We start from the raw sequence: 227,310 nt of genomic DNA, 5'->3' as shown, positions 1-227,310 counted from the left end.
TGACGTCCAGGAAGTCTCTGGATGTGAATATGATGGCAAAGATGTATCCCACAGCAGCGGTGCCGAGAATTACAGTCTCAGTGCGAAAGGGGCGCCACGTTCTGCGCAGCCGATACAAGAGCCAAAGCTCCAGCAGTAAGGGTACGGCGACAAAGTAATGCTTCAGCGCGAAGCCAAATGCAGCTCCGATGCCTACAAAGGCTACAAGCCAAGGATTGATCGCCCGCTTTTCCTCCCGAGCTGCGATAAGTGCTGCGTAGGGAACGGCTGCAATGAGTGCGAGATGTTCGCGCTGGGCAAAGTCGCCTATCGGCAAAAGAAGGAGAGCCGAAAATGTCGCAATCGTGAGGAGCGTAGCCTGGTACTGAGTATCTGGGGATACAAACTTCACGAATATCGATGTGGCCGCGGCAGACCATAGAATGATCAGCTGGACAAGAAGTCGTAGAGGGTCAACGTCAACGGCTGTGGCAACCTTCGTAATCAGAGATGCAGCCCAGAACCAGAGCGGGGGATTTATCTCGAGGATATCCCGATACAGTTCGGCGCCGTTGAGAAGCTGCCTTGCAATCCAGAACTGCCAGTAAACATCATGTCCGAGCGGCAAGGTTGGTAACAGCATTAGCGCCGCACCTGTCATCACGACAAGGAGCGGAATCGTAATGCTGGTTCCTCGCAACATGGCATCAGATTGATCGATGAACACCACAGTCTTCGAAAGGAGGAAAAACACCACCGAGTAGGTGATGATAGCGACAAACTGTAAAATCGGGGACTCACGGAATCCGAAGTGAGCGCCGACGAGAATGATTAGAAGATTACATGTGTAAGCGGCGAGCACGACCAGAGCAAAGAGCGGCCACTGTCGGGAAGTGCTTTGCGATGCGGCTGCAAACGTCCAGCGGCGGTTTAGATGGAAACTAAGCAGGAGGCCGACCGCATATCCGGCGGCATTGGCGAGTATGTCGCCCCATCCCAGGGCCAGCCCCGTAAGTATGATAAGATAGCCAAGGGCAGTATTTAGTAAGCCGACAATGCCAAACCTTGCAACCTGCATACTGGTCGGGGTCATCGACAGCATTCCAGGGAGTATTGAGCGCCCAGGGGGAGCCAGCGTAGTGCGTTCTCCAGAGGTCGGAGGGCGGCAAGGGGGCCGGGGAAGAACAACTGATACTGCAGTCTTGATGTGGAAAAGCCTGCAGCTGATGTCCGTCGCATCATTTCACGTCCAGCGATGAGCACAGCGTGTTCGTCGAAGGGGCAAGTGCGAACAGCGTGCCGAGTCAACGGGTTTAGCGGATTGTGCTCGAACAGGAAAAACCGCCCCCCGGTACGTAGAACTCTTCGGATTTCCCCAAGCAACCCGATGTGCTCCGATGCATCGATATGATGGAAAACACATGCGGTAAACGCGAGATCGAATGTGCCATCATCGAACGGAAGCTTCCGGCCATCATAGAGACATGTCTCGGCATCGGGGTGTAGCTTGCGACAGACGGAGAGGGATCCTTCAGATACGTCCAGGGAAACAATACGGTTATCGGGAAACGTCTGCCGAAGCGGTGTATAAGAATTGCCGATCCCGGCACCGAAATCGAGAATTGTTCGGGGCGATTGGCCAGCACGCGCTAGCACCGATGCCACATGCTCGATCTTGTATGCGGCAAAGTAATCGAGATCTTCACCCGCCAGCCGGACGCTATCTGCGTGCTGTCGGCGATAGGTATCGGCGTGCACATCGAATTCAGCCTCGGTCATAGTTTGAAATCCCGATGCGCGCCTGAAGACTATGAACTGGTGAAGAAGTCATTGAAGACGCCGATAGTTTGCGCACTTCATCAACTATGAAGAGTGGTCGCCGTTTCGATTCCATATAGGTTCGTCCAACATATTCGCCCATGATGCCGAGCGTAATCAGCTGAATGCTGCCTACGAGTAGAACAATCGTTACGATGCTCGTCCAACCCGGTACAACGTCTCCGTTGGCCCAAGAATAAAGGACGCCGCCAAGAAACAGCATGAAAAGAAGGCCCAATATGATGCCGACATGAGATGCGATGCGAAGCGGCGAGATCGAAAATGCCGTGATCGCATCAAAAGCCAGCCGGATCATTTTCGACAAAGGATAGTTGGTCGTCCCGGCGAAACGTTCGGCACGACTGTACCGTACCGATGTCTGACGAAAGCCAAGCCAGCTCACCAGTCCGCGCACGAAACGGTAGTGTTCGGGCATCGCATTTAAATGATCGAGGGCTTTGCGCGACATCAGGCGAAAATCACCTGTGTCCTGTGGTATGTCGATATCCACAAGGCGCGACAGAAACCGATAAAAGAGGGCGGCGGTACCGCGCTTGAAAAGCGTTTCTCCCTGACGCTCTTCACGCTGTCCGTAGACAACGTCGAAGCCTGCATCCATTTTTGCCATCATCTCGCCAAGCAGTTCCGGTGGATCCTGGAGATCCGCATCGAGGATTAGCACGCGTTCTCCACGGCACAGGTTGAGACCTGCCGTCAAAGCCAATTGGTGACCATAGTTGCGCGAGAGATTGACACCAACGATTGCAGGATCTTTATCCGCATAAGCTGCGATCTTTTCCCACGTTCGATCCTTTGAGCCATCGTTTATAAGTAGGATCTCGTAATTGCTTTCCACCGCTGCCCGGCAAGTGGCGCTGACGCGTTCATAGAGAGCATCCAAGCACTCGAATTCATTGAAACAGGGGATGACAACCGACAGGTAGACGGTGGGTCCGCCAAGTTGCTGAGATGTCACGAATGGCTCCGGTCAAGCAGAAGTTCTACAATTCCGGTAAGCCATTAAGGTAAAGATTGGGTTAGGACTTGTTGTGTCCCCGCGGCGGCTAACCCGCCGTCCCCATCCCGTCGCAGTCCAGTCCGAACGCCGCCAGCCCTGTTTCCAGCAGTGAGGCCAGCATTGGGGTGCGCATGAGTGCGTCGGGGATGTCGGGGATCTCGTCGGTGACGGTGGCGAGGGCTTCGTCCCATTCGGCTGGGTCGTAATCGCCCGCACCGATCAGCATGAGCGTGTAGAGCTCGACCTGCTCGTCGTCGTTCAGGTCCTCGATCATGCTGCGAAGCTCTTCCTCGACAGAGGTATTCGAGGAGTCCTCGAGAACGTCCACGGCCTTGTCGTCGGCCATGTTTGAGCTGTCATCGGGGTCGACCGCGGGGACCTGCGCGTCGTACTCGCGAGCCCTCAAAACGATGCGGCATACGTCTTCGAGCGAAATCGTGAGTTCCATCGTGCGCTTCCGATCCTTGCCTTCGAGTCGCGGTTCGTTCCGGAACCAACCATGCCACAGCGGCGTGGCGGTTTCTTGAGTCGCGTCAAAAAGAACGGTTCAGGCCGCGCAGAGTTTCTCTTTCGCGGCGTCGTATTCGCGTTTCAGGCGCGCGACGAGCTCGGCGGCGGGCAGCACGGCCTTTACCGCGCCGATGCCCTGGCCGCAGCCCCAGATGTCCTTCCACGCCTTGGCGCCGGTGTTGCCGCCGCTGCCGAAGTCCATCTTCGAAGGGTCGCTGACGGGCAGGTTCGCGGGATCGAGGCCGGCGTTCACGATGGACGGGGCGAGGTAGTTGCCGTGCACGCCGGTGAAGAGGTTCGAGTAGACGATGTCCGACGCGCGGCTTTCGACGATCATCTGCTTGTAGCGTTCATCGGCGCGCGCTTCGGTGGTGGCGATGAAGGCTGAGCCGATATAGCCGAAATCGGCGCCCATCGCTTCTGCGGCGAGCACCGCGCTGCCGGTTGCGATGGAGCCGGAAAGCGCGATCGGCCCGTCGAACCATTCGCGAATTTCCTGAACGAGCGCGAAGGGGGAGAGCGTGCCGGCATGGCCGCCTGCGCCCGCAGCGACCGGAATGAGGCCGTCCGCGCCCTTTTCGATGGCCTTCTTCGCAAAGGCGTTGGTGATGACGTCGTGGAAGACGAGGCCGCCGTAGCTGTGAATCGCGGCGTTCACGTCCTCGCGCGCGCCGAGCGAGGTGATGATGAGCGGCACCTTGTATTTCACGCAGAGCGCGAGGTCGTCCATCAGCCGGTCGTTCGACTTGTGAACGATGAGGTTGACCGCGTAGGGGGCGTCCTTCTCCGTGAGTTCGCTCGAAAGGCGCTGCAGCCATTCCTCGAACTGCGGCAGTGGCCGCGCGTTCAGCGACGGAAAGCTGCCGACGACGCCCGCGCGGCACTGCGCGATGACGAGATCCGGGTTCGAGATGATGAACAGCGGCGACCCGATCACCGGGATCGAAAGCCGCCCGCGAAACAGCGCTGGCATGGTCAAGGTGAAAGTCCCCCTATGATGCGGCCAGGAGCTCCTTCAGCGGTGTGCCTGCGTCGGCGAGGCGGGCCGGATCGATGACCGCCCCTTTCTCCACCAGCGCGCGCCCCTGAATGAAATCCTTCGCCGCACTGATGCAATCGAGCGCGATGACCCGGCCACCCTTCAAATAGATAAGGCTGAAACTGCGTGCGCCCGGATTGCCGCGCAGCACGGTGGCATCGTGGCCCGTGGAGAGGCCCACGGTTTGCAGGCGAAGATCATACTGGTTGGACCAGAACCACGGTGTCGCCGTGTAGGGCTGCGGATCGCCGAGGATGGCGCCGACGGCGGTTTTCGCCTGATCGACTGCGTTCTGCACCGATTCGAGGCGAATGCGCGCGCCTTCCGCGAAGCGGTTTTCATGCGCCGCACAGTCGCCGATCGCGTAGATGTGGGGCAGGGCGGTGCGGCAGAAGGCGTCGACATCGACACCGTTGCCGCCGCTCGCGCCTGCCGCGAGGAGCGGCTCGACCGATGGCATGAGGCCGATGCCGACGATGACGGCGGCCGCAGGCAGCCGTTCGCCGCCTGCGAGGCGCACGGCGGTGACGCGGCCGGCATCGGTTTCCAGCGCCTCGATGGCGGCGGAGAGGCGCAGGTCGACGCCGTGGGCGCGGTGCTCTTCTTCATAGAAGCGGGAGACCGTCTCTCCGGCGACGCGCGCGAGCACGCGCGGCAGCGCTTCGAGCAGCGTGACCTTGTGGCCCTGTTTGACGAGAACGGCAGCCGCTTCGAGGCCGATGTAGCCGCCGCCGATGATCACCACAGGCCCGCCGCCTTCAAGGTCGGCACGGAGCGCATCGACGTCGGCGATCGTGCGGATCATGTGGACGTTGTGGCTATCGGCGCCGGGCAGGGGCAGGGGGCGCGGACTGCCGCCCGCTGCCCAGATGAGATCGCCGTAGCCGAGATGCTCGCCCGCATCGGTGGTGACGGTGCGCGCTTCCGGGTTCACCGCGGCGACACGCGTGCCGAGATGCAGCGTCACGTCCTTGTCGGCCCAGAACGCCTCGGGGCGGAGAAGCAGCCGGGCGGCTTCCTTTTCGCCGGCGAGATAGTCCTTGGAGAGCGGCGGGCGCTCGTAGGGCGGAACCGCTTCGGCGCCGACCATCGTAATGGTGCCGGTGAAGTTTGCCATCCGCAGACTGATGGCGGCCTGGGCGGCGGCCTGTCCCGCGCCCACAATCAGAACGTCGCTCGTGCTCATTTCTCATCCCCATAGATATGAACGGCGAACGCACCGCCGGAGGTTGCCCGCCCGCGATACATGCCGGGCGTGTTGAAGGAAAAGGCCGAAGTGCCGTCCGGCGCGACCGCGATGACGCCGCCGGCGCCGCCGAGTGCCTTCACCTCGGCCTGCACCGCGTCTGTCGCCGCCTGCACGTCTTCCTTGCCGAAGCGCATCCGCGCGCAGATTTCGTGCGCGGCGCCGACACGGATGTAGAACTCGCCGGAGCCCGTCGCGGAAACGGCGCAGCCGCGGTTGTCCGCATAGGTGCCCGCGCCGATGACCGGCGAATCGCCGACACGGCCCCAGCGTTTGCCGGTGAGCCCGCCGGTGGAGGTGGCGGAGGCGAGGTTGCCGTGCACGTCTTTCGCGACCGCGCCCACGGTGCCGTACTTCACCTCGGCGTCGAACGCTGCGCCGGTCTTGGCGTTTTCCTTCATCTTCTGAAGCTGCTGCCAGCGTTCTTCGGTGCGGAAGTACGCCGGATCGACCTGATCGAGGCCGCGCTCGCGCGCGAACCGGTCCGCACCGGGGGCCTGCAGCATCACGTGGGGGCTCTTTTCCATCACCGCGCGCGCGGCGCTGATCGGATTGCGCGTGCGCGTGAGGCCGGCGACCGCGCCCGCTGCACGGTTTCGCCCGTCCATGATGGCGGCGTCGAGTTCGTTGACGCCTTCGTAGGTAAACACCGATCCGCGCCCCGCATTGAAGCCGGGGTCGTCTTCAAGAACCTTCACGGCGGCTTCCACGGCATCGAGCGCGCTGCCCCCGGAAGCCAGCACGACCTTGCCCGCTTTCAGCGCCGCGGAAAGGCCGGCGCGCTGTGCGGCGTCCTGTTCCGCTGTCATCTTGCCGCGCTCCATCCCGCCGGCACCGCCGTGGATGAGAAGCGTCCAGTCCTGCATTGCGTTGGCCTTGCTTGAATGAAAACCCTCGGCGAACACGAACGAGCGCGATGTCATCGGCCGATCTCTCCCCGCAGTCCGCCGCCACAGTGGCGCACGGCTTAGCCAGCGCCGGGGCCTAGTGCAACCATGCTGCGCGGACGATTGACCGGGGCAGCCCCCACGCCTATATGACCCCCGCTTTCGGGCCGAACAGGTCTTCGGGGCGGAGTAGCTCAGTTGGTTAGAGCAGCGGAATCATAATCCGCGTGTCGGGGGTTCAAGTCCCTCCTCCGCTACCATCTCAACAGTCCTTTTTGTGAAGCGTCGACCGGTGTCGAGGGTCTTTTCGTGGGCCACGCCTAAGCAACGTGAAGGCTTGGAAGCATCACGGCTTTCGACAGAGACGTACCGTCGGAAATCTTTACACATTCGTTTCTGTAACGTTACGGTTAACCATTTGACTTCTGGTTTTCGCTCGGAATCGGAGGATTGGCACGCGCGTTGCTTATTGTTTTCGCAATGCAAGGATCAGGAGTTGTGTTGCGATGAACATCAAGATGATCGGTGGAGCGGCTCTTCTGCTTGCGGCGTCGACCGCGCAGGCTGCAACGATGAGCGTATCTTACGAAGCGGCGGGTGCGACGACCACGACGGCGACGTTTGACTATTATGGCGTCGAGACGTTCGACGGGAAGGCCGGACAGACGGACTTCACCTCGTCGTTCACCTACGACGGCAACACCATCGAGCTGACCTATAAGGACGTGAAGGTCATCGGCGCGAACCAGTATGGCGGCGACGGCGGTTCGGACTATGCGGTTGCCGGCCTCGGCTACGGCACGCTGAGCTACTCGATCGACATCACCCAGTCGGGCAGCACCGGCGTCAACTATTTCGGCTACTGGCTGTCGGCGCTCGATGCCGGCAACACGGTGAAGTTCTACAGCGGCGGTTCGGAGGTCTTCTCCTTCGCCCCCGTGAACGTCCTCGCGCTCGTCAGCGGCCAGCCCGACTACTGGGGCCACCCGGTGACGGGCCAGAATTCGGGCGAACCCTACGTTTTCCTGAACTTCTTCTATGACGGCGGCACGTTCGACCGCATCGAGTTCATCCAGGCGCCGGGCGGTGCCGGGTATGAATCCGACAACCACACGGTCGGCTTCTTCAAGGACAAGGGTGACGGCACGCCGGTGACGGACGTTCCGGAGCCGGGTGCGCTCGGCCTGCTCGGCCTTGGTCTCGCGCTCGCCGCGGTGGCGCGTCGCCGCAAGGCCTGAAGCGTCGCTTGATCGCTGAGTTTCGCGCCGGGGTGGCTGGTCCATCCCGGCGCGATGCTATTTGGCGAGCCAGTCCGTGATGGCGGCGAACAGCGCCTGACGTGCCTCCGGCCGGGTCAGCGTGTGATCGGCATTTTCAAGCCATACGGGATGGACGTGCCCGCCGAGCGCGGGGAGCAGCGCCGCGAAAGCCTCTGCCGTTGCGTCGCCGCGTGAGAGCGGCACGAGGACGGGCCCCGGAAACGCATTGATCGCGGCGACGAGGCGCGCGGAGAGGGCGCTTTCCGGTGCGGTATTCTTGCTGAACAGGGTTTTCAGCGCACCCTTCACATCGATCCCGCCGGACAGTATGCGCAGCCAGTTGCGGGGATTGAGAAGGCGCCTCAGCGTGCGGTCGCGCTGCGCAGCGGCGGGCATTTCGGCGACGTCGCTGTCGAAGCTCCAGGGATTGAGCAGGACGAGGCGCTGGATACCGTTTGCAGCCCCGAACAGCGCGAGCGCGGCCGCGCCGTCGCAAAGGCCGATGCCGACGATATCCGTGCCGCCGTCACGGCGAAGCGCCGACGCGGCGGCGGCGATGTCGTCCGCACTGCCGAGAAAACCCGTATCCTCGCCTTCGCTATCTCCGACACCGCACCGATCGAAGCGCAGCGCGGCCATCCCGTGGCTGCCGAGCGCTTCCGCAAGCGCGGTGAACAGCCGATGCGGCCCAGCCCTGGTCTGTACGCCGCCTGAGACGATGAGCGCGGCAAGCAGACCTTCGCCCGGGTGCAGCGTGGCGGCGAGGAGGCTCTCCCCGCAAGGAATGGCGAGCGGGCGGATCATTGCATCCACGCGGCGATGTCTTCGGCGAGCGCGGCGGCGAAGGCCGGAGCCGGGGCGGGTTCGGCCTGCCGCCACACCGGCGACCCTTCCACAGCAGACACGCGAAGCGGCACGGCGGCGTCCGGCAGCGTCAGGGCGGTGAGGTCCGCAGCAAGACCGGGCGTGACGTCATAGCCGGTGAGTGCGACCGTTTCGCCGCGCTCGAAGCGCGTTTCGTAAGTCGAGGGCGAGATGCGGGCACCTTCGCGCTCCTGATCCGCAATCGCCTGCGCGCGCATCATTTCGCGGAGGAGGCTGGCGCCGGAAGCGACGGGAGACACGCGGTAGAGGCCTTCGCTTCCGGAACCATCCGTGAGCAGCGCACCGCCGCGCACGGCGAGCACACGAAGCGGGCGCCCCACCAGCCTTTCTATCAGATGTGCGGTCGCAAGCCGCCACGCGGCGATATCGGGCACGCCGGTCGCATCGCCCGTGCCCGGAAGATCAGCGAGGACGCTGCCGATTCCGTTCGCAGCGAGCGCGCGGCCGAGATCGGCGAGAAGCCGCCGCGTGCGGTTCATCTCCTCAAACAGCGGCGGGACGAACAGCACGCAGGGCCCGGTTTCGGGGCCGCGCAGGATGGTTGGCAGGTCGTATGGCCCGGCGCTGACGAGCGTGAACCGGAACGGCTCCACCTAGGCGGCAGCCTTCCGCGCGATGAAGCCGACGAGATTGCCGAACGTCGCGAACAGGTCCGCGTCGACCTCGTCGTCGTCGATCACGATGCCGAAGCGGTCCTCCATCTCGGTGAGGAGGCCCGCGACCGCCATCGAATCGATCTCGGGGAGCGCGCCGAACAGCGGCGAGGTGTCGTCGAGCCCGGCGGCGGTCGCTTCGGGAACGCCCAGCACCTCGACGAGAATGCGCCGCATCTGGTCGGCGCGGGAAGCGGTGTCTGCGGTCATCTCCACCCTGTATGCACTGTCGTTGCCCGCGGGCGGTATACTGGCGCCGTTTGCAGAGGTAAATGCAGGCGAGACGGCAGAGCGGACAGGGCGGACAAAGGGGCGGATGTCGTTTCGTGAAACATGGCGGACGCTGGGTGCTGCAACGACGCTGTCCTATGCGATCGGGCGCATGGCGGCGCGGATTCCGGGCGTTTTCTGGCATCGCTACCGGCTGATCGCGGTGCCGCTTTCGGGGATGCCGAAGATGCCGCGCGGTCATGCCGTGCGCGAACTTTCCTCGGGCGAACTCAAGACTTTAGTCATCGATGCGCCCCTAGATGTGCAGCAGGATCGTTTCGCGCGCGGGCTTATCTGCCTTGGTGCGTTCGACGGCGAGGTGCTGGTCGGGGTCAACTGGCTGGCGCGGGGTCATTACGATGAGGACGAGGTGGACGTGCGGTTTCTGCTTCCCGACGACGCGGCCTGGGATACGGGCTTATGGATTCGCGAGGACCGGCGGCTCGGCCGGGCGTTCGCGGCGCTGTGGGCGGGGACGGGCGCGTGGCTGGCGGCGCATGGCCTCAAACGCTCGTTGAGCCGCATTGCCGACTACAACCTCGGCTCGCTGCGCCCGCATGAGCGCATGGGCGGCAGAACGCTCGGTATGCTCGCTGCGGCGCGGCTCGGGCCAATGCAGATCGCGACGGGCGTGCGGCCGGCGGCTGTACGTGCCGGGGCGGGAACGCCCGCGGTCTGCGATCTGAGGGGCTGCTGAACCATGCGGGTCGATGCGCTTCATCTTGGCCACGACGGTGTGCGCGCGGCGCTTATCGAAGGCGCACACACAACGACCTACGCCGAACTCGAGGCGCTCGTCAGCCGGATGGCGAGCGGGCTTGCAGCGATTGGCGTGCGCCCCGGCGATCGGGTCGCGGTGTGGCTCAGCAAGACCACAGGCAACATTGCCGCGCTGCTCGGGGCGATGCGCGCGGGCGCGGTCGCGATTCCCGTCAATCCGGTGCTGAAGGCGCCGCAGGTCGAACACATCATCGCCGACAGCGGCGCAACGGTGCTGCTGACCAACAATGCCCGCGCCGAGACGCTGCGCAACACGCCGCGCACATGCCGCGTGCTGCGCGCGGAAAAGGATTGGGGGGCGCTGATGACGGGCGCGCCTGTGGCCGTGGACCGCACGCCGGACGACCTTGCCGCGATTCTCTATACCTCAGGCAGCACCGGGCGTCCCAAGGGTGTGATGCTTTCGCACGCCAATCTCGTGCTCGGTGCAGAAAGCGTTTCGGAATATCTCGGTATCGGCGCCGAGGAGCGAATCCTCTGCGTGTTGCCGCTGGCGTTCGACTACGGCCTCAATCAGGTGCTGACGGCGCTGAAACAGGGCGGGGCGGCGATCCTGCTCGACTATCTGTTGCCGCGCGATGTCGTGAAGGCCGTGATTCGCCACAAGGCGACCGCTCTTGCGGGGGTGCCGCCGCTCTGGATGCAGCTTGCCGAGGTGGAATGGCCCGCCGAGGCGCGCAGCCTGCGCTATATCACGAACTCCGGCGGGCGGATGCCTGCGGCGCTGACGAAACGCCTGCGCACGCTTCTGCCCAATACGAAGATCTACCTGATGTACGGCCTCACCGAGGCGTTCCGCTCGACGTACCTCGACCCGGCGCTCGTCGACGCCCACCCCGATTCGATCGGGCGTGCGATTCCGCGTGCGGAGTTGCACGTGCTGCGTGCCGACGGAACGCCCGCGGCGCCGGGCGAGCCGGGTGAGCTTGTCCACGCCGGGCCGCTCGTCGCGAAGGGGTATTGGAACGATCCGGAGCGGACCGCCGTGCGTTTCCGCCCCGCGCCTCCATTCTTCGCGCATCCGGGCATGGCCGTGTGGTCAGGCGACACGGTGATGCAGGACGATGAGGGGCTGCTCTATTTCGTCGGGCGCGACGACGAGATGATGAAGATTTCGGGCAACCGCGTGAGCCCCACCGAGGTGGAGGAAGCGATCTTCGCAACCGGCGCAGTGAGTGCGATCGCAGTATTCGGCGTGGCGGACGATCGGCTGGGCCAGGCGATCGTTGCGGTCGGCGTGCGGGCCGCGGGGCTCGGCGAGATGGAAGCGGAAGCGCTTGCGCGCCGGGAGCTGACGGGACTAGTGCCTGCCTACATGGTGCCGCGCCATTTCATTTGGGAAACCGAGCTGCCGCGCAATCCGAACGGCAAGATCGACCGCGCCGTATTGCGCGCGAGGCACGTTCAATGAGCCGCGATCATCGCATCCACCCGCTGTTCCGCGAGCAGGACGGCGAACTCGCGATCGCGGGCCGGACGGCGACCGAATGGATCGCCGCGGCTGGCGGACGCACGCCGCTGTTCGTTTACGACCGGGGCGTGATCGCCGCGAAAATCGCGGAGCTGCGCGCGGCGCTACCCGCAGAGGTCGGCATTCACTACGCGATGAAGGCGAATCCGATGCCGCAGCTCGTGGCGTGGATGGCGGGGCAGGTGGACGGGCTCGATGTCGCCTCGGCGGGTGAACTGCGCGTCGCGCTCGCGGCCGGTGCCGATCCGTCGCATATCAGCTTCGCAGGGCCGGGGAAGCGTGATTTCGAGCTGGAGTTGGCGATCAGTGCCGGTGTCACGCTCAACATCGAATCCGCGCGCGAGTTCGCACGCGCCGCAGCGATCGGCGATCGGCTCGGAAAGCGCGTGCGCGCCGCCGTGCGCGTCAATCCGCCGTTCGACCTCAAGGCTTCTGGTATGCGGATGGGCGGCGGGGCCAAGCCGTTCGGAGTCGATGCCGACAAGGTGCCCGCGCTGCTCGCCGAAATTACGGCCGAAGGCTCGGATTTTCGTGGATTTCATGTTTTCGCCGGTTCGCAGAACCTCTCTGCGGAGGCAATCATCGACGCGCAGAGGAAAACGCTCGATCTTGTAGCGGACCTTGCGGAACACGCGCCAGTGCCGCCGCCGCTCGTCAATCTCGGCGGCGGCTTCGGCCTGCCGTATTTTCCGGGCGATCAGCCGCTTGATCTTGCCGCTGTGGGCAAGGCGCTCGGCAAGGCCCTCGCGTCACGTGATCCCATCCTGGCGGAAACACGGTTCGTCGTGGAACTCGGGCGCTATCTCGTGGGCGAAAGCGGTGTGTATCTGACGCGCGCCATCGACCGGAAAATGAGTCAGGACGAGGTGTTCATCATCACGGACGGCGGCCTGCATCACCAACTGGCGGCTAGCGGCAACTTCGGCACGGTGATCCGGCGCAACTATCCCCTTGCGAACGCAAGCCGTTTCGGCGCGCCGGACGCTGAGAACCTGAACGTCGTGGGCTGCCTCTGCACCCCGCTCGACAGGCTTGGCGACAAAGTGATGCTTCCTGCCACCGAGGTTGGTGACGTCCTTGCCGTTTTCATGGCGGGCGCCTATGGCCTTACGGCCAGTCCAACAGCCTTCCTGAGCCACGACGCTCCCGCCGAAATGCTTGCGTAAATTGCAAAATTTGCTATTGGAAAGGTAGGGAAACGAACGATGCCGTAACCTTTAGACGGTATCGGGTTCAGGGGCGGAAAGGCGGCCAGCCGGCATGCATAGGGCGTGTCGGCCTGATTTTGTCTCCCGCGGACGCGGGGGCGTTTGAAGAGGGGACTCATCTCAGATGGCGAAATCTTTTAATGTGGTCGTTCCGGCCCTGGCGGCGGCCCTGGCGCTTTCCGCCTGCGCCTCGAACAGTGGGCTGCCGACTTTGCCGCCCGCGCAATTCCAGGCTTCGGAGGATGGTCCCGGCGCCGAATACGTGGTCGGCCCGCTCGATTCCCTCAGTATCTTCGTTTGGCGCAATCCGGAGCTTTCGACGTCGGTGACCGTACGGCCCGACGGCCGCTTCACAACGCCGCTGATCGAGGACATGGTGGCGACGGGCAAGACGCCCTCTGCGCTCGCCCGCGAGGTCGAGCAGAAGCTCGCGACCTACATTCAGGAACCGATCGTTTCGGTGATCGTGAACAACTTCAACGGGCCGCTGTCGCAGCAGGTCCGCGTCGTTGGCGAAGCGGCGCGACCGCAGGCGATCCCGTTCCGTTCGAACATGACGCTGCTCGACGTGATGATCGCGGTCGGTGGTCTTACCGAATATGCTGCCGGCGACAGCGCCCGCCTGATCCGCTACGACAAGGCGAGCAACACGCAGAAAGAATATGCGGTCAAGATCGAAAGCCTGCTGAAAAGCGGCAAGACCAACGCGAACATTGCCGTGCAGCCCGGTGACGTCATCATCATTCCGGAAAGCTTTTTCTAAGCTTTCCGGAATAGGTACGGAGATCGGCCCCAGGCCATTCATCCTTGTCAGGCAGGCGGTCCGCGAAAGCCATGAATTCGATCCAGGAAGAAGTGATGACGACCCTTTATGGGGTCTGGCGCAAGCGCTGGTACGGGCTTGCGCTGATGTGGGCCGTTTGCCTCATAGGCTGGGTGTTCGTGGCAACGATCCCCAATGCCTATGAATCGCGCGCCCGCGTCTATGTCGACTGGGCATCGCTGATCCCGGAAAAGCTCGGCTATCAGGGCGCGAACATGCTGCGACAGGTGGACGTCGTTCGACGCACGCTGACGTCGCGCGTGAACATGGAGAAGGTCGTTCGCCGCACCGAACTTGATGTCGGTCTAGAAAACGACAAGGAACTGGATGCGCTCATCGAGCGGATGACGAACAACATCTCGGTGCAGAGCCAGCAGGCCGACCTGTTCACCATCGTCTACAAATCGGATGATCCCGACCGCAGCAACGCCCAGAACGCCAATCTCGCGCGGCGCGTCGTCGACAACCTCATCCAAATCTTCATGGAAGAGAATGTCGCGTCCGACCGCGACGATATCAACGAGGCGATCCGCTTCTTCGAGGATCAGCTGGCCGAGCGCGAACGCCAGCTTGAACAGGCCGAGCGTCGCAAGGCGGAGTTTGAGGAGAAATACCTCGGAATGCTCCCGGGCGAGGGCAATATCTCGACGCGGCTGTCGCAGTCGCGCAACAATCTGGACAATGTCGAGATCGAGCTCGCGCAGGCACGGAACTCGCTTCAGGCCTTGCAGCGCCAGATCGGCGGAACGCCTTCAACCATCAATGCGCCGTCGTTCGTGATCGAAAGCTCCTCGATGGGCGCCAGCCCGACGCAGCAGCAGATCGCGGCGCTGGGCCGCAGCCTCAGCGACATGTATGCGCGCGGCTGGACCGATCAGCACCCCGACGTGGTTGCCACGAAGGCGCAGGTGCGCCGTCTTGAGCAGCAGGCGGCCCGTGAGGCGAAAGACCCCGCGCTTCGCCAGCAGGCCGCGCAGGCGAACCCGGTCTACGTCAATCTCAGAAGCATGGTTTTCGAGCGCCAGTCCGCCGTCGCGGCGCTGGAAGCCCGGCGCGCGCAACTTCAGAACGCAATTTCCCAGATGTCGTCACGGCAGGTCCAGCAGCCCGGCATCGTTGCCGAGCAATCCAAGCTGAACCGCGATTATGAAGTGCTGCAGTCGCAGTACAACCAGCTGCTGAAATCGCGTGAGGAAATCCGCCTCAGGAGCGATGTCGAGACCAAGACGCAGCAGGTGAAGTTCCGCGTCGTCGATCCGCCCTCGCAGCCGCGCGAGCCGATCGCGCCGAACCGTCCGCTCTACCTCAGCCTGGTGCTGCTGGTCGGGCTCGGTGCTGGGGCCGCGCTCTCGTTCCTGCTGAGCCAGCTGCACACGACTTACATCACGGCGGCACAGCTCGAAAAGCGCTTCGACTATCCGGTGCTGGGTTCGGTCACGGAGATCGTTTCGGACAACCAGCGCGCCCAGAACAGGGTGTGGCTGTGGGGGTTCGGCGTGCTCAGCCTTGGGCTCATCGTGATCTATCTTGCCCTGCTGCTGTATGAACTCGTTTAACGCCCTGGCCCTGGCTGTGTGTGCGGAAGGTAATGAAGATGAGTGAAGAGAAACCGTCCGGAACGCCGCGCGCCTCGCTGCTTGAGCGGGCCGCCGGACGGCTTGATCAGGGTGTGCCTGCGAAACCCGCGGCGCCACGTTCCACGGTGACGCCGGCGGCGGCTCCCGCGCCAGCCCCTGCTCCTACGCCGCGCGCGCCTGCGCCGGTGGCCCCTGCCGCGGCGGCGCCGGCCCCGCAGCCGCAGTTCGCAACGCCGGAAACGCCCGTGGTGCACCTGCCCGCGGACGACAGCAATCGCACCAGCCGCCGCGGCGTTATCGATCTCGCTGAACTCCGCGATCTCGGCTACGTGGTGCCCGATGCACCCGCAACGGCCACCGCGGAAGAGTTCCGTATCGTGAAGCGGCAGCTCCTTATCAACGCCATGGCACGCGGCGAGAACGAGATCCGCAACGGTAACCTCATTCTCGTGTGCTCGGCGCAGCCGAACGAGGGCAAGACGTTCTGCGCGACGAACCTTGCGCTTTCGATCGCCTCAGAACGCGATCTCACCGTTCTGCTCGTCGATGCCGACTTCGCGAAGCCCGAGATTCTCTCGACGCTTGGCCTTGAAGGCGGCAAGGGCCTGATCGACGTGATCGCAGACCCGACGCTCGACCTTTCGGATTGCCTCATTCGCACCAACATCGAGAATCTCTCGGTGCTGCCCGCCGGGCGCCAGCACAACCTGACGACCGAACTGCTCGCGTCGGAACGCATGGGCGACATGGTCGAGGAAATCGCCAAGCGCTACAGCGACCGCATCGTGATCTTCGATTCCCCGCCCGCGCTGGCATCATCCGCCGCCTCGGTGCTCGCGATGCACGTGGGCCAGGTGATGTTCGTGGTCGAAGCCGAAAACACGCGCGAGACCGAGCTTCGCGACGGTCTTTCGATGATGAATGGCTGTGAGCACGTGCAGATGCTGCTCAACAAGGTGCGCTATGCCGGTGTCGGCAGGCGCTTCGGGACCTATTACGGCTATGGAAGCTGACATGGGCGCGACGATGAACGGCAGGAGCCGGGAGACAGGCCGCTGCCGTACGCTCGCAGCCACAGGCGTGGTCGTGTCCATGTTGACGGCGATGGTGCCGTCGTGTGCGTATGCCGACGTCGAGGTCAATCCCTTCGTGTCGCTCCGGCAGGTGATGTCGGATGGCTCGACCCGCGATGCGCGGGGATGGCTGGAAGCCGGCGCGGGCTTTGCTGCCCTACTCGATACCAATCGCGTCGATGGCAATATCAGCTATCGCTATATGCGCCGGTTCGAGGAATTCGGGAATATCAGCCAGAAAAATCGTCACAGCGCGAACGCCAACGTGCGTGCGGAGCTGATCGACGACTTCCTGCTGCTCAACGCTGGGGGTACGGCGTCGCAATACGCAACCGACATGCGCGGCTTCAATGCGATCAACCCCGATGATGAGAGCGGTAACCAGACGCAGGTTTTTTCGGGTTACGTAGAGCCGAGCATCCAGCAGCGCATCGGTGACTTCGCGACGTTCCAGGGGCGCTATCGCCTGGGCGCCGTATCTGCTGACTCGCCGCGCGAGGGTCTTACCAACCCCGGCAGCATCGGCCTTGATCCCAGCGACGGTATCGGATCGCGGCTGAGCGATTCCATTTCACAGACGGCGAGCTTGGCGCTTGCGTCCACGCGAGCGACCAACACCATCAACTGGTCGCTGAATGCGCAGGGCACACACGAGGATGTCGATCAGCTCAATCAGAAGTACCGCGGCTATAGCGCGGGTGGCGAACTGAGTTTCCGCATCTCCCGCAAGCTCGAGCTCATTGGCAGCGGTGGCTACGAAGATATTGAAAATACCCAGGATTCCATCCTTTTTGATGAAGAGACCGGACTGCCCGATCTCGATGACGACGGGCACTTTCAGATCGACCCGACGATGCCGCGCCGCACGGCCTATGATTTCAGCGGTGTCTACTGGAACGGAGGTTTCCGCTACACGCCATCACGTCGGACATCGTTCGAATTCCGGGCTGGTGAACGCTATGGCTCCGCGAACTTCTTCCTCGATTTCAACCACCGCTCGCGGAACGGCATGTCGGTTCGCGCCAACTTCCAGCAGACGCTGAACAGCTTCAGTCGCCTGCTGACACAGTCTTTCAACGGCATTCCGTACAACGTGGTTCGCGTTGGGGGGCTTGATCAGCTTGGCGTTCCCTTCTGCATCATTGGCGTCGATCCGGAATCCGATGATGGCGGTTGCCTTGGCGGTTTCACGCAGTCGCTGACGCCCGCGACCTTCAAATCGGATCGTGGGCTTCTGATGGTGTCCCGCAAGCTTGAGGCGCTGACCTGGTCGGCGACGGTCTACTACGACAAACGTCGTTATGTGGATTCGCAGCAGTTGCAGGCACCGACCGAGGTGGAGCTTCCCACCAGTCTCTTTGGCAACGATGTGTCCTTCGGTACGCGCGGACGTGTTGTGCTTCGACTTGGCGAACTCCAGTCACTTGGCTTTGATGCGCTGCTCGCACGCAACAGCTATGCGCTCTCGGCCCAGCGCAAGGACACGCAGCTCACGCTCGGCACGCAGTATTCGCGCCGGTTGAGCAAGAATCTGAGCGGCAATGCCTCACTTTATGGGACGCACCGCATCACGGAAACACGCCAGGATTCGTCAACCGTCACGGCATCCGTAGGTGTGAGATATAATTTCTGACGGCGGATTGACTGAAACGTCACGACTTCGGGGTAAGCTGAGGGGCGTTTTCAAGGAACACAGGCAAGAGCATGTACACCGAGTTCTACAATCTGAACGGACGCCCGTTCCAGCTGACGCCTGATCCGCGCTTCTACGTCGACACGCAGACGCACCGGAAGGCGATGGCATATCTCACCTACGGCCTTGGCCAGGGCGAGGGCTTCATCATCATCACCGGTGATGTCGGTGCGGGCAAAACGACGCTTGTTGGCCGCCTGCTGCAGACGATCGATCGTTCGAAGCTCGTGGTCGCGAACATCGTCACGTCGCTGGTGGATGCCGACAATCTTCTCAAGATGATCGCTACGGGTCTTGGCATCAACGCCGAGAACCTGGATGTCGCGACGCTGCTGACGCGCATCGAGAACTTCCTGCGCGTGCAGCATCAGCAGGGCCGCCGCGTGCTGCTGATCGTCGACGAGGCGCAGAACCTGCCGATCGGGTCGCTCGAACAGCTTCGGATGCTTTCGAACTTCAGCGCCGGCGCGCAGCCGCTCAGCCAGACGATCCTGCTCGGCCAGCCGGAATTCCGCGAGAAACTCGCAAATTCCTCGGAACTGGAACAGCTTCGCCAGCGCGTGATCGCCTCCCACCATCTGGAGCCGATGCGCCGTGACGAAATTCCGGCCTATGTCGAGAACCGGCTGGCGCTGTGCGGCTGGGCCGGCGACCCGACCTTCACCGAAGACGCTTACGACGCGCTTTTCGACTATTCGGGCGGCGTTCCGCGCAAGCTGAACAACCTGTGCGCGCGCGTGCTGCTGTTCGGTGCGCTCGAAGAGAAGCACGAAATCGACGAATCGATCGTGCGCGAGGTGACCGACGATCTGCAGCGCGACAACGCACCCCGCGACCGCGAAAAGATCATTCAGCCCAACAGTGGCTCGCTGGCTGCGCTGCCTGCGGTACAGCAGATGCAGCCGGTGGCTGGCATGGGCGGCGGTGCTGCCGCAGCGCTCGACGATCGTCTTTTCGCACGAATCGATCGTCTTGAACATTATGCTTCAGAAAACGACCGTAACCTTCGGCAAGTGCTTCGGATTCTCTCCGACCTCGTCGAGCAGAACGAGGTCGAGCGCGGACCCTACGGCGTCAGTCGAAGCGCATGAGCGGCGCGGTGGCGAACCGCGGCGTCTGCAATGCGATGTCGGTCGACGTGGAAGAACACTTCCAGGTTGGTGCCTTCGAAACGACGATTCGCCGCGAGGACTGGCCGCGCTGGGATAGCCGCGTCGTCCGGAACACCGAACGTGCGCTTGAACTCTTCGCCGACAAAGGCGTGTCGGCGACGTTCTTCACGCTTGGCTGGGTTGCGGAGCGCGAATCGGCGCTGATGCGCCGGATCGTGGAAAATGGCCACGAGATCGCCAACCACGGTTATGCGCATGACCGGGTGCACACCTTCACGCCGGAGAGCTTCCGGGCGGACATCCGCAAGGCGCGCGCGCTGATCGAGGATGCTGCAGGCGCCGAGGTAAAGGGCTACCGCGCGCCAAGCTTTTCGATCGGCAGCGGTAATCGCTGGGCGCTCGAGGTGCTCGCCGAGGAAGGTTACGCGTACAGCTCGTCGGTCGCGCCGATCCGGCACGATCACTACGGCTGGCCGGAAGCGCCGCGCTTTCCGCACACGCCGGTCGTGGGTTCGGATATGGTCGAGGTGCCGGTGACGACGGTGGAGTATGCGGGACGTCGCATGGCGTGCGGCGGCGGTGGCTTCTTCCGGTTGCTGCCTTACGGTCTTTCCGAATGGGCGATCGACCGTGTGAACCGCGTGGAAGGGCAGTCAACGGTGTTCTACTTCCACCCGTGGGAGATCGACCCCGAGCAGCCCGTGGTGCCGGGCGCGCCGCTCAAATCGCGCATCCGCCACTATACGAACCTCGACGTGATGGAGGCGAAACTCGCGCGCCTGCTGGACCGCTTCCGCTGGGACCGCATGGACCGCGTGTTTCTCGGCCGCGAGACGCTGAAGGCGGCGGCATGAACGCGGAAAGCCCGATCGCGCCGACAGTCACAGAGATCGACCTCGACGACGCCGGGGCGTCGTCGGCGTTCGATGCCGCCGTCCTCAAGCATCCGGGTGCGACCCCGTTCCATCGCACGGCATGGGGCAGGGCGATCCGCGACGCGCTCGGCCATACGCCGCACTACCTGATGGCGGGCGACGCGGTGCTGCCGCTGATCGCGCTGAAGTCCGGCCTGTTCGGATCGGCGCTGATCTCCAACGCTTTCGCCGTGCGCGGCGGGCCGCTCGCGGCCGATCCGCGCGCGCTTGCGGCGCTCGACAAGGCGGCGTGGGGGATCGCCGAGGCGGCGAACATCGGCGTGCTCGAATATCGCGGCACCGAGGCGCTGCATCCGGACTGGGCGGCGAAGGCGGAGACCTATGCGAACTTCGCGCGCCCACTCGACGCTGACAGCGAGGCGAATTTGAAGGCCATTCCGCGGAAGCAGCGCGCCGAGGTGCGACGCTCGCTGACGATGGACCTGAGCGTGCGCGTAGCTTCGGATGAAAAAGCGCTGCGCGACCATTTTGCCGTGTATTCGGAAAGTGTCCGCAACCTCGGTACGCCGGTGTTTCCGGCGCGGCTGTTCGCCGAGATCGTCCGGCATTTCGGCGAGGATGCCGACATTCTCACCGTCTACCATCAGGACGTGCCGGTCGCGTCGGTGCTCTCGGTGTACGATGCGAACACTGTCTATCCCTATTATGGCGGCGGGACGGCGGCGGCGCGGGCGCTGCGCGCCAACGATCACATGTACTGGATGCTGATGGAGCACGCCGTGGCGCGCGGGCGGCGGGCGTTCGATTTCGGGCGTTCGAAGTACGATACGGGCGCGTTCGCGTTCAAGAAGAACTGGGGCTTCGAGCCGCAGCCGCTCGTCTACGAATACCGGCTGGCGGAGGGGCGTACGATGCCCGATGTCAATCCGAACAACCCCAAGTACAAGCTGATGACCGAGGTGTGGAGCCGCCTGCCGCTGTGGCTTGCGAACCGCATGGGGCCGCTCGTTGCGCGGTCGCTGGGGTAAGACGATGGGCGACCTTCTGTTCCTTGCGCACCGCATCCCGTATCCGCCCGACAAGGGCGACAAGATTCGGTCGTGGAACATCCTGAAATATGTTGCGGAGCGCGTGCCCGTGCACCTCGGGGCGTTCGTGGACGATCCCGAAGATATGAAGCACGCCGATTTCCTGGCGAGCGTCTGCAAATCGGTGAAGCTGATCCCGATGGACCCGAAGGATCGGCTGAAGCGCGCGTGGGCGGGCTGGCGCAAGGGCGAGGCTCTGAGCATCGCGCTGTTCGATGACCGCGCGATGAAACGCTGGGTGTGGGACCGGGTGAAGCACAACGACATCGACCGCATGTTCGTGTTTTCGAGCCAAATGGCGCCCTATGCGCTCGGCCATACGTCGCAGGAGCGGCGTCTGGTGATGGATTTCGTCGATATCGATTCAGACAAGTTCGCTCAGTACGCAAAGGAAAGCCGCTGGCCGAAATCTTGGCTTTATGCGCGCGAGGCGAAGCTGCTCCAGGCGTTCGAGAAGCAGGTGGCGCGTCATGTCGACGTCAGCCTGTTCGTCTCCGATGCTGAAACCGCGATGTTCAAGCGGATCGCCGGGTCTTATGCGCACACGGTCGATACGCTGCACAACGGCGTCGATCTCGATTACTTCGCGCCCGGTGTCGACTTCGCGCCGCTTGGCGACGACGCCGGACCAAAGCTCGTGTTCACGGGCGCGATGGATTACCGGCCCAACGCCGATGCCGTCTGCTGGTTCGCCGACGCGATCCTGCCGCTTGTCCGCAAGCGCTATCCGCAGGCGCGCTTCTTCATTGTCGGCGGCAAGCCGACACCGGAGGTTCAGGCGCTCGGCAGCCGGGAAGGCATCGTCGTGACGGGACGTGTGCCCGATGTTCGGCCCTATGTCGCAGCGGCGGACGTGGCGGTTGCGCCGATCCGCATCGCGCGCGGCGTGCAGAACAAGGTGCTGGAAGCGATGGCAATGGCACGGCCCGTAGTGGCCACCGAGGCGGCATGGTCCGGCATTGACGCCGAACCGGAACGCGATCTCCTCGTACGCGATGATGTGGAAGCCTTCGCTGCGGGTGTTTGCGCCGTGCTGGATGACCCCGCGCTCGGCGCGCGCCTCGCCGAAAGCGGACGGCGGCAGGTCGAAAGCCGCTACGCATGGGCCGCGCAGCTCGCGAAGCTCGATGCCTGGCTCGGCCTCGGTGCGGCAGACTCGAAAGTGGAAGCGGCATGAACGATATGAGCGAGTTCGAAGCCAGGACGGCGGCAGACGGAAAGGGATGGCGCACAGCGATCATCGCGTGGGCGGTCGTGGCCGCGACGATCCTGCTGCTGCTTCACAAGGACGTCGCGCACATCTTCAACCTTTGGTGGAACACCGACACGTTCGGTCACTGCCTGCTCATCCCGCCGATCCTCGCCTATCTGGTGTGGCAGCGCCGCAGCGAGCTTTCCGCGCTGACGCCGAAGCCATGGTATCCGGCGGCGATCCTGATGGTGATCGGCGGCGCGGGCTGGTTGGTGGGCGAAGCCTCGGGCGTCGCGTTGCTGCGCCATACGGCGGTCGTCGGGCTCCTTATCGTCAGCGTGCCGCTCGTGTTCGGGCTCACGGTGTCGCGCGGGCTCGCGTTCGTGCTGTTCTTCGCGCTGTTCATGATCCCGGCGGGCGAGCAGCTCGTGCCGATCCTGCAGACGGTGACGGCGGCGATCTGCATCAAGCTCCTCGAATGGTCGGGCATTCCCGCCTTCATCGACGGCGTGTTCATCGCCATCCCCAACGGCAATTTCGAAGTCGCCGAGGCGTGCTCCGGCGTGCGCTTCCTGATCGCGATGATCGCTTTCAGCGTGCTTGTCGCCAACCTCTGCTTCAAGAGCTGGACACGGCGCATCCTGTTCGTGCTTTCGGCGATCGCGCTGTCGATCATCGCGAACGGCATCCGCGCGTTCGGCACGATCTACATTTCGCACCTGACGACGCCGGGCTTCGCCGCCGGGGTGGACCACATCATCTACGGCTGGATCTTCTTCGCGATCGTCATGTTCCTGCTGGTCGCGGTCGGCTGGCGCTTCTTCGACCGTCCGGTCGACGACCCGGCGTTCGACCCGGCGCGGCTGCAGCCCACACCGCCAACGCCGTCCGCACGGCGCGCGGCTTTCGTCGCGGCAGCGCTCGGCATTGCGGCTATGGCGGCGGGCCCCGTCTACGGCCTCGTCACCGCCAACCGCGCGCCCGATACCGTGACCGCCGCGATCGTGCTTCCCGACGTTCCGGGCTGGCAGCGGATCGAAGGCCGCGATTGGCAACCACATTACAAGGGCGTATCCGCCGAAGCCATCGCGCGTTACGTGGATGGCGAAGGCCAGCCGATCGACCTCTACATCGGCGTGTTCGACCGGCAGAGCGAAGACGGTGAACTCATCGGCTACAAGCAGGGTCTGCTTCCGCCCGAGACCGAATGGTCGTGGGCGCGCAACGAGAAGGGGCCGGCGAACGGCCGCGCGCAGCAGATCAAGAACGGCGGTACGGTGCGCGACAACTGGCAGTTCTTCCTCGTGAACGGCAAGCTGACCGGCAGCGACTACACGGCCAAGATCGAGGGGCTGAAATCGCGCCTCCTTGGCGGGGGGACGTTGGCGGGCACGCTCGTCATTTCGGCGGATCGGCGTGACGAGCTCGTAAGCGCCATGCCGGCGATCGAACGCTTCGCGTCGGCACTCGGCCCGGTCGATACCGCGATCGAGACCGCTACGGTGGAGCGCTAGCGCCATGTGCGGCATCGCCGGATATTTCGACCAGCGTGAGCACCGGACGATCCCGGAACCCGTGCTCCGCGCCATGACTGATGTGATCGCGCACCGCGGACCTGACGGCAGCGGTTTCTACCGCGCGCCGGGCGTGGGGCTCGGCCACCGGCGGCTCTCGATCATCGATATCGCGGGTGGCGTGCAGCCGATGCCGAGCGAAGACGGCAAGATCCAGATCATCTTCAACGGCGAGATCTACAATTTCCGCGAAGTGCGGAAGGAACTGCAGGCGCTGGGTCATACTTTCAGGCGCGACAGCGATACCGAGGTGATCATCGAAGCGTGGCGTGCGTGGGGCGAGGCCTGCGTCGACAAGCTGCGCGGCATGTTCGTTTTCGCGATCTGGGACGAGGCCGCGCGCGCGCTGTTCCTCGCGCGTGACCGGCTCGGCGTGAAGCCGCTCTATTACGCCGATCTTGGCGACGGGCGGTTCATCTTCGGATCGGAGATGAAGGTGCTGCTGATGTGGCCGGGGCTGTCCCGCGCCATCGATCCGCGCGCCATCGAGGATTATTTCGCCTACGGCTACGTGCCGGACGACAAGTGTCTTCTTGGTGCGGTGAAGAAGCTCCCGGCTGGGCACACGCTGACGCTGCGCTGGGGCGATGCTGCACCCGCACGCCCGCGCCGCTACTGGGACATCGCGTTCGATGGCCGCGTGAAGGGCTCGCCCGAGGCGCTGGCCGAGGAACTCACAGCGCGGATGCGCGAGGCGGTGGCATTGCGGTTGGTCGCGGACGTGCCGGTGGGCGCGTTCCTTTCGGGCGGTGTCGATTCAAGCGCGGTCGTCGCGCTGATGGCGGGGCTCATTGATACGCCGGTCAACAGCTGCTCGATCGGCTTCGACGACCCGGCCTACGACGAGACGGGCCACGCAGAAGCGATTGCCAAACGCTATGCGACGCACCACCGCGCGCGAACGGTGACGACTGACGACTACGGCCTCATCGACACGCTCGTGCGCGCATTCGACGAGCCGTTCGCTGACGCCTCCGCGCTGCCGACCTACCGCGTCAGCGAACTCGCGCGCGAGACGGTGACGGTGGCGCTTTCGGGCGACGGCGCCGACGAGGCGATGGCAGGCTACCGCCGCTATCGGCTTTACATGAACGAGGAGCGGGTGCGCGGGGCGCTCTCGCCGGGACTGCGCCAGAGCATCTTCGGGCGGTTGGGCCGGGCATGGCCGAAGCTCGACTGGGCGCCGCGCGTGCTGCGAGCGAAATCGACCTTCGAAGCCATCGCGATGGACAGTGCCGAGGCCTATTTCCACGCTGTGAGCGTGACGCCGGACCGCATCCGCTCGCGCCTGTTCTCGGACGCGCTGAAACGCGAGATCGGCGGCTATTGGGCGGGAACGCTTTATGCCGATACGATGCGGAACGCGCCCGCCGACGACATGCTCGGCCGCGCGCAATACGCCGACATGATGATCTGGCTGCCCGGCGACATCCTGACCAAGGTGGACCGCACGAGCATGGCGGTGAGCCTGGAGGCGCGCGAGCCGCTGCTCGACCATGAGCTCGTCGGCTGGATGGCAGGCCTACCGAGTGACTTCCGCCTGCATGGCGGGGAGGGCAAGTGGCTGCTGAAGAAGGCGATGGAGCCCTATCTGCCCAAGGATATCCTCTACCGGCGCAAGATGGGCTTCTCGGTGCCGATCGACCGCTGGTTCCGCGGCGCGCTGGCCGATCGCGTTGCGGCGCTCGCGAACGGCTCGAACGTTGCGGGAAGCGGCTGGTTCGACATGAACTATTTCGCGGCCTGCGCGGCGGCACACCGCAGCGGCCGAGCGGATCACAGCCGGCTCTTGTGGCAGATGCTGATGCTGGAAGGATCGCTCGCGGCGCTCACCGCCACGCCTGCGGCAGCGCTCGCGGCCTGAAGGCTTACTGAGCCGGTGCTGCGGGTACGGCGGCGGGTGTTTCGGCAGACGTGGTTTCAGCCGGCTGTGCAGGCGCGGTCGTTTCCGGCGCAGTACCGCTCTTCGCCGAGGCGACTGCGCTTGAATGCGCACGTGCAATATCGGCAGCCGCATCGGTCTGGCGGACCTTCACGGTCTTCAGCGTCGATGCCGGGCGCGTCTGGTCCCGCTCCGACATCAGCGGCGTCATCGTGCTCGCATAGATCGAGCTGTCGCGCAGCGCGTGATAGGTGAGCAGAAGCCCGATACCGGCAAAAAGGATGACCCCGGCAAGCCAGAGCAGAATCGTGTTACGCGCAGCCGTGTGCCGTTCCGTGCGGACGTGTGACGCCATTTTCAACCCTTCATCCGGCAGCTGCCATGGCTTCATTCTTGAAGCTGCGACAGGCGCCACCGGCCTCTTTCCCTAAGACTCAGGACTTGAGAGTTTGTTACTCTTCGAATTCTTCACGCAACAAATGCATAGACTGTGCCAAAATGGGAAAGGCGCGTGTTTCAAGGATGTTACGTCACAGCTTGTGACAGAACCGGAATGAAGCGCGTGAAAACGTAAAGGATTTCGACACTTACCCGTAACGGGCGGAGGCGAAAAAAAGCCCATCCGGCGGGGCGTTTAGCCCGAGCGCCGTGCGGTCCACCGCGTCGAGGGCATGGCGAAGATCGTCCGCGCTCCAACTACCGTCCCCGACCAGCTTCAGGCAGCCGACCATCGAGCGGACCTGATGATGGAGGAACGAGCGGGCGGCGGCGTGGATCGCAATCCGGTCGCCGTCGCGCACGACGTCTAGCTGGTCGAGCGTCTTGAGGGGGCTCGCGGACTGGCAGTGCACCGAACGGAACGTCGTGAAGTCGTGGCGGCCAACGAGAATCTGTGCGGCGGCGTGCATGGCGTCTGCATCGAGCGGGCGCGCGACATGCCACGCGAGGCCGGACTGCCACGTGAGCGGCGCACGCCGGTTGATGATGTCGTAGCGGTAGCGACGGCCCGTGCAGTCGAAGCGCGCGTGGAAATCGGGCGCGGCGGCCTCGCACGCCACGACCGCGACCGGGGCGGGCCGGAGATGCGCGTTCAGCGCTTCCTGCAGGCGGAACGGGGCCAGCGGCTTTGTGATGTCGACGTGTGCGACCTGTCCCTCGGCATGAACTCCTGCGTCCGTGCGTCCGCAGCCGTATACGAGCGTTTCCGCCTGCGTGACGGCGAAGACGGCCTCCTCCAACGTCTGCTGAACGCTGGGGCCATTGTCCTGCCGCTGCCAGCCGACGAAGGGCCGGCCATCATATTCGATGGTCAGCTTGAAGCGCTGCATCAGCCGAGCCGCGTGCCCGCCGGAACGGGGAAACCGCGTAGCACTTCGGCGATGTCCATCGCGCGCTTTCCGGAGCGCTGGACAAGCGTGGGGCGCACTGCGCCCGCGCCGCAGGCGATGGTGAGGCGGTCGTCGATCGTGGTGGCCGGTTCGCCCGCGCCATCCACAACCTCGCAGGCGAGGATGCGCAGGCGCTCCTCTCCGAGCGGCGCGAACGCGCCGGGGGCGGGGTTGAACGCTCGGACGGCGCGTTCGACATCCACGGCGCTTTTTGTGAAATCGAGTGCGGCTTCGGCCTTGTCGATCTTGTGCGCGTAGGTGACACCTTCGGCAGGCTGGGTTTCGGCGGCCAGCGTGTCGAGACGGGCGAGGGCGTCCACGATCAGCTCTGCGCCCATCGCGGCGAGTTCTTCGGTCAGCTCACCCGCGGTTTTCGCATCGACCGGCGTTTCGGCGATGAGCAGCATCGGCCCCGTGTCGAGCCCGCGTTCCATCTGCATGATGGTTACACCCGTGGTGGTGTCTCCGGCGAGGATGGCCCGCTGGATCGGGGCGGCGCCGCGCCAGCGGGGGAGGAGCGAGGCGTGGATGTTGAGGCAGCCGAGACGCGGTGCGTCTAGGATAGCTTGCGGCAGGATCAGGCCGTAGGCGGCGACGACCGCAACGTCGGCATCGAGTGCGGCAAAGGTGAGCCGGTCGGCTTCTTCCTTGAAGTTCACGGGGTAGTGCACGGGAAGGCCGAGACGCTCCGCCGCCTGCTGCACGGGCGACGCCTGCGGCTGCTTGCCGCGCTGCGCGGGGCGGGGCGGCTGCGTGTAGACGGCGACGACATCGTGCCCCGCCGCCACGAGGGCCTCGAGCGCCGGCACCGCGAAAGCCGGGGTTCCCATGAAGACGATCCGCATGTCCGCCCCGCTAGCCCCCGCGCGGGGCACTTGCAAGACGCCCGCGCGCACCGATAGATGGGCATCCTATGTCGTCCCCCGAAATCGACGCGCTGACGCAGGCGCTCTCGCGGCTTCCCGGCCTTGGGCCGCGCTCGGCGCGCCGCGCGGTGCTGCACCTGCTGAAACGCCGCGAGATCGCTCTGAAGCCGCTGATCGCGGCGCTGCAGGCGGTGGAACAAAATCTCGCCACGTGCGCCATCTGCGGCAACGTGGATACGGCGAACCCCTGCGGTGTCTGTACCGACCCGCGCCGCGACGCGAAGCTGCTGTGCGTGGTGGAAGAGGTGGCGGATCTGTGGGCGATGGATCGCGCGCGGCTGTTTCCGGGCCGCTTCCACGTGCTCGGTGGGCGGCTTTCCGCGCTCGAAGGCGTGGGGCCGGACGATCTCAGCATCGCACAACTGATGGCGCGGGTGAACGCGGGCGGCATCGAGGAGGTCGTGCTCGCCATGAACGCCACGATGGAAGGCGCGACGACGATGCACTACTTGGCCGAGCGGCTGGCGGGCTCCGGCGTTTCGGTGACGCAGCTCGCGCACGGCGTGCCGGTGGGCGGCGAACTCGATTATCTCGACGAAGGTACGATCGCGCAGGCGCTGCGCGCGCGCAGACCTGTGGCCTAAGCTGGGCCTTAGTCGGATCTGAACTACGCGACATTCAGGCACCTTGACCCTGCGCGCCCGCGTACCTAGCTAGCGTTCATGGCCATTCTACCCATTCTCGAAGCGCCGGATGCCCGGCTGCGGCAGGTTTCCGAACCCGTGGAGCGCGTGGACGACGAGCTCCGCCGGTTCATGGACGACATGCTGGAGACGATGTACGACGCGCCCGGTATCGGCCTTGCCGCCATTCAGGTCGGCGTGGCGAAGCGCGTGCTGGTGATCGATCTGCAGGAACCGGCCGAAGGCGCGGAAGACGTGCCCGCGAACCGCGTGAAAAAGCCGCTTTACTTCGTGAACCCGGAAATTACCTGGGAATCCGAGGAGCTGGCGACCTACAACGAGGGCTGCCTCTCCGTGCCCGAGCAGTATGCGGACGTAGACCGCCCCGCGCGCATCCGCGCGACGTGGCTGGATTACGACGGCAAGGCGCACGAGGAAGAGATCGACGGCCTGCTCGCCACCTGCCTGCAGCATGAGATGGACCACCTCGAAGGCATCCTCTTCGTGGATCATCTTTCCAAGCTGAAGCGCGACATATTGCTGAAGAAGCTCGCCAAGCTCCGCAAAGGTTCAAAGGCCGCCTGATGACCATTGAGACCGCTGACGACGAAAACCGGAGCTTCCGGAACTTCCTGCCGCGCGCACTCGCGGGCAAATGCCCGGCGTGCGGCGAGGCGAAGCTGTTCCGCAGCTTCCTGAAACCCGTGGACCACTGCCCGAAGTGCGGCGAGGCATGGCACCACCATCAGGCCGATGACTTCCCGCCCTATATCGTCATCCTGCTGCTCGGCCATATCCTCGTACCGACGATGTACGAGGTGAACACGGCGTTCGACGTGCCCTACGAATGGCAGATCCCGATCTGGATCAGCCTGACGGCCGCGCTCGCGCTCGCTATGCTGCAGCCCGTGAAGGGCGCGGTGATCGGGTATCAGTGGGCGAAGCGGCTGCACGGATTTGGGGACGCGACAGAATAGGGGCCGCCGTGCCAAACCTGCCCCGGCGACGTGCTGCGGGATGCATCAATAAAACGCTCAGGTTTTGGCGTTAGTCCATCGGTCTTGTTTCGTCAGAATGCGAAAAGGCCGAAAACGTGTTGCGTGATGTTCCAGTATTCGCTTCGGCCGTGGCCTTGCATGTTTAAGACCTTGCATTGCCTTGTGGGAATGCTGGTCTTGGCGTGGTCCGTTCAAGCCTTCGCACAAACCCACGTCGCTGAGCCTCAATCGCAGCAATCGATGGAGCTTTCGGCGGCACAGCTGTTCGATTTCGCCAAGCAGGCGCAAGCCGCCGACGACGTTGAGGCGGCGCGGACGGCCTATCTCGCGTTGGCTGAAAACCCCGACATCGAAATCCGGACGGAAGCTCGGTTTCGTCTCGCGATGATGCTGGCGGAGAAGGGGAAGAATTATCGTGAGGCGGCTGTTCTGCTTCGGGAAATTCTCGATGAGAAGCCGAACGCGGCACGGGTGCGGGTCGAGTTGGCGCGGATACAGGCGCTGATGGGAAACCTTGGTGCTGCGGAACGCGAATTGCGGGCGGCGCAGGCGGCTGGGCTGCCGCCTGAAATCGAGCCGCTGATCCGTTTCTATGCGCAGGCGCTCGGCGCGCGCAAACCCTTCGGCGGCAGTCTGGAGGTCGCATTCGCGCCGGACAGCAACGTCAATCGCGCCACGCGCTCCGAAACGCTGGGAACGGTGATCGGGAACTTTGATCTCAGCAGGGATGCGCGCGAAACCTCCGGGCTTGGCTTGTCCTTGCGGGGGCAGGCCTATGTGCGGGCAGCTGTCGATCCCCATGTCGACATCCTGCTGCGCGCGTCGGGTGCGGCGAGGGTGTACCGGGATGGAGAGTTCGATGATTATGCGATGTCCTTTCAGGCCGGGCCGCAGTTTCTTTCGGGCACGGACAGGATCAGTCTCGCCGGTCTGGTGGGCTGGCGATGGTATGGTCGTGAGCCCTACGAATTTTCTTATGGTTTGACCGGCAATCTGCAGCACCCGCTCGGCAAACGTGCGCAGATGAGGGTGGACGGGGCTGTAACGCGGAGCGAGGATCGGCGCTCATCTCTGCGCGATGCGGACCGCTACAGCCTTTCCGTTGGAATCGACCGTGCCTTCACGTCCAGCTTTGGCGGAGGCGTACACGCTTCAGGGCTGCGGCGGGCGGCGAGAGACCCGGGCTATTCAACTGCGGGCGGCGGGATCGGCGGATATCTCTTTGTTGAGATGGGCAAGGTTACTTCGGTGTTAAGTATAAAATATGATTATCTTGAAGCCGACAAAAGGTTGTTTCTTTACCCAAAGCGTAGAGTCGATAATCGATATGAAGTGGGAGTATCGGCAACGTTAAGGAAATTCAGGGTAGGTTCATTCGCACCTATATTGAAATTGTCCTTTGAACGGAACACGTCGACGATAGAGTTGTATGATTACAAGCGTATCGCTGGAGAAGTTGGAATCACGGCGGCGTTCTAGTGAGTTGCGGGGGATAGCGTTATGAAATCGATCGGACAGGTCAAATGGCTGCCTCTTGGCGCAGCTTCCCTCATGCTCGCGGCATGTGGAGGTGGTTCCGGCGGAGGTGTGAACACCACGCCGCCAGCGCCGACACCCACACCTACGCCCACACCTACGCCTACTCCGACGCCAACACCGACCCCAACTCCGGCGCCCGAGCCTGACGTTGCCGAGCTCGTGGAGAGCCAAAGCTTCACTGGACCTTCAAGTCGAAACACCGTGGCGCTTCAGATGCCTGGGGGGATCGTCGACTCTACCTCGGTCAACCTGGGTGAGATCAGCATCTCCTACAATGCCGCGACCGGCACCTACACGATGACCCGCGACGGCATCACCCAGAGCTTCTCGCCCGCCAACCGCGTGGCAACCAGCAGCGATGCGGATCGCCGGTATGTCGTCACGACAACCGGGTCTTCCGAAGCGCTCACGCTCATCGACACGTCGTACACATCCGATCTCAGGACGCGCTACGTCGGGCTCGGGTTCTGGCAATCCAACACGCGCAGCGGCAGCCTGCAGAACACGGCGTTCGACGTGTTCGTCTACGGCTTCCCGACCGATACCGCCGCAGTGCCGCGAATGGGCTCCGCGCAGTACACGACGGACGTGTTCGGGCTGACCACGCAGGTCGGCCGCGATCCGCTGACATTTGCGGGCACCGGGCCGACCGTGTTCGACTTCGACCGCAGCACGTTCACGATCGATACGAACCTTCAGGAATACTACTTCGTGACCGGTGCCGGGGTGACGGGCGCGTTGTCCTTCCGCGCGGCAGGCACGCTCGATTCCGGTGATGGCCGGTTTTCAGGCACGTTCCGCTATGAGGGGTCGCTCGATCCCGTCGCGGGCCAGCTGAACGGGCGCTTTTATGGTCCCGAAGCGCAAGAGGCCGGCGGCGTGTTCACCGGTGACAACGGCAGCGGCGGTACGGTCGTGGGTGGCTTCACGGCCGCCAATCCCACCGCGCCCAACCGGAACATCACGCTGACGAATCTCAATCACAACATGGGGCTTTTCGCGCTGGGCGGCGAGTATAGCGGTCTGCAACTCAAGGACGGAACGGATGACGGCACGTCCGAAGCCAGGCTGCTGACGAAGGGCCTGTTTTATTACACCGACGGCCGTTACGCGATTTCCGGCGCCGATGGCGCCGAAGTAGAATTTGCCGCAACGGACCGCGTGGACGGCAGTGCCGATGCGTTCACGGTTTACCGGAAAACAGTGGGCGGTGAGACGGTCGAGATGTCGCTCTACAAGCCGGATGGCCCGGGCGAGATCGAACTGACCTACGCCAGTTTCGGCGAATATGCCCGCTTCAAGGAAACCGCAGACGCGAACGAAATCACCCGCACGTTCCTCAGCTATGGGTTGGAGACGGCGCCGGGGGTTCTTCTCGGGCGGACGGGAACCGCAACCTATAACGGCATCGTTATCGGCGCTGCGGGCAGTGCGGGTGCGCAGCAGCAACTCGCCGTGACCGGCACTTCGCAATTCCAGATCGATTTCGCCTCGCAGGGGTACGGCGGCTGGCTGAGACTTCAGGGCGCTGACCGTGTGGGCGGCTCGACCGTCGATTTCGGCCAGTTCGATCTGGTGACCGGCACGGGGCTGGCGGACAGCGCCTTCCTGACCGGGCTGACGAAGTCCGGGAGCACCGTGGGCGATATTTACATGCGCTTCTTCGGCCCGAACGGCGACGAGATGGCCGGATCCTTCGGTCTCATCACCGGCGGGCGCGTGATTACGGGAGCCACAGCCGCTGTTCGCGACTAGCGCGCACGGCGGTCTGGTCTACTCCACCAGCGGCAGTTCGATCCGGCTCGGATATTGTGCCGAGGTGTAAATCCGCTGGGTGGCCTTTTTGTAGTCCTCCGGCTTCGCGAAGAAGATGTTGGGCACGAAGGTCTGCGGGTTGCGGTCGTAGAGGGGGAACCAGCTGGACTGGATCTGCACCATGATGCGGTGGCCCTTCAGGAATCTGTGGCTCACGTCCGGCAGCTTGATCTCGTAGGGAACGACCTTGTTCGCAGGGATCGCGCTCGGTTTCGACGGGTCGTCGCGGTAGCGGCCGCGCAGGATGTCCATCGAGATCGCGAGTTCGTAGCCGGCGAGTTCGGGCGCCGGAGCGTATTCGGCGGGGTAGACGTCGATCAGCTTCACCACCCAGTCGCTGTCCGTGCCGCTCGTGGAGGCGAAAAACTTTGCGATCGGTTGGCCCGCGAGGCGCACGTCTTCGGTGAGCACCTCGCTGACGAAGGTGACGACGTCGGGCCGCGCTTCGGCGAAGCGTTGGTCGTCCACCAGCCAGCGGCCCCATGAGGTGTTGGGGTTGTATGTGGAGAGGATCGGGCGCTCGCGGTACGTCACCGGGCGCGCAGGATCGGACACATATTCGGAGAAGGCGGCGCGCGCCGTGGGTGTCTTCCAGCCGAGTGCGCCGTTCGCCTGCAGGTAGATCGGCTTCGACTGCGAGGGGCAGCCGCTCGCGCACGAGATCGGCCAGCGGTCGTAGCGGTGCCAGACGTTGGCGCCGGTTTCGAATGCCGTGACGGGCGCGAGCTCGGCCTTTGGCGCGTTATTCTTGAGGTGCGCGTCGAAGAACGGGATCAGCACTTCGCTGCGATACCAGGCTGAGGTGTTGCTGCCGAAATCAATGGCGCCGAGCTTCGTGCCGCTCGCCATGTTGCTCTGGCCGTGCTGCCACGGGCCGATGATCATGTAGTTGCCACCGTTGCCGGCATCCTTCGCTTCCATCGCCTTGTAGACGGCGGGAGCGCCGTAAATGTCTTCCTGGTCCCACAGGCTGTGGACGTGGAGCGTCGGCACCTTCAGCGGTTCCTTCGCGAGGATTTTGTCGAGCGCCTGGCCTTTCCAATATTCATCGTAAGCCGGGTGTGCGGCCGCCTTCTTGAAGATCGGGAACTCTTCGATGCCGAGCACCTTCGCCATGCCGCTCGCGGAGCCGGCACTGAGCCAGCTCTCATACGTGTCGTAGCGATCGAACTGCAGCGCGTACTTCGAGGACTTGTCGGCGGTCATCCGGTAGACCCAGTCGAGGAAGCTCTGCCGATAAGCGCCGTTGTGAAACCAGTCGTCGCCGATCCAGCCGTCGACGAGCGGATTGATCGGTACCGCAGCGCCGAGCGCCGGGTGCGGGTTCACGAGGCTCATCAGCGTCGTGAAGCCGCCGTAGCTGACGCCGATGGTGCCGACCTTGCCGTTCGTCTCGGGGATGTTTTTCACGAGCCAATCGATGCTGTCCCACGTGTCGGTCGAATGATCGGTGTTCGCGGGGTTGAGCGGACCGACGAGCGGCCGGGCGACGACATAGTCGCCTTCCGAACGAAAGCGGCCGCGCACGTCCTGCACCGCAATGATGTAGCCTGCGTCGGCAAGCTCGGCATAAGTGAGCGGCAGCGCGAGCTTGTAAGTGTTCGAGGCGAGGCCAGTGATTGCCTTGTCCGCCGAATAGGGCGTGCGCGAGAAGATGATCGGAGCGTTCTTCGCGCCCTTCGGGATCACGAGATTGACGTGCAGCTTCACGCCGTCGCGCATCGGGATCTGCACCTCACGGATCGTGAAATCCTTGACGTCGTCGGAGGGCTTGAAATTGGCGGGGATGTCGCTCGTCGGCAGAGGTTCCGCGGCTGCAGGCACCGCTGCGGCGGCGAGGGTGGAGGCGAGGAGGGCGGCGAGACAGCGGCGTGCGAGCATATGAGTTCCCCTATGATCTTGCCGTAACCATAGACACGATTCCTGTTTGAGCAAGTTATTCTCTGTTTGGAAAATATGGGCCTAATCAACGCTCTGGCCCATGCATTCATCATTTGTCATACTGATGAAGATAATGAAGATGTAAAAGCAGGGGGGAAGACTGTGCGGTGTCCATCTGCCATGGCGGATGAAGAAGAGCGGCTCGCGGCGCTCGTAGCGTATGATCTCGAAGGAAAAGGCGGTTTGCCCAGCCTCGATCCTGTTGTCGAGATCGCGACGCGGCTGTTCGATATGCCCATCGCCGCTGTGAATCTGATCGGCAGCGACCATGTATTCTTCGCGGCAAGCCATGGCATTGGCGATACGGACATGCGGCGCGAGGTTTCGTTCTGCGCGCACGTCATCACGCAGGACGAAGTGCTTGTCGTGCCCGATACGCTGCAGGACCCGCGCTTTTTCGACAATCCGTTGGCCACCGGCGAAGACCCTGTACGGTTTTACGCGGGCGTACCCATCCGCGCGCCTTCCGGCCATGCGCTGGGTGCGCTGTGCGTGATTGATACGAAGCCGCACCGCGTGTTCACGCCCGGCGATCGAATGCGGCTGAAGGAGCTGGCGCGCGTCGCCACCGAGCGGCTGGAGCTGAGGCGGCTGGAAGTGGCGGAAAGCGGTGGACGTACGCCGTTTGAAAACAGCGCGGCGACATCGCCCAACGCCATCATCTGCTTCGATCGCGATCTCGACATCACGGCTTGGAACGCCGCAGCCGAGGTGATGCTCGGCTACCGCGCGGACGAGGCGGTCGGCCATTCGCTCGACATGCTGATCCCCGAAGAGGAGCGGGCGCCGATCCGCGAAACGGCGCGCGGCGTGCTCGCGGGCGTGGTGGCGGCGAGCGGCGCGGACTGCCGGGAATATACCGGCATCCGCAAGGACGGCTCACGCTTCCCGGTGGAATTCGCCTGGTCGAGTTGGACCGAAGGCGGCAATCGTCACTTTGGCGCCATCGTGCGCGACGTGACCGAACGCCGCGCGCAGGAGGAGGCGCTGAACCGCCTCGCCAACTTCGACACGTTGACCGGCCTTGCCAATCGCAACCTCATCTACCGCCGCGCGGACGAGGCGATCCGCGCGGGCAAGGCGGCGGCGATGGCGATCATCGACCTCGACGGTTTCAACGACGTCAACAACACGCTCGGCCATGAAGCGGGCGATGCGCTTTTGCGAGAGGTGGCGATCCGGCTTGCCGACCGGGCAGGGCCGCAGGACGTGGTTGCGCGCATCGGCGGCGACGAGTTCGCGATGCTGCTCGTTGGCGTCGAGGACCGGGAGGCAGTGCAGGAGGTCGTGGAAGGCGCGATCGCCGATCTCGGCGTGGCGATCCGTGTCGCCGGGCAGGATGTCCGCATCGGGTGCAGCGCCGGTATCGCGATGAGCCCGCTTCACGCCGGTGACGTGCGCGCGCTTGCCGCGAGCGCGGACCTCGCGCTGTTTCAGGCCAAAAGCGAGGGCGGTGGTCGCGCTTTCGTGTTCATCCCGTCGCTGCGTATGGCGGCTGCCGCCCGGCGCGATAGCGACGCCGCGCTGCACCGGGCCGTGGAACGCGATGAATTCGTGTTGCACTACCAGCCGCAATTCCGGCTTTCCGATGGCGCGCTCACCGGCGCGGAGGCGCTGCTCCGCTGGCAGCACCCGGAGCTTGGCCTGCTTCCGCCCGCCGCGTTCCTGTCCGCGCTCGAAGCGGGGTCGCTTGGGGCCGCAGTCGGCACGCGCCTGCTCGATGCGGCTTGCTGTCAGGCGGCGCTATGGCGGAGCCAGGGCGCGGTAGACTTCCGCATCGCGGTGAACCTGTTCGCGGCGCAGTTCCGCGATGGCGACCTTGTCGACATCGTGCGCGCGACGCTCGCGCGGCATCTGCTGCCGCCCGAGGCGCTGGAGCTGGAGATCACCGAAAACATAGTCCTCGACCGCGAGGACAAGACGCTGCCGCCGCTGCGCGTGCTCCGCGAGATGGGCGTGCGGCTTGCGTTCGACGACTACGGCACCGGCTATGCATCGCTGAGCCTGCTCAAGACCTACCCGCTGACGCATATCAAGATCGACAAGAGCTTCGTGCAGGGCATGGTCGATTCCGGCAGCGACCGCGCCATCGTCGCTGCGATCATGGACCTCGCGCGCGGCTTCGCGCTCAATGTGATCGCCGAAGGGGTCGAGACGGAAACGCAGTGCGAACTGCTGCGCGTTGCCGGTTGCAACGAGATTCAGGGCTTCCTGATGGGGCGGCCGATCCCCGCCGATGCCTTTGGCGAGACCTTCATCAGTCGATACGCCGGAAACGCTGCCGGCAGCTTCAGGCCCTGAGCAGGGCTGCGATTTCCGCTGCCGCGGTTTCCGGGGTCTTCAGCGTGGCCGGATCTTCGCCAGGATAGGCCTTCGCGCGCATCGCCGTGGCCGTGCCGCCGGGGTTGTAGATGTGCGTCCTGACCTTGCTGATCGTGGCAACCTCGAGCCCGTAGGTTTCGACAAGATTCCCAAGCGCGGCCTTCGTGGCGGCATAGGCGCCCCAATAGGCGCGCGGCGTTTCCGCGACACTGGAGGTCACTGCCACCACATGGGCATCGTTGCTCGCGCGTAGCAGCGGATCGAAGGCGCGGATCAGGCGGTAGTTCGCCGTGACGTTCGTCTTGAAGAGCTTCTCGAAGTCCTTCGGCTCCATGTGGCTGACGGGCATGAGATCGCCAAGCATTCCGGCGTTCAGCACCAACGCGTCGAGCTTCGCCCAGCGCCCGCCGATAGCCTGCGCGAGCCGGTCGATGGCATCGCCATCGGTGACGTCGAACGGCGCGATGGTGGCGGTGCCGCCGGCATCATGGATCGCGGTTTCGGTCGCTTCCAGCCCGCCTTCGGTGCGTGCGGTCAGCAGCACATGATAACCGTCGGCAGCAAGCGCCTTCGCTGTCGCTGCGCCGATGCCGCGGCTGGCGCCCGTGACGAGCGCGACGGGTTTTTCGATGTCGCTCATATCAGCCTGCGCGCTCTGCCAGCAGGACGAGCTGATCGTCGGCGGCGGATTCCTCGTAATCGGTGAGGCGCGTCGGGTACTCGCCGGTGAAGCAGGCGTCGCAATACTGCGGGGTTTCCTCGACGCGCATGTCCTCCCCGAGCGCCTTGTAGAGGCCGTCGATCGAGAGGAAGGCGAGGCTGTCGACCTTGATGTAGTCGCGCATCCGCTGGACATCCATCTGCGCGGCGAGGAGCTTCGCGCGCTCCGGCGTGTCGACGCCGTAGAAGCAGCTGTGTCGCGTGGGTGGGGAGGCAATGCGCATGTGCACCTCTGCCGCGCCCGCCTCACGCATCATCTGCACGATCTTCACCGAAGTGGTACCGCGCACGATCGAATCGTCGATAAGGACGACGCGCTTGCCCTGAATAACCGGGCGGTTGGCGTTGTGCTTCAGCTTGACACCCAGGTTGCGGATGGCGTCGCCCGGCTGAATGAAGGTGCGGCCCACGTAATGCGAACGGATGATGCCGAGCTCAAACGGGAGCCCCGATTGCTGGGCGTAGCCGATGGCGGCGGGGTTGCCGCTGTCCGGCACCGGGATCACCACGTCGGCGTCGACCGGGCTCTCCATGGCGAGCTGGGCGCCGATGTTCTTGCGGACCTGATAGACCGAAAGGCCGTCCAGCAGCGAATCGGGGCGCGAGAAATAGACGTGCTCGAAAATGCAGGGGCGCGGGCGCTGCGCCTGGAAGGGGCGCAGCGAGCGCAGGCCCTTTTCGTTGATGACGACCATCTCGCCAGGCTCGATCTGGCGCAGGTACGTGGCGCCGACGACGTCGAGCGCAACGGTTTCGGAGGCGAGGATGTAGGCGTCGTCGCGGCGGCCGAGGACGAGCGGGCGGATACCGAGCGGATCGCGGCAGGCGATGAGGCCCTCGTTCGTCAGCATCACGAGGCTGTAGGCGCCTTCCACCTGTTTCAGCGCGTCGATAACGCGGTCGAGCAGGGGGCGGTAGGTCGAGGTGGCGACGAGGTGGATGATGACCTCGGTGTCGCTCGTCGACTGGAAGATGGAGCCGCGGCGGTTGAGCTCTCGGCGGACGTGCGTTGCGTTCGAGATGTTGCCGTTGTGCGCGACGGCGAAGCCGCCGGACGAAAGCTCGGCGAACAGCGGCTGTACGTTCCTGAGCGCAGAGGCGCCGGTGGTGGAGTAGCGGACGTGGCCGATGGCGGCCTCGCCAGGAAGCTCGCGGATCACCTCGTCGCGGTCGAAATTGCCGGCGACGTGGCCCATGGCGCGGTGGCTGTGGAACGTCTTGCCGTCGTAGCTCGTGATGCCGGCGGCCTCCTGGCCCCGGTGCTGCAGCGCGTGCAGGCCGAGCGCGGCGAGCGCGGCGGAACCCTCGGCGCCCCAGACACCGAAAATACCGCATTCCTCCTTCAGCTTGTCGTCGTCGAAGGGGTGCGAAATCATATCAAACATTGGGCGCTCCGTGGCGGGCGGGCGATTCGTCGGCTCATATAGGATGCCTTGCCCGGTTTGTCGCGGGGTTGTCACAAACGCATGGCTGCTGAACCCTGAAAGCATGGTTCCTCCGGGACCGGGAAGCCGCTAGATGCAGGGCATGACCGATCTGAAATTCGACGAAAAGGGGCTGGTGACAGCCATCGTGACCGACAGCGGCACCGGCGAGCTGCTCATGGTCGCGCACATGAACGCCGAAGCGTATGCGAAGACGCTGGAGACGCGCGAGGCGCACTTCTGGTCCCGCTCGCGGCAGGAGCTTTGGCACAAGGGTGCGACCAGCGGAAACACGATGCTGGTGAAGGAAGTGCTCGTCGACTGTGACAAGGACGCCGTGTGGCTGAAGGTGGAGCCCGCTGGGCCCGCTTGCCATACCGGCGCACGCAGCTGTTTCTTTACGCGCGTAGGTTGACGTTTACGTAAACGTCAACTAAAGAGGCGCTCATGCCACAGCGCCCGATGGAAGCCGTTCGCGAGGACGAAACCTTCACCATCACCGATCTCGCCGCCGAGTTCGGCGTGACGCCGCGCGCGATTCGATTCTACGAGGGCGAGGGGCTGATCGAGCCTGCCCGCCAGGGGCAGAACCGCGTCTACTCGCGGCGCGACCGCGCCCGGCTGGCGTGGATCCTGCGTGGCAAGAATGTCGGCTTCAGCCTCGCCGAGATCAAGGAAATCCTCGACCTCTACCATGCGGGGGACGGGCGCGTCCGCCAGCGCGAGCGCACACTGGAGCTTTGCCGCCGCCAGATCGGTGTTTTGACCAATCAGCGTAACGATATCGATGCTACGCTCGCTGAACTTCAGGAGTTTGTAGCCGTTGTTGAGGGCCTGTTGCCCTCGAATGCCAAATCCGGGGAGTCCTGATATGCCCACCTACCGCGCGCCCGTTCGCGACACCAAATTCATCCTCGACGAGGTGATCGGCCTCGATCGCTATTCAAACCTGCCGACCTTCTCCGAAGCGACGCCCGAGATGATCTCCGCCATTCTGGAAGAGGGCGCGAAGTTCGTGGAAGGCGTCGTGCAGCCGATCAACTTCTCCGGTGACCGCGAAGGCTGCAAGCGCCGCGACGACGGATCGGTGACGACGCCGAAGGGCTACAAGGAAGCCTATCAGGCATTCTGCGAGGGCGGCTGGGGCACGCTCCACATGAGCCCGGAATTCGGCGGGCAGGGGCTGCCCTACACCGTGAGCGTGGCGTTCGAGGAGTATCTGAGCTCGGCGGGCATGGCCTTCGCCATGTATCCGGGGCTGACGGCGGGCGCGATCGCTTCCATCGAGGTGAAGGGCTCCGAAGAGCAGAAGCAGAAGTATCTGCCGAACATGGTCTCCGGCAAATGGACCGGCACCATGAACCTCACCGAGCCGCACTGCGGCACCGACCTCGGCCTCATCCGCACGAAGGCGGTGGATGCTGGCGATGGCAGCTACCGGATCAGCGGCACGAAGATCTTCATCTCGGCGGGCGAGCACGACCTTTCGGAGAACATCATCCACCTCGTGCTCGCGAAGCGCGAGGGCGCGCCGGACAACGTGAAGGGCATTTCGCTGTTCATCGTGCCGAAGTTCCTGGTGAACGAGGACGGCAGCCTCGGCGTGCGAAACGGCGTTTCGTGCGGCGCGATCGAACACAAGATGGGCATTCACGGCAACGCGACCTGCGTGCTCAACTACGACGAAGCCACCGGCTATCTCGTCGGCGAGCCCGAGCGCGGGCTCGAGGCCATGTTCATCATGATGAACGTCGCGCGCCTCGGCGTGGGCCTTCAAGGCCTTGCGCAGGGCGAGGTCGCCTATCAGAACGCCGTAATCTATGCGACCGAACGGCGGCAGGGACGGGCGCTCACCGGCGCGGCGGACCCGGCCGAGAAGGCCGACACGATCATCGTCCATCCGGACGTGCGGCGGATGCTGATGGACGGCAAGGCCTTCACGGAAGGCGCCCGCGCGCTGATGCTGTGGGGGGCGCTGCAGGTCGACCTTTCGAAGAAGGCGCAGACCGAGGACGAGCGTACCAACGCCGACGAGCTCATCAGTCTCCTTACCCCCGTAATCAAGGGGTACATGACCGACAAGGGCTTCGAGACGGCGGTGGGCGCACAGCAGGTTTACGGTGGCCACGGCTATGTCGGCGAATGGGGCGTCGAGCAGTTCGTTCGCGATGCGCGCATCGCGCAGATCTATGAAGGCACCAACGGCGTGCAGGCCATGGACCTCGTGGGGCGCAAGCTCGGGCGTCATGGCGGCAAGGGGCTGATGCTGCTGGCGTCGGCAATCGGCGAGGAAATCGCCGCCGCGAAGGCCGACGAGACGTTGAAACCGATGGCCGAAGCGCTCGAAAAGGCCGGGAACGAGCTTCAGACCGCAACCATGTGGCTGATGCAGAACGGCATGGCCAACCCGAACAACGCGGGCGCTGGGGCGACGCCGTTCCTGCATCTCATGGGCATCGTCGTTACCGGCTGGATGTGGCTGAAGATGGCGCGCGCGTCGCGGGCTGCGCTGGCGGCAGGTGCGTCCGACTCTTCATTCTACGAGGCGAAGCTGGCGACCGCCCGATACTATACTGCCCGCTACCTGCCGGATGCGGGCGCGCTGCGCCGCAAGATCGAAACCGGCGCAGAGACACTGATGGCACTTCCGGCGGACGCATTCGCGCGCGCCTGACATTCAAGGAGCAAACCCAATGGCTGAAGCCTATATCTACGATGCCGTCAGGACACCGCGCGGACGCGGCAAGGCGAACGGCAGCCTGCACGAAATCACGCCGATCCAGCTTGCAACGCAGGTGCTGCAGGCGGTGCGCGACCGCAACCCGATCGACACCGCCGACGTCGACGACGTCGTCCTCGGCTGCGTGGCGCCGATCGGCGAGCAGGGATCGGACATTGCGCGCGTTGCCGTGCTGAATGCCGACTATGCGCAGACGACGGCGGGCGTGCAGATCAATCGCTTCTGCGCCTCAGGCCTTGAAGCGACGAACATGGCTGCTGCCAAGGTGATGGCGGGCGAAGCCGAGTTCGCCATCGGCGGCGGCGTCGAATCCATGTCGCGCATCCCGATGGGCGCGGATGGCGGTGCATGGGCGATGGATCCGGCCGTGGCGCACAAGCTCTACTTCGCGCCGCAGGGCATCGGTGCCGACCTCATCGCCACCAAGTACGGCTTCTCGCGCGACGACGTGGACGCCTATGCGGTGGAAAGCCAGAAGCGTGCGGCGCGCTCGTGGGCGGAAGGCCGCTTCGCGAAGTCGATCGTGGCGGTAAAGGACGTGATCGGCGAGGTCGTGCTCGACCGCGACGAACACATGCGCCCCGAAGCCGATATGCAGTCGCTGGGCAGCCTCAAGGCGAGCTTCACCGACATGGGCGAGACGATGCCGGGTTTCGACGCGATCGCGCTGCTCAAATATCCCGAGGTCGAGCGCATCAACCACGTGCACCACGCGGGCAACAGCTCGGGCATCGTGGACGGCGCGGCTGCCGTGCTCGTCGGCAGCAAGGCAATGGGCGAGAAATATGGGCTGAAGCCGCGTGCGCGCATCCGCGCCATGGGCTCGGTCGGGTCCGAGCCGACGATCATGCTCACCGGCCCCGAGTTCGTCGCGCAGAAGGTGCTGAAGCGCGCGGGAATGACGAAGGACGACATCGATCTCTTCGAACTGAACGAGGCCTTCGCCAGCGTGGTGCTGCGTTACATGCAGGCGCTGAGCATTCCGCATGACAAGATCAACGTGAACGGCGGCGCCATCGCGATGGGCCACCCGCTCGGCGCCACGGGCGCCATGATCCTCGGCACCGTGCTCGACGAGCTTGAACGCACGGGCAAGGGCACCGCGCTCATCAACCTGTGCGTCGGCGCGGGCATGGGCACCGGCACGATCATCGAGCGTATCTGAGCGAGCGGAGAGGACGAATGACCATGGAAACCATCAAGTACGACCTCGACGCCGACGGTATCGCGCTGTTCACGATCGACGTGCCCGGTCAGTCGATGAACGTCATCACCGCTGAGCTGACGCGCGACTTCGATACGATGATATCGAAGATCGAGAAGGACGAAGCCATCAAGGGCGCCGTCATCACCAGCGGCAAGGCCAGCGGCTTCATGGCCGGCGCCGATCTCAAGGGCATTGGCGGCGCCATCTCCAGTGGAGACGGTGCGAGCGGCGCGTCGAAAATGGCGAAGCTGTTCGACGGCGTGTTCACGCTGAACCGCCTGTTCCGCCGACTGGAGACGAGCGGCAAGCCGGTCGCAGCGGCGATCAACGGCATCGCGCTCGGCGGCGGTCTCGAGCTTTGCCTCGCCTGCCACTATCGCGTCGTTGCGGACAACCCGAAGTTGCAGCTTGGCCTGCCGGAAGTGCTCGTCGGCCTGTTCCCCGGTGCGGGCGGCACGCAGCGTTTGCCACGCCTGATGGGAATTCAGGCGGCTTCGATGTATCTGCTGCAAGGCAAGTCGATGTCTCCGCAGGAAGCGCTCGGCTTCGGTGTCGCGAACGAACTCGCGCCCGCCGACGAGGTCGTTGCCAAGGCGAAGGCGTGGGTGAAGGCGAACCCAACCAAGGGTGTGCAGCCGTGGGACCAGAAGGGTTTCAAGTTCCCGGGCGGTGTCGGCCAGTTCAACCCTGCCTTCATTCAGACGTTCGTCGGCGGCAACGCGATGGTACTCAAGATGACGAACGGCAACATGAATGCGCCGCGCGCGATCATGTCGGCGGTTTATGAAGGGTCGCAGGTGCCGATGGACCTCGCGATTCGCATCGAAAGCAAATACTTCGCCAAGGTCGCCGCCGATCCGCAGGCGATGAACATGGTGCGCAGCCTGTTCGTGAACAAGCAGGCGGCAGAGAAAGGCGCGCGGCGTCCGAAGGGCGTGGCGAAGATGCCGACGAAGAAGCTCGGTATGCTCGGCGCGGGCATGATGGGTGCGGGCGTCGCGCTCGTTTCCGCGCGCGCGGGCATCGAGGTGGTGCTGCTCGATCGTACCATCGAGGCGGCGGAGAAGGGCAAGGCCTATACCGCCGACAAGCTGAAGCGTCTGCCGAAGGAGAAGCTGGACGAGGTTCTCGCCCGCATCCACCCGACGACGGATTTCGCCGACCTCAAGGGCTGCGACTTCATCATCGAGGCCGTGTTCGAGGACCGCGCCATCAAGGCGGAAACGACGCAGAAGACGGAAGCCGTTGTCGGCGCCGACACGATCTTCGGTTCCAACACATCGACGCTGCCGATCACGGGTCTCGCGAAGGCGTGGACGAAGCCGGAGAACTTCATCGGCGTGCACTTCTTCTCGCCGGTCGACAAGATGCCGCTCGTCGAGATCATCGTCGGTGAAAAGACCGGACCGGAAGCCATTGCAAAGGCGCTGGATTACGTAGCGCAGATCAAGAAGACGCCGATCGTCGTCAACGACAGCCGCGGCTTCTACACCTCGCGCTGCTTTGGCACCTACACCGCCGAAGGTTCGGTGATGGTGGGCGAGGGCGTGAACCCGGCTCTCGTCGAGAATATCGGCAGGCAGATGGGGATGCCGGTGGGGCCGCTCGCGGTGTTCGACGAGGTTTCGATCGAGCTTGGCCACAAGGTCATGCTGCAGACGAAGAAAGACCTCGGGGACGCCTACAAGGCCACCGCGGCCGATGGTGTCATCGAGAAGATGGTCGCGCTCGGCCGTCTCGGCCGCAAGGCGGGCAAGGGCTACTACGACTATCCGGAAGACGGCAAGAAGGCGCTTTGGGCTGACCTTGGCAAGACCTTCGGCCAGAAGGTGGATGCGGAGCAGCCCGCGCCTGAAGAGGTCAAGACGCGGCTTGTCTACCGCCAGCTCGTGGAAACTGCGCGCTGCTTCGCGGAAGGCGTGCTGGAAACGCCGGAAGATGGCGATCTCGGCGCGATCTTCGGCTGGGGTTTCATGCCGCACACCGGCGGGCCGTTCAGCATGATGGACACGATCGGCCTCGATGAGGTCGTCCGCACACTCGATCGCCTCACGCAACAATACGGCGAACGCTTCGCGCCGCCGCAACTGCTGCGCGACATGGCGGCGAAAGGCGAGACCTTCTATGGCAATGCGAAGCTGAAGCAGGCCGCCTGAAACAAGGCCTTCAGGGATGCGACGGGCCGCCGGAAACGGCGGCCCTTTTCGTATTCAGTGCTTTTTAAGTTTGCATCCGCATGTTTGACGTCAAAGGCGTTTCGGGGATTCGGAACGGCGCAGATTTGACTCAGGTCGTCGCACGTTTCGGCTCCGGTCGTCTAAAGGGCTTTTCAGAATGGCGCATTTGCGTCATTCTGGGACGGTAGTGGAGTTTGAGTAGCCGGCGCGGGGGCGCTGGCGGCGGGTGGGAGACTAGCGATCATGCGTTTGCATTTGATCGTCGCGCTTGTTGTTTCCATTCTTGTGGGTGCGCCGCTCGCGCCCCAGCCAGCCACGGCCGCCAGCCTCGTTGCGGTTCCCAAATATGCGGCGATCCTTGTCGATGCGGATAGCGGCGAGGTGCTTTACGCGCGCAACCCTGATGAAGCGCGCCATCCCGCCTCGATCACCAAGGTGATGACGCTTTACCTGACGTTCGACGCGCTCGAGCGCAAACAGTTGAAGCTGAGCGATCAGGTGTATTTCTCGGCCAACGCCGCGGCACAGCCACCCTCCAAGCTCGGTGTGCCGCGCGGCGGCTGGATCACCGTGGAGCAGGCGATCCGTGCGCTCACCACCAAGTCCGCCAACGACGTCGCCGTTGCGCTTGCCGAACGGCTCGACGGTTCGGAGGTCGTCTTCGCCCGTGCCATGACCGAAAAGGCGAAGGCGCTCGGCATGAACAGCAGCGCGTTCTTCAACGCCTCTGGCCTGCCGAACGCCGCGCACCACACGACCGCGCGCGACCTCGCCACGCTTTCGAAGGCGCTGATCCGCGATTTTCCGCAGTATTATCCGTATTTTTCGGAGCAGCAGTTCAACTTCCAGGGCACGGTGATGCCCAACCACAACAAGCTGCTCGGCAAGTTCGTCGGCCTCGACGGGATCAAGACCGGCTACACCAATGCCTCCGGCTTCACGCTCGCCGCCTCGGCAGTGCGCGACGGGCGGCGGCTGATCGCGGTGGTGCTCGGCGCGCCGACGTCGGCCGCGCGCAACGCCAATATCGAGGCGCTGCTGGCTTCCGGTTTCGATGTGATGAAGAAGCGCCGGCAGGGCGAGCACCTGACGGTCGCCATGTCGATGAACGAAGTGCCGCAGATGCTGGACTTCCAGCAGGCGGTGATGGAGCAGGGTTCGTCCGACGACGTCAGCGTCTGGCGCAGCGCGATCCGCAGCGACCAGACACCGACACCGCCGGTGTCACCCGCGACGGCTCACTCCGGCAAGAAGTCCGGCACCGACAAGTAACGCTCGCCGGTGTCGTAATTGAAGCCGAGCACGCGGTGCTTCGGGTTCTTTTCGAGGTGCTGGCGGATCGCGGCGAGCGTCGCGCCCGATGAAATCCCCACAAGCGTTCCTTCTTCGCGCGCGGAGCGGCGGGCCATCTCCTTGGCGTCGTCCGGCGCGACCTGGATGATGCCGTCGAGCAGCGACGTATCCATCACGCCCGGCACGAAGCCTGCGCCGATGCCCTGGATTGGGTGCGGACCCGGCTGGCCGCCCGAGAGCACGGGCGAGAGCGTCGGCTCCACGGCATAAACCTTGAGGCCGGGCATCTTGGGCTTGAGCACCTTGGCACAGGCGGTGATGTGGCCGCCCGTGCCGACGCCGGTGATGATCGCATCGAGCCCGTCCGGGAAATCGGCGAGGATTTCCTGCGTTGTCGTCTTCACGTGCGCGGTGACGTTCGCCGGGTTTTCAAACTGCTGCGGCATCCAGGCGCCGGGGGTTGAGCCGACAATCTCCACGGCGCGCTCGATGGCGCCCTTCATGCCCTTTTCGCGCGGCGTCAGGTCGAAGGTCGCGCCGTAGGCGAGCATGAGGCGGCGACGCTCCAGCGACATCGATTCCGGCATCACGAGCACGAGGCGATAGCCCTTCACCGCGGCGACCATCGCAAGCCCGATGCCGGTGTTGCCCGAGGTCGGCTCCACGATCGTGCCGCCGGGCTTCAGCCCGCCGGAGGCTTCCGCGTCTTCGATCATCGCGAGCGCGATGCGATCCTTGATCGAGCCGCCCGGATTCGTCCGCTCCGACTTTACCCACACCGAGGCGTCCGGTCCGAACAGGCGGTTCACCCGGATGTGCGGCGTGCCGCCGATCGTTTCCAGTATGCTTGCTGCCTTCATGTCGATCTCTCCTTGAGTGCGCCCGGAACATCAAAACTATCGGCTCGGCGAAGCTCTGGAAAGCGCCAAGCCCAGAGTGCAGTGACAACAATCGTGCCGACACCGCCGATCACCACGGCTTCCACCGGGCCGAACCATGCGGCGGTGAGCCCCGAGCGGGCCTCGCCCAGCTCGTTCGAGGCCGAGATGAACAGCATCGAGACCGATGAGACCCGGCCGCGCATCGCGTCCGGCGTGTAAATCTGGATGAGTGACGAGCGCACGTAAACGCTTACCATGTCCGCCGCGCCAAGCACGCCGAGTGCGCCAAGCGACAGCCAGAGGTCGCGCGACAGGCCGAAGACGACGATGGCAATACCGAAAATGGCAACGCACACGAACATCTTGATGCCGACATGCCGGGCGAGCGGCCGCCGCGAGAGCCAGAGCGCCACGACTGCCGCGCCCACCGCGGGCGCGGCGCGCAGGTGGCCGAGGCCTTCCGGGCCGACCGCGAGGATGTCGCGTGCGTAAACGGGGAGCAGCGCGGTGACGCCGCCGAGCAGCACGGCGAAGAGATCGAGCGAGATGGCGCCCAGCACCACCTTGTTGTCGCGCACATAGCGCAGCCCGTTCATCACCGATTCGAGCGGGTTCGCCGTGGCTTCGGCTTGCGGAAGCGGCACCCGCGAAATGAGGAACATCGCGATGAGGCTGATGGTGAGCATCGCGGCCGAGACGACAAGCGGTGCGGCGGGGTTCGCCGCATAGAGATAGCCACCCATCGCCGGGCCGCCGATCGCGCCGACCTGCCAGCCGATCGAGTTCCATGCGATCGCGGTCGGCAGCATCCGCACCGGTACGAGGTTGGGCGCCAGCGCCGAAAGCGCCGGCGATGCGAACGCGCGCCCGACGCCGAGCAATGCCGCCACCACGAACAGCGCGGGGATGCTGATGCCGCCCGTCAGTTCCAGCGCACCGAGGCCCGCCGCGCACAGCATTTCAAGCGCGAGCGCTCCGCGCACGATGTAGCGCCGGTCCACCCGGTCCGCGATGTAGCCGACGACGAGCGACAGCACGAACAGCGGCAGGAACTGGGCAAGGCCGACCATGCCGAGCAGGAACGCAGCCTCGCGTTCCGGCATCGTCTCACGCGCGATGTCGTAGACCATCCAGCCGATGACGATCACCAGGATCATCTGCGACGTCGTCGAGGCGAGCTTGGTGATCCAGAAATAGCGATAGTCGGGTATCGCGAAGACGGACGTTCTATCTTCGGCGGCGGCGGCGTTCATGGCGATGCGCTTAGACGGCTGCAGGGCTTTGTGCAAAGCAGAGAAACTCATGTCAGCACGGGAAAAACTTCATTCAGGGGTTAACTCGAAATTATCCATGAATCGCCGAGGGTGGCGCATGATCGAGCGTGGCCCTTCTCTTGTGGAAATCATCGGCGTGAAGCTGGCGAGCCTGTTTCGTGCCCGTCCGCGGCGCCGTGCATTGCTGCCCGTGCTCGCACAGCCCGCTCCGCGCGCCTTGCATTCCGTGCCTGTCGCCACGCCCTGTGCCGCCGACGACAGGCTGATTGCGGCTTACCGCGACCTGCTGCGGATGCCTGCCTGAGGTGCCGATCGGGTGGCCGACCCGGCGCAGCATCCGTTCCGCGCGAGCGGGCTTGACCGGGAGCAGCCTTGCGCGGATGACCACCACACGATGATGATAAGCACCGACTCCCGGTTTCCGGCCAGCACAGAGGATCTTCCTGATCCGATCGAGTGGCCGCGCCTGCCCGGTGCGCAGCGCCACATGGCGATGGTGATCGCAGGCGCGGTGCTGCTCGGCCTCGTTTCCACCGTGCTTGTCGGCTGGGCGATGGATTCGTGGGAGATCGCCTCGCTGTACGGCGCGATGATCCTCGCGTCAGCGGTCGTCGCCTATTTCTCGGCGCTCGGCAGGGCACGGCGCGGGGCCGACGGCATCGACTGGACGATGATGCGCACCGCGCTCGATTCGCGCAGCGACGCGCTCGCGATTACCGACGCGGAGGGCAAGCTTGTCTGCGCGAACGCTGCCTATGGCACGCGCTGCGACGGCTATCCTTCGCCCTTCGATCTCGCGGGCGAGGACGAGGCGAGCCGCGGCCGCCTTGCCAACATCGCCGAGCAGGCACGGCGCGACGGCAACGGCTTTGCCGAGATCGAACAGACCGTCGGCGGCGCGCGGCGCAAACTGCGCGTTTCGGTGCGGCCCGCCGACACGGCGCGGAGCTATCTCTTGTGGACGCTCAGGCGCGGCACGGCCGAGAAGGCGATGGACGACACGGTCGCGCTGCTCGAAGGCCCGGCGGGCATCTGGCTTGGCAGCGCCGGGCTGATGATCGTGATGGCTGACCCCTCCGGCGAGATCATCGCGGCGAACGGTGCCTTCAAGAACGCCATCACCGGCACCGCAGGGCGCGTGCCGACCAACCTCGTCGATATTCTGGAAGCGGGGGAGGACGGGGCGCGGCGCATGAAGACCGGCGGCGGCGCGAACATTCCCGTGCGCCTCATCGAACTTCCGCTCGGCAACCAGAAAGAGGCGGGCACAAGCGCCTACGTGTTCCTGATCCTGCGCGAAGGCAGCGCGGCGGCGGAGGCCGTGACGCCTGTGCCCGACAGCCTGCCCGCGCTGCTTTCGGTGCTGCCGATCGGGCTTGCGCTCGCCGATCGCGACGGCCGCTTCACGTTCATGAACGAGAGCTTCGCCGCCATCGCGGGTGTCGAGGAGGGGAGCGAACTGCGCTACCCGAGCGATCTCGTCGTCGATGAGGACAAGACGATGGTGTCGGACGCGGTGCGCCGCGCCGCCGCCTCCATCGAACGCGCGCGCGACCTGCGCGTGCGGCTGAAGCACAAGCCCGAGGAGCCCGTGGCGCTCACGGTCGGCAAGGCACCGGGCGCGGGCGGCCCCGCCGTCGTTCTTTCGCTCAAGGACAATCAGGAGCAGCTGAAACTCGAAAAGCAGATCGCGCAGGCGACCAAGATGCAGGCGGTGGGCCAGCTCGCGGGCGGCGTCGCGCACGACTTCAACAATATCCTCACCGCCGTGATCGGCTACTGCGATCTCATGCTGCTTCGCCACACGCCGGGCGACAGCGATTTCGACGACATCAACCAGATTCGCCAGAACGCGAACCGCGCCGCGAATCTCGTGCGCCAGCTCCTCGCCTTCTCGCGCCAGCAGACGCTGCGCCCGCAGCTCATCCACGTGTCGGACATCGTCGGCGAACTCAGCCACCTCCTGAAACGCCTGCTCGGCGAGACGGTGACGCTCACCGTGAAGCACGGCCGCAGCCTCGCGCCGGTGCGTGCCGACCCGGGCCAGATGGAGCAGGTGATCGTCAATCTCGCGGTGAACGCGCGCGATGCGATGCCCGAAGGCGGCGAGCTCACGATCTCGACGTTCGCGGTTTCGGCCCGCGAGGCGAAGAAGCTCGATCGCGAAGGTATGCCTTCCGGGGAATATGTCGCGATTGCCGTGAAGGATACGGGCACCGGCATTTCGCCCGAGATTCTCGGCAAGATTTTCGAGCCGTTCTTCACCACCAAGGAGGTCGGGCGTGGCACCGGCCTCGGGCTTTCCACGGTGTATGGCATCGTCAAACAGTCGGGCGGCTACATCTTTGCCGACAGCGTCGTCGCCGGCGGCACCACGTTCACGATCTATCTGCCCGCGCAGGAGGCGTTGCCGGAGGCCACGACGGCCACAGCGGGCGAGGACGGCGGCGATCCGTGGGGGCAGGGCAAGATTCTGCTCGTGGAAGACGAGGCGATGGTCCGCGCCGTCGCCGAGCGCGCACTGACGCGCAAGGGCTACGAGGTGCTCACCGCCGGCCACGGCGAGGAGGCGCTGGAGATTCTGGAACGGATGCCCGAAGGCGTTGACCTGCTGATTTCCGATGTGGTGATGCCTACGATGGACGGGCCGACGCTCGTCCAGCACGCGCGCAAGACGTTCCCCGATCTCAAAATCATCTTCATGTCGGGCTATGCCGAGGAACAGCTTCGGAAGTCGATCGACGTTCCCGATGTCGCGTTCCTTGCCAAGCCGTTCTCTGTGCAGGAACTTTCCGACAAGGTGCGGCATGAGATTGCGCGAGGCAAGGTACGCACGACGCCCGAAGCAACTGCTGCCAAGTAAAGAACGAAAATAGAACAAAAGCGCTTGCGTGCGTGGAACAAACCACGTACACGATCCCTCATTGAAACGGCTTCGTCAGCCCACTAGGAGGGACCGGACAATGGCATCAGCGCTTCGGGTGGTAGAATCAGGCATGGACAAGCAAAAGGCTCTCGACGCGGCTCTGGCGCAGATCGACCGGGCATTCGGCAAAGGCTCGGCAATGAAGCTCGGGCAGCGCGACGCGCTTGAGATCGAAGCGATTTCGTCGGGTTCGCTGGGGCTCGATCTCGCGCTCGGCGTCGGGGGTTTCCCGCGCGGCCGCGTCATCGAGATCTACGGTCCGGAAAGCTCGGGCAAGACGACGCTCGCGCTCCATGCCATTGCCGAGGCGCAGAAGGGCGGCGGTACGGCGGCGTTCATCGATGCCGAACATGCGCTCGATCCGGTTTATGCAAAGAAGCTCGGTGTCGACGTCGACAACCTCATCGTCTCACAGCCCGACACGGGTGAGCAGGCGCTGGAGATCACCGACACGCTGGTGCGTTCGAATGCCATCGACATCCTCGTCGTCGACTCGGTCGCCGCGCTTGTGCCGCGGGCGGAAATCGAAGGCGAGATGGGCGACAGCCACGTCGGACTGCAGGCCCGCTTGATGAGCCAGGCGCTCAGGAAGCTCACAGGATCGATCAGCCGCTCGCGCTGCATCGTCATCTTCATCAACCAGGTGCGCATGAAGATCGGCGTCATGTACGGCAACCCGGAGACGACGACGGGCGGCAACGCGCTCAAGTTCTACGCGAGCGTTCGTCTCGATATCCGCCGCACCGGCCAGATCAAGGACCGCGACGAAATCGTCGGCAACGCGACGCGCGTGAAGGTGGTGAAGAACAAGGTGGCGCCGCCGTTCAAGCAGGTCGAGTTCGACATCATGTACGGCGAAGGCGTCTCCAAGGTCGGTGAAATCCTCGATCTTGGCGTCAAGATCGGCATCGTCGAGAAGTCGGGCGCGTGGTTCAGCCACGATTCGACCCGCATCGGGCAAGGTCGCGAGAACGCCAAGCAGTTTCTGCGCGACAATCCCGAGATGCGTGAGAAGATCGAAAAGGCGATCCGCGACAATGCCGCCGGCATTTCCGAAGCCCTGCTCACCGCAGGCCCCGATGTAGAGAGCGACGAATAGGCGGCCCTTCCCAGTGTCCCCGCCGAGGCCGCCTCCCCCGGGGCGGCCTCTTTCGTTTCCGGTACGGAAGCTGCTTGCGGATGAGATTGCCGCGAGGAGCCGTCTGCGATGGGAGGAAAAGGGACCGGAGCACGAAATCTCATGCTCCGGCCAGGGACGATCCGACGGCCGAGGGAGGGTGGGAGGCCGAAACGGACAAAACCGGGGAGGGAAAATCACCGGTGTTTCAATCTTTATTGCGTTTAATTCGCAATATCAAATCTTATCTTCACTCCAAAGCCTGTCAGGCCGCCAGCGCCTGCTTGACCACAGCGTCTGCAAGCGTGCCGTTGAGTTCGGCGAGATGGTCGAACGTCGCCGTGAACGTAGCGAGGCCCTGGCTCATCGCACGGAGTTCCGCGCCGAAGCCGTGAAGCTCAGCCTCAGGCATCAAGGCTTCGATCACATCCCAGCGCGACCAGCCCTCGCGCGGGTTGATGCCCAGCATCTGCCCGCGGTGGCTGGCGATGCTCGACGTGATACGCGAAGTTGCGCTGCCCGGCGCCTCTATGCTCACACGCGCCACGGGTTCGAGCAGGTGCGGCGCGCACGCTGCGAGCGCTTCGCTCATAGCGATGCGCCCCGCCGTCCGAAACGCCAGTTCCGAGCTATCGACCGAGTGGTAGGAGCCGTCGGTCAGCGTCACCGCAATGTCGACGACAGGGAAGCCGAGCGGTCCGCGCTCCATGGCATCGCGGATTCCAGCCTCGACCGCGGGGATCCATTGCTTCGGGATCGCACCGCCGGTGATACGGTCGTTGAACGCGAAGCCTTCGCCGCGTCCGCGCGGCGCGACCTCGATCACCACGTCGCCGAACTGGCCGTGTCCGCCCGACTGCTTCTTGTGCCGCCCGCGCTGCGTCGCGCCGCGCCGGATTGATTCGCGGTAAGGAATGCGCGGCGGCTGCGCGTCCACGGCCACAGAATAACGCCGCTTGAGGCGCGCGAGCACCATGTTCAGGTGCTCGTCGCTGAGCCCGCGCAGCAGCATCTCGTGTGTTGCCGCGTCCTGGTCCCAGGCAAGCCCCACGTCTTCCTCGACGAGTTTGTGGAGCGCGGTGGAAAGCCGCACGTCGTCCTTCCGGTCGCGCGTCGCGATCGCGAGCGCATGGCCGGGCGCCGGCCGCGTGATATCCGCGTTGTGCCCACGGCCCGCTGGAGAGACGACGTCGCCCGCTGCGATCGTGTCGACCTTCGCGATGGCCGCTACGGCACCGGGCGGCACGCTCGCTGTCTTGCCGAGCTTGTCGCCGAGCACGCCGAACAGTGCGCCCGCGCGCACCGGGTTGCCGTCCCGGTCGCGAAGCTCGCCGCCTTCGGCAAGCCCGCCGAACGCGCGTGCATAGACGAGCCGTCCCGCAGCGTTGCCGTGCGCGACCTTGAAGGCAAAAGTGCCGCCGTCCGCACCAAGTCGTGCGGCGGCAGCGGTGGGCGAGGGCGTTTCATGGCGCAGCATCTTCAAAAGCCGCCGCACGCCGTGATCGCCCTGCGCCGATCCGAACAGCAGCGGAACGACGAGGTTTTCGCCCGTCTCGCGTGAAAGGTCGCCGAACACCATCGCCGCGTCGGGGGCTTCGTCCATCAGCAGCTTTTCCAGAAGCGCGTCGTCGTGGTCTGCAAGCTGCTCGAGCATATGAAAGCGCTCCGCCGACTCGCGCTCGGCGAGCGCGGCGGGCATTTCGATGCGCTCCGATGCTTTGCCGGGCCGGTAGTGAAAGGCGCGTTCGAGCGCGAGATCGACGAAGCCGGTGATCGTCTCGCCCTCGCGTATGGGAATCTGCCGCGCGAGGATGGGCTTCGCGCTCATCGGCTGCAGCGCTTCGAGGAGGTCGCGGATGCGCCCGCGTGCGGACTCGATCTTGTTGACGAAAATCGCGTGCGGCACGCCGAGCGCCTCGAGCTGACGAAGCGCGGGCTCGGCGAGCGCGGCGCGCGCCGGATCGGGATCGATCACCACCACCGCGAGGTCCGCGGCTGCTACCGCAAGCAGCGCATCGGTTGCGAAGCCGGGCGCACCGGGCGCATCGAGCAGCGCGAACGCGTCGCCCAGATAATCGAAGCGGGAGAGATTGAGCTCGGTGGAGCCGCGCCGCGCGCGCGCTTCCGGCGAGGCATCGCCGACGCTCGTTCCGGCCTCTACACTACCCTGCCGCGGGATCGCGCCCGCCGTGAACAACATCGCTTCTGCTAGGCTCGTCTTGCCCGCGCCCGCCGGGCCGACGAGCGCCACTACCCTGACAGGTTTGCTGATCTCCGAGTTGAAAGCCACCATGTCACGATCTCCCCATGCTGGTTGATCACCACCCGGTTTCGGCCTCGTGCATTGGGCCGGCAACGCGTGCGGCACAACATCGCCAGCGTCTGCCTGTTGCGTCGCGAGCGCAAGGGGGAATGGTCGCGCACGCCTGTCATTCTGTCGCCTTGAGTAGCGCGCGGTCCTCGACTACATGCTCGCCATGACCTCCACGAACGACATACGCCGCTCATTTCTCGACTTTTTCGGGGACGAGGGGCACATGCGCGTGCCCTCGGCGCCGCTGGTGCCGCAGAACGACCCGACGCTGATGTTCGTGAACGCGGGAATGGTGCCGTTCAAGAACGTGTTCACCGGCCTTGAGACGCGCGCCTACAGCACGGCGGTCTCCAGTCAGAAGTGCGTGCGCGCGGGCGGCAAGCACAACGATCTCGACAATGTCGGCTATACCGCGAGGCACCATACGTTCTTCGAAATGCTGGGGAACTTCTCCTTCGGCGACTATTTCAAGGAACGCGCGATCACGCTCGCGTGGACCCTCATCACCAAGGAATGGGGTATTTCGCCGGACCGGCTGACGGCGACCGTCTACCACACCGACGACGACGCCTATGCGCTATGGAAGAAGATCGCGGGGCTGCCCGACAGCCGCATTATCCGCATCGCTACCAAGGACAATTTCTGGGCGATGGGCGATAACGGCCCTTGCGGGCCTTGTTCGGAGATTTTCTTCGATCACGGCGATCATATCCCCGGCGGCCCTCCGGGCAGCCCGGACGAGGACGGCGACCGCTTCGTCGAGATCTGGAACCTCGTGTTCATGCAGTATGAGCAGGAGGCGGGCGAAATCGTGCGCGACCTGCCGCGCCCGTCGATCGACACCGGCATGGGACTGGAGCGCGTCGCCGCCGTGCTGCAAGGGACGCACGACAATTACGAGATCGACCTGTTCCAGGCACTGATCGGCGAAACCGCCGAGATGACGAAGACCGATGCGAAGGGCCCGATGTCGGCCTCGCACCGCGTCATCGCCGATCACCTGCGCGCCAGCGGCTTCCTGGTGGCGGACGGTGTGCTGCCGTCGAACGAAGGCAGAGGCTATGTGCTGCGCCGTATCATGCGCCGCGCCATGCGCCATGCGCACCTGCTCGGCGCCAAGGATCCGCTGATGTACCGGCTCGTGCCGTCGCTCGTGAGCCAGATGGGCGCCGCCTTCCCCGAACTGACGCGCGCGCAGCCGCTCATCGAGGAGACGCTGAAGCTGGAGGAAACCCGCTTCCGGCAGACGCTGGAGACCGGTCTCAAGCTGCTCGACGAGGCGACGGCGGGCATGGGCGAGGGCGCCGTGCTGCCGGGCGAGACGGCGTTCAAGCTTTACGACACCTATGGCTTCCCGCTCGATCTCACCGAGGATGCGCTGCGCCGTCAGGGATTTTCGGTCGACAAGAGCGGCTTCGACACGGCGATGGCTGCGCAGAAGGCCGCCGCGCGCGCCGCTTGGGCAGGCTCCGGCGCGCAGGCAGACGAGGGCGTGTGGTTCGACATCGCCGAGGAATTCGGCGCGACCGAGTTCACGGGCTACACGTCCGAAACCGCGCAGGGCGAGGTGATCGCTATCGTCAAGGATGGTGCGCGTGTGGAGAGCGCGGGCGCGGGCGACACTGTCGTCATCCTCACCAACCAGACGCCGTTCTACGGCGAATCCGGTGGCCAGACCGGTGACGCGGGAACGATCACGGCGGGCGGCCTCAAGGCCGTTGTCGAAACGACGTCGAAGCCGCTCGGCAAGCTTCACGCGCATCAGGCGCGCATTGCCGAGGGCAACGTGCGCGTCGGCGATGTCGTCCAGCTCGATGTCGATGCCGCACGCCGCGACCGTATCCGCGCCAACCATTCGGCGACGCACCTGCTGCACGCGGCGCTTCGCAATCGGCTCGGCGCGCATGTCACGCAGAAGGGGTCGCTCGTCGCGGAAGATCGCTTCCGTTTCGATTTCAGTCACCCGAAGGCGCTGACGCCCGAAGAAATCGCGCTCGTCGAGGCGGACGTCAACGCGCAGGTGCGCGGCAATGCGGCGGTGAACACGCGCCTGATGAGCCATGCCGACGCGATCGAAGCCGGCGCGATGGCGCTGTTCGGCGAGAAGTACGGCGACGAGGTGCGCGTGCTTTCGATGGGCCGCAATGTGGAAGCGGATTATTCGGTGGAGCTGTGTGGCGGCACGCATGTGCGCGCGCTCGGCGACATCGGCCTCGTCAAGATCATCAGCGAAAGCGCGGTGTCTTCCGGCGTGCGCCGGGTCGAGGCGCTGACCGGCGAGGCTGCGCGGCTTTATCTGCAAGGGCAGGAAGACCGGCTGCGCGAGGCCGCCGCGATGTTGAAAGTGGCGCCCGCCGAGCTTCCGACACGTGTGCAGGCGCTCGTCGAGGAACGCCGCCGGCTCGAGCGTGAGCTCGCCGACGCCAAGAAGGCCCTGGCGCTTGGTGGTGGCGCGGGTGCTGCTCCCGTCGCGGAAGCCGAGGACGTGGCGGGCACGAAGTTCGTGGCGCGCGTCGCCGAAGGGCTCGACCCGAAGGATCTGCGCGGCGCTGTCGATGAGGCGAAGAAGCAGGTCGGCTCGGGCGTTGCCGCGATCGTGGCGGTGAACGAGGGCCGTGCGAGCATCGCCGTCGGCGTCACCGATGATCTGATTGCACGATTCAACGCGGTCTCGCTCGTGCAGGCGGGCGTCGCGGCGCTCGGCGGCAAGGGCGGCGGCGGGCGCCCGGACATGGCGCAGGGCGGTGGCCCTGATGGCGACAAGGCGGCGGATGCCATCGCGGCGGTGAAGGGTGCGCTCGCGGCGTAACGCCGACTTCCGGTTGTGTGTCTACCGGCTACTCAGCCGTTTCCTCGCCCCGGCGCAATCGTGATGCGGCCTTCAGCGGTTCGCGCATAAGGTCCGGTACCATCGCCTTGATCTTGTTGCGTTTGATCTCGCGCATTTCGTGGATCGAGGCGATCACGAGACCCATCGGGCGGCCGATATCGACCAGCACCGCTTCGGCAAGCTGCAAGGAGGACTCAAGCGTTTCCGGCACAGCATCGGTTGCACCGGCCTTGTAGAGCTGAGCCGCGTGCTCCGCGTCCTTGGCGCGTGCAATGATACAGAGATCGGGATGTGCGGCGCGTACGCTGCGGGTTGTAGCCACAAGCTGGACGGGGTCGTCCATCGTGAGCACGATCGATCGGGCCTGCGCGAGACCGAGGTGATCGAGAAGGCCGGGGCGCGCAACGTCGCCGAAAACGATCTCGTGTCCGCGTTCGCGACCGATTTCGACCATGTCGATGTCCGCATCGACAATGACGAAAGGCTGCTCATGGCGGGTCAGCATGTCGGCGACCATCTGTCCGACGCGCCCGTAGCCAGCGATGATCGTGCGCCCGCCGCTCCCTGAAGCTTCACGTGTGATTTCGGGCGGGGGCGCTTCCACGCGCCGCGCGGTATCGCTGCCGATCCGGGCAAGGAGCGGGGTCGCGGTGAGGCCGACAGCGGTAACGATCTGCCAAAATGCAGCCGTATCAGCGTCGATAACACGGGCCTGAAGGGCGGCCGCAAGCACGATCAATGTCGTTTCGGACGGTGAGGCCATGAGCAGGCCGATGTTTGCGGCGAGGCCGCGCGGCGCACCCCAAAGACGGAGCAGGCCGCCCGTCACCAGTGACTTGACCAGAACCACGCCAACGATGGCTATGATGAGCAGCATCCAGTGCTGAACGATGATCTCGAAATCGATGCTCATGCCGATCGTCATCAGGAAGATGCCGAGTGCGAGGTTCTTGAACGGCTCGATCGTGACGTCCACCTGCATCCGGTATTCCGTCTCGGCGATGGCAAGGCCCGCGACGAGCGCACCAACGATGGGAGATAGCCCTGCAGCGCTCGTGGCAAGGCTGGCCGCCATCACGACCACGAGCGCGACCGCGAGGAACAGCTCCGGACTCTTGGTGCGCGCCGCTTGCCGCAGCAGGCGCGGCAACAGGAACTTGCCGAGGACGAGGATGACGGCCACCACAAAGCCGCCGAGTGCCACGGTTTTCAACAGGTTGCCGGGATCATCGCTGCCGGGAAGCGGGCTGATGACGCCAAGCATGAAGATGATCGGTACGATCGCCAGATCTTCGAACAGCAGCATCGAGAACGCGGGTTTGCCGATCGCGCTGCGTGTGCCTGTCATCGGCAGCACAAGCGCGGTCGATGATAGCGCGAGGGCGAAGCCGAGCGTCAGCGCCACGCTCATGCCCATCGGCGTGAACTCGAAAAGCAACAGGCCGATCACCATGCCGGAAATCACGAGCTCGGCAGGACCGAGCAGGAACACCAGCCGCCGCAAATCCCAGAGTCTTCGGAAAGACAGTTCGAGGCCGATGGAGAACAGCAACAGGATGATGCCGAATTCGGCGAAGGGCTCGATGATATCGCGGCTGCTGATCGAAACGTAATTGATCCACGGCGCAATGCCTGCGAACCGCCCGAGGCCGGACGGCCCGAGCAGCAAGCCTACGATGATAAAACCGATGACTGGATTGACCCGCAGCCGGTGGAATGCGGGTATAACGAGCCCGGTCGCGCCGAGGATGACGAGCGCATCACGGAACGCGGGCGAAAAGAGCGGATCTGCGGCCACGGCGGCATCCTAATGGGGCCGCCGCCACGGCGTCAGCAGAAAAGCGCGTAAGGCGCTAGAATTCCTTGCTCATCGCGGCGTCGAGGTTCTCCACGATCTTCTCGAAGAACTGTTCGGTCGTCATCCACGCCTGATCGGGGCCGATGAGGAGCGCGAGATCCTTCGTCATGTGGCCCTCTTCGACCGTCTCGACGCAGACGCGCTCGAGCAGTTCGCCGAATTTGGTGACATCCGGCGTGTTGTCGAGCTTGCCGCGGTGCTTGAGGCCGCCCGTCCAGGCGAAGATCGATGCGATCGGGTTCGTCGAGGTCGCCTTGCCCTGCTGGTGCATACGGTAGTGGCGCGTCACGGTGCCGTGCGCAGCCTCCGCTTCCACGGTCTTGCCGTCCGGCGTCATCAGCACCGAGGTCATCAGGCCGAGCGAACCGAAGCCCTGCGCGACGGTGTCGGACTGCACGTCGCCGTCGTAGTTCTTGCAGGCCCAGACGAACTTGCCGCTCCACTTCAGCGCCGAGGCGACCATGTCGTCGATCAGGCGGTGTTCGTAGACAATGCCAAGCTTGTCGAACTGTGCCTTGAATTCCTTGTCAAAAACCTCCTGGAACAGGTCCTTGAAGCGGCCGTCATAGGCCTTGAGGATCGTGTTCTTGGTGGAAAGGTACACCGGCCATTGGCGCGCGAGGCCATAGTTGAGTGACGCACGCGCGAAATCGCGGATCGAATCGTCGAGGTTGTACATGCCCATGGCGACGCCCGCGGTGGGGAACTCGAACACTTCGTGCTCGATCGTCTCGCCGTTCTCGCCCGTCCACTTCATGGTGAGTTTGCCGGCACCCGGCACCAGGAAGTCGGTGGCCTTGTACTGATCGCCGAATGCGTGGCGACCGATGACAATGGGGTCCGTCCAGCCCGGCACGAGTCGCGGCACGGACTTGATGACGATCGGCTCGCGGAACACGACGCCGCCCAGGATGTTGCGGATCGTGCCGTTCGGCGACTTCCACATCTTCTTGAGGTTGAACTCTTCGACACGCGCCTCGTCGGGTGTGATCGTCGCGCACTTCACGCCGACGCCAAACTCCTTGATGGCGTTCGCGGACTGCACGGTCACCTTGTCGTCGGTGGCGTCGCGGTTTTCGATGCTGAGATCGTAATACTTCAGGTCGACGTCGAGGTAGGGGAGGATCAGGCGCTCGCGAATCCACTGCCAGATGATCCGCGTCATCTCATCGCCGTCGATCTCGACGATGGGGTTCTGCACCTTGATCTTCGCCATCGATACCTCTTGGTTCGTGTATGGGTTTTTTACTCGCGCAAGCTCTTGGCGGAAACGACGGCCAAGATCAACAGCCACGGGGGTGGCAAAGGCGCGCTCCGCCCGCTTTCTCTTAACCTGCGCGTTGTCATCGCCCGCGCGCAGGGGCTAAAGATAGGCGCATGAACGACACGACACCCCCCGAGCCGCCAGTGACGCCACCCGTAACGCCGCCCGCGCCCGCCGCTGCGGCGCCCGCGCCTGCGCCCACTGAACCAGCGGCGACCTACAAGTTTCCGCCCTCGATTCACCCGGACGGTAACAAATTCGTGGTGCTCGCGGCGGTGCTCACCGGATTCTTCTGGTTTATCGCGGACTGGAACATCCTCGGCTGGCTCTCGGCGGGGCTCACCGTCTGGACGTTCGCTTTCTTCCGCGATCCCGCGCGCGTCACGCCCGAAGGGGCGGGGCTCGTCGTCTCGCCGGCCGACGGACTTGTGTCGCAGATCATGGAGGTTCCGGCGCCACGCGAGATTTCCGGTAGCGAACGCGGCATCGGCGAGGGAACCTTCACGCGCGTTTCGATTTTTATGAGCGTGTTCGATGTCCATGTGAACCGCTCCCCGATCGCGGGTACGCTCCGCGACATCGTCTACGTGCCCGGCAAGTTCCTGAACGCCGAGCTCGACAAGGCGAGCGAGCACAACGAACGTCAGTATTTCGTCGTTGAGGGCACCGACGGGCGCCGCATCGGCTTCACGCAGATCGCCGGCCTTGTCGCGCGGCGGATCATCAAGTTTGTGAACACGGGCGAGAGCATCGGTGCAGGCCAGCGCGTCGGTCTCATCCGCTTCGGCAGCCGTGTCGACGTGTTCCTGCCCGCAGGCACCGTTCCCGCCGTTGCGGTCGGCCAGCGCGCCGTCGCCGGCGAAACCGTGATCGGCCGTCCCGGCGCCCCAGGTGAGCGGCTGCGCGGCGTCAGCCAGTGAAGGTCGATCACGAGCCGCCGCGTAGGCTGAAGCGGGTGATCCCGATTCGGGTGCTGATCCCGAACGCCATCACCATTGCCGCGCTCTGTGCCGGGCTCACCTCCGTTCGTCTCGCCATCGCCGGAGATTTCGACCGCGCGATCCTTGCGATCGTCGTGGCGGGTGTGCTCGACGGTATCGACGGGCGCGTCGCGCGCCTGCTGAAGGGCGCGAGCCGCTTCGGCGCCGAACTTGATTCGCTGTCCGATGTCACCGCCTTCGGCGTCGCGCCTGCGCTCGTCATTTATTTGTGGACGCTGGAGCAGCTTCCGGGCGCGGGCTGGATCGTCGCGCTCGCCCATGCCGTCTGCTGTGCGCTGCGGCTCGCGCGTTTCAACGCCAACCTCGACGTCAGCAACCAACCGCACAAGAAGCACGGCTTCCTCACCGGCATTCCCGCGCCGGTGGGTGCGGGGCTGACGCTAAGCCCGATGTTCCTCTATTACTGGCTGGAGCCGACCCGTTTCGCGCATTATTCGGAGGTCGGTACTGCCGTGACCGCCGTCGTCGTCGGCACGGTCGCGTTCCTGATGGTCTCGAACCTGCCGACCTATTCGTGGAAATCGGTGCGCATCCGCCCCGAATACCGGATCATGGCGCTCGTCGGCGTGGCGCTGTTCGCAGGCGCGCTGCTTTCCGCGCCGTACATGACGCTCTCGTTGATCTCGGTGGTCTACGCCGCCACGATCCCGATGGCGATCCTGTCGTACCGCAAGGTCAGGCGGCAAGCGGCAGCGGCTGCCACTCCCGATATCGCGGAGCCGAGCATGGACGCGGCATCGGCTCAACCGCCGTCACCAGACGCTCCGTAATCACCACATCGATTTCGCCGCGAAGCGCACGCGCAATGACGGCGCGTGCATCTGCGAACATGTGAACAACCACGGCGAGGCTTACGAAAAGCAACAGGCTTGAAAGCGCGGCAGAGAGCATGAAGGCCATGTTTAAACCCCTTTTGTTCTTCTCATGTTCTCTTGTTCCATGTTTGTTCTCTCGTTGTCAAGAGGCCCTCTTGTCAGCGCCGGATTGATCGGCGGCAGGGCTCCGGCTAGCCTCCCGCCGCTCTTTGGGAGGAGTCATCATGTTAGGCGGAATGCAGGACTGGCCGCTGCTGGTCTGGAAACTCATTGATCATGCGGCGCTCAATCACGGATCGCGCGAGATTGTCACCGCGCTTGTGGAAGGCGGCGAAGCCCGTTCGAACTGGCGCGAGGTACGCGAACGCGCATTGAAGGTCGCGCAGTCCCTAAGCCGTCTCGGCATCCGTCTTGGCGACCGCGCGGCGACGCTCGCGTGGAACACGCAGCGCCACGTGGAGTGCTGGTACGGCATCTCGGGCATGGGCGCGGTCGCGCACACCGTGAACCCGCGCCTGTTCGAAGAGCAGATCGTTTACATCATCAACCATGCGGGCGACCGCGTGCTGTTCTTCGATCTCACCTTCGCGCCGCTCGTCGAGCGCATCGCGCCGAAGCTGAATACGGTCGAGCATTATGTGCTGATGACAGGGCGGGCGCATCTGCCCGAAACGAGCATCCCCAATCTTCTCGTCTATGAGGACCTGATCGCGGCGAGCGACGGCGATTTCGAATGGGCGAATATCGACGAACAGACGCCCGCCGGGCTCTGCTACACCTCGGGGACGACCGGCAATCCCAAGGGCGTTCTCTACACGCACCGTTCGAACGTGCTCCACACGCTCGGCGCCAATTCGGCGGATGCCCTTGGCCTCACGTCTTCGACATCGATCCTGCCGGTGGTGCCGATGTACCACGCAAACGCGTGGGGCGTGCCCTATGCCGCCGCCGCCGCAGGCGCCAAGCTGGTGATGGGCGGCGCGCATTTTGATGCGCCGACGCTGCACGGCCTCATCCTGCGCGAGAAGGTGACGCTCACCGCCGCGGTGCCCACGGTGTGGCTCGCGATGCTCCAGCACCTCGAAAAGACTGGCGAAGGACTCGGCGAACTCAAGCGCGTGGTCATCGGCGGCTCGGCCGTGCCGCGCTCGATGATCGTCGATTTCAAGCAGAAGTACGACGTCACCGTCTGCCACGCCTGGGGCATGACCGAGATGTCGCCGCTCGGCACGCTCGGCTCGCTTTCCGCCGAGGCGCTTGAAAAGCCGCAGGAAGAGCAGTTCGATATCCAGACCAAGCAGGGCCGCTCGATCTTTGGCGTCGAGATGAAGATCGTGGACGACAACGGCAACGAGATGCTGCGCGACGGCAAGGCGTTCGGCCACCTGATGGTGCGCGGGCCCTGGATCGTGCGCGAATATTATGCGGGCGATGGCGGTCATGTGCTCGACGCCGACGGCTGGTTCGATACGGGCGACGTCGCCACGATCGACCCCTCCGGCTACATGCAGATCACCGACCGCGCGAAGGACGTGATCAAGTCCGGCGGCGAGTGGATCAGCTCCATCGAGCTCGAAAACGAGGCTGTCGGCCATGCCGCCGTGGCGGAAGCGGCGGTGATCGGCCTGCCGCACCCGAAGTGGGACGAGCGGCCGCTGCTTATCATCGTGCCGAAGGCGGGAACAAACCCGAGCAAGCAGGAACTTCTCGATCACCTCGAAGGCCGCGTCGCCAAGTGGTGGATGCCGAACGATGTCGTCTTCGTGGAGGAAATCCCCCACACGGCAACGGGCAAGATCCAGAAACTGACGCTGCGCCAGCAGTTCAAGGACTACCGCTTCCCGGACGCTGCCTAGAACAAGGAGAACTGCTTCCCCCGCGGGCTGAACAGGTCTGTGCGCAGCGGAACGTCGCGGCGGGTGAGCCCGAAGCGGCGGCGTCCAGCCTGAAAGCGCGCGCGGATCATCGCGGCATAGGCGCCCTGTGGCCTGAAGCGCGCGTGGAAGTCGCCTTCATTGTCCTTGCCGCCGCGCATCTCGCGGATGTGTGCCATCACCCGCGCGGCACGATCCGGCATGTGGGCATCGAGCCACGCGCGGAAGATCGGCGAGACCTCATGCGGCAGGCGGATGAGGATCATCGATGCCATGTCCGCGCCGGCCTTCGCCGCGGCTTCGAGGATCGCCTCGATCTCGTGGTCGTTGATCGCCGGGATGAGCGGGGCGAGCGACACGGAGACGGGCACGCGTGCTTCGGCGAGCGCCTTTACCGCCGCGATGCGCCGATGCGGTGCGGTCGCGCGCGGCTCCAGTGTCTTCGCGGTTTCCGGATCGAGCGTGGTGACGGACACCATCACGGCGGCAAGGCCGCGCTCCGCCATCGGGGCGAGGATATCGATGTCGCGCACGACACGCGCGGATTTGGTGGTGATCATCACCGGGTGATTGGTCTCGGACAGGATTTCGAGGATTTTCCGCGTAGTACCGTATTTCCCTTCCACAGGCTGGTAGGGATCGGTGTTGGTGCCGAGCGCCATCGGTCGGCATTGGTAGCGCGGATTCTCCAGCTCCTTCCTGAGCAGCTCGGGTATGATTTTCTTCACCGTCAGTTTGCGCTCGAAGTCGAGACCCGGCGAGAGACCGAGATAGGCGTGTGTCGGCCGCGCGAAGCAATAGACGCAGCCGTGTTCGCAGCCGCGATAGGCGTTGATCGAGCGGTCGAAGGGGAGGTCTGGCGAGGTGTTGCGCGTGATCGCTGTGCGCGGCGTTTCGTAGCTGATCTCCGTGCGGAACGGCGGCAGATCGTCCTCGGCCGCGGAGTCCAGCCAGTCGCCGTCGGCCTCGCGCGCCAGATCGTCGAAGCGGGTGCTGATCGTGTTCAGGGTTGCGCCGCGCGCGGCGTTGACGCGTCTCGACATTGACAAATCATGCGCATCACTTAAGAACAAATCAAGAACAATAAGGAGAACGGTGATGGCGCGCTTCAACTATGTAGAACTGCCGACGCGCGATATCGCGAAGGCCAAACGCTTCTATGCGGACGCATTCGGATTCAAGATCAACGACTTCGGGCCGGATTATGCCGCGACGGTAACGGGCGACACGGATATCGGCTTCAACGCCACGGGCGAGCACGTGACCGCGCATGTGCTGCCGGTGATCGAGGTCGATGACCTTGAAGCGGCGCGGGCCGCCGTAGTCGCGGCGGGCGGCACGATCAGCCTCGACGTCTTCCCGTTTCCGGGCGGCCGTCGCTTCCACTTTGTAGACCTCGAAGGGCACGAGCTTGCGGCGGTGAAGAGCGACTAGCGCTCTCTCAGCCTCGGCATCAGTTCCACGAAGTTGCAGGGGCGGTGGCGGCTGTCGAGCTGGGTAGCGAGAATGCCGTCCCAGCCGTCCTTTACCGCGCCCGTGGAGCCGGGCAGGGCGAAAATGTAAGTGCCGCGCGCGACGCCTGCGGTCGCGCGGGACTGCACGGTGGACGTGCCGATCGACTGGAAGCTCAGCCAGCGGAACAGCTCTCCGAAGCCCGGAATCTCCTTCTCGCAGACCTCGGCAAGCGCTTCGGGCGTGACGTCACGACCCGTGACGCCGGTGCCGCCGGTGGTGATCACGCAGTCGACCTCCCGGTCGTCGATCCAAGCCGCGAGCTGCTCGACGATGGTGCCAACGTCGTCCTTCACGATCTCCCGCGCCGCGAGGATATGCCCGGCGCCCTGAAGCCGCTCGACGAGCGTGTTCCCCGAGCGGTCGTCGGCGAGGGTGCGCGTGTCGGAAACGGTGAGCACGGCGATGCGGACGGGAATGAACGGCAGGCTTTCGTCAATCGGCATCGAGCTTCGCTTTCACGGCGAGGAGATCGGCCCAAGCGAGGCGCTTCGCGTCGGGCTGGCGCAGCAGGAATGCCGGGTGCAGCGTCGGCATAAGGGGGTAATCTGCGCCTTCCACGGCAAGCGTGCGCCACTGGCCGCGCAGACGCATGATGCCGGTGACGTCACCTGTCAGCGCGCGCGCGGCGCAGGCGCCGAGCGCGACGATCGCCTTGGGGCGCACCAGCGCGATGTGGCGGCGCACGAACGGCATCGTGGTCTCCACCTCCACCGGGGTCGGCGTACGGTTGCCGGGCGGGCGCCAGAAGGTCACGTTGGTGATGTAGGCGGTCGTACGGTTGCGGCCGATCGCCGCGAGCATCCGGTCGAGAAGCTGTCCTGCGGGCCCGACGAAGGGCAGGCCCATGCGGTCCTCCTGCGCGCCGGGCGCCTCGCCGATCAGCATCAGGTCGGCTTCCGGATTGCCATCCGCGAACACCGTACTGACGTTCCCGGTGCGCAGCGGGCAGCCCTCGAACACTTCGACCGCGTGGCGGAGTTCGGCGATCGTCGTGGCCGTGACGGTCGCTGGGCTTGCCGCGCCGGTACGCAGCACAAGCTCCGGTTCGGGTGCCGAAGCAGGGATTTCCCGTGCTGCAGTGCGCGGCGGCGGCGTGCGCCAGTCGCGCGGCGCGTCATCGACAAGCGTATCCACGCCTGCCTCCACCCACCAGCCGAGCGTGGCAAGGAGTTCGTCGCGTTCGTTGCCGTCCAGCACGATGTTCCTCAACCGTCCAATCCACTCTGGCCAAGGCGGGCCTTGCAACCTATCAAACCCGCCAAAACCATTATTGTGTCGTCTGCAATAAGGCGCACAGCTAGAGTTGCAAACGGGGGAAAGGGAAGGAAGCCATGAGCGAACGCGAATCGATGGCCTATGACGTCGTCATCGTCGGTGGCGGACCGGCAGGCCTCGCGTCGGCGATCCGGCTGAAGCAGCGCGCGGCGGCCGAGGGTAAGGAGATTTCGGTCTGCCTGCTCGAAAAGGGCTCCGAGATCGGCGCGCACATCCTTTCGGGCGCGGTGATCGATCCGCGCGGGCTCGATGAACTGCTGCCGAACTGGCGCGAGATGGACGGGCACCCGCTCACCGTCGAGGTGTCGTCGAACCACCACTGGATTCTGACGAAGAATCGCAAGTTCGATTTTCCGCACATCCTGCTGCCGCCGTTCATGGACAACGATGATTGCTACACGGGCAGCCTCGGTAACCTCTGCCGCTGGCTGGGGTCGCAGGCCGAGGCGCTCGGCGTCGAGATTTTCCCCGGCTTCCCGGCCGCCGAGGTGCTGTTCGACGAGAACGGCGCGGTGAAAGGTGTCGCCACCGGAGACTTTGGTGTCGCGCGCGATGGAAGCCACAAGCCGTCGTACCAGCCGGGCCTCGAACTTCATGCGAAATATACGTTCTTCGCGGAAGGCGTCCGTGGCCATCTCTCAAAGCAGTTGAAGAAACGCTTCGCACTCGATGCGAACAGTGAGCCGCAAGTCTATGGAATCGGCATCAAAGAGCTTTGGGATGTAAAGCCTGAGAACCATGACGAGGGCGCCGTCATCCACACGCAGGGCTGGCCGCTCGACGATGCCAACGGCGGTGGCTTCATCTATCATCAGGCGAACGGGCAGGTCGCGCTCGGCTTCGTGACGTGGCTCAACTACCGCAACCCGCACCTTTCGCCGTTCGAAGAGATGCAGCGCTGGAAGACGCATCCGGCGATCGCGAAGATGCTGCAGGGCGGCCGCCGCGTCTCCTATGGCGCGCGCGCGATCAACGATGGTGGCTATCAGGCGGTGCCGAAGCTGGTGTTCCCCGGCGGCGCGCTCGTCGGCTGCGCCGCGGGCTTCGTCAACGTGCCGCGCATCAAGGGCTCGCACACCGCGATCAAGACCGGGCTCATGGCGGCGGACGCGGCGTTCGAGGCGGTAACCGCCGGGCGTGCGCATGACGAGCTTTCCGCCTACACCGCAGCTTACGACGAGAGCTGGGTGAAGAAGGAACTCTTCACCGTTCGCAATACGCTGCCGCTCGTCGAGAAATTCGGCAACCTCGTCGGAACGGCGCTTGCCGGCGCGACCATGTGGCTCGAACACTTCGGCATCCGTATGCCGTTCACGATGAAGCACCACCCGGACAACGAGCAGCTCTGGCGCAAGGAGCACTGCAAGAAGCCGGACTATCCGAAGCCGGACGGCGTGCTGACCTTCGATCGTCTCTCCTCGGTGTTCCTGTCGAACACGAACCACGAGGAGGACCAGCCGGTTCACCTGCAGCTGAAAGACCCGTCGATCCCGATCGCGTACAACCTGCCGCTCTACGACGAACCCGCGCAGCGTTACTGCCCGGCGGGTGTCTATGAGGTCGTGGGGCAGGAGGAAGGCAATCCGCGCTTCCAGATCAACGCGCAGAACTGCGTCCACTGCAAGACGTGCGACATCAAGGATCCGACGCAGAATATCAACTGGGTGACGCCCGAAGGCGGCGGCGGGCCCAATTATCCCAACATGTAGCGAGGTTTCCATGCGTGCAGCCGTAGCCTTCCTCCTCGCATCCGCGCTTGCGGCGCCGGCAGCGCAGGCGACCATGATGCCGGTGAAAGACGCGGACTACGGCAGCTACGTGCAGGGCCACCTCGCGCTCGCGAACGGCGAACTCGGACGCGCGGCGGACTATTTCGCGGGCGCTCTCACCTATGCGCCTGACGATCCGCAACTGCTGAGGCAGACCTTCGACCTCGCCATCGCGGCGGGCGACGAGCCGCTTGCCGTCGGCGTCGGCGAGCGGCTGGCGCGGCAGGACCGCTTCGACAGCGGCGTCACGCTGCTGCTCGTCGCGAACGCCATCAAGACGCGGAAATGGACCGAGGCGCGCGAGGCGACGGCGCGGCTCACCGACGCGGGCTTCGGCAGCTTCATCGTGCCGATCATCGACGCCTGGATTGCAGAGGCGCGCGGCAAAACTGCCGAGGGCATCCGCAAGCTCGACGCTGAAAAGCTCGATGGCTTCGCGCGCACCTATGTGCTGGAGCACCGTGCGCACCTGCTGTTCCGTGCGAAGCGCTATGCGGAAGCAGCTGAAATCTATGACGAGCTGACCAAGGACGACGGCGGCCGCAATGTGCGTATGCGCATCGCTGCTGCACGCGCATTGCAAGCGGAAAAGCAGCCCGAAGAAGCGCTGAAGCGGCTGACCGAGTCGGCGGGACACACCGATGTCGAGACGGCGAAGGCCGCGCTTGCCGCGGGTACGCCGATCGTGGGTATTCCGGCGAACGCCAGCGAGGGCGTCGCGCTCCTCGCGCTGCGCATGGCGGCCGACCTCTCACGCGAGCGGCCGATCCCGGTCGCGCTCACGCTGGCGCGCATCGCGACGATGCTGGCGCCCGATCAGGCTTCGGGCTGGTTGCTGACAACCGAACTTCTCGCGGCTTCAGAGCGTTACGAGGCGGCGCTCGACGCGGTTCGCAAGGTGCGCGGCAGCGACGACGAGAAGGCGATGGCGCTGGGGCAGGAGGCCGCGATCCTCGCGCGCCTCGACCGCGAGCCCGAAGCGATGCAGCTTCTGGAGAACGCCGCGAACGCGCCGGGCGCCCGCGCCGAGGATTTGGCGCGCTACGGCGATGCGCTGCAATCGGCGAAGCGCTTCCTCGATGCCGCCGCTGCTTACGACAAGGCGCTCGCGCTCGGCCCGGCTGACGCGTCGATCGTCTGGCGGCTGCATTTCCTGAAAGGCTCTGCGCTCGAACAGGCCGGCAAGTGGCCCGAGGCGGAGGCGTCGCTGCGCGAGGCGATCCGGCAGCAGCCGGGAGACGCCACGCTGCTCAACTATCTCGGCTACGCGCTCCTCGATCGCGGGCTTTCGAAGCCGGAGGCGCGCCTCCTGATCGAGAAGGCGCACGGGCTCGCACCGGAAGACGGCTACATAACCGATTCGCTCGGCTGGGCGCAGTATCAGGCGGGTGAATATGCAGCCGCCGCCGCAACGCTGGAGCAGGCGGTCGCGGCCGTTGCCGACGATCCCGTCATCACCGAGCACCTCGGCGACGCTTACTGGATGATCGGCCGCCGCATCGAAGCGCGCCACCGCTGGAAGGCCGCGCTCGATGCCGGGCCGACGCCCGAGCGCAAAGGGACGCTCGAGGCCAAGTACGACTACGGCCTCGATCTCGCGCTGAGGGATACGGCGAAGAAGTGACGGGCGAAGCCGCCGCCGAAACCGGCTGGGCGAAGATCAACCTCGCGCTCCACGTGCGCCGCCGCCGTGCGGACGGTTACCACGACATCGAAACCATCTTCGCATTCGCGGATTTCGGCGATGGTCTCTCCGTGCGCGCGGCGGATGACGTCACGCTCACCATCCGCGGCCCGTTCGGCGAGGGCTTGCCCGCGGACGAGAGCAACCTCGTGATGCGTGCGGCACGCGCGCTTGCCGGCGCTCACGGGGTCAGGGTGGGCGCGGCGCTCACGCTCGACAAGCGCCTGCCGGTCGCCTCCGGTATCGGCGGGGGTTCGGCGGATGCGGCAGCGGCGCTGCGTCTCCTGAACCGTTACTGGGAAATCGATGCCGATGATGTGGCGCTGTGCGCGATCGCCGCGACGCTCGGCGCGGACGTGCCCGCCTGCGTCGACAGCCATACACAGCGCGGCGACGGGGTAGGGGAGGAGCTTCGTACGCTAGAAGGCGACGACGTGCGCGGCAAAGCCGTGCTCCTCGTCAATCCTGGCGCACCGCTCGCGACCGGGCCCGTGTTCGCGGCTTGGGACGGCATCGATCGGGGGGCGCTCGCGTTTGGCCCGCCGCTCGCAGCCGCACTGGCGGGCCGCAACGACCTTCAGACGTCTGCCGTATCGCTGTGCCCGGCGATCGGAACGGTGCTGAACGTGCTGGCAGCGCAGCCGGGCGCCTTGCTTGTCCGCATGTCGGGCTCGGGCGCGACCTGCTTTGCGCTGTTTGATACGGATGCAGATGCCGAGGCGGCCCAGTCCGCCATCGCGGCCGCGCATCCGGGCTGGTGGGCGGCCGCGGGCAGATTGCGTTGACTGTCCCGGAATGGGGCGGGCGGTACAGAATCGTCAAAGTGACGTCATTCACAAGTTATTGATTCAAAACGATTGATGTTCTGGCACTTCGCTTGCTGAAGCAAGGCTGGCAGCGCGAGGATGTCTGTATGGACAGGCCCCGCAGCTTTCGGTCTGGGTCGATTGCCTGAGCTGACCCACACCGAGAAACTGACGGCGGAACGCATTGAGTTTGCGTCCGCCGTTTTTTTTTGTGCGCCAAGCGCCTATAGCGGCTTGCTGAAACAAGGCGGAGCGACATCGACCTATGGCCTATCGTTTCGCGCCGGGCGACGCTGGCATCGAAGCCGCGCTGCGCCGGATCGCGGCCGAGCAGCTTGACGGCGCGCTTGCGGCGCTGGCGAGCGCGGACGCCGATCTTGAACGCAGCGTCCACAGCGTCCGCACGGCAACCAAGCGGATACGCGCGCTGTTGCGGCTGCTGCGTGCTGTCTTTCCCGGCTATTCCGAGGCGAACGCGGCGCTGCGCACGCTCGCGGCAAGGCTTGCCGACGTGCGCGAGGCGCAGGTGCTGCTCGCGACCTTCGACAGCGTTGCGGCCGAAAGCGGCGGCAAGACGCTCGCCGCATTCCGCACAGAACTGGAGGCTGACGAGCAGGCGGCGGCTCTGCGCGTGCGCGGTGCGGTGCTTGATGAGACGCGCGCGCGGCTTCTCGCGCTGCGGGCTGCGGCCGGGGAGTGGCGGCTCGAACGCGATGGGTTCGGGGCGCTTCGCAAGGGGTTGCGGCGGACCTGCCGCAAGGCGACAGCGCTGATGGACGAGGCGGCGGGCGGCGATATCGAGGCCTTCCACGAGTGGCGCAAGCACATCAAGGACCACGGCTTTCAGGTGCGCCTGCTCCACGATATCGATTCCGGCCTCGGCGCGCGCGGCGAGATGCTGGGGCGGCTCGGCAATCTTCTCGGCGAGCAGCACGACCTCTGCGCGCTCGAGGCGCGGCTCCACGATCGCAAGGAGAAGGCGCTCAGGCGTCTTGAAAAGGCGGCGACCGAACGGCGGCACGCGCTTGAAAAAGAAGCGTTGAAGCTTGGCGCCGTGCTTTTCGAGGAGCCATGCAAGGCGCGCCTGCGCCGCTGGGAGCGCGCGTGGGGCGGCTGGCGCGACGCCGCGTGATGGCCAGGGTCTGATGGCGCGCGAGATCGAACGCAAGTTCCTGGTGACGGGTGATGGCTGGCGCGCGAGCGTCGTGCGCAGCCGGGCGATGGCGCAGGCCTATATCGCGCGCGGCGAGCACGCCTCGGTGCGCGTGCGGGTCATTGATGATGCGGGCGGCAGGCTTACCATCAAGGGCCGCGTGTCCGGCCTTTCCCGCGACGAGTTCGAATATGATGTGCCGCTCGAAGACGCGCGCGCGCTGATTGCGCTGCGCAGCGGGCGGCTGCTCGCCAAGCGGCGATATGACGTCATCGAAGATGGAAGGCTGTGGGAAGTCGATGTTTTCGAAGGCGAATTTTCCGGTCTGGTAATCGCGGAATGCGAGCTGGAGCGTGAGGATGAAGCCGTGATCCGGCCGGCGTGGCTGGGCCGCGAAGTGACTGCCGATCCGCGCTATTACAATGCGGCGCTCGCTGTGCAGGGGCTTCCGCCCTCAGATCAATAGATGGTGAACACCGGTTTGCTGCGGCGCGCGGACGATGCTTTCGGCGCTTCAAGGGGGCAAGCGCGCGTGCCGGTGTTGATCTGGATCGTGGGCGCGCCGCCGCTGAACAGGACGAACACACTGTTTCGGTCGGCCCGCCCTGTATCGGGAGCCGCCGACCCCGCCGCCGCAGCGGCCATGCCGAGAATAAGCGCGGACTTGAGCATGTCGTCCTCCCAAGACGATCTTTGCGCCTGATACGCAGTACACGGCTTTCATCCCCCGGACAATCGCCGGGACAATCGGCAGGCCGCGCTCACCCCTTGCATTTACCGCCGCGCGGGGCTAAAGGCCGCCGCATTCCACAGATGCGGGAACATATCCGGTGGGCGGTCCGCTGCCTTCCTCCTGCATCGAGGTAAAACCGGAAGGAGAAACGATTATGGCGGCACCCGTCGTCACGATGGCGCAGCTTTTGGAAGCCGGCGCCCACTTTGGTCACCAGACGCACCGTTGGAACCCGAAGATGAAGCCTTACATCTTCGGCGATCGCAATGGCGTGCACATCATCGATCTGTCGCAGTCCGTACCGCAGTTCGCGCGCGCGCTCGAATTCGTCCGCGCCACGGTTGCCGCCGGCGGCAAGGTGCTGTTCGTGGGTACCAAGCGTCAGGCGCAGGAGCCGATTGCGGAGGCCGCGCGCCGTTCGCGTCAGCACTTCGTGAACCACCGCTGGCTGGGCGGTATGCTCACCAACTGGAAGACGATCTCGCAGTCGATCCGCAAGTTCAAGCAGCTCGAAGAGCAGCTTGCCGGCGACACGCACGGCCTCACCAAGAAGGAAGTGCTGAAGATGACGCGTGAGCGCGACAAGTTCGAAGCCTCGCTCGGCGGTATCCGCGACATGGGCGGCCTGCCCGACGTCATGTTCGTGATCGACACGAACAAGGAAGACCTCGCCGTCAAGGAAGCCAACGTGCTCGGTATCCCGGTGATCGCGATCCTCGACACGAACAGCGATCCGAGCGGCATCGCGTTCCCGATCCCGGGCAACGACGACGCCTCGCGCGCGATCCGCCTCTACTGCGATGCGATCGCGGACGCGGTTCTCGGTGGCAACCAGAACCGTCAGCGCGATCTGGGTGCGGACCTCGGTGCAGCGGCTGAGCCGCAGGCCGAAGTCGCCGCCTGACGCCCCACGCGCCGCTTTTCGGGCGGTGTGTCACAAAACGGAAGGGGCGGCGCCGTAACGGGCAGCCGCCCCGCCTCATTCAAAGACAGAAGGGATTAAGCACATGGCCGAGATCACGGCACAGCTTGTGAAGGATCTGCGCGAGCGCACCGGCGCCGGCATGATGGACAGCAAGAAGGCGCTCACCGAAACCGGTGGCGATTTCGAAGCCGCGGTCGATTGGCTGCGTGCCAAGGGCCTCGCCACCGCTGCCAAGAAGGCGGGCCGTACGGCCGCCGAAGGTCTCGTCGGCGTCGCCACCAGCGGCACGAAGGGCACGGCGGTCGAGGTGAACTCGGAAACCGACTTCGTTGCGAAGAACGACATCTTCCAGGGCTTCGTGCGCGAAGTGACCGACCTCGCGCTCGCGAGCGGCACCACGGACGTCGCCGCGCTCGGTGCACAGAACACCGCCGCCGGCAAGCCGGTCTCGGAAGCGCTGACGGACAACATCGCGAAGATCGGCGAGAACCAGTCGCTGCGTCGCATTGCGCAGGTCTCGGTGCCCGCGGGCGTCGTGTCGTCCTATGTGCACAACGCCGCCGCGCCGGGCCTCGGCAAGATCGGCGTGCTCGTCGCGATCGAATCGACGGGCGATGCCGCCCAGCTCGAAGCGCTCGGCAAGCAGCTCGCGATGCACATCGCGGCCGCGAACCCGCTGGCGCTCGACGAGACGGGCGTCGACCCGGCCGTTGTCGAGCGTGAGCGTTCGATCGCGCGTGAGAAGGCCGCGCAGTCGGGCAAGCCCGCCGACATCGTCGAGAAGATGGTGGAAGGCGGCGTCCGCAAGTTCCTCGGCGAATCGACGCTGCTCGGCCAGATCTTCGTGATCGACGGCAAGAGCAAGGTGTCGGATGTGGTCGCCAAGGCCGCGAAAGACCTCGGCACGCCGGTGAAGATTGCCGAGTTCGTGCGCTTCCAGCTCGGCGAGGGCATCGAGAAGGAAGAGACCGATTTCGCGGCTGAAGTTGCCGCCGCCGTCGGTCGTTAAAATTCAGCCGAAAGCGGGGCGGCGGCGCTTGTCCGCCCCCCGCCGGCCAACTAAGGTGCGCCCCGCGTATTGGGAGGCGCGACAAAAAGTATGTCATCTAAGCCGTTCAAGCGCATTCTTCTGAAACTGTCGGGCGAGGCGCTGATGGGCGACCAGTCGTTCGGCATCGATACCTCCACCGTCAACCGCGTCGCGGATGAAGTCCGCATCGCCAAGGAAGCGGGCTTCGAACTTTGCCTCGTCGTTGGCGGCGGCAACATCTTCCGGGGCCTCGCGGCGGCAGAGCAGGGTTTCGACCGTGCGAGCGCCGATTACATGGGGATGCTGGCGACCGTGATGAACGCGCTCGCCGTGCAGAACAGCCTCGAACGCATGGGCGTCGACACACGCGTCCAGTCCGCGATCCCGATGTCGAGCGTCTGTGAGCCCTACATCCGCCGCCGCGCCGTGCGGCACATGGAAAAAGGCCGGATCGTCATCTTCGCGGCGGGCACCGGCAATCCCTATTTCACGACCGACACCGCCGCTGCGCTGCGCGCGGCGGAAATGCAGTGCGACGCGCTCTTCAAGGGCACGAGCGTCGATGGCGTCTACAATGCCGATCCGAAGAAGGACAAAAGCGCGACGCGCTACGAGTCCCTCGGCTACGACAAGGTGCTTGCCGACAATCTCAAGGTGATGGACGCGTCCGCCGTCGCGATCTGCCGCGAAAATGCTATTCCGATCGTTGTCTTCAATATCCGGGAACACGGCAACCTTGCGCGGGTTCTTGCGGGCGAAGGCGTCTCCACGATCGTGCGCAACCAATAGACCCGAGGGGACTGAGCATGAGCTACAACAAGGCTGACATCGAACGCCGTATGACGGGCGCGCTCGACGCGCTGAAGCACGACCTCGGCGGCCTGCGCACGGGCCGCGCCTCCACGTCGCTGCTCGATCCGGTCAATGTCGAGGTCTACGGCGCGCACATGCCGCTGAACCAGGTGGCGACGGTGACGGCACCCGAAGCGCGTATGCTCGCCGTGCAGGTTTGGGACCGCAGCAACGTGCAGCCGGTCGAAAAGGCGATCCGCGCCGCCGGGCTCGGCCTCAACCCGATCGTCGACGGCCAGACGCTGCGCCTCCCGATCCCCGACCTTACCGAGGAGCGCCGCAAGGAACTCGCCAAGCTCGCCTCGCAGTACGGCGAGAAGGCGAAGATCGCCGTGCGCAACGTTCGCCGCGACGGCATGGATGCGCTGAAGACATCCGAAAAGAAGGGCGAGATCGGCAAGGACGAGGAAAAGCGCCTCGAAACTGAAGTGCAGAAGCTCACCGACAAGGCGATTGCCGATGTCGACGCCGTCTGCGCCGCCAAGGAAAAGGAAATCCTCGGCCAGTGACGTCGCCTGCCGTTCCGCCAGCCGCGCGCGCGGGAAGCGGGCAGGAGTCCGCGGGGCCGCGCCATGTCGGCATCATCATGGACGGCAATGGTCGCTGGGCGAAGGCCCGGCGCCTGCCGCGCATCGCCGGGCACAAGTCCGGCGTCGAGGCGGTGCGCAAGGTCGTCGAGGCCGCGCCCGATCTCGGCATCGAGGTGCTGACGCTCTACGCCTTTTCCTCCGAGAACTGGAAACGCCCGGAGGACGAGGTCGGCTACCTGATGGGTCTGCTCAAGCAGTATCTCCTCAGCGAGATCGCGGAGCTGGACCGGAACGGCGTACGCCTCAGCTTCATCGGTGATTACAGCCGCTTGTCGCCGGATATTCTCGCGCTGCTTGAAGGTGCCAAAACCCGCACGGCAGGGAATACGCGCCTGCGGCTCGTCATCGCGCTCAACTACGGCTCGCAGGACGAGATCACGCGCGCCGTGCGCAGCATCGCGCATGACGTCGCTGCCGGACGCATGGCGCCCGATGCCGTGACCCCCGCGGACATCACGGCGCGCCTCGACACTGCCGAGCTGCCGCAGCTCGATCTCGTGATCCGCACTTCGGGCGAGCAGCGCCTGTCGAACTTCCTGATGTGGCAGGCGGCCTACGCGGAGCTGGTGTTCACCGAGCAATACTGGCCGGATTTCGACGGCGAGTCGCTGCGCCGCGCCGTCGAAGCGTTCGGTGTGCGCGAACGGCGCTATGGCGGGCTCTGAGCCTGCCGTGAAGCCGGGGTCGCGCTACGGCGACCTCTTGCCGCGCATCGTTGTCGGTATCGCACTGATCGCGCTCGCGCTCGGCGCGGTATGGCTTGGCGGCATCGCCTTCGCGCTCCTCGCCGCCATCGTCATCCTGCTCATCTACGGCGAGTGGTGCGCGATGCACCGCGTCGGCCGCTCGGTGCGGCTGGCCGGCATGTTCGCGCTCGCCGGGGCGGTGCTGTTCACGCATCTCGGATACCTCGCCTATGCACTGGTGCTGGTTGGTGTGACCGCAGCGAGCCTGTTCTTCCTCGCCCGCATCGCGGCATGGGGCGTGCTATATGCCGCGTTTCCGGGGATCGCACTCGTCTGGCTGCGTGCGGAACCGCTCGGTGCCCAGCTCGTGATCTGGGCGCTGGCGATCGTCTGGGCGACCGACATCGCCGCCTATTTCTCCGGCCGCACCATCGGCGGTCCCAAGATCGCGCCGCGCATCAGCCCTTCGAAGACGTGGGCGGGTCTCGGCGGCGGCATGGTCGCGGCGGCGCTGACAGCGTGGCTGCTCTCCCGCCAGTTCGGTCTCGGCCTCGAACCTGCCTTCGCGGCGGCCCTCGGTGCTGTGCTCGCGGTCGCGGCGCAGGTAGGCGACTTCTTCGAAAGCCATCTGAAGCGCCGCGCGGGCGTCAAGGATTCCGGCAGCATCCTGCCCGGGCACGGCGGCATGATGGACAGGCTGGACGGCGTGGTGCCGGTGAGCGTGCTCGTCGCCGTCGCGATCGGTCTCGCCCGATGACGGCGCGCACGATCAGCATCTTCGGTGCCACCGGCTCGGTCGGCCGCTCGACGATCGACCTCGTCGCGCGCGAACCCGAACGCTGGTCGGTCGACGTGCTCACCGCGAACCGAGACGTGCGCAGCCTTGCCGCCGAAGCGCGCCGCCTTGGCGCCCGCATGGCGGTGGTGGCGGACGACAACGCCTACGCCGACCTCAAGGATGCGCTCGCAGGATCGGGCATCGCAGCGGCGGCAGGCGTGCAGGCGCTCAGTGACGCAGCCGACGTGCCGAGCGACATCGTTATGGCGGCGATCGTTGGCGCCGCGGGCCTGCCGCCGACGCTCCGCGCCGTCGAGCGCGGCGCGCGCGTGGCGTTCGCCAACAAGGAAACGCTCGTCTGCGCGGGCGAGCTCGTGAACGCGCGGGCAAAGCGCAGCGGAGCGCATCTGCTCCCGGTCGATTCCGAGCACAATGCCATCCACCAGGTCTTCGATTTCGAGAACCCGGAGCGCGTTTCGCGCATCATCCTCACGGCAAGTGGCGGCCCGTTCCGCACGCGCAGCCTCCCCGAAATGGCGGCGGTGACACCGTCAGAGGCCGTCGCTCACCCGGTCTGGTCGATGGGTGCCAAGATTTCCGTCGATTCCGCCACGCTGATGAACAAGGGATTGGAGCTTATCGAGGCGTATCACCTGTTCCCGGTGGAGGAGAGGCAGCTGGACGTCATCGTGCACCCGCAATCGGTGGTTCACAGCTTCGTCGAGTATGTCGATGGCTCGATGCTCGCGCAGCTGGGGTCGCCCGATATGCGGATTCCCATCGCCTATGCGCTTTCGTGGCCGGACCGGATGGCGACGCCCTGCGCGCGGCTCGATCTCGCGCAGGTCGCACGGCTCGATTTCGAGGCGCCCGATCCCGCACGTTTTCCCGCGCTCCGCCTCGCCCGCGAGGCACTTGTCATCGGCGGTTCATCTCCCACAGTGTTAAACGCCGCCAACGAAGTGGCGGTCGCGGCATTTCTGGAAGGGAGAATCGGCTTCCTCGATATTGCCGCGATTGTGGAGCAAACGATGGAAGCCGTCGGCGGTCACGCCGTCGAATCGCTCGATGACGTGCTGGCCTGCGACAGCGAGGCGCGGCGTGTCGGCGAGACGCACATAAGAGGTCGCGCGCACTGATGGAAATCCTGCCGTCCCCGGGGATCCTGTTCACGATCCTGATGTTTGTGGCGATGATCAGCCCGCTCGTGTTCATCCACGAGATGGGCCACTACCTCGCCGGGCGCATGTTCAACACGGCGGTGGACAGCTTCTCGATCGGCTTCGGCCGCGAGATCTTCGGTTGGACGAACCGGCGTGGCGAGCGCTGGAAGGTCGGCTGGCTGCCGCTCGGCGGCTATGTGAAGTTCACCGGCGACGCCAACGCCGCGAGCCTGCCGCAGGAGGCTGCGCGCGTGAATCCGGCCGAAAAGCCGTTCCTGTTCGCTTTCAAGCCGCTCTGGCAGCGCGCGATCATCGTCGCGGCGGGTCCGTTCGTGAACTTCGCGGCGGCGATCCTGATCTTCGCGACGTTCATCGCCATCTATGGCCAGAGCTACACCTCGCCCGTGGTTTCCAACATCGTGACGGAATCGGCGGCGGACAGGGCAGGGCTCGCCCCCGGTGACCGCATCCTCAAGGTGGACGGCAAGGCGATCGAGCGCTTCGAGGACATCATCGGCATCGTGATGATCAATCCCGGTACGCCCGTTTCGGTCGATTTCGAGCGCGCGGGCGCGGTTCGGAACATCGTGCTGACCCCCGACCTGATCGAAGAGAAGGACCGCTTCGGCAAGACCTTCACGATTCCGCGCATCGGCCTCATCGGCGAAGAGCGCGGCGTTATCGAACGCGGCCCCGTGGAATCGCTCTGGTATGGCACCGAGGCTGTGTTCGCTACCACCGGCATGATGGTGGAAGGCCTTGTCCAGATCGTCACCGGCCGACGTTCGGTGAAGGAACTCGGCGGCCCGCTCAAGATCGCCGAAGTCTCGGGGCAGGCGGGCACGATGGGCATCGAGGCCTTCGTGAACCTGATGGCACTCGTCTCGATCAACCTTGGCTTCATCAACCTGCTTCCCATCCCCATGCTGGATGGGGGGCACCTCGCGATCTACGCAGCGGAGGCTGTGCGCCGGAAGCCGATTCCGCCGCAGGTGCAGGAGTGGGCTTTCATGACCGGCTTTGCACTTCTCATCTCCTTCATGCTGATCGTAACCTGGAACGACCTTGCATCTTTTGGCGTGTTCAAGCATGTCGCCGGGCTAATCGGCTGAGATGCGGCCATAAGATTTGAACGAGAGTGGGGAACCTGTGGGCCAACAGACGCTGATGCCGGCCGCCATGCATCGTAACTGGGTCTCCGCGCTGCTCCTCGGCAGTGCGCTCGGCCTGTCGCAGCCCGCGCTGGCGCAGGACGTGCAGCCTGCGGAAGCGGCTCCGGAAGCCACGCCCGCGCCTTCTGCCGCTGCCCAGCAGGACGGCGTTGTGCGTTCGATCACGATCCGCGGCGCCGAGCGTCTGGAGCCGGAGACGGTGCGTTCATATGTGGGCCTGTCGGCCGGCGACAGCTACGATCGCAACCGACTCGACCGTGCGCTAAAGGATCTCTACGCGACCGAGCTCTTCGCCGACGTGACGATCCGCGACCGGCAGGGCGAACTGATCGTCGACGTGCGCGAGAACCCCGTCGTCAACCGCATCGTGCTTGAAGGCAACAAGCGCGTGAAGGACGAGAAGTTCAAGGACGAAATCAAGCTCGCGCCGCGCCAGATCTTCACGCGCTCCAAGGCGCGCGCGGACGTGGCGCGCATCCTCGAACTCTACCGCCGTCAGGGCCGCTTCGCCGCCGCCGTTGAGCCGAAGATCGTCCAGCTCGATCAGAACCGCGTCGACGTGGTGTTCGAGATCGACGAGGGGCCGAAGTCCAAGGTTCGGCGCATCAACATCGTCGGCAACACCAAGTTCTCGGACGGTGATCTGCGCGGCGAAATGGCCACCAAGGAAGCCAAGTGGTACAAATTCTTCACCTCGAACGACACGTACGATCCCGATCGCTCGGCCTATGACCAGCAGAAGCTGCGCCAATATTACCTGACGCAGGGCTATGCGGATTTCCGCGTGGTGTCGTCGGTCGCCGAGCTGACGCCGGACCGCAAGGACTTCATCATCACCTACGTGGTGGAGGAAGGCGAGCGCTACAAGTTCGGCGAGGTCGACCTCGAAAGCCAGATCCGCGACATCAAGGAAGACAATTTCAAGCGCATGCTTCCGATGAAGCAGGGCGACTGGTACAATGCCAAGGAGATCGAGGACACGGTGACGAGCCTGTCGGAATCGGTCGGTCTCCTCGGCTACGCGTTTGCCGACATCAACCCCCGCTTCAATCGCGACAAGGAAAAGCGCGAGATGGGGGTGACATTCGTCATCAACGAAACCCCGCGCGTTTACGTGGAGCGGGTGGAGATCAACGGCAACACGATCACCAAGGATCACGTGATCCGCCGCGAGTTCCGCCTCGCGGAAGGCGACGCGTTCAACAGCTTCCGCGTCAAGCGCTCGCGTGACCGCATCCAGAGCCTCGGCTATTTCCAGGAAAACCTCGAAATCCAGCAGAAGCAGGGCTCGGGGCCGGACAAGGTGATCCTCGAAGCCAACCTCGAGGAGCAGGCGACCGGCGAGCTTCAGGTTTCGGCAGGCTATTCGAGCCTTGAGAACTTCCTCGTCAATCTGTCGATCCGGCAGCGCAACTTCCGCGGCATGGGCCAGGAACTGCGCGCCTCGGTCAACTGGTCGAAATATTCGCAGTCGGTCGAGCTGGGCTTCACCGAGCCGTATCTGTTCGGCCGCAACCTCGCGCTCGGCGGCGACATCTTCCGGCGCGATTACAACAGCTTCCGTTTCCTCGGAAACGGCGACCGCGACACCACCTACGAGCAGTCGACGACCGGTTTCCAGATCCGCACGGGCTTCCCGATCACCGAGTTCTGGTCGGCCTCGTTCCGCTACGGCCTCAGCTACGACGACGTATCACTCGACGAGCGGACTTTCTATCGGGACGGCGTCTGTGATCCGCTGCTCGCGGGCCGCTTCCTCTGTGATGCGGTCGGCAAGCGCACGACCTCGTCGCTAGGCTATTCAATCGCTTACGATACGCGCAACAACGCGATCCGGCCGAGCGCGGGCCACCGCTTCATGATCAGCCAGGACATCGCGGGCGTCGGCGGCAGTGTGCAGTACGTCCGCTCGCGCCTGAATGCTGACAAGTATTGGCGCCTTTTCGGCAGCGGCTTCATCCTGAACCTGGGGCTCGAAGCGGGCTACATCTTCGGCTGGGGCGGCGACAACATCCGCCTAACCGACCGCTTCTTCCTCGGTGAACCGCGTATGCGCGGCTTCGACATTCGCGGCATCGGCCCGCGCGTGCTCCGCCGTTATTATGACTCAAACAGCGCTTCTGATCCGGCGGACTGGACGCTGCAGACCGATAGCCGCGGGACGCAGGACGACTCGATCGGTGGCGAGACCTATTATCAGGTGCGCGCCGAGGTTCAGATCCCGCTGAGCGCAGGCGCCGCCGAGATGGGCCTGCGGCCGTCAGTGTTCGTCGATGTCGGCGCGCTGTGGAACACGGATTTCAATCCAGCCACGGACCTTCAGGATATCCGGCAGTATTCGACCGGCACCGTTGACGCCAACGGTGATCCTGTGCTCGCGCCCGGCTTCAAGGAGTTCTATCTCGGCGACACGTGGAAGCCGCGCGTGGCGGTTGGTTTCGGCATCAACTGGAACTCTCCGTTCGGCCCGTTCCGCATTGACATCGCAAAAGCGCTCGTCAAGCAGGACGGTGATGATACCAAGTTGTTCCAATTCAACGTAGGGACCCAATTCTGATGAAAATGCTTACCCGCGCCGCCATTGCCGGCGCTCTCGCGTTCACGGCGCTTCCCACCGTTGCGCTGGCACAGGCCGCTCCGCCGATCGTCGTCGTCGACATGGGCCGCATCGCGGCTGAGTCGGCCGCTTCGAAGAGTGCAGAACCGCAGCTGAAGGCGAAGTTCGAAAGCGTCCAGGCGCGCGCCAAGACACTCGGCGACCAGTTCCGCGGCGAGTATGAGAGCCTGCAGAAGGCGCAGCCGTCGATGGCGAAGGAAGCGTTCCAGGCGAAGGCCAAGGAGCTTCAGCAGCGCCAGGTGACGGCCGAGAACGAAGTGCGCGGCAAGGAGCAGGATTACGCCCGCTCCGTGCAGTACGTGCGCCAGCAGATTCTCGAAGCCGTGAACCCGATCATCACCGCCGTGATGCGCGAGAAGGGCGCCAGCCTCGCGCTCGACCGCGACGTGACGCTCGCCACCGCGCAGTCGCTTGACGTGACGAACGAGGTGATGACGCGCCTCAACTCGGCGCTGCCGCGCGTCAACGTGAACCCGCCCGCCGCTCCGGCGCAGAAGTAACGGCATAACCTTGTCGGAAAGCTTCGACGCGATCGAGGTGGGAGCAGTGATGGCACTGCTCCCGCACCGCTATCCCATGCTGCTTGTCGACCGCGTGGTCGATTTCGTGCCGAACGCGCGCGCGCGCGGCATCAAGGCGGTGACGATCAATGAGCCGTTCTTCCAGGGCCACTTCCCACAGCGCCCGATCATGCCCGGCGTGCTGATCGTCGAGGCGCTCGCGCAGACCGCGGGTGTTCTGGCGATGAAGTCGCTCGGCGACGAGGCGCTCGGCAAGCTTGTGCTGTTCATGGCGATCGAGAACGCCAAGTTCCGCCAGCCGGTCGAGCCGGGCGTTCTGCTGAACCTCGACGTCGAGTTCGTGCAGCGCCGCTCGCGGGTCTGCAAGTTCAACGGCGTGGCCAGCATCGTCGGCGGCAAGGTCGCGGCGGAATGCAGCTTCACCGCAATGATCGCGGACCCGCCCTCAGCGTAGGTCTTCTGGCCGGTTGATGTTCCGGATCGGCTCCGGCCACGCCACCATCGTTGCGCCTGCCGTTTCGCACCAAGCCCGCATGGCGCGCGGCGATCCGCTTTCCAGATAGTCCGCGAGCCGGCCCGCAAGCGATGTGGGCCACACGCCGACGACAGGCAGGCTAGCCGCCACGGCGGGCGGCGATGCCGTGAGTGCCGACAGCAGCAGCTCGGGCAGGTCCGGCACATCGCACGCCGTCGTCAGCACGGCTTCAAAACCCGCTTCCGCCCCATAGGTGAGCGCGCCGCACAGGCCTCCGAGCGGACCGAGGCCGGGGGCAGGGCGATCCGGTACGCCGCCGGTACGCCCCACGATCACCACGGTTTCGCAGAAGGGCGCGATGCTGGCGGCGGCATGGTCGATCAGGCGTTTGCTATCCAGCAGCGCCTCGGCCTTGTCGCTGCCGAAGCGTCGGCTTTCCCCGCCCGCGAGCACGGCGCCGAGGATACGCATCAGCGCGCGATTTCGATCGTCGCCTCGATCTCGACCGCATAGCCCGCCGGGAGTGAGGCGACGCCGACGGCCGAACGCGCGCCAAGGCCGTTGTCGCCGAACGCGGTCTTCATCAATTCCGAAAAGCCGTTGATGACCTGCGGTTGCTGCACGAAGTCCGGCGCGCTGTTCACCATCCCGAGGATACGTACGAAGCGCTTCACGCGCGCAAGGTCGCCGCCGAGCGCGTCCTTGATCGTCGCGAGCATACAGAGACCGACGCGCTGCGCTTCGGCTTTGCCTTCATCGAGCGTAACCTCAGCGCCCACCTTGCCGCGCTTGCCGCCGCCGATGCAGTCGATATGGCCGGAGAGGAACAGCAGGTTCCCGGTCTCCACCGATGTCACATAGGTCGCAGCAGGCTTCGGCGCGGCGGGAAGGCTATGTCCCGCTGCTGCGAGCCGTTCCTCGGGCGTCGCCGCCAGCGCCGGTGCCGCGATCATCGTCAGGAGAAACGGCAGCAGTCGGCGCATGGGCGGTCCTTTCAGGTCAGGCAGTTTCCTCGAACAGCTCGCGGCCGATGAGGTAGCGGCGGATTTCGCTCGTGCCCGCGCCGATCTCGTAGAGCTTGGCGTCGCGCAGCAGGCGTCCGGTCGGATACTCGTTGATGTAGCCGTTGCCGCCAAGCGTCTGAATCGCCTCAAGCGCCATCCATGTCGCCTTCTCGGCGGAATAGAGGATGCAGCCCGCCGCGTCCTTGCGCGTCGTCTCGCCCCGGTCGCACGCCTGCGCGACGGCATAGACGTAGGAACGCGCCGTGGAGAACGTCACGTACATGTCGGCGATCTTGCCCTGCATGAGCTGGAAGGTGCCGATGGCCTTTCCGAACTGCTTGCGCTCGTGGACATAGGGCACGACGACGTCGAGCGCGGCGGCCATGATGCCGAGCGGGCCGCCCGAGAGCACGACGCGCTCGTAATCGAGGCCGGACATGAGCACATTCACGCCCTTGCCCTCTTCACCGACGATGTTTTCGTAAGGCACCTCGCAATCCTCGAACACCAGCTCGCACGTGTCGGAACCGCGCATCCCGAGCTTGTCGAGCTTCTGCGCCGTCGAAAAGCCCTTGAACCCACGCTCGATGAGAAACGCGGTGATGCCGCGCGGCCCGGCCTCGGGGTCGGTCTTGGCGTAGACGATCAGCGTGTCCGCCTCCGGCCCGTTGGTAATCCACATCTTGTTGCCATTGAGCACATAACAGTCGTTCTTGCGCTCGGCCTTCAGGCGCATCGAGACGACGTCGGAGCCCGATCCCGGCTCGGACATGGCAAGGCTGCCCACATGCTCGCCGGAAATCAGCTTCGGCAGGTATTTCGCCTTCTGCTCCGCCGTGCCCCAACGCTTCAACTGGTTGATGCAGAGGTTGGAATGCGCCCCGTAGCTGAGACCCACGGAAGCCGAGGCGCGGCTGATCTCTTCCATCGCCACCACGTGCGCGAGGTAGCCGAGCCCAGCGCCGCCGTCCTCCTCCGACACGGTGATGCCGTGAAGGCCGAGAGCGCCAAGCTCCGGCCAAAGGTCGCGCGGGAACTTGTTCTCGGCGTCGATCTGCGCGGCGCGCGGGGCGATCTTGTCCTGCGCGAATGCGCGCACGGTTTCGCGCAGCATATCGATGGTTTCGCCGTGGGCGAAGTTGAGTACGGACAGGCTCATTGGTCCTCGCTTTCGATTTCAACCAGCAGCGTGCCTTCGGCGACCTGATCGCCCTCCGCCACGCCGACCTTCGCGACCGTGCCCGAAACCGGCGCGGTCATGCGGTTTTCCATTTTCATCGCTTCCAGCACGAGCAGGCGTGCGCCCGCTTCGACCTTGTCGCCCGGCTTCACGAACACGGCGAGCACGCGACCCGGCATCGGCGCGGTGATGCGCCCGCTGCCGCCTTCTGCCGCTTCGGCATCCGGCGCCGAGGTTCCGATGACGAACACGCGGCCGCCGATCCGGAGTTCAAAGCTGCCGTCGCGCTCCACGATGGTCGCGCGCACGAGTTCGCCGCCAAGGTCGGCTTCCACGCTCTGCGGTCCGGTCCACAGCAGCGCGCCGGTGACAGGTTCATCGAGACCGTCGATGCGGTATGCCGCGCCTTCGGGTGTCAGGCTCAGCGCCCGCTTCTCGCCGCCTTCGGGGAACAGATCGACATGGCGGCGGCTCGGCAGGTTCATGCGCCATGCGCCCGCACGCTCGAACATCGTTTGCGCGGTGGGCGGATTGTAGCTGCCGACGCGCGTGAGCGCGGCCAGCGCCAGCACACGGTCGGGAATGTCCGTCGGCGGTTTCAGGCTCTCGGCGTGGCGCGCGATGAAGCCCGTATCGACGTCGCCGTCGCGGAAGGACGGATGATCGACGAGCCGCGCAAGGAACGCGCGGTTCGTCCGTACACCTTCCACGATCGTGGCGTCGAGCGCGCCGACCAGCCGGTCGATGGCGCTCTGGCGGTCTGCCCCGTGCGCGATCACCTTGGCGATCATCGGGTCGTAGTGGATGCTGATCTCGCCGCCTTCCACGACGCCGCTGTCGATGCGCACGCCGGGGCGGCCTTCGGGGTAAACGAGCTGCCGCAGCCGTCCCGTGGAGGGCAGGAAGCCGCTCTCCGGGTCTTCAGCGTAAAGCCGTGCCTCGACCGCATGGCCCTCGATGCGCAGCTGCTCCTGCGTCAGCGGCAATTTCTCGCCGCGCGCAACCCGGATCTGCCACTCGACAAGATCAGTGCCGGTGATGAACTCGGTCACCGGATGCTCCACCTGCAGCCGGGTGTTCATCTCCATGAAGTAGAACTTCGGATCGCCGGTGGTGTCGACATCGTCGCAATCGAGGATGAACTCGATCGTCCCCGCGCCCTCATAGCCGATCGCAGTCGCCGCCTTTACGGCTGCGGTACCGAGCGCCTTGCGCAGCGAGGTGGAGAGACCGGGGGCGGGGGCCTCCTCGATCACCTTCTGGTGGCGCCGCTGCAGCGAACAGTCGCGTTCGAACAGGTGGACGGCATTGCCGTGACGGTCCGCGAACACCTGTACCTCGACATGGCGGGGGCGCAGGATCAGCTTCTCGATCATCACGCCGTCGTTGCCGAAGGACTTCTCGCCCTCGCGCTTCGCCGCAATGAGCGCGTCCGCGAACTCGGACGCGTCGTCCACGCGCCGCATCCCCTTGCCGCCGCCGCCTGCGACCGCCTTGATGAGCAGCGGGTAGCCGACCGCCTTCGATGCCGCTTCCAGCCGCGCGAGGCTCTGGTCGTCGCCCTGGTAGCCGGGCGTCACCGGCACACCCGCGGTCTTCATGAGCTTCTTGGCGGTGTCCTTCAGGCCCATCGCGTCGATGGCCTTCACCGGCGGGCCGACGAACGTCAGCCCCGCGTCGCGCACGGCAAGCGCGAACTTGGCGTTCTCGGAGAGGAAGCCGTAGCCGGGATGCACAGCGTCGGCGTTCGTGCGCGCGGCGGCATCGAGGATGCGGTCCACCAGAAGGTAGGACTCTGATGCCGGCGCCGGGCCGATCAGCACGGCCTGTCCGGCCTCGTGGACGTGCGGCGTGTCCGCATCCGCTTCGGAATAGACGGCGACGGTTTCGATACCCATCCGGTGCGCCGTGCGGATGATGCGGCGGGCGATCTCGCCCCGGTTGGCAATCAGCAGCTTACGCATCGGTCTTCATCCAATATGGCCGGCGTTTCTCAAGAAAGGCGGTAAGGCCCTCGGCGGCTTCCTCGGTCGCGCGCCGCGCGGCGATGCGACGGGCGCTGTCGCTGCGAAGCGCGGGGGTAATCTCGCGCCCCGCGAAGTCGGTAACCAGCGCCTTGGCGTCGATCCCCGCGCCCGGCGCGGCTTCTAGGATGGCGTCCACCCACGCATCCACCTGCGCGTCGGCGGCGTAGAGATCAGCAACGCCCACGTGCACCAGCCCCATCTCGCGCGCTTCGGGAAGGCCGAACAGTTCGGCGGTGGTGAACCAGCGCTTGGCCTGCCGCGCCCCGATGGCGGCGATCACGAACGGCGAGATCGTCGCAGGGGTGAGGCCGAGGCGCACTTCGGAAAGCCGGAACTTCACGCCCTCGATGCCCACCACCATGTCAGCGCAGGAAACGAGCCCGACACCGCCGCCGAAGATATTGCCCTTGGCGATGGCGATCACTGGCACCGGACAGGCGGCGATGCTGGCGAGCATGTCCGACAGGCGCTGACCGTCGGCGACGTTCTCCGCCTCGCTCCAGCCGCCGGCGGCACGCATATATTCAAGGTCCGCGCCCGCAGAGAAGCTCTTGCCTTCGCCCGAAAGCACCACGGCGCGCACGCCCGCCATCTGCGCGATGGCATCGAACGTGCCTTTGAGCGCGCCGATCAGTTCGGCGTTGAAGGCGTTATGTCGTTCAGGGCGATTGAGCGTAACGCGCGCGACGTTGTTTTCATCAAGCGTGAAGCTGAGCGTGTCCGATGCGGGGACTTCGACTGCCGTGTTGTCGTTCATCGCCGCCTCACATCCGGAACGTGCCGAAGCGCGTCTCGGGCACCGGTGCGTTCAGCGAGGCGGCAAGGCCAAGCGCCACGACCGTGCGCGTGTCGGCGGGATCGATGATGCCATCGTCCCATAGGCGGGCGCTCGCATAGTACGGATGGCCCTGCTTCTCGTACTGCTCACGGATCGGCGCCTTGAACGCGTCTTCCTCGGCCTTGGTCTTGAAGCCGCCGCGCTTCACCGTGGCGAGCACCGACGCCGCCTGCTCGCCGCCCATCACGGAGATGCGCGCGTTCGGCCACATCCACAGGAAGCGGGGCGAATAGGCGCGGCCGCACATGCCGTAATTGCCCGCGCCGAAGCTGCCGCCGATCACCACGGTGAACTTCGGCACGGCGGCGCAGGCAACCGCCGTCACCATCTTGGCGCCGTGGCGGGCGATGCCTTCGTTCTCGTAGCGTCTGCCGACCATGAAGCCGGAGATGTTCTGCAGGAACAGGAGGGGCACCTTGCGCTGGCAGCACAGCTCGATGAAGTGCGCGCCTTTCTGCGCGCTCTCCGAAAACAGGATGCCGTTGTTGGCGACGATGCCGACAGGGTAGCCCTCGATATGCGCGAAGCCGGTGACGAGCGTTTCGCCGTACAGCGCCTTGAACTCGTCGAGCGCGCTGTCGTCGACGATGCGCGCGATGATCTCGCGCACGTCCACCGGATGCCGCGTGTCGGCGGGGATCAGGCCGTAGATCTGCGAAGGATCGTGGCGCGGCGGCTTTGGCGCCCGCACGGCGATTTCCGGCGCGCGGGGCGCGGGCAGCGTGGCGACGATGCCCCGCGCGATCGAAAGCGCGTGCGCGTCGTCGTTGGCGAGATGATCGACCACGCCCGAAATGCGCGCGTGCACATCGCCGCCGCCAAGGTCCTCCGCCGTCACTTCCTCACCGGTCGCCGCCTTCACCAGCGGTGGTCCGCCAAGGAAGATCGTGCCCTGATTGCGAACGATGATGCTCTCGTCGGACATGGCGGGCACGTAGGCGCCACCCGCCGTGCAGCTTCCCATCACCACCGCGATCTGCGCGATGCCTTCGGCGGACATCGTCGCCTGATTGTAGAAGATGCGCCCGAAGTGGTCGCGGTCGGGGAACACCTCGTCCTGATTGGGGAGGTTCGCGCCGCCGGAATCGACGAGGTACACGCAGGGCAGGCGGTTCTGCCGCGCGACTTCCTGCGCGCGCAGGTGCTTCTTCACGGTCAGCGGATAGTAGGTGCCGCCCTTCACCGTTGCGTCGTTGCACACGATCACGCAGCTGCGCCCGGCGATCTGGCCGACGCCCGCGATCACGCCAGCGGCGGGCACCTCGTCGTCATAAACGTCATACCCGGCGAACAGCGAGAGTTCGAGAAAAGCGGTGCCGGGATCGAGCAGCCGCTCCACACGCTCACGCGGCAGCAGCTTGCCGCGCGCGGTGTGGCGTTCACGCGAGTCCGCATTGCCGCCGAGCGCGATCTGCGCCGAGCGTTCGCGCAGATCGGCGACGAGCGCCTGCATCGCTTCCGCGTTTGCCTTGAATTCCGGGTCGATAGCATTCGCCTGCGTGCCGACTACGGCCATCGGTCGATCATCCCCTCAGCTTCGTTCCGAGTGGGAATAGCACGCGGGAGGGATTCGGTCTTAATTGAATGCGCTGGCGGTTTCGCATAGATGACATCTATGATTGACGGCTACCTCCTGCGTTACTTCCTCGCGATCGTCGAGACTGGCAGTTTCACGGCGGCGGCAGCGCGCGTGAACGTCACCCAGCCCACGCTTTCCGCAGGCGTCGCCAAGCTGGAGCGCGAGCTTGGCGTCTCGCTGTTCGTCCGCTCCGCCCGCCGCGTGGAACTCACCGAAGCCGGAGCGCGCTTCCTCCAGCGCGCGCGCAACATCATGCAGGAATACAACGCCGCGCTCGGCGAAATCGGAGAGCCCGCCCGCCGCCGCGCACTGCGTCTCGGCCTGCTCCATACCGTCCCGGCAAGCATCGGCGAGCGGCTGGTGCGCGACTGGCAATCCATCGACGGTGCCAATGGCCTCGAGATCGTCGAAGGCAGCGACGCCGAACTCGTCACCCGTCTCGATCAGGGCCGCGTCGACATGGCGCTCACCCTGATGCGCACGGGCACGGAGAAATATTCGCCGGTCGTGGTGGGGGAGGAGCCCTATCTGCTGATGATGCCCGAAGGCCATCCGCTTGCGGCATCGGACCCGGTGCCGTCCGACGCGTTGCACAGCACGCCGATGGTCGTCCGCCGCCGCTGCGAGGTGCTGAGCGAGGTCAGCCGGCATTTCACCGGCCACGGCGTCCGCCCGCCGCTCGCCTACCGCACGGTACAGGAGGAGCGGGCACTCGCCATGGTCGCCGCCGGCCTCGGCGTCACGGTGATGCCCGCTTCCTATACCGCACCCGGCGTCGTCCAGCGCCACCTGTCCGGCTTCGACCGCACACGCACGCTCGCCGTCCTGCAAAGCCCCGTCGCCATGGCGCTGAGGAGCGACGTGGCGCGCATGACGTCACTCGTTCAGGAAGCACTCCGCCGCCAGCCCGCCCCATCGCGCGCGATCCCGTAAACCGCGGCAAGGTTCGCCTCGGTCAGCACTGCGCCCGGCGCGCCGTCGGCGACGATCCGCCCACCCGCCATCAGCACGCAGCGGTCGCAGTGCGCCTCGGCCAGCGTCAGGTTGTGGAACGACGCCAGCACGCCTGCACCCCGCGTCGCCTCCGCGCGCAGCATCGCCAGCACATCCAGCTCGTGCCCCGGGTCGAGGTTCGCCGTCGGCTCGTCGAGCAGCAGCCAGTCCGCACGTCCCGCCAGCACGCGCGCCAGCAGTACACGCGCGCGCTCGCCCGTCGAGAGCGTGTCGACCCGCCGTCCGGCGAACGCCGACATCCCGACCCGCGCCAGCGTTTCCGCCACGCGGCTCGCATCCACGCCCGAAAGCGCGACGATATCGTCCGCGCGCATCGGCCAGTCGACGCGGCGCCCGGCGGGCATGTAGGCGATCCGCCGCGCACGCTCCGATGACGTCATGGCGTCAAGCGCCTTGTCGCCGACAACAATGCTGCCTTCCCCCACGCTGAGCCCGGCAAGCGCGCGCAGCAGCGTCGTCTTGCCCGAACCGTTCGGCCCGATCAGCCCGACCACCTCGCCGGGCGCCACGGCGATGTCGAGCACGCCCGCGAGATAGGGCCGCGCGATACCCCGTGCGACAAGTCCGCTCATGACTGCCCCCCGCGCCGCGAGAGGATCAGCCACAGGAAGAACGGCGCCCCCAGCATCGCCGTGACGACCCCGATCGGCAGCGTCTTGCCGTTCAGCGGGAAGCGCGTGACGATATCCGCCGCCACCAGCAGCACGGCGCCCGCGATCGCGCTCGGCAAAAGCGCGGGGCCGGGACGGTTCCGCACCAGCGGCCGCACCAGATGCGGCACGATCAGGCCGACGAAGCCGATGATCCCCGCCACCGCCACCGCGCCGCCTACCGCGACCGCGCTGCCGCCGACGATCCGCCAACGCATCGCGCGCACGTCGTGGCCCAGCGTCGCGGCGACGTCCTCGCCGAGCGCCAGCGCATCGAGCCCGCGCGCGGCCGAAAGCACCAGCGCGCTCCCGGCGAGCATGGCCGGGAGGCCGACGCCGACGTGTTCGACGCTGCGATCCGCGAAAGAGCCGAGTAGCCAGAACATCATGTCGTAGAAGGCGAACGGCGACGCGGCGAGCGCCAGCGCGAGGTTCATCATCGCGCCGCCGAGTGCCGAGATCGCGATGCCCGCGAGGATCAGCGTCGTCGAGGACGCCCCCCGCCCCGCGAGCAAAAGGAGCAGCACGAGCGCCAGCAGCGCCCCCGCGATGCCGCCGCCCGCCATCGCGATCGTTCCCGAAAAGCCAAGGAAATAGCCCGTCACCACCGCCCCGAGCGCAGCCCCCGCCGAGGTGCCGAGGATGTCGGGCGAGGCGAGGGGGTTCCTCAGCAGCCCCTGCAGGGCCGCGCCGCTGATCCCAAGCGCCGCACCCGCAGCGGCGGAGAGGACGAGCCGGGGCAGCCGAAGCTCCGTGAACAGCATCCGGGCGAGATCGGGATCTCGGAGCAGCGCTGCCACGGGTACCTCGCCGACCAGCAGCGAGAGCAGCGCCACGGGCACGAACAGCGCCAGAAGCAGAAAGGAAAGCCGCGCCGCCGTCACCGGATCGTCTCCCGCAGCCGCGCAACGTCAGCCGCGGCGAGCGGGCCGGGGCAGAGCCATGCGCGCCCGTCCACCTCTATATTGCGCGTTCCGGCGACGTGGACGGCGCTGTCGATCCATTCCTGCGGCAGCGAATATTGTCCGCTGCGATAGCGGCTGTGGATGAGGAGCGGCGGCGGCGCGGCGATGAGCCCTTCCAGCGACACGCGGCCGGTGGGTGTGCCCGTCTGCCGGATCCCGGCATAAGCGAGAAGCTCGGAACTGATCGACTCCGGGGCAGCGGTGAGCCCGCCCGCTGTGATCATCAGGCCGGTCTGGCTCGGCGACAGCGGCGATCCCAGCCGCGCCTCCATCCAGTCGATCAGCGCCTTGCCGCGCGCCGGATGGCCCAGCGCCGCCGCCACCGTGCGGATATTCGCCCTGAGTTCGGCGAGCGTCATCGGCGGCGGCACGTCGACGACACGTGTCCCCGTCCGCTCGGCGAGCGCGCGGGCAAAGCGGTTCACCGCGCCGCCGGTAACAACAAGGTCGGGCTTCAGTGCCGCGACCGAACTGAACTTGCCGTCATTGCCGTGGAGACCGCGCGCCTTGGGGGCGAGCGGTGTTTCGTGCCGGTCGCGGCCGAGATAGGAGACCGAAACGAGCTGCCCCGGCGTGGCGAGGAGCAGAACGAGTTCGTCCGTGCAAAGCCCGAGCGAGGCGACGCGCGTTGGCGGAGACGGCGCTGCGGCCTCCGCCGCGGGTGCGGCGAAGGCGAGCAGGAAGAGGGCGATCAGCCGCCCCATTTCACGCGGATACCGCCGAATGCGGAGATGCCCTGCGTCTGGTATCCGTAGGCGTCTTCATAGGTCGCATCGAACAGGTTTTCGATGCGCCCCGTCAACTCGAAGTCGCCGCCGAGCTTCACACGCCCCGAAAGCGTGGCGAGCACATAGTCCTTCAAGGTCACGATCCGCGCGGGAAAGCTGTCGAAGTCCGTGTCCCTGCGATTGCCCACATAGTTCGCCGCGAACGTCACTGACGCCACATCGAAATCGGCGGTCGCGAGCAGGCTGCCGCTGTGGCGCGGCCGGCGTGCCTCGCGAACCCGCGCGGTCCCGGCGACCTGCGCTTCCTTCGTATCCAGCCACGTATAGCTGCCGCCAAGCGTCAGCCAGCCGAGCGGCTTGGCGTCGAACGACGCCTCGATGCCCTTGCGCTTGCTCTTGCCGGTCGCGTTGGCGACGCCCGACATGAAGGTGGCGGAATCGTAGGTGCCGATGATCTCGTTCTCGAGATCGGCCTGGAACCACGTCACGTCTGCCGAGAAAGCGCCCGTGCGATAACCGGCACCCACATCCCACCCGATCGAACGCTCCGGCGTCAGGCTGGGGTTGCCGACGAAGCTGCCGGGGAAGAAGCCGAACATCTCCGTGAAGGTCGGGTCGGTCACGCCCTTGCCCGCGCTCGCGTGGACGGTGAAGCCGTTTTCAAGCGTGTAGCGCCCGCTCGCCCGCCACGTCGTCGCGTCCTTGAACGCATCGTTCTCGTCGCGGCGCACGCTCGCGCCGAGCGCGAGGCCGCCCGCGCTAAGCCCATAATCGAGCACGAAGCTGGTCCGGTCGCGCGAGACGCGCTGGTTGGTGCCGCCGAAATACTCGGCGTCATCCGCAACGAAACGCTGCGTGCGATATTCGATCGCGCCGGTCACGCGGTGGCGGAAGGCCTCGCTGCCGAAGTCGATGCCGGTCTGGTATCCGGTTTCGAACACTTCGGCGTCGGTGCGGTTCAGGAAGGTGTCGCCGTCGCGGTTGATGTTGTCGGTCGTAACGTAGCTGCCGAACAGCTCGTGCCGCCAGCGCCCGTCCAGCGTCTCCACGCGTCCGAAGCCGCGCAGTGCGGTCGAACGGATGCGCGTCGCGTCGAGCGTGTCGTCACGCATATAGAAGCTGTTGTACCCGTCGAATTCGCTCAGCGAATTGGTATGGCGCACGACAAGGCCAAGCTCGCCGTTCTCGATGGGCCGCACAGAGGCTTTCGCGGAGAGCATCAGCGATTCATAGCCGTCGCGTTCCTTGATGCCGCCGCCGAAGCTGTCGATGCCCTTGGTGTCGTACCAGCTCGACTGCACGATGATACCACCTTTGTCGCTGCCAACCCCGGCACCTCCCGCCGCGTGAACCGTGCCGAACGAGCCCGCCTCGGCACTGCCGAAGATGCGCGTGCCGTCCGTCGACTCCGCCGTGGTGACGGACACGACGCCGCCGATCGCCTCGGAGCCCCACAGCGCCGATTGCGGCCCGCGCAGCACCTCGGCGCGGGCGATACCGTCGGAGGGCAGGGTTTCCCAGCGGAACTCGCCGGAGGTCGCCGGATCGTTGGCAGCGATACCGTCCACGAAAACCAGTGTGTGGTTCGCCTCGGCGCCGCGGATGCGCACCTGTGTCTGCGCCCCGGTCGGCCCGGAACGGGCAACGGAAACGCCGGGTGACAGCCTGAGGAGATCGACGAGCTGCGGCAGCGCCACCGCTTCGATGGTGGCGCCGTCGATCACGGTCAGCGCGCCGCCCGTCTCGCTGTAGGCAACGGGTTCGCGCGCGGCGGAAACGACCAGCGTGCCGTCGTCGACAATGGCTGCGGCGGAAAGAAGAAAAACAGCAATCATAAAGACTCCCTGAGCAATGTTCACACATCGTCTCAGCGGGCATGACTGCTCGCACGCGATCGGCTGGACCCGGCCGGGCGTGGACGACAGACATGGCAGGTTTCCTGACTCGCGGGTTGTCGCCTTGCGTGCCGCCTTCCCGGTCGGGCCGATGGGGCCGTTCCAGTGGCATCGTGGCACGCAGGCTATCCGCCTACAGTTGCGGGCACAGCGCCGGTTTCAGACCGGCTTCCCTATTATCCCCGTTGCCGGGGCACCATGTCGGCGGCGGGGATAGTCGCTCACGCCCCGGGTTGCAAGTGGCGCCCCGCTCGGCTATTGGCCCCGCTTTCCTGGCGGCTGGTCGGAAACCAGTCGCTGACGACGGAGCAAAGACGTGAAGCAGAATATCCACCCCGATTACCACACCATCACCGTGCAGATGACGGACGGCACGACCTATCAGTCGCGCTCGACGTGGGGCAAGGAGGGCGACACGCTGCTCCTCGAAATCGATCCGACGACGCACCCGGCCTGGACCGGCGGCAACTCGAAGATGCTCGACACCGGTGGCCGCGTGGCGCGCTTCAACAAGCGCTTCGGCGGGCTCACGCTCGGCAAGAAGTAAGCCCTGTGCGGCGGCGGCTCCGTTAGAGCATCGTGCGGAAAAGTGGGAACCGGTTTTCCGCCCCAAACGATGCGACAACAAAGAGATAGAGCGCGCGCCCTGCGTCAGATTTCACGCAGCGCGCTCTAGGACACGCCGCCGTGAATGGGCTCATTCATCACATCGATCTGAACGCGAGCGACCTCGCGGCCTCGAAGCGCGTCTACGGCCTGCTGCTGGATGCGCTCGGCTACACGTGCGTGCGCGAAGATGGCGAGTGCGAGTGGGATATCCGCACACCGCAGGGCTTCGCTTCGATCGGGCTCAAGCAGGCGCGGCTTTCGGGCCCCGCGCACGAGCGCTATGCCCCCGGTATCCATCACCTTGCATGGTCGGTGGAGAACCGGGCGGAGGTGGATCGCATCCACGCCCTGCTCCGCGACGCTGGGGCGCGTATTCTCGATGCACCCGCGCTCTATCCTGAATATTCAGCGGATTATTACGCGGTGTTCTTCGAAGACCCGGACGGTATCAAGCTCGAGGTGCTGAACGCGCCGAGCTTCTCAAAGCGCTGAAGCCATCGCCTTCGCGGCTGCGTAGTCGGCTTTGCCGTTCGGGCCGCGCGGCACACTCGGCACCGCGAGCAGCCGCTTGGGCACCTTGTAGCCGGCAAGGTGCCTGCGAACATGCGCAAGGATAGCGGTGACCTCGGAAGGTTCAGCTTCCACCACGGCTGTCACGCACTGACCCCATGTCTCGTCGGGCATCCCGAACACCAGCGCATCGTCCACCGCAGGGTACGTTTTCAGCATTTCCTCGACCTCTTCGGGAAACACCTTCTCGCCGCCCGTGTTGATGCACTGGTTGCCGCGCCCCATCAGCGTGAAGGCGCCGTCGGTGTCCAGAACGGCGTGGTCGCCCGCCATGGCGTACCGCTTGCCGTCGATGGTCACGAAGGTCGCGGCGGTCTTTGCCGCGTCCTTGTAGTAGCCGCGCGGCAGCAGGCCGCCGCGCGCGATGCGGCCTACGTCTCCGGGCGCCACGGGATGCAGGTTCTCGTCCACCAGGATCGTGTCGGGGTCATGAACGAAGCGCGTCGCCTCGCCGGCGTTGTGCGCGCCCTGTACGGCCGATCCGATGCCGATGCTTTCCGAAGAGCCGAGCGCGTCGATCAGCATCATCTTCGGATTGTGTCGCAGCAGCCCGGCCTTCACCTCCGGGCTCCACATCGTGCCCGAGGAAATGATGAGGTCGAGCGAAGCGATGTCGCCGCCGCCGTTGTCGAGCGCTCTCAGGAACGGCCGGGCAAAAGCATCGCCCACGATCACCGCGCTGTTCGGCTTGTGCCGCGCACACGCCGCGACGGCTTCGATCGGATGAAAGCTCGCGCCGGGCAAGGTGATCGCCGTGCCGCCCGTCGCGATTGCATAGAGGCCCATCAGGAATCCCGAACCGTGCATAAGCGGCGGCATCACGAGTAACCGCCGCCGTCCGATCCCGGCGCGGACATTGTCGAGCAGGGCGTCCAGCGTTTCGAGCGGCGCACCGCCCATCATTGCTGCGCCGCCGCCGAGCATTGTCCAGATCACGCTCTGGTCCCACATCACGCCCTTGGGATAGCCCGTGGTGCCGCCCGTGTAGATGAACAGCATGTCGTCGTCGCGGTGCGTGAGGGCGAGCGGGGCAGCCATGGCTTTGGCGAGTTCGTCATGCTCCTTCGCCCATGCGGGCGGCGAACCGCCCACCTGCACGAACAGCTTCACCTGCCCCAGCGAGGGCCTGATCTCATCGACGAGGTCTGCGAAATCGGCATCGAACACCAGCACTGCGGCATCGGAATTTTCGAGGATGTAGAGCAGTTCCTCGCCCGTATAGCGGTAGTTGACGTTCACGTGGACGAGCCGCGCCTTGAAAGCGGCGAAGGTGGTTTCGAGATAGGCGGGGTTGTTCCGCATCAGGTGCGCGACCTTGTCGCCCGGCACGGCGCCGGCGGTCACATAAGCGGCAGAAAGCGCGTCGGTCCGCCGGTCGAAATCGCCCCAGCGCGTTATGTGATCGCCGTGGATCAGCGCCGGAAGATCGGGATCGACGGCACCGCCGATCGCGGCGGCGATGCGACCGAAGCTCCAATCCTCGCCCATTGTCGGCTCTCCTCTCCCTTTTTCGAACTTCCCCCGCGCCGCCATCCGAGGCAAGCCGTTAAAAGTCGAAGGGAAGGGGCGCGATGAAGGCGTGGGTCTGCCACCATCTGAGCGAGGATCGCTCGGGGCTGCGTTTCGAGACTGCATGGCCGGATGCGCCGCTCCCTGCGGCGGGCGAGGTCCGCGTCGTGCTGACGGCAGCGGCGCTCAACTTCCCGGACCTCCTGATGCTGTCGGGCGCATACCAGTTCAAACCAGAGCTTCCTTTCGTGCCGGGCGTCGAAGGCGTGGGCATCGTGACCGATACGGGTGCGGGAGTGGATCCGGCGCTGGTGGGGCGCCGTGTCGTTGTCGGCGCGCGCTCGGGGTGTCTTGCCGAAGCGGTCACGCTCGGCGTGGAAAGCGTGCGCCTCGCACCCATTGGGTGCTCGGATGCGGAAGCGGCGTCCTACGCGGTCGGTGCGCTCACCGCATGGGTCGGGCTCGTGGAGCGCGGTCGGCTGATGCAAGGGGAAACGCTGCTGGTCACGGGCGCGGCGGGCGGCATGGGTCTCGCTGCGGTCGCGATGGGCAAGGCACTCGGCGCGCATGTGATCGCCGCTGCGTCAGATGAACGGAAATGCGCCGCCGCAAGTGCGGCGGGTGCCTATGAAACGCTCGTTATCGATCGCACCGCACCCGACTTTTCCGCGCTGAAGGACCGCGTCGATGTCGTCTTCGACCCAGTCGGCGGCGCACTGTTCGCACCCGCCGCGCAGACGCTGCGCTGGAACGGCCGCTACCTGCTGATCGGTTTCGCAGGCGGTATTCCGGAGCCTTTCGCGCTCCTCAACGGCATCGAAATCATTGGCGTCCGTGCCGGAGAGTTCAGCCGCCGCGACCCCGCAGGTGGATCACGTGCCCGAACGGCGATAGACGCACTGTTTGCCTCGTCTCACTACCGCCCCGTCATCGGCTTAGAGGCGCCGCTGGAACGCGCCGACGAAGCCTTCGCGGCAATGGCGGCAGGCACCCTCATCGGCAAGGTCGTACTCAGGATCCGCTAAGCGTCGTTTCGACCGCCACGCCGTTCTTGATGGCAAGCGTCACCGGCGTACGCTCGGCGATGTCCGCCAGCCGCGCGCGCTGCTCGTCCGTGAGATTGCCGGAGAGCGTCAGCACACGCTCGATCCGCGCGGTCTCGCCATCCTTCAAATGCCGCATCGCAACCTCGGCGCTTTCGAGCGGCCAGTCCTTGCGCTTCGCATACATCCGGAGCGTGATCGCCGTGCACGAACCGAGCGCGGCAAGTAGCAGCTGGAACGGCGCCGGCCCAGCATCCCTACCGCCGATCTTCTCGGGTTCGTCGGATACAAGCGTGTGATGCCCGGCACGGACATCGACCTTGTAGTCGTCCATGCCGATATTCGCGGTCACGCGTGCAATGGTGATTTCGGCCATGTCGCCTCCTCAACAGGAAAAGGGAGGCAGGCGGTGTGCGCCTGCCTCCCTTCCACTATGCCGCAGCCATCCGGCCGAAGCGACCGCTGTTGAAGTCGTCGATGGCGGTGCGGATTTCCGTCTCGCTGTTCATCACGAACGGGCCGTAGCCGACGATCGGTTCATCGATCGGTTCGCCGGTGAGCACGAGCAGCGTGGTTTCGGCCTCCGCCTTGAACCGCGCCGAGGTTCCCGCCCGGCTCAGTTCGAGCACCTCGGCACTTCCCGCATCCTCGCCGTTCACCAGCACCCGGCCCGACAGCACCACGACGAGTGTCGTGTGGCCTTCGGGCAGTTCGAGCGAGACGTCGGCGCCATCAGCCAAGCGGACGTCCCAGACATTCACCGGGGTAAACGTCCGCGCCGGGCCGGTCTTGCCGCCGAGCGTGCCTGCGATGATCCGTGCCTTGCCGCCGTCGAGGTCGACGACCGGAATGTCCGCGTCCACGATCGACTGGTAACCGGCTCCCGCCATCTTGTCCTTGGCGGGCAGGTTCACCCACAGCTGGACCATGCGAAACGGCCCGCCTGCGCGCGTGAAGCCCTTCGAGTGGAACTCCTCATGGAGGACGCCGCCGGCCGCCGTCATCCACTGCACGTCGCCGGGACCGATGATGCCGCCGTTCCCGGCGGAATCCCTGTGCTCCACCTCACCGTCATAGACGATGGTGACGGTTTCAAAGCCGCGGTGCGGGTGCGTGCCCACCCCGCGCGGGGTTTCGGCAGGCTCGAACACATGCGGTCCGGCATAGTCGAGCAGCAGGAACGGGCTGATCGCGCTGCCCTGCGCATGATAGGAGATCAGCGAGCGCACCGGAAAGCCGTCGCCCACCCAGTGGCGCTGTTCGTTGGTGTAGCGCGTTGTGATCGTCTTCATCTTCGTGCTCCTGTGTGCCGAGGGGCAAACCCGCCGCCTTCGTGTACCCATGTAGGAACGCAGGGTGGGAGGGGGAGGGGTCGCGCCTGCAACCCGGCGTTTCCCGCAGCGGAACGGCCTTGGAGAATCGCCCTCGTATTTGATACGCCGCAACCATGTCCGATTCCGATTCCGGCGCGCCGTCGCCGCTCCGCCCGCTTCCACTCCTCATTTTCAGCTCGCGCTGGCTGCAGCTGCCGCTCTACCTGGGTCTCATCGCCGCGCAGGGCGTCTATGTGCTCCTGTTCCTGAAGGAGCTTTACCACCTCGTCATGCACAGCTGGGAGTTCACCGAGCAGCAGATCATGCTGCTCGTTCTCGGCCTCATCGATGTGGTGATGATCTCGAACCTGCTCGTGATGGTCATCGTCGGCGGCTACGAGACGTTCGTGTCGCGCCTTGGCCTCAAAGGCCACCCGGACCAGCCGGAATGGCTGAGCCACGTGAACGCGGGCGTGCTGAAGGTGAAGCTGGCGATGGCGATTATCGGCATCTCGTCGATCCATTTGCTCAGGACGTTCATCGAGGCGAGCAACATCGGCCTGCCCACCGCGCGCATCACCGCAGAGGGTGTGCTGTGGCAGACGATCATCCATACCGTGTTCATTCTCTCGGCCATTGGCATTGCGTATGTCGACCGAATGACGCAACAGAAACACCAAAGCTGATCGCCACCCATCCCATATCGGGGCTCTAGCGGGCCTTCACCTCATCAGCATATCTGCCTTCCGATAGCGGCTTGAAGGCATTCCCAACCAATGTTAGGAAGTCATCCTCATTTACTGTCGGGATGGCGAAGATGGCGAAGGCTGCTCAGGAAAAAACCGGAGGGCCGGCGTGGCGTAGACGAAAGGCTTTCAGGGAGCCGGAAATCCTGGAAGCCGCGCGCGCGCTCGTTGAAGAGCGCGGACTGCGTGGGACGTCGATGGCTGATATCGCGGAAAAGGCCGGCATTTCAGAGGCGACAGTCTACAAGTATTTTCCCAATCGCCGTGACCTGATGGCACGGGTGGTTTCGGATTGGATGACGCCCAACCTTAAAAGGATGGCGCGGGACACGGCGCGGATCGAGGGGACGGCGGAGCGGATCAAGCTTCTGATCCTCATCAATTTTCGAGACATGGCCGAAAATCCCGGAATGCACGAGCTGATCTATCGCGAGCTGCACTGGGAAGATTATTATGGGTCCGCGGTGCATAGTCTTAATCAGAGATATGCCCGTCTTGTCGATTCGATCCTTACGGACGGGCAGCGCATCGGTGACGTGCGCCCTGACGCTGTCATTGAATATGTCCGGGACATGTTTTTCGGTGCCATTCAACATGTCGGTGAGCGCACACTTCTAAATAAGCGGCCCTTAAATATTGAAGCGGCGGTCGAAGCGATCGCAAGGCAGTTGTTTGCAGGCATAGGGATTGGCGGCGCATCGTCTGCCGGCGCCTTGTCGGAGGTCACGCGAAGGCTGGAGAACGTCGCCGCCACCTTGGCAAGCGTCGCCGAAAAGCGCTGAGCCATGCCGCCATTTGAAACCGCTTTCATCGCGAACAGCGATGCGTGCCGCGTGAACAGCGCGGCCAATCTGGCACTCATCGCCCAATTCCGCGGGCTTGAAGACAAGGTGCGTCACACCTCGGAGCGTTCGGCGGAAAAATTCCATAAGCGTGGTCAACTTCTGCCGCGCGAACGCGTTGCCCTACTTCTGGATCGCGATTCACCCTTCCTCGAACTTTCAACGCTCGCCGGGCTCGGCTGTCATGAGGACGATGGCGAGGAGAATGTCTATGGCGGCGGCCTCGTGATCGGCATCGGCTTCGTGTCGGGTGTCCGTGTGATGGTGATCGCATCGGACGCCGGCATCAAGGGCGGATCCAGCCATCCCTACGGTGTCGACAAGCAGATCCGCGCGCAGCAGATCGCGCTCGAGAACAAGCTGCCGCTTCTCAACCTTGTGGAAAGTGCCGGCGCAAACCTGATGTTGCAGGCGGAGATGTTCGTGCGCGGCGGCACGACGTTCGCCAATCTCGCCCGGCTTTCGGCAGCGGGGATTCCCGTGATTTCCGTAGTGCACGGCTCGTCGACGGCGGGCGGCGCCTACCAGACCGGGCTTGCCGATTATGTCGTGTTGGTGCGGGGGCGATCCAAGGTGTTCCTTGCCGGGCCGCCGCTCCTGAAGGCGGCGACGGGCGAGATCGCTGACGATGAGACACTGGGCGGCGCCCGGCTGCACTTCGAGACGACGGGCCTTGGTGAATATCTCGCGGCAGATGACGCGGAGGCACTTTGCACGGCGCGCGAGATCGTCGCCAAGCTCGGCTGGAACAGTCGGCTTCCTGCAGTGCGTGAACGCTCTACGCCCGCGCCGCGCTACCCGACGGAGGAAATCCTGGGCCTCGTTCCGACGGATTACCGCAAGCCGTATGACGTGCGCGAATTGATCGCCCGGATCGCAGATGACAGCGACTGGTTGGATTTCAAGCCCGCATACGGCCCGCATACGGTGTGTGGTCATGCCGCGATCATGGGCCATGCTGTCGGGATCATCGGCAACAACGGTCCGATCGACGCGAATGGCGCCACCAAGGCGGCGCAGTTCATCCAGCTCTGCTGCCAGTCGGGAACGCCGATCCTATTCCTTCAGAACACCACCGGCTTCATGGTGGGTGTTGAGGCGGAGGCCGCCGGTATTGTCAAGCACGGTTCCAAGATGATCCAGGCGGTCACCAATGCTTCGGTGCCGAAGATCACGATTCAGATCGGCGGCAGTTTCGGTGCTGGGCACTACGGCATGTGCGGCCGTGCCTTCGATCCGCGTTTCATTTTCGCCTGGCCGAACAATCGCGTTGCCGTGATGGGCGGCGAGCAGGCCGCGAAGGTGCTCGCCATTGTTTCGGAAGAAGGCGCGCGGGCGCGGGGACAGGAGCCCGATATGGAGCGTATCGCGCAGGCGGGTGCCAAGGTGGTCGCCGCATACGACCGCGCATCGACTGCGCTGTTCGCGACTGCGCGTTTGTGGGACGACGGACTGATCGACCCGCGCGATACGCGCCGCGTGGTCGGATTCTGCCTCGATACCGTCGCGGAGGCGGATTTCCGGACGCTGCGTCCCAATAGTTTTGGGGTGGCGCGGCTGTGACTGATGGGGGGAGGCCGCTCAGTGTCGAGCGGCGCGGCGGCATCATCACCGCGACGATCGATGATCCGGAAACCCGCAACGCGATGAGCGATGCCTTGTTGGCGGCGCTTGGATATCTGTTCGATACCGTGGCCGGCGACCGCACGTTGAAGGCGCTGCTCGTTCACGGCGCGGGCGGGCGCTTCTGCGCGGGTGCGCAATTGAAATCCGATGTACTTGCCGCCGGTCATGATGCGATCGCGGCGCTTTCTAAGCGCGGTGCTGAAGTCTACCGCAGGCTTGCTGCACTTCCGCTTGCCGTGGTCGCAGTTGTCGATGGTCCTGCTTTCGGCGGCGGCTTCGGTCTCGCCTGCTGTGCCGATATTGTGCTGTGCGGGCCGCGCGCGCGCTTTGCGCTCTCGGAGACGACGCTCGGGCTGGTACCGGCGCAGATCGCCCCATTCGTGGTTTCCCGCATCGGGCTTCCGGCGGCGCGGCGTCTCGCACTCGGCGGGACAGTAATCGGGGCTGACGAGGCGCTCGCTATCGGGCTTGCGGATGCCGCTGCCGCGGATGAGGCGGAACTTGCCGAGCTTACCGCGAAGGTGCTCGCCAGCATCGATCGCTGCGGTCCCCACGCGAACGCCGCTACCAAAGCTCTGTTGCTGTCGCTGGAGGCCATTCCCGAGGGTTTCGTTGACCGTGCGGCCGATGTGTTTGCCGCTGCCGTGTGCGGCGAGGAAGGCCGCGAAGGCGTGCAGGCGTTCCGGGAAAAGCGCAATCCACGCTGGGTAGAGGGCTTGTGATGCCGGAATTCTCGAAGATACTCGTGGCAAACCGGGGCGAGATCGCCTGCCGCGTGATACGAGGCGCGCGCGGGCGCGGATACCGCACGGTTGCGGTTTACAGTGCCGCCGACAGCGATGCGCTTCATGTCGAAGAGGCCGACGAGGCCATTCTCATCGGTCCCGCCCCTGCGGCGCAGTCCTACCTCGATATTGAGCGCATCCTCGAAGCCGCGCGGTGCACGGGTGCCGATGCAATCCATCCCGGGTACGGTTTCCTCTCTGAGCGCGCGGCCTTCGCGGAGGCCTGCGCGCGTGCGGGCATCGTCTTTATCGGACCCGATCCCGAAGCGATCCGCGTGATGGGGGATAAGGCTGAATCAAAGCGGCGCATGATCGCGGCGGGTGTGCCGTGCATTCCCGGCTATCAGGGCGAGGATCAGTCCGACGCCACGTTCATCGCCGAAGCGGGCCGGATCGGCTACCCGGTGATGGTGAAGGCGTCTGCGGGCGGCGGCGGCCGTGGGATGCGGATCGTGACCGCGTCGGAGGGGCTTGCGGATGCGCTGCGGGCTGCGCGCGCGGAGGCGGGCACGGCGTTTGGTGACGATAGGCTGCTGCTTGAGCGCGCCGTCATCGAGCCGCGCCACGTCGAGATCCAGGTGTTCGGTGACCGGCATGGCAATATCGTTCATCTCGGCGAACGCGATTGTTCGATCCAGCGGCGGCACCAGAAGGTCGTGGAGGAAGCGCCTTCGCCTGCCGTTGATCCGGCGCTGCGTGCCCGTATGGGCGCGGCGGCGGTGCAGGCGGCGGCTTCCATCGGCTATGTCGGCGCGGGCACGGTGGAGTTCCTGCTGGCGGCGGATGGGGCTTTCTACTTCCTCGAAATGAACACCCGTCTCCAGGTTGAGCACCCGGTTACCGAACTTGTCACCGGGCTCGATTTGGTGGGGCTTCAGCTCGATGTCGCGGCGGGAAAGCCACTGCCGTTCGGGCAGCACGACGTGGCGCTTCGCGGCCACGCAATCGAAGTGCGGCTGTGCGCGGAAGATCCGGCAAGCGCCTTCCTGCCGCAGACCGGGCCGGTTCATTTGTGGAGCCCGGCCGAGGGAGAGGGTGTGCGCATTGACCATGGGATTCGTGCCGGCACCGATGTGTCGCCGCACTACGATTCCATGATCGCGAAGATCATCGCGTGGGGTGCGGATCGCGAAGAGGCGCGGCGGCGGTTGAAGCGGGCGGTGGAGGATACTGCGATCCTTGGCGTTCCCACCAACAAGGCGTTCCTTGCGGAGATCCTCGGCTCAGGAGAATTCGCGGCGGGCGAGGCGACCACCGGGTTTGTGGCGCGCCACTATCCGTCGGGTTCGGCTGATGCCGCAACGCCACCCGAGTGGGTGCCGGTACTGGCGGCGGCGCTGCACTCTGTGCGTGGCGGTGCGGGGTGGCGGTCGAACGGGTGGATGGCGGCGACGGTCGCGCTTTCGGGCGCGCATGGGGCGGGCCGGTTCTCGGTGCGGCGGGATGGCGAGGCCCTGCTGGTTTCGGGGGAGGCTGGGGAGACCCGGCTGGAGATCATCGCGCAAGACGAAGACAGCGTTCGCTTCGATATCGCGGGGCATCGGCGGTTGGCGCGCTATGCTTTCGAGGGGGCTACGCTGTGGATTGCGGCGGCGGGGGGGACTTGGGCGTTTGCCGATACGACCCATACGGTGCGTCGGGCGGCGGACGAGGGGGCAGGCGGATCGGTTCGGGCGCCGATGAACGGTGTCGTGACGATGATCGACGCGGTGGAGGGTGAGCGCGTGAAGCGCGGGCAGCGGATTGCCGTGCTCGAAGCGATGAAGATGGAACACCAGATCCTGGCGCCGATGGACGGCGTGGTGGAGACCATCAGCGCACACGTGGGCAAACAGGTCGCGACACGGGACATTCTGGCGATCGTGCGCGACGGAGCGGTGGCGTGATCCGCGTTGCCGGGGCCAGCGGCTTCTGGGGCGACAGCGCCATCGCCGTGCCCCAGCTTCTCGCCGAGACGATCGACTATCTGACGTTCGACTATCTCGCCGAAATCACCATGTCGATCCTAGCGCGGGCGCGGGCGAAGGACCCGGACGCGGGCTACGCCGCCGACTTCGTGACGCTCATCGGCCGCCATCTCGAAACCATCGCCGCGCGGGGTATCAAGGTGCTGGCGAACGCGGGCGGCGTGAACCCCGCCGCCTGCGCCCGCGCGCTGGAAGCGCGGATCGTGGAGGCAGGGCTTTCGCTGAAGGTCGCTGTGGTGACGGGCGACGACCTGATCACCGACGCTGACGCCTTGCGCGCGGCGGGTATCACTGAGATGACGACGGGCGCGGCGATGCCGGATGCGCTGCTGAGCCTCAACGCCTACCTCGGCGCCACGCCGATCGCGGCGGCACTCGGCGCGGGCGCCGATATCGTGGTGACGGGCCGCTGCGTCGACAGCGCGCTGGCGCTTGGCGCGTGCATCCACGCCTTCGGCTGGAAGACGGACGATTTCGACCGGCTGAGTGCCGGGTCGCTGGCCGGGCACATCATCGAATGCGGCGCGCAGGCGACGGGCGGCATCCACACCGACTGGGAAGAGACCGGCGACTGGGCGAACATCGGCTATCCGATCGTGGAAATCGCCGAGGACGGCAGTTTCACCGTGACCAAGCCCGCCGGTACGGGCGGGCTCGTGTCCGTGGGCACTGTGGCCGAACAACTCGTCTACGAGATCGGCGATCCGCGCGCCTACCTGCTGCCCGACGTGCGCTGCGACTGGAGCGAGGTGACGATCCGCCAGACCGGCAGCGACCGCGTCGCGGTGGAGGGCGCCCGGGGCGGGCCGCCCACCGGCAGCTACAAGGCGAGTGCGACGTGGCAGGACGGCTTCCGCGTCGGCGCCTATTACATGATCGGCGGCATCGATGCCGTGCGAAAGGCGGAGCGGGTCGCGGACGCCGTGTTGCGGCGGACCGAAGCAATGCTGAAGGCGGCGGGACTGCCGCCCTACAGCCGTACCAGCGTGGAAATCATCGGCTCTGAAACCAGCTACGGCGCGGCGAGCCGGGCACGCGGCGCACGCGAAGTGATGCTGAAACTCGCCGCGTGCCATCCGCAACCGAAGGCGCTGGAATTGCTGGTGCGCGAGTTCACCTCCGCCGGAACATCGATGGCGCCGGGCTTTACCGGCATGGGCGGCAATCGGCCCAAGGTGACCCCGGTTGTCCGGCTGTTTTCCTGCCTGATTCCAAAAGGCCGGATTCAGCCCGAAATCGGTATCGGCGGCGTGCAACATTCCGTTCCGGGTGCCACGGTGGGCGAAGACATTGCCGCGCCGGCACCCGTGACACCGTGCGATGCGCTGCCTGCCGGTGCGACGGAAACCGTGCCGCTCATCGCACTCGCCTTCGCACGAAGCGGGGACAAGGGGAACAATGCGAATATCGGTGTGATCGCGCGGCATCCCGACTATCTGCCGTTCATCCGCGCCGCGCTGACGCCCCAGACCGTCGCAGCGCATTTCGCGCATTATCTGCAGGGGCCAGATAGAGAGGGGCAGGTGGAGCGCTTCGATCTGACGGGCGTACACGGCCTCAATTTCCTGCTCCATGATGTTCTCGACGGCGGCGGCATCGCCTCGCTGCGAAACGATCCGCAGGGCAAAGCCTACGCGCAGATCCTGCTCGACGTGCTGGTTCCGGTGACCCCGGCCGTGGCCGAGGCCGTCTCCTCAAAATAATAAGTGAGCCACTTCTATTTATTTGCACACTGAACGCGATTCAGTGTTGCAGGTGGCCTGCGTCTGTGACATCCACGCTATCGATATTAGTGAGGTCGCCTTAAAAGATTCGTCGACGAAAAACGAAGCAAGGAGCGGCTTTCTGTATCGACGGGGAGAAGAAGGTGAGTGCTCCTTATTACGACTGGATCGCGCACCACGCCGTCAACCGGCCTGAGAAAGTCGCCCTCATCGACTTGCACGCCGGGCTGCGGCTTGACTATCGCGCACTGGAAGATCGCGTCGCGCGGTTCACGGGCCTTCTTGCCGATCGTGGCGTTGGGCGCGGCGACCGCGTTGCCATTCTGGCGCAAAGCTGCGCCGAGGTTTTCGAGTTGCAGTTCGCGTGCGGTCGGCTCGGCGCCATCTTCGTGCCGCTCAACTGGCGGCTGACGCAGCCCGAGCTGGAATTCGTGATCGGCAACGCCGATCCGGCCCTGCTGCTTTATGGCGAGGACTTCGCCGAGACGGTGGAAGGCCTCGCGATCGAGGGCTGCGCCAAGCTTGCGCTCGATGCTGATTTTGCCAAAGCGCGTGCAGCGGCCCGGCCGCGCGCGCCGGAGCCAGTGATGCTGGATGATGTTTCCACCATCATCTACACCTCCGGCACCACGGGGCGCCCCAAGGGTGCGCTCATCACCCATGGCATGACGTTCTGGAATATCGTCAACCTCAGCGGCCCGGCGCTTCTGAACGGCGATATGGTGATGCTGACGGTGCTGCCGCTGTTCCACACCGCCGGGCTCAACTGTTATGCCAATCCCGCCTTCCATGCGGGCGGAACCGTGCTGCTGGCGCGGGGTTTCGATCCGGGCGCGACGCTGCGGATGATGAGCGACCGCAGCATCGGCATCACGCATTTCCTTGGCGTACCGAGCCACTATCAGTTCATGGCGCAGCACCCGGATTTCGCCGCCGCCGATCTTTCCGGGCTCGTGCGCGCGGGCTGCGGCGGCGCGCCGATCCCGCTCAGCCTGCTGAAGCAGTGGGAGGAGAAGGGCGTGCCGCTGCTGCAGGGCTTCGGCATGACCGAAACCAGCCCTTCGGTCCTGAGCCTGGATCATGCCGACGCAGCATCCCGCATCGGCTCCGTGGGGCGCCCGTTGCAACACCTCGAAGCCCGTATCGTCGATGAGGACGGTCACGATTGCGCGGACGACGAGGCGGGCGAACTTTGGGTGCGCGGCCCGGTGGTGACGCCCGGCTACTGGCGCAACCCGGAAGCGTCCGCGAGCGCGTTTCGTGACGGCTGGTTCCGCACCGGCGACATCGCGCGGCGGAATGCGGAGGGCTATCACTACATCGTCGATCGTCGCACCGACATGTTCATTTCCGGCGGCGAAAACGTCTATCCGGCGGAGGTGGAGAACGTTCTCCACCAGATTGAGGCCGTTCGCGAGGCGGCCGTGATCGGGGTGCCCGACGCGCGCTGGGGCGAAAGCGGCCGCGCCATCGTGGTGGTGAAGCCGGACCACGCACTGAAGGCCGACGCGGTTCTCGACCACTGCCGGGCCCGGCTCGCCAAATACAAACTGCCTCGCGACATCGTGTTCGCGGAGGCGCTGCCGCGCAACGCAACGGGCAAGGTTCTGAAGGCCGAGCTGCGGGCGCGCTATAGCGGAGCCCTCCCGTGCTGAAACTCTATCACTGCGCGGATGCGCGCTCCTTCCGGCCGCTGTGGACGCTGGAGGAAATCGGCCTTTCCTACGAACTCGTCGTGATGCCGTTTCCGCCGCGCATGAGCGTGCCCGAATTTCTCGATGTGAATCCGCTAGGCACGGTGCCCGCGCTGATCGACGGCGAGACGCGGATGACCGAGTCCGCCGCGATGTGCGAGTATCTCGCCGTACGCTACGGCCATGGTGAGCTTGCCGTCGATCCCGCCGATCCGGCCTATGGCGCGTTCCTGAACGCGCTGCATTTCGGCGAAGCGACGCTGACCTTCCCGCAGACGCTCGTGCTCCGCTATGGCCGCTTCGAGCCGGAAGCCCGGCGGCAGCCGCAGGTGGTGGCGGATTATTCGCAGTGGTTCCTGAGCCGCCTTCGCGGTGTCGAGGCGATCGTTGCCGATGCGCCGTTCATCTGCGCGGGCCGCTTCACGGTTGCCGACATCTCGATCGGCTACGCGATCATGCTCGCGGAAATCATCGGCCTCGGCGACGCCTTGCCGCCCGCCACACACGCTTACTGGAAACGAATTTCGGCGCGCCCCGGCTTTGCGCGCGCAAAGGCGGCGCAGGCGGGCGAGGCCGCCATTCCGCAGCCGCAGGACTGAAGGAGACAGGCAGTGTTCAGATATGGACAGGTGATGGCCGCAGTGGCGCTCGCGGTTTGCGCGGCACCGGCTTTAGCGACGGAATTTCCCAATCCGCTGCCCGAGGAAGCCGTCTCCTCGGTGCTCGCGCTGCCGGAGCACTATCCGCAGAGCTGGATGATCGTGCATGGCTTCAACTACCAGAGCATGGTGGATGGGCGGGGCGGGATCATCGATCTTGCCGCCGACGACCACAATCTGAAGGGCACGGTAACGATCGGGCATTTCGGCAATATCGCCGTGTCCTCCACGCGCCCCGAAATCTACACCAGCGATACCTATTACAGCCGGCTTTCGCGCGGAACGCGCACCGATGTGATCACCATCTGGGACAAGGCTTCGCTGCGGCCCACAGGCGAGATCGAACTTTCGAAGCGCGGCCAGTTCCTGACCAACAAGAACAGCTTTCAACTGACCAACAACGAGCGTTGGGCGCTGGTGTTCAACTTCACGCCGGCGTCTTCGGTCACGGTCGTCGATCTGGTGGGCCGCAGGGTGCTGAGCGAGATCGACGTGCCGGGGTGTTCGATGGTTTATCCGACGGGCGAGCGCGGCTTTTCGACGCTCTGCACCGACGGCACGATCGTCAGCTTCGTGCTGGCGGCCGATGGCACGGCGGCTTCAACGAAGGTGAGCAAGCCGGTCAACGCGCTCGACACCGACCCCATGAAGATGATGCCGGCGATGATCGGCAGGACGGCGTGGTTTGTCACGTACAACGGCAAGCTGAGGGCGTTCGATCTTTCAGGCGCGGCGGCGCGCGACGCGGGCGGCTTCGCCATCGACACCAAGGGTGTGGAGGGTGCCGCGCCCGAATGGCGCCCAAGCGGCTGGCAGCTTATTACCGCCGACGCGGCGGGGCGGCTTTATGTGTTGATGACGCCGAACGGGCACGACGGCGGCCACGACGACCCCGGCACCGAAGTGTGGGTGATCGACCCCGCGACGAAGAAGCGCGTGCAGCGCATCGTTTTGGAAACGCCCGCGCCTTCGATCGAGGTGACGCGGCAGAGCGCGCCGCTGCTCGCGGCGGCGCGACCGGAAGGGTTTATCGACGTTTATGATGTCGCCACGGGCAAGCTGCTGCGCAGCCTGGGCGGCAATATCGTGCCCAATCCGCTGACCATGACGGCGCTGCCATGACGGAGATATTTTCCCCCGTCGTCGCGGTGTTTCTCGCCGGCGTGCTGGCGATGGCGGCCGCGCAGAAGCTGATGCAGCGACGGCGCATGGCGCGCGCCGCGGCGAAGCTTTCCGGCACGACCCCGCCGGTCGGCGATGTCGTCAGTCTGTCGGCAGCGGTTATCGAGGCGCTGGCCGCTGCGGCGCTGCTGTCGGAAAATGGGCGCATGGCGGGGGCGCTGGCCGCCGCGGCGCTCTGGCTCGTCTACACGGCGGCGCTGTTTGCGGCGCGGATACGCGGCGCGGCGCCGTTCGATTGCGGGTGCACGCTTCGCGTGCAGGCCGCGACGGTCGATGTGGCCGCGATCGCACGGCCATTTCTGCTCGCGGCGCTTGCGCTTGGAACCGCCGCCTTGCCCGCCGCGCGCATCGACGTGGCCGCGGTGTTCGCGGCGCTTGCCTTTCTTGCCCTTCTCTTCGCGGCGGGCGAACTCGCCGCGCTGCCTTCGCCCCAACGGAGCCGGTCATGACTGAAATGCTGTTCGCTTCCCAGATCCTGCTGTGGGTTGCGGTGATCGCGCTTGGCGTGCTCGTCGCAGCGCTGGCGCGGCAGGTGGGTGTTCTCCACGAACGGATCGCGCCCGCAGGCGCGCTAACGCTGCACCAGAAGGTAAGCGTAGGCGATGCGGTGCCCGCGATGCAGCTTGCCACGATCGACGGCCGCAATGTGCGCGTGGGCGGCAGGCGGGAGGGGCGCTCGCAGCTCGTGTTCTTCGTGGCGCCCGATTGCCCCGTGTGCAAATCGCTGCTGCCCGTTCTGAAATCCGTCGCAAGCGCGGAATCGCAATGGCTCGACACGGTGCTCGCCAGCGACGGTGATGAACTGGCGCAGCACCACATGGTGGCAGCGTTCGGGCTGGAGGCGTTTCCCTTCGTGCTTTCGGAATCGCTGGGGCGGGGCCTCGGCGTTTCGAAGCTGCCTTACGGCGTGCTCATCGACGAGGCCGGCCGCATCGCGTCGCTCGGGCTCATCAATTCGCGCGAACATCTCGAAAGCCTGTTCGAAGCCAAGGAGCGCGGCGTCGCCTCGATCCAGGATTATCTCACACGCCGCGACCGGGAGGCATGACCATGGGACCGCTCGACAAGCTGACCGAAAAATTCACGCGCGGCGTTGCAAGGAGCACCTCGCGCCGCAGCCTGCTGACGATGATCGGCGGCGCGATTTCAGGTGCGGCGGTGATCCCCGTGCTGCCGGTCTCTCGCGCGCTCGCATCGACGCCGGAGATGGGGCCGAACGGGCTGCCGCAGCAGCATTCGGGGAACCTGCAGGACCCGGGCGACAACACGAGCTGCGACTACTGGCGCTACTGCGCGATCGACGGGTTCCTGTGTTCGTGCTGTGGCGGCACGGTGAATTCCTGCCCGCCCGGCACGGAGATGTCGCCGATCACGTGGATCGGCACCTGCCTCAATCCGGCGGACAATCGGTCGTACATCATCAGCTACAACGACTGCTGCGGGAAGACCTCGTGCGGGCGCTGCCCGTGCACGCGGAACGAACGCGACAAGCCCACGGCGCGCGCACAGGAAAGCAACGACATCAACTGGTGCATCGGCACGGAGAGCAGCATCTTCCACTGCTCCACCGCGATCATCCTCGGCGTGGCGATCGACCAGAAATGATCCGCACCGCGTTCATTATCGCCGCGCTGTTTGCCGCGCCTGCTGCTGCCGCTGACGGCCCGGCGCTCTACAAGCGCTGCGCCGCGTGTCACCTGCCGACCGGCGCGGGCGTGCCGGGCGCGTATCCGCCACTGAAAGCGGACGTGCGCGCGCTTGCCGGTAAAGCGGAGGGGCGGCGGTACCTGATCCTTGCGGTGACGCGCGGGCTCGCCGGGCCGATCACCGTGGAGGGCAAGGCCTATCGCGGCGTGATGCCCGCGCAGGTGCTGAAGGATGACGAGGTTGCGGCGGTGCTGAACCATGTCGTCACCACGGTCGCGGGCGGGAAAGGGGCCTTCACCGCCGATGAAGTCGCGGCGGTGCGCGCGGAGGGCGGGAAATTGAGCGCGTCTGCGGTTGCGGCGCTTCACGACGCTGCCGCGCGATGATCGCGCGCGCGCTTCTTGCCGCGGGCCTGATCGGGGGACTGACGGCGGCGGGCGTTGCCGCTGTCGGCGTGGAGAACGCGGCGCGGGCGCGGTCGAACTACATGCTGAAATGCCAGGGGTGCCACCGCCCCGATGGCGGTGAGACGGTGGGTTCGACACCGGCGCTGAAGGACTTCATGAGCAAATTCCTGAGCGTGGAGGGCGGGCGCGAATATCTGGTTCGCGTGCCGGGCGTGGCGCTGTCTCCGCTCAGCGACAAGGAACTCGCCGAACTGCTCAACTGGTCGCTCGCGACCTTTGATCCGGCGAACATGCCTGCCGATTTCAAACCCTACACGGCGGCCGAAATGGCCGCTTTGCGCAAGAGGCCGCTGCGGACCGACGCCGCCGCGGCGCGTGCAGTCGTGGTCGCGCGCATGAACGAACAACAGGGACAGGGAGGAAACAAACAATGATCAATGCACAGGGGAAGACCCGCATCGCTCTCGGCGCGGTCATGCTACTTTCCGGAACAACACTGGCGCGGGCGCAGGACTATCAGGCGGAGGATATCGTCATCACCGCCGCCAAGCGTTCGGAAAGCCTGCAGACGGTGCCGATCTCGGTGTCCGCGATCGGCGGCGATGCGCTCGCCGAGCGGAAGATCACGCGGGCGGACGATCTCGTTTCCGTCGTGCCGAACCTGCAGCTGTCGTCGATCGTTGGAAGCAACACGCCGATCTTCTCGCTGCGCGGCGTTTCGATGTTCGATTACAGCCTCAACCAGTCGAGCCCGGTCGCGACCTATTACGACGAGGTCTACAAGGGCAATTTCGCGTTCCTCGGCGTCGCCATGTACGACCTTGAGCGCGTTGAGGTGCTGCGCGGGCCGCAGGGCACACTTTACGGCAAGAACACCTCGGGCGGCGCGGTGAACCTGATCAGCCGTGCACCGAAGCTCGGCGAGACCGAAGGCAATCTCAACTTCGGCTACGGCAACTACAACCGCTTCGATGCGAGCGGCGCCATCAACCTGCCGATGTCGGACGTGCTTGCCGCGCGCGTCGCCTTCACGGTGTCGCGCGCCGATGGCTGGTTCAAGAACCAGACGCCCGGCCAGCCCGACATGAACGGTGTGCGCGAATACGGCATCCGGGGGTCGCTGCTGTTCGCGCCTTCGGACAGCGCGCGCTTCGTGCTGCGCGCGTCCACGAGCCTGCAGAACCCCACCAACTATGGCATCTATGCGCAGCCCGCAGACTTGCACCGCGCCGGTCTTAGCAAGCGCGAGATCGAATCCAACATCGGCGACATCCGCCGCCACGCACGCACCTGGTCGGTCTCGCTGAACGGCACGGTCGATGTCGCGGACGGCCTCGCGCTCACCAGCGTGACCTCGTGGGACAAGGGCAACCTCCGCTTCAAGGAGGATACCGACGGCACCGCCGAACGCTTCGTCGAAATCACCTACACCGACCGCGCCACGCAGTTCGCGCAGGACCTGCGCCTGACGAGCGAATTCGCCGGGCCGTTCAATTTCATTCTCGGCGGCTATTACAACCGCGAGAAGGTGTTCAACAGCAACAGCCCCGAATACCTGCTCGGCTTCGATTTCGATGGCGAGCCGGGGCTGGACGAAGGCGACTGCTTAGCCGGGTTCATCCTCGGCTGTGGATTTACGAACAGCTTCGATCAGTTGAAGAAAAGCTACGCCATCTACACCGACATGAGCTTCGAGATTTCAGACGTCGTGAAGCTGCGCGGCGGCCTGCGCTACACGCACGACAAGGGGCGGCAGGATTATCACGGCTCCTATGCCTATGCGGCGAACGGCGGCTTCGTGACCGACGTCGTGCCCGCGCTGTCGCAGGCGTACAGCAAGAACAATCTTTCGGGGAAGATCGGCGTCGATTTCCAGATCGGCGACCAGCTCCTCTACGCGAACTACAGCCGGGGCTACCGCGCCAACAGCTTCAACGCGCAGGCGTTTTTCGATCCTTCGGAGCTGACCGTGGCGAAGCCCGAGAAGATCAACGCCTACGAGATCGGTGCAAAGACACGTTTCGCGGACCGCCGCGCGACGCTGAACGTCGCGGCGTTCTACTACGACTACCGCAACCAGCAGTATGTGAACGTCGATCCGCTGATCGGCACGCAGGTTCTCGTCAACCTGCCCAAATCCCGCATTCTGGGCGGCGAGGCGGAGTTCACCATGGCCGTATCCGAAGCGCTGACGCTGAACAGCGCGCTCGGCATCATCGATGCGAAGGTTCGCAAGGGCATCGTGGGCGGTGTCGATGTGGGCGGCAACCGCTTGCCGAACGCACCGAAGCTGACGCTCTCCGGTGGTTTTGACGCAACGCTGCACGAGGGTGACATAGGCCGGATCGGGCTGCGCGGCGATGTGAGCTACGTATCCGGCCAGTATTTCGAGGTGATGAACGTGTCGCGGCTTCGCCAGGGCGGCTATGCGCTGCTGAGCGGCAGCCTGAACTGGACGTCCGCCGATGAACGCTGGACGGCGGCGCTGTGGGCAAAGAACCTTACCAACGAATTCTATTTCACCTCCCGCGTCGATCTGCTCGCGGGCTTCGGTTACGATTACAATCACGTCAGCACGCCGCGCACTTATGGCGCGACCGTCGGTGTCCGCTTCTAAAACAGGGAGGGAACCGATGGATTTCGATGCCGCCTATACGATGACCATCAACGGCGCCGCTGTCGCAGGCGAAGCTCGCTTTCCGGTGCTGAATCCGGCGACGGAAGCCGTGCTCGGCGCGGCACCCGATTGCACGCGCGCGGAACTCGACACAGCGGTGGCGGCGGCGCGCGCGGCGTTTCCGGGATGGGCGGCAACGCCTGTCGCAGAGCGGCGCGCGGCCATCCTGGCGCTCTCGGCGGCGATCGCCGCACATCAGGACGCACTCAGCCGTCTGTTGACGCGCGAACAGGGCAAGCCGCAGGCCGAGGCGATGGCCGAAGTGCAGGGCGCGGCGTGGTTCCTTGCAGGTTTCACCGATATCGATCTGCCCGTAGATGTCGTCGAGGATGCGGGCCGCCGCTTTGAAACGCACCACGTACCGATCGGCGTCGTCGGCGCCATCTCGCCGTGGAACTTCCCGGTGATGCTGGCGATGTTCAAGATCGGCCCGGCGCTGATCGCAGGCAACACCATGGTGCTGAAACCCTCGCCGTTCGCACCGCTCGCCGCGCTGAAGATCGGAGAGATCGCGCGCGATATCCTGCCGCCGGGCGTGCTGAACGTGGTTTCCGGCGGCGACGATCTCGGCCCGTGGCTCACCGCGCATCCCGGCATCGATAAATTGAGCTTCACTGGCTCCAGCGCCACCGGACGCCGCGTGATGGAAAGCGCCGCGCACAGCCTGAAGCGCGTGACGCTGGAACTCGGCGGCAACGATGCGGCGATCGTGCTGCCCGATGTGGACGTGCAGGTGGTCGCGGAAAAGCTGTTCTGGTCGGCGTTCGCCAACAACGGCCAGATCTGCGTGGCGACGAAGCGCATGTACATTCACAAGGACATCTACGAGCCGCTGAAGGCCGCGATCGTCGAATATGCGAAGGGTGTGAAGGTCGGCGACGGATCGGAGCAGGGCACGGGCATCGGCCCCATCAACAACAAGCAGCAATACGACCGTGTGATCGCGCTGATCGAAGATGCGAAGGCGAACGGCTACGATTTCCTGATGGGCGGCGACACCGCCCGGACAGAGGGCTATTTCATACCGATCACCATCCTCGACAATCCGCCGGAGACTTCCCGGATCGTGCGCGAGGAACAGTTCGGCCCGGTGCTGCCGCTGTTGCGGTTCGACGATATCGACGAGGCCGTCGCGCGCGCGAACGAAAGCGAATACGGGCTGGCGGGATCGGTGTGGTCGGGCAACGAGGCGGCCGCCGTGGCGGTCGCGAACCGGCTTGGCACGGGAACCGTCTGGATCAACGACCTTCAGGCCCTTTCGCCGCGCGCCGCGTTCGGCGGGCATCGCCAATCCGGGCTGGGCATCGAAGGCAGCGTTCACGGCCTCCTCGAATACACGCTGCCGCGCACCGTGGTGACCACGCTGGCATAGGCATTTTCCCCGGATTGCGATCGGTTCAGGCCGTTGCAGCCTGAACTGATCCAAAAGGCTTCAACTCACGCTGAATGGATAAATCAGTCTCGAGAACTTCTGGCGTCGGCCTTCAGATTGCTTAGATATCGATGGTTGTTATCTAACATCGAGTGATTTAATCTCCTCCGCAAAGAGCAATGCGGGGAGGGTGCATGACACCGATCACAGTCAACAAGGCTGAGGACGTGGACTGGGACGCCGAGACGGACGTGGTCGTCGTCGGGTTCGGCGGGGCCGGGGCCTCGGCGGCGCTGCAGGCCCGCGAAAGCGGCGCCGATGTGCTGCTGATCGATCGCTTCGGCGGCGGCGGCACCACGGCCTACAGCGGCGGCGTGATCTACGCGGGCGGCACGCGCTTTCAGCGTGAGGCGGGCTTTGAAGACAGCGCGGAGAAGATGCTCGCCTATCTCGAGATCGAGGTGGGCGATGCGGTGCGCCCGGAAACGCTGCGGCGCTTTTGCGAAGGCAGTGCGGCGGATGTCGACTGGCTGATCGGGCACGGTGTGCGCTATTCGGGCGATGCCTATCTCGACAAGATCACATATCCGCCGGAGGGCAAGTATCTCTATTATTCGGGGAACGAGAAGTCGCCCGAGTTTGCCGAAAAGGCCGAGCCGATCCCGCGCGGACACCGCGCCGTGGGCCCTGGCTTCGGCGGCGCGCACTATATCGCGGCGCTGCGGGAGGCGCTGGGGCGGGAAGGCGTTGGGGTGATGGTGCACACGCGCGTGCAGGCGCTTGTGGTTTCGGGCGGGCGTGTCGTCGGGGTCGAGGCGATCAGCCTCCCGCCCGAAAAACACGCCGAGCATCAGGCGCTGTGCGCCTCGGCGAGTCCCTACGTGCCGCACAATCACGGCAAGGCGGCGCGCGCATACAAGGCGATGGCGGCGCTGGAGGCACAGTTCGGGCGCAAGGTCCGCGTTCGGGCGCGCGGCGGGGTCATCCTCAGCACGGGCGGCTTCGCCTTCAGCCAAGACATGATGGCCAGACACGACCCGGATTTCGCACGCTTCTACGATGTCAGCCACCGGCTCTCCGCAATGGGCAGCGACGGTTCCGGTATCGCGATGGGCGTTTCGGTGGGCGGTGCGACGGGCTGGATGGATTCGATCTACATCGCGCGCAACATCTCGCCGCCCGAAGCGCTGCTGGAGGGCATACTCGTCAACAAGGCGGGTGAACGGTTTGTGCCCGAAGACGCCTATGTCAGCCTGATCGGCGGCAAGCTTGCGCGGCAGCCGGACGGGAAGGCGTGGCTCGTCGTTTCGGCACGCGAATTCCGCAAGTCGATCGTGGAATCGCTGACCTGCGGCTGGCAGCGGTTCAAGTATTTCGGCGTGCCGATGCTGATCAACTACGTGCTCGGCGGCACGCGGCGGGGCGGGGATGCGGCGGCGCTCGCGCGCAAGACAGGAATGGATGCGGCGGGGCTTGCAGCGACGATCGCTGCGCATGATGCCGATATCGCCGCCGGGCGGCCCGATGCGGTGGGCAAGACCGAGGTGCTGCGCACGCCGCTGGGATCCGGCCCCTACTATGCGGTCAACATGTCGATGGATAATCGCCATGCGCTCACCAAGTTCATGACGCTCGGCGGGCTCAAGGTGGATGAGGACACGGGCGCGGTGCTGCGCGAAGACGGTGCGGCGATCGGCGGGCTCTATGCGGCGGGGATGACCGCCGTGGGTCTCCATTCGAACGGCTACATCAGCGGTCTGTCACTCGCGGACGGGGTGTTCTCGGGCCGCCGGGCGGCGCGTGCGGCGGCGAAAGCGGTCGCCGCCTGAGGGGTCAACCCGGCGGCGACATGCAGCCGGAGAAGCCCTGATCGGCGAGCACGTAGCTGCCGTGCAGCGCGCGTGCCGCGTCCGAGGCGAGGAACAGCACGACCTCCGCGATGTCGTGCGGCTCGATCATCGCATTGCCGTAGGGGCTGCGCGTGCCTGCCGCGCGCTTCTCGATCGAGGCCTGCTGGGCTTCGGTGAGATCGTCATCGGTGAAGCCGAGCATGGGCGTGCGCACCGAGCCGGGGCCGACCGAGTTCACGCGGATGCCGGAGCGGCGCAGCTCCGGCGCGAAGGTGCGCGTGAAGTGCGCGATTGCGGCTTTGCTGGCGGAGTAAGCCGCGAGACCCTCGACGCCGATCATCGCGGCGCCCGAGGCGATGTTGACGATGGAACCGCCGCCCGTCTTCCGCATCAGCGGCAGCGCCGCCTTGGTGAGCAGGATGGGGCCGATGGTGTTCACGGCGAACATCGCCTCGATCTGCTTCGGCGTGACGCTTTCGAGTGGGCCGAACACGCAGAGACCGGCGCAGTTGACGAGGATGTCGAGGCGGCCGTGCCTTGCTTCCACTTCCGCTACAAGCGCTTCGATGGCGTCGGCGCTGGTGATGTCGCAGCGGAAGGCGCTTGCCGATCCGCCCGACGCGGTGATCTCGTCGCAGATCGGTTGCAGGCTCTCAACGGGCTGTTCGGAGGTGACGACGACATGCGCGCCGTTCTTCGCGAGCAGGCGCGAGGTCGCGGCGCCGATGCCGGTGGCGCCTCCGGTCACGATGGCGATCTTGCCTTCAAGCATCGACTGTCTCCTGGATGCGGCCCGCCATGTGGCCTTCGCGGATGGCGATCAGCAGGTCGCGCGGCGCGTTCGCGTCGCCGATAAGATTGAGCGTATAGGGCGTCGCCGTGCGCGTGCCGCCGCCGAGCGCGCGGTAGAGATCGGTCTGCGCGTCGTTGTAGGTGACGTGGACGACGGTGTCCGCCGCCGCTTCCCACACCTGCTCGCCGTCGAGGTAGCCGACCTCCACGCTGCCCCTGCCGATGGAAACGAGACGCCCGCCGACCTGAAGCGTGAAGTCGCCCTGCCGCAGACGGCGCAGCGCGGGGCTGGTACGCACCAGCACTTCGATCAGCGGCGCGAACGACGAGTGCCGGGTGACGAACGTGACCTTGAGGCCCTGCACGATGAGGTGCTCGGCGACTGCGATCGCTTCGTAATGGCCGAGATCGTCGAGCACGACGGCGGTTTTGCCGAGCCGATCGGCGGGCGTGTTGAACACGTCCCACGAGGAGAGCACGTGCGGTTGATGGAAGCCGGGGATCGGCGCTTCGGGGCGGGCGACCTGATAGCCGTCCATGCGCGGGAGCGAGCCGGTGGCGATGATGATGTCGTCGGGCGTCTCCGCCAGCACTTCGTCCGCTTCGGCGTAGGTGGAGAGGCGCACGTCGACGCCGAGGCGGTAGATCTCCTGCTCCAACCAGTAGGTGATGTCGCCGATCGTGGCGAGCTTCGGGGCCTGTTTCGCGATGTTGATGGCGCCGCCGAGCGCTGCCTGCGCTTCGAACAGCACGACCTTGTGACCGCACAGTGCCGCCGCGCGCGCCGCCTCCATGCCGGCGGGACCACCGCCGATGATCACGACCTTGCGCGGCTTCGTGGCCGGGACGATCAGGTCTTCGGAAAGCGTGCGCTCGCGGCCTACGACGGGGTTCACCGTGCAGAGCATCCGCTGCAGCGGCGTGCGGATGCCGCCGACGCAGCCCTGGTTGCAGGCGATGCAGGGGCGCACGCGTTCCGGGTGGCCGGCGACCGTTTTGGCGACGAGGTCGGGTTCGGCAATCATGGCGCGCACGAAGCTCACCATGTCGGCGTCACCCTCCTTGATCGCCTGATTGCCTTCTTCGAGCGTGCGGTAACGTCCGGCGATCATCGTCGGCACGTTGGCGCGGCGCGCGATGGGGAGCGCCGAGGAGAGCATGTAGCCAGCGGGCTGATCCATGCAGCCGAGCATCGTCGAGATGCTGTAGGGGCTGCCCATCGAGGCGCTGACGTGGTCGACGAGCTTTTCCTCGCAGAGCCGGTGAACGACCTCGCCCGCCTCCTCGGGTGTCAGGCCACCGGGGGCATTATAGTCGGAGAGGCGGATGCCGACGGGATAGTCGCGGCCCACCTCGTCCCGCACCGCGAGCAGCATGTCGCGCCCGAACCGCATCCGGTTTTCGAGACTGCCGCCGTAATCGTCCTCGCGCCGGTTGGTGAGCGGGCAGAGGAACTGGTGGACGAGGTAGCCGTGGCCGAAGTGCAGCTCGATACCGTCGAGCCCGCTCGCCTTCACGCGGCGCGCGCCGGCGACGAAGGCTTCGGTCACCATGTCGATCTGGTCCTGCGTCATCGCGAACGGCGTGTTCACGGCGCCGAGCGGGCAGGGGACGTTGGAGGCGGAAAGCGGTGCCTGCCCGGTGGCGGGGGCCCAGCGGTGGCCGCCGTGCCAGAGCTGCACGAACGTTCGCATACCATGGCGGGAACAGGCGCGGCCGAGCGCGGCGAAACCGTCGATGATCGAATCGTCGAAAGCGTCGACGGTGTGGTTCGAGGTCGATGGATGAATGTTGGTCGCTTCGAGAATGTTGAGGCCGACGCCCGATTTGGCGCGCGCTTCGTGATAGGCGATGAGATCGTCGCTGATCACGCCGCGGCCATAGCTGGTGCCGTGGCTGGCGCGCACGATACGGTTCTTTACCTCCAGCCCGTTGATCGTGATCGGACGGAGGATGTGTTCAAGCGACATTCTGTTTTTCCGTCATTCTAGAGCCTCCCCTGCTCTTTTTCGCGCTAGGGCGACCAGACGGCCTTTCCGGCGATCAGCGCCGAAATCTCTTCCTCGCCAAGTCCCGCCTCGCGGAGCACGTCCTCTGCCGGGCGCACGCGGCGCGGCGGCAAATCGGACACGAGGTCCGGATGCGCGGACAGGCGCGGCGAGGGGGCGGCGGTGAACACGCCGTCTTTTTCCGTCACCGTGCCGCGTGCGGCAACATGCGGGTCAGCGGGGAGCTGTTCCAGTGCCAGCACCGGCGCGCCGCACGCGTCGATAGGCGCGAAGCGTTCGGTCCATTCGGCCTGCGTCCGTGTCTTGAAGATGCCGGCGATGCGCTCGCGGAGCGCGGGCCAGTTCGCACGGTCGAGCTGTGCTTCGGCCGACGCGTCGACATCATCGAGCCCGAGGATCTGCAGCATTGCCGCGTAGAACTTTTGCTCGATGGCGCCCACCGAGAACCAGCGTTCGTCGGTGCAGCGGTAGACCCCGTAGAAGGGCGCGGTGCCGACCAGCATCGAATGTTCGAGCTTGCCGTCCCACAGGCCCAGCTCCAGCTCGCCGAACATGGCGTTCAACATGTAGGACGCACCGTCGACGATGGCGGCGTCCACCACCTGTCCGCGGCCCGTACGCTGCCGTTCGAACAGCGCGAGCAGGATGCCGATGATGAGCGTGTAGGAGCCGTTGGCGAGATCGCCGAGCAGCCCCGGCGGTGCCGTCGGCCGATCCTCGCCGACCTGAGCGAGCGCGCCAGAGATGGCGAGATAGTTGATGTCGTGCCCGGCGCGCTTCGCATAGGGCCCGGTCTGGCCCCAGCCGGTGAGGCGCGCGTAAACGAGACGCGGGTTGATCTCGGCAATGGTATCGGGGCCGAGGCCGAGCCGTTCCATGACGCCGGGGCGGAAGCCTTCGACGAGCACGTCGGCGCTCGCCGCCAGCCGCCGTGCGACCTCCTGTCCATCTGGCGAACGCAGATCGAGCCCGATGACGTCCTTGCCGCGCGACATGGCGACGGCGGGATCGAAGATCTGCGGATCGGGCCTTCGCACGCTGATGATCTGCGCACCGAAATCGGCGAGCATCATCGTTGCGAACGGCGCCGGGCCGAGACCGCTGAGGTCGAGGACGCGGACGCCCGCGAGCGGTCCGCGCCCGGAAGCTGGCGCGGCCACGATCAGGCGGTTGCCGCGATGGGCGCGCGCGCTTCGGTGTTCAGCAGCGGGATCACTTCGCTCCCCAATATCTCGACCATCTCGACATATTCTTCGCGGGGAACGCCGCCCATGTCCATCTTGATGAGATTGACATCGGCACCGACGAGCGTGCTGAGCGTGGTGAAGCGCTCGGCGAACGCCTGCGGGCCGCCGACGATGGCGGGGCCGCGAGTCGACAGGAAATCATAGTCGAACGCCGTGGTGAGATAGGCGGGCGGGTTCGAGTGCACGCACTTGATCATCGCCTGGTTGAACGCGTGATAGGCGCGGTAGCGCGGCTCATAACGCTCGCGGGCATAGGCATCGGTCTTGCCGACCCAGCCGTGCCAGCAGGCGCCGACGCGCGCGTCGTGCTTGTGTCCGGCGGCGGCGAAGGCCTCGCGATAGATGTTGGCGACCTCGATGAACTTGTCCGGGCGGCCGAACGCGCTCGGCAGCATCAGCGCGAGGCCGAGGCGACCGGCGAGCTGCGCGGTGGCGGGCGAACTGCCGCCGCCAACCCAGAACGGCAGCGGGTCGCGCTTCGGCGGTGTCGGCTGCAGATACTGGCCGGTGATCGGCGGGCGATACTGGCCGCTCCAGTGTACGGGCTCGCCCGGCCAGAGCTTGCAGAGCAGCTCCATGGCCTCGGCGAAGCGCGGTGCCGACTCGGCGGCGTCCTGCCCGAAGAGATCGTAGGTGCGCTCGAAGAAATTTCCGCGCCCGGTGACAAGCTCAAGGCGTCCGCCCGAGATCACGTCTACGGTCGCATAATCCTCCGCCATGCGCAGCGTATCGAGGTTGGCGGCAAGGGCGACCGCCGTTCCGAGCCGGAGGCGCGTGGTGCGCTCCGCGATCGCCGCCAGCACGACGGCGGGCGAGGAGAACGTGTAGTCGATGCCGTGGTGCTCACCGATGTAATAGCCCTGGATGCCGACACGGTCGCCGACCACGGCGGCCTCGATCGTCATCTTGTAGCGCTCGGCCGCGGAGAATGGCGTCCCCGTCACCGGATCGTCGATGATGTCCCCCAAGGACATGAGCCCTATTTGCATACCACGCTCCTGCTTTGTCGTTGGATTTCTCTTACAGTGTATGTTTCAGGATGCAAGACGCATTTTGCACGTGATTGTGCGCCTGAACGCAGAAAGTCCGTTGAACGCGCTTGTCTCTGCATCAGGGTGACACAAAGCCGTTGCTCATAAATTCTGTCGATGTTAGGTTAAGCGCCGACAAGAGATGTGCTGGATATGAAAAGCCGGTCAGGCGGGAGGATTTTCAGAGATGATTCACCATTTTGCGATCGCGACGAAGAACTTCGAGGCGGCCCACTATTTCTATACCGAGGTGATGGGTTTCCCGCTCGTTGCGGGCGTGAAGCGCCAGGCGCCGGGCGGCGGCTGGACCAAGCATATGTTCTACGACATCGGCGACGGGCAGACGATGGCGCTGTGGGATCTGCGCGGCATCGAAGGTGTGCAGATCAACGCCGACGAGTGGCGGAGCGCGATTTCCACCGGCCTTGGCCTGCCGCGCTGGATCAATCACTTCGCGTTCAACTGCAACGGCGGCAACGACGAGCTTGAAGAGCGCAAGCAGCGCTGGCTCGACAACGGCTACCACGTCTCGCAGACCGACCACGAGTTCATCCGTTCGATCTATACGTTCGACCCGGACGGCAACCTCGTCGAATGGACTTACGACACGCGGCCGATCAACGCCGAGGACACGAAGTACGCCCTCGAAATCCTCGTGGACGACACGCCGCCGACGCAGCCCGACTACGAGGGGCCGTTCATCCGTTCGACGAAGCCCAAGTACAAGCCCGACCCGAAGCCGCTGCCGCAAGCCGCGGAATAATCACGGCCGAGGCTTGAGTGTGTTGCCGGCGTCTGCGTCGGCGACATCGTTGCGGGGAGGAACCGGATTGAACAGGGCTGTCGAGGCCGTGCGTGGCCGCAATGAGCAGACGCCGGAGCTGATCGAGCTTTACCGGCGGATGCTGCTGATCCGCGAGGCGGAGAAAAGCTGCGGGGCGCTTTTCGCCGAAGGCGCGATTCCCGGCTTCATTCATTTGAGCGACGGGCAGGAAGCCGTGAGCGTCGGCGTGATGGCATCGCTGCGCACGGACGACACGATCGCCTCCACGCACCGCGGCCATGGCCACGCGCTCGCCAAGGGCCTCAGCCTCGACGGCTTCTTCCGGGAGCTGATGGGCAAGGCGGACGGTGCGTGCAAGGGGCGCGGCGGCAGTATGCATGTCGCCGATCTTTCGGTGGGGATGCTTGGCGCGAACGGTATCGTCGGCGGCGGCATCGCCATCGCTGTCGGCAGCGGGCTCGCGCAGAAGCTGCGCGGCGGGGACGGTGCCGCGGTCTCGTTCTTCGGAGATGGCGCGCTCGCCGAGGGCGTGATCCACGAATGCCTGAACATCGCGGCGCTGAAGGGCATCCCGATGATCTTCGCTTGCGAGAACAACGGCTGGTCCGAGTTCAGCCCGACCTCGACGCAGATCGTCTTCACGCTCGAAAAGCTCGCGGCGGCCTACGGCATCGAATACCACGGCATCGATGGGACGAAGGTGGAGGGCGTCGCCGCACTTGCTGCCGAGGCGATCGCGACGGTGCGTCGCGAAAGCCGACCGATCGTGCTCGAATTCTTCACGACGCGCGTGCGCGGCCATTACGAGGGCGATGCGCAGCGTTATCGAACAGACGCGGCAGATGCGATCGATCCGCTCGCGGTGACGCGTATGCTGCTTGAAGAGCGCGGGGTTTCGGGCGGCGAACTCGACGATCTTGCGGAAACCATTCGGGCCGAGGTGTTTGCCGCTGTCGAGGCGGCGCGGCTTTCGGAAGAGCCGACGCTGCAATCGGCTGCCGAAGAGGTCTATGCGGCGGAGATTCGGCGATGAGCGAGCAGCGTTTCGCCCATGCCGTGAACCGTGCGCTCGACGATGCGCTGGCAAGCGACCCGTCGGTGGTGCTGCTCGGCGAGGACATCGGAAAGGCGGGCGGCACCTTCGCGGTGACGCGCGGACTTCAGGACCGCTACGGCGCGGACCGCGTGATCGACATGCCGATCGCCGAGAATGCGATCACGGGCATGGCGGTGGGTCTCGCGATCGGCGGGTTCAAACCGGTCGTCGAGATCATGTTCATGGATTTCGTCGCCTTCGCGATGGACGCGATCGTCAACCAGGCGGCGAAGCTGCACTTCATGTTCGGCGGGCAGGGCGCCGTGCCGCTTGTCATCCGTACGCAGCACGGTGGCGGGCTCAACGCCGGGCCGCAGCATTCGCAGTGCCTGGAGGCGTGGTTTGCGCATATCCCCGGCCTCAAGGTCGTGTGCCCGGCGACGCTCGACGATGCCTATGCGCTGCTGAGGAGTGCGATCGACGATCCGAACCCGGTGATCTTCGTCGAGAACAAGTCGCTCTACCCGATGAAGGGCACGCTCTCGGCCGAGCCGGAGGCCGTGCCGCTCGGCAAGGCGCGTGTTGCAAGGGCGGGGCGGGATGTGACGATCGTCACGTACGGCGCACTCGTCCACAAGGCGTTTGCCGCCGCTGAAACGCTCGCGGCGGAGGGCATCGAGGCCGAGGTGATCGACCTGCGCACGCTGCAGCCGTGGGACGAGGCAGCGGTGCTCGAATCGCTGTCGCGCACGCACCGGCTGGTCGTGGCGCACGAGGCGGTGGAGGCATTCGGCGTGGGGGCGGAGATCGCGGCGCGCATGGCGCAGGTCGGGTTCGACGAACTCGACGGGCCGATCGTCCGCGTCGGCGGCGCGTTCATGCCGGTGCCATTCGGGCGTACGCTCGAGGTGGAGTACCTGCCGAACGCCGAGCGCATCGTCGAAGCCGTGCGGGCGACCTATGGCTGAGGCGCCGATCGTCATGCCAAAGCTCGGGCTCACCATGTCCGAGGGGCTGATCGCCGAGTGGCTCGTGGCACCGGGCGACGAGGTCGCCGAGGGGCAGGTGCTGTTCGTCGTCGAGACCGACAAGATCAGCAACGAGATCGAAGCGCCCGCCGCCGGGCGGATCACGCAGGTGCTCGTCGCGGCGGGCGAGACGGTGGATGTCGGCGTGCCTGTCGCACTGTGGACCGGGCCGGGGCAGGGGGCGGTTCCCGTTGCCGATACGCCGCCAGCCGCTCCAACCACACCTGCTCCGCTTCCGGTTGTGCAAAACGGCAGCCGCATCCGTGCGACGCCCTTCGCGCGTCGCCTTGCCGAACGCGGCAGGATTGCGCTTGCGGATATCGCCGGGAGCGGTCCGCGCGGACGTATTCAGGCCGACGATGTTCGGGCGTCGCTCGCGGGAAAGCCGGCTTCGGCGAAACCCTTGCCCAAGGCGCGTGACATGCGCGGGCTGATCGCCGCGCGCGTCAGCCGCAGCAAGGCCGAGGTTCCGCATTTCTATCTCACCGCCGACGCGGTGTTCGACGCGCTTATTGCGCTTCGGGCTGATCTCAATGCCGACCCGGCGGCGCCGGGCAAGCTCAGCGTCACCGCCTTCCTCGCCGGCGCTGCGGCGCGGGCACTGAAGCTGATGCCCGAGGCGAACGTTGTGTGGCGGGATGGGCAAGCGGTGCCGCTTGTCGGGGTCGGCATCGGCATTGCGGTCGATGCGCCGGGTGGTGTGATGGCACCGGTGGTGGCGGTGCGCGGTGGCATCCATGCGCTCGCGCTCGACCTTGATGCCGCGATCGAACGCGCGCGGACCGGGCGGCTCGGCGCTGCGGACATGGGCGAAGCCGCGCTTGGTATCTCGAATGTCGGCATGTTCGGGGTGCGCGCATTGGCGCCAATTATCGATCCCGATCAGACCTTCATGCTCGGCGTCGGTGCGCCGCATGTGGCGTTCCGTCTTGGCGCCGACGGCCAGCCGAGAGCGGTGCAGGAGGTGACGCTGACGCTCTCGTGCGATCACCGCGCCATCGACGGCGCGGCGGCGGCGCGGTTCCTCGCGGCGATCGTCGACCTCCTTGAACACCCGGCACGGCTGCTGATCGCGCACGATTAGAAAACGCATGGGGAGGGAACGGATGCGGGACTGCGATGTGATTGTCGTTGGCGCGGGCGGGGCCGGCATGGCCGCGGCGATCGAGGCGGCCAACAACGGCGCATCGGTGACGGTGCTCGAAGCCGGGAAACGGCCCGGCGGTTCGACGGCGCTCTCGGGCGGCGTGTTCTACGCGGCGGGGACGAGCATCCAGCGCGCGGCAGGCATCGCGGACGATGCCGAGCGCATGTTCCGCTACATCATGACCTTCAACCAGTGGAAGCTGGAGCCTTGGCTGATCCGCCGCTTCTGTGAGGAGTCGGCGCCGACGCTCGAATGGCTGATCGGGCTTGGTGTCGAATTCCCGGTCGATAGACTCTATATCTCCGGCGTCGACGACACGCCGCGCGGGCACCACACGCACGGATCGGGCGCGGTGCTGTTCGAGCATCTGCTGGGCGCGGCGTCCGCGCGCGGCGTCGGCATCCATTCGGGCGTGCGCGTCGAATCGTTGCTCGTTGAAGATGACCGCGTCGTGGGTGTTTCGGCGCAGGGCGGCGAGATGCGTGCGGGCGCCGTGGTGCTCGCAACCGGCGGTTACGGTGCCAACCGTGCGCTGCTTGCCGAACTCAATCCGGAGGTTGCCGCACAGGACGAACGCTGGTCGTTCTACTTCGGCTCCGAGACGAGCCGGGGCGACGGGTTGCTGATGGGCCGCGCGGCGGGCGCAGATATCGCGGGCAAGGGGCGCCTGATGGTCAATGCCTCGCCGGGCTTTTCGCGCGATGTTGCCGATTTCCATCCGCCGTGGCTGGTGTTCGTCAATCGGGACGGGCAGCGGTTCATGGACGAGACGTGGCCCTATTGCATCGCCGGGCACATGATCGAGGACCAGCCGGGGCGCGTTTGCTTCGCGGTGTTCGACGAGCCGACGCGCGCCGCCTCGCCCTCGCGGCATCCGTTCGCAGACAAGCTCGGCGTCGGCGACTATGCCTATTCGTGCGACCGGCTCGCCGAGGAGGCGGAGAAGGGCCGCGTGATCGTCGCGGGCAGCCTTGCCGAACTCGCCGCGAAGGCCGGAATCGATGCCGCCGGCCTTGAAGGCACGGTCACCGCGTACAACGCGGACGTGCGCGCGGGCGGCGACAGCCGGTTCTTTAAGAAAGGCCCGCTCAGCACCATCGAGACGCCGCCGTTCTACGCGGCGGAGGTTCACGCGGCGAGCTATGGCGCGACATCGGCGGGGCTTCGCATCGATCCCGACGCGCGCGTGCTCCGCGCCGACCAGGCCGTGATCCCCGGCCTCTATGCGGCGGGGGAGACGGCGGGCGGTGTGCTCGGCGAACGCTACATCGGCGGCGGCAACTATATCAGCAACGCCATCATCTTCGGCCGCATCGCCGGTCGCGGCGCGGCTGCGCTGGCGCGGGCCTAGCTTACGAAATGTGCGACATCGCCGATCGCCGCGCGTGTCGTGCGGAAGCTGTTCGCCGGATGATCGGGGTCCGCATAGCCGAACGAGATGCCGCAGACGATCCTGCGGTGCGGCGGGATATCGAACCAGTCCCGGATGAAGTTTGCGCATCCGGCGAGCGCCGCCTGCGCGATCGTGGCGATGCCGAGACTTTGCGCGGCGAGCATCACATGCGCCACATAGGCCCCGCAATCGATGGCGCCGTAGACGCCGAGATCGTCCTCGCTGGTGACGATCATCACGTGCGGCGCGCCGAACAGGCGGAAGTTTTCGAGCATCTGCTTGCCCGACGCGGCGCGGTCGCCGTAGGCGATGCCGACGCTCTCGTAGAGCGCCCAGCCGGTCTCGCGCTGGCGCTGCTTGTAAATGCCGACATACTGCTTGGGGAACGTAAAGTCCGGAGCTTCGGGCCGGTTCGCCTGATCCGACCACGCGTTCGACGCGGCATAGGCATAAAGCGCATCGCGGAACCGGTTCGTCGCCTCGCCTTCGGTGACGATTGCCTGCCACGGCTGCGAATTGCACCACGATGCGGACTGCTGCGCGATGCCGAGCATCGTTTCGATATCGGCGCGCGGAACGGGCGCGGACTTGAACGCACGGCAGCTATGCCGTGCCGTCACCAGCCGCTTCAGAGCCGCCGTGTCCGCAGGCAGCGCGGTGTCGGTGCACGTTTCAATCATTGGGGGTAAACCTCCTGCCTAAAAACAATACAATGTTTGATTATAGGATCGCGCGATGATAGCAAGTGAGGAGCAGGTTTTGCGGCGGATAAGGCATGGCTGAAGACCTCGCACGCACCGAAAATGCCCGGCAGGATCGCGCCGCATCGCTGCGCAGGCTCATCGCGCGCATCGGCCAGATCGTGCCCGTGGGGAATGACCGCTTCGAGGTTCCCGTGGGCGACAGCGTGTTCGACCGCATCTACGGCGGACACTTGCTCGCTGAAGCGCTGATGGCGGCTGCGGCAACCGTTGCCGAAGGCCGCGTGATGCACTCGATGCACTGCTATTTCCTTCGCCTCGGCGACCCTTCGCTCGCGGTCTCCTACAGCGTCGAACGGCTGCGCGATACACGAGGCTTTTCCGTCCGGCAGGTGCGTGCCGAGCAGGCCGGAAAGACGGTGACGCTCGTTACCTTCTCGTTCGCGGCGCCAAGCGAAGGCATGACGCACCAGTGGCGGATGCCCGATGCGCCGGACCCGGAAAGCGTGCCCTCGCGCGACATCGAATTGATGGAGATGCACGGGGCGGAACTCCCGGTGAACGCCGGGGTGCCGTGGCCCGTCGACGTGCGGCATGTCGATCAGCGCCCGTGGGACCCGGCAATCGGAGACGGTCATCATCGCATCTGGATGCGCGTCGACGAACGGCTGCCTGATGACCCGCTGCTGCACACGGCGCTGTTCGTCTATGCAAGCGACATCACGATGGCGGACGCCGTTACCGTGCAGCACCCGATCCGCTGGGAAGACCTGATCGCCGGACGCGGCTATTTCGGCGCGTCGCTCGACCACGCCATATGGCTGCACGCGCCGGTACGCGCCGACGAATGGCTGCTGCACGTGCAGGAATCCTCGCGAGCCGCAGACGGGCGCGGCTTCACGACGGGGCGGTTTTTCGACCGGGCAGGGACGCTCGTCGCCTCGGTCGCGCAGGAAATCTTCATAAGAAAAGTGGGTGAGGAGAGCGGAAAATGAAGCCTTGGGTCCACGACTGGGTCGCCTATCACGCATCGTGCAGGCCGAATGCGCCCGCGCTGACCGACATCGCGCGCGGCGTCACCGAAACGTGGGGCGAACTCCAAGACCGTGTCGGCCGTCTCGCCTTCCTGCTGCGCGAGCATTTCGGTCTGAAGCCGCAGGACCGCGTGGCGATGATCGCGGAAAACGACATCCGCATCTTCGAGCTGCAATTCGCCTGTATGCGCGCCGGGCTGATCCTCGTACCGATGAGCTGGCGCCTCGCGGTAGGCGAGATGGTGACGCTGGCGAAGGATGCGGCGCCGAAGCTGATGATCTACGATACGGCATGGCGCGAAACCGGCGATGCGGTTGCCGACACGGTCGGCATTGGCCCGCGCCTGCTCTGGTCTGATGCGATCGCTGAGAGTCCCTATGATGCGCTTATTGCAGGGGCGTCCGGCACTATGCCCGGGGGCAGCCACGATGAGGATACGATCACGCACATCCTCTACACCTCCGGCACCACGGGGCTGCCCAAGGGTGCGCTGTGCAGCCAGGGCACGCTGAAGCACCACGCGCTGAATGCGGCGCAGACCTCGCGCCTCTCGGAGCGCGGCGTCAATCACCTCAACATCGTGCCGCTGTTCCACGCGGGCGCGCTCAACACCTATTCGAACCCGGCGCTCTACTGGGGCGGGCAGGTGACGACGACGCGGCGTTTCGATCCTGCGGAGACGCTGCGTCTGCTGACGGACCCGAAGGTCGGTATCACGCACATGTGCGGTGTGCTGCAGATGTATGAGCTCGTCACGGCGCTTCCCGAATTCGCCAATGCGACGTTTCCTGCGCTGCGCACCGCGCTGTTCGGGGGCTGGGGGCCGAAAACCGTGTGGGTGCACCAGACATGGCAGGATCGCGGTTTCTTCCTGCAGCTCTCCTATGGATCGACCGAGCAGGGGCCGCTCGTCACGGTACTTGAACAGGGGCGTGAACTCGCGCTGAAGAACTGCTCGGGCACGGTGATGTCCGGCACCGAACTCCGCCTTGTCGATGCGGACGGGAACGACGTTCCGGACGGCGAGGTCGGCGAGATCTGGACGCGCGGCCCGGCGATCACGCCCGGCTACTGGAACCGCCCGCGCGAGGACTATTTCAGCGGCGACTGGTTCCGTACCGGCGACTGCGCGCGGAAGGACGAGGCGGGGCGACTCTACATCGTCGACCGGCTGCGCGAGGTGTATCGATCAGGCGGCGAGAATATCTATCCAGCCGAGGTCGAGCTGGTGCTTGCCGGGATGCCGGGGGTGAAGGAGGTTGCGGTGATCGCGGTGCCTGACGATCGCTGGGGTGAGGTCGGCATGGCGATCATCGAGCCGGAGGCGGGCGCGACTGTGACGCTCGAGATGCTGCTCGCGCACGCCGACGGCAAGCTCGCGCGCTTCAAGCAGCCGAAACACATGGCGATCATCGACGAGATTCCGCGCAGCGCGACGCTGAAGATCGATCGCGGCGCGCTCAAGAAAGCGTACAACGCCGCGCCCGCGGTCTAGCGCCTTATGGTGCGCTTCAGGAAGGCGGCGATGGTGTCGCCGAAGGCGTCGTTGCGATCGCCCGCGACCATGTGCCCGGCGCGCGCGATGGCGACGGTTTCGGCGTGCGGTGCCTGCGCGCGGAAGCGCTCGAGCGCCTCGGCATCCACCACATCGCTGTCTGCGCCCGCCACCAGCAGCAGCGGCAGTGTAATGGGGAGGCTGGCGAGTTTGGCGGATAGCATCTCGGTGAGGCCGGGATCGGGCTTCTTGCCGATCACCTGCGGGTCCCAGTGCCAGCGCAGACGGCCGTCGTCACCCTTGCGGAGATTGCGCATCAGGCCTTCGGGGTTCTTCGCGGCGCGCGCCGGATTGTAGGCGCGAACGGCGGCGGCCGCCTCGTCGAGCGAGGCGAAGCCTTCGGGGTTCGCTCGCATAAACGCGCGCACGCGCTCGACGCCCTTGGCGGCAAACCCCGGGACGATATCGACCAGCACCAAGGCCCGCGCGCACTCGGGCGCTTCGGCGGCGGCGAGCAGCGATGCGATGCCGCCCATCGACGCACCGACGAGTGCCGCCGGGCGCCCGAGCGCGCGCAGCACCGCGAGCAGATCGGCGCCGTGCGCGGTCATCGAATAGTCCGTCGTCGCCGACCAGTCACTGTCGCCGTGGCCGCGCGCGTCGTAGCGGACGACGTGGTAGCCTTCCTCCGCCAGCCGGATCGCGGCGCGCGCCCACGCGTGACGGGTCTGGCCGCCGCCGTGCAGCAGCAGGACGAGCGGGCCGGTTTCGGGGCCCATGCGCGTACCGACGAGGCGTCCGCCCTCCGCCGACGTGAACACGACCTCAGCGGCAGCAGTCATCGCGGCGCCTTGCGCGCGGCGAAGGCGGCGAAGGCCGCGGCGGCTTCCGGGGTTTCGAGTTGCCGGAGGAACGCCTCGCGGTCCGCCGAAAGCGCGGCGCGCAAGGCATCGGCGTCGCGCATCAGTCGCTTGGTGGCCGCGATTGCGGAGGCGGGCTTTTCGGCAAGTGCGCGTGCTGCCGCCATCGCTGCCGGCAGCACTGCGTCTGCGGCAAGCGCGCGGTTCGCGAGGCCGAGCGCGGCGGCTTCGTCGCCGCTCAGGCGCTCGCCGAGCGCGAACAGCGCGAACGCGCGCACGTGGCCAATGCGTTCGGGGAGCAGTCGGCCGGAACCCGCTTCGGGCACCAGCCCGAGGTCGATGAAGGGCGTGACCAGCGTCGCGTCGTGCGCGACATAGACAAGGTCGCAGTGCAGCAGCATGGTGACGCCGACGCCGATCGCGCGGCCGGTGACGGCAGCCACGATCGGTTTCGGAAAGCCGGTGAGCGCTTCGAGAAACGGACCGACGTTCGAGGACGACACCGCGTCCCGTCCGTCCGCGAACATCGAGATGTCGTTGCCCGCGCAGAAGTCCGCGCCGTCTCCGGCGATCACCACGGCGCGCACGGCCTCATCGGTGGCTGCGGCGCTCAGCGCGGCGGCGATGCCGCCGTACATCGCATCGGTGATCGCGTTCTTCTTTTCCGGGCGGGCGAGCGTGATCGTCGTCACACCCGCATCGGTTTCGACGCGCAGCCCCTCGGTCATTGAGTCATGTCGATCAGGCCGCGGATCGTCATCGAGGAGCCGCCGTCGCAGTCGAGGATCGCGCCGGTGATGTACTTCGCGCTTTCGCTGGACAGGAACACCGAAAGGTCGGCGATGTCGCGCTTCTCGCCATAATCGCCGAGCGGAATCATGCGCTTCAGCGCGGCTTCCGCTTCGGGCGTGGGCGTCAGACGCGCCATGCCCTCGGTATCGCGGATCGGCCCCGGCGCGATTGCGTTGACGCGCACGCCTGCCGGACCCCATTCGAGCGCGAGGCATCTGGTCAGCATGTTGATGCCCGCCTTCGCGGCGCAGACGTGCGACTGGAAGGCGGTGGGGTTCACCGCCTGCCCGGCGGTGATCGAAATGACCGACGCGCCGGGCTTACGCAGGAACGCGTAGGCGGCGCGCAGCACGTGGAACGTGCCGATGAGGTCGATGTCCACGACCGTACGGAACGCGTTCGCCGACATCGCAGCGGCTGGCGCGAGGAAGTTCCCGGCGGCGCCCGAAATCACGATGTCGATCTCGCCCCATGCCTCGTGAACGGTGGCGAGCGCGGCTTCGACGGCGGCGTAGTCGCGCACGTCGGCGGCGGAGCCCATGGCCTCATGCCCGGCGCCGCGAAGCTCGGCGACGGCGGCTTCGACCTTCTCGATCTTGCGGCTGATGATGGCAACGCGCGCGCCTGCCTCGGCAAGCCCGTGCGCGATGCCGAGGTTGATGCCGCTCGATCCCCCGGCAACGAAGGCGACCTTGCCCTTCAGGATGGCTGGCGAAAATGTACCCATGACGTCACTCCTGCTTTTGAACGGTGCGCCTCTTATTGCCCGTTCGGAACGTCCTTGCGCGCCTGCCGAAGCACATAGGCGCGGATGTTCTCGGCTTCCTGCGGCGTCAGGATGCTCTTGAAGCCGACCATGCCGTTATCGGCGAGAACGCCGTCGATCACGATGTCCTTCCAGAGGTCCGCGTCCACGAGGGCGCCCGATCGGCGAAGATCGGCGGTGTAGGCGACCGAGGCGTTGGCGCCGTGGCAGACGCCGCAGGTCTTGTTGTATTCGGCCATGCCCGCGTCCGCATCGCCCGCCGAGGTGACGCCTTCGAGGTCGAGCCGTTCGCGGTAGAGCGCTTCATAGGGCGCGGCCTTCGCCGTGCCGCCGAGCTTGAAGACCATCAGACGGCCCGGCATTCTTGGCCGGTTCGGCACCAGCTTGCCAATCAGCGAACCGGCGCCGCCGATGCCGACCATCACCGTGACGTACTGCTCGCCGTTCAGGCTGTAGGAGACGGGCGCGGCGATGATGCCGTGCTCGGTGTTGAAGCTCCACAGCCGCTTGCCGGTCGCCGCGTCATAGGCAACGAACGTGCCCTCGGCATTGCCCTGGAAGACGAGATCGCCCGCCGTGGCGAGCGTGCCGCCGTTCAGGAACCACGGATGCTCGACCGACCAGCGCGCCTTCTGCGCGACCGGATCCCAGGCGAGGAGCTGACCCTTCGTCACCTTGCGGATAGCATCGAGCTGGTCTTCGGGGAATTCCTTCATGGCGAGCGCAACGTTCTGGCCCATCGGGCGCCGCTTGAAAGCGGGATCGCGCTCGTATTCGCCGATCATCAGCTGCACGGGAATGTAGACGAGGCCGGTGCGCGGGCTGAACGACATCGCGTGCCACGAGTGCGCGCCGAACGGGCCCGGCTGGATCACGGCAGGCGCGTCCTTGTAGTGCACGTTTTCGGCGAAGATCGGGCGCCCCGTCTTCATGTCGACACCCTTCGCCCATGTGACGGGGGCAAAGGGTTTCGCCGAGATCAGCTCGCCCGTGCGCTTGTCGAGGATGTAGAAGAAGCCGTTCTTCGGTGCCTGCATCACGACATCGCGCGGCTTGCCCCCGATGGTGAGCTTCGCCGTCATGATCTGCTGCGTGGCGGTGTAGTCCCACGCGTCCTGCGGCGTCGTCTGGTAGTGCCACGCATAGCGGCCCGTATCGGGATCGACCGCGACGATCGAGGACAGGAACAGGTTGTCGCCCTTGCCGCCGGAGCGGCGATTCCAGTCGAATGGGCTGCCGTTGCCCGAGCCGATGTAGAGGAGGTTCGCCTCGGGATCGTACATCATCGAATCCCATGCGGTGCCGCCGCCGCCGCTTTCCTTCCAGTCACCGTCGCCCCATGTGGCGGCAGCTTTCGCCTGCAGGACGTCATCCGATGCGGCGCCGTCGGCTTTTCCTTCCGGGTTCGGCGTCAGGTAGAAGCGCCATGCGAGCTTGCCGGTTGCCGCCTCGAAGGCGGAGACGAAGCCGCGTACGCCCATTTCGGCGCCGCCGTTGCCGATGACGATCTTGTCCTTCACCACGCGCGGCGCGCCGGTGATCGTGTAGCGCATCGCCTTCGGCTGGCCTTCGAGCGTGTTCACCGACCACGCCAGCTTGCCCGTCTTCGCGTCGACCGCGACCAGCCGCCCGTCGAGCGTGCCGACGAACACCTTGCCGCCCGAGACGGCGACGCCGCGATTGACCGCGTCGCAGCAGGCGCTGACCAGCGCCGAACGGGGCACCTCCGGATCGTAGCGCCAGAGCTGCTTTCCGGTCTCGGCGTCGAAGGCGTAAATTTCGGCCCAGCCGGTGCTGACGTAGATGACACCGTCAGAAACGATCGGGGTCGCTTCCTGCCCGCGATCACTTTCGAACTCGTGATACCAGGCGAGGCCGAGACGGCCGACCGTGTCGCGGTTGATCGCATCGAGCGGGCTGTAGCGCTGCTCCTGCTGGTCGCCGCCGTGATAGGGCCATTCGGCCGGGGCAGGGGGCGTGCCGCCCGGTCCGCCGCAGCCCGAAGTCAGGATTGCCAGTGCCGCGCCGAGCGCGCCGAACAGCGATTTCATAGGTCCCCCAAGACTCCCCAAGGTGGCGGCTATAGAACCGCCGGTTCCTCGTCCATGATCACGGTTTTGCTTTCGAGATACGGCATCAGCCCGGCGCGGCCGCCCTCGCGCCCGATGCCCGAGCGCTTGAAGCCGCCGAACGCGATGCCGAAATCGCTGCGGAACGCGTTGTGGCCCACGGTGCCCGAGCGCAGGCGGCGTGCGACCTGCATGAAGCGTTCCGGGTCTGCCGTGAACACCGAATTGTTGAGGCCGAATTCGGTGGCGTTGGCGATGGCGATGGCATCCTCTTCGTCGCGCGCGGGGATCACGGTGATCACCGGACCGAAGATTTCCTCGCGCGCCACGCGGGCGGTGGGCGGCGCATCGCCGAACACGGTCGGTTCAATGTAGAAGCCGCTGTTGAGGCCCGCGGGGCGGCCGCCGCCGGTGGCGAGCGTCAGCCCCTCGGCCTTGCCGCTGGCGATGAAATCTTCAACGCGCGCAAGCTGGCGGCGCATCGACATCGGGCCCATCTCGGTTGCCGGATCGAACGGATCGCCGACGCGCACGGTGCCGAGTGCGGCGGCAAGCCCCTCAACGACCTGATCGTGGCGGTGGCGGGGGACGACGACGCGGCTCAGCGCCGAGCAAAACTGCATTCCCATCATGCTCACTTGCGGCGCGACCGCCTGAACGACGCTTTCGATCGACGCATCATCGAGCACGACCGCGGCGGATTTGCCGCCAAGCTCCAGCGTCGCGCGCGCCATGCGGGCACCGCAGATCGAGGCGACGTGCTGGCCGACCGCGCTCGATCCCGTGAAGCTGATCTTGTCGACGCCTTCATGGCGCACGAGCAGCTCCGATTCTTCGCGGTCCGCCATCAACACGTTGACGACGCCGGGCGGCAAGCCGATTTCCTGACAGATCTCGCTGAGCAGGACCGCTTCGAGCGGTGCTTCAGGGGACATCTTCACGACCACGGTGCAGCCCGCGAGCAGCGCCGGGGCGAGCTTCGAGGCGAGCATCAATATCGGGCCGTTCCACGGAATGATCGCCCCGACGACGCCGACCGGCTCATGGATCAGCAGGCCAACGTTGCCGCCCGCGGTCGGCGTGTGCCGTTCGATGAAGGGAAATTCGGAGGCGAGCCGCGCGTAATCGCGGAAGATGCCCGCCGAGACGGCGACCATGTGCCCGGCGTGACCGACAAGACCGCCGACCTCGTGCGTCCAGATATTGCCGAAGATGTCGCTGTTCGCCTCGAGCGCGTCGGCGATGCGCGTGAGATATGCGGCGCGCTCGACCGGGCTCGTGCGCGGCCACGGCCCCTCGTCGAATGCGTGCCGCGCTGCAGCGACGGCGGCATCGATATCCTCGGCCGCGGCGCAGGGCACGCTGGCGAACACCGTCTCGTCGGAGGGCGTCACGATGTCGAACATGCGGCGCCCGGCGGGCTCCCGCCACGTGTCCCCGATCAGGAAACGACCGCGCCGCACGCGGTCCAGCACGGTTTCGTGCGAACTCATGACCTCCCCTTTGTGTCTCGATCGGCTCACCTCGAATGGAGCCTTGAGCGATCAGCCTAACAATGTTTTGTTGTTCCCACAAGAAGTCGTCCCGTTTTTGAAGCTTTCTGAAACTCGCACTTTCGCGGGGTGCACGCTCGCCGATTTGCTGCAGCGCGGCATAATCGGCGGAAGTGTAACGCTTGCGACGCACCGTTCGAAGAAACCTTGCACTGTTTCAATCTGCGGATTGCGTAGTCTTCAAACTGTTGCTAATTAGCCTAACAACGTACGATTCATCTGCACGATATACAGATGGGCAACACAGGTTTTCGCGGGGGAGGGATCGATGAAGCATAAGCATATTTTTGTCGGCTGCACGGCGATGGCACTCTGCCTCGCGGGTGGGAGCCATGCGCAAACGGCAACCGAACAGTCCGCATCCGATTCACTGGCATTGACCGAGATCGTCGTTACGGCGCAGCGCCAGTCCGAGTCGCTGCAGCAGGTGCCGATCGCGGTGAGTGCGGTGACGGCAGAGGCGCTGGCCGCGCGCGGCATCGCGGACTCGTTGTCGCTGGAAGTCGCGGTGCCGAACCTGACGCTCACCCAGAACGGCGTGTCGATCACGCCGTTCCTGCGCGGCGTCGGTTCGAACCAGTCGAACCCGAACGACGAGGCCTCGGTCGCGACCTATATCGACGGCATCTACATCCCGTCCGTGACCGGCAACATCTTCCGCTACAACAACATCGAGCGGATCGAGGTGCTGAAGGGACCACAGGGCACGCTGTTCGGCCGCAACGCGACCGGGGGCGTCATCCAGATCGTGACGCGCGATCCCGAAACGGAACCGCTGTTCCAGGGTGACATCGGCTACGGCAAGTACGACACGATCGAGGCGTCGGCCTATGCGACCACCGGGCTCGGCGCCAACCTCGCGGCCGACCTTTCGGTCGTCTACGCCCGAAACGGCGACGGCTACGGACACGACATCAACCGCGATGCGGACATCTTCAAGCGCAACGAACTCGGCCTGCGCTCGAAGATTCTCTGGACGGCGGGCGAGCGGACGGAAATCCGCCTCAGCGCGGACTACAGCCGCCTGAAGTCGACAGGGACCGATTACCAGCTCGCCGAGGGCGTGATCGGTGTTGACGGCGTGACCTCGTGGCCCGGCAAGCGCAAGACCAACACGGACTGGAAGAACACGGGCGACAACGAAGTCTACGGCGGCTCGCTGCGCATTGATCATGATTTCGATTTCGCGCGTTTCGTCAGCCTCACCGGCTACCGTCACGTCGACGGGGACTTCCATCTCGATCAGGATGCGACGCCCACGCCGATCGTGCGGGCGGACATCAACCAGTTCGCCGAGAGCTGGTCTCAGGAGTTCCAGCTGCTGGCGCCCAGCGGCTCCGCGATCGACTGGCTGCTCGGCGCTTACTACTTCAACGCCGACTATGCCTATACGCCGCTCAGGATTGAGGGGTTCGGCGCGGCGCCGTTCACCACGCTCGATCTCTACGGATCGCAGAACACCGAATCGCTGTCAGCATACGGTCAGGCGACGATTCCCCTGACGGAGAGCACCGGCCTGACGTTCGGCCTGCGCTATACGACGGAAGATCAGAAGACCAAGGGTAGCATCGTCGGCGACGGTGTCGTCGTTTTGCCTGAAGACCTCACCCGGCAGAAACAGAATTTCAAGAAGCTGACCTGGCGCGTGGCGCTCGATCACGACTTCTCGGACGACATCCTCGGCTATCTTTCATACAACCGCGGCATCAAGAGCGGCGGCTTCAACATGATCAACGCGAATACGCCCGGCTACAATCCGGAAATCCTTGATGCGTTCGAAGCGGGCCTGAAGACCCAGCTTTTCGATCGGCGCGTGCGCTTCAACATCGCGGCGTTCTTCTACAAGTATAAGGACATTCAGGTCTTCAACATCACCGGCGGCGGCGCGGTGCTGACGACGAACGCGGCCAAGGCGGAAGTGAAGGGCATCGATATCGACGCGGCCTGGCGCGTGACCAACGAACTGACGCTTTCGGGCGGACTCGGCGTTCTCGACAGCGAGTACACCGACTTCCCCGATGCGACCTACACGCCGCCATCGCCGCTCGATGGGCCGCAGACAACGATCGATGCCACGGGCAATGATCTCATCTACGCGCCGAAGGTGAGCGGCAACGTGGCGCTCGACTATGCGATGCCGACGGATGTCGGCACGTTCAACCTGAACGGTACGCTGTCGTTCCGCGACAAAGTGTATGTGTCGGCGGCGAACCGGCTCGCGATCCCCGGCTACACCGTTGTCAATGCGTCGCTCGGCTGGACATCGACGAGCGAAAAGTTCGGCGTGAAGCTCTGGGCGCGCAACCTGTTCGACAAGGATTATTATCTGAACCGGACGGAGCAGGCGCTTGGCGATATCCAGTTCCTCGCGCCGCCGCGCACGTTCGGCGTCACGTTCAGCGTCAAGACGCGGTGACGCGCGCGCAGGTGGGTTGATATGAGTGCGGCGGCATCGCGGGGTGCCGCCGTTCTCGCGCATGAGGCAAGAGGCGATCGATGGTCAGGATCATTTACGTTGAGCATGGTGGGGCCGAGCACGAAGTGAACGCTGAGCCCGGCGTTTCACTCATGGAAGCCGCCGTGAAGAACGGTGTCGCCGCGATCGAGGGCGAGTGCGGCGGCGCGTGTGCGTGCGCGACATGCCACGTCTTCATTCCCGCCGAATGGCAGGCAATCACCGGCACGATCACCGACGACGAGCGCGACATGCTGGAGTTCGGCGTCGATGTGGATGATCGCAGCCGGCTCGGCTGCCAGATCAGGATCACGGCGGAGATGGACGGTATCACCGTGCTGACGCCGCGCAGTCAGAGATAGGGCATACAAGCGGGAGGGTTCGACCATGACGCGTTCCAACGTCACCGAAACGCATTTCAATCACCACGACCCGCAGATCATGCAGGACCCGTATTCGCTCTACACGAAGCTGCGCTCCGGCAAATGCCCGCTTGGCCATTCGGACCAGCTTGGCGGCTTTTATTTCCCGACGAGCTATGACGGCGTGAAGCGGGTGTTCTCGGATTTCCGGACGTTCAGCTCGGCCGAGGGCTCGGGGCTTCCCGACCAGCTCGTGCGCCTGCTTCCGGTCGATCTCGATCCGCCGCAGCACACGCGCTGGCGCCGCGTGCTCAACCGCTTCTTCACGCAGGAAGCCGCGGATGCGGATCGGGTGCGCGTGCAGAACGTCGCCGATACGCTGATCGATGATTTCATCGAACGCGGATCAGCCGATGCGGTCAATGAACTCACGCGGCCTTTCCTTGCGATGACGATGCTCCCCGTGCTCGGCGTGCCGATGGAAGACCGCCGGATGATCGGCGACAAGCTTTTGTGGATGGTTCACAACCGCATGGTCGATCACGACGGTTGGGTGCAGCGCTACGGCGAGATCGCCGAGTACCTCACCGCCATATGCACCGCACGCCGCACCGCGCCGCGCAAGGACGACCTCGTGCAGTGCCTGATCGAGGAGGAGTTCGACGGGCGCAAACTCACTGACGTCGAAGGCTATCAGGTGCTGCTGCTGACGCTGTTCGGCGCGCTCGATTCGACGAGTTCGGCGATGAGCGGTTCGCTGTTCCATCTCGCCCGGAACCCGGCGGACAAGGCGCGGCTGACCTCGGGAGAGGTGCCGTGGCCGGTCGCTATCGAGGAGTTCCTGCGCTTCACGACGCCGATCACGGCGCTGCGCCGCACGGTGACGCAGCCGACAGAGCTTGATGGCGGTCCGCTCGAACCCGGCGATTTCGTGCTGGCGCTGAACGGTGCGGCGAACCGCGACCCCGCGAAGTTTCCGGAACCGGACAAATGCATCATCGATCGCGATGCGCGCGATCACATGACGTTCGGTTCGGGCGGGCATGTCTGCATCGGACGTCACTATGCGCGCGTGATGCTGGAAACCTGCCTCAAGACCATGCTCGCGCGCGTTCCCGATTTCAGCGTGCCGGACGACTTCCGCCCCGAATACACGCCGAGCGAGGCGCGTGCGCTGAAGACGCTGCCGATCACCTTCACGCCGGGACGCCGCTTGAAGGCCGCCTGACTTGGCGGCCTTCGTTCTCGTCCACGGCGGCTGCCATGGCCCCGACTGTTGGAACGGGGTCGCCGCACGGCTACGCGCACGCGGACACAGCGTCGATGCCGTTGCGCTTCCGGGGCATGGGCATGGCGTTCCACGCGCGGGGCTTGCCGAAGGCATCGCCGCGACCGTCGAAGCGGTCGAGGCTGCGGGCGAGTCGGTCATCCTTGTGGGGCACTCGCTCGGCGGGCTTTCCATCTCGGGCGCTGCCGAACAGGCGCCGGGTGCGATCCGGCGGCTCGTCTATCTGACGGCGCTGCTGCCGGTCGATGGCGAGTCCGGCGCGGATTTCAGCCGCTTCGAGGATTTTCGCGGGAGCGAAGGGAGTTTTCTTTACGATGGCGGCGAATGGGCGGGTGTGCGCCCCGAGCGCGCGCACGACCTGTTCTATGCCGATTGCGCGCCGGACGTTGCGCGGCGCGCGGTGGCCGCGCTCTGCCCGACCGATACGGATTATCTGACGACGCCCGTGGCGCTCGGCGCTGCGTTCGCGGGTGTTCCCAAGACCTATATCGTCTGCCTGAAGGACGCCGCGATCGGTGTCGGCGTGCAGCGCGCGATGATCGCCGCGCACCCGGATATCGATGTGGTGGAGATCGATTCGGGTCATTCGCCGTTCCTGTCGATGCCGGATGACCTCGTCGACGTGCTGGAAATGCTCGCGGGCGCGCGCCGTCGCTACGCCGAGGTTCGCGCGAAACTCGACGCGCCCGTCGACAGGCTCTGGCCCGAGATTGCGCGCTTCGATGGTGTCGAACGCTGGATTGCCGGTGTCGATGCGTGCGGGATCGAAGGGCAGGGGATCGGCGCGGTGCGCACCCTCACGCTCGGCGAGCGCACCGTGCGCGAACGGCTCGTCGATCTCGATGCCAGTCGCTACGAGATTGCATACGATATTCTGGAACCGCACGGCCTGCCTGCGGCGGACGTGCGCGGATACATCCGGCTCACGGCGCTGCCGGGCGGTGGCACGCGGATCGCCTGGTCTTCCGAAGCGCGCGATTTTCGCGTGTCGCCGGACGCGCTCGGCGAGCGCATCGAAGCGTTCTACAGGGCCAGCATCGAAGGCCTGAAGGCGCTCTTCGCGCGCTAGTCGCGGATGCGGAAGCCACCGTCGGCGTTGAGTTCGGCGCCGGTCACGAAGCTCGCCTCGTCGGAGGCGAGGAACAGGGCGGCGGCGGCGATCTCCTCGGGCTGTCCGATGCGGTTCATCACCTGCATCGCGCCGAGCTGGACGCGCGCGGCAGCTTCATCGCCGAGGCTCGCCATGTGCTGGCGCAGCAGCGGCGTTTCGATGACGCCGGGGCAGAGCGCGTTGCAGCGGATCGGCAGGCCGTTTTCGCCGCAGTGGAGCGCGACGCTGCGCGTCAGGCTGAGCACGGCCGCCTTGGAAGCCGAATAGATCGCTTGCCCGGACGACGGGCGCTGGCCCCGGCTCGATGCGACGTTGATGATGGAGCCGCCGTGCACGCCCATCGCGTGCACCGCGCGCTGGCAGCCGAGGAAGGCGCCGAGCGCATTGATGTCCATGATCCGGTGCCAGTCCGCCTCCGGGGCGTCGGCGATCGAGCCGCTCATGCTGGTTCCGGCATTGTTGACGAGCACGCCGAGCGGCCCGAACCGCGCCTGTAGCGCCGTGATTGCCGCATCCCAGTCCGCGCTCTTCGAGACATCGAGCGTGTGGAACATCGCATCGGGTAGTGCTGCGGCAAGCGCGCGGCCTTCATCCTCCACGATGTCGGCGATCATCACGTGCGCGCCTTCCGCCGCGAAACGCTCGACGATCGCGCGCCCGATGCCCCGTGCGCCGCCGGTGACGAGCGCGACCTTTCCCGAAAGTCGTGTCATGGATCAGCGCGCTGTGAAGCGGACGTCGAGGCTGCGGAAGCCGTAGAAAATGTAGCTGGAGAGCATTTCGACATCGTCCTGCAGGATCGCGATGTCGAAGCGGCGGAAGGCGCGCTTCAGGAATTCGGCAAGCTCGGTGCGCGCCAGCAGGTGCCCGATGCAGAAATGGAGCCCCGGTCCGAACGCCATTGAATCGCGTGCGTTGGGGCGGTCGATGATCGTCGTGAACGGGTCGCTGAAAACGCGCGTGTCGACATTGGCGCCAGCGTTCATGATCCAGATGAGATCGCCCTTGGCGATCTTCTGACCGCGCAGCTCAATATCCTCGGCCGCATAGCGCGTCATGCACTTCACCGTGCCCGGATAGCGGAGCAGTTCGGTGGTGAGCGCGAAGGCGCAGTCGGGATCGTCGCGCAGCCGCTGCGTGAGCGCGGGGTCGCGGGCGATGCGCGCGGTCTGCGTGGCGAGCGAATGGGCGGTGGTTTCCGCCCCGGCGACGACGAGACCGACGAGATTGTAGAGCATCTCTTCGTGGCTCAGCTTGTTCAGTCCGTCGCGGGCATGGACCATCATCGAGATGAGATCATCGCCCGGTTCCTTTTCGCGGAGCGGAATGAACGTATCGAACACGGCGTTGATGGCGCGGATCGCCTTGTCGAGCTGGATCAGCAGCTCCGGCGTGACGGCGGCCGCGGAACTCGCCGATGTGAATTGGCTGGCGAGATTGAACAACAACGGACGATATTCGTCGGGCAACCCGAACAGGCGCTGCATCACGCGGGTCGGCAGCACCGCGCTCACGGTTTCAAGGAATTCGAATTTGCCGAGCCGCCCGCATTCGTCGAGCACGTCTTCGACGACCTCGCCGATGAACTGTTCGACCTTGCGGATTGCGCCAGCGTCGAACGCCCGCAGCAGGAGCGCGCGGACGCGCGTGTGGTCGCGGCCGTCCATGCGGTTGACGTTGTAGCGGTTGAAGGCGCGCACCGCCTCGGTCTGCGCTAGGATCTCGGGCGGCATACCCCGGAAGAACTGGTCGCCGCGCGCCGCCGAAAGCCGGCGGTCGGCATAGCAGGCGCGCACGTCCTCGTGGCGGGAGATCACCCAGCCGCCCTGGTTGCGGCTGAAGAACACCGGCGCTTCCTCTTGAAGGCGCGTGAGCGGCGTCCACGGATCGGCAAGGAAGGCGGGATCGGCGAAATTGACATCGAAGTCGGCGTCGATCGTCGCTGCGCTGGCTGACATTCCCATCTCCCCATGGCGCCCATTTTCCGGCTTACATCGATAGATAACGATATTCTCGACGTCTTTGCAACGCTGTTCAAAGGCTGGTGTTGTTTTTTGAGGTTCATTATCTAACGATGATTGTATAAATTGCGAAAAAAGCAGGTGTGGGAGGTAGGTTGTGCCGAATCCATTGCTGGGCCGCGTCGCGCCCGAAGCCTTACCGGACGATCTGCGCGCGCTCCGCGAGGCGAGCATCGATGTCGCCGGGGACGGCGTGCGTCTCGAAGTGTTCGGCCATCACCCGGCGCTCTATCGCTGGTATCAGGCGAATTTCTACGGCGCGCTCTTCGACAATGCTGGCGGCGACATGGTCGTCGATCGCAAGTGGAAGGAGCTGGTGCGTCTGAAGCTCTCGCTCACCAATGGCTGTTTCGTCTGCAATGCGCACAACGTCCCCGCCGCGCTCGCCGCCGGCTGGTCACAGGCGCAGATCGACGCCATGGGCGATGCATCGAGCCCGCTGTTCAGCGCGCAGGAGCAGGCCGTGCTCGCGCTCGCCGAACTGTTCGTGATCCGCAACGCCGACCCACTGCTCACGCCGACGCTTTACGCTCGGCTCGCGGCGTATTTCTCCGATGCGGAAATCCTTGAGCTGGGCTTTTTCGCAACGATCGTCAGCGGCTGGACGAAGCTCGTCTTCGCTTACGATCTCATTACCCGCGAGTGTGCGATCGACAGCCCGGAGCGCACGGCTTCGCCCACGGCGACGCACGGCGCCTAGAGCTTCGTGCCCCACGGGTGCAGGCGGTAGAGCGGGTCATCGGGTTTCGCGCCGCCGCGGTGGGGGAGGTTCGCGTAGCGGCCACTGTCCCACACTGAATTGCCGGGGCGCTCGTTGTACCAATCGATCGCGAGCGTGCGGCTCTTGATGCGCCATTCATCGCCGCGACGCTCGTGGAGGTCGAGGTAGCGTCCGCCGACGGTGCGCTCCAGCCGTTCGCCGTCCTTTGCCGGTAAATCGTGAAAGCCGGAGAAGTAGCATTCGGAGAACGCCTCATCCGGCCCTGTCAGGTCGATCATGATGTTGGTGATCGTGTGCTGCGTCATCACGCCTTCAAGGAACGGGAAGCTGTAGGCGATGAACTCCTCGACGTTTCCCTTGAACACGGCGTGGTCGTCGATCGCGTCCGGCCAATAGACGCGGCGCAGCAGATCGGCGTCGCGGCGATCGACGGCGCGGCAATAGCGATGCAGCACGTCGGTGATGGCCGCCTTTTCGGTGATTATGCGGATCGCCTCAGACGTGTCGGCCATGCTTTCTCCCTTTCGCGCTTGCCCTCGCGCAGCTTCCTGCCTAACAATATCTATCAATGTTAGGAAAACAAGTGCGCGGACAGACGCACGTATAACGATCTGCGGGAGAAGGTGATGACCGCCGAAGAGACGGTGCTGACCTTTGTCGATGCGTGGAACCGGCTCGACGAGGACGCGATCTATGGCCTGATGGCGGACGGGATCGTCTATCACAACATGCCGCTGAAGCCGGTCACGGGTCGGGAGGCTGTGCGCGCCTATCTCGCGTCATGGCCGGTCGATTCCGCAGAATGGATCGTCCTCAACATCGTCGCCAAGGGCAATGTCGTGCTTACCGAGCGCATCGATCGCTTCGTGCGCGGCACGGACCGCATCACCATTCCCGTAATGGGCACGTTCGAGGTCGAAAACGGCCTCATCACGCACTGGCGGGACTATTTCGACATGGGCGCGATGAAGCCGGAGCCGCGCTGAGCATGGCGAGCGTGGCCGCCGCCGGCGACTTCGCGCACCGCAGCGGCGCCCACAAATGGTATGTCGCGGCAGTGCTCTGCGCGGCGCACACCATCGCCGTCATCGACCGCTTCATCATGGTGCTCGTCACCGAGCCGGTGCGCGCGGCGATGGAGCTTTCAGACACGCAGCTCGGGCTGCTGCAAGGTACGGGTTTCGCTATTCTCTATTGCGGGTTCGCCGTGCCGCTCGGCTGCGTCGCCGATGTCGTCAATCGCCGCAATCTCATCATGCTCGGCCTCGCGCTCTGGAGCATGGCGACGGTGGGCGCGGCTTTCGCCACGTCCTTCGAAACCCTGTTCGCCGCGCGCATTCTCGTGGGGCTGGGGGAGGCGTGCCTGGTGCCCGCCGGCATGTCGCTTCTCGCCGCCTATTTCCCGCCGGCGCAGCTCGCGCGCGGCACGGCGATCTTCGGGCTCGGCGCGAACTTCGGCTACGGATTCGCATTCCTTGGCGGCGGCGCGGTGCTTGCCGGGGTGCAGGCGGCAGGCGGGCTTGCGCTGCCGGGGCTCGATCCGCTCGTTCCGTGGCAGGCCTTGTTTTTCGTTGCGGGTGTCGCCGCCATCCCCGTGCTCCTCTTATTCCTGTGGATGCGCGAGCCGCCGCGCGCGCACGCCGTTGAGTCCGCCTGGCGCGGGCAACTCGCCAGCCTTCGCGAAGGTGTCGGCTACCTGCTCGGGAATATGCGGGCGTATGCGCCGTTCCTCGTCGTCGGCAGCTGCACGGCGACAACGGGCTATGCGCTCACCAGCTGGTCGGCGAGCCTGCTCGTGCGTCTCCAGGGGTTCACGACGGCGGAGGCGGGACAGCTCATCGGCATTATCGGGATCGTCGCGGGACCGATGGGCACGATCGCGGGCGGCGTGCTGCTGGATCGGCTGCGCGCGCGCGGCGTTCCGGGCGCGCCGCTGCTCGTTATGGCCCTCGGCGCTGTGATTTCGCTGACGACGGCGGCTGGCCTTGTCGCGGCACCCGGCGTGCCGCTTGCCACGCTGGCGCTGGTGCTGTTCATCTTCAATTCCACGCTGGTGCTGCCATCGCTTTACGTGGGAATGCAGATGCTGACGCCCGACCGGTTTCGCGGTGTGGCGGCCTCGTTCAACATGATGACCTACACGCTGTGCGGACTGGGGATTGGGCCCACAGCCGTCGGGCTCCTCAGCGACTCGCTTTCGGGCGCGCGCGGGCTTGGTGTCGCGGTGGTGATTGTCGAGGCCGTGATGGCTGCGATCATCATCCCTGTCGCGCTCCGTTCCCGCCGCGCATTCCACGCGCGCATGGCCGCAGTGGACGCTGCCTGAACGCGGTGTAAACCGCGTTTTATCACTCTATCGTACAGCGATATAAAACGAAAATCTGCGCGTAATTTGCAATTACACAAGTTTGATTGACACAAAAACAAAGCACCATTAGTTTAAATTTCAAAGCGTCCCCATGAGGCGCTGCAAAAGCCAAGGAATCGCTCAGCGATCCGCTGCAAATAACGATTGGTGTGGGGAGAAAAATCCATGAAGAAATCCTGTTTCTATGTGTCGACGGCTGCGGTTGCGCTTGTCGCAGGCCTCGGCGTGTCCGCGGCTTCCGCACAGGAGGCGGCGGAGACCGCGCAGGTCGAGGAGATCATCGTCACCGCGCAGCGCCGCGAGCAGCGCCTGCAGGACGTGCCGATCGCCGTCACCGCCATCACCTCGAAGCAGATGGAAGAGCAGGGCATCACCTCCACGCACGATCTCGCGCAGGCAGTGACCGGCATGACGATCACGGAAAGCGGCGGCTATGTGCAGCCGTTCATTCGCGGTGTCGGCTCCACGGTCACCAACCTCGGTGAGCAGGGCAGCGCGGCGACCTACATCGACGGCGTCTACATGCCGACCGTGAACGGCCAGCTCTACGAGCTTGCGAACGTGCAGTCGGTCGAGGTGCTGAAGGGCCCGCAAGGCACACTGTTCGGTCGCAACGCCAACACCGGCGCGATCATCATCACGACGCGCCAGCCCCAGTTCAATCCGGAAGGGCGCTTCCAGCTCGGCTACGGCAACTACAATGCCGTCTCCGCGCAGGGCTTCATCACCGGGCCGATCAGCGATCAGTTCGCGGTCTCGCTCGCGGGCAACTACGACAGCCACGATCCGTGGTTCACCAACAGCTTCGCAGGCGGCAAGATCGGTGAAAGCGAGCGCTGGACGCTGCGCGGTGCGGCGCTGTTCAATGCCTCTGAAAACCTGTCGATCACCATCTCGGGCGACCTGATGCGCACGGATGATGCGAGCCCGATCCTCGTCCAGCCGATCAGCGGCTATCAGGGCTATTTGCCCGGCGGCCTGCTGCCGTCCGGCCCGTATGATTTCATCGGCAATGGCGATGTCCGCTATCTTGCGGAGCAGGAAGGCCTGTCGGCGCGGATCAAGTGGGATCTGGGTGCGGTCAGCCTCACATCGACCACGGCACATCGCTGGTTCTACACCGAATCCATCAACTACGATTCCGATACAACGCCCGCGCTGCTCAGCCAGATCGGCAATACCGAGAGCGGCACCAACTTCACGCAGGAACTGCAGCTGAATTCCAGCGGCGATGGCCCATTCACGTGGGTGCTCGGCGGTTTCTATCTGCGTCAGGAAGCAAAGTACGATCCGCTGCGCGTGCAATCGGCAACGGCAACGACGGTCATCACCGCGCAGCAGGTGACGGAAGCCCTCGCGGCTTTCGCGGATGCCACCTACGCGCTCGGCGATTTCGAGATCACCGGCGGCCTCCGCTACAGCTACGAAAAGAAGCATTACGACGGGCAGATCAACGGCAATCCGGCGGTCAACAACGCGAACAAATCCTGGGATTCCGTGACGCCGCGCGTCGTGCTCGCCTATCACCCGAGCCGGGATTTCATGGCCTATGCCAGCTTCTCGCAGGGCTTCAAGAGCGGCACGTTCAACGCGAACGGCCTCTCCACCGTCGCCGTCGATCCTGAAACCGTGGATGCGTACGAGATCGGCGTGAAGACGCGCCTCGGGGCGCTCGCAACGCTCAACGTTTCGGCGTTCCGCTACGACATCAAGGATCTTCAGGTGCAGGCGCTCAATCCTGCGACCAACCTGATCCTGGTGGCGAACGCGGCAGAGGTGGAAACGAAGGGCTTCGATGTCGAATTCGCGCTGCGTCCGTCGCAGGGGCTCGATGTGCGCCTGTCAGCTTCGTATCTCGACGCGGAATTCTCCAAGTTCCCGAACGCGCAGATCTTCATCCCGGTTTTGGGCGGGGACGGGCGCAACCAGTCGGTGATCCGCGACGTGACCGGCAACAAAAACGTGCGCTCGCCGGAATTCACGTTCAACGCGGCGGTCAGCTACCGCCATGAACTCGGGAACGGCGCCAGCATCGTGCCGTCCGCGAACGCTTATTACTCGACCTCGTTCTATTGGGACGTGGGCAACCGTCTCGAGGAAAAAGAGCACCTCGTCATCAACGCGAACCTTACCTACAATTTCCCGGGCGACCGGATTTCGGTGACGGCGTGGGCACGTAACCTGACGGACGAGGTGCGCTTCCGCAACGTGTCCGCCGCGGTGCAGGCCGATCGCCGCGCGGCGGATGAGCCCCGCGTCTACGGTGTCCGGCTCGGGTACCAGTTCTAAGATCGCGACGGGCGGGCCTTCGGGTCCGCCCGGTTCGCTTTCCTGATCAGCCGATCACACGTTCGGCGTATAATTCCGCAAGCGCGGCGGGATCGAGCCCAAGCAGTTCGCCAAGCACTGCGTCGGTATGTGCGCCGACAGCCGGCCCCGCCCAGCGCACGCCGCCGGGGGCTTCCACAACGTGCGGCACGACGCCCGTATGCAGCACCGGCGCAGCGAAATTCGGGTCCACGATATCCCGCACCATGCCGCGCGCCCGATACTGCGGATCGGCGGCGATATCGGCTGCAGTGTAGACCTTGGAGCTGGGGATGTCGGCATCCTCCAGCATCTGCACGAGCGCATCCACCGGATACGTGCGCGTCCACGCGCCGATCAGCGCATCGAGCGCAGCGACATTGGCGACGCGTTGCTGATTGCCCGCGTATTCCGGCACGCCGATCAGCTCGGGGCGCCCGATGAGCTGCATCAGCCGGGCGAACAGCGGCTCCGAATTGGCGGCTATGAGGATCCATGCGCCGTCTGCGGTGGGGTAGGCGTTTGTGGGCGCGGCGGTGGCGATGCCGCCGCCTGCGGGCTGCTTCACCTTGCCGAGGGCGCCGTATTCGGGGAGCATTCCTTCCATGAGGCTGAGGATGCTTTCGGTGAGCGCCACGTCGATGGTTCGCCCCTTGCCGTCGCCCTTCGCGCGGTCGCGCTGCCAGAGCGCGCCGAGCACGCCGATCACCGCATAGAGCCCCGAAACCGAATCCCCGACGCTGACGCCGACACGCACTGGCGGCAGGTCGCTGGTGCCGGGCGGATGGTCGGTGAGGTGGCGGAGACCGCCGATCGCCTCGCCGATCACGCCGAACGCGGCGCGGTCGCGGTAGGGGCCGGTCTGGCCATAGCCGGAGATATGCGCGATCACGAGATCGGGGCGGGCGCCGCGCAGCACGTCGGCGCCGAGGCCGAGCTTCGCGAGCTGGCCGGGCCGGAAATTCTCGATCAGCGCATCGGTGTGGCGGACAAGCCCGAGCACGATATCACGGGCACGCGGGTGCTTGAGATCGAGCGAGATCACGCGCTTGTTGCGGCCGTGGATGGACCACCAGAGCGAATGCCCGTCCACCTGCTCGCCCCATTGCCGGGCAGGGTCTCCCGCGAGCGGTTCCACCTTGATGACATCGGCGCCGAGGTCGGCGAGCAGGCGCGTTGCGAACGGTGCCGCCACGAAGTGTCCGATTTCCAGAATCCTGAGCCCGTCCAACACACCGCGTGTCGCCACTGCCATCCCCATTCCTCTTGATTTGTCTTCGCGACCGTTGAATAGCTAACGATGTTAGATATAAATGTAAACGACGGGGAGGGATGGCATGTACCAGCGCGCGCTGAGCCCGATCGCCATCGGCGGTGTCGAAGTGAAGAATCGCATCGCCCGCACCGCGCACGCCACGATGATGGCGCGCGGCGGTGGCATCACGCCCGAACTCATCGCCTATCACCTTGCGCGTGCCGAAGGCGGGGTCGGCCTCACCATTCTGGAGGCGGCGGGGGTGCATCCCTCGTCGGTGCTGTCGCTCGCCAATCTCGACGATTCGATCATTGATGGCTACCGCGCGCTCGCCGCCGCGATGGCGCCCACGGGGATGCGCGTGTTCCAGCAGCTCTGGCACGGCGGCCACATCTATCCGCAGCCGGATGGTGCGCCGCCGCTCGCGCCGGGTACGGTGCCCAGCCACATCGCCGGCATCGCGCCGCGCCCGCTCACCCGACGCCAGATTGCCGAAATCATCACGGCCTATGCCGCCGCCGCGCGCCGCTGCGAGGTGGGCGGGCTCGACGGTGTCGAGATACACGGCGGGCACGGCTACCTGCTCGCGCAGTTCCTCTCGCCCGTCCACAACCAACGCGAGGACGAATACGGCGGCGACCTCGAAGGCCGGATGCGCCTGCTGCGCGAGGTGCTCGGCGCGGTGCGCGATGCCGTGTCGCCGGGCTTTGCCGTCGGCGTGCGGCTCAGCGACAGCGCCGATCCGCGTATCCTCGCGATGGCGGACGTGGCGACGGTCGCCGCACGGCTCCGCGACGAGGGGTTGATCGACTACGTCAACATGTCGTGGGGCGATTACTATGCGCTCCAGCGGCAGGTGGGCGGCATGGACGCGCCCACGGGTTTCCAGATTCCCTACACGGCGCCTCCGGTCGCCGATTTCGGCCTGCCGAGACTGCTCAACGGGCGTTTCCGCACGCTCGAAGAGGTCGAGCAGGTGCTGCGCGAGGGCGAGGCCGATCTGATCTCGATGGTGCGCGCGCACATCGCCGATCCCGAGATTGTCGCGAAATCCGCCGCCGGGCACCCCGAGCGCGTACGCCCGTGCATCGCCTGCAATCAGGGCTGCATCGGCCGCGCTGCGACATTCGGCAGGCTCGGCTGCGTCGTCAACACGGCGGCAGGGGAGGAGGGCCGGCTCGCCGAACGCAGGATCACGCCCGCCGAACGGCTGCAGCGCGTACTCATCGTCGGCGGTGGTCCCGGTGGGCTCGAAGCCGCGCGCATCGCTGCCACGGCGGGGCACAAGGTCACGCTCGCTGAGGCGATGCCGACGCTTGGCGGCCTCACCAACGTCTACCGTCCGGCGCCGCGCATGGGCACGATCGGCGACATCGCGGGTTGGCTTGAGCAGGAGGTGTACAGGCTCGGCGTCGACGTGCGGCTGTCGACCTATCTCGATGCCGCCGACATCGCTGAGGAGGGCGCCGACACGGTGATCCTCGCCGTCGGCGCCGATCTCGACATGCCGCTGCGCCAGGTGCAGTCTCCCGCCGACGCGCTCGAACCCGCGCCGGGAACGCGTCTTGTCTCGACGCTCGATCTCTTCGGTGAACGCGGGCGGGACTGGGGAAAGAGCGCGGTCGTCGTCGACGAGCACGGCCACTACGAGGCGATCGCCGCCGCCGAGCATCTGCTCGAACAGGGCCTCGCGGTCACCTTCGTGACGCGCCACAAGCTGTTCGCGCCGCTCATCGACGTGACACTGCGTACGCAATCCGCGCTCGAACGCCTCTACGCACGCGGCGATTTCACGCTGCGCGTCGGCAGCCGGGTCGTCGCAGCGCGTCCGGGGAGCGCCGACGTGCAGCCGCAGTTCGGCGGGCGCGTGGAGACGTTCGCCGCCGATACGATTGTCTGGGTGCCGATCCGCGGCGGCCAGCACGCGCTGGCGGCGGAGCTTGAAGCGCTCGGCGTCAATTTCGTGCGCATCGGCGACGCTCTCGCCGGGCGCAACCTGCAAACCGCGATCCGCGAGGGGCATCTTGCGGCACGGGCGCTTGCGCCGGTGCCGGTGCCTGCGTGAAACTGCAATCCCCGGCGTCGCCCGGAAGCTGATGGAGTGAGACGATGTTCAGGGAAGAGTTGCACGAGGACGGCATCCTCGAGATCGTCATCGATCGCCCACCGGTCAATGCGTTCAGCATCGGGCTGCTCCACGATCTCGCCGTCCGGCTGGGCCGCGTGGCGGGGGAGGCGGAGGTGCGCACCGTCGTTCTGCGCGCCGATGGGCGCGGGTTCTGCGGCGGCGGGGACGTGAAGGAGGTCGAGGCGCTGCCCGGTTTCGAAGGCATCCTCGGCCAGTCGTCAGGCTCGATGACGCTGAGCCTCGCCGTGCTGCAATGCGCCGTCCCGGTGATCGCAGGCATCCACAATTATTGCGTCGGCGTCGGCGCACTCGTCGCGGGCTCGGCGGACATCATCGTCGCATCGCGCGGCACACGCTTCGTGATGGCGGAGATCGACAACGGCGCGACCGCAGGCGCGGTGCAAGCGTTGAAACTGATGCCGGAAAAGCGCGTGCGCGCCGCGATGATGACGGCGGACCCAGTGCTCGCCGAGGAGCTTCATGCGCTCGGCACGATCTACCGCCTCGTCGAGACAGCGGAAGCGGTCGCGGCGGAAGCGCGCGCCGTCGCGTCGCGTGTCGCAAGCAAGAGCCCGCAGGCGATGCGCCGCCTCAAGACCTCGCTCGGCAACACCACGAAGGCGCACGAAATGATGGCGCTGTATCGCGCCGAGATGAGCTACACCTACGAGCTCAACATCCTCGGCGAAGCTTCAGCCGGGCGCACAGCCTTCATCGAAGGCAAGCGTGGCAGCTACGCGGACTGAGCCGCGGCTTTCCCACCATTCGCACGCTCGTATTCCGCGATGATCGAATCGACCACCGCGCGCACCATCACCTCGAACGTGCGCGCCTGCGGAAGTTCGCGGTTGCGGCTGACGTGGTAGAGGAAGGGATAGGCGGCGGACCAGTCGTCCTCGCCCTTGTCGCTCTCCACCGCGGATTCATAGGCGGCGCAGCCGAGCGCGAGCGACTCCGTGCCGTCGAGCAGCGCCATGATCGCGCCGGGCGGAACACCCTGCACCGCGAGCAGACCCGCGGTCGCATTGTGCTCGGCGAGCCCGATGCGCAGCGGATGGCGGCGCATCAGGATCGGGATCAGGTTCGGGTGCGCGCGCAGCGCCGTGTAATAGGCGGTCGCGTTCCGCGTCAGCCAGTCGTGCCAGTCGACATTCGCCGTGCTCGGCGTCCGCACATCCGAAAGCGCCAGTTCGCAGACGCCGACAAGGATGTGCTCCTTGCTCTTGAAATGGTGATAGAGCGAGATGCCGCGTACGTTCAGCTCGTCGCCGAGGCGGCGGATGCTGAGCGCGTCGAGGCCTTCCTCGTCGATGATCCGAAGCGCCACTTCCAGCGTCTTGCGGCGCGAAATCAATGCCTGCTTTGGCCGGCCCATGCGGTAACTGTCTCCCGGCGTTTGTTTGCCCCGCCGCCGATTTAGCGGCTCTTTCCGCCGGGAGCGAACTTTTTTGTCAGGTTCGCTCCACAAAAGGCGGCTCAGCGATTGCAGGCATAAACTTGCAGTGTTAGGTACTCGTCCATAAAAGCGGAGCGATAAGGGTGAGGATGGGGTGGATAGTCTGACACGGAAATTCGCTGCGGCGGACTGGGTGGAGCATCATGCCCGAACGCAGCCGGGCGCGATCGCGCTCATGAACCACGATACCGGCGAGACGCGAACATGGGCGGAGCTGGAAGCGCGTGTGGGGCAGATCGCGTGGGCGCTGCGGCATGGCCTCGGGCTCAACCCCGGCGACCGCATCTGCAACCTTTCCGACGGCGACATTCGTCACTTCGAGATGCAGTTCGCCTGCGCGCGCGCTGGCCTCGTGTGGGTGCCGCTCAACTTCCGGCTGACCGCGCCGGAGCTTGCCGAACTCGTGCGCGAGCTGTCGCCGAAGCTGATGCTCACCGATCCGCAGTGGGAAAGCGTCGCGCGCGATGTGGCGGAACGCCTCGCCATTCCGCACGTGCTGCGCTGGAATCCGGGCGCGGAGCTTGACCAGCTGTTGTCGCCCGAAAACCGTATCGAACCGCACGGCGAGATCGATCCCGACGCGCCGCTGATGGTGCTGTTCACCTCGGGCACCACCGGCAAGCCCAAGGCTGCGATCATCACGGCGGGCGGCATGGTGTGGCAGGCGCTGAACCAGGTGCAGTATTGCGCGGTGGCCGAGCCGAACAGCCACGTCTTCGCGCCGCTGCCGCTCTTCCACGCTGGCGGCATCAACAGCCTCAGCAACCCCATCCTCTATTTCGGCGGGCAAGTGACGGTCTCGGCGCGCTTCGACCCCGCGATTGCGGCGGAGTATGTCGGGAACCCCGCGAACGGGGTTACCCACATCACGCTCGTGCCGCTGATGTTCCAGATGATCGCGGACAGCGAGCCGTTCCAGCGCGCGGACCTCCGCCACACGCGCGGCCTCGTCGCGGGCGGCGGGCGCTGCTCGCAGAAGCTCATCGATATTTATGCCGAGAAGGGCGGGCGCTTCACCCCGCAGTACGGCGGCACCGAAACCGGCCCGACCGTCACCTCGATGAACCCGGACCGCGTGGACAAGATCGTCGCGGGCTCCTGCGGGCAGAAATCGATCCACATCGAAGTGCGTCTCGTCGACGAGGAAGGCAATGCGGTGCCGAATGGCACACCCGGCGAGATCTGGGTGCGCGGGCCTTCGATCACGCCCGGCTACTACGGCAAGGACGCAGCGATCGAGCGCCCCGGCGGCTGGCACAAGACTGGCGACGTCGCGTGGCGCGACGACGAAGGCTTCTTCTACATCGTCGACCGCGTGAAGGACATGTACAAGTCCGGCGGCGAGAACGTGTTCCCGGCCGAGGTCGAGCAGGTGTTGGTCCTGCACCCCGCCGTTCGCGAGGTCGCCGTCATCGGCGTTTCCGACGACAAGTGGGGTGAAGTCGGCCTTGCCATCGCCGTGCTGGAAAGCGGCACCGTGCTCACACTCGAGGACCTGCGCCTGTCCTGCGACGGCCGCCTCGCGCGTTACAAGCAGCCCAAGCATCTCGTCATCGTCGAGGAACTGCCGCGCAATGTCACCGGCAAGGTCTCGAAGCCCGCGCTGCGCGCCGAATACGGCGGCAGCAGGACCGTCTAGCCCATCAGGAGCGAACCCATATGTCGCAGCCCGTCAAATACACGCGCACGCCCTTCCTCATCGTCCACCGCGAGGACCGGGTCCGCAAGGATGTCTACGGCGCCATCGACGACGCCATCGTGCTTCAGGCGCAGCTCATGCGCGGCGAGAATCCGTCAGACACCGCGCTCATCGTCATGCATCCGATCGGCGCCCCGGCCTATTTGCCGGTGTTCGCGCAGCTCGCCCGCGCCGGCCACCACATCATCGCCTGCGCCTCGCGCTATTCGAACGGCGACGCCGCGCTCGAGATGGAGAATGTCGTCCTCGATCTCGGCGCCTGCGTGCGCGATGCGAAGGAACGGCTCGGCTACAAGAAGGTCGTGCTGCTCGGCTGGAGCGGCGGCGGCTCGCTGATGGCGGGCTATCAGGCGGAGGCCGAGAAGCCGGTCGTCCAGCTGACGGCCTCAGGCGAGGAGACGCCGCTCGCCGGCGCGAAGCTCATTCCCGGCGATGCCCTCATGCTCGTCGCCTCGCACCGCAGCCGTCACAAGCTGCTCACCGGCCAGATCGATCCCTCGGTACTCGACGAGCTGGACCCAGACAGGCGCGATCCGGCGCTCGATCTCTACGATCCGGCGAACCCCGCACAGCCGCCCTATGCGGCGGACTTTATCGCGACCTACCGCGCCGCGCAGATCGCACGGAACCGCAAGATCAGCGAATGGGCGAAGGCCAAGCTCGCATCGCTGAAGGCGAAGGGCGACACGCACGGCGAATTCTGCTTCGTCGTCCACCGCACGATGGCCGATCCGCGCTGGATCGACCCCACCGTCGACCCGAACCAGCGCCGCCCGAACTGGACGTATCTGGGCGATCCGCGCGTGGTGAACCAGAGCGCCGCCGCGCTCGCGCGCTTCAACTCGCTGCGCGGCTGGCTGTCGCAGTGGAGCTACGATTACGCGCAGTTCGACTCCGTCGATTCCGGCCCGCGCATCACCGTGCCCGGCATGGTGATGACCGCCGGCGCTGACGACGCCTGCCCGCCCGAACACACCGACAAGATGTTCGCGGCGATGGGCTCGAAGGACAAGGTCAAGATCACCATCGATCACGCCAACCATTATTTCACCGGCGCCGACGGCAAGTCGCACCTCACGGAAGCCGTGGGCATCATCTCGAACTGGCTCGCCGAGCGCGGCCTTTCGAACGACACCGTGCTCTCCGGCCTCCGCGCCGCCTGATCCCGCAGGAGCTTTCGAAAATGACGCTGTTTTCCGACTATCAGGCGATTCTGTTTAACCGGCGTGGCCGCGTGCTCGAAGTCACGCTCAACCGGCCGGAGAAGCTGAACGCCACTGACGCCGTGCTGCACACCGAACTGGCGCGCGTCTTCACCGACATTTCGAACGATCCGGACAGCGACATCGTCGTGCTGACGGGGGCGGGGAGGGCGTTCTCGGCGGGCGGCGACGTCGCGTGGATGCAGGAGGCGATCGACGAGCCCGTGCGCTTCGAGCAGACCGTGCGCGAGGCGAAGCAGATCGTCTTCGGCCTCATCGACTGCGAGAAGCCGATCATCGCCAAGCTGAACGGCCACGCCACGGGCCTCGGCGCCACCATCGCCTTGTTCTGCGACGTCATCTTCGCCGCCGAGCACGCCAAGATCGGCGATCCGCACGTCTCCATCGGCTTCGTGGCGGGGGACGGCGGCGCGGTGATCTGGCCGCAGCTCATCGGCTATGCGCGTGCCAAGGAGTACCTCCTCACCGGCGACCTGATGACGGCGGCGGAGGCGGCACGCATGGGCCTCATCAACCACGCGGTCCCGGCGGACGAGCTCGATGCGAAGGTGGCGGCGTTCGCGGACCGCCTCGCGAACGGCGCCACGAAAGCGATCCGCTGGACCAAGATGTCGGTGAACATCGGCCTGCGCGATCTCGCCACCAAGATCATGGACGCGAGTCTCGCCTACGAGGCGCTGTCCAACATCACGCCGGACCACGCCGAGGCGGTGCGCGCCTTTGCCGAGAAGCGTGCGCCGGTTTTCGGGCAGCGAAAGTGAACTTCGACGAAGGCGAGATCGTCGCGTCGCTGCGCGAAGCGCTCGGCCGCTTCATCGAGAAGGAAATGCCGCGCAGCGCCGTCGCCGAGTGGGACGCGCGCAACCACTTCCCGCGCGACGTCTTCAAAAAGCTCGCCGACCTCGGCGTCATGGGCCTCACCATCCCCGAGGAATACGGTGGCGTCGGCCGCGATATCTTCGCGACGATGGTGGTGATCGAGGAGCTGTCGCGGCGCAGCCTCGCCGTTTCGGTACCCTACATCATGGCGGCCTGCTACGCGGGCATGAACATCGAGGAGTGCGGCACGGAGGCGCAGAAGCGCGAAATCCTGCCGAAGATCGTCACCGGCGACATGCTGTTCGCCTACGGCCTCACCGAGCCCGACGCCGGCGCCGACCTCGCCAGCGTCAAGACGCGCGCCGAGCGGCACGGGGACGTGATCCGCGTGAACGGCGCCAAGCGCTTCTGCTCGGGCGCCGGCATCGCCGATTATATCTACACGCTCGTCCGCACCGGGCCTGAGGGCGAGCGGCACCGCAACCTGTCGTTCGTGCTGATACCGCCGACCGCGAAGGGCGTCACCATCACCAAGATCGAGGCGATGGGCATGAAGGGCGCGGCCACCACCGACGTCAGCTTCGACGACGTCGAGGTGCCCATCGAGAACCTCGTCGGCGGCGAGGCGGCGTGGAACAAGGGCTGGCCGATGCTCGTCGGCCCCGGGCTCGATGTCGAGAAGCTGGAGGTCGCCGCCATCGGCATCGGCATCGCCCGTGCCGCGCTGGACGACGCCTGGGCTTACGCGCAGGAACGCCGCCAGTTCGGCCGCAGGATCGGCGAGTTCCAGTCGATCCAGCACAAGCTCGCCGACATGCAGACGCAGATTCACGCCGCGCGGCTCACGCTCTATCACGCAGCGTGGCTTGCCAACCAGCGGCGGCCATGCTCGTCGGAAACCTCGATGGCGAAGCTGTTCGCAACCGAGGTCGCGAAGGCCGCCGCGCTCGAATGCCAGACGATCCTCGGCGCTTACGGCTACGTGAAGGATTTCGATGCCGAGCGTTATGTGCGCGACGCGCTGCTGATGCCGATCATCGGCGGCTCGTCCGCCGTGCAGCGCGGCAATATCTTCAAACAGGCGATGGCGGTACGATAGCCTTCCGCCGGACAGTGGAGGAAACGGCATGAAGATCGCACTTCTCGGCGCTACCGGAAACGTCGGCAGGCGTCTCGTCGCTGAACTCCGGTCGCGGGGACATGATGTCACCGGAATCGTCCGCACCGCGCCGCAGGACGATCCCGGCATCCCGCTCCGCATCGCCGATGCGAACGATGCCGATGCGCTTGCGGGTGCCATCCGCGGCCGCGACGCGCTCATGGTCTCGGCCCGTTTCGTGTCCACCGACGCGAATGTCATCCTTGGCGCGATGCGCACCGCGGGCGTATCCCGTGTGCTCGCCGTCGGCGGTGCAGGCACGTTGTTCGTCGCGCCGGGCGTACGCCTGCTCGATTCCCCCGCGCTCCCGGAAGCCTTCCGTCCGGAAGTGAACGCCGGCGCCGCCTTCCTCGATGCGCTCAGGGCGAGCGACACCGACTGGACCTTCCTTTCACCCGCCGCGAACTTCGGCCCCGGCGAACGCACGGGCACCTACCGCCTCGGCGCCGACGATCTGATGCGCGACGCAAACGGCGAAAGCCGCATCTCCTACGAAGACCTCGCGAAGGCCCTCGTCGACGAACTCGAAACCCCGCAACACACCCGCCGCCGCTTCTCGATCGCGTATTGAGGGGGCAGGCGGCCCACCAAACGAAAAAGGCGCCCGTTCCCGGACGCCCATTTTCGTGTGGCGGCGCTTACGCGTCAGCCGCGGCGGCGACGCATGATCCCGGCACCCATCACACCAAGGCCAAGGAGGGCGAGCGTAGCAGGCTCCGGCACATCGACCGGCGGCTCTTCGGCTTTCGGATTGTAGCGCTTTACGATCGAGTAGTGGGACACGCCGTGCGAGGTGCTCCTGCCGGGCAGGTCAAACGGCGGATCGGTGAACGGCGTCGTCCAGTTGCCCGAGGCAAACTCTTCGTTGAACTGGAACGCGGTCAGATGCGTGCCGGCTCCGCTCTTGAACACGATGATGTAGTCGTAAGCCACGAAATCAACACCGGCGAGGTTGAACGAACCTGCGCCGCCGGCGCCCGGATCGATCTGACCCTGACCGTTGCTGGCCCAATCGCTATAGCCGAAAAATGCCGACGCATTGATGTTGGCAAGGTTCGCCACAGTGCTCTGCGATGTAGCAGTATCGTACTGGCAACCGGAAACAGCGCTGTTGCTGCCATTGAATACCTTGGCAGTCCCATCCGCAACGAAGCTCGCCGGGCAGGCGATGAGCGCAGCTTGGGCTGGAGCGATGAACGCTGCGACAGTGCCAAGGGCAGCTGCGGTCAAAAGATACGTCTTCATTTCCGTCTCCTGATCCGGGGCTTGATGTATGTCGCCCCGGTATGCGCAGGTGGCGGTGCAAAGGCCGTGCCAAGCAAATAGCATTGAAAAAGCGCGCTTTCCGACAGCCGCTCCGACGCTTATTGTAAAATCGCCTGTTCCAATTCGGGACAGCAGGGGCGCCCGTTACGGCAATCGTGTCCTAAGCAGCTGCCGCAAACGCGGAGGATATGCTGGCGGTGGAGGAAGTCACCTGCGAACCGCTCTCTGGTGGGCCTTTCCCGTTTTGACGGGAATATAACGGGAAATCCGCTGTTTTTGGCTACAGATGCTCGACACGGAAGGCCGCAAAGCCCCAATCTGCGCCGATATGCCAACGGAATTCCCGTAGACCGATAACGGGAATTTATGTCTGCTCTTCATATGTTGGCCGGGATGCTGGCGCTCTCCTGCCGGGAATTATGCTTCCCGCCGATCCGGGGCATGCGCGCCGTCGATCGAGAACTGATCGAGGAGCGCAAGCATCGCCTCAAGCCTGGACCGAAGCGTCGCTACCTCCAGGGCGAGCAACACATCGCGTCGCCCCGCTGCAACCAGGATCCGGGTCAACACCGGGTTGGAATTGCGCATCAGCGCTAGCAGGTGTCGTCCGCGCGGCGCATGCGATCCAGCGAACCAATGCTTGACGCTCCGCTCGCTTGCACCGGTCCAGCGCATGGCGGTTTTCACGCCCTGATGAGTCCGGCCCAGATCCGTATCCAGAGCTTCCGCTATCATCATGGCAAAAGCTACATCCTCTTCGTCGAGGTGCAACTTCTTGCCCTTTTTCGGCAACATCTTTCCTCTCCTCGATAGCTATAGTCCCAGCGGGACGAGCGCGCCGAATCGCGACAGCACTCAGAAATCCGCGATCAATTTGAGGTGTTTGAACTGTAAGGATCGGAGGCGGCAAAGTTGCCGAGATGGAGAGATCTTGAGCCTGACCTGAAAGGAGAAGGAGGTCCGCCCATTCGCGCCGCGGAATATGTCCGCATGTCGACCGATCATCAGAAGTATTCGACCGAGAACCAGGCCGACGCAATTCGGCACTATGCCGCTGCTCGTGGGATCGAAATTGTCCGCACCTATGCCGATGCGGGCAAGAGCGGTCTGAAGATCGACGGCCGGGATGCACTCAAACAGCTCATCGACGACGTCCAGGCCGGCACCACCGATTTCACCATGGTGCTGGTATATGATGTCAGCCGGTGGGGCCGATTCCAGGATGCCGATGAGAGCGCGTATTACGAGTATATCTGCAAACGCGCCGGGATCGCTGTCGAGTATTGCGCCGAGCAGTTCGAGAATGATGGAAGTCCGGTCTCCACGATCGTCAAAGGCGTCAAACGCGCCATGGCTGGAGAATATAGCCGTGAGCTATCCACCAAGGTGTTCGCAGGCCAGGGGCGCCTGATCGAGAAAGGCTATCGGCAGGGAGGCCCAGCTGGCTTTGGACTTCGCCGAACTCTGGTCGATGAACATGGGAACACCAAGGCCACATTGGCGCGGGGTGAGCACAAGAGCATCCAGACAGATCGGGTGATCCTGACACCCGGCCCGGGAGAGGAAGTCGCGATCATTCGCGAGGTATATCGCGCCTTCGTCCACGACAAGCGAGGCGAGCAGGATATAGCCGATGACCTCAACCGTCGCGGCATTCCAACGGACCTCGGCCGTGCCTGGACGCGAGGAACGGTCCACCAGCTGCTGATCAATGAGAAATATGTCGGCGACAACGTCTGGAACCGGCGCTCCTTCAAGCTGAAGAAAAAGCGTGTCCGCAACGCTCCCAACATGTGGATCCGCGCGCAAGGAGCCTTCGAGGCGATCGTCGAAAGGGATATTTTCGAGGCAGCCCGAGCAATCATCAATGCGCGCTCCTTCCGCCTTTCCGACGATGAGATGCTCTCGGCCCTTCGCGGGCTTTACGAACGCGAGGGGCTGCTCTCCGGAATCATCATCGACGAGTGTGACGGAATGCCGTCGAGCAGTGCCTTCAGTTCCCGCTTCGGTAGCCTCTTGCGCGCTTACAGCCTGGTCGGATTCAGGCCGGATCGCGATTATCGCTATGTCGAGATCAACCGTTTCCTGCGCGTTCTCCATCCCGACGTTCTCGATGAGGTGCTCGACGGCTTTCGGGGCATGGGCAGCGAAATCCAGCAAGAGGAGGAAACCGATCGCATCATCGTCAATGACGAATTCAGCGTCAGCGTGGTCATCGTCCGCTGCACCTCGACACCTACGGGGTTGCTCCGGTGGAAACTGCGTTTTGACACATCCCTTGGCACCGACATCACCATCGTGGTGCGGATGGATTCCGCGAACCGCGCACCCCTGGATTATTATCTGTTTCCCAGGATCGATATCGCTTCCGACCGCGTGAGGCTTGCCGAAGAGAACGGCCTGTCCCTTGATGCCTACAGGTTCGAAAGCCTCGACTATCTCTACGAGATCGCAGCCCCAGTCAGCATAGCGGAGGCCGCCTGATGGTTACATCGCTTCCCCAAAGCATCGAGATGATCCCGATTTCCAAAATCACCGTGCTGAACCCGCGAGCACGAAATAAGCGGCAGCACCGGGAAATCGTGAACAACATCGAGGCCATCGGACTCAAACGTCCCATAACGGTCAGCCGCCGAACCGGTCCGGGAGGCCCGCGCTATGATCTGGTTTGCGGCGAAGGTCGCCTCGATGCCTTCCAGATGCTGGGGCAGACGGAAATCCCGGCTGTGGTTATCGAAGCGCCGGAGAGCGATTGTCTGGTCATGAGCTTGGTGGAGAACATTGCTCGCCCGGTGCAGCGCCCCATCGACGTCATGAAGGAAGTGGGCGCCCTGCGTTCACGAGGGCATAGTGAAACAGAAATCGCCCAAAAGATCGGCGTCAGTTCCTCCTGGGTCAGCCTGGTGCTGTCGTTGCTAGAGCGCGGTGAGGAACGCCTGCTCGCAGCCGTCGAGACAGGCCTGATCCCGATCACGCTCGCCATGGAGATCGCCCGCTCCGAAGCCGATGATGCGCAGGATGTGCTCCTGGACGCGTATGATAAAGGGGATCTGCGCGGAAAGAAGCTCGCGGCGATGCGCCGGCTTCTCGACCTGCGAGCCCGTAACCGAAACAAGGGATTACCCCGAGGTCGGTTTGGGCAGAAGGGCGGCCATCGACATCTGACCGCCAACGATCTGATGGAAATTTATCAGCGCGAAGCCGAGAAGCAGCGCCTCCTCGTCAAGAAGTCGGATTATGCGCAGACCCAGCTGCTCTTCATCGTTGAAGCGATGAAGGACCTGCTTGCCGATGATGGGTTCAGCACATTGCTGCGGGCGGAAAGACTCGAGAAGATGCCGCGAGCCCTGCAATCAAGGATGGCCGGCCATGTCGATGAGTGACTGGCCCACGCGCAGCGAAGGGGACAGTGCCGCCGTTGCCAACGGGCAAGTGCTGCTCGCGTTCGACCGGGAATGCGTAACGGTTCCTGTTGAAGCCATCGTGCCGCTCAAAAAGCTCCGCGAAGGCGTTCATCAAAGCAGGAAATATGCGCAGATCGTCAGTTCCATAAAGGCGGTCGGCCTGGTGGAAGCTCCGGTGGTCATCCCCGATCCGCAGAACTCCGGAAGCTATTTTCTTCTCGACGGCCATTTGCGTATCGAGGTGCTCAAGGAACTCGGCGTTCCCACGGTCGAATGTCTGATCGGGCGAGACGAGGAAACTTATACCTACAACAAGCGGATCAACCGCCTGCCTCCCGTCCAAGAGCATCGGATGATCGCCCGCGCGATGGAGCGCGGTGTACCCCAGGAAAGGATAGCCGAGGCATTGGGAATCGAGGTCCAGTCGGTTCGCAAAAAGTTCCGACTGCTCGACGGTATCTGCACGGACGTCGTGGAAACCCTGAAGGACACCAATTGCTCCATGAAGGTATTCGATGTGCTGCGGCGCATGTCCACGCTGCGGCAGATCGAGGCCGCCGATCTGATGATCGGACAGAATAACTTCACGGTCATGTTCGCCCGGGCTCTGCTCGCAGCAACCCCGGAAGACCAATTGGCCAAGCCACCTCCGAGAAAAAACGGCGCAGCGCCAAATCCCAACCGGCAGCAGATAGCCCGCATGGAACGGGAACTGGCGGTTCTACAAACCCGCATAAAGTCGGTCGAAGACAGCTACGGTATCGACAATCTGCATCTGACGCTTGCCCGCGGATATCTCGCGAAGCTGCTTGCCAACGCCGCGATCGTTCGCTGGCTGTCGCATCATCGGCAGGAATATCTCGCTGAATTCCAGCGGGTCGCCGAGATCGACACCCTCGTTGGAGCATCCGAACCGGCCTGACGAGTTGATGGGGACCCGGACCCGATAAGCGCGGGGACCATGGGAGACGCCGCACAGTGGGGCGGATCGAGCATGGCGGTGGGGATGGCGGCGAACCCGCACGGAGCCCACCAGGCTGGCAGACATAGGCCGGCCGATGCTGGGGGCGGGGAACGGCATGCCGCCTGTCGCCCCGCCCCATTGCGCGCGGGTCCAGATGCCGTGCGCTGCCTCGAGAACGGCGCGCCTTGCATCCTTTAGATCTTATAAGCTATAAATGCAGTGTGTCTGGAGACAGGCACACGACTCATCCATGGAGGGAACGGTCGGCTTGGATTGCGCTTTGGCGTGGTCGAGCTTTCGTTCCTTCAAGCGAAGCCGCCTCGCGAAAGCGTTGGCGGTTTTTTGTTTGGATGGGTCGATATGGGAACGAAGAGACGACTGGAACGAGACCAGGCTTTCAAGAGCCAGAAGCTGGCGAAGACGGCCCAGCGGCGACGCAAGTTCGAAGCCGAGCGCGAGATTTCGGAACGGGTTGGCAGCAATCGCCGGAACGACCTCCTGCCAGAATTACGATTACAGCATATTGCTCTCGGGGAGCTACGTCCCTCCCCGCATCGTTCGCGGCGTTCGACGGCGGAACACGTCGGGCGACTGATGGCATCCATCTCCGATCTCGGATTCACCGTGCCGATCCTCGTTCGCGAAACCGAGATTGTCGATGGTCATGTCCGTGTCGAGGCGGCCACGCGCTTAGGCCTGGACCGCGTCCCCGCTATTGAGATCAGCCATCTTTCGTCCGCGGAAATCCGTAAGCTGAGGCTCACCCTCAATCGTACGGCGGAAATGGGCGAATGGGATCTGGATCAGTTACGCATCGAAATCGCCGATCTGACCGACCTCGATGTGGACCTGTCCTCGACCGGTTTCAGTGTCCAGGAACTGGATATCATCCTGCTCGACGAGGACAATGGAGGCAGCGAAGGAGCCGGAGATCAGCTTCCCGATGCTGCCGGACCTTCGGTTACGCGCACGGGTGATCTGTGGCTGCTGGGCGATCATCGGATCATCTGCGGCAACGCGCTGGATTCAGATGTTCATGCCATGCTGCTCGATGGGCGAGCCATCCATCTGGTGCTGACCGACCCGCCCTATAATGTCTCCATCCCCGGCAACGTCAGTGGCCTGGGTAAGCAGAAGCATGCAGATTTCGCCATGGCATCAGGCGAGATGAACGATGCGGAATGGCAGGCATTCCTCGACAAGGTGTTGATGCTGCTCTCGGCACCGCTCATCGAAGGCGGCATTATTTTCGCCTTCATGGACTGGCGATCGATCCACCGCCTCTACACGGCTGGTTTCGCCGCCGGGCTGAACCTCGTCAATCTGGTTGTGTGGTACAAGGAAGCCGGCGCCATGGGCGGCCTGTATCGTTCGGCGCACGAACTGATCGCGCTCTTCTGCAAGGGTAAGGTTCCCCGGACCAACAATGTAGAGCTCGGCCGGCATGGACGTAACCGGAACAATGTGTGGGTCGCGCCAGGCGCCAACAGGCGCGGTTCTTCCGCCAACGAGATGCTGGAATTTCACGCCACGCCAAAGCCCGTGGAGTTGTGCGTCGATGCCATTCTCGACGTCAGCCAGCGCGGAGACACTGTCCTCGATATCTTCCTCGGCAGCGGAACGACGCTGATCGCCGCGGAAAAGACCGGCCGCGCCTGCTGCGGCATCGAGATCGAGCCGCGTTTCGTGGACGTCGTTATCCGCCGTTGGGAGCAACTAACCGGCCATGAGGCCATTCTCGCGGAGACCGGTGAGACATTCGCGCAGGTGAACGAAATCCGGGAACAGGAAGCCGCCGATCAGCAGTCGGAGGCGGGCCATGACTGACGACGAATTCCCATCTGACGACGAACGCCAAGAGTCACCCTACGAAGTGGGATACGGCAAGCCTCCCAGGCACAGCCAATTTAAACCGGGCAACAAGCAAGGGAAAGGACGGCCGCGCGGGTCCCGGAACATCAGCACCTATGTGAAAGACGCATTGGGGGCAAAGGTACCCGCCAGGATCAACGGGAAAGTTCAGAAACTGACGAAGATGGAACTCAGCCTCCACCAATTAGCCAACAAGGCCAGTAGCGGAGATCTCAAGGCGATAGACAAGGCGACCGCGCTTTTCGAGCGTCATTGCCCTCCGGAGAACAACGGGCCCATCCCCGAGGAGGAGACCGCCTACGACCTTGATACGATAAAGCACTATTTGCTGATGCAGGGGGATTTTGGCGATGAATGATCAGATGCTCATAGCACTCGATCCCCGCCGGATTGCGGCTACTGCTCGCGGGCTGGCCCGCGAAGATCTCAGCGTGTTCGTGCAGGGAGCGTTCCGTATCCTGCATAACGAAGAACTTCTTCGCAACTGGCACATCGATGCCATAAGCTATGAACTGATGCGGCTGGCTGAAGGCGACAACCGACGCCTCCTCATTACGATGCCCCCTCGCACAATGAAGAGCTTCATTAGCAGTGTGTGCTTTCCCGCATGGCTTCTGGGCCGCAATCCCGGCGAAAAGATCATCTGCGTGTCCTATGCGCATGATCTGTCCAAAGACTTCGCGGCCCATACCCGCAAGTTGATGGAATCCGATTGGTATCGGCGCATCTTTCCAGACACCCATATCGATCGCAAACGGGCCAGTCTGGATAAGTTGACCACGACACGCGGGGGTTACCGCTATGCCACCTCTACAGGCGGGACGCTGACAGGGCGAGGCGGCGCATTCATCATTATCGACGACCCCATAAAAGCCGCCGATGCCCATTCGGAAACGATGCGTGAAAACGCCGTCAAGTGGTTCAAAAGCACGGTCCTGAGTCGCCTCAACAACCCGAAGAAGGGCAAGATCGCAGTCATCGCTCAACGTCTCCACATGGAAGACTTACCAGGTCAGCTAATTGCTCACGGTGGCTGGCATGAACTGCGCTTACCGCTCATCGCCGACAGGGATCTCGAAATCTCAGTGTCGAAGAGCGCCTACATCGATTTCTACGCCGGGCAAATCCTCCATGAAGCAAGGTTTGACGAGGAAGAAATCTTCCAGCTTCGGACGCTCATGGGTGAGCGGGATTTTGAGGCTCAGTATAATCAGCGCCCGATGCCCCCGGGCGGCGCCCTGTTCAAACTGCAGTGGCTCTCACGTTATGATGAACCACCACCACCGCATAAGGTTCAGGGCATATTCCAGTCCTGGGACACTGCCTATGATATCAAGGACGACAATGATTACAGCGTATGCACCACATGGGCGCTATCCGGGAAGGACTGCTATCTCCTGGATGTCTATCGGGAACGCCTGGAATTTTACGCTCTTGAGAAGGCTGTCCTTACCCAGCGGGAGAAATGGAAAGCTGGCCTGGTAATCGTCGAAAATGTAGGATCAGGGATCAGCCTCTGCCAGAACATCCGTCGGGCCGGGCACCGATGGATTGATGCGAAGAAACCTCAGGGTTCCAAAGAAGACAGAGCCTCCCAGCAGTCGCCCAGGTTTGAGCGGGGGGAAATCTGGGTTCCCCGCGAAGCTCCCTGGCTCCAGGCCTTCGAGGACGAGCTTGCCAGCTTCCCGCATGGCAAACACGATGATCAGGTAGACAGCGCCGTCCAGTTCCTGGCCGCTCTCGATACAGGTCGGTTGCTGCAGCTTGCTGATCAAGCCCGACGGCGCTGATACCTCGGCGGGTCATTATCGGATATGATCCAGCACCCGTTTCATCCATTGCTCCACGGCCGCGGCAATGGATGGCTGGGTCAACAGGGCGACGGGAAAAGCGGGATAGCCCTTTGTGTTCATCGTCTTGAGAGGCCCGACGATCCCGACGAGTTCATCCAGTAGGCCTATGCGGACATCCTCATCCTGCAGCCTTTCACGCGCGTGGATGAAGCGCAGTGTGAACGAGAGGTGGGCGTCTTTCCAGAGATGGAACGGATAGAGGACCTTCCCATCCTCGCCCACGAAGCTCGCGTAAATCGATCCCTGCGAGGAATGGATCCCTACCTCACCCCCGAGGTGCTCGACCATGGACATATAGACATTCGCGCCCGGGATAACGTCGGCCCCCATCGCGGCCAGATTCCTCTCCAGCCATTCCGGTGGTGAAACCGGTTCCAGCGTGGCCGATGGACGTTTGGCCGCCGCCGCACGTTCCGTTTCGCCGATCACCCTCGGGCTGAGCGTGATGGCGCCGTTAGCTCCCGCGAACCATCGCAGTTCAACAGCCCGAACATCGGCGCGCATCTGATCATTGAGGAACTCGACGATCCGGGCAAGCTCGCGAGGTATCTGGTCGGCGACGAATACCAGTTTGATCCGTCCCGCCTTGAAATTGGCATCGACCTGTTCCCAGAACCGATCGGGATCCTCATCGCCCAGAAAAGCCCGCAATAGCTCTTCCGGCTCCTGCTCCGACTGCAGGGCGGTTTGCGCAAAGCTGTCGGCGATCCTGCCTGTCTGCCAATAGGCGGTGGCGTTGGCGGCATAGTCCAGCATCTGCCCTATGACTTCGCGCCGCAGCCGCGTGTCAACCGCGCGCTTGAGTTCGACGAGAACCGGCACGGCGTCACGGGTGACGAAAAGGTGATCCAGTGACCACCGGTTTGATCCCATGTCGCTGTCCATAATGGCCTGTTCGCGGCGGATCAGCAGCAGTTCACCATCTCCATCGCTGATCAGTTCAGGATATCGCGCGACCAGCATCTGCATATGATCTTCATTTTCCGGTGCGGATGGCCGCATGCGCTGGAGTTCGCCATCGACGCCGACCATGTAGAGCGAGCCAGACATCATTCTGCCTGCCTCCATTCGTCACGATATTCGCCGACGACCCAGATGAAGCTCTGCAGATCGATATTGTCCCGGGGATTCAGCATCAGGGTGTTTTCGCGGGTTGTCTCCGTGAGATCGAGCAGGCTTGAATAGACGGCAGGATCGAGCGCCGGCTGATAGTCATGGGCGAACGGATGCCCGACGCGCTCAGCGAAATCACCGGTGACAACCGGTTTCAGGAGCATGTGGTTTTCCGGTCGCCACAGAAACGGCAGATAGGTCGCCACCGTCCATTTGGCGCAGTCGTGCCGTGCCAGCACAGCGCTCATCGTTGCCAGAGCTTGCTTGATGTCACCTGTCGCGAACCGTGCCGCGGCCTGCACGAATGTATCAGCGTCGGGCCCACGCAACAGCGGTTGCAGCCTGGTCTTCTCATAGGGAGACAGTAGGTTGGTGGCCCGGAAGACGGCCAGCGCCGCCTCGCCATAGCCGGTTCCGGTCAACGCCTCGTCCAGCGGCGCCTGTTCATCGAACCTGCGCTTGGCTTCCAGCTTGTAATCGCGTTCGCTCTTCTCGAAATGCGCGGACTGGAAACCATCCGGGAAGAAGCTCCGGAAGCGGGTCAGCGCCCCCTCAAACCCGAAATAGGCGTCACTGCTCTTGCCGACGAGCGCTTTCAGCTCTCGCCATACCGCATCGGGATCCTCGCCATCGATACGCGCCTTCTGCTTGCCCGCCGTTATCAGCAGGCCAGCGAACGTCTTGCCGACGGCGACCAGTCGGAGCGTGTGCTTCCCGATTGTGTCGGTGCGAATGGTCCGGGGAACCCCGGCCGGGGATGCGACGGTCGCGCTATCATCATGTACTGCCATATTTACCTCGTGTCGACGAACAGTGACAGCGACTGACGCTTGTTCACCCCAGCGAAGTCAAGCACGAATGTCACTGATCGTCTGTAGATTGATCGTCGACATGAACGGCACCGTTCCGCCGTGGATGTCACGCAGCGCCTTGCCCGTAATCTTCGTCGCCTGCGCCAGCAGAAAGGCTGGTCGCAGGAAGAGTTTGCGTTCCGCGCGGATATTCACCGCACCTATGTCAGCGACCTGGAACGTGGCGCGCGCAATCCCACGATCACCGTCGTCGACAGGCTGGCGACGGCGCTGGACGTAAAGCTAGGTGAATTGCTGGATTGAAGGTCGGGACTGGTTTTTTCTCGCGACGTCAATTCAGCCCTTGAAGATCTCTCGACGATGATATTCGAGAAATTTGGGATGTGGGAGCAAATCGGCTCGGCCGGGTAACCGGAGCTTGGCGTCCGGATTGAGCAACCGCGTTGCCGTATCCGGTAGGCGATCCCGGGCGACCAACATGGCATAATCATCATCGATCGAGAGCAGACCACGATCGAACATCCAGTGCACCGTGCCAGACAGGGCGATACCGTTTCGAACGCTGTCGGGACCTCGATGTTCGACGGGCCGGATATGGGCCGCCTGAACCTCGGACCGTCCTCCACCGTTGATGATCTTGAGCCCTGTCATGGCACAGGTGTCATGATACGCATCCTTTACCGCCGCCGCGAAGGCCCGGTCGCGAAAAGTGCGCGAGACCAATTGCTCGACGATGCGACGGTCTTGCTCCTCCGGAATGTCGAACTGGAATGGCGCCCGTTCTTCCGCCACCAGCGAGGTCGGCTTCCACGGCTCTTCTGGAGCGTCGGGAGCGGGACGCGGCCGTTCGTCGAGGCCGATCACATGGCCGAACCCCGAGCGCCATATAAGATCATATTCCCGGTCCGAGATGTTCCGAACCGCCCGGCCGAAAGCGCCCTTGTTGGTCGAGCCATCCGGTTTTGCCAGCATAGTCTCGTAGGTGTGGCCGCCTTCCCGGAACGGCACAGGCCGAGTGAACGGCAGGAAATTGGAAACCTCGGCGTAATAGTGGTCCGAACGCACCGGATCGGGAATGATTCGGTCCACCCGCGCGGTGGCGAAGTAGGCCTGTCGGCCACCACTGCTGGAAAGGTCGCCCGTCGAACGCCTCGGCTCGTAATAGACGATCCAATCGCCGACCGCCTTTTCGACCTGGTTCAGATAGGCCTTGGGGAAATGATAGCGGTGTTCGGGGAGGTCGTCGTAGACCGGCGAAACCTTCGTCGTGAACACCGCCTTCGCCATCGGATGCTCGGCCTTACTCGTCCGCGAGCGGATGCGCGGTCAGATAATCGGCGAGACGCTGTTCGATCTCGGAGATGGTTTCGGTCCGCGCCGCGCAGCGCGTGGCCCAGCCGCGCCCGGGATGAAGATGATCCCACAATGGGCGCAGGCCATTATAGCGGCCCTTGCCCGGATCATGATTGCCGAACCCGTCGAGCGCGCGATTCCAGATCGGCCGAAAACGCGCGATCAACAGACTCTCGCCCAGCGGGATCCAGATGTCGTCGACGGTCAGATAGCGCGTCTGAAAATCCGCCACGGCAAGCGTGCCCGATCCGCGTTCCACCTCCCTGATGGTATCGCGATGCTCCGCCAACCGCTTGTAGAGCGGCGTGCCCCGCGCGCTGGCGGTCAGGCTCGCGCCCTTGCGACCGCCCGAGGGAATGGCCTTGCCAATATAGATCGGCCAGCGCGCTTCCTCGGCGTTCGCCGCCGCGATCGGCGCGTAGGCGGGGAACGGGCCTCGGTAATAGAGCACATAGATGCCCGCGCCCTCGAAGGGCGGAATGGCGTCGAGCGGATGAACGGGTTGCTCAAGCAGTGCGTCGGCCACGGATTTGCCGAGATTTATCTTGTCGAGTGGATTGTAGACGTCGGTCATTAGGCGCGACCGACACGCGCCTGGGCATGATCCAGATGTTCCCGCACCGAACGGGCGACCACCTCGGCGAGATCGACCGGCACGGCGTTGCCGAGCTGCCGCATGGTCTCGGTCCACGAGCCATGAAACACGAAATCGTCCGGGAAGGTTTGCAACCGCGCGCTTTCGCGGATGGTGAAATAGCGCACCGACCCATCCGGGCGCCGCAGCATGTTCTCGCCGCCGGGAACGCCATGGACGCCCGCCTTCAGCGTCTTGGCCGGTTCGTCAAGGGGGCTGCCCGTATGCCCTGGATAGGAGCGCGCGCCCGGCTGGAACCGGTGGTCGGGGAATTTCGCGCAGCCACGCGGATTGAGCTCGGGATCCGGCAAGCCCAGGAGCGCGTCGCGGGTGGTGCGCCACGGCAGTTCCTCGGGCCGCTCGCGGATGCGGCTAGCCGCCTGGCTTCCCCTGAGGTCGACGGGTTTCGCTTTCTTGGAAACGGCGTGGCGATCCCAATAGTCGCCAGCGCGATACTGATCCCACAATAAGGCATCGCGGGAGTGCGTCTCGAACGGGAACGACCATTCGATGCCGAGATCGCTTCGGAAGCCCACGAAGAACACGCGCTCGCGCTTCTGGGGAACGCCATAGTCGGCGGCGTTCAAGACCTTTGGTGGCAGAACCCTGTAAGACAACCCAGAACGACCGCCGGAGGTGTGATGCTGCTCCAGCCGCGCGCGATGGTCGATCCAGTTCTCTCCATCGCGAAGCGTGATCTCGGGATAGGAAAGTTGCAGATAGATATAGGAGAAATAGGTCTGGAATGTCGCGCGCGTCAGGCCCTTGACGTTCTCGAAGATAAAGGCGCTTGGACGCGTCTCGCGCACCGCGCGAACCGCCTCCGACCACATGTCACGATGATCCTGGTGCGCCCTATGTCGCCCGCCCAGGGAGAAAGGCTGGCAGGGCGGCCCGCCCGTCACAAGGTCGACCTGGTCCTCGAACGCCGAGAACGAGAAGCCGCGTACGTCCCCCTCGCGCGGTTCGGGCCAATGACGGATAATGCTCGAACCTCGCGCCCGGTTCTCGCGCAGCGTGTCGCAGCACCAACGGTCCCATTCGACCACGTCGATGGCCTTGAACCCGGCGCGTCCCACGCCCAAGCCCAGCCCTCCGGCGCCAGCGAACAGTTCGATCGCCTTCATGTGTCCCCCTCGATGAATCGCCGCAGCACGTTCTTTAATTGTTCCCTATCGCGCAACTCACATTCCCAGACAAGAAGGACTTGCCAACCCAATGCCTCGAGCCGCTCCACATTGGCGATGTCCCGCCTTCTATTACCCTCGAGCTTGGGAAGCCAGAAGTCGAGACGAGTTTTTGGCAGCCGCGCGAGTTTGCACGCCGGATCGGGATGGCGATGCCAGAAGCAGCCGTGAACGAAGATCGCCTTCTTGCGCTTGCGGAACACGATGTCGGGGCGACCGGGCAGGTCTCTTGCCTGCAAGCGGTAACGATAGCCCATGCCGTGGATCAGGCGACGAACGACCATCTCTGGCTTGGTGTCGCGGCCCCGCACGCGACCCATGCGTTCGCTTCGGGCGGAAGGCGTCAGCGTATCAATCATGCCATAGTTTTAGATTAATATGAGAAATGCGCTATTCGTATGCTGGGCGTCGTGTCGGGAAGCGTCAACATTGCCGACTGTCAGCGGTCCGAAGCTAGTCGTTCAGACCTGCCTTTCATTCATCGAACAAATGACTAGAGGCGAGGCGATCAGATAAGGACGGACACGCTGGATCGCGTTGGCGCTATGCGCTACTTTTAAGGCGAACACGTTGGTCAGCCCTCCGCCATGGCTGCTTACCAGCCAGCCGCCTGGGGGACCTATGACTACGGCGAGCGAAAAGGAACTCAAGGGCGCGTGGGTGATCCACCATGGCCGCAAGCTCGTTCTGGACGTGAACGGGCCAGCGGAGTTTCCTGCTATCAACGAAGCGGCGAAAGCCGCGACGCTCCTAACGAAGCTCGGCCAAACAAACCAGGCTACCGTCACCAAGGTCGAGGCGCGCGCTATCGCCGTCGCATCCGGGCTCGACCCCCGTTTAGAGCTGAACGGGCTCCTCCAAGTGCTGGAACGCAAGCGCCTGATTGACCAGTCCACCAACAACATCTCCATTTTGGGCGTCACCACGCGCGGCTCGCTCGGTCATGCTACCGATATCTACAACGAGGCCGAGCCAAGCACCTACGAAGAAGCGTCGATCACCTTGGCGGAAATCGCCTCGGATGCGCCCATCCGGCGCGCCGATGTCTCCCAACGGATTGGCGACACCCACAAGCTTACCGATGCCCAGGTCGGCGACTTCCTCGACCGCGCCGAGGGTATTGGGTTTGTCGATAAGGAAGGTGATGGCAACGACCGGCTGTTGTTCAACGGCAACCTGTTCCGCCGCTCGTCCGTCGTTAAAACCCAGAAGGTGCTGACCTCGCTGAACGATGCTGAACAGCGCTTGGTCCGCGAGATCGCCGAGCAGCTATCCAAGAGCGGATGCCTGAGTGTCCAGCACGTTGAGCACGTTTTGTCGAAGCCACTCTTTGAAAAGCTGGTTGCGGCAGCCGTCTATGACCTCAACGAAGTCACGAACGAACAGGGCAGCCACGTCTACGTCACTGCACCGGCCGCCTTTCACAAATTTGTCGACCCCATGGTGGATGATTGCTTCGACATGGCGAAATCGCTGGTGGCGGCGCTTACCTACGGCATGGTTTCTCGCTCATCCTCCCAAGGCCGGATCACCCAACTGCCTTCTCTCGTGAACAAGCTGATTTCCGGCCGCGAGGTCGGCCCAACGACTTCCATCGGACAAGACTATCGGGTTCTTGAAGTCAACGGCGTCGTCAAGCTCAGGCGGGACGCGAACTACGCCAATCGGTACTATCTGCGGTTGCTCAAGAGGGAGGTAGGTGAACTCGCGTTGCAGGTGCTTACCCAGGGTAACGCCTATGCCCAATCTCTCGCGGATCTGCCCAGCGCGCCGATGGCGCGATACATTGGGCCCGAAGAAAGCCGCACCTCGGTTCGCAAGAGCCAATCCCCGTTGAGCAAGCGGGCGACACGGGATGTGCTAGAGGCCGTTCGCGGCGGGCGGGTGCTGTGATGAGCGACAAGGTACAAACGCCCAAGGGGGCCGTGTTGGAAGAGGTGCTGCGCGCCTACTTCCTGCGTGCCGGTTTCTTCGTCATTCGCGGGGTTCCATTTCGATTTGCGGACGAAGACCTCACCGACGTCGACCTTTGGTTGTATGAACGTCCGACGGGCACGTCTCGTCGGGTGCAGATTTGCGACATCAAGTATAAGCAACGCCCCAAGGCTGTTGAGCGCATCTTTTGGACGAGCGGACTAGCCGATGCGCTCGATGTTGACGGAGCCTATGTTGCAACGACCGACAAGCGGAAGAGCCTGCGGTCTGTGGCGGAAAAGCTCGATCTGCAGCTGATCGACGGCACCGACATTCAGCGCATTCAGAATAGTCAGTCCGTTCTCTACCCGGACCGAATGGGCGATGAGCAACTGATCGCCGAATTGCAGGCGGTCGATAAGAGCTTCCGAAACAAGAACCTACAGGATGCGCGCTTTGACATCCTGTCGGCGCTCTCCGAGGGATTTGGCGCTCCATCGGCTGTCAGAGCTCTGGAAGGTTTCTCACGGTTGGCGACAGCCGCCGTTGCATACCATCCAGATTCACAAGCCGCTCGTTCGGCTGGCCGCTTGGCATATCTCGCCGGGGCTATTGCCTGCCAGAGCCTCGATTATGTCAGCGTAGGTGCGGCGTTCCGAACAATTGACGAGAGGCGCGACCTGATCCTCCGGGCCGTGCGGCTCGGAGCATTAGGCGACGATGATGGTCAGCAAACGCTTCGCTTGGCGATGGCGCTAGTCGAGAAATACGCACCCGGCGGTCGCGGCACTGCGACCGCAGTTGAGGCAGGGCTGAAGCATGACTTGGACCAAATCCCGGCTGAGATTGTCGCGGATCAAGCCGTCCGGCTTCTGAAGTCGGATCAGCTTTTTATGACCGGGCGGGAGCTAGAGATGGCAAGCTATCACGTCGCACTGCCGACGTTCGACGACCTCAGCGTCCACACCAAGTCAATGCTCGGTGCGCTGCTCGACTATGCAAATGTTGATCGCGAGCGCTTCGCGAATGCTTGGAAGGCAGACCCCGGTGCGACCACCTCCTCAGCCCATGCAATGACGGAAGAGGTTGAAAAGGACGCGCCGCCGCAAGCCAACTTGTTCGGCGAAGGATAGCCTAACCAGACGCTCCCAGTGCTGGCGGCGACCGGCAGCAACGTCCCATCTGCCGCCAGTGTCGCCAACATAGCTGCCATCCACATGATCAGATCAGGCCACCGGAAGCTTCCCTTCATTCATGCCCGGCCAAGGTCGATATGGGGCCGTATTCAGAAAGCCTGGTGTTGGTCGCTGCTTAGACGCGGTCACAATTCGCGGCCCTGTCTCTTCACCGTGGCTACAAAACTGTCGGAATCGCTCTCGCAAGCTTGAATGGCCGTTCGTTCTTGCTATGTTCATTCAAGGCAGATCGCCGTTTTGGCGGTAGCGTGCTTCTTCGTGCAGAACCGTTGTTTCCGTTCTGTGTCGGTCAAACGAGGTGGGGGGATGCGTGCAGCGTGAAGACGATAACAAGTTCGTAGATGATTATGCTCGCCCGCTAGGCAAGAATATCATCATATTCTCGGACGGGACCGGCCAATACGGTGGCATCATGCCAGACCAGCGGCTATCCAATATCTACAAGATGTATCGGGCTATGCGACCGGGCACCCAGACCGGCATCAACCCCGCGGAGCAGATCGCCTACTACGACCCTGGCTTAGGATCGGGAGAACTAGGCGGACGGATCCGCAACATCCTCGCCGCCGCGTTCGGAACCGGCATCAGCCAAAATATCGTCGACTGCTACGAAGCCATCCTGCAGCATTACGAGGATGGCGATCGCGTCTTTATCTTCGGCTTCAGTCGCGGGGCATACACCGCGCGCTGCGTCGCCAACGTCATGAACCTTTGCGGGATTCCGCGTCAGAACGTCGGAGGCGGTCCGCTCCCCGCAGGCGGTGTCGCACTGCGCAAGATCGCCGAGGAAGCGGTTTACAGCGTTTATGAACATGGGTCTGGCCATGACCGCGCCGAATACGAACTCGAGCGCGAGGAAAAGGCAAAGCGGTTCCGAGCCAAGCATGACAGTGAGGGTACGGGCGCGCGGGGAGAGTCGCAGGGAAACGTAGCCCCGACATTCATCGGCGTCTTCGACACTGTGGCTGCGCTCGGTACCGTGATCGTTCGACGCATCCTCGCTGCTCTCGCCTTGATGAGCCTCATTCTTGGCGTGGCTTCGATCTGGGCTGGTTGGGAAGCGCCTTTGTCTTTCCTTGCGTGGGTGCCGACCGGACTTCTCGGCGCCAGCTTCCTGTGGGCGATTAAGAAGCAGTTCAAGTGCATCACCGACCCGCCGCAGGGAGGCCGATTCAGTTGGCACTTTGCGGCCTGGAACCTGAAGAACTACGACCGCTTCCTTGACAGCAGCGTAGGCTATGCGCGGCACGCTCTCTCGATCGATGAGAACCGCAAACGATTTCCGCGCGTGGGCTGGGGGCACAGCGACGACACAGGTGAACAGAACCGCGGCGATCTCGCGTGGCTGAAGCAGGAATGGTTCGCAGGCAACCATTCGGACATTGGCGGAAGTTATCCTGAGAGTGAGTCCCGCCTATCTGACATCGCTCTACGTTGGATGGTCAACGAACTGATGGCGATACCCAATCCGCCGAAAATCAATGAAGGGTTCGTGCGAACTTTTCCGGATCCACTGGGGCTTCAGCACGACGAAGTGAAGGCAAGCCTCGAACTGTGGCCTAGGTGGTGGCCTCGTTGGCTGAAGTTCGGCTGGGCGAGAATGCATCGCTCCGTGCATCCGAAGGCAGTTCTACACGAAAGCGTCTTCGAGCGGCTTGCTGCCTCCAGGGTACCTCAATACGATCGTCGCGGCCTCTACCGCCCTAATGGCCTAGCGGATCACGAAAAGGGGGGACTTTTTTTCGTGGAGAACAGCAAGTGAGCGATGGGCGAAGCGTACCGTTTTAGATTCTATCCTTTTATGATCGGGCGACGATGACAAGCTCTTGGTGCGCTTACCTGCACCCTGCTGACTCCATATCGGTCCATATCGAGTTCAATAATCTTTCGTGATTCCAGAGCCTTGTGCACAATTGTCTGCGCAAGCCGCCAAGCGGCGTTGAAATGCTCCAGTGTTCCCCCCATGTTCTCCGAAAGCAAAATGCGAATTAGGGGGATATCCAGTGCATAGTGTGCGCTTTTTTCCAATCGGCAATGCCGACAGCTGCCTCATTGAGCTTGAGAACGGCCGGCGGGCACTATTTGATTTCGCGGACATGCGGGACCCCAACAATCAGTACGATCTGCGTTGCGACCTTGAAAAGGAACTGCGCGACCGGATGGGAACTGACAAGCAGATCGATGTCGTCGCTTTCACCCATCTCGACACTGATCATTGCAAGCGCGCAAAAGACGTCTTCTTTCTCGAGCACGCGGAGAAATACCAGGACGACGAACGCATCAAAATCAAGACGATGTGGGTGCCCGCGGCCGCCATTCTTGAAGTAGGCGTCGAGGGACAGGCGCGGACGTTGCGCGCCGAAGCGCGCCATCGTTTCATTGAGGGCAAAGGCATCCGTGTATTCTCACGCCCCGATCAGCTGGATGACTTCCTGATTGAGCGAGGAATCGATCCTGCAACGCGGCGCAACCTAATCACCGATGCCGGCAATCTCTGCCCCGAGTTCAATATTGCTGCTGACGGGGTGGAGTTCTTCGCGCATTCGCCGTTCGCCGAGCATTGCGACGGCAAGCTTATTGTTCGCAATCAATCTGCACTGTTCATGCAAGCCACTTTTAGCGTCAATGGTCGGGAAACGAAGCTCATCCTTTCAGCAGACGTCGACCATGCGACGATCGATGACATCGTTCGCGTTACCCGCTTTCACAAGAATGACGTGCGGCTTGAATGGGACATCAACAACATCCCGCATCATTGCAGCTACACCTCTCTAGCGGCGGAGAAGGGCAGCGATGAGACTGAACCGAGCGATCGCCTGAAATGGCTCTACGAGGAGCAAGCTTGCGCGAATGCGATCGCAGTCTCGACTAGCGACCCCATCCCCTCTGAAGACACGGTGCAGCCACCCCATCGTCAAGCGGCCAATTATTACAAGCGCACTGTGAAGGACAACGACGGCCAATTCATCGTGTCGATGGAACATCCCAGCAAGACGAAACCAAGGCCGCTGGTGATTGAGATCGGCGGAAATGGCTATACGATCTTGAAGGCAGCTGGAGGTGCCTCGGTGTTGCTCGGCAACTCGGCGCCGCGAGCGGGGCTGTGACGGCAGAGGCAGCGGCACTCACTTCTAAGCTTGCGCAATCGGTTGTCGCCTATCTCACGACATCCGCAGACTTGCCCTTCGCCGAACTCACTGGGATCGCAGTCCGGGAAAGCGCAGACTTGCTTCATATCCGGCTCGAGCCTGAGCTTCCTCAGCATCGCAAGGTGCCCATACTAAACCATGAACCGGTTACGGTCCTCTTTGATAAGAGCGACGAGGAACCCCCGCGCGTTTTTTCAGCTCGAGGCGACTTTCCTGTCGACCTCGATCTTGTCCACACGAACCGGGACATGGAAGCCGACGGTGTCGCGCTATGTCTGTGGGAAGAGCCTTGGGAGAATTTGTCCCGAATTCTAACTGGGCAATCGTTCGTCGAGCGAATGCGAGATTGGTTCAGTCGAACCGCGCGGGGAGATGTTCATCCGGCGGACCAAGGTCTTGAGCCGCTACTTCCCGGCACCTCAAACACGCTTATCATGCCGGCGGGTCTGCCTGCAGGGCCATGGCATGTGGTTCGTTCCGCCGAAGTCGATAAGCGATACACACTTCTTCTCGACGCTGCGGCGCCCAGTATTCCGCCGCCCCTCTCATTCGCATTGTTCTCAATGCAGCTTGACCCGGTCGTCCATGGCGCCCTGAAAAGTCGACCCTACGATTTCGGGGCGCTCGCTGCCCTCATCGCAGAATTCGGGGTAGACCTGTGGGAGACCCTTCGACCTTGGCTTCTGGCCCCCCCACAAATCGAAGGCGCCCAAAAATTTCGGGCCCTTCTACTCATCGTCATCCCGCTCAAGCGCAGTGCAGATGATGCGCCCGAAAGCTATCAGATTTGGGCGTATAGTTCGCTCGGGACACTTGCCGAACTTGGCGAACATCTCGGTATCACCATAACTGCCGAAACGGGCGGACAGATGCAAACGGCGGCTGCACTTGGAGGACAGCCCGCCGATCTTTCGCAGCTCCTCTTGATGCCATGGCGCGTAGTGCAGCAACTCGATCGCTCATTAGCGCGGGAATATTCCGCCAATCAGGGTTCGACTGACGCAACCCTCGTCGCGATCGGCGCAGGTGCGATAGGATCGAACCTTGTGGTCAACAGCATGAAAGCAGGAGTTGGAAGTTGGACGATCATCGACGATGATCTCGTCTTGCCGCACAACATCGTGCGTCAAACGCAAACGGCACAGGCAGTCGGCGTACCGAAAGCACTCGCCCTGGCACATGATGCAAGCCTGCTGATTGCCGAAGCTGGCGGCGCTTCTAGTATCATCGCCAACATACTGAAGCCCGGCGAACATGCCGACGCTATCGAAACCGCATTTACGGACGCGGATTTCGTGATCGACCTTAGCGCCTCCCCCGCTGTGGTAGGATATATCGCCGACCATAGCGCTGTAAGACGCGCCGCGAGTTTCTTCTTCAATCCCGACGGCTCGGATTTAGTCGTTCTCGCTGAAGACGCCGACCGCAAGCTGCAGATCGACGAGATCGAGGCGCAGTATTTTCTCGCAAGTGGCGCGGATCCTTTTCTCGCCAGACATTTTGCGTCTGCACGTGTTGATCGGTTGCGCTATGCGAACGCGTGCCAAGATTTGACGCGGCCACTGCCGCCTTGGCAAGTCCAGACTCTCTCGGGGATTGCGACCGGTAGGCTCCTTGCAATCCTGGGCGACAAAGCCGCATCGGCCCGCGTATGGCGAATGGATCCTGCGACCGCGCTCGTTGTCCCCGTTGATCTTCCACTAAGCCCGACCAAGCGGGTCGAGCATGAGGCAATGCGGGTGTCCATCTCGAACAACGTGGTGCATGCGATGCAGGCCCTTCGCGAGGAGCGCTCGCCCAACGAAACGGGTGGGATTCTCGTCGGCACCTTCGACCTTCGCAGAAACATCCTCCACGTCGTCGCAGCTTTGCCAGCGCCGCCGGATAGCCGCCAGTCGCCTACCTATTTCATCCGTGGCGCCCATAACCTTCGTCCAATCATGGACGCACTCACTCAGGACAGCGCGGGCCAACTTCAATACGTTGGGGAGTGGCATAGCCATCCCGATGGTGCCGCGGCTCGGCCTAGCACTGACGATGAAGGGGTCTTTTCCCATCTTGCTGCACAGATCGAACCTACAGGTTCGCCATTCGCCATGATGATATGTGGCGCGGAGGACAGCTGGATCCGCGTTGGATGGGCAGGTCGTGGGCGAATTGAGGGGGTAATTGTTTATGGCGACGATGAATAAGGCTTCCCCCGCTGGAACAGCAATTGCCCTCTCGGGCGGCGGATCGCGCGCAATGGCTTTCCATCTCGGTTGTTTGCGAGCGCTCCACGCGGCGGGCGTTCTCCAACAGGTCGAAACAATCTCTTCGGTTTCGGGAGGAAGCGTTCTGGCTGCGCTCTACTGTGCAACGCCGGGGGATTTTTCACATTTCGAGGTCAAGGCTCGCGCAATGCTAGCAAAAGGGCTCGTCAAGCCGTCGATCAGAGTTGCATTATCGACCCCCGAAGGCATCAAGGCCCTTCTACAGTTCCTCGTCATCGGCGCCGACCGTATGTTGGCGATGTTTCTGCGTGCTGCGCGCCGTCTCGCGGGATTCGCGCCTTCTTCTCCGACAGCATGGCTACGCAAGAGCCGCCTGAAGCGCCGTTTTAGTCGCACCACAATCCTTCGTCGCGCGCTCGATCAGTCTTTTGATGGTGCCAAACTTTCCGACCTTCGTGCGGATCGGCCACGCCTCATCATTGTATCCTGCGAGCTGCAAACGAAATCGGCTTTCTATTTTACGCGGGAGGGCCTTGCTTCGTGGAGATTTGGTTCGGCCAAAGCGGACGGGATATCGTTAGCACATGCTGTCGTCGCTTCGGCCGCGTATCCACTACTCCTGCCAGCTCTCGACGAAGAACTCGTCTTCAGCAAAGGTGGCGAGGAAGCACTTCGCGCGGTTATACTCACCGACGGCGGGGTATATGACAATAGCGGTCTCTCGCCGCTCTGGCCCGACCGCGACCCGAATGTCAGTTTTTTCGTGAGGCCGCACGATCGGCTCATTGCCTGCCGCGCCGGTTACGGTTTAGGCCACGACCCTGCTCCGACGTTCATTGGATCTCGCATGCGGGCGTCTTTCTTCGCCGTTCATGCGCGCGCGCAGAACGCGGCCGTTCAGCGGCTTTTCGACGTCCAAATGAACGGCAAGGTCAAGGCCGTGCTCCTGCCTTACATCGATCAGCCAGATGAACAGCTTCTAGAAGCGCCTGAAGACCTCATCCCTCGCTCGCATGTAAGCGCATATCCGACGGACTTCCATGCGATGTCGGACGAATGGGCGGATCGTTTGATTCGCCGTGGTGAACAGGTGACTAAGGCGCTTCTTGACCAGCATTGGGGATATGACGCGTCGATCTCTTCGACCGATGGGGATGACTAGTCTTGTCGTTGCTGGAAATCTTCGATGTGGCGCACGGCCAATGTTCGCTGTTGACGAGTTCCACCGGGGCACATCTTCTTATCGATTGCGGGCACAACGGCGGTACGGGATGGCGCCCCTCTGAAATGCTGCGTCATCGGGGCATTCGTCACCTCGACGAACTCATCATAACGAACTGCGACGAAGATCATGTGAGCGACCTCCCTGGGGTGCTCAACGCTGTCGGGGTCGGGATATTAAATCGAAACCCCACCGTCGCCGGCCCCGATTTGTATAGGTTGAAGAAGCAACGCGGGATGGGGCGAGGGATCGCCGCGCTTGCTGACATGACGAAGGATTATAGCGCTTCAGTCTCGTATTGGCCGGACTATGACGGCATGACATATCGTCAATTCTGGAACCGCTATCCCGACGATTTTGAAGATGAGAACAATCTGAGTCTTGTCACAGTAATGCGCTGGCCGGGATACAATGGCGATACTGCATTTTCCATCTTATACGCAGGCGACATGGAGCGCGCAGGGTGGCAAGCATTGCTCCGGCGCGAAGACTTTCGCGCTGAAATGCGCGACATCACCGTGTTCGTGGCGTCTCATCACGGCAGGCTCAACGGATATTGCCGCGAACTCTTCGAATGGACCGATCTCAATCCGGTGCTCTTTGTGATATCGGACTGCGGCATTCAATATGCGACGCAGGAGACGATTTCGCTCTATCGCAGGCATGCTTCAGGCGTAAGCCACAAAGGTGAGTATCGGCGCGTAATCACCACCCGCCGCGACGGCTATGTCAGCTTCACGATCAGTGCTGATGGTGCATCGCTCCGGACTGCGCGCTGATTGGAGTGAACGGCGGCAACGGTAACGCGAAGCTGCCATAACCTCCGGCAGTGAGAAATGTCCGCTTATCCCAATTCCATTTTCATAAGCGGACTAACCGGAGTGTCCGCAAACGTTCGCCATGATCAGGCCGTCTCAACACCTTTTTCGGCACCCTCGATCAATTCCGTTATCGCCGACGAGAGAATCTCGATCCTTATGCCGAGCTCTAGGAGATTGGCTGCGGAAGTCCTCGCGTCTTCGGGCAACAATCTCCTCGATTGTCCTTCGACCGCCAATGCCGCCGCGTCCTCGGCGGCGATTGTGATGAGATAGAATAATCGGCGGATAGTTTCGCGGCGGGTTTCAGCACCTTCAGACATGATTCGACCAAGCCGCAGGGGTTGGACCATGTCCAGACCCAGCTTTTCCAGCATTCGCATATTCCATTCGACTTCGCGGTGGAACGAAGCATTGCTGTTGTCACTGAATCGCGGCCGGCCACAGCGGCCGTTACCCCGACCGGCGTGACCGGCGGGGCTTCGGGTGGTGGGAGCGGCGCGGTGCCGCTCCGAAGCAGGAGCACCATCCATGACCATCCTACGCCTCAGCGATCTGCAACTCGTCCTTCTTTCGGCTGCGGCGCAGCGCGACGACGGCAGCCTGCTGCCGCCACCGGACAGCATCGGCGAACGTACGCCCGCGGTCGACAAGGCCATCAAATCTCTCCTCCGACGCGGCCTGGCGGCGGAACTCGATACATCGGATGTCAACGGGTCACTGCCGACAGACCGGGACCGGCTTATCGGCGTGCGGATCACCGCCGCAGGCCGGGCAGCAACTGGTGCGGGTCAGGAAGAGGAAGAAGAAAATCGGGCATCCGATGAACCCCAGGGCAAGGCTCCTCCCGTGAGCAACCCCTCATCCCGCCCGGCTAGCAAGATCGGCACGGTGCTGTCACTCCTTCGGCGCGATGAGGGCGCGACGCTCGAGGAGATGATCGCGGCCACTGGTTGGCTGCCCCACACCACCCGCGCCGCGCTGACCGGCCTCCGGAAAAAGGGCCATAGCATCGCGAAGGGCAAGCGCGGGGATACGACCTGCTACCGCATCGCGACGGAGGCATGATCGTGGCCAAGCTCGATCATGCATTGTGCGAAATCGCGCACATGTCCCGCGCCGAGATTCAGGAACGATGGGCAAAGCTCACCGATCGTCCGGTGCCTCGGCTCAGCATTGCCATGCTGCGGCTCGCGCTGGGCTACGAGATACAGGCCAGAGAAAAGGGCGGCTTGTCGCGTGCTACCCGGCTGCAGCTGGACGATTCGGGTGATGCGCGCCCGCGTGCGATACCCCTCGCGCCCGGCCTGCGGCTAGTCCGCGAATGGCAGGGAACGGTGCACGCCGTCACTGTCGATGATACCGGCGCGATCCACTGGAACGGGCAGCGTTGGAAAAGCCTCAGCGAGGTAGCCCGCGCCATCACCGGTACGCGCTGGTCGGGTCCTGCCTTCTTTGGCCTCAAACAGCGAAAGGCAGCGGCATGAAGAAGGTCCGTTGTGCGATCTACACGCGGAAATCGAGCGAGGAAGGTCTCGAGCAGGACTTCAACTCACTCCATGCGCAGCGCGAGGCCTGCGCCGCTTATATCCTCAGCCAGGCGTCCGAAGGCTGGACGCTGCACCCCAGTGAATATGATGACGGCGGGCTATCGGGCGGAACGCTGGAGCGACCAGCACTCCAGCGGCTGATGCGGGACATCGAAGCAGGCAGGGTCGACACCGTGGTTGTTTATAAGGTCGACAGGCTGAGCCGCTCGCTGCTCGACTTTGCGAAGCTCGTCGAGGCCTTCGACAGGACGAACGTATCGTTCGTCTCGGTAACCCAGTCGTTCAACACCACCAACAGCATGGGCCGGCTCACACTCAACATGCTGCTCTCCTTCGCCCAGTTCGAACGCGAGGTCACCGCCGAGCGCATCCGCGACAAGATCGCCGCATCCAAGGCTCGTGGCATGTGGATGGGCGGGAACCCGCCGCTCGGCTACAAGCCCGACGGCAGGACGCTGACGATCGTCGAGGAGCATGCCGAAATCGTCCAACACATCTTCGCGCGCTACCTTGATCTCGGGAATGTCCGGTTGGTTGCCGGCGAACTGGCAGGTGAAGGCATCATTGCTCCGGAACGCACCGCCACGACAGGGAGAACGACAGGTGGTCGCCCGTTCACCCGCGGCCAGATCTACAAGCTACTTTCCAATCCCATCTACATCGGCGAAATCCATCACAAAGGTCAGGTCTATGCCGGAAAACATGAGGCGATCATCGATCGTACGACTTGGGACAGCGTCCAGCAGATGCTTGCCGCCAATCTGCAAGGCGAGAGGTCAGGCAGCAGAGCACAATCGCCCAGTCTGCTTGCGAGCCGCATCTTTGATCAGCACGGTGAACCCCTGGTCGCTGTCCATGCCTGCAAGAAGAAGGTCCGCTATCGCTACTATGTGAGCCGGTCGCTCCAGCATGATCCGAACGCAAGCTCGAGGGACGGCCTGCGCATCCCTGCGCTGGAGATCGAGGCAGCCGTCAGCCAGCTTCTAGGCGAGGCGCTCGATGATCCGCTGGCCCTGCTCGCGCGAGCAGGGATACCGCTCGAAAGTAATCGCCTACGCATGATCCTCAAAAAGGCCGAACAGCTTGCCACTTTCGTCCGTAGCAAGCAGCGCGCTGCGATCCGCGATCTTGTGGCAAAGGTCGCGGTCCAGCCACACGAGCTAACGGTCGAGCTGTCCGTCACGGCTCTGTCCGCAGCTCTGGTTGTCGAGCACCCTGCAGGTGCACAGACCTCGATCCCGCTTCGCTCGCCGGTCTGTCTGACCCGCACCGGCCGGGCCATCCGGCTGGTCCAGCGTGATGGCCGACCGGTGTCACAAGCCAAACCCGATCCTGGCCTCATTGAGTTGTTGCGCAAGGGGCGCGGCTGGTGGAAACTGCTTCAGACCGGCGCGATCGACATCGCCACCATCGCACGCGATGAGAAGGTCAACGACTCATGGGTATCGCGGCTGGTCCGGCTAAACTTTCTCGCGCCCGCGATCGTCGAAGCCATCCTTGCCGGAACCCAGCCTTCGTCAGTCAGCGCTACATCTCTCCGTACCGCCAACCTGCCGATCGACTGGAACGAGCAGATCGCTTTGTTCGGGATGTGATCCATCTCAACGCGTTATACCACTAGCAGCGCTTCGGCGCGGCTTTGCGTTGCCGAACGAACAAGGCAGCCAATCGCTGCCCACTCCGTACTGCCAAATTGGGCGATAGAGAAAAAGCCGTCGGAGCGATCAAATGTTGGCCCGGATATGCTCTCTACAGACCGGGCCATCGCCCAAAACGGCGCAGAACTGCGCCACTTTCTAAGGAATTACCCTTTTATATCAATAACTTATTAATTTGTGGCGGAGGGAAAGAGATTCGAAACATCAGACTGGGGTCGTGTAACCCCCGGAAATCACGCGATAATATTGACCTGCATCGTTCAGTCCGGTCTGCACCACACACCTCCTGCTAGGCAATAAGTCCGTACCGAGAGAATCCGGTAGTCTGCAACAGGTCGGTTCCAAGGTTGCCATCTCTGGTGGATCGGGGCCCTCCTACGATCGCGCGCATGATGCACCCATCGCTGCGGCCACTCCGTACTGCCGAAATGGGCGACGGAGAAAAAGCCGCCAGAGGGACCAAATGTTGCTCCAGATACGCTCTCTGCAGACCGGACCACCTCCGCAAACGGCGCGGAACCGCGCCACTTTCTGGAATAATTTCCTTTTATATCAATAGCTTAGGCGTGAATGGCGGACAGGGTGGGATTCGAACCCACGGTACGGTTACCCGCACGGCGGTTTTCAAGACCGCTGCCTTAAACCACTCGGCCACCTGTCCGCTGCGGGCGTCTCATCGCCTATTGGGATTGCGGTTTCAAGCATGTAGGCTGGGCTGCCCGGCTGAAGGAGAGAAATCTTGATCCTGCGCTTTGCGGCAATCGCCGTGGCCCTGCTTGCTCCGGCCGCGTCTTCCGCGCAGATGCCAGCGGCCGAAACTTCAACCGCTGAAGCGCCGCCCGAGCCTTCCACGCAGATGCGTTTCCAGGCATGGCTCGCCGATTTCCGTGCCCGCGCGGCGGGAGAGGGGATCAGCGCCGCGACACTTTCGAGCGCGCTTGACCGCCTCACCTACAGCCCGCGCGTCGTGGCGCTGGACCGCGCCCAGCCAGACGACAGCCGCCCGCAGAACGTGCCGCTGTTCAGCGATTATCTCGCCGCGCGCCTCGTCCCCGCGCGCATCAACCCCGGCAAGCGCCTCGCCGCCGACCTCGGCCCGACGCTCCGCGCCGTCGAGAGCCGTTACGGCGTGCCGCCCGAGATCATGCTCGGTATCTGGGGCATGGAAACGAGCTACGGCGGCTACACGGGCAATTTCGACCTCGTCCGCTCGCTCGCGAGTCTCGCGTTCGATGGTCGCCGCGAGGCCCTGTTCACGCGCGAGCTGATCGCGGCGCTCCGGATGATCGACAGCGGCGTGCCGCGCAGCCAGCTGGTCGGCTCGTGGGCGGGGGCCACCGGCAACCCGCAGTTCCTGCCCTCCTCCTACCTGACGAACGCGGTCGATTTCGACGGTGACGGCAAGGCGGACATCTGGCAGAGCCGCGCGGACACCGCCGCCTCCATCGCGAACTACCTCAAGAACAACGGCTGGGTGACGGGCGGCGACTGGGCGATGCGCGTATCCGTGCCCGCAGCGCTGGACCGCATCCGCGTCCTCAACACCATCGAGCCCAAAAGCTGCACGCGCGTGCTTGCGAAGCACAGCCGCTGGATTCCCGTGAAGGAATGGCGCGAACTCGGCCTACAGCCGCAGGACGGCCGCACGTGGCCCGCCGACGACACGCTCGCGACGCTCGTCGAGCCCGATGGTCCCGGCAAGGGCGCCTATCTCGCCTACGGCAACTTCCGTTCGCTGCTCGCCTACAACTGCTCGAACTTCTACGCACTTTCGGTGGGCCTGCTCGCGGACCAGCTGCGCAGCGGAAGCTGATACTGCGCGCTTGACTGCGCCGCCGTTCGGTGATTCCAGTTCCCGCACCACATGTTCGGCGGGGGAAGAGTTTCATGAGCGGTCTTCGGTCTTTCCGGTGCGGCGTTGTGCCGTTCCTGCTGCTGCCGCTGCTCTCCGCGTGCGCCGGTAGCGTGCAGGCGCCGAAGAGCGCGGGCACCTACAAGGTCGGCAATCCCTATCAGATCGCGGGCAAGTGGTATTACCCCTCCGACGATCCGCACTATCAGGAAACCGGCACCGCCTCGTGGTACGGCCCCACGTTCCACGGCAAGTCCACTGCGAACGGCGAGCAGTTCGACGAGAATGACGTCACTGCCGCGCACCGCACGCTGCCGATGCCGAGCTATGTGGAGGTGACGAACCTCGAAAACGGCCGCAAGCTCGTCGTGCGCGTCAACGATCGCGGGCCGTTCGCGAAGGACCGCATCATCGATCTGTCGCGCCGCTCCGCGCAGCTTCTCGGGGTCGAGCAGCAGGGCACGGCGCGGGTGCACGTGAAGCGCATCTATCCGAAGGGGCAACAGCCTGCGGTGGTTGTGGCCGCTCTGCCATCCCCGCCGGCCCCGGCCCCGGTCATAGCGGCGCCCGTCGGCGAGATCTTCGTGCAGGTCGCGGCGCTCTCCGATCGCGGCCGCGCCTCCAGCCTGGCGGCGGAACTCACCCGCTTCGGCGTCAGCAACGTCAGCTCCACTGGCGCGGGCTTTTACCGCGTTCGCGTCGGACCTTTCGCCGACGAAGCGAGTGCCACAGCGGTGCTGGCACAGCTTCAGGCGGCGGGCTATGCGGAAGCGCGCGTCGTCGGGCTCAAACCGACGGCCTGAATTTCAGAGCACTCAGGGGGCAGGACAACACATGCGGCTCTTCATTTCCGCAGACATCGAAGGCGTGGCCGGGATCGTGTCGCGCGAGCAGGCGGGGCCGGAAGGTTTCGAATATGCCGCCGCGCGTGAGTTGATGACAAACGAGGTGCTCGCCGTTGTGCGCGGCGCGCAGGCGGCGGGCGTCACCGAGTGCGTCGTATGCGATTCCCACGGCAACGGCCTGTCGATCCTTGCAAACAGGATGCCGCCCGGCACGTGGCTCGTCCGCTCGTGGCCGCGCCCGCTGCTGATGATGCAGGGGATCGAGGTCGGCGATTATGCCGGCGCGATGTTGATCGGTTACCACGCCGGCGCAGCGGACAGCGCGGGCACGATGGCGCACACCATGTCGAGCCGCGGCATCCGCAGCGTGAAGCTGAATGGCCGCGAGGCCGACGAAGCTTTCATCAGCGCCGCGACTGCAGGCCAGTTCGGCGTGCCGCTGCTAATGATATCTGGCGACGACGTTTTCATCGAAAAGAACGGGCCTGCGCTCGGCCCTGTCGAGCAGGTTACCACCAAGCGCGCCTGCGGCACGTTCTCAGCCATGTCGCCGTCCCCTGAAACAGTGTGCGCCACGCTTGAAGCCGCCGCCGCGCGCGCGGTCGCCGCGCGGCAGAAGGCAAGGCTCGTGACGCAGGACGGCCCGATCGACGTGGAACTCACGCTGGTCGACCGCCTCGCGGTCGAAGTACTCGCCTTCCTGCCGATGTTTCGCCGCCTCGGCGCCAACACTGTCAGCTTTCGCGCAGACGACATGGCGGCGCTGAACCGGGCGCTCGCGTTCTTGCTGTTCTTCAAGCTGTCGTAGGCTCGTCCGTCCGCGCTGGCGGAGCCTTCGGACGCGGGCTATAGCTGCGTCAAGACTCGTGCGGGCCCGACGGTTTCCGCAGAAGCTGATCAGAAGGAGTGAATTCAAGCGATGCGTCTTGCCGCGCCGATCTCGGCCCTTATGCTGGCTTTCGCCGTCCCCGCCGCCGCCAACTACCAGAGCCTCGCGCCCTTCGCGTACCTGAAGGACATGAGCACCGGCGCCGTGCTCTTTTCGCAGGCGGCCGATCAGCAGATGCCTCCGGCTTCGATGGCGAAGATGATGACGACGCACGTCGCCTTCGATCTCGTGAAGCAGGGCAAGCTGAAGCTTGACCAGAAGTTCCGCGTGCGCGCGGAAACGTGGGAAAAGTGGCATGGGCCCAAGGCGGGCTCCACGATGTTCCTGTCGGTCGATCAGGAAGTCTCGGTCGAGGATCTGCTGCACGGTATCGTCACGCTTTCGGGGAACGACGCCTGCGTCGTGCTCGCCGAGGGGATTTCGGGCACCGAGGACGCGTTCGTCGATCTGATGAACGCGGAGGCGAAGAAGCTCGGCCTCAAGGGCTCGCACTTCACCAATTCGAACGGCTGGCCTGATGACCGGCAGGTGGTGACGCCGCACGATCTCGCGATCATCGCCGAGCGGACGATCAAGGACTATCCGGAACTCTACAAGCAGTTCTACGCGGTCGACAGCTTCACCTGGGGCCAGACGATGGGCGGCGCGCCAATCACGCAGCCGAACCGCAACCCCATTCTGGGCAAGGTACGCGGCGCGGACGGCCTCAAGACCGGCCACACCGAGGCGGCGGGCTTCGGCTTCACCGGTTCGGCCGAGCAGGACGGGCGCCGCCTCGTCATGGTCGTCTCGGGGCTCACCTCGTGGGACGAGCGCGTCAAGGAATCGATCCGCCTGATGGAATGGGGCTTCGGCGCGTGGGATGCGAAGCCGATCCTCACAAACGGCAAGGTGGCGCTGCGCGCGCCCGTGTTTCTCGGCGATGCGCCGGACGTGGGCGTCACCGCCGCGCCGGGCACGGCGGTTTCGGTGCCGAAGGCGATCGTCTCCGGCGTGGGGGCGAAGATCGTCTACGACGGGCCGATTTCCGCGCCGATCGCCAAGGGCCAGAAGATCGCCGAACTCGTCCTCACCGTGCCTGGCCTCGCCGAGCAGCGCGTGCCGCTGGTCGCTGCCGAGGCGGTGGAGAAGGCGGGGCCGTTCGGCCGCATGATGGCGGCGTTCAGGCACGTGTTCGGCGGCTGAGGCCGCGTGGGCGGACGCTTCATCAGCTTCGAAGGCGGAGAGGGCAGCGGCAAGAGCACCCAGCTCCGCCGCCTCGCCGCGCGTCTCTCCGCGCAGGATGTCGTTGTCATCACCACGCGCGAGCCTGGCGGCACGCCCGGCGCGGAGGATATCCGAAGCCTGCTTGTCGAGGGCGAGCCGGGGCGTTGGGATGGACGCGTCGAGGCCTTACTGGTGAATGCCGCCCGCGCCGATCACGTCGCGCGCCTCATCCGTCCTGCGCTTGCTGAGAGCAAATGGGTGCTCTGCGACCGCTATGTGCACTCGACACTCGCGTATCAGGGCGCGGCGCGCGGGCTCGACGAGGCTGAACTGCGGCGGCTCCATGCGTTCGCGACCGGCGACCTCTGGCCCGATCTCACAATCGTGCTTGATGTCGATCCTGCTCTCGGCCTTGCCCGCGCTGCGGGGCGGGCAGGGGGAGAGGCCCGCTTCGAGGGCGAGCCGCCGGCCTTCCACAACGCCGTGCGCGAACGCTTCCTGAGCTTCCCTGATGTGACCGTAATCCCGAGCCACGCAACAGTCGATGACGTCACCGATCGCGTCTGGACGGTCGTCGCGGAGCGTTTCGGCCTGTGAACGGCATTGTCGGGCATCAGGCGCAGCAGGAGATGTTCCGCGCCGCGTGGGATCAGGGCAAGGTTCATCACGCCTGGCTGCTCACCGGCCCGCCCGGTATCGGCAAGGCGAGCGTGGCGCACGCACTCGCCCGCTTCGTGCTCACCGATGGCAAGGGGCCGCCGCACCCGGCGCTCGCGCTGATCGAGGCAGGCAGCCACCCCGACCTTCGCGTTCTCCAGCGCGGGCTGAACGACCGCGGCGCGCTTCGGGCAGAGATCGTCGTCGAGCAGATCCGCGATCTGCAGTCGCTGTTCCAGTCCAAGCCCGGCCTTGGCGGCTGGCGGGTTGTCGTCGTCGATGCCGCCGACGAGATGAATCGCAGTGCTGCCAATGCCTTCCTCAAGAATCTTGAGGAACCGCCAGAAAAGACGTTGTTCCTTCTCGTCAGTCACAGCCCGGTGCGGCTGCTGCCGACGATCCGCTCTCGCTGCCGCACGCTCCGTTTCCAGCCGCTCGCCGATGCCGAAGTGCGCGCGGTGCTCACCCGCGAACTCACCGACAGCACCGCGGCGGAGGTCGAGGCGCTGGTGCCGCTTGCGGAAGGCTCGCCGGGCCGCGCGCTGCGCTTCGCCGGGCTCGATGTCGGCAAGCTTACCGAGGCGCTCGTCGGGCTTTCGAAGGGGGAGGGCGATGCGATGGCGCTGGCGAAATCGCTTGCCGGCAAGACCGCGCAGGCGCGCTTCGAGGCGTTTGTCGAGCTGGTCCCCGCGTTCATCGCCGGCGCGGCGCGCGGGCGCACGGGCGCATCGCTTGCACGCGCGCTCCAGCTGTGGGAGAAGGCCCACGCCCTCGCCGCCGAGGCCGTGCCGCTTGCCTACGATCCGCAGGTTGTCGCGTTCGAACTGGCGGGATACGTGGGCGAACTCGACAACCCCCGGTAGCAAAGCAAGCGCCCCCGCATGAGTGCCAAGCGGAAATTCTACATCACGACCGCCATCTCGTATCCGAACGGCCGCCCGCACATGGGCCACGCCTATGAGGACATCGCGACGGACGTTATCGCACGTTATCACCGGCTCGCCGGGGACGACGTGTTCTTCATGACCGGCACCGACGAGCACGGGCTGAAGATCGCGCAGGCCGCGCGCAACACGGATACGGATCCGCGCACGTTCGTCGATGGAATGGTCCAGCATTTCAAGGAGATGTGCGCGCGTCTCAACATCAGCCATGATCGCTTTATCCGCACGACCGAGCCCGCGCACTACGCGTGCGTGCAGGAGCTCTGGCGGCGCATGGAGGCAAACGGCGACATTTATCTCGGCCGCTACGAAGGCTGGTACTCGGTTCGCGACGAGGCCTATTACGACGAGAGTGAGCTCGTGCCGGGCGAGGGCGGCGAGAAACTGTCGCCGCAGGGCACGCCCGTAGAGTGGACGGTCGAGGAGAGCTATTTCTTCCGTCTCTCGAAATACCAGCAGCCGCTGCTCGACCTCTATGAGCAGAACCCGGATTTCATCCAGCCCGCAACGCGCCGCAACGAAATGCTGCAGTTCGTTCGCGGCGGGCTCAGCGACCTCTCGATCTCACGCACCAGCTTCGATTGGGGTATTCCTGTGCCGGATGCGCCCGGCCACGTCATGTATGTGTGGCTTGATGCGCTCAGCAATTACCTCACCGGCGCGGGCTATCCCGATGAATCCTATACAAAATGGTGGCCTGCCGACGTTCACGTGATCGGCAAGGACGTCGTGCGCTTCCACGCCGTCTATTGGCCCGCGTTCCTGATGTCCGCCGGTGTCGAACTGCCGCGCATGGTGTTCGGACACGGCTTCGTGCTCAACAAGGGCGAGAAGATGTCGAAGTCGCTCGGCAACGTCGTCGAGCCGCTGGCGATGGCCGAGGAATACGGCGTCGATCAGCTCCGCTACTTCCTGATACGCGACGTGCCATTCGGGCAGGACGGCAGCTACAGCCACGAGGCGATCGTGACGCGCACGAATGCCGATCTCGCGAACAGCTTCGGCAATCTTGCGCAGCGCACTTTGTCTCAGATTTTCAAGAATCTGGATGGTGTTCTTCCTGAAATTCTGCAGCACAATGATGATGACCGGACATTGATTTCCTTTGTCCAGGACAGTTGCCGTCGTTTGGGTGATGCGTTCGAGGCGTTCGACCTGTCGCGCGGTGTCGAAACATGGCTGCACGCGGTATTCGCCTGCAACGCCTATATCGACGCGCAGGAACCGTGGAAACTCAAGAAGACCGACCCGGACCGTATGAAGGTCGTGCTCGGTACGCTGTTCGGCGCGATCCACGATCTCGCCGTCGCGATCTCGCCGGTGATCCCGGCGTCCGCAGCGAAACTGCTCGATCAGATGGGCGTGCCGGAAGCTGACCGCGATTTCGCAAGCCTCGGTGCCGACTGGTATGCGCGTCTCGCCGCGTCCGGTTTCCGGCTCGAAGCCCCACAGGGCGTTTTTCCGCGCTATGTCGATGCGGAACCCGATGCCGGTTGATAGCCACTGCCACCTGAACTACCCCGGCCTCGTCGAGGATCAGGCCGGCGTCATTGCCCGTGCCCGGGAAGCCGGGGTGTCTGCGATGCTTGCCATCTCGACGCGCAGCAGCGAGTGGGATGACGTCATCCGTATCGCCGAAGGCACGAGCGATATCTGGGCGAGTGTCGGCGTTCACCCGCACGAGGCGGACAACGAGGATATCGAGAAGACGCGCCTCGTTGCGGCAACGCAGCACCCGCGCGTCATCGGCATCGGCGAAACCGGCCTCGATTATTACTACGACAAGAGCGACCGCGAGCGTCAGCGCGAAAGTTTCCGCCGGCACATCGCCGCCGCGCGCGAGACGGGCCTGCCGGTGATCGTCCACACGCGCGACGCGGAAGCGGACACGCTGGAGATCATGGAAAACGAGTTGGGGAAGGGGGCTTACAGCGCCGTCATCCACTGCTTCACCGCCAGCCCGGCGTTCGGACGCAAGATGCTCGATCTCGGCTTCTACATTTCGATATCCGGCATCGTCACGTTCAAGAACGCCGCCGATCTTGCTGAATTTGCATCGGAAATACCCGAAGACCGGCTACTCGTGGAAACCGATGCGCCGTTCCTCGCGCCCGTGCCGAAGCGCGGCAAGACCTGCGAGCCCGCGTTCGTGACGCACACCGCCGCCTTCCTCGCCGAAAAGCGCGGCATCCGCTACGAAGACCTCGACCGCGCGACGAGCACGAACTTCTACCGGCTGTTCACGAAAGCAAAGCCGTGAAGGTCACCGTCCTCGGCTGCGGCACCTCGAGCGGTGTGCCCCGCATCGGCAACGATTGGGGCACCTGCGATCCCCGGGAGCCGAAGAACCGCCGCCGCCGCGTATCCGTGATGGTCGAGGCCGAAGGCCATGTCATTATCATGGATACGAGCCCCGACCTTCGCGAGCAGCTTTTGAGCGCGAATGTCACGCGTATCGATGCCGTACTTTATACGCACGATCACGCCGATCATGCCCATGGAATCGATGACTTACGGCAGGTCTTTCACATCATGCGAAAGCCCGTCGATTGCTACGCGACGGCGGATACGTTGCGCGTCCTCAAGTCGCGCTTCGATTATATATTCGCCGGCGGGCTCGGCTATCCGCCGAGCTGTGTGGCGCACGAACTTACCGCGAAGTTCACTGTGGGCCCGATGACGGTGACGCCGTTCGAGCAGGTGCACGGTCCGATCCGTTCCACAGGCTTCCGCATCGATCACGCCGGCCACTCGATGGCCTATTCCACCGACATCAGCGATCTCACGCTTTCCGCCGACAATGCCATCAAGGGCGTTGACCTGTGGATCGTCGATGCGCTTCGCCGCAAGCCGCACCCCACGCACAGCCATCTCGACCGCACGTTGTCGTGGATCGCTCGCCTGCGCCCGCGCCGCGCGATCCTCACGCACATGGACAACACGATGGATTATGCGAGCCTTGCAAAGGCTTTGCCGCCTGGTGTCGAACCTGGATACGATATGCTGACGGTGGAGCTTTAGGCGCATGTTCGAAGGGCTGAGCACGGGCGAGAAGGCTGCGCTCATCAGCTCGGTGGGCTTTGCCATCCTCATCCTGATGAGCCTCATCCCGCGGCTTCGCGAAATCGGCGCGACAAAAACGCTGAAAATGGCGCTGTCGTGGGTGCTGATCTTCGGCGGTCTCATCTTCCTCCTCACGCAGTGGCCCACGATCCGCGGCGCGCTCGATCCCGCCTCGCCGCGCATGGAGGGCGAGGAGATGCTGCTCACCGCGCGCGAAGACGGGCATTTCTACGTACGCGGTATGATCAACGGCGAGAGCGCGCTCTTCATGGTGGATACCGGCGCGACCGACATCGTGCTCACTATGGAAACGGCCGCGCGCGCCGGTTTCAGCCCCGATACGCTCCGCTTCGATGGCATGGCACAAACCGCGAACGGAAGCGTTCGCACCGCCGGTGTCCGGCTCGGCGAACTCACGATCGGTGACATCACGCTCCGCGACATGCCCGCCAGCGTCAATGAAGGCGCGCTCGGTACGAACCTCCTCGGGATGCGCTTCCTGCGAACGCTGAAGAGTTGGCGCGTCGAGGGTGATACGCTGATCCTGCGGCCCTGACGCAAGCCGTCATTGCCGCCTGAGCCCGCGCCTGCGCCGCCTGCGCTCCCTCAGTCGTGCCATGCCTTCACGCCAGCGCATACGCAGGCCGCGTTTGTGCAGCGGCTCGAAAAAGCCTTCTGCCTTCTCGGGATCGAGCAGTTCGTTGTCGGCAATGAACAGGTCGAGCGGCCCCGGCTTTTCGAGGTCGAGCAGATCGAGCGTCTTGCCCGGCCCGCGCAGCGCCTCGATCGTCTCCACGAGCGATCCCGTTTCGGCGAACCGCGCTGCGAAAACCTCCGGCGTCACGTCCAGATGCTCGGCAAGCAGCCGTGAACGCAGCGCCGCAATCGCGGGCGGCGTGGCGGCGTTGGCGGGGAGGGCGGCATCGATGATGACGTCACATTCGCTGTCCAGACCCATCGAACGGTTGTTGAGGTTCGCCGAGCCGATCTTGAGCAGCCGGTCGTCGACAATTGCGACCTTGGCGTGCACATAGATGTCCGCGCCGCCGCGCGTGATGGGCACGTAGATCCGGAAACGGTCCCCCCGGTCCACTTTGCTGATGGCACGGGCGAGCTGAACGCGCGCGCCATCCATGGCTTTCTGTTCCAGCCATCCGTCGGCGTTGCGCGGCATCACCACCACGATTTCGGGCGGATCCGCCTCTTTCATGCGGGCCGCGATGGCGGCGGCGATCCTGCCGGAGGTCAGATACTGGTTCTCGATATAGATGAAACGCTTGGCCGCCGCGATCATGTCGAGCCACAGCGCCTCGATCTCGCGGACTTCGTCGCAGTCGCGCCAGGCGGACCGCGTGCGTGCGATCGCGATATCCACGTCGCGGAAGTCGACGGTGGCATCTTCCGGCCAATGGTCGTGGTCGTCCTCCACCGGCGCCAGTTCATGGCGCGTCGCGTGCTGCCAGCGGTCGCGGCCAAGGTCAGCGAGCGCGCGCGCGGCATCGCCGTCCAGCATCATGGTGACGTCATGCCACGGCCCATAGGGCTTGCCGTCCGGCAGCTTGCGCCGCGCGTCGTCGTCCGCATGGGCATTGGTGTCCCAGCGCGCGCACGAGATGTCGATGCCGCCACACACGGCGAAGCGCTCGTCGATCACCACGATCTTCTGGTGGTGGCTACACCCCATCGGGTGGAAGCTGTCGAAGCGGAAGTCGATAGCGCGGGTCAATTGCCAGCGCAGGAGCATCCACGCCGCGCGCGGCCGCAGGAACTGCTTCAGCGCGCCGAAGCTCCATTTCAGGATGTCGATCTGGCGCGCGGGGTTTTCGCGCGCAAGGCGCAGGAAGAAGTGCCCCAGGCTCTCGCCCTGGCCGTTCTCGTCGGGCTCAAGCGTGATGCGCGTATCGAAATCCCAGCCGATGATCAGGATTCTCCGCCGCGCCGCGATCATCGCTTCGCGCACGAAATGGTAGTAGTTTGCGGCATCGATCACCGCCGCGGCGCGCGTAGCCCGTTCGATACGCCAGCAATTGCGCCCCGTCGCGACGACAGGGGCGAGGGAAGGGTGACCGCCCTGCTCTTCGTTTACCATTTGTTCTCCGGCTGCGTTCCGGTCGCCCCGTACAACTGTGGAACCGCAACGTTAACGCAAAACCGGGCATTCGGCTCCCGCGTTTGATGCGGGAAACGCATGATTTTGATCTGGATCAAGGAAAGCTCGCCAAAGGCCCGGTTGATCGCTTTCATGAGCGAATCCGGCACGAGCGCGACAACACCATACGACAGCCTTGGCGGAGAGTCCGCCGTCAGGCGCTTCGTCGACCGTTTCTACGATCTCATGGAGAACGAGGCCGAGTATGCCGCGCTGCGCGCGATGCACGCGCCGGACCTGGCGCCGATGCGGCGTTCGCTCACAGGATTTCTCACTGGCTGGCTCGGCGGGCCGCGTCACTGGTTCGAAGAGAACGTCGGCGTCTGCGTGATGTCGGCGCACGCCGTGCTGCCGATCAGCGCAGAGACATCGCAGCAGTGGACAGACGCCATGGCGCGCGCGCTTGCCGAGAGCGATGTCGACGCCGATCTCGCAACACGCATGAACGACGCTTTCGGGAAAATGGCCGGGGGGATGGCCCGAATGGCGGCAAATCGCAATAATTGATTTAACATAATATATATTATCGTTGTATCGGACGAGACGTATCTGCGGTCTTTTCCGAATCCCCTCCTGCCGCTACGCGGTCTTCCATGAGCAAGGAAACCTCCGCCGAAGCATACGCTCGTCTCGCCGACGTCATGCGCGCGCTGCGCGATCCGGCAAGCGGCTGCCCGTGGGACCTCGAGCAGGATTTCGCATCCATCGCACCGTACACGATCGAGGAAGCCTATGAGGTCGCCGATGCCATCGCGCGCGACGACATGGCCGATCTCAAGGGCGAGCTTGGCGATCTCCTGCTTCAGGTCGTTTACCATTCCCAGATGGCGGCCGAGGCCGGGCATTTCACCTTGGCTGACGTCACATCCGCGATCGCCGACAAGATGGTCCGCCGCCATCCGCACGTCTTCGGAAACGCCAGCGTTGCGAACGCAGGCGCGCAGACGGCGGCATGGGAAGACCAGAAGGCCAGCGAGCGCGGCGATCAGGGCGCGCTTGCGGGCGTCGCGCTCGGCCTTCCCGCGCTGATGCGCGCGCAGAAGCTGCAGCGCCGTGCCGCGCGTGTCGGCTTCGACTGGCCCGACGCGTCAGGGCCGCGCGCCAAGATCGACGAGGAACTCGCCGAGGTCGAGACGGCGGACGATGCGTCGCGCGCCGGCGAAGTCGGTGATCTGCTGTTCGCCGTCGTCAACTACGCGCGTCACCTCGGTATCGACGCCGAGGAAGCGCTGCGCACCGCGAACACCAAGTTTGAACGCCGCTTCAATGCGGTGGAAGCAATGGCCGGCAAGCCCTTGTCCGATATGGATATCGATTCCCTCGAAGCGCTGTGGCAACGGGTGAAGGTGTCGGAGCGTTAAGGGAGCGCCAGAAAGCGCGCTCTGTCCTCGTCGCTGATCCGTACCTGCAGTTCCACGGTCTCGCCCTTCGTGCGCCGTTTCAGCACCAGGCCATTGTTTTCCAGCCAGGCCAGACGCTTACCGTCGCCCGCGCCAACGACGAAGCTGTGAACACGCGCGTCGCGCAGCAGCGTGTCCGAGATGAGCCTGCGGAGGTCGTCCACCCCTTCCCCGCTCACCGCCGAGAGAAGCACGCTGTTCGGCGCGGCCGCCTGTTCGAGCGCGGCCTTGCGCGTTTCCGCATCCAGCAGGTCGGCCTTGTTGAGCGCTTCGATGATCGGCCGCCCGCCCTCCGGATCGACGCCGAGTTCGGCGAGCACGTCGATGACGTCACGCTTCTGCGCTTCGGTTTCCGGGTGCGCGATGTCGCGAACGTGGACGATGATGTCGGCGTCGAGCACCTCCTCCAGCGTCGCGCGGAACGCCGCGACGAGCATTGTCGGCAGTTCGGAGACGAAGCCAACGGTGTCGGAAAGGATCGCTTTGTCGATGCCGGGCAGTGCGATGGCGCGCATCGTGGGGTCGAGCGTTGCGAACAACAGGTCTTTCGCCATCACCGAAGCGCCGGTCAAGCGATTGAAAAGTGTGGATTTTCCAGCGTTCGTATAGCCGACGAGCGCGATCACCGGATACGGTGCCTTCTTGCGCTGGCGGCGTTGCAGTCCGCGCGTGCGGCTGACCTCGCCGAGGTCCTTGCGCAGCCGCGCCATGCGCTCGCGGATCAGGCGGCGGTCGGTCTCGATCTGCGTCTCGCCGGGGCCGCCGAGGAAACCGAAGCCGCCGCGCTGGCGCTCGAGGTGCGTCCACGAGCGCACGAGCCGGCTCGCCTGATAGCCGAGGTGGGCAAGCTCCACCTGAAGGCGCCCTTCCCGCGTCGCGGCCCGCTCCCCGAAGATTTCGAGGATGAGGCCGGTGCGGTCGATCACCTTGGTGCCGGTGCCGGTTTCGAGATTGCGCTGCTGGAGCGGTGAAAGTGCGCCGTCCACCACGGTCAGTTCCGCGCCGGTTTCCTTCGCGAGTTCGGCGATGGCTTCCACCTGCCCCGCGCCGATCAGCGTTGCGGGGCGCGGATCGCGGACACGTAAGATACGCGTCGCGACCACATCGAGCGTGATCGCGCCGGCAAGGCTTTTCGCTTCCTGAAGCCGCGCTTCGGCATCGCGGCGCACAGCGGTGTCGCGGCGCACGATATCAGGCACGATGACGAGCGCCTTCGTGCCCACGCTGACGCCGCGCACGTCGTCGTGCGCTCCGAAGCTGTGGAACTGCTTACGCCGTCTGCCCCCGGATTGCGGCGGCGTACCGGCGTCAGGGTCGGTCAATCGTCGTCGCCGTCTTTCTCGGGCTCAAACAATTGAACGGGGCTTGCCGGCATGATCGTGGAAATCGCGTGCTTGTAAACAAGCTGCGAATGACCATCACGGCGAAGCAGAACCGAAAAATTATCGAACCAGGTGATGACACCCTGCAGTTTTACGCCGTTCACGAGAAACATCGTCACCGGCGTCTTGCTCTTACGGACCGCGTTCAGGAACACGTCCTGCAAGTTATTGGCCTTGTCTGCCATGTCCCCCTAATCCTCAATTACATCGCGCCCGATTGCCGTAGGCGCGGGCACACTATTTGGGGGTCGGAGGCTTCCCGTCAAGTGTCGGAATTTACTTCATCGTCGCCTTTTCCGGGATCGGAGAGGCCGAGCGCCTTCAGCTTCCGGTGCAGCGCCGAGCGTTCCATGCCGATAAACACTGCCGTTCGCGAGATGTTTCCCGAAAAACGACGAATCTGGACACGCAGATACTCGCGTTCGAACGATTCGCGCGCCTCGCGCAGCGGCGTGCCCATGATCGAGCGGACCGCCTCGTTCGGCATCAGTTTCGCGGGTTCGGCAATGATCTCCGATGGCAGCATGTCCACCTCGATGCGCTGCGCCCGCTCGGGCGGCATCAGGATCAGCGTGCGCTCGATGATGTTCCGAAGCTGGCGGACATTGCCCGGCCAGTCGTAAGTCTGCAGCGCAGCCATCGCGTCCTCGCTGAGCCGGGGCGTAGGAATCCGGCGCTCCGCCGAGAGCTTTGCAAGGAAGTACTCGGCGAGCTCGCCGATGTCCTCGCGGCGCTCGGACAGTGGCGGCAGGTGCACGGGCACGACGCTGAGGCGGTAGAACAGGTCTTCGCGGAAGCGCCCGGCGGAGATTTCCCCGGCGAGATCGCGCGAGGTGCTGCTGACGACGCGCACGTCGACCTTCACGCTGCGCGCGCCGCCGACGCGCTGGAACATCTGCTCGGTGAGCACGCGCAGTATGCGTGCCTGCGTCGCGAGCGGCATGTCGGCGACTTCATCGAGGAACAGCGTGCCGCCATGTGCCTGCTCGAAGAGGCCGATGCGCACGGGCTGACCGTCTTCCTCCACGCCGAAGAGTTCCTCCTCGAAGCGGTCCGGGTGCAGGCGCGCGGCGGCCACGACCACGAACGGCCCGTTCGCGCGCGGCGACCACTGGTGCAGCAGGCGCGCGGCGACTTCCTTGCCGGAACCGGGCGGGCCGTCGACCAGCACGCGGCTGCCGGTGGCCGCGACGCGCTTCAGTGTCGCGCGCACGCCGTTGATCATCGCGGAGGAGCCGGTGATCTCGCCCTCGATGCCGGCGCGAGAACGAAGCTCCTCGTTCTCCCGGCGCAGCCGCTCCGCCTCGGTCGCGCGCTCCACCGTGTGGATCAGCTGGTCCGCCTGAAACGGCTTCTCGATGAAATCGTAGGCTCCACGCTTGATCGCCGCGACCGCGGTCTCGACGTTGCCATGGCCCGAGATCATGATAACGGGAAGCCCCGGATTACGCTGCTTCACGACCTCCAGAAGCTCGATGCCGTCGAGCTTCGAGCCCTGCAGCCAGATATCGAGCACGAGCAGGCTCGGCAGCCGCTCGCTGAGCGCCGCGAGCGCGCTGTCGCTGTCCCCCGCGGTGCGCGTTTCATAGCCCTCGTCATCGAGGACACCTGCGATCAGTTCCCGGATATCGGCTTCATCGTCGACGATCAGAATATCAAGCGCCACACATCTACCTTTGCTGAACTGCGACTTTTTCCGGAACGCCCGGTTCCTGCGAAACATGGGCCTGCAGGGCGGCCAGATCGAAACTCATCACGGCGGCGGCGCCGCCGCCTTCCACGTCGCGCAGATCGAGCACGCCGTCGTGCTCCTCCACGATCTTCTTGACGATCGCGAGGCCAAGGCCTGTGCCCTTCACCCGCGTCGTCACATAGGGTTCGGTCAGCCGGTCGCGCTGGTTTGCGGGGAAGCCAATGCCGTTGTCAGTCACCGTCACCACCAGCGTATCCGGCTCCGCAAAGCGTGCGGTGAGCGCGATGCGGCCCTGCACATCACCCTCCTTGCAGCGCGCGGCGACGGACTCGGCCGCGTTCTTGAGAAGGTTGGTGAGCGCCTGCGCGATCTGGCGCCGATCGCAGATGAACGCCGGCAGCTCCGAAGCGACGTCCATCTCGTAATCGAAATCGCTGTGCGCAACCTCTTGCAGGAAGATCGCCTGCCGCGCGATGTCGAGGAACGATTCCGGCCTGAACACGGGCTTCGGCATCCGCGCAAACGACGAGAACTCGTCCACCATCTGGCGAAGGTCGCCCACCTGCCGCACGATCGTCTCGGTGAGGCTACGGAACGTGTCCGCGCCTTCGTCGATCTTGTTGCCATAGCGCCGCTGCAGGCGCTCGGCGGAAAGCTGGATCGGCGTCAGCGGGTTCTTGATCTCGTGCGCGATGCGCCGCGCCACGTCCGCCCACGCCGCGCGGCGCTGGTCGGCAAGCTGCTGCGTGATGTCGTCGAAGGTGATCACATAGCCCTGGCTGCCGCTTGAAACCCCGCCCATGCGCACGAGCAGCGTCTGCACGTCGTTGCCGCGCGCGATGCGCACCTGCCCGGATGCCTGCCCGGAGGCGCGCGTCTCTTCCAGAAGCGCCGAAAACTCCGGCACCGCCTCTTCGATGGTCATGCCGCCAAGCGCTTCCTCGGTCATTTCGAGGAGGTCCGCGGCGGAATGGCTGACGAGGCGGATATGCCCCTCTTCATCGATCGAGATGACGCCCGCCGAGACGCTGGAGAGCACCGCCTCGGTGAACTGGCGCCGCGCATCAAGCTGTTCGTTCGCGGTGACAAGCGCACTCGTCTGCGCCTGAAGCTGGCGCGTCATGCGGTTGAAGGTGCGCGCGAGCGTGCCGACCTCGTCCGGGCTGTTGCGCACGGGCACGCGCGCGGCAAGGTCGCCCGCCCCCACCTTCTCGGCGGCCCGCACGAGCCTGCCGATCGGCGCCACCAACCGGTTCGCGAGCCACAATGCCGAAAGGATCGCGGCGGCAAGGATCAGCAGTGCGATCACGAACAGCGCGAGGTTGAACTGCCACTGCAGGCTCTTCGAGCGCGCAAGCAGCGCGTCATACTCGTTCATCGCGCCTTCCGCCCGCTGCGCGGACTGGAGCACGGCGGGATCGACCTTGCGGCTGACGTAGACGTAGCGTTCGAGCAGCGGGTCGATGCGGACGATCGCCTCCACGCGGTCCGAAGCCGTCGCGAGCACGCTTGCCCGGCCCGATCGCGCCCGCGCGATGTCCGTCGGCAGGATGCGCTGCTCAAGCGGTGCGCCGCTCATGCCGACCGATGCGTAGATGTGATAATCCTCGCCGTTCAGCGTGAAGACGCTCGCCTCGGTCAGGTTGCGGGCCGCGACCTGAAACGCGAGGCCATCGGCAAAGCCCGCGGAATCGACGCCGTAGCTGTTCGCATATTCGTAGACATCGGTGCCCATCGCCTCGATGTCCGCCACGATGCGCTGGCGGTTTTCGGCGACATAGGAATGTGCCACCTGTTCGGCGTTCTCAAGGACGGTGCGGGCGTTGTCCGAAAACCAGAACTGCGTGCCGAACTGGAAAAGCAGCGAGGCGAACACCACGACGAGCAGCGTCGGGACCGCCGCGATCGCCGAGAACAGCGCCACCATGCGCACGTGCATCCGCGCGCCGGCAAGCCCGCGCCGGCGGTTCACGCGCAGGATCACGAAGCGGCGCCCGATCAGCACGAGCAGCGCCATCAGCGGCACGAGGTTCGCAACGAGCAGGATCGTCCGCCCCGAAGGCGTGTTCGCGGCGGTGAAGAACGTGTCGGTCAGCGCGAAATAGCTCGCGCAGCCCACCGCGACTGCGATCAGCCCAAGCGCGACCTCCAGCCGAGGATAGAGTTCGACGCGCGACACCCATCGGCTGATGCGGCGGCGCAGCCTGCGCTGCGGCGATACGGGCTTAGGGGGGGCATTCACGGACATGTTCGAGTGCAGCTTAACCACTTTGCCTGTTGCCGCAAATACACAGTTGCTGCAGCCCGGTAACGGCCCGAACCTGAAATCAGCCTGAACGGCCGACGGGCGGTCCCGCCGGGCGAAGTGCCACCGCATCGATGCCGCGATCGTTCAGCTTCTTGCGCAACGTGTTGCGGTTGATGCCGAGCAGTTTCGCGGCGCGGATCTGGTTGCCGCGCGTCGCCGCAAGGCTCAGCAGCAGCAGCGGCTTTTCGAGTTCCGCGAGCACGCGCTCGTAAAGCCCGTCCGGCGGCAGGTCGTCGCCGAACGTATCGAAATAGCGCGCGAGATGCGCTTCGACCGAGCCCGCAAGGCCGCGATTGTCGCTCTCCGCGCGTGCCGAGGGCACGCGCTCGCTGCGGAGCGCTTCTTCCACGCTGGTCGCGGAAATGACGTCAGAGCGTTCGAGCGCCGCGAAGCGCCGCATCAGGTTTTCGAGCTCGCGGACGTTGCCCGGCCAGTCGTGCGCCTGCAGGCGCAGGATGGCTTCAGGTTCGAGCGTTTTGGCGGGAAGCCCTTCCGCCTCGGCGCGGCGCAGGAAGTGCGTCGCAAGCTCCGCGATGTCGTCGACGCGGCTCCGGAGCGGCGGCAGGTGCAGCGGCACCACGTTCAGCCGGTAGAACAGGTCTTCGCGGAACAGCCCGGCGTCGACAAGACGCCGCAGATCCTTGTTCGTCGCGGAAACGATGCGGATATCGGCCTTGATCGGCCGCATCCCGCCAACGGTCGTGAACTCACCGGACTGGAGCACGCGCAGCAGGCGTGTCTGCGCCTCCATCGGCATGTCGCCGATCTCGTCGAGGAACAATGTGCCGCCCTGCGCCTGTTCGAAGCGACCGATGGCGCGGGCCTGCGCGCCTGTGAAGGCACCGCGTTCGTGCCCGAACAGTTCGGATTCGATCAGCTCGCGCGGGATCGCCGCCATGTTGACCGCCACGAACGGCCCTGTCCGCCGCGAACCGAGGTCGTGCAGCGCCTTCGCTACCAGTTCCTTGCCGGTGCCGGATTCGCCAAGGATGAGCACGGTGAGGTCGGTGGGCACCACGCGCGCAATCGTGCGGTACACCTCCTGCATCGCGGGCGAACGGCCGATCAGTGGCAGCCCGTCCCCCTCCTCTTTCGCCGCCGTCTTGCGTGCGGGTGCCTGCGACTGTTCGAGCGCAGCGGAAACAACAGCTGACAGCTTGTTGATATCGAAGGGCTTCGGTAGGTATTCGAACGCGCCGTTCTCGGTTGCGCGCACGGCTGTCGCCAGCGTGTTCTGCGCGCTCATCACGATCACTGGCAGGCCGGGTCGGCGCGCGAGAATGCGCGGCACGGCATCGAGCCCGTCGGCATCGGGCAACACGACATCGGTGATCACCGCGTCCCCCACCCCCGCCTCGATCAGCTGCCAGAGGCCTGCGACCGTATCCGTGGTGCGCACCTCGTGGCCCGCGCGCACGAGCACCTGCCGCACAACCGTGCGGATCGCAGCGTCGTCGTCGGCGACGATGATGGTGCCGGTGCGGCTCACTGGCTGCCCGCCGTCGGCAGAAGCACGCGGAAGATTGTTCGCGACGGATGGTTCTGCCGGTCGTACTCGATGAGCCCGCCATGGTCGCCGACGAGCTTCGCGACGAGCGCGAGGCCGAGGCCGGTGCCGCCGGGCTTCGTCGACACGAAGGGATCGAACAGGTGCTCGGCGACGTCGGCGGGCGCGCCGGGGCCGTCGTCGATCACGCAGACTTCGATCGGCACGGACATGCGCCGCTTCGAGCCCTTCACCGCCACCTTCAGGCCGTGCCGATAGGCGCTGCGCAAACGGATCTTGCCTTTGTTCCCCGTCGCTTCACTCGCGTTCTTCACGAGATTGACAAAAATCTGAATGAGCGCGTCGCGGTCGCCGTCCACGTCCGGCAGCGAGGGGTCGTACTCTTCTTCGAATTCCACATCGCGCGCGAAGCCGTGCTCGGCGAGGCGGCGAACGTGGCCGAGGATCAGATGGATGTTTTCGGGCTGCCGCTTCAGCGGCCGCGTGTCGGTGAATTCCTCCATCGAATCGATCAGCGTGCTGATGCGATCGACTTCGGTGCAAATGAGATCGGTGAGTTCGGGGTCGCCGTCCTGCGCCAGAAGCTGCGCGGCGCCGCGAATCCCCGAAAGCGGGTTCTTGATCTCGTGCGCCAGCATTGCCGCCACGCCCACGGCGGTCTTCGCCGCGCCCACCTGCTCGCGCTGGCGGTTCACCATTGTCGCGGCCGCGCGCCGCTGGAACACCAGCGTCGACCAGCCGGGAGAATCCGGCACGGGCGAAACCAGCAGGTCGGCCGTGATGCGCCGCCCGCCGATGAACGCGATCTCAAGGTCGTAGGCAGCGAACTCGCCGCCGGTCACGACCGCCTCGAACAGCACGGCGCGCACGGCGCTGTCTTCCGGGAAGATCGCGCCCCAGCCGCGATCGACGAGCGCCGGCTCGCTAAGATTGAACATGTCCTCAGCCGCCGTATTCATCCGCGAAGGCGCGCCGTTTGCGTCGATAAGGACGATCGGGATCGGCAGGCTTGCGAGCAGGTCGTCGGCGCTTGGCGGCGGAACCAATGGAACCGCGGGCACAGTGGCCATGTCAGGCGGCCGCCCGGGCGAGCCAGGGCGCGTAGAATTCACGGAGCATCGCCTTCACCCGTGCGGGATCGCCGACCTGGTTGACGCTGTTCCGGAACTCGGCCGAGCCGTGCATCCCCTTGGTGTACCAGCCGATATGCTTGCGCGCGAGGTTGACGCCGGTGTCGGTGCCGTAAAGCTCCAGCATCATCTCGTACTGTTCGAGGATCAGGTGATACTGCTCCTCGATCGTCGGCGCCTTGAAGCGATGGTCGCAGAGATCGGCCATCACCTCGCCGAGCAGCCACGGGCGGCCATAAGCCCCCCGCCCCACCATCACCGCGTCCGCGCCGGACTGTTCGAGCGCGGTGCGCGCGTCTTCCACCGAGCAGATATCGCCGTTCACGACGACCGGCAGAGACACGGCGTTCTTTACGTTGCGCACGAACGCCCAGTCCGCGCTCCCCGAATACATCTGGTTGCGCGTGCGGCCGTGCACCGTGATCATCCTGATGCCCAGATCCTCGGCGATACGCGCGAGATCGGGCGCGTTCAGGCTGCCGTGGTCCCAGCCCATGCGCATTTTCAGCGTCACCGGCAGCTCGACCGCCTTCACCGTCGCCTCGATCAGCGACGCGGCGAGCTTCAGGTCGCGCATCAGTGAGGAGCCGGCGTGACCGTTCACGATCTTCTTCACCGGGCAGCCCATGTTGATGTCGATGATCGCCGCGCCGCGATCGGCATTCAGCTTCGCCGCTTCCGCCATGATGCCGGGCTCGCAGCCCGCAAGCTGCATCGAGATCGGCTCTTCGGACGGGTCCCACGCCGCTTTCTGCAGCGACTGGCGCGTCTCGCGCACCATCGCCTGGCTCGCGATCATCTCGGTCACGGTGAGCCCCGCGCCGAAACGCTTCACGACCTTGCGGAACGGCAGATCGGTGACGCCGGTCATCGGCGCCAGGATCACCGGCTGGTCGATCCTCACCGGTCCGATCGAGATTGGCTTCAGTTTCGGCACTGTCTTCGGCTGCCCAAAAATAAGGCACGGCGCATAACCCAAGCAGGGCTGTTCGGCAAGCGAAGCCTGCGCTAAAGCCGCCCGCCATGAACGAAGCGCCAAAGGTCGCCGCCATCGTCGTTGCCGCCGGGAGAGGCTCCCGCGCGGGCGAAGGCGCGCCGAAACAGTATCGGGCTCTGGCGGGCCAGCCGGTGATCCGCCGCGCGATCGCAGCGCTCGCGACGCATCCGCGCATCGGCCAGGTCGTTGCCGTCATCCATCCGGAAGACGCCGCCGTGTTCGCCGACGCCGTGCAAGGACTCGATGTCGTGCCGGTTCACGGCGGTGCGATGCGGCAGGATTCGGTGCGTCGCGGCCTCGAAGCGCTCGCCGGGTTTGCCCCCGACCTTGTCCTGATCCACGACGCTGCCCGCCCCCTGCTCTCCCATGACGTCATCGACCGGCTACTGGACGCGCTTACCGAAAATGACGGCGCCGTCCCCGCCCTCCCCGTCGTCGACAGCCTGCGCACCGGCGAAACCCACGCCGACGGAGAGGTGGACCGCAGCCGCCTGAAGCGCGTCCAGACCCCGCAGGCGTTTCGGTACACCGCGATACGCACCGCCCACGCACAGTCTCGGTCGGATGCCACAGACGATGTCGCCGTCGCCCTCGCCGCCGGTCTCAGCGTTGCCTTCGTCGAAGGCGACGAACGCCTCGCCAAGCTCACCTACCCCGCCGATTTCGCCCGCGCCGAAACCCTCCTCACCGCCGGCCTCATCACCCGCGTCGGCCAGGGCTTCGACGTCCACCGCTTCGGCCCCGGCGACCACGTCTGGCTCTGCGGCGTGCAAGTGTCGCACAGCCAAGGCCTCATCGGCCACAGCGACGCCGACGTCGGCCTCCACGCCCTCACCGACGCGCTCCTCGGCGCCGCGGCAATGGGCGACATCGGCGACCATTTTCCACCCAGCGACCCCAAGTGGCGCGGCGTACCATCGAACCTTTTCCTCACCCACGCCCGCGACCTCATCCTCGCGCGTGGCGGCATCATCGATCACGTCGATGTCACGCTCATCTGCGAAACGCCGAAGGTCGGCCCACACCGCGATGCCATGCGGCAGCGGGTGGCCTCGCTGTTGCGGCTGCCGGTGGAGGGGGTTAGCATCAAGGCGACAACGACGGAGAAGCTTGGCTTCACGGGACGCAAGGAAGGCATTGCGGCCCAGGCAACGGCTTCGGTTCGGCTCAGCACGGTGGAGATCAAGTGAAACGTCCAGTCCTCATTCTGGCCTTGGCGAGTCTTGCGGCTTCCAGTGCCCATGCTGAAACCGGCAAGGATTGCATGAACGAAAAGCAGGCCCTCGCCTTTTCCGATTTCCTGCTCGCGACCGTAGCGCCAATCGTGGCGGAGCAATGCGGCGCCGGGCACGCTGCCGTTTCGCCAGCGATCGTCGCCGCGCAGCCGCAGCTCCGCACACGTTTCAAAGCGCGCGGAGACACTGCTTGGCCAGTGGTGCTCGATCATTTTCTGGGCCAGCAGGAAGACAAAGCCGTTGCTGACGAAATGCGCAAGCAGAGCGACGCCATGCGTCCGCTCGTCGCGAGCGTGACGGCGAGCGCGATCATCAAGGATATGTCGGCGAGCGACTGCGCCATGGCCAATGATCTCGTGGACGCCTTGCTGCCTTTGCAGGATGCGCAGATCGCGCGCCTGATCACGGCCTTCATGCGTATCGGTGCCGGCAAGTCCCCGTCCGGCCCTCAACTTTGCCCGCTGGGAGCAAATGAGTGACATTGTTCGACGACGAGATCATCGCGCTAGCACGCCGCGTGGTGGAACTGAACGTGGCGGCGGGGCGCAAGGTCGTGCTGGCTGAATCCTGCACGGGAGGCCTTGTCTGTGGCGCGATTACCGAGATTCCTGGTTCCTCAGCCGTACTGGAGCGCGGTTTCGTTACCTATTCGAATGAGGCCAAGACGGCGCAGCTCGACGTACATGGCGATGTGCTGGAAACCTTCGGCGCGGTTTCAATCGCGACAGCCTGGGCGATGGCGCAGGGCGCGCTCGCACACAGCGATGCGGACGTTGCCGTGGCGATAACTGGCATTGCCGGGCCGGACGGTGGATCGGAATCGAAGCCTGTCGGCACCGTAGTGTTCGCCCGCGCGATCCGTGACGCGGACCCCGAAGATGTGGTGGCGGACATGAAGCAGTTCGGCGACATTGGCCGCACCGGCATCCGGCTTCAGGCTGTGCGCTGCGCGCTCGAACTGTTGCTGCCAGAAGACGCGTCCGCTGCCGCATAGACTTTGGCGGCGCGCGTTTCGAACGCCGTCACCATCTTGCGGAAGGCTTCGTGGAAATACGCGCCAGCGAGCGCGTTCAGGATCGATTGCCGGAACGCGAAATCGACGTGGAAGTCGACTTCCGTACCACCGCCCACCGCCTTGAACCGCCAGTCATTGTAGAGGAACTTGAGCGGTCCCGAGACATAGTCGATGTGGATATGATGCGGCCTGTCCAGCACCACACGGCTGGTGAACGTCTCCCGGAACACTTTGAAGCCGACGACCATGTCGGCGACCATTTCCGTTTCGCTGCGTGACTTCACGCGCGTCGCGATCACCCACGGCAGGAACTCGCCGTAGCGGCCCACATCGGCGACGAGGTCAAAGAGCTGCTCCGGCGTGTACGGAAGAACCCGGACCTCGCGGTGTTCAGGCATCGGCGCGTTGATGCTTTGCGAGACGCGCGGCCTTGAGCTTCGCAAAGTCGTCGCCCGCGTGGTATGACGAGCGCGTCAGCGGCGAGGCCGCGACGAGCGCGAAACCCTTGGCGCGGCCGAGCGATGCGTAAGACTTGAACGCGTCCGGCGTCACGAAATCGATCACCTTCGCATGACGCGGTGTCGGCTGCAGATACTGGCCGATCGTGAGGAAATCGATGTCGGCAGAGCGCATGTCATCCATCACCTGATGAATCTCCAGCCGTTCCTCGCCGAGCCCGACCATAAGGCCGGACTTGGTGAAGATCGTGGGGTCGAGCGTCTTCACGCGTTCGAGCAGGCGCAGCGAGTGGTAGTAGCGCGCGCCGGGCCGGATCGTCGGATACAGCCTCGGCACGGTTTCGAGGTTGTGGTTGTAGACGTCGGGCCGCGCGTCGACGATGCGCTTCACGGCTTCGTCGGCCTTGTTGCGGAAGTCTGGCGTCAGGATTTCGATGGTCGTGTTCGGCGCGCGGCGGCGCAGCGCCTCGATCACGCGCACGAACTGCGTGGCACCACCATCCGCGAGGTCGTCGCGGTCGACGCTGGTGATGACGATGTGCTCGAGACCCAGTTCCGCAGCCGCGGTCGCGACATGCTCCGGCTCCAGCGGATCGACCGGATTCGGCATCCCCGTCTTCACATTGCAGAAGGCGCAGGCGCGCGTGCACGTGTCGCCGAGGATCATCACGGTCGCGTGCTTCTGCGTCCAGCACTCACCGATGTTCGGGCACGCGGCTTCCTCGCACACGGTGTTGAGGCCGAGGTTCCGCATCAGCTTGCGTGTCTGCGCGAAGCCAACACTTGTCGGCGCCTTCACGCGCAGCCAGTCCGGCTTGCGGGTGCGGATTGGGGAAACGGGTGCGGGATCAGCGTCTGCCATGCGCGCCTAGATAGCGGCCACGAACCGATAATCCAACCGTCAGTTCTTGCATGGCAGGCATGAACGGGTTAGCCGATTTCCCATGTCTGGCTTCGATGAACTGATCGATGGCTATCGCCGGTTTCGCGGCGGCGCCTATCTCGCCCAGAAGGCGCGCTACGACTCGCTGAGGTCTAGCCAAAGCCCCAAGACCATGATCATTTCCTGCTCCGACAGCCGCGTCGATCCGGCGATGATCTTCGACGTGGGGCCGGGCGAGATCTTCACGGTGCGCAACATCGCGAACCTCGTTCCGCCATTCGAGATCGGCGGCGGCCGCCACGGCGTTTCCGCCGCGCTGGAGTTCGCCGTGACGCAGCTCGAGGTCGAGAACGTCGTCGTGATGGGCCATGGCGGCTGCGGCGGCGTTCAGGCCGCCCTCACCCGCAAGTTCGAAGGCGCTCCCGCCGGTGCGGGCGGCTTCATCGCGCACTGGATCGACCTTCTGGACGAGGCGCGAGACCGCATCCTCCACGATCATGGCGGCCGTGTGGATCGCGACGTGGAATACGCGCTGGAACTTGAGGCCGTGAAGGTCTCTCTCCAGAATCTGCGTACCTTCCCGTGCATCCCGGAGCGTGAGGCGTCCGGTAAGCTGAGGCTGATCGGTGCCTATTTCGCGATCCGCGATGGTGTCCTTCACGTCCTCGACGAGACCACAGGCAATTTTACTCCTGCGGGATAGTTTCCTGAATATCTCGATGTTCTCAGGTCTGTATCCGAATTTGCGGGATTGAATCCGAAAATTTCACGACGTTTCAAAGTTTTCTTGCAAGATTATTGAATTTTCCGCTTTCCCCGCGCCGATAGCACAGGGGAAGGATCATTCGTGTCGACCATCGATGAAAAGCTGGAACCGATCTACGCTGAGGTTTTGCGACGCAACCCCGCCGAGGTGGAATTCCATCAGGCCGTCCGCGAGGTTCTGGACAGCCTCGGCACGGTGGTCGCCAAACATCCCGATTATGCCGACGGCGCGCTGATCGAACGAATCTGCGAGCCTGAGCGCCAGATCATCTTCCGTGTGCCATGGGTAGACGACAAGGGGCAGGTCCAGATCAACCGCGGCTTCCGCGTCGAGTTCAACTCGGCGCTCGGCCCCTACAAGGGCGGGCTTCGCTTCCACCCGAGCGTGCTGCTCGGCACGGTCAAGTTCCTCGGCTTCGAGCAGGTGTTCAAGAACGCGCTTACGGGCCTCCCGATCGGTGGCGGCAAGGGTGGGTCGGATTTCGATCCCAAGGGTCGCTCCGAAGGCGAGATCATGCGCTTCTGTCAGTCCTTCATGACAGAACTTTACCGCCACATCGGCGAGCATACGGACGTGCCGGCGGGCGACATCGGCGTCGGTCAGCGCGAGCTTGGCTACATGTTCGGCCAGTACAAGCGTATCACCAACCGCTATGAATCCGGCGTGCTCACCGGCAAGGGTCTGACCTGGGGTGGCTCCAAGGTCCGCACCGAGGCGACGGGTTACGGCGCCGTCTATTTCGTCTCGGAGATGCTGAAGTCGCGCGGTCTCGATTTCGATGGCCGCACCGTCGTCGTCTCGGGTTCGGGCAATGTCGCCGTCTACACGATCGAGAAAATTCTCAGCCTCGGCGGCAAGGTCGTCGCCTGCTCGGACTCTGCGGGCTATGTCGTCGACAAGCGCGGAATCGATCTCGATCTCCTGAAGGAAATCAAGGAAACCCGCCGAGCGCGTATCGCCGACTACGCCGAAATCCGGCGTGATGGCGCACAGTTCGTGCCGAATGGCACGATCTGGGATGTGCCCTGCGACGTTGCCATGCCCTGCGCCACGCAGAACGAGCTCACCGGATCAGATGCCCGTACGCTGGTGAAAAATCGCGTCATCGCGGTGGGTGAAGGCGCGAACATGCCGTGCACGCCCGAAGCCGTCCGCGCGTTTCAGGACGCGGGCGTCCTGTTCGGCCCCGGCAAGGCCACCAACGCGGGCGGCGTCGCCACCAGCGCGCTCGAAATGCAGCAGAACGCCTCGCGCGACAGCTGGTCGTTCGAGGACACCGAAGCCCGGCTCGCGAACATCATGCGCGGCATCCACGAACGCTGCGCCGAAACGGCGGACGCATACGGCGACCCCGGCAACTATGTCGCAGGCGCGAACATCGCTGGCTTCATCCGCGTGGCGGAGGCGATGCGGGCGCTCGGCGTCATCTGACGCGGCGCCCCCCCTCCCCATCAGATGTGAAGCGGGCGGCCGTAAGCCGCGAGCACGCTTTCGTGCATCATTTCCGAAAGCGTCGGGTGCGGGAAGGTCGTGCCCATCAGCTCGGCCTCGGTCGTCTCCAGCTCGCGCGCAACGACATAGCCCTGGATCAGCTCGGTGACTTCCGCGCCTACCATGTGCGCGCCCAGAAGCTCGCCCGTCGCTTCATCGAACACGGTCTTCACGAAGCCCTCGGTCTCACCGAGCGCGATCGCCTTGCCGTTGCCGATGGCCGGGAACTTGCCGACTTTCACCTTGTATCCGGCTTCTTTCGCCTTCGCCTCGGTGAGGCCCACAGAGGCGACCTGCGGGCGTGAGTAGGTGCAGCCGGGGATGTTGGCGGTGCTCATCGCGTGAACATCCTTCACGCCCGCCATCTTTTCGACGCAGATGACCGCCTCGTGCATCGCCTTGTGCGCGAGCCAAGGTCCGCTGGTGACGTCGCCGATCGCCCAGATGCCGTCCACGCTGGTGCGGCCGTAGCCGTCCGTCTCGATATGCTTGTTCGGGAGTTGCTTCACGCCGAGCTTTTCGAGGCCGATATCCTCGACGTTCGGCACGATGCCAACCGCGACGATAACGTGGCTGAACTCCTGCGTTTCGGCCTTGCCGTCGGCAAACTTGATCTCGGCCTTCACGCCTTTGGCGGTCGCTTCCAGCTTCTGGACGCCGGTCTTTGTGTGGATCGCCATGCCCTGCTTGGTGAGCTGCTTTTCCATGAAGGCGCTGACCTCGGCATCCTCCACGGGGAGGATGCGTTCCAGCATCTCCACGACCGTCACCTTCGCGCCAAGGTCCGAATAGAAGCTCGCGAACTCGATGCCGATGGCTCCCGATCCGATCACCAGCAGCTTTTCCGGCACCGTTTCCGGCACTAGCGCGTGGCGATACGTCCAGATGCGCTTGCCGTCGGCCTTGGCGAACGGAAGCTCGCGGGCACGCGCGCCGGTCGCGACGATGATGTTCTTCGCCGAAAGCTCGGTCGTCTTGCCGTCCTTGGTAACGGAGAGCTTGCCCTTCGCCGTCAGCGTGCCGACGCCCTCGTGAACGTCGATCTTGTGCTTCTTCATCAGCCCCTTGACGCCACCGTTCAGCTGATCGGCGACCTTGCGACTGCGCGCCACCACGGCCTTGATGTCGAACGACGGCTTCTCGACGTTGAGACCATAAGCGGAAGCGTGGGTCAGATAATGGAAGATCTCCGACGAGCGCAGCAGCGCCTTCGTGGGGATACACCCCCAGTTGAGGCAGATGCCGCCAAGCCGCTCACGCTCGACGATGGCCGTCTTCATTCCAAGCTGCGCCGCCCGGATGGCAGCGACATAGCCCCCCGGCCCGGAGCCGAGGACGATGAGATCATAGCTGGACATGGCCGATCCTTACGCGAGCAGGGTGAGCGGGTTTTCAACAAGGCTCTTGAACGCCTGCATCAGGCGCGCGCCGTCCGCGCCGTCGATAGCGCGGTGGTCGAAGCTGCCGGTCGCCGACATCACCGTGGCGATGGCGAGCGCATCGTTCACGATGAACGGCCGCTTCTCGCCAGCGCCGATCGCCATGATCATCCCCTGCGGCGGGTTGATGACGGCCTCGAACTGCTTGATGCCGTACATGCCCATGTTGGAGATGGAGGCGGTGCCGCCCTGGTAATCGTGCGGCTGCAGCTTGCCTTCCTTGGCCCGGCCCGCGAGTTCCTTCATCTCGGTCGCGATAGCGGACAGGCTCTTGCCGTTCGCACCCACGATGATCGGCGTGATCAGACCGTTCGGGATCGACACCGCGACCGAAACGTCGGCGCGGCTATACTTGAAGAGCTGGTCGCCCGAGATCGAGACATTGCACTCCGGCACCTCGATCAGCGCGGTGGCGAGCGCCTTAATCAGCAGATCATTGACGCTGAGCTTCACGCCGCGCGCTTCCAGTGCCGCGTTCAGCTCGCCGCGCAGCTTCAGGAGCGCATCGAGTTCGATATCCACGGTGAGGTAGATGTGCGGGATCGTCTGCTTCGCCTCCGTGAGGCGCCGCGCAATGGTCTTGCGCATGTTCGAGAGCTTGATGGCTTCGTGCGGAATCTCGGTTTCGAACGCTGCAGGAGCCGCCACCGGCGTCGGTGCAGCCGCCTTGGTGGGCGCAGCAGCCGCCGGTTTCCCGACATCGAGGTCCGCCTTCACGACACGGCCGCCGGGGCCACTGCCCTGCACGTCACCAAGGTCGATGCCCTTGGCTTCGGCTATACGGCGCGCGAGCGGGCTTGCCTTCAGGCGGTCGCCCGAATCCGTTGTCGTCGGGGCGGGCGCCGCCGGCTTCGGCGCTTCAGCCTTCACCGGTTCGGGCGCAGGCGCGGGCTTTTCTTCAGCTTTCGGAGCCGCTGGCACCTCTTTCGGCTCGGCTTTCTCCACCTTGGGCGCAGCAACCGCTTCGCCCTCTTCCGCGAGCACGGCAATGAGCTGGCCGACCGGAACGTCCTCCGTTCCCGCCGCGACGACGATCTTCGCGACGACGCCCTCGTCGATGGCTTCCACTTCCATTGTGGCCTTGTCGGTCTCGATCTCGGCGATAACGTCGCCCGGCGAAACCTTGTCGCCTTCCTTCACCAGCCATTTCGCGAGCGTTCCCGTCTCCATCGTCGGCGACAGCGCGGGCATTGTAATGTCAATCGGCATGTTCAGTCCTTGTAGGTAACGCGCTTGGCAGCGGCGACAACGTCAGCGGCTTTCACGAGGGCGGCTTTTTCGAGGTTCGCCGCATAGGGCAGCGGAACATCGACATTGGTAACGCGGAGGACGGGGGCATCGAGATCGTCGAAGCCTTGCTCCATCACACTCGCCATGATTTCCGAGGCGATCGAACACTGCGGCCAGCCTTCCTCGACGACGACCATGCGGTTCGTCTTCTTGAGGCTGGCGAGCACGGTGGCACGGTCGAGCGGGCGCAGGGTGCGAAGATCGACGACCTCGGCCTCGATCCCGTCCTCCGCCAGTGTCTTCGCCGCGTCGAGCGCAACGCCGACGCCGATCGAGTAAGAGACGATGGTGACATCACGCCCCTCGCGCGCGATCCGCGCCTTGCCGATGGGGAGAACATAATCCTCGACCTCGGGCACATCGAAGCTCTGGCCGTAAAGCAACTCGTTTTCGAGAAACACGACCGGATCGGGCGAACGGATCGCGGCCTTCAGCAGCCCCTTCGCGTCTGCCGCGCTGTATGGCGCGATCACGATGAGGCCGGGTACGCTCGCGTACCACGGGCCGTAGTTCTGGCTGTGCTGCGCGCCAACGCGCGACGCCGCGCCGTTGGGGCCGCGGAACACCATCGGGCAACGCATCTGGCCGCCCGACATGTAGTTCGTCTTGGCGGCCGAGTTCACGATGTGGTCGATCGCCTGCATAGCGAAATTAAAGGTCATGAACTCGACGATCGGCCGAAGCCCGCCCATCGCCGCCCCGGTGCCGACACCCGCGAAACCGTATTCGGTGATCGGCGTGTCGATGACGCGCGCCGGCCCGAACTCCTCGAGCAGGCCCTGCGTCACCTTGTAGGCGCCCTGGTACTCGGCGACCTCCTCACCCATCACGAAGACGCGGCTGTCAGTGCGCATCTCCTCGGCCATCGCATCGCGCAGTGCCTCGCGCACGGTCATGCGACGGAGGTTGGTTCCTGCCGGGATTTCCGGATCGTTCGCGATTTCCGGCTGCGGGGTCGGGATCGCCTTCGCGCCCGACGGGGCTTCGATCTTCTGCTCCGGCAGCGCTGCCGGTGCTTCTTCCTTGACGGCGGGCTTTTCGGCCTTGGCGGCAACTTCGCCTTCACCGTTGTCGATCACTGCGATCAGTGTACCGACCGCAACGCCGTCCGAACCCGCGGGCACGAGGATCTTCGAGAGGATGCCGCCCTCATCGGTTTCAAGCTCCATCGTCGCCTTGTCGGTCTCGATCTCGGCGATCACATCACCGGGCTTCACGTCGTCGCCTTCCTTCACCAGCCACTTGGCGAGCGTTCCCTCCTCCATCGTGGGAGACATGGCGGGTAGCTTGATCTCGATCGCCATTAGTAACTCCCCACCAGCACGTCGGTATACAGCTCGGAAAGCTCCGGCTCGGGCGCCTGCTCGGCGAAGTCGGCAGAATCGTTGACGATGGCCCGCACCTCCTTCTCGATATCCTTGAGCTTCGCTTCGTCCACGCCTGCCGCCAGCAGGTGCTTTTTCGCGGCCTCGATCGGATCGGACTTTTCGCGCATCGCCTGCACTTCCTCGCGCGACCGGTATTTCGCGGGGTCGGACATGGAATGGCCGCGATAGCGGTAGGTCTTCAGCTCGAGGAGCAGCGGGCCCTTGCCCGAGCGGACCCATTCGATGGCCATCTGGGCGGCACCACGCACTTCGAGCACATCCATGCCGTTCACCTGGATGCCTTCGATGCGGAAACTCTCGCCGCGACGGTAAAGCTGGTCTTCCGCGCTCGCGCGGTTGACGCTGGTGCCCATGGCGTACTGGTTGTTCTCGATCACATAAACCACGGGGAGCTTCCACAGCTCCGCCATGTTGAAGCTTTCGTACACTTGGCCCTGGTTCGCCGCGCCGTCGCCGAAATAGGTGAGGCAGACGTTGCCGTCGCCCTTGTACTTGTGTGCGAAAGCAAGCCCGGTGCCGAGCGGCACCTGCGCGGCAACGATGCCGTGGCCGCCGTAGAAGCCGTGCTCGACGCTGAACATGTGCATCGAGCCGCCCTTGCCCTTCGAAATGCCCGCGGCGCGACCGGTCAACTCCGCCATCACGGCGCGCGATTCGATGCCGCAGGCGAGCATGTGGCCGTGGTCCCGGTAACCGGTGATGACGCTGTCGCCGGCCTTGAGCGCGGACTGGAGGCCGACGACGACCGCTTCCTGTCCGATGTAGAGGTGGCAGAAGCCGCCAATCAGCCCCATGCCGTAAAGCTGGCCGGCCTTTTCTTCGAAACGGCGGATGAGCAGCATTTGGCGGTAGAAATCGAGGAGTTCGTCGACGCTGGCCTTGTAAGGGGAATAGTCGGGCAGACGGTCCAGCCCCTCGCGCGCTTCGGATTTGCGGTGCTGCGCTTCCGTTTTTGTTTTACGAGCGGCAGGTTTGGGCTTGGGCGCAGTTTTCGCCTCTTTGGTTCGCGCGGCGATAATCCCCTCCTCTGGTTCGCAGGGTAAAGTTTTTTACTTCACCGCCGCTATACGTGCGACCGCGTGTAAAGTTCAAGCGCGAGCGCGAACCTTGATCGCTTATTTGTCGAGACGGATGACGAACTCGTCTTCGCGGACGAGGCCCAGATTCTCGCGCACGAGCTCGTCGGCAAGGTCGGGATCGACCTTCGAGGGGCTGAGGAGCGCAACCTTGCGCTCAAGATCCGCCTTGCGCTTCGCGACCACGGCCGCTTCCTTCGCAAGACGCACCTCTTCGGCCTTGTAGCCGCCGAGCGCGAGAATGCCCGTATCGCCCGCAACCGCGTGCCATCCGAAGAACGCGACGAGGCCAATACACAGCGCGGGAAGCCACGCTGAGCGGATATAGGAGACAAGGCGGACGGGTTCGCTCACGTCCGCCTTTGAATCACGCGAATCCCAATGATTCAAGCGTTATTTTGCGCGGAGAATCGATCGACCCGCATATGTGGCAGCATCGCCCAGTTCCTCGGCGATGCGGATGAGCTGGTTGTACTTCGCGAGCCGGTCCGAACGCGCCATGCTGCCGGTCTTGATCTGGCCGCAGTTCGTCGCAACGGCGAGGTCGGCGATGGTCGCGTCCTCAGTCTCGCCCGAGCGGTGCGACATCACCGCCGTGTAGCGCGCGCGGTGCGCCGTGTTCACGGCTTCGAGCGTTTCGGAGAGCGTGCCAATCTGGTTAACTTTCACCAGAATGGAGTTCGCGGTGCCCTTTGCAATGCCGTCGCGAAGACGCGCCGGGTTCGTCACGAAGAGGTCGTCGCCAACGAGCTGGACACGGTTTCCGACGCGGTCGGTGAGCAGCTTCCAGCCGTCCCAATCGTCCTCGCCCATCCCGTCTTCGATCGAGATGATCGGGTAGCGGTCACAAAGGTTTGCAAGGAAGTCCACCATCTCGGCCGACGACAGCGACTTGCCCTCGCCCGTCATCTCGTACTTGCCGTTCTTGTGGAATTCGGTGGAGGCGCAGTCGAGCGCCAGCATCACCTCGTCACCCACCTTGAAACCGGCCTTTTCCACCGCGCCCATGATGAAGTCGAGCGCGGCTTCGGCGCTCGCCAGGTTCGGCGCGAAGCCGCCCTCGTCGCCGACGGCGGTCGCGAGCCCTTTGTCGTGCAGCGACTTCTTCAGCGTGTGGAAGATCTCCGCACCCCAGCGCAGCCCCTCGCCGAAGCTCTCGGCGCCGACCGGCATGATCATGAATTCCTGAAAATCGATCGGGTTGTCGGCGTGTGCACCACCATTCAGGATGTTCATCATCGGCACCGGCAGTACGCTCGCCGAGACGCCACCGACATAGCGGTAGAGCGGAAGTCCGCGCGAATCCGCTGCTGCCTTTGCTGCCGCGAGGCTGACGCCGAGAATGGCGTTGGCGCCGAGCCGCGCCTTGTTCGGCGTGCCATCGAGTGCGATCAGCGTGCTATCAAGTTCGAGCTGGTCTTCGGCGTCCATGCCGAGCAGGGCATCCTGAATTTCACCATCAACGGCGGCGCACGCCTTCTCGACGCCCTTGCCGAGCCAGCGACTCTTGTCGCCGTCGCGAAGCTCCACCGCCTCATAGGCCCCCGTCGAGGCGCCCGAGGGTACGGCTGCACGGCCGAAAGCGCCATCCTCCAGCGTCACCTCGACCTCCACGGTGGGATTGCCGCGGCTGTCGAGAATCTGTCTGGCGTGGATGTCGATGATCGCGGTCATGGCGTCGCTCCGGCTGGTGAAAATATCGTTCGTGCGCGCTCTTAATCAGCCTCGGCGCGTGGGGCAACGCCGCTTGTTCGGCCATTGTCGCAATGCCGCCTTGTTTTTGCCCACGACGGAACCAACATCCTGTTCTATTGTTCTATTACAGCCCCCGTAAGCCCGAAAGGAATTGGCATGTCCGACACTCTCCCCGCGCCTGCTGCTGCCGATCCAGTTGCCGCGAAAACGGACCGGCTGGCCACGATCAAGGCTGAAGCCAGCAAGTTCAAGACCGAAGCCTCGACGAAGGCGCGCAGCGCTGCCGAGGAAGGCAAGACCCGCGCCGCCGAAACGCTTGGCAGTGTCTCGAATGTCACGCGCGAAGCCGCCGACAAGCTGAAAGGCACGCAGGCGGAGCCGCTCGCGAACATCATCAATTCAGCCGCCGATTCGGTGGAATCCTTCGCGCAGCGGATGCGCGAGAAGACGGTCGACGACATCATCGACGACACGCGTGAAATGGTGCGCCGTTCGCCGGTGCTGGTGATCGCCGCCGCGGCCGCTGCCGGCTTCATCATCTCGCGCTTCTTCAAAGCCAGCCGCAACGACGACGCCCAAGCCTGAGAGGACCAACAGGGGTGGCCGATCAGGACGTAAAGATCTCCGATCTCTTCGAGCGCCTTGTCGACGAAGGCGGCGATCTGCTGCAGGCGGAAGTTCGTATTGCCGAAGCGAAGATCGCACGACGGCTCCAGCTTGCGCGGTTGCCGCTCGGTTTGCTCAGCGCCTCGGTCGCGTTGGCGTTCGTGGCGCTGATGGGGATTGCGACGGCGCTCGTCGTGTTGCTCGGGCCCCATGTCGGTTTCTTCCTTGCGGTGGTGATCGTTACGGTGATCGCCGCGGGAGCGTCGTGGCTGCTGTTTGTTGAAGGACGCAAGCGCCTTGAGATTGTGGTCGAGCCCCCATCCCTGCTGCGCCACCGGAGCGAAACGTGAACGACAAGACCGTCGATACGGCCCTTTATGAAGCGGAAGCCGCCGAGGCGCGGCGGAGGATCGCGCTGACCGTCGGCGAGATCCGGCACCGGCTCGATCCCCGCACGATCGCAAACGAGGCGATCGATGCGGCGACTGAACGGGGGGCAGAACTGGTTGCACGCGGCCGCCAGGCAGCGCGCGACAATCTTGGCGCGATCTCCATCGTCGGCGCACTTGCCGGCATGGTGGCGGGCGCGCGGCACCATCGGAAAAGCAGAAAGGCAACCGCCATGAGCGAGTA

The 227,310-nt window shown here is 64.6% G+C and carries 207 protein-coding genes, 2 tRNA genes, 1 pseudogene and 1 riboswitch (2 of these 211 running past the window's edge); of the genes and pseudogenes, 131 read left to right on the top strand and 79 right to left on the bottom strand.

The window, feature by feature from the left end; genetic code table 11:
• The 7 genes from ACFQ00_RS18605 to ACFQ00_RS18575 all read right to left on the bottom strand — a co-directional run.
• Positions 1 to 1,072 carry the 5' portion of a GtrA family protein gene (locus ACFQ00_RS18605; protein ID WP_381494480.1) on the bottom strand. The gene continues 836 nt to the left of window position 1, outside the view, so only the first 1,072 of its 1,908 coding nucleotides appear in the window; its start codon is at positions 1,070 to 1,072; its stop codon lies beyond the left edge, outside the window.
• Positions 1,069 to 1,758 carry a class I SAM-dependent methyltransferase gene (locus tag ACFQ00_RS18600; RefSeq protein ID WP_381494477.1) on the bottom strand — a complete coding sequence of 230 codons (690 nt, stop codon included), beginning with the start codon at positions 1,756 to 1,758 and terminating at the stop codon, positions 1,069 to 1,071. The genes ACFQ00_RS18605 and ACFQ00_RS18600 overlap by 4 nt, the downstream gene beginning before the upstream one ends.
• Positions 1,745 to 2,773 (bottom strand): glycosyltransferase family 2 protein, encoded by a 1,029-nt coding sequence (locus ACFQ00_RS18595; protein WP_381494475.1) that lies wholly within the window; start codon positions 2,771 to 2,773, stop codon positions 1,745 to 1,747. Before ACFQ00_RS18595 ends, ACFQ00_RS18600 begins: the two co-directional genes overlap by 14 nt.
• 88 nt (positions 2,774 to 2,861) lie before the next feature.
• Complete coding sequence (locus tag ACFQ00_RS18590; protein WP_381494472.1) at positions 2,862 to 3,263, bottom strand: DUF3775 domain-containing protein; 402 nt, start codon at positions 3,261 to 3,263, stop codon at positions 2,862 to 2,864.
• Between the two features lie 99 nt (positions 3,264 to 3,362).
• The gene (locus ACFQ00_RS18585; RefSeq protein WP_381495287.1) at positions 3,363 to 4,298 is read right to left on the bottom strand and encodes an NAD(P)H-dependent flavin oxidoreductase; all 936 of its coding nucleotides are present in this window, start codon (positions 4,296 to 4,298) and stop codon (positions 3,363 to 3,365) included.
• Between the two features lie 19 nt (positions 4,299 to 4,317).
• Entirely contained in the window at positions 4,318 to 5,550 is a 1,233-nt protein-coding gene (locus tag ACFQ00_RS18580; protein WP_381494469.1) for an NAD(P)/FAD-dependent oxidoreductase, read from the bottom strand.
• The gene (locus tag ACFQ00_RS18575) at positions 5,547 to 6,533 is read right to left on the bottom strand and encodes an isoaspartyl peptidase/L-asparaginase family protein (protein ID WP_381494466.1); all 987 of its coding nucleotides are present in this window, start codon (positions 6,531 to 6,533) and stop codon (positions 5,547 to 5,549) included. The genes ACFQ00_RS18580 and ACFQ00_RS18575 overlap by 4 nt, the downstream gene beginning before the upstream one ends.
• A gap of 147 nt (positions 6,534 to 6,680) precedes the next feature.
• On the opposite strand from ACFQ00_RS18575, the gene ACFQ00_RS18570 reads away from it, so the two are divergent.
• A tRNA-Met gene (locus ACFQ00_RS18570) sits at positions 6,681 to 6,757 on the top strand.
• 246 nt (positions 6,758 to 7,003) lie between these two features.
• On the top strand, positions 7,004 to 7,735 hold the full coding sequence (locus ACFQ00_RS18565; protein WP_381494464.1) for an Npun_F0296 family exosortase-dependent surface protein: 732 nt from the start codon (positions 7,004 to 7,006) through the stop codon (positions 7,733 to 7,735).
• Between the two features lie 57 nt (positions 7,736 to 7,792).
• On the opposite strand, the gene ACFQ00_RS18560 is transcribed toward ACFQ00_RS18565, so the two are convergent.
• The 3 genes from ACFQ00_RS18560 to ACFQ00_RS18550 are packed head-to-tail and all read right to left on the bottom strand — an operon-like array spanning position 7,793 to position 9,504.
• Positions 7,793 to 8,560 carry a hydrolase 1, exosortase A system-associated gene (locus ACFQ00_RS18560; protein ID WP_381495284.1) on the bottom strand — a complete coding sequence of 256 codons (768 nt, stop codon included), beginning with the start codon at positions 8,558 to 8,560 and terminating at the stop codon, positions 7,793 to 7,795.
• Positions 8,557 to 9,234: a hypothetical protein gene (locus ACFQ00_RS18555; protein ID WP_381494461.1), complete on the bottom strand. Its 678-nt coding sequence runs from the start codon at positions 9,232 to 9,234 to the stop codon at positions 8,557 to 8,559. Before ACFQ00_RS18555 ends, ACFQ00_RS18560 begins: the two co-directional genes overlap by 4 nt.
• On the bottom strand, positions 9,235 to 9,504 hold the full coding sequence (locus ACFQ00_RS18550) for an acyl carrier protein (protein ID WP_381494458.1): 270 nt from the start codon (positions 9,502 to 9,504) through the stop codon (positions 9,235 to 9,237).
• A 106-nt stretch (positions 9,505 to 9,610) separates the two neighbouring features.
• On the opposite strand from ACFQ00_RS18550, the gene ACFQ00_RS18545 reads away from it, so the two are divergent.
• From ACFQ00_RS18545 to ACFQ00_RS18485, 13 genes are all read left to right on the top strand, one after another.
• A complete protein-coding gene (locus ACFQ00_RS18545) occupies positions 9,611 to 10,261 on the top strand; it encodes a hypothetical protein (protein WP_381494455.1) in 651 nt (216 codons plus the stop codon).
• A gap of 3 nt (positions 10,262 to 10,264) precedes the next feature.
• The gene (locus ACFQ00_RS18540; protein ID WP_381494452.1) at positions 10,265 to 11,755 is read left to right on the top strand and encodes an acyl-CoA ligase (AMP-forming), exosortase A system-associated; all 1,491 of its coding nucleotides are present in this window, start codon (positions 10,265 to 10,267) and stop codon (positions 11,753 to 11,755) included.
• Entirely contained in the window at positions 11,752 to 12,981 is a 1,230-nt protein-coding gene (locus tag ACFQ00_RS18535) for a pyridoxal-dependent decarboxylase, exosortase A system-associated (protein WP_381494448.1), read from the top strand. Before ACFQ00_RS18540 ends, ACFQ00_RS18535 begins: the two co-directional genes overlap by 4 nt.
• Positions 12,982 to 13,147: 166 nt before the next feature.
• Entirely contained in the window at positions 13,148 to 13,786 is a 639-nt protein-coding gene (locus tag ACFQ00_RS18530; RefSeq protein ID WP_381494445.1) for an XrtA/PEP-CTERM system exopolysaccharide export protein, read from the top strand.
• 95 nt (positions 13,787 to 13,881) lie between these two features.
• A complete protein-coding gene (locus ACFQ00_RS18525) occupies positions 13,882 to 15,402 on the top strand; it encodes an XrtA system polysaccharide chain length determinant (RefSeq protein WP_381494442.1) in 1,521 nt (506 codons plus the stop codon).
• 38 nt (positions 15,403 to 15,440) lie between these two features.
• Entirely contained in the window at positions 15,441 to 16,436 is a 996-nt protein-coding gene (locus tag ACFQ00_RS18520; RefSeq protein WP_381494439.1) for an XrtA-associated tyrosine autokinase, read from the top strand.
• Position 16,437: 1 nt separating this feature from the next.
• Positions 16,438 to 18,129, top strand: a complete 1,692-nt coding sequence (locus tag ACFQ00_RS18515) for a hypothetical protein (RefSeq protein WP_381494436.1) — start codon at positions 16,438 to 16,440, stop codon at positions 18,127 to 18,129.
• 71 nt (positions 18,130 to 18,200) lie between these two features.
• The gene (locus ACFQ00_RS18510; RefSeq protein WP_381494433.1) at positions 18,201 to 19,280 is read left to right on the top strand and encodes an XrtA/PEP-CTERM system-associated ATPase; all 1,080 of its coding nucleotides are present in this window, start codon (positions 18,201 to 18,203) and stop codon (positions 19,278 to 19,280) included.
• Positions 19,277 to 20,155 carry an XrtA system polysaccharide deacetylase gene (locus ACFQ00_RS18505; RefSeq protein ID WP_381494430.1) on the top strand — a complete coding sequence of 293 codons (879 nt, stop codon included), beginning with the start codon at positions 19,277 to 19,279 and terminating at the stop codon, positions 20,153 to 20,155. Before ACFQ00_RS18510 ends, ACFQ00_RS18505 begins: the two co-directional genes overlap by 4 nt.
• The gene (locus ACFQ00_RS18500) at positions 20,152 to 21,204 is read left to right on the top strand and encodes a FemAB family XrtA/PEP-CTERM system-associated protein (RefSeq protein ID WP_381494427.1); all 1,053 of its coding nucleotides are present in this window, start codon (positions 20,152 to 20,154) and stop codon (positions 21,202 to 21,204) included. The genes ACFQ00_RS18505 and ACFQ00_RS18500 overlap by 4 nt, the downstream gene beginning before the upstream one ends.
• Positions 21,205 to 21,208: 4 nt before the next feature.
• Positions 21,209 to 22,441, top strand: a complete 1,233-nt coding sequence (locus ACFQ00_RS18495) for a TIGR03087 family PEP-CTERM/XrtA system glycosyltransferase (protein ID WP_381494424.1) — start codon at positions 21,209 to 21,211, stop codon at positions 22,439 to 22,441.
• Positions 22,438 to 23,970 carry an exosortase A gene (gene xrtA, locus ACFQ00_RS18490; RefSeq protein WP_381494421.1) on the top strand — a complete coding sequence of 511 codons (1,533 nt, stop codon included), beginning with the start codon at positions 22,438 to 22,440 and terminating at the stop codon, positions 23,968 to 23,970. Before ACFQ00_RS18495 ends, xrtA begins: the two co-directional genes overlap by 4 nt.
• Positions 23,971 to 23,974: 4 nt before the next feature.
• Positions 23,975 to 25,894: an XrtA/PEP-CTERM system amidotransferase gene (locus ACFQ00_RS18485; protein ID WP_381494418.1), complete on the top strand. Its 1,920-nt coding sequence runs from the start codon at positions 23,975 to 23,977 to the stop codon at positions 25,892 to 25,894.
• Positions 25,895 to 25,898: 4 nt separating this feature from the next.
• Here ACFQ00_RS18485 and ACFQ00_RS18480 read toward each other — a convergent pair whose 3' ends face one another.
• From ACFQ00_RS18480 to fmt, 3 genes are all read right to left on the bottom strand, one after another.
• Positions 25,899 to 26,267, bottom strand: coding sequence for a hypothetical protein (locus ACFQ00_RS18480; protein WP_381494415.1), 369 nt, complete (start codon positions 26,265 to 26,267; stop codon positions 25,899 to 25,901).
• A 232-nt stretch (positions 26,268 to 26,499) separates the two neighbouring features.
• Positions 26,500 to 27,240 (bottom strand): tRNA pseudouridine(38-40) synthase TruA, encoded by a 741-nt coding sequence (gene truA, locus ACFQ00_RS18475; RefSeq protein ID WP_381494411.1) that lies wholly within the window; start codon positions 27,238 to 27,240, stop codon positions 26,500 to 26,502.
• Complete coding sequence (gene fmt, locus ACFQ00_RS18470; protein ID WP_381494408.1) at positions 27,240 to 28,145, bottom strand: methionyl-tRNA formyltransferase; 906 nt, start codon at positions 28,143 to 28,145, stop codon at positions 27,240 to 27,242. Before fmt ends, truA begins: the two co-directional genes overlap by 1 nt.
• Positions 28,146 to 28,213: 68 nt before the next feature.
• On the opposite strand from fmt, the gene recR reads away from it, so the two are divergent.
• The 5 genes from recR to ACFQ00_RS18445 all read left to right on the top strand — a co-directional run bounded on the left by recR (position 28,214) and on the right by ACFQ00_RS18445 (position 33,141).
• Complete coding sequence (gene recR / locus ACFQ00_RS18465; protein ID WP_381494405.1) at positions 28,214 to 28,810, top strand: recombination mediator RecR; 597 nt, start codon at positions 28,214 to 28,216, stop codon at positions 28,808 to 28,810.
• A gap of 78 nt (positions 28,811 to 28,888) precedes the next feature.
• Positions 28,889 to 29,434 carry a peptide deformylase gene (gene def / locus ACFQ00_RS18460; RefSeq protein WP_381494402.1) on the top strand — a complete coding sequence of 182 codons (546 nt, stop codon included), beginning with the start codon at positions 28,889 to 28,891 and terminating at the stop codon, positions 29,432 to 29,434.
• Positions 29,434 to 29,826: a DUF983 domain-containing protein gene (locus ACFQ00_RS18455; RefSeq protein WP_381494400.1), complete on the top strand. Its 393-nt coding sequence runs from the start codon at positions 29,434 to 29,436 to the stop codon at positions 29,824 to 29,826. The genes def and ACFQ00_RS18455 overlap by 1 nt, the downstream gene beginning before the upstream one ends.
• 189 nt (positions 29,827 to 30,015) lie before the next feature.
• On the top strand, positions 30,016 to 31,326 hold the full coding sequence (locus ACFQ00_RS18450) for a surface lipoprotein assembly modifier (RefSeq protein WP_381495279.1): 1,311 nt from the start codon (positions 30,016 to 30,018) through the stop codon (positions 31,324 to 31,326).
• Between the two features lie 273 nt (positions 31,327 to 31,599).
• A complete protein-coding gene (locus tag ACFQ00_RS18445; protein ID WP_381494397.1) occupies positions 31,600 to 33,141 on the top strand; it encodes a hypothetical protein in 1,542 nt (513 codons plus the stop codon).
• Between the two features lie 18 nt (positions 33,142 to 33,159).
• Here the strand turns inward: ACFQ00_RS18445 and ACFQ00_RS18440 are convergent, their stop codons facing one another.
• Positions 33,160 to 35,082 (bottom strand): CocE/NonD family hydrolase, encoded by a 1,923-nt coding sequence (locus ACFQ00_RS18440; RefSeq protein WP_381494395.1) that lies wholly within the window; start codon positions 35,080 to 35,082, stop codon positions 33,160 to 33,162.
• Positions 35,083 to 35,262: 180 nt separating this feature from the next.
• Between ACFQ00_RS18440 and ACFQ00_RS18435 the strand changes: the two genes are divergently transcribed.
• Positions 35,263 to 37,443: a putative bifunctional diguanylate cyclase/phosphodiesterase gene (locus ACFQ00_RS18435; protein ID WP_381494392.1), complete on the top strand. Its 2,181-nt coding sequence runs from the start codon at positions 35,263 to 35,265 to the stop codon at positions 37,441 to 37,443.
• Here the strand turns inward: ACFQ00_RS18435 and ACFQ00_RS18430 are convergent.
• Positions 37,433 to 38,104, bottom strand: a complete 672-nt coding sequence (locus ACFQ00_RS18430) for an SDR family NAD(P)-dependent oxidoreductase (protein WP_381494389.1) — start codon at positions 38,102 to 38,104, stop codon at positions 37,433 to 37,435. The two genes, ACFQ00_RS18435 and ACFQ00_RS18430, sit on opposite strands and share 11 nt — an antisense overlap.
• 1 nt (position 38,105) lies before the next feature.
• Positions 38,106 to 39,569 carry an amidophosphoribosyltransferase gene (gene purF / locus ACFQ00_RS18425; protein WP_374593205.1) on the bottom strand — a complete coding sequence of 488 codons (1,464 nt, stop codon included), beginning with the start codon at positions 39,567 to 39,569 and terminating at the stop codon, positions 38,106 to 38,108.
• Positions 39,570 to 39,711: 142 nt separating this feature from the next.
• Here purF and hisI point away from each other — a divergent pair, with 142 nt between their 5' ends.
• The 6 genes from hisI to ACFQ00_RS18395 all read left to right on the top strand — a co-directional run bounded on the left by hisI (position 39,712) and on the right by ACFQ00_RS18395 (position 47,004).
• Positions 39,712 to 40,023 (top strand): phosphoribosyl-AMP cyclohydrolase, encoded by a 312-nt coding sequence (gene hisI, locus ACFQ00_RS18420; RefSeq protein ID WP_374593203.1) that lies wholly within the window; start codon positions 39,712 to 39,714, stop codon positions 40,021 to 40,023.
• 32 nt (positions 40,024 to 40,055) lie between these two features.
• Entirely contained in the window at positions 40,056 to 40,478 is a 423-nt protein-coding gene (locus ACFQ00_RS18415; RefSeq protein WP_374593201.1) for a MerR family transcriptional regulator, read from the top strand.
• A 1-nt stretch (position 40,479) separates the two neighbouring features.
• Entirely contained in the window at positions 40,480 to 42,282 is a 1,803-nt protein-coding gene (locus ACFQ00_RS18410) for an acyl-CoA dehydrogenase C-terminal domain-containing protein (RefSeq protein WP_381494383.1), read from the top strand.
• Positions 42,283 to 42,301: 19 nt separating this feature from the next.
• A complete protein-coding gene (locus tag ACFQ00_RS18405; RefSeq protein ID WP_381494380.1) occupies positions 42,302 to 43,513 on the top strand; it encodes an acetyl-CoA C-acetyltransferase in 1,212 nt (403 codons plus the stop codon).
• A 23-nt stretch (positions 43,514 to 43,536) separates the two neighbouring features.
• The gene (locus ACFQ00_RS18400; RefSeq protein ID WP_381495275.1) at positions 43,537 to 45,711 is read left to right on the top strand and encodes a 3-hydroxyacyl-CoA dehydrogenase NAD-binding domain-containing protein; all 2,175 of its coding nucleotides are present in this window, start codon (positions 43,537 to 43,539) and stop codon (positions 45,709 to 45,711) included.
• A 264-nt stretch (positions 45,712 to 45,975) separates the two neighbouring features.
• Entirely contained in the window at positions 45,976 to 47,004 is a 1,029-nt protein-coding gene (locus tag ACFQ00_RS18395; RefSeq protein WP_381494377.1) for a D-alanyl-D-alanine carboxypeptidase family protein, read from the top strand.
• Here the strand turns inward: ACFQ00_RS18395 and cysK are convergent.
• Together cysK and ACFQ00_RS18385 are read right to left on the bottom strand one after the other, a co-directional pair.
• Positions 46,971 to 47,885, bottom strand: a complete 915-nt coding sequence (gene cysK, locus ACFQ00_RS18390) for a cysteine synthase A (RefSeq protein WP_381494374.1) — start codon at positions 47,883 to 47,885, stop codon at positions 46,971 to 46,973. The two genes, ACFQ00_RS18395 and cysK, sit on opposite strands and share 34 nt — an antisense overlap.
• Positions 47,882 to 49,159, bottom strand: coding sequence for an MFS transporter (locus ACFQ00_RS18385; RefSeq protein WP_381494372.1), 1,278 nt, complete (start codon positions 49,157 to 49,159; stop codon positions 47,882 to 47,884). The genes cysK and ACFQ00_RS18385 overlap by 4 nt, the downstream gene beginning before the upstream one ends.
• Positions 49,160 to 49,277: 118 nt before the next feature.
• Here ACFQ00_RS18385 and ACFQ00_RS18380 point away from each other — a divergent pair, with 118 nt between their 5' ends.
• The 3 genes from ACFQ00_RS18380 (at position 49,278) to recA (ending at position 53,205) form a co-directional block, all read left to right on the top strand.
• Positions 49,278 to 49,484 carry a hypothetical protein gene (locus tag ACFQ00_RS18380; RefSeq protein WP_381494369.1) on the top strand — a complete coding sequence of 69 codons (207 nt, stop codon included), beginning with the start codon at positions 49,278 to 49,280 and terminating at the stop codon, positions 49,482 to 49,484.
• Between the two features lie 90 nt (positions 49,485 to 49,574).
• Positions 49,575 to 52,043, top strand: a complete 2,469-nt coding sequence (locus ACFQ00_RS18375) for an ATP-binding protein (protein WP_449325424.1) — start codon at positions 49,575 to 49,577, stop codon at positions 52,041 to 52,043.
• A 133-nt stretch (positions 52,044 to 52,176) separates the two neighbouring features.
• Complete coding sequence (gene recA, locus ACFQ00_RS18370; protein ID WP_381494366.1) at positions 52,177 to 53,205, top strand: recombinase RecA; 1,029 nt, start codon at positions 52,177 to 52,179, stop codon at positions 53,203 to 53,205.
• A gap of 283 nt (positions 53,206 to 53,488) precedes the next feature.
• Here the strand turns inward: recA and ACFQ00_RS18365 are convergent, their stop codons facing one another.
• Entirely contained in the window at positions 53,489 to 55,516 is a 2,028-nt protein-coding gene (locus ACFQ00_RS18365; RefSeq protein ID WP_381494363.1) for an elongation factor G, read from the bottom strand.
• 184 nt (positions 55,517 to 55,700) lie between these two features.
• Here ACFQ00_RS18365 and alaS point away from each other — a divergent pair, with 184 nt between their 5' ends.
• Entirely contained in the window at positions 55,701 to 58,346 is a 2,646-nt protein-coding gene (gene alaS / locus ACFQ00_RS18360) for an alanine--tRNA ligase (RefSeq protein WP_381494360.1), read from the top strand.
• A gap of 28 nt (positions 58,347 to 58,374) precedes the next feature.
• On the opposite strand, the gene ACFQ00_RS18355 is transcribed toward alaS, so the two are convergent.
• The gene (locus tag ACFQ00_RS18355; RefSeq protein ID WP_381494358.1) at positions 58,375 to 60,165 is read right to left on the bottom strand and encodes a cation:proton antiporter domain-containing protein; all 1,791 of its coding nucleotides are present in this window, start codon (positions 60,163 to 60,165) and stop codon (positions 58,375 to 58,377) included.
• Positions 60,166 to 60,220: 55 nt separating this feature from the next.
• Positions 60,221 to 61,441, bottom strand: a complete 1,221-nt coding sequence (locus ACFQ00_RS18350) for an NADP-dependent isocitrate dehydrogenase (protein ID WP_374593177.1) — start codon at positions 61,439 to 61,441, stop codon at positions 60,221 to 60,223.
• Positions 61,442 to 61,602: 161 nt separating this feature from the next.
• On the opposite strand from ACFQ00_RS18350, the gene ACFQ00_RS18345 reads away from it, so the two are divergent.
• The 3 genes from ACFQ00_RS18345 to ACFQ00_RS18335 all read left to right on the top strand — a co-directional run bounded on the left by ACFQ00_RS18345 (position 61,603) and on the right by ACFQ00_RS18335 (position 65,161).
• Positions 61,603 to 62,409 (top strand): phosphatidylserine decarboxylase, encoded by an 807-nt coding sequence (locus tag ACFQ00_RS18345; RefSeq protein ID WP_381494354.1) that lies wholly within the window; start codon positions 61,603 to 61,605, stop codon positions 62,407 to 62,409.
• A 35-nt stretch (positions 62,410 to 62,444) separates the two neighbouring features.
• Positions 62,445 to 63,260 carry a CDP-alcohol phosphatidyltransferase family protein gene (locus ACFQ00_RS18340; protein ID WP_381494352.1) on the top strand — a complete coding sequence of 272 codons (816 nt, stop codon included), beginning with the start codon at positions 62,445 to 62,447 and terminating at the stop codon, positions 63,258 to 63,260.
• Between the two features lie 269 nt (positions 63,261 to 63,529).
• Positions 63,530 to 65,161 (top strand): long-chain-fatty-acid--CoA ligase, encoded by a 1,632-nt coding sequence (locus ACFQ00_RS18335; RefSeq protein ID WP_381494350.1) that lies wholly within the window; start codon positions 63,530 to 63,532, stop codon positions 65,159 to 65,161.
• Here ACFQ00_RS18335 and ACFQ00_RS18330 read toward each other — a convergent pair.
• On the bottom strand, positions 65,158 to 66,222 hold the full coding sequence (locus tag ACFQ00_RS18330; RefSeq protein ID WP_381494347.1) for a PA0069 family radical SAM protein: 1,065 nt from the start codon (positions 66,220 to 66,222) through the stop codon (positions 65,158 to 65,160). The genes ACFQ00_RS18335 and ACFQ00_RS18330 overlap by 4 nt on opposite strands.
• Before the next feature lie 55 nt (positions 66,223 to 66,277).
• On the opposite strand from ACFQ00_RS18330, the gene ACFQ00_RS18325 reads away from it, so the two are divergent.
• Positions 66,278 to 66,613 (top strand): VOC family protein, encoded by a 336-nt coding sequence (locus ACFQ00_RS18325; RefSeq protein ID WP_381494344.1) that lies wholly within the window; start codon positions 66,278 to 66,280, stop codon positions 66,611 to 66,613.
• Here ACFQ00_RS18325 and moaB read toward each other — a convergent pair.
• Positions 66,610 to 67,137 (bottom strand): molybdenum cofactor biosynthesis protein B, encoded by a 528-nt coding sequence (moaB, locus tag ACFQ00_RS18320; protein ID WP_381494341.1) that lies wholly within the window; start codon positions 67,135 to 67,137, stop codon positions 66,610 to 66,612. The genes ACFQ00_RS18325 and moaB overlap by 4 nt on opposite strands.
• Positions 67,127 to 67,891, bottom strand: coding sequence for a uracil-DNA glycosylase (locus tag ACFQ00_RS18315; protein WP_381494338.1), 765 nt, complete (start codon positions 67,889 to 67,891; stop codon positions 67,127 to 67,129). Before ACFQ00_RS18315 ends, moaB begins: the two co-directional genes overlap by 11 nt.
• Positions 67,892 to 68,025: 134 nt before the next feature.
• Here ACFQ00_RS18315 and ACFQ00_RS18310 point away from each other — a divergent pair, with 134 nt between their 5' ends.
• The 5 genes from ACFQ00_RS18310 (at position 68,026) to ACFQ00_RS18290 (ending at position 73,847) form a co-directional block, all read left to right on the top strand.
• Complete coding sequence (locus tag ACFQ00_RS18310; protein WP_381494335.1) at positions 68,026 to 69,678, top strand: electron transfer flavoprotein-ubiquinone oxidoreductase; 1,653 nt, start codon at positions 68,026 to 68,028, stop codon at positions 69,676 to 69,678.
• Between the two features lie 10 nt (positions 69,679 to 69,688).
• Positions 69,689 to 71,362, top strand: coding sequence for a tetratricopeptide repeat protein (locus ACFQ00_RS18305; RefSeq protein WP_381494331.1), 1,674 nt, complete (start codon positions 69,689 to 69,691; stop codon positions 71,360 to 71,362).
• Positions 71,359 to 72,207 carry a 4-(cytidine 5'-diphospho)-2-C-methyl-D-erythritol kinase gene (locus tag ACFQ00_RS18300; RefSeq protein WP_381494328.1) on the top strand — a complete coding sequence of 283 codons (849 nt, stop codon included), beginning with the start codon at positions 71,359 to 71,361 and terminating at the stop codon, positions 72,205 to 72,207. Before ACFQ00_RS18305 ends, ACFQ00_RS18300 begins: the two co-directional genes overlap by 4 nt.
• A gap of 286 nt (positions 72,208 to 72,493) precedes the next feature.
• On the top strand, positions 72,494 to 73,360 hold the full coding sequence (locus ACFQ00_RS18295; protein ID WP_381494325.1) for a CHAD domain-containing protein: 867 nt from the start codon (positions 72,494 to 72,496) through the stop codon (positions 73,358 to 73,360).
• Positions 73,361 to 73,373: 13 nt separating this feature from the next.
• A complete protein-coding gene (locus ACFQ00_RS18290) occupies positions 73,374 to 73,847 on the top strand; it encodes a CYTH domain-containing protein (protein WP_381494322.1) in 474 nt (157 codons plus the stop codon).
• Here ACFQ00_RS18290 and ACFQ00_RS18285 read toward each other — a convergent pair.
• Complete coding sequence (locus ACFQ00_RS18285) at positions 73,841 to 74,053, bottom strand: hypothetical protein (RefSeq protein WP_381494319.1); 213 nt, start codon at positions 74,051 to 74,053, stop codon at positions 73,841 to 73,843. The two genes, ACFQ00_RS18290 and ACFQ00_RS18285, sit on opposite strands and share 7 nt — an antisense overlap.
• 215 nt (positions 74,054 to 74,268) lie before the next feature.
• Here ACFQ00_RS18285 and rpsB point away from each other — a divergent pair, with 215 nt between their 5' ends.
• The 11 genes from rpsB to fabZ all read left to right on the top strand — a co-directional run bounded on the left by rpsB (position 74,269) and on the right by fabZ (position 84,902).
• On the top strand, positions 74,269 to 75,018 hold the full coding sequence (gene rpsB / locus ACFQ00_RS18280) for a 30S ribosomal protein S2 (RefSeq protein WP_121048966.1): 750 nt from the start codon (positions 74,269 to 74,271) through the stop codon (positions 75,016 to 75,018).
• A 103-nt stretch (positions 75,019 to 75,121) separates the two neighbouring features.
• Positions 75,122 to 76,048 carry a translation elongation factor Ts gene (gene tsf / locus ACFQ00_RS18275; RefSeq protein WP_381494316.1) on the top strand — a complete coding sequence of 309 codons (927 nt, stop codon included), beginning with the start codon at positions 75,122 to 75,124 and terminating at the stop codon, positions 76,046 to 76,048.
• Positions 76,049 to 76,138: 90 nt separating this feature from the next.
• A complete protein-coding gene (gene pyrH, locus ACFQ00_RS18270; RefSeq protein WP_381494313.1) occupies positions 76,139 to 76,858 on the top strand; it encodes a UMP kinase in 720 nt (239 codons plus the stop codon).
• A 17-nt stretch (positions 76,859 to 76,875) separates the two neighbouring features.
• Entirely contained in the window at positions 76,876 to 77,430 is a 555-nt protein-coding gene (frr, locus tag ACFQ00_RS18265; protein WP_381494310.1) for a ribosome recycling factor, read from the top strand.
• Between the two features lie 77 nt (positions 77,431 to 77,507).
• Positions 77,508 to 78,176, top strand: coding sequence for an isoprenyl transferase (locus ACFQ00_RS18260; protein ID WP_381495269.1), 669 nt, complete (start codon positions 77,508 to 77,510; stop codon positions 78,174 to 78,176).
• Positions 78,163 to 78,954 carry a phosphatidate cytidylyltransferase gene (locus ACFQ00_RS18255; protein ID WP_381494307.1) on the top strand — a complete coding sequence of 264 codons (792 nt, stop codon included), beginning with the start codon at positions 78,163 to 78,165 and terminating at the stop codon, positions 78,952 to 78,954. The genes ACFQ00_RS18260 and ACFQ00_RS18255 overlap by 14 nt, the downstream gene beginning before the upstream one ends.
• Positions 78,951 to 80,114, top strand: a complete 1,164-nt coding sequence (locus tag ACFQ00_RS18250; RefSeq protein WP_381494304.1) for a 1-deoxy-D-xylulose-5-phosphate reductoisomerase — start codon at positions 78,951 to 78,953, stop codon at positions 80,112 to 80,114. The genes ACFQ00_RS18255 and ACFQ00_RS18250 overlap by 4 nt, the downstream gene beginning before the upstream one ends.
• 5 nt (positions 80,115 to 80,119) lie before the next feature.
• Complete coding sequence (gene rseP / locus ACFQ00_RS18245; RefSeq protein ID WP_381495266.1) at positions 80,120 to 81,250, top strand: RIP metalloprotease RseP; 1,131 nt, start codon at positions 80,120 to 80,122, stop codon at positions 81,248 to 81,250.
• A 55-nt stretch (positions 81,251 to 81,305) separates the two neighbouring features.
• Positions 81,306 to 83,867, top strand: a complete 2,562-nt coding sequence (gene bamA / locus ACFQ00_RS18240; protein WP_381494301.1) for an outer membrane protein assembly factor BamA — start codon at positions 81,306 to 81,308, stop codon at positions 83,865 to 83,867.
• Positions 83,867 to 84,427, top strand: coding sequence for an OmpH family outer membrane protein (locus ACFQ00_RS18235; protein WP_381494298.1), 561 nt, complete (start codon positions 83,867 to 83,869; stop codon positions 84,425 to 84,427). Before bamA ends, ACFQ00_RS18235 begins: the two co-directional genes overlap by 1 nt.
• A 10-nt stretch (positions 84,428 to 84,437) precedes the next feature.
• Positions 84,438 to 84,902 carry a 3-hydroxyacyl-ACP dehydratase FabZ gene (fabZ, locus tag ACFQ00_RS18230; protein ID WP_381494295.1) on the top strand — a complete coding sequence of 155 codons (465 nt, stop codon included), beginning with the start codon at positions 84,438 to 84,440 and terminating at the stop codon, positions 84,900 to 84,902.
• On the opposite strand, the gene mobA is transcribed toward fabZ, so the two are convergent.
• Genes mobA through ACFQ00_RS18200 form a run of 6 tightly spaced genes read right to left on the bottom strand, consistent with a single transcriptional unit; the run spans position 84,894 to position 91,488 of the window.
• Entirely contained in the window at positions 84,894 to 85,394 is a 501-nt protein-coding gene (mobA, locus tag ACFQ00_RS18225) for a molybdenum cofactor guanylyltransferase (protein ID WP_381494292.1), read from the bottom strand. The two genes, fabZ and mobA, sit on opposite strands and share 9 nt — an antisense overlap.
• Positions 85,394 to 85,906 (bottom strand): RidA family protein, encoded by a 513-nt coding sequence (locus ACFQ00_RS18220; RefSeq protein WP_381494289.1) that lies wholly within the window; start codon positions 85,904 to 85,906, stop codon positions 85,394 to 85,396. Before ACFQ00_RS18220 ends, mobA begins: the two co-directional genes overlap by 1 nt.
• 16 nt (positions 85,907 to 85,922) lie before the next feature.
• On the bottom strand, positions 85,923 to 87,086 hold the full coding sequence (locus ACFQ00_RS18215; protein WP_381494287.1) for an isovaleryl-CoA dehydrogenase: 1,164 nt from the start codon (positions 87,084 to 87,086) through the stop codon (positions 85,923 to 85,925).
• Positions 87,083 to 89,071, bottom strand: coding sequence for an acetyl/propionyl/methylcrotonyl-CoA carboxylase subunit alpha (locus tag ACFQ00_RS18210; RefSeq protein ID WP_381494284.1), 1,989 nt, complete (start codon positions 89,069 to 89,071; stop codon positions 87,083 to 87,085). The genes ACFQ00_RS18215 and ACFQ00_RS18210 overlap by 4 nt, the downstream gene beginning before the upstream one ends.
• Entirely contained in the window at positions 89,064 to 89,891 is an 828-nt protein-coding gene (locus tag ACFQ00_RS18205; RefSeq protein WP_381494282.1) for an enoyl-CoA hydratase-related protein, read from the bottom strand. The genes ACFQ00_RS18210 and ACFQ00_RS18205 overlap by 8 nt, the downstream gene beginning before the upstream one ends.
• 7 nt (positions 89,892 to 89,898) lie before the next feature.
• Positions 89,899 to 91,488, bottom strand: coding sequence for a carboxyl transferase domain-containing protein (locus tag ACFQ00_RS18200; RefSeq protein WP_381494279.1), 1,590 nt, complete (start codon positions 91,486 to 91,488; stop codon positions 89,899 to 89,901).
• A 90-nt stretch (positions 91,489 to 91,578) separates the two neighbouring features.
• Between ACFQ00_RS18200 and ACFQ00_RS18195 the strand changes: the two genes are divergently transcribed.
• On the top strand, positions 91,579 to 92,484 hold the full coding sequence (locus ACFQ00_RS18195; RefSeq protein ID WP_381494275.1) for a LysR family transcriptional regulator: 906 nt from the start codon (positions 91,579 to 91,581) through the stop codon (positions 92,482 to 92,484).
• Here ACFQ00_RS18195 and ACFQ00_RS18190 read toward each other — a convergent pair.
• From ACFQ00_RS18190 to ACFQ00_RS18175, 4 genes are read right to left on the bottom strand one after another with little or no spacing between them, the layout of a single operon-like run.
• Positions 92,436 to 93,137: an ABC transporter ATP-binding protein gene (locus ACFQ00_RS18190; protein WP_381494271.1), complete on the bottom strand. Its 702-nt coding sequence runs from the start codon at positions 93,135 to 93,137 to the stop codon at positions 92,436 to 92,438. The genes ACFQ00_RS18195 and ACFQ00_RS18190 overlap by 49 nt on opposite strands.
• Complete coding sequence (locus ACFQ00_RS18185) at positions 93,134 to 94,099, bottom strand: FecCD family ABC transporter permease (protein ID WP_381494268.1); 966 nt, start codon at positions 94,097 to 94,099, stop codon at positions 93,134 to 93,136. Before ACFQ00_RS18185 ends, ACFQ00_RS18190 begins: the two co-directional genes overlap by 4 nt.
• The gene (locus ACFQ00_RS18180) at positions 94,096 to 94,884 is read right to left on the bottom strand and encodes an ABC transporter substrate-binding protein (protein ID WP_381494266.1); all 789 of its coding nucleotides are present in this window, start codon (positions 94,882 to 94,884) and stop codon (positions 94,096 to 94,098) included. The genes ACFQ00_RS18185 and ACFQ00_RS18180 overlap by 4 nt, the downstream gene beginning before the upstream one ends.
• Entirely contained in the window at positions 94,872 to 96,743 is a 1,872-nt protein-coding gene (locus ACFQ00_RS18175; protein ID WP_381494264.1) for a TonB-dependent receptor plug domain-containing protein, read from the bottom strand. The genes ACFQ00_RS18180 and ACFQ00_RS18175 overlap by 13 nt, the downstream gene beginning before the upstream one ends.
• Before the next feature lie 77 nt (positions 96,744 to 96,820).
• Positions 96,821 to 97,019: riboswitch (cobalamin riboswitch) on the bottom strand.
• A 100-nt stretch (positions 97,020 to 97,119) separates the two neighbouring features.
• Between ACFQ00_RS18175 and rpmE the strand changes: the two genes are divergently transcribed.
• Both rpmE and ACFQ00_RS18165 read left to right on the top strand, forming a co-directional pair.
• Positions 97,120 to 97,350: a 50S ribosomal protein L31 gene (rpmE, locus tag ACFQ00_RS18170; RefSeq protein WP_339709001.1), complete on the top strand. Its 231-nt coding sequence runs from the start codon at positions 97,120 to 97,122 to the stop codon at positions 97,348 to 97,350.
• A 140-nt stretch (positions 97,351 to 97,490) separates the two neighbouring features.
• Positions 97,491 to 97,904 carry a VOC family protein gene (locus tag ACFQ00_RS18165; protein ID WP_381494259.1) on the top strand — a complete coding sequence of 138 codons (414 nt, stop codon included), beginning with the start codon at positions 97,491 to 97,493 and terminating at the stop codon, positions 97,902 to 97,904.
• Here ACFQ00_RS18165 and ACFQ00_RS18160 read toward each other — a convergent pair.
• Positions 97,893 to 99,470 (bottom strand): AMP-binding protein, encoded by a 1,578-nt coding sequence (locus ACFQ00_RS18160; RefSeq protein WP_381494257.1) that lies wholly within the window; start codon positions 99,468 to 99,470, stop codon positions 97,893 to 97,895. The two genes, ACFQ00_RS18165 and ACFQ00_RS18160, sit on opposite strands and share 12 nt — an antisense overlap.
• Positions 99,471 to 99,553: 83 nt before the next feature.
• Between ACFQ00_RS18160 and ACFQ00_RS18155 the strand changes: the two genes are divergently transcribed.
• Positions 99,554 to 100,516 (top strand): zinc-binding dehydrogenase, encoded by a 963-nt coding sequence (locus tag ACFQ00_RS18155; protein ID WP_381494254.1) that lies wholly within the window; start codon positions 99,554 to 99,556, stop codon positions 100,514 to 100,516.
• Here the strand turns inward: ACFQ00_RS18155 and ACFQ00_RS18150 are convergent.
• Together ACFQ00_RS18150 and ACFQ00_RS18145 are read right to left on the bottom strand one after the other, a co-directional pair.
• Positions 100,503 to 100,895: an OsmC family protein gene (locus ACFQ00_RS18150; protein ID WP_381495263.1), complete on the bottom strand. Its 393-nt coding sequence runs from the start codon at positions 100,893 to 100,895 to the stop codon at positions 100,503 to 100,505. The genes ACFQ00_RS18155 and ACFQ00_RS18150 overlap by 14 nt on opposite strands.
• 70 nt (positions 100,896 to 100,965) lie before the next feature.
• Entirely contained in the window at positions 100,966 to 101,826 is an 861-nt protein-coding gene (locus ACFQ00_RS18145; RefSeq protein ID WP_381494252.1) for a pirin family protein, read from the bottom strand.
• A 155-nt stretch (positions 101,827 to 101,981) separates the two neighbouring features.
• On the opposite strand from ACFQ00_RS18145, the gene ACFQ00_RS18140 reads away from it, so the two are divergent.
• From ACFQ00_RS18140 to ACFQ00_RS18060, 17 genes are all read left to right on the top strand, one after another.
• Positions 101,982 to 102,533, top strand: a complete 552-nt coding sequence (locus ACFQ00_RS18140) for a TIGR00645 family protein (RefSeq protein WP_381494249.1) — start codon at positions 101,982 to 101,984, stop codon at positions 102,531 to 102,533.
• Between the two features lie 131 nt (positions 102,534 to 102,664).
• Positions 102,665 to 103,375 carry a TetR/AcrR family transcriptional regulator gene (locus tag ACFQ00_RS18135; RefSeq protein WP_381494246.1) on the top strand — a complete coding sequence of 237 codons (711 nt, stop codon included), beginning with the start codon at positions 102,665 to 102,667 and terminating at the stop codon, positions 103,373 to 103,375.
• Between the two features lie 3 nt (positions 103,376 to 103,378).
• Positions 103,379 to 104,998 (top strand): acyl-CoA carboxylase subunit beta, encoded by a 1,620-nt coding sequence (locus ACFQ00_RS18130; RefSeq protein WP_381494243.1) that lies wholly within the window; start codon positions 103,379 to 103,381, stop codon positions 104,996 to 104,998.
• Positions 104,995 to 105,783, top strand: a complete 789-nt coding sequence (locus ACFQ00_RS18125; protein ID WP_381494241.1) for an enoyl-CoA hydratase/isomerase family protein — start codon at positions 104,995 to 104,997, stop codon at positions 105,781 to 105,783. The genes ACFQ00_RS18130 and ACFQ00_RS18125 overlap by 4 nt, the downstream gene beginning before the upstream one ends.
• Complete coding sequence (locus tag ACFQ00_RS18120; RefSeq protein WP_381494236.1) at positions 105,783 to 107,732, top strand: acetyl/propionyl/methylcrotonyl-CoA carboxylase subunit alpha; 1,950 nt, start codon at positions 105,783 to 105,785, stop codon at positions 107,730 to 107,732. Before ACFQ00_RS18125 ends, ACFQ00_RS18120 begins: the two co-directional genes overlap by 1 nt.
• On the top strand, positions 107,729 to 109,516 hold the full coding sequence (locus tag ACFQ00_RS18115; protein WP_381494233.1) for an acyclic terpene utilization AtuA family protein: 1,788 nt from the start codon (positions 107,729 to 107,731) through the stop codon (positions 109,514 to 109,516). Before ACFQ00_RS18120 ends, ACFQ00_RS18115 begins: the two co-directional genes overlap by 4 nt.
• Before the next feature lie 164 nt (positions 109,517 to 109,680).
• Complete coding sequence (locus ACFQ00_RS18110) at positions 109,681 to 111,192, top strand: acyl-CoA synthetase (protein WP_381494230.1); 1,512 nt, start codon at positions 109,681 to 109,683, stop codon at positions 111,190 to 111,192.
• Complete coding sequence (locus ACFQ00_RS18105) at positions 111,186 to 111,830, top strand: glutathione S-transferase family protein (protein WP_381494227.1); 645 nt, start codon at positions 111,186 to 111,188, stop codon at positions 111,828 to 111,830. Before ACFQ00_RS18110 ends, ACFQ00_RS18105 begins: the two co-directional genes overlap by 7 nt.
• Before the next feature lie 12 nt (positions 111,831 to 111,842).
• On the top strand, positions 111,843 to 113,012 hold the full coding sequence (locus tag ACFQ00_RS18100; protein ID WP_381494224.1) for an amine dehydrogenase large subunit: 1,170 nt from the start codon (positions 111,843 to 111,845) through the stop codon (positions 113,010 to 113,012).
• Positions 113,009 to 113,521: a MauE/DoxX family redox-associated membrane protein gene (locus ACFQ00_RS18095; RefSeq protein WP_381494221.1), complete on the top strand. Its 513-nt coding sequence runs from the start codon at positions 113,009 to 113,011 to the stop codon at positions 113,519 to 113,521. Before ACFQ00_RS18100 ends, ACFQ00_RS18095 begins: the two co-directional genes overlap by 4 nt.
• Positions 113,518 to 114,120, top strand: coding sequence for a redoxin family protein (locus ACFQ00_RS18090; RefSeq protein WP_381494218.1), 603 nt, complete (start codon positions 113,518 to 113,520; stop codon positions 114,118 to 114,120). Before ACFQ00_RS18095 ends, ACFQ00_RS18090 begins: the two co-directional genes overlap by 4 nt.
• Before the next feature lie 2 nt (positions 114,121 to 114,122).
• On the top strand, positions 114,123 to 114,677 hold the full coding sequence (locus ACFQ00_RS18085) for a methylamine dehydrogenase light chain (protein ID WP_381494214.1): 555 nt from the start codon (positions 114,123 to 114,125) through the stop codon (positions 114,675 to 114,677).
• Positions 114,674 to 115,105: a c-type cytochrome gene (locus ACFQ00_RS18080; protein WP_381494210.1), complete on the top strand. Its 432-nt coding sequence runs from the start codon at positions 114,674 to 114,676 to the stop codon at positions 115,103 to 115,105. Before ACFQ00_RS18085 ends, ACFQ00_RS18080 begins: the two co-directional genes overlap by 4 nt.
• Positions 115,102 to 115,560 carry a c-type cytochrome gene (locus ACFQ00_RS18075; RefSeq protein WP_381494205.1) on the top strand — a complete coding sequence of 153 codons (459 nt, stop codon included), beginning with the start codon at positions 115,102 to 115,104 and terminating at the stop codon, positions 115,558 to 115,560. The genes ACFQ00_RS18080 and ACFQ00_RS18075 overlap by 4 nt, the downstream gene beginning before the upstream one ends.
• Entirely contained in the window at positions 115,557 to 117,743 is a 2,187-nt protein-coding gene (locus ACFQ00_RS18070; RefSeq protein ID WP_381494202.1) for a TonB-dependent receptor, read from the top strand. Before ACFQ00_RS18075 ends, ACFQ00_RS18070 begins: the two co-directional genes overlap by 4 nt.
• 16 nt (positions 117,744 to 117,759) lie before the next feature.
• Entirely contained in the window at positions 117,760 to 119,175 is a 1,416-nt protein-coding gene (locus ACFQ00_RS18065) for an aldehyde dehydrogenase family protein (RefSeq protein ID WP_381494198.1), read from the top strand.
• Positions 119,176 to 119,369: 194 nt separating this feature from the next.
• On the top strand, positions 119,370 to 121,004 hold the full coding sequence (locus tag ACFQ00_RS18060; protein WP_381494195.1) for an FAD-binding protein: 1,635 nt from the start codon (positions 119,370 to 119,372) through the stop codon (positions 121,002 to 121,004).
• 4 nt (positions 121,005 to 121,008) lie between these two features.
• Here ACFQ00_RS18060 and ACFQ00_RS18055 read toward each other — a convergent pair whose 3' ends face one another.
• Genes ACFQ00_RS18055 through ACFQ00_RS18040 form a run of 4 tightly spaced genes read right to left on the bottom strand, consistent with a single transcriptional unit; the run spans position 121,009 to position 126,062 of the window.
• Positions 121,009 to 121,797 (bottom strand): SDR family NAD(P)-dependent oxidoreductase, encoded by a 789-nt coding sequence (locus tag ACFQ00_RS18055; RefSeq protein ID WP_381494192.1) that lies wholly within the window; start codon positions 121,795 to 121,797, stop codon positions 121,009 to 121,011.
• Complete coding sequence (locus tag ACFQ00_RS18050) at positions 121,790 to 123,787, bottom strand: oxidoreductase (RefSeq protein WP_381494189.1); 1,998 nt, start codon at positions 123,785 to 123,787, stop codon at positions 121,790 to 121,792. The genes ACFQ00_RS18055 and ACFQ00_RS18050 overlap by 8 nt, the downstream gene beginning before the upstream one ends.
• 44 nt (positions 123,788 to 123,831) lie before the next feature.
• A complete protein-coding gene (locus ACFQ00_RS18045) occupies positions 123,832 to 124,986 on the bottom strand; it encodes a CaiB/BaiF CoA transferase family protein (protein WP_381494186.1) in 1,155 nt (384 codons plus the stop codon).
• 2 nt (positions 124,987 to 124,988) lie between these two features.
• Positions 124,989 to 126,062 carry an LLM class flavin-dependent oxidoreductase gene (locus ACFQ00_RS18040; protein ID WP_381494184.1) on the bottom strand — a complete coding sequence of 358 codons (1,074 nt, stop codon included), beginning with the start codon at positions 126,060 to 126,062 and terminating at the stop codon, positions 124,989 to 124,991.
• Between the two features lie 229 nt (positions 126,063 to 126,291).
• Between ACFQ00_RS18040 and ACFQ00_RS18035 the strand changes: the two genes are divergently transcribed.
• From ACFQ00_RS18035 to ACFQ00_RS18015, 5 genes are all read left to right on the top strand, one after another.
• Positions 126,292 to 126,867, top strand: coding sequence for a VOC family protein (locus ACFQ00_RS18035; RefSeq protein WP_381494181.1), 576 nt, complete (start codon positions 126,292 to 126,294; stop codon positions 126,865 to 126,867).
• A gap of 67 nt (positions 126,868 to 126,934) precedes the next feature.
• Entirely contained in the window at positions 126,935 to 127,921 is a 987-nt protein-coding gene (locus ACFQ00_RS18030; protein WP_381494178.1) for a thiamine pyrophosphate-dependent dehydrogenase E1 component subunit alpha, read from the top strand.
• Positions 127,918 to 128,892 carry an alpha-ketoacid dehydrogenase subunit beta gene (locus ACFQ00_RS18025; protein ID WP_381494175.1) on the top strand — a complete coding sequence of 325 codons (975 nt, stop codon included), beginning with the start codon at positions 127,918 to 127,920 and terminating at the stop codon, positions 128,890 to 128,892. The genes ACFQ00_RS18030 and ACFQ00_RS18025 overlap by 4 nt, the downstream gene beginning before the upstream one ends.
• Positions 128,885 to 130,036, top strand: a complete 1,152-nt coding sequence (locus tag ACFQ00_RS18020; protein ID WP_381494173.1) for a dihydrolipoamide acetyltransferase family protein — start codon at positions 128,885 to 128,887, stop codon at positions 130,034 to 130,036. The genes ACFQ00_RS18025 and ACFQ00_RS18020 overlap by 8 nt, the downstream gene beginning before the upstream one ends.
• A 22-nt stretch (positions 130,037 to 130,058) precedes the next feature.
• Complete coding sequence (locus tag ACFQ00_RS18015) at positions 130,059 to 131,450, top strand: FAD-dependent oxidoreductase (RefSeq protein WP_381494170.1); 1,392 nt, start codon at positions 130,059 to 130,061, stop codon at positions 131,448 to 131,450.
• On the opposite strand, the gene ACFQ00_RS18010 is transcribed toward ACFQ00_RS18015, so the two are convergent.
• Positions 131,447 to 132,172, bottom strand: coding sequence for a nitroreductase (locus ACFQ00_RS18010; protein ID WP_381494167.1), 726 nt, complete (start codon positions 132,170 to 132,172; stop codon positions 131,447 to 131,449). The two genes, ACFQ00_RS18015 and ACFQ00_RS18010, sit on opposite strands and share 4 nt — an antisense overlap.
• Before the next feature lie 95 nt (positions 132,173 to 132,267).
• Here ACFQ00_RS18010 and ACFQ00_RS18005 point away from each other — a divergent pair, with 95 nt between their 5' ends.
• Positions 132,268 to 133,188 carry an acyl-CoA thioesterase gene (locus tag ACFQ00_RS18005; protein WP_381494164.1) on the top strand — a complete coding sequence of 307 codons (921 nt, stop codon included), beginning with the start codon at positions 132,268 to 132,270 and terminating at the stop codon, positions 133,186 to 133,188.
• Positions 133,185 to 134,723 carry a class I adenylate-forming enzyme family protein gene (locus ACFQ00_RS18000; protein ID WP_381494161.1) on the top strand — a complete coding sequence of 513 codons (1,539 nt, stop codon included), beginning with the start codon at positions 133,185 to 133,187 and terminating at the stop codon, positions 134,721 to 134,723. Before ACFQ00_RS18005 ends, ACFQ00_RS18000 begins: the two co-directional genes overlap by 4 nt.
• Here ACFQ00_RS18000 and ACFQ00_RS17995 read toward each other — a convergent pair.
• Genes ACFQ00_RS17995 through ACFQ00_RS17975 form a run of 5 tightly spaced genes read right to left on the bottom strand, consistent with a single transcriptional unit; the run spans position 134,720 to position 140,703 of the window.
• The gene (locus ACFQ00_RS17995; protein ID WP_381494158.1) at positions 134,720 to 135,565 is read right to left on the bottom strand and encodes an alpha/beta fold hydrolase; all 846 of its coding nucleotides are present in this window, start codon (positions 135,563 to 135,565) and stop codon (positions 134,720 to 134,722) included. The two genes, ACFQ00_RS18000 and ACFQ00_RS17995, sit on opposite strands and share 4 nt — an antisense overlap.
• On the bottom strand, positions 135,562 to 136,311 hold the full coding sequence (locus ACFQ00_RS17990; RefSeq protein ID WP_381494155.1) for an enoyl-CoA hydratase-related protein: 750 nt from the start codon (positions 136,309 to 136,311) through the stop codon (positions 135,562 to 135,564). Before ACFQ00_RS17990 ends, ACFQ00_RS17995 begins: the two co-directional genes overlap by 4 nt.
• Positions 136,308 to 137,102: an SDR family oxidoreductase gene (locus ACFQ00_RS17985; protein ID WP_381494153.1), complete on the bottom strand. Its 795-nt coding sequence runs from the start codon at positions 137,100 to 137,102 to the stop codon at positions 136,308 to 136,310. The genes ACFQ00_RS17990 and ACFQ00_RS17985 overlap by 4 nt, the downstream gene beginning before the upstream one ends.
• Before the next feature lie 32 nt (positions 137,103 to 137,134).
• Positions 137,135 to 139,192 (bottom strand): PQQ-dependent dehydrogenase, methanol/ethanol family, encoded by a 2,058-nt coding sequence (locus tag ACFQ00_RS17980; RefSeq protein ID WP_381494150.1) that lies wholly within the window; start codon positions 139,190 to 139,192, stop codon positions 137,135 to 137,137.
• A 29-nt stretch (positions 139,193 to 139,221) separates the two neighbouring features.
• Positions 139,222 to 140,703, bottom strand: a complete 1,482-nt coding sequence (locus ACFQ00_RS17975; RefSeq protein ID WP_381494147.1) for an aldehyde dehydrogenase — start codon at positions 140,701 to 140,703, stop codon at positions 139,222 to 139,224.
• A gap of 328 nt (positions 140,704 to 141,031) precedes the next feature.
• On the opposite strand from ACFQ00_RS17975, the gene ACFQ00_RS17970 reads away from it, so the two are divergent.
• The 4 genes from ACFQ00_RS17970 to ACFQ00_RS17955 all read left to right on the top strand — a co-directional run bounded on the left by ACFQ00_RS17970 (position 141,032) and on the right by ACFQ00_RS17955 (position 145,937).
• Positions 141,032 to 143,179 carry a TonB-dependent receptor gene (locus tag ACFQ00_RS17970; RefSeq protein ID WP_381494144.1) on the top strand — a complete coding sequence of 716 codons (2,148 nt, stop codon included), beginning with the start codon at positions 141,032 to 141,034 and terminating at the stop codon, positions 143,177 to 143,179.
• An 80-nt stretch (positions 143,180 to 143,259) separates the two neighbouring features.
• Positions 143,260 to 143,580 (top strand): 2Fe-2S iron-sulfur cluster-binding protein, encoded by a 321-nt coding sequence (locus tag ACFQ00_RS17965; RefSeq protein ID WP_381494141.1) that lies wholly within the window; start codon positions 143,260 to 143,262, stop codon positions 143,578 to 143,580.
• Positions 143,581 to 143,605: 25 nt separating this feature from the next.
• Positions 143,606 to 144,808, top strand: coding sequence for a cytochrome P450 (locus tag ACFQ00_RS17960; RefSeq protein WP_381494138.1), 1,203 nt, complete (start codon positions 143,606 to 143,608; stop codon positions 144,806 to 144,808).
• A gap of 1 nt (position 144,809) precedes the next feature.
• Entirely contained in the window at positions 144,810 to 145,937 is a 1,128-nt protein-coding gene (locus ACFQ00_RS17955; protein WP_381494135.1) for an alpha/beta fold hydrolase, read from the top strand.
• Here ACFQ00_RS17955 and ACFQ00_RS17950 read toward each other — a convergent pair.
• Both ACFQ00_RS17950 and ACFQ00_RS17945 read right to left on the bottom strand, forming a co-directional pair.
• The gene (locus ACFQ00_RS17950; RefSeq protein WP_381494132.1) at positions 145,934 to 146,692 is read right to left on the bottom strand and encodes an SDR family NAD(P)-dependent oxidoreductase; all 759 of its coding nucleotides are present in this window, start codon (positions 146,690 to 146,692) and stop codon (positions 145,934 to 145,936) included. The two genes, ACFQ00_RS17955 and ACFQ00_RS17950, sit on opposite strands and share 4 nt — an antisense overlap.
• Positions 146,693 to 146,695: 3 nt before the next feature.
• Positions 146,696 to 147,937 (bottom strand): cytochrome P450, encoded by a 1,242-nt coding sequence (locus ACFQ00_RS17945; protein ID WP_381494129.1) that lies wholly within the window; start codon positions 147,935 to 147,937, stop codon positions 146,696 to 146,698.
• A 160-nt stretch (positions 147,938 to 148,097) separates the two neighbouring features.
• Between ACFQ00_RS17945 and ACFQ00_RS17940 the strand changes: the two genes are divergently transcribed.
• A complete protein-coding gene (locus ACFQ00_RS17940; RefSeq protein ID WP_381494126.1) occupies positions 148,098 to 148,700 on the top strand; it encodes a carboxymuconolactone decarboxylase family protein in 603 nt (200 codons plus the stop codon).
• Here ACFQ00_RS17940 and ACFQ00_RS17935 read toward each other — a convergent pair.
• A complete protein-coding gene (locus tag ACFQ00_RS17935) occupies positions 148,697 to 149,233 on the bottom strand; it encodes a nuclear transport factor 2 family protein (RefSeq protein WP_381494123.1) in 537 nt (178 codons plus the stop codon). The genes ACFQ00_RS17940 and ACFQ00_RS17935 overlap by 4 nt on opposite strands.
• A 114-nt stretch (positions 149,234 to 149,347) precedes the next feature.
• Between ACFQ00_RS17935 and ACFQ00_RS17930 the strand changes: the two genes are divergently transcribed.
• The 3 genes from ACFQ00_RS17930 (at position 149,348) to ACFQ00_RS17920 (ending at position 153,378) form a co-directional block, all read left to right on the top strand.
• On the top strand, positions 149,348 to 149,707 hold the full coding sequence (locus ACFQ00_RS17930) for a limonene-1,2-epoxide hydrolase family protein (protein ID WP_381494120.1): 360 nt from the start codon (positions 149,348 to 149,350) through the stop codon (positions 149,705 to 149,707).
• A 2-nt stretch (positions 149,708 to 149,709) separates the two neighbouring features.
• Positions 149,710 to 151,047 carry an MFS transporter gene (locus tag ACFQ00_RS17925; RefSeq protein ID WP_381494116.1) on the top strand — a complete coding sequence of 446 codons (1,338 nt, stop codon included), beginning with the start codon at positions 149,710 to 149,712 and terminating at the stop codon, positions 151,045 to 151,047.
• Between the two features lie 207 nt (positions 151,048 to 151,254).
• A complete protein-coding gene (locus ACFQ00_RS17920) occupies positions 151,255 to 153,378 on the top strand; it encodes a TonB-dependent receptor (protein WP_381494113.1) in 2,124 nt (707 codons plus the stop codon).
• A 46-nt stretch (positions 153,379 to 153,424) separates the two neighbouring features.
• On the opposite strand, the gene ACFQ00_RS17915 is transcribed toward ACFQ00_RS17920, so the two are convergent.
• Positions 153,425 to 154,651, bottom strand: coding sequence for a CaiB/BaiF CoA transferase family protein (locus tag ACFQ00_RS17915; protein WP_381494110.1), 1,227 nt, complete (start codon positions 154,649 to 154,651; stop codon positions 153,425 to 153,427).
• A gap of 82 nt (positions 154,652 to 154,733) precedes the next feature.
• Between ACFQ00_RS17915 and ACFQ00_RS17910 the strand changes: the two genes are divergently transcribed.
• Both ACFQ00_RS17910 and ACFQ00_RS17905 read left to right on the top strand, forming a co-directional pair.
• Positions 154,734 to 156,716 (top strand): oxidoreductase, encoded by a 1,983-nt coding sequence (locus ACFQ00_RS17910; RefSeq protein WP_381494107.1) that lies wholly within the window; start codon positions 154,734 to 154,736, stop codon positions 156,714 to 156,716.
• 44 nt (positions 156,717 to 156,760) lie between these two features.
• Positions 156,761 to 157,525, top strand: coding sequence for an enoyl-CoA hydratase-related protein (locus ACFQ00_RS17905; protein ID WP_381494105.1), 765 nt, complete (start codon positions 156,761 to 156,763; stop codon positions 157,523 to 157,525).
• On the opposite strand, the gene ACFQ00_RS17900 is transcribed toward ACFQ00_RS17905, so the two are convergent.
• Positions 157,513 to 158,154, bottom strand: a complete 642-nt coding sequence (locus tag ACFQ00_RS17900) for a TetR/AcrR family transcriptional regulator (RefSeq protein WP_374593039.1) — start codon at positions 158,152 to 158,154, stop codon at positions 157,513 to 157,515. The two genes, ACFQ00_RS17905 and ACFQ00_RS17900, sit on opposite strands and share 13 nt — an antisense overlap.
• 175 nt (positions 158,155 to 158,329) lie before the next feature.
• Between ACFQ00_RS17900 and ACFQ00_RS17895 the strand changes: the two genes are divergently transcribed.
• Genes ACFQ00_RS17895 through ACFQ00_RS17875 form a run of 5 tightly spaced genes read left to right on the top strand, consistent with a single transcriptional unit; the run spans position 158,330 to position 163,706 of the window.
• On the top strand, positions 158,330 to 159,874 hold the full coding sequence (locus ACFQ00_RS17895) for a class I adenylate-forming enzyme family protein (protein ID WP_381494101.1): 1,545 nt from the start codon (positions 158,330 to 158,332) through the stop codon (positions 159,872 to 159,874).
• A 20-nt stretch (positions 159,875 to 159,894) separates the two neighbouring features.
• A complete protein-coding gene (locus ACFQ00_RS17890; protein WP_381494098.1) occupies positions 159,895 to 161,097 on the top strand; it encodes an alpha/beta hydrolase in 1,203 nt (400 codons plus the stop codon).
• Positions 161,098 to 161,117: 20 nt separating this feature from the next.
• Positions 161,118 to 161,918, top strand: coding sequence for an enoyl-CoA hydratase-related protein (locus ACFQ00_RS17885; RefSeq protein ID WP_381494096.1), 801 nt, complete (start codon positions 161,118 to 161,120; stop codon positions 161,916 to 161,918).
• Positions 161,915 to 163,075 carry an acyl-CoA dehydrogenase family protein gene (locus tag ACFQ00_RS17880; RefSeq protein WP_381494093.1) on the top strand — a complete coding sequence of 387 codons (1,161 nt, stop codon included), beginning with the start codon at positions 161,915 to 161,917 and terminating at the stop codon, positions 163,073 to 163,075. The genes ACFQ00_RS17885 and ACFQ00_RS17880 overlap by 4 nt, the downstream gene beginning before the upstream one ends.
• A 28-nt stretch (positions 163,076 to 163,103) precedes the next feature.
• Complete coding sequence (locus ACFQ00_RS17875; RefSeq protein ID WP_381494090.1) at positions 163,104 to 163,706, top strand: NAD(P)-dependent oxidoreductase; 603 nt, start codon at positions 163,104 to 163,106, stop codon at positions 163,704 to 163,706.
• Positions 163,707 to 163,780: 74 nt separating this feature from the next.
• Here ACFQ00_RS17875 and ACFQ00_RS17870 read toward each other — a convergent pair whose 3' ends face one another.
• Both ACFQ00_RS17870 and ACFQ00_RS17865 read right to left on the bottom strand, forming a co-directional pair.
• On the bottom strand, positions 163,781 to 164,380 hold the full coding sequence (locus ACFQ00_RS17870; RefSeq protein WP_381494086.1) for a PEP-CTERM sorting domain-containing protein: 600 nt from the start codon (positions 164,378 to 164,380) through the stop codon (positions 163,781 to 163,783).
• 438 nt (positions 164,381 to 164,818) lie between these two features.
• Entirely contained in the window at positions 164,819 to 165,196 is a 378-nt protein-coding gene (locus tag ACFQ00_RS17865) for a hypothetical protein (RefSeq protein ID WP_381494083.1), read from the bottom strand.
• A gap of 171 nt (positions 165,197 to 165,367) precedes the next feature.
• On the opposite strand from ACFQ00_RS17865, the gene ACFQ00_RS17860 reads away from it, so the two are divergent.
• The 6 genes from ACFQ00_RS17860 (at position 165,368) to terL (ending at position 172,431) form a co-directional block, all read left to right on the top strand.
• Entirely contained in the window at positions 165,368 to 166,885 is a 1,518-nt protein-coding gene (locus ACFQ00_RS17860; protein WP_381495260.1) for a recombinase family protein, read from the top strand.
• Positions 166,885 to 167,784 carry a plasmid partitioning protein RepB C-terminal domain-containing protein gene (locus ACFQ00_RS17855; RefSeq protein WP_381494080.1) on the top strand — a complete coding sequence of 300 codons (900 nt, stop codon included), beginning with the start codon at positions 166,885 to 166,887 and terminating at the stop codon, positions 167,782 to 167,784. Before ACFQ00_RS17860 ends, ACFQ00_RS17855 begins: the two co-directional genes overlap by 1 nt.
• Positions 167,771 to 168,727: a plasmid partitioning protein RepB C-terminal domain-containing protein gene (locus tag ACFQ00_RS17850; protein ID WP_381494078.1), complete on the top strand. Its 957-nt coding sequence runs from the start codon at positions 167,771 to 167,773 to the stop codon at positions 168,725 to 168,727. Before ACFQ00_RS17855 ends, ACFQ00_RS17850 begins: the two co-directional genes overlap by 14 nt.
• A 327-nt stretch (positions 168,728 to 169,054) precedes the next feature.
• Positions 169,055 to 170,596, top strand: coding sequence for a site-specific DNA-methyltransferase (locus tag ACFQ00_RS17845; protein WP_381494075.1), 1,542 nt, complete (start codon positions 169,055 to 169,057; stop codon positions 170,594 to 170,596).
• The gene (locus tag ACFQ00_RS17840; RefSeq protein WP_381494072.1) at positions 170,589 to 170,999 is read left to right on the top strand and encodes a DUF5681 domain-containing protein; all 411 of its coding nucleotides are present in this window, start codon (positions 170,589 to 170,591) and stop codon (positions 170,997 to 170,999) included. Before ACFQ00_RS17845 ends, ACFQ00_RS17840 begins: the two co-directional genes overlap by 8 nt.
• Positions 170,992 to 172,431: a phage terminase large subunit gene (gene terL / locus ACFQ00_RS17835; RefSeq protein WP_381494068.1), complete on the top strand. Its 1,440-nt coding sequence runs from the start codon at positions 170,992 to 170,994 to the stop codon at positions 172,429 to 172,431. The genes ACFQ00_RS17840 and terL overlap by 8 nt, the downstream gene beginning before the upstream one ends.
• A 15-nt stretch (positions 172,432 to 172,446) precedes the next feature.
• Here terL and ACFQ00_RS17830 read toward each other — a convergent pair whose 3' ends face one another.
• The gene (locus ACFQ00_RS17830; protein WP_381494066.1) at positions 172,447 to 173,547 is read right to left on the bottom strand and encodes a hypothetical protein; all 1,101 of its coding nucleotides are present in this window, start codon (positions 173,545 to 173,547) and stop codon (positions 172,447 to 172,449) included.
• A complete protein-coding gene (locus tag ACFQ00_RS17825) occupies positions 173,544 to 174,398 on the bottom strand; it encodes a hypothetical protein (protein ID WP_381494063.1) in 855 nt (284 codons plus the stop codon). Before ACFQ00_RS17825 ends, ACFQ00_RS17830 begins: the two co-directional genes overlap by 4 nt.
• Positions 174,399 to 174,518: 120 nt before the next feature.
• Between ACFQ00_RS17825 and ACFQ00_RS17820 the strand changes: the two genes are divergently transcribed.
• On the top strand, positions 174,519 to 174,722 hold the full coding sequence (locus ACFQ00_RS17820) for a helix-turn-helix domain-containing protein (protein WP_241940816.1): 204 nt from the start codon (positions 174,519 to 174,521) through the stop codon (positions 174,720 to 174,722).
• A 33-nt stretch (positions 174,723 to 174,755) separates the two neighbouring features.
• On the opposite strand, the gene ACFQ00_RS17815 is transcribed toward ACFQ00_RS17820, so the two are convergent.
• From ACFQ00_RS17815 to ACFQ00_RS17800, 4 genes are read right to left on the bottom strand one after another with little or no spacing between them, the layout of a single operon-like run.
• On the bottom strand, positions 174,756 to 175,706 hold the full coding sequence (locus ACFQ00_RS17815) for an HNH endonuclease (protein ID WP_381494059.1): 951 nt from the start codon (positions 175,704 to 175,706) through the stop codon (positions 174,756 to 174,758).
• Between the two features lie 13 nt (positions 175,707 to 175,719).
• Positions 175,720 to 176,346, bottom strand: a complete 627-nt coding sequence (locus tag ACFQ00_RS17810) for an Eco29kI family restriction endonuclease (protein WP_381494056.1) — start codon at positions 176,344 to 176,346, stop codon at positions 175,720 to 175,722.
• Complete coding sequence (locus tag ACFQ00_RS17805; RefSeq protein ID WP_381494054.1) at positions 176,346 to 177,533, bottom strand: DNA cytosine methyltransferase; 1,188 nt, start codon at positions 177,531 to 177,533, stop codon at positions 176,346 to 176,348. The genes ACFQ00_RS17810 and ACFQ00_RS17805 overlap by 1 nt, the downstream gene beginning before the upstream one ends.
• Complete coding sequence (locus tag ACFQ00_RS17800) at positions 177,530 to 177,952, bottom strand: very short patch repair endonuclease (RefSeq protein WP_381494050.1); 423 nt, start codon at positions 177,950 to 177,952, stop codon at positions 177,530 to 177,532. Before ACFQ00_RS17800 ends, ACFQ00_RS17805 begins: the two co-directional genes overlap by 4 nt.
• A gap of 262 nt (positions 177,953 to 178,214) precedes the next feature.
• Between ACFQ00_RS17800 and ACFQ00_RS17795 the strand changes: the two genes are divergently transcribed.
• The 7 genes from ACFQ00_RS17795 to ACFQ00_RS17765 all read left to right on the top strand — a co-directional run bounded on the left by ACFQ00_RS17795 (position 178,215) and on the right by ACFQ00_RS17765 (position 188,066).
• The gene (locus ACFQ00_RS17795) at positions 178,215 to 179,486 is read left to right on the top strand and encodes a hypothetical protein (RefSeq protein WP_381494046.1); all 1,272 of its coding nucleotides are present in this window, start codon (positions 178,215 to 178,217) and stop codon (positions 179,484 to 179,486) included.
• Positions 179,486 to 180,640 carry a hypothetical protein gene (locus tag ACFQ00_RS17790; RefSeq protein ID WP_381494043.1) on the top strand — a complete coding sequence of 385 codons (1,155 nt, stop codon included), beginning with the start codon at positions 179,486 to 179,488 and terminating at the stop codon, positions 180,638 to 180,640. The genes ACFQ00_RS17795 and ACFQ00_RS17790 overlap by 1 nt, the downstream gene beginning before the upstream one ends.
• 373 nt (positions 180,641 to 181,013) lie before the next feature.
• Complete coding sequence (locus tag ACFQ00_RS17785; protein WP_381494040.1) at positions 181,014 to 182,465, top strand: DUF2235 domain-containing protein; 1,452 nt, start codon at positions 181,014 to 181,016, stop codon at positions 182,463 to 182,465.
• A 241-nt stretch (positions 182,466 to 182,706) separates the two neighbouring features.
• Complete coding sequence (locus tag ACFQ00_RS17780; protein ID WP_381494037.1) at positions 182,707 to 183,810, top strand: hypothetical protein; 1,104 nt, start codon at positions 182,707 to 182,709, stop codon at positions 183,808 to 183,810.
• On the top strand, positions 183,807 to 186,044 hold the full coding sequence (locus ACFQ00_RS17775) for a Mov34/MPN/PAD-1 family protein (RefSeq protein WP_381494034.1): 2,238 nt from the start codon (positions 183,807 to 183,809) through the stop codon (positions 186,042 to 186,044). Before ACFQ00_RS17780 ends, ACFQ00_RS17775 begins: the two co-directional genes overlap by 4 nt.
• Complete coding sequence (locus tag ACFQ00_RS17770) at positions 186,028 to 187,227, top strand: patatin-like phospholipase family protein (RefSeq protein ID WP_381494031.1); 1,200 nt, start codon at positions 186,028 to 186,030, stop codon at positions 187,225 to 187,227. Before ACFQ00_RS17775 ends, ACFQ00_RS17770 begins: the two co-directional genes overlap by 17 nt.
• A gap of 2 nt (positions 187,228 to 187,229) precedes the next feature.
• On the top strand, positions 187,230 to 188,066 hold the full coding sequence (locus ACFQ00_RS17765) for a ComEC/Rec2 family competence protein (RefSeq protein WP_381494028.1): 837 nt from the start codon (positions 187,230 to 187,232) through the stop codon (positions 188,064 to 188,066).
• 125 nt (positions 188,067 to 188,191) lie between these two features.
• Here the strand turns inward: ACFQ00_RS17765 and ACFQ00_RS17760 are convergent, their stop codons facing one another.
• On the bottom strand, positions 188,192 to 188,482 hold the full coding sequence (locus tag ACFQ00_RS17760; protein ID WP_381494025.1) for a hypothetical protein: 291 nt from the start codon (positions 188,480 to 188,482) through the stop codon (positions 188,192 to 188,194).
• A gap of 154 nt (positions 188,483 to 188,636) precedes the next feature.
• Here ACFQ00_RS17760 and ACFQ00_RS17755 point away from each other — a divergent pair, with 154 nt between their 5' ends.
• From ACFQ00_RS17755 to ACFQ00_RS17745, 3 genes are read left to right on the top strand one after another with little or no spacing between them, the layout of a single operon-like run.
• On the top strand, positions 188,637 to 189,173 hold the full coding sequence (locus ACFQ00_RS17755) for a DUF3489 domain-containing protein (protein WP_381494022.1): 537 nt from the start codon (positions 188,637 to 188,639) through the stop codon (positions 189,171 to 189,173).
• Positions 189,170 to 189,592, top strand: coding sequence for a DUF2924 domain-containing protein (locus ACFQ00_RS17750; protein WP_381494019.1), 423 nt, complete (start codon positions 189,170 to 189,172; stop codon positions 189,590 to 189,592). The genes ACFQ00_RS17755 and ACFQ00_RS17750 overlap by 4 nt, the downstream gene beginning before the upstream one ends.
• A complete protein-coding gene (locus tag ACFQ00_RS17745) occupies positions 189,589 to 191,250 on the top strand; it encodes a recombinase family protein (RefSeq protein ID WP_381494017.1) in 1,662 nt (553 codons plus the stop codon). Before ACFQ00_RS17750 ends, ACFQ00_RS17745 begins: the two co-directional genes overlap by 4 nt.
• A gap of 634 nt (positions 191,251 to 191,884) precedes the next feature.
• Here ACFQ00_RS17745 and ACFQ00_RS17740 read toward each other — a convergent pair.
• Positions 191,885 to 191,974, bottom strand: a tRNA-Ser gene (locus tag ACFQ00_RS17740).
• Positions 191,975 to 192,052: 78 nt separating this feature from the next.
• Here ACFQ00_RS17740 and ACFQ00_RS17735 point away from each other — a divergent pair.
• From ACFQ00_RS17735 to ACFQ00_RS17690, 10 genes are all read left to right on the top strand, one after another.
• The gene (locus ACFQ00_RS17735) at positions 192,053 to 193,126 is read left to right on the top strand and encodes a lytic murein transglycosylase (protein ID WP_381494014.1); all 1,074 of its coding nucleotides are present in this window, start codon (positions 192,053 to 192,055) and stop codon (positions 193,124 to 193,126) included.
• A gap of 74 nt (positions 193,127 to 193,200) precedes the next feature.
• On the top strand, positions 193,201 to 193,968 hold the full coding sequence (locus ACFQ00_RS17730) for a septal ring lytic transglycosylase RlpA family protein (protein WP_381494011.1): 768 nt from the start codon (positions 193,201 to 193,203) through the stop codon (positions 193,966 to 193,968).
• 31 nt (positions 193,969 to 193,999) lie between these two features.
• A complete protein-coding gene (locus tag ACFQ00_RS17725; RefSeq protein ID WP_381494008.1) occupies positions 194,000 to 194,818 on the top strand; it encodes a M55 family metallopeptidase in 819 nt (272 codons plus the stop codon).
• Positions 194,819 to 194,929: 111 nt separating this feature from the next.
• Positions 194,930 to 196,084, top strand: coding sequence for a D-alanyl-D-alanine carboxypeptidase family protein (locus ACFQ00_RS17720; protein ID WP_381494005.1), 1,155 nt, complete (start codon positions 194,930 to 194,932; stop codon positions 196,082 to 196,084).
• Positions 196,085 to 196,090: 6 nt separating this feature from the next.
• Positions 196,091 to 196,702, top strand: coding sequence for a dTMP kinase (gene tmk / locus ACFQ00_RS17715; RefSeq protein ID WP_381494002.1), 612 nt, complete (start codon positions 196,091 to 196,093; stop codon positions 196,700 to 196,702).
• Complete coding sequence (locus ACFQ00_RS17710; protein WP_381493999.1) at positions 196,699 to 197,625, top strand: DNA polymerase III subunit delta'; 927 nt, start codon at positions 196,699 to 196,701, stop codon at positions 197,623 to 197,625. Before tmk ends, ACFQ00_RS17710 begins: the two co-directional genes overlap by 4 nt.
• Positions 197,626 to 197,643: 18 nt before the next feature.
• Positions 197,644 to 199,203, top strand: a complete 1,560-nt coding sequence (gene metG, locus ACFQ00_RS17705) for a methionine--tRNA ligase (RefSeq protein ID WP_381493996.1) — start codon at positions 197,644 to 197,646, stop codon at positions 199,201 to 199,203.
• Positions 199,193 to 199,966, top strand: a complete 774-nt coding sequence (locus ACFQ00_RS17700) for a TatD family hydrolase (RefSeq protein ID WP_381493993.1) — start codon at positions 199,193 to 199,195, stop codon at positions 199,964 to 199,966. Before metG ends, ACFQ00_RS17700 begins: the two co-directional genes overlap by 11 nt.
• On the top strand, positions 199,963 to 200,727 hold the full coding sequence (locus ACFQ00_RS17695; RefSeq protein WP_381493990.1) for an MBL fold metallo-hydrolase: 765 nt from the start codon (positions 199,963 to 199,965) through the stop codon (positions 200,725 to 200,727). Before ACFQ00_RS17700 ends, ACFQ00_RS17695 begins: the two co-directional genes overlap by 4 nt.
• Positions 200,728 to 200,731: 4 nt before the next feature.
• Positions 200,732 to 201,325, top strand: coding sequence for a retropepsin-like aspartic protease family protein (locus ACFQ00_RS17690; RefSeq protein ID WP_381493987.1), 594 nt, complete (start codon positions 200,732 to 200,734; stop codon positions 201,323 to 201,325).
• Positions 201,326 to 201,334: 9 nt separating this feature from the next.
• On the opposite strand, the gene ACFQ00_RS17685 is transcribed toward ACFQ00_RS17690, so the two are convergent.
• Entirely contained in the window at positions 201,335 to 202,858 is a 1,524-nt protein-coding gene (locus ACFQ00_RS17685) for a phospholipase D-like domain-containing protein (protein WP_381493984.1), read from the bottom strand.
• Positions 202,859 to 202,957: 99 nt separating this feature from the next.
• Here ACFQ00_RS17685 and ACFQ00_RS17680 point away from each other — a divergent pair, with 99 nt between their 5' ends.
• Positions 202,958 to 203,425 (top strand): group II truncated hemoglobin, encoded by a 468-nt coding sequence (locus ACFQ00_RS17680; RefSeq protein WP_381493981.1) that lies wholly within the window; start codon positions 202,958 to 202,960, stop codon positions 203,423 to 203,425.
• A gap of 86 nt (positions 203,426 to 203,511) precedes the next feature.
• Positions 203,512 to 204,279 (top strand): nucleoside triphosphate pyrophosphohydrolase, encoded by a 768-nt coding sequence (gene mazG, locus ACFQ00_RS17675; protein WP_381493978.1) that lies wholly within the window; start codon positions 203,512 to 203,514, stop codon positions 204,277 to 204,279.
• Here the strand turns inward: mazG and hflX are convergent.
• The 7 genes and pseudogenes from hflX to dusB form a co-directional block, all read right to left on the bottom strand.
• Positions 204,276 to 205,541 (bottom strand): GTPase HflX, encoded by a 1,266-nt coding sequence (hflX, locus tag ACFQ00_RS17670; RefSeq protein WP_449325426.1) that lies wholly within the window; start codon positions 205,539 to 205,541, stop codon positions 204,276 to 204,278. The genes mazG and hflX overlap by 4 nt on opposite strands.
• Positions 205,542 to 205,645: 104 nt before the next feature.
• Positions 205,646 to 205,885 (bottom strand): annotated as a pseudogene (gene hfq / locus ACFQ00_RS17665) (RNA chaperone Hfq); the annotation flags it as partial.
• A 77-nt stretch (positions 205,886 to 205,962) separates the two neighbouring features.
• A complete protein-coding gene (gene ntrX, locus ACFQ00_RS17660; RefSeq protein WP_381493974.1) occupies positions 205,963 to 207,366 on the bottom strand; it encodes a nitrogen assimilation response regulator NtrX in 1,404 nt (467 codons plus the stop codon).
• Between the two features lie 4 nt (positions 207,367 to 207,370).
• The gene (locus tag ACFQ00_RS17655) at positions 207,371 to 209,635 is read right to left on the bottom strand and encodes a sensor histidine kinase NtrY-like (protein WP_381493969.1); all 2,265 of its coding nucleotides are present in this window, start codon (positions 209,633 to 209,635) and stop codon (positions 207,371 to 207,373) included.
• An 85-nt stretch (positions 209,636 to 209,720) separates the two neighbouring features.
• Positions 209,721 to 211,190, bottom strand: coding sequence for a nitrogen regulation protein NR(I) (gene ntrC, locus ACFQ00_RS17650; protein ID WP_381493965.1), 1,470 nt, complete (start codon positions 211,188 to 211,190; stop codon positions 209,721 to 209,723).
• Positions 211,187 to 212,278 (bottom strand): two-component system sensor histidine kinase NtrB, encoded by a 1,092-nt coding sequence (locus tag ACFQ00_RS17645; protein WP_381493963.1) that lies wholly within the window; start codon positions 212,276 to 212,278, stop codon positions 211,187 to 211,189. Before ACFQ00_RS17645 ends, ntrC begins: the two co-directional genes overlap by 4 nt.
• A 1-nt stretch (position 212,279) precedes the next feature.
• Positions 212,280 to 213,275, bottom strand: coding sequence for a tRNA dihydrouridine synthase DusB (gene dusB, locus ACFQ00_RS17640; protein WP_381493961.1), 996 nt, complete (start codon positions 213,273 to 213,275; stop codon positions 212,280 to 212,282).
• 86 nt (positions 213,276 to 213,361) lie between these two features.
• On the opposite strand from dusB, the gene ACFQ00_RS17635 reads away from it, so the two are divergent.
• From ACFQ00_RS17635 to ACFQ00_RS17625, 3 genes are all read left to right on the top strand, one after another.
• Positions 213,362 to 214,525 carry a bifunctional 2-C-methyl-D-erythritol 4-phosphate cytidylyltransferase/2-C-methyl-D-erythritol 2,4-cyclodiphosphate synthase gene (locus ACFQ00_RS17635; protein ID WP_381493958.1) on the top strand — a complete coding sequence of 388 codons (1,164 nt, stop codon included), beginning with the start codon at positions 213,362 to 213,364 and terminating at the stop codon, positions 214,523 to 214,525.
• 74 nt (positions 214,526 to 214,599) lie between these two features.
• Positions 214,600 to 215,049, top strand: coding sequence for a hypothetical protein (locus ACFQ00_RS17630; RefSeq protein ID WP_381493956.1), 450 nt, complete (start codon positions 214,600 to 214,602; stop codon positions 215,047 to 215,049).
• Complete coding sequence (locus ACFQ00_RS17625) at positions 215,046 to 215,564, top strand: CinA family protein (protein ID WP_381493954.1); 519 nt, start codon at positions 215,046 to 215,048, stop codon at positions 215,562 to 215,564. The genes ACFQ00_RS17630 and ACFQ00_RS17625 overlap by 4 nt, the downstream gene beginning before the upstream one ends.
• Here ACFQ00_RS17625 and ACFQ00_RS17620 read toward each other — a convergent pair.
• Both ACFQ00_RS17620 and lipA read right to left on the bottom strand, forming a co-directional pair.
• Positions 215,504 to 215,983: a type II toxin-antitoxin system RatA family toxin gene (locus ACFQ00_RS17620; RefSeq protein ID WP_381493951.1), complete on the bottom strand. Its 480-nt coding sequence runs from the start codon at positions 215,981 to 215,983 to the stop codon at positions 215,504 to 215,506. The genes ACFQ00_RS17625 and ACFQ00_RS17620 overlap by 61 nt on opposite strands.
• Positions 215,976 to 216,905, bottom strand: coding sequence for a lipoyl synthase (gene lipA / locus ACFQ00_RS17615; protein WP_381493948.1), 930 nt, complete (start codon positions 216,903 to 216,905; stop codon positions 215,976 to 215,978). Before lipA ends, ACFQ00_RS17620 begins: the two co-directional genes overlap by 8 nt.
• A gap of 82 nt (positions 216,906 to 216,987) precedes the next feature.
• Here lipA and ACFQ00_RS17610 point away from each other — a divergent pair, with 82 nt between their 5' ends.
• The gene (locus ACFQ00_RS17610; protein WP_381493945.1) at positions 216,988 to 217,629 is read left to right on the top strand and encodes a carbonic anhydrase; all 642 of its coding nucleotides are present in this window, start codon (positions 216,988 to 216,990) and stop codon (positions 217,627 to 217,629) included.
• A gap of 144 nt (positions 217,630 to 217,773) precedes the next feature.
• The gene (gene gdhA / locus ACFQ00_RS17605; RefSeq protein ID WP_381493942.1) at positions 217,774 to 219,123 is read left to right on the top strand and encodes an NADP-specific glutamate dehydrogenase; all 1,350 of its coding nucleotides are present in this window, start codon (positions 217,774 to 217,776) and stop codon (positions 219,121 to 219,123) included.
• Between the two features lie 20 nt (positions 219,124 to 219,143).
• On the opposite strand, the gene lpdA is transcribed toward gdhA, so the two are convergent.
• The 6 genes from lpdA to eno all read right to left on the bottom strand — a co-directional run bounded on the left by lpdA (position 219,144) and on the right by eno (position 226,050).
• Complete coding sequence (gene lpdA / locus ACFQ00_RS17600; RefSeq protein WP_381493940.1) at positions 219,144 to 220,541, bottom strand: dihydrolipoyl dehydrogenase; 1,398 nt, start codon at positions 220,539 to 220,541, stop codon at positions 219,144 to 219,146.
• Positions 220,542 to 220,550: 9 nt separating this feature from the next.
• The gene (locus tag ACFQ00_RS17595; RefSeq protein WP_381493936.1) at positions 220,551 to 221,831 is read right to left on the bottom strand and encodes a pyruvate dehydrogenase complex dihydrolipoamide acetyltransferase; all 1,281 of its coding nucleotides are present in this window, start codon (positions 221,829 to 221,831) and stop codon (positions 220,551 to 220,553) included.
• A gap of 2 nt (positions 221,832 to 221,833) precedes the next feature.
• Positions 221,834 to 223,216, bottom strand: a complete 1,383-nt coding sequence (locus tag ACFQ00_RS17590) for a pyruvate dehydrogenase complex E1 component subunit beta (protein WP_381493932.1) — start codon at positions 223,214 to 223,216, stop codon at positions 221,834 to 221,836.
• Positions 223,216 to 224,211 (bottom strand): pyruvate dehydrogenase (acetyl-transferring) E1 component subunit alpha, encoded by a 996-nt coding sequence (gene pdhA / locus ACFQ00_RS17585; RefSeq protein WP_381495254.1) that lies wholly within the window; start codon positions 224,209 to 224,211, stop codon positions 223,216 to 223,218. Before pdhA ends, ACFQ00_RS17590 begins: the two co-directional genes overlap by 1 nt.
• Before the next feature lie 204 nt (positions 224,212 to 224,415).
• Entirely contained in the window at positions 224,416 to 224,730 is a 315-nt protein-coding gene (locus ACFQ00_RS17580) for an FtsB family cell division protein (protein WP_374592946.1), read from the bottom strand.
• 39 nt (positions 224,731 to 224,769) lie between these two features.
• The gene (eno, locus tag ACFQ00_RS17575; RefSeq protein ID WP_381493927.1) at positions 224,770 to 226,050 is read right to left on the bottom strand and encodes a phosphopyruvate hydratase; all 1,281 of its coding nucleotides are present in this window, start codon (positions 226,048 to 226,050) and stop codon (positions 224,770 to 224,772) included.
• Between the two features lie 177 nt (positions 226,051 to 226,227).
• Here eno and ACFQ00_RS17570 point away from each other — a divergent pair, with 177 nt between their 5' ends.
• The 3 genes in view from ACFQ00_RS17570 to ACFQ00_RS17560 are tightly spaced (at most 14 nt apart) and all read left to right on the top strand, a layout consistent with a single transcriptional unit that may run on beyond the window.
• A complete protein-coding gene (locus ACFQ00_RS17570; protein WP_381493925.1) occupies positions 226,228 to 226,656 on the top strand; it encodes a hypothetical protein in 429 nt (142 codons plus the stop codon).
• A 14-nt stretch (positions 226,657 to 226,670) separates the two neighbouring features.
• Entirely contained in the window at positions 226,671 to 227,027 is a 357-nt protein-coding gene (locus tag ACFQ00_RS17565; RefSeq protein WP_381493922.1) for a phage holin family protein, read from the top strand.
• A protein-coding gene (locus ACFQ00_RS17560) for a hypothetical protein (RefSeq protein ID WP_381493920.1) crosses the window boundary here: on the top strand, positions 227,024 to 227,310 show its start. Its footprint extends 583 nt past the window's final position; only the first 287 of its 870 coding nucleotides appear in the window; it begins with the start codon at positions 227,024 to 227,026; its stop codon lies off the right edge, out of view. Before ACFQ00_RS17565 ends, ACFQ00_RS17560 begins: the two co-directional genes overlap by 4 nt.

Origin of the sequence: Sphingosinicella xenopeptidilytica, assembly GCF_042676985.1 — a bacterium.
GTDB lineage: Bacteria > Pseudomonadota > Alphaproteobacteria > Sphingomonadales > Sphingomonadaceae > Sphingosinicella > Sphingosinicella xenopeptidilytica.
The sequence above is the reverse complement of the archived record's forward strand: the minus strand, read 5'-3'. Positions and strand labels throughout refer to the sequence as shown.

Bases quoted from the DNA above. Each gene is read 5' to 3' on its own strand.
- ACFQ00_RS18600 (WP_381494477.1), bottom strand. From the start codon at position 1,758: ATGACCGAGGCTGAATTCGATGTGCACGCCGATACCTATCGCCGACAG.
- ACFQ00_RS18590 (WP_381494472.1), bottom strand. From the start codon at position 3,263: ATGGAACTCACGATTTCGCTCGAAGACGTATGCCGCATCGTTTTGAGG.
- ACFQ00_RS18585 (WP_381495287.1), bottom strand. From the start codon at position 4,298: ATGCCAGCGCTGTTTCGCGGGCGGCTTTCGATCCCGGTGATCGGGTCG.
- ACFQ00_RS18580 (WP_381494469.1), bottom strand. From the start codon at position 5,550: ATGAGCACGAGCGACGTTCTGATTGTGGGCGCGGGACAGGCCGCCGCC.
- ACFQ00_RS18575 (WP_381494466.1), bottom strand. From the start codon at position 6,533: ATGACATCGCGCTCGTTCGTGTTCGCCGAGGGTTTTCATTCAAGCAAG.
- ACFQ00_RS18565 (WP_381494464.1), top strand. From the start codon at position 7,004: ATGAACATCAAGATGATCGGTGGAGCGGCTCTTCTGCTTGCGGCGTCG.
- ACFQ00_RS18560 (WP_381495284.1), bottom strand. From the start codon at position 8,560: ATGATCCGCCCGCTCGCCATTCCTTGCGGGGAGAGCCTCCTCGCCGCC.
- ACFQ00_RS18550 (WP_381494458.1), bottom strand. From the start codon at position 9,504: ATGACCGCAGACACCGCTTCCCGCGCCGACCAGATGCGGCGCATTCTC.
- ACFQ00_RS18545 (WP_381494455.1), top strand. From the start codon at position 9,611: ATGTCGTTTCGTGAAACATGGCGGACGCTGGGTGCTGCAACGACGCTG.
- ACFQ00_RS18540 (WP_381494452.1), top strand. From the start codon at position 10,265: ATGCGGGTCGATGCGCTTCATCTTGGCCACGACGGTGTGCGCGCGGCG.
- ACFQ00_RS18535 (WP_381494448.1), top strand. From the start codon at position 11,752: ATGAGCCGCGATCATCGCATCCACCCGCTGTTCCGCGAGCAGGACGGC.
- ACFQ00_RS18530 (WP_381494445.1), top strand. From the start codon at position 13,148: ATGGCGAAATCTTTTAATGTGGTCGTTCCGGCCCTGGCGGCGGCCCTG.
- ACFQ00_RS18525 (WP_381494442.1), top strand. From the start codon at position 13,882: ATGACGACCCTTTATGGGGTCTGGCGCAAGCGCTGGTACGGGCTTGCG.
- ACFQ00_RS18520 (WP_381494439.1), top strand. From the start codon at position 15,441: ATGAGTGAAGAGAAACCGTCCGGAACGCCGCGCGCCTCGCTGCTTGAG.
- ACFQ00_RS18515 (WP_381494436.1), top strand. From the start codon at position 16,438: ATGGGCGCGACGATGAACGGCAGGAGCCGGGAGACAGGCCGCTGCCGT.
- ACFQ00_RS18510 (WP_381494433.1), top strand. From the start codon at position 18,201: ATGTACACCGAGTTCTACAATCTGAACGGACGCCCGTTCCAGCTGACG.
- ACFQ00_RS18505 (WP_381494430.1), top strand. From the start codon at position 19,277: ATGAGCGGCGCGGTGGCGAACCGCGGCGTCTGCAATGCGATGTCGGTC.
- ACFQ00_RS18500 (WP_381494427.1), top strand. From the start codon at position 20,152: ATGAACGCGGAAAGCCCGATCGCGCCGACAGTCACAGAGATCGACCTC.
- ACFQ00_RS18495 (WP_381494424.1), top strand. From the start codon at position 21,209: ATGGGCGACCTTCTGTTCCTTGCGCACCGCATCCCGTATCCGCCCGAC.
- xrtA (WP_381494421.1), top strand. From the start codon at position 22,438: ATGAACGATATGAGCGAGTTCGAAGCCAGGACGGCGGCAGACGGAAAG.
- ACFQ00_RS18485 (WP_381494418.1), top strand. From the start codon at position 23,975: ATGTGCGGCATCGCCGGATATTTCGACCAGCGTGAGCACCGGACGATC.
- ACFQ00_RS18480 (WP_381494415.1), bottom strand. From the start codon at position 26,267: ATGGCGTCACACGTCCGCACGGAACGGCACACGGCTGCGCGTAACACG.
- truA (WP_381494411.1), bottom strand. From the start codon at position 27,240: ATGCAGCGCTTCAAGCTGACCATCGAATATGATGGCCGGCCCTTCGTC.
- fmt (WP_381494408.1), bottom strand. From the start codon at position 28,145: ATGCGGATCGTCTTCATGGGAACCCCGGCTTTCGCGGTGCCGGCGCTC.
- recR (WP_381494405.1), top strand. From the start codon at position 28,214: ATGTCGTCCCCCGAAATCGACGCGCTGACGCAGGCGCTCTCGCGGCTT.
- def (WP_381494402.1), top strand. From the start codon at position 28,889: ATGGCCATTCTACCCATTCTCGAAGCGCCGGATGCCCGGCTGCGGCAG.
- ACFQ00_RS18455 (WP_381494400.1), top strand. From the start codon at position 29,434: ATGACCATTGAGACCGCTGACGACGAAAACCGGAGCTTCCGGAACTTC.
- ACFQ00_RS18450 (WP_381495279.1), top strand. From the start codon at position 30,016: ATGCTGGTCTTGGCGTGGTCCGTTCAAGCCTTCGCACAAACCCACGTC.
- ACFQ00_RS18445 (WP_381494397.1), top strand. From the start codon at position 31,600: ATGCCTGGGGGGATCGTCGACTCTACCTCGGTCAACCTGGGTGAGATC.
- ACFQ00_RS18440 (WP_381494395.1), bottom strand. From the start codon at position 35,082: ATGCTCGCACGCCGCTGTCTCGCCGCCCTCCTCGCCTCCACCCTCGCC.
- ACFQ00_RS18435 (WP_381494392.1), top strand. From the start codon at position 35,263: ATGGCGGATGAAGAAGAGCGGCTCGCGGCGCTCGTAGCGTATGATCTC.
- ACFQ00_RS18430 (WP_381494389.1), bottom strand. From the start codon at position 38,104: ATGAGCGACATCGAAAAACCCGTCGCGCTCGTCACGGGCGCCAGCCGC.
- purF (WP_374593205.1), bottom strand. From the start codon at position 39,569: ATGTTTGATATGATTTCGCACCCCTTCGACGACGACAAGCTGAAGGAG.
- hisI (WP_374593203.1), top strand. From the start codon at position 39,712: ATGACCGATCTGAAATTCGACGAAAAGGGGCTGGTGACAGCCATCGTG.
- ACFQ00_RS18415 (WP_374593201.1), top strand. From the start codon at position 40,056: ATGCCACAGCGCCCGATGGAAGCCGTTCGCGAGGACGAAACCTTCACC.
- ACFQ00_RS18410 (WP_381494383.1), top strand. From the start codon at position 40,480: ATGCCCACCTACCGCGCGCCCGTTCGCGACACCAAATTCATCCTCGAC.
- ACFQ00_RS18405 (WP_381494380.1), top strand. From the start codon at position 42,302: ATGGCTGAAGCCTATATCTACGATGCCGTCAGGACACCGCGCGGACGC.
- ACFQ00_RS18400 (WP_381495275.1), top strand. From the start codon at position 43,537: ATGGAAACCATCAAGTACGACCTCGACGCCGACGGTATCGCGCTGTTC.
- ACFQ00_RS18395 (WP_381494377.1), top strand. From the start codon at position 45,976: ATGCGTTTGCATTTGATCGTCGCGCTTGTTGTTTCCATTCTTGTGGGT.
- cysK (WP_381494374.1), bottom strand. From the start codon at position 47,885: ATGAAGGCAGCAAGCATACTGGAAACGATCGGCGGCACGCCGCACATC.
- ACFQ00_RS18385 (WP_381494372.1), bottom strand. From the start codon at position 49,159: ATGAACGCCGCCGCCGCCGAAGATAGAACGTCCGTCTTCGCGATACCC.
- ACFQ00_RS18380 (WP_381494369.1), top strand. From the start codon at position 49,278: ATGATCGAGCGTGGCCCTTCTCTTGTGGAAATCATCGGCGTGAAGCTG.
- ACFQ00_RS18375 (WP_449325424.1), top strand. From the start codon at position 49,575: ATGATGATAAGCACCGACTCCCGGTTTCCGGCCAGCACAGAGGATCTT.
- recA (WP_381494366.1), top strand. From the start codon at position 52,177: ATGGACAAGCAAAAGGCTCTCGACGCGGCTCTGGCGCAGATCGACCGG.
- ACFQ00_RS18365 (WP_381494363.1), bottom strand. From the start codon at position 55,516: ATGGTGGCTTTCAACTCGGAGATCAGCAAACCTGTCAGGGTAGTGGCG.
- alaS (WP_381494360.1), top strand. From the start codon at position 55,701: ATGACCTCCACGAACGACATACGCCGCTCATTTCTCGACTTTTTCGGG.
- ACFQ00_RS18350 (WP_374593177.1), bottom strand. From the start codon at position 61,441: ATGGCGAAGATCAAGGTGCAGAACCCCATCGTCGAGATCGACGGCGAT.
- ACFQ00_RS18345 (WP_381494354.1), top strand. From the start codon at position 61,603: ATGAACGACACGACACCCCCCGAGCCGCCAGTGACGCCACCCGTAACG.
- ACFQ00_RS18335 (WP_381494350.1), top strand. From the start codon at position 63,530: ATGTTAGGCGGAATGCAGGACTGGCCGCTGCTGGTCTGGAAACTCATT.
- ACFQ00_RS18330 (WP_381494347.1), bottom strand. From the start codon at position 66,222: ATGTCGAGACGCGTCAACGCCGCGCGCGGCGCAACCCTGAACACGATC.
- ACFQ00_RS18325 (WP_381494344.1), top strand. From the start codon at position 66,278: ATGGCGCGCTTCAACTATGTAGAACTGCCGACGCGCGATATCGCGAAG.
- moaB (WP_381494341.1), bottom strand. From the start codon at position 67,137: ATGCCGATTGACGAAAGCCTGCCGTTCATTCCCGTCCGCATCGCCGTG.
- ACFQ00_RS18310 (WP_381494335.1), top strand. From the start codon at position 68,026: ATGAGCGAACGCGAATCGATGGCCTATGACGTCGTCATCGTCGGTGGC.
- ACFQ00_RS18305 (WP_381494331.1), top strand. From the start codon at position 69,689: ATGCGTGCAGCCGTAGCCTTCCTCCTCGCATCCGCGCTTGCGGCGCCG.
- ACFQ00_RS18295 (WP_381494325.1), top strand. From the start codon at position 72,494: ATGGCCTATCGTTTCGCGCCGGGCGACGCTGGCATCGAAGCCGCGCTG.
- ACFQ00_RS18290 (WP_381494322.1), top strand. From the start codon at position 73,374: ATGGCGCGCGAGATCGAACGCAAGTTCCTGGTGACGGGTGATGGCTGG.
- ACFQ00_RS18285 (WP_381494319.1), bottom strand. From the start codon at position 74,053: ATGCTCAAGTCCGCGCTTATTCTCGGCATGGCCGCTGCGGCGGCGGGG.
- rpsB (WP_121048966.1), top strand. From the start codon at position 74,269: ATGGCGGCACCCGTCGTCACGATGGCGCAGCTTTTGGAAGCCGGCGCC.
- tsf (WP_381494316.1), top strand. From the start codon at position 75,122: ATGGCCGAGATCACGGCACAGCTTGTGAAGGATCTGCGCGAGCGCACC.
- pyrH (WP_381494313.1), top strand. From the start codon at position 76,139: ATGTCATCTAAGCCGTTCAAGCGCATTCTTCTGAAACTGTCGGGCGAG.
- frr (WP_381494310.1), top strand. From the start codon at position 76,876: ATGAGCTACAACAAGGCTGACATCGAACGCCGTATGACGGGCGCGCTC.
- ACFQ00_RS18260 (WP_381495269.1), top strand. From the start codon at position 77,508: ATGGACGGCAATGGTCGCTGGGCGAAGGCCCGGCGCCTGCCGCGCATC.
- ACFQ00_RS18255 (WP_381494307.1), top strand. From the start codon at position 78,163: ATGGCGGGCTCTGAGCCTGCCGTGAAGCCGGGGTCGCGCTACGGCGAC.
- ACFQ00_RS18250 (WP_381494304.1), top strand. From the start codon at position 78,951: ATGACGGCGCGCACGATCAGCATCTTCGGTGCCACCGGCTCGGTCGGC.
- bamA (WP_381494301.1), top strand. From the start codon at position 81,306: ATGCCGGCCGCCATGCATCGTAACTGGGTCTCCGCGCTGCTCCTCGGC.
- ACFQ00_RS18235 (WP_381494298.1), top strand. From the start codon at position 83,867: ATGAAAATGCTTACCCGCGCCGCCATTGCCGGCGCTCTCGCGTTCACG.
- mobA (WP_381494292.1), bottom strand. From the start codon at position 85,394: ATGCGTATCCTCGGCGCCGTGCTCGCGGGCGGGGAAAGCCGACGCTTC.
- ACFQ00_RS18220 (WP_381494289.1), bottom strand. From the start codon at position 85,906: ATGCGCCGACTGCTGCCGTTTCTCCTGACGATGATCGCGGCACCGGCG.
- ACFQ00_RS18215 (WP_381494287.1), bottom strand. From the start codon at position 87,086: ATGAGCCTGTCCGTACTCAACTTCGCCCACGGCGAAACCATCGATATG.
- ACFQ00_RS18210 (WP_381494284.1), bottom strand. From the start codon at position 89,071: ATGCGTAAGCTGCTGATTGCCAACCGGGGCGAGATCGCCCGCCGCATC.
- ACFQ00_RS18205 (WP_381494282.1), bottom strand. From the start codon at position 89,891: ATGAACGACAACACGGCAGTCGAAGTCCCCGCATCGGACACGCTCAGC.
- ACFQ00_RS18200 (WP_381494279.1), bottom strand. From the start codon at position 91,488: ATGGCCGTAGTCGGCACGCAGGCGAATGCTATCGACCCGGAATTCAAG.
- ACFQ00_RS18195 (WP_381494275.1), top strand. From the start codon at position 91,579: ATGACATCTATGATTGACGGCTACCTCCTGCGTTACTTCCTCGCGATC.
- ACFQ00_RS18190 (WP_381494271.1), bottom strand. From the start codon at position 93,137: ATGAGCGGACTTGTCGCACGGGGTATCGCGCGGCCCTATCTCGCGGGC.
- ACFQ00_RS18180 (WP_381494266.1), bottom strand. From the start codon at position 94,884: ATGGGGCGGCTGATCGCCCTCTTCCTGCTCGCCTTCGCCGCACCCGCG.
- ACFQ00_RS18175 (WP_381494264.1), bottom strand. From the start codon at position 96,743: ATGATTGCTGTTTTTCTTCTTTCCGCCGCAGCCATTGTCGACGACGGC.
- ACFQ00_RS18160 (WP_381494257.1), bottom strand. From the start codon at position 99,470: ATGGGCGAGGATTGGAGCTTCGGTCGCATCGCCGCCGCGATCGGCGGT.
- ACFQ00_RS18155 (WP_381494254.1), top strand. From the start codon at position 99,554: ATGAAGGCGTGGGTCTGCCACCATCTGAGCGAGGATCGCTCGGGGCTG.
- ACFQ00_RS18145 (WP_381494252.1), bottom strand. From the start codon at position 101,826: ATGAAGACGATCACAACGCGCTACACCAACGAACAGCGCCACTGGGTG.
- ACFQ00_RS18140 (WP_381494249.1), top strand. From the start codon at position 101,982: ATGTCCGATTCCGATTCCGGCGCGCCGTCGCCGCTCCGCCCGCTTCCA.
- ACFQ00_RS18135 (WP_381494246.1), top strand. From the start codon at position 102,665: ATGGCGAAGGCTGCTCAGGAAAAAACCGGAGGGCCGGCGTGGCGTAGA.
- ACFQ00_RS18130 (WP_381494243.1), top strand. From the start codon at position 103,379: ATGCCGCCATTTGAAACCGCTTTCATCGCGAACAGCGATGCGTGCCGC.
- ACFQ00_RS18120 (WP_381494236.1), top strand. From the start codon at position 105,783: ATGCCGGAATTCTCGAAGATACTCGTGGCAAACCGGGGCGAGATCGCC.
- ACFQ00_RS18095 (WP_381494221.1), top strand. From the start codon at position 113,009: ATGACGGAGATATTTTCCCCCGTCGTCGCGGTGTTTCTCGCCGGCGTG.
- ACFQ00_RS18090 (WP_381494218.1), top strand. From the start codon at position 113,518: ATGACTGAAATGCTGTTCGCTTCCCAGATCCTGCTGTGGGTTGCGGTG.
- ACFQ00_RS18085 (WP_381494214.1), top strand. From the start codon at position 114,123: ATGGGACCGCTCGACAAGCTGACCGAAAAATTCACGCGCGGCGTTGCA.
- ACFQ00_RS18080 (WP_381494210.1), top strand. From the start codon at position 114,674: ATGATCCGCACCGCGTTCATTATCGCCGCGCTGTTTGCCGCGCCTGCT.
- ACFQ00_RS18075 (WP_381494205.1), top strand. From the start codon at position 115,102: ATGATCGCGCGCGCGCTTCTTGCCGCGGGCCTGATCGGGGGACTGACG.
- ACFQ00_RS18070 (WP_381494202.1), top strand. From the start codon at position 115,557: ATGATCAATGCACAGGGGAAGACCCGCATCGCTCTCGGCGCGGTCATG.
- ACFQ00_RS18065 (WP_381494198.1), top strand. From the start codon at position 117,760: ATGGATTTCGATGCCGCCTATACGATGACCATCAACGGCGCCGCTGTC.
- ACFQ00_RS18060 (WP_381494195.1), top strand. From the start codon at position 119,370: ATGACACCGATCACAGTCAACAAGGCTGAGGACGTGGACTGGGACGCC.
- ACFQ00_RS18055 (WP_381494192.1), bottom strand. From the start codon at position 121,797: ATGCTTGAAGGCAAGATCGCCATCGTGACCGGAGGCGCCACCGGCATC.
- ACFQ00_RS18050 (WP_381494189.1), bottom strand. From the start codon at position 123,787: ATGTCGCTTGAACACATCCTCCGTCCGATCACGATCAACGGGCTGGAG.
- ACFQ00_RS18040 (WP_381494184.1), bottom strand. From the start codon at position 126,062: ATGCAAATAGGGCTCATGTCCTTGGGGGACATCATCGACGATCCGGTG.
- ACFQ00_RS18035 (WP_381494181.1), top strand. From the start codon at position 126,292: ATGATTCACCATTTTGCGATCGCGACGAAGAACTTCGAGGCGGCCCAC.
- ACFQ00_RS18025 (WP_381494175.1), top strand. From the start codon at position 127,918: ATGAGCGAGCAGCGTTTCGCCCATGCCGTGAACCGTGCGCTCGACGAT.
- ACFQ00_RS18020 (WP_381494173.1), top strand. From the start codon at position 128,885: ATGGCTGAGGCGCCGATCGTCATGCCAAAGCTCGGGCTCACCATGTCC.
- ACFQ00_RS18015 (WP_381494170.1), top strand. From the start codon at position 130,059: ATGCGGGACTGCGATGTGATTGTCGTTGGCGCGGGCGGGGCCGGCATG.
- ACFQ00_RS18010 (WP_381494167.1), bottom strand. From the start codon at position 132,172: ATGATTGAAACGTGCACCGACACCGCGCTGCCTGCGGACACGGCGGCT.
- ACFQ00_RS18005 (WP_381494164.1), top strand. From the start codon at position 132,268: ATGGCTGAAGACCTCGCACGCACCGAAAATGCCCGGCAGGATCGCGCC.
- ACFQ00_RS18000 (WP_381494161.1), top strand. From the start codon at position 133,185: ATGAAGCCTTGGGTCCACGACTGGGTCGCCTATCACGCATCGTGCAGG.
- ACFQ00_RS17995 (WP_381494158.1), bottom strand. From the start codon at position 135,565: ATGACTGCTGCCGCTGAGGTCGTGTTCACGTCGGCGGAGGGCGGACGC.
- ACFQ00_RS17990 (WP_381494155.1), bottom strand. From the start codon at position 136,311: ATGACCGAGGGGCTGCGCGTCGAAACCGATGCGGGTGTGACGACGATC.
- ACFQ00_RS17985 (WP_381494153.1), bottom strand. From the start codon at position 137,102: ATGGGTACATTTTCGCCAGCCATCCTGAAGGGCAAGGTCGCCTTCGTT.
- ACFQ00_RS17980 (WP_381494150.1), bottom strand. From the start codon at position 139,192: ATGAAATCGCTGTTCGGCGCGCTCGGCGCGGCACTGGCAATCCTGACT.
- ACFQ00_RS17975 (WP_381494147.1), bottom strand. From the start codon at position 140,703: ATGAGTTCGCACGAAACCGTGCTGGACCGCGTGCGGCGCGGTCGTTTC.
- ACFQ00_RS17970 (WP_381494144.1), top strand. From the start codon at position 141,032: ATGAAGCATAAGCATATTTTTGTCGGCTGCACGGCGATGGCACTCTGC.
- ACFQ00_RS17965 (WP_381494141.1), top strand. From the start codon at position 143,260: ATGGTCAGGATCATTTACGTTGAGCATGGTGGGGCCGAGCACGAAGTG.
- ACFQ00_RS17960 (WP_381494138.1), top strand. From the start codon at position 143,606: ATGACGCGTTCCAACGTCACCGAAACGCATTTCAATCACCACGACCCG.
- ACFQ00_RS17950 (WP_381494132.1), bottom strand. From the start codon at position 146,692: ATGACACGACTTTCGGGAAAGGTCGCGCTCGTCACCGGCGGCGCACGG.
- ACFQ00_RS17945 (WP_381494129.1), bottom strand. From the start codon at position 147,937: ATGTCAGCCAGCGCAGCGACGATCGACGCCGACTTCGATGTCAATTTC.
- ACFQ00_RS17935 (WP_381494123.1), bottom strand. From the start codon at position 149,233: ATGGCCGACACGTCTGAGGCGATCCGCATAATCACCGAAAAGGCGGCC.
- ACFQ00_RS17930 (WP_381494120.1), top strand. From the start codon at position 149,348: ATGACCGCCGAAGAGACGGTGCTGACCTTTGTCGATGCGTGGAACCGG.
- ACFQ00_RS17925 (WP_381494116.1), top strand. From the start codon at position 149,710: ATGGCGAGCGTGGCCGCCGCCGGCGACTTCGCGCACCGCAGCGGCGCC.
- ACFQ00_RS17920 (WP_381494113.1), top strand. From the start codon at position 151,255: ATGAAGAAATCCTGTTTCTATGTGTCGACGGCTGCGGTTGCGCTTGTC.
- ACFQ00_RS17915 (WP_381494110.1), bottom strand. From the start codon at position 154,651: ATGGCAGTGGCGACACGCGGTGTGTTGGACGGGCTCAGGATTCTGGAA.
- ACFQ00_RS17910 (WP_381494107.1), top strand. From the start codon at position 154,734: ATGTACCAGCGCGCGCTGAGCCCGATCGCCATCGGCGGTGTCGAAGTG.
- ACFQ00_RS17905 (WP_381494105.1), top strand. From the start codon at position 156,761: ATGTTCAGGGAAGAGTTGCACGAGGACGGCATCCTCGAGATCGTCATC.
- ACFQ00_RS17900 (WP_374593039.1), bottom strand. From the start codon at position 158,154: ATGGGCCGGCCAAAGCAGGCATTGATTTCGCGCCGCAAGACGCTGGAA.
- ACFQ00_RS17890 (WP_381494098.1), top strand. From the start codon at position 159,895: ATGTCGCAGCCCGTCAAATACACGCGCACGCCCTTCCTCATCGTCCAC.
- ACFQ00_RS17885 (WP_381494096.1), top strand. From the start codon at position 161,118: ATGACGCTGTTTTCCGACTATCAGGCGATTCTGTTTAACCGGCGTGGC.
- ACFQ00_RS17875 (WP_381494090.1), top strand. From the start codon at position 163,104: ATGAAGATCGCACTTCTCGGCGCTACCGGAAACGTCGGCAGGCGTCTC.
- ACFQ00_RS17870 (WP_381494086.1), bottom strand. From the start codon at position 164,380: ATGAAGACGTATCTTTTGACCGCAGCTGCCCTTGGCACTGTCGCAGCG.
- ACFQ00_RS17865 (WP_381494083.1), bottom strand. From the start codon at position 165,196: ATGTTGCCGAAAAAGGGCAAGAAGTTGCACCTCGACGAAGAGGATGTA.
- ACFQ00_RS17855 (WP_381494080.1), top strand. From the start codon at position 166,885: ATGGTTACATCGCTTCCCCAAAGCATCGAGATGATCCCGATTTCCAAA.
- ACFQ00_RS17850 (WP_381494078.1), top strand. From the start codon at position 167,771: ATGTCGATGAGTGACTGGCCCACGCGCAGCGAAGGGGACAGTGCCGCC.
- ACFQ00_RS17840 (WP_381494072.1), top strand. From the start codon at position 170,589: ATGACTGACGACGAATTCCCATCTGACGACGAACGCCAAGAGTCACCC.
- terL (WP_381494068.1), top strand. From the start codon at position 170,992: ATGAATGATCAGATGCTCATAGCACTCGATCCCCGCCGGATTGCGGCT.
- ACFQ00_RS17830 (WP_381494066.1), bottom strand. From the start codon at position 173,547: ATGATGTCTGGCTCGCTCTACATGGTCGGCGTCGATGGCGAACTCCAG.
- ACFQ00_RS17825 (WP_381494063.1), bottom strand. From the start codon at position 174,398: ATGGCAGTACATGATGATAGCGCGACCGTCGCATCCCCGGCCGGGGTT.
- ACFQ00_RS17815 (WP_381494059.1), bottom strand. From the start codon at position 175,706: ATGGCGAAGGCGGTGTTCACGACGAAGGTTTCGCCGGTCTACGACGAC.
- ACFQ00_RS17810 (WP_381494056.1), bottom strand. From the start codon at position 176,346: ATGACCGACGTCTACAATCCACTCGACAAGATAAATCTCGGCAAATCC.
- ACFQ00_RS17805 (WP_381494054.1), bottom strand. From the start codon at position 177,533: ATGAAGGCGATCGAACTGTTCGCTGGCGCCGGAGGGCTGGGCTTGGGC.
- ACFQ00_RS17800 (WP_381494050.1), bottom strand. From the start codon at position 177,952: ATGATTGATACGCTGACGCCTTCCGCCCGAAGCGAACGCATGGGTCGC.
- ACFQ00_RS17795 (WP_381494046.1), top strand. From the start codon at position 178,215: ATGACTACGGCGAGCGAAAAGGAACTCAAGGGCGCGTGGGTGATCCAC.
- ACFQ00_RS17790 (WP_381494043.1), top strand. From the start codon at position 179,486: ATGAGCGACAAGGTACAAACGCCCAAGGGGGCCGTGTTGGAAGAGGTG.
- ACFQ00_RS17770 (WP_381494031.1), top strand. From the start codon at position 186,028: ATGGCGACGATGAATAAGGCTTCCCCCGCTGGAACAGCAATTGCCCTC.
- ACFQ00_RS17760 (WP_381494025.1), bottom strand. From the start codon at position 188,482: ATGCTGGAAAAGCTGGGTCTGGACATGGTCCAACCCCTGCGGCTTGGT.
- ACFQ00_RS17755 (WP_381494022.1), top strand. From the start codon at position 188,637: ATGACCATCCTACGCCTCAGCGATCTGCAACTCGTCCTTCTTTCGGCT.
- ACFQ00_RS17750 (WP_381494019.1), top strand. From the start codon at position 189,170: ATGATCGTGGCCAAGCTCGATCATGCATTGTGCGAAATCGCGCACATG.
- ACFQ00_RS17745 (WP_381494017.1), top strand. From the start codon at position 189,589: ATGAAGAAGGTCCGTTGTGCGATCTACACGCGGAAATCGAGCGAGGAA.
- ACFQ00_RS17730 (WP_381494011.1), top strand. From the start codon at position 193,201: ATGAGCGGTCTTCGGTCTTTCCGGTGCGGCGTTGTGCCGTTCCTGCTG.
- ACFQ00_RS17725 (WP_381494008.1), top strand. From the start codon at position 194,000: ATGCGGCTCTTCATTTCCGCAGACATCGAAGGCGTGGCCGGGATCGTG.
- ACFQ00_RS17720 (WP_381494005.1), top strand. From the start codon at position 194,930: ATGCGTCTTGCCGCGCCGATCTCGGCCCTTATGCTGGCTTTCGCCGTC.
- metG (WP_381493996.1), top strand. From the start codon at position 197,644: ATGAGTGCCAAGCGGAAATTCTACATCACGACCGCCATCTCGTATCCG.
- ACFQ00_RS17700 (WP_381493993.1), top strand. From the start codon at position 199,193: ATGCCGGTTGATAGCCACTGCCACCTGAACTACCCCGGCCTCGTCGAG.
- ACFQ00_RS17690 (WP_381493987.1), top strand. From the start codon at position 200,732: ATGTTCGAAGGGCTGAGCACGGGCGAGAAGGCTGCGCTCATCAGCTCG.
- ACFQ00_RS17685 (WP_381493984.1), bottom strand. From the start codon at position 202,858: ATGGTAAACGAAGAGCAGGGCGGTCACCCTTCCCTCGCCCCTGTCGTC.
- ACFQ00_RS17680 (WP_381493981.1), top strand. From the start codon at position 202,958: ATGATTTTGATCTGGATCAAGGAAAGCTCGCCAAAGGCCCGGTTGATC.
- mazG (WP_381493978.1), top strand. From the start codon at position 203,512: ATGAGCAAGGAAACCTCCGCCGAAGCATACGCTCGTCTCGCCGACGTC.
- ACFQ00_RS17645 (WP_381493963.1), bottom strand. From the start codon at position 212,278: ATGGCCACTGTGCCCGCGGTTCCATTGGTTCCGCCGCCAAGCGCCGAC.
- ACFQ00_RS17635 (WP_381493958.1), top strand. From the start codon at position 213,362: ATGAACGAAGCGCCAAAGGTCGCCGCCATCGTCGTTGCCGCCGGGAGA.
- ACFQ00_RS17630 (WP_381493956.1), top strand. From the start codon at position 214,600: ATGAACGAAAAGCAGGCCCTCGCCTTTTCCGATTTCCTGCTCGCGACC.
- ACFQ00_RS17620 (WP_381493951.1), bottom strand. From the start codon at position 215,983: ATGCCTGAACACCGCGAGGTCCGGGTTCTTCCGTACACGCCGGAGCAG.
- lipA (WP_381493948.1), bottom strand. From the start codon at position 216,905: ATGGCAGACGCTGATCCCGCACCCGTTTCCCCAATCCGCACCCGCAAG.
- ACFQ00_RS17610 (WP_381493945.1), top strand. From the start codon at position 216,988: ATGTCTGGCTTCGATGAACTGATCGATGGCTATCGCCGGTTTCGCGGC.
- lpdA (WP_381493940.1), bottom strand. From the start codon at position 220,541: ATGTCCAGCTATGATCTCATCGTCCTCGGCTCCGGGCCGGGGGGCTAT.
- ACFQ00_RS17595 (WP_381493936.1), bottom strand. From the start codon at position 221,831: ATGCCGATTGACATTACAATGCCCGCGCTGTCGCCGACGATGGAGACG.
- ACFQ00_RS17590 (WP_381493932.1), bottom strand. From the start codon at position 223,216: ATGGCGATCGAGATCAAGCTACCCGCCATGTCTCCCACGATGGAGGAG.
- eno (WP_381493927.1), bottom strand. From the start codon at position 226,050: ATGACCGCGATCATCGACATCCACGCCAGACAGATTCTCGACAGCCGC.
- ACFQ00_RS17570 (WP_381493925.1), top strand. From the start codon at position 226,228: ATGTCCGACACTCTCCCCGCGCCTGCTGCTGCCGATCCAGTTGCCGCG.